General features: G+C 68.8%; 193 protein-coding genes, 1 tRNA gene, 1 other RNA gene, 1 pseudogene and 3 riboswitches (1 of these 199 only partly in view). Of the genes and pseudogenes, 97 read left to right on the top strand and 99 right to left on the bottom strand.

What is annotated here, in order from left to right; translation table 11 throughout:
• Nucleotides 1-26: 26 nt before the first annotated feature.
• On the top strand, nt 27-428 hold the full coding sequence (locus ACQGNW_RS06950; protein WP_426662405.1) for a hypothetical protein: 402 nt from the start codon (nt 27-29) through the stop codon (nt 426-428).
• Between the two features lie 24 nt (nt 429-452).
• Here ACQGNW_RS06950 and ACQGNW_RS06945 read toward each other — a convergent pair whose 3' ends face one another.
• The gene (locus ACQGNW_RS06945) at nt 453-2,021 is read right to left on the bottom strand and encodes an MASE1 domain-containing protein (RefSeq protein ID WP_426662404.1); all 1,569 of its coding nucleotides are present in this window, start codon (nt 2,019-2,021) and stop codon (nt 453-455) included.
• Nucleotides 2,022-2,460: 439 nt separating this feature from the next.
• Here ACQGNW_RS06945 and ACQGNW_RS06940 point away from each other — a divergent pair, with 439 nt between their 5' ends.
• A complete protein-coding gene (locus tag ACQGNW_RS06940) occupies nt 2,461-2,718 on the top strand; it encodes a hypothetical protein (RefSeq protein WP_426662403.1) in 258 nt (85 codons plus the stop codon).
• A 73-nt stretch (nt 2,719-2,791) separates the two neighbouring features.
• On the opposite strand, the pseudogene ACQGNW_RS06935 reads toward ACQGNW_RS06940, so the two are convergent.
• The 5 genes and pseudogenes from ACQGNW_RS06935 to lptF all read right to left on the bottom strand — a co-directional run.
• A pseudogene (locus ACQGNW_RS06935) lies at nt 2,792-3,265 on the bottom strand (cation:proton antiporter domain-containing protein); the annotation flags it as partial.
• Nucleotides 3,266-3,368: 103 nt separating this feature from the next.
• Entirely contained in the window at nt 3,369-5,183 is a 1,815-nt protein-coding gene (recQ, locus tag ACQGNW_RS06930) for a DNA helicase RecQ (RefSeq protein ID WP_426662402.1), read from the bottom strand.
• Nucleotides 5,184-5,519: 336 nt separating this feature from the next.
• Nucleotides 5,520-6,539 (bottom strand): low-specificity L-threonine aldolase, encoded by a 1,020-nt coding sequence (gene ltaE / locus ACQGNW_RS06925; RefSeq protein ID WP_426662401.1) that lies wholly within the window; start codon nt 6,537-6,539, stop codon nt 5,520-5,522.
• A gap of 19 nt (nt 6,540-6,558) precedes the next feature.
• Nucleotides 6,559-7,644, bottom strand: coding sequence for an LPS export ABC transporter permease LptG (gene lptG, locus ACQGNW_RS06920; protein WP_426662400.1), 1,086 nt, complete (start codon nt 7,642-7,644; stop codon nt 6,559-6,561).
• The gene (lptF, locus tag ACQGNW_RS06915) at nt 7,641-8,753 is read right to left on the bottom strand and encodes an LPS export ABC transporter permease LptF (protein WP_426662399.1); all 1,113 of its coding nucleotides are present in this window, start codon (nt 8,751-8,753) and stop codon (nt 7,641-7,643) included. Before lptF ends, lptG begins: the two co-directional genes overlap by 4 nt.
• Nucleotides 8,754-8,848: 95 nt before the next feature.
• On the opposite strand from lptF, the gene ACQGNW_RS06910 reads away from it, so the two are divergent.
• Nucleotides 8,849-10,339, top strand: a complete 1,491-nt coding sequence (locus tag ACQGNW_RS06910) for a leucyl aminopeptidase (RefSeq protein WP_426662398.1) — start codon at nt 8,849-8,851, stop codon at nt 10,337-10,339.
• Nucleotides 10,340-10,432: 93 nt separating this feature from the next.
• A complete protein-coding gene (locus tag ACQGNW_RS06905) occupies nt 10,433-10,852 on the top strand; it encodes a DNA polymerase III subunit chi (protein WP_426662397.1) in 420 nt (139 codons plus the stop codon).
• Between the two features lie 6 nt (nt 10,853-10,858).
• Here ACQGNW_RS06905 and ACQGNW_RS06900 read toward each other — a convergent pair whose 3' ends face one another.
• Together ACQGNW_RS06900 and ACQGNW_RS06895 are read right to left on the bottom strand one after the other, a co-directional pair.
• The gene (locus ACQGNW_RS06900) at nt 10,859-14,452 is read right to left on the bottom strand and encodes a hybrid sensor histidine kinase/response regulator (protein WP_426662396.1); all 3,594 of its coding nucleotides are present in this window, start codon (nt 14,450-14,452) and stop codon (nt 10,859-10,861) included.
• 121 nt (nt 14,453-14,573) lie between these two features.
• Nucleotides 14,574-18,212 carry a hybrid sensor histidine kinase/response regulator gene (locus ACQGNW_RS06895; protein WP_426662395.1) on the bottom strand — a complete coding sequence of 1,213 codons (3,639 nt, stop codon included), beginning with the start codon at nt 18,210-18,212 and terminating at the stop codon, nt 14,574-14,576.
• Nucleotides 18,213-18,368: 156 nt separating this feature from the next.
• On the opposite strand from ACQGNW_RS06895, the gene ACQGNW_RS06890 reads away from it, so the two are divergent.
• From ACQGNW_RS06890 to ACQGNW_RS06880, 3 genes are read left to right on the top strand one after another with little or no spacing between them, the layout of a single operon-like run.
• Nucleotides 18,369-18,992 (top strand): YceI family protein, encoded by a 624-nt coding sequence (locus ACQGNW_RS06890; protein WP_426662394.1) that lies wholly within the window; start codon nt 18,369-18,371, stop codon nt 18,990-18,992.
• On the top strand, nt 18,989-19,558 hold the full coding sequence (locus ACQGNW_RS06885; RefSeq protein ID WP_426662393.1) for a cytochrome b: 570 nt from the start codon (nt 18,989-18,991) through the stop codon (nt 19,556-19,558). The genes ACQGNW_RS06890 and ACQGNW_RS06885 overlap by 4 nt, the downstream gene beginning before the upstream one ends.
• Before the next feature lie 14 nt (nt 19,559-19,572).
• A complete protein-coding gene (locus tag ACQGNW_RS06880) occupies nt 19,573-20,121 on the top strand; it encodes a YceI family protein (protein ID WP_426662734.1) in 549 nt (182 codons plus the stop codon).
• A 70-nt stretch (nt 20,122-20,191) separates the two neighbouring features.
• On the opposite strand, the gene ACQGNW_RS06875 is transcribed toward ACQGNW_RS06880, so the two are convergent.
• The gene (locus ACQGNW_RS06875) at nt 20,192-20,428 is read right to left on the bottom strand and encodes a glutaredoxin family protein (protein ID WP_426662392.1); all 237 of its coding nucleotides are present in this window, start codon (nt 20,426-20,428) and stop codon (nt 20,192-20,194) included.
• Nucleotides 20,429-20,501: 73 nt separating this feature from the next.
• Here ACQGNW_RS06875 and ACQGNW_RS06870 point away from each other — a divergent pair, with 73 nt between their 5' ends.
• Complete coding sequence (locus ACQGNW_RS06870) at nt 20,502-21,884, top strand: L-serine ammonia-lyase (RefSeq protein ID WP_426662391.1); 1,383 nt, start codon at nt 20,502-20,504, stop codon at nt 21,882-21,884.
• A 324-nt stretch (nt 21,885-22,208) separates the two neighbouring features.
• Nucleotides 22,209-23,873, top strand: a complete 1,665-nt coding sequence (locus ACQGNW_RS06865) for an APC family permease (RefSeq protein WP_426662390.1) — start codon at nt 22,209-22,211, stop codon at nt 23,871-23,873.
• Nucleotides 23,874-24,444: 571 nt separating this feature from the next.
• Here ACQGNW_RS06865 and ACQGNW_RS06860 read toward each other — a convergent pair.
• The 3 genes from ACQGNW_RS06860 to ubiH all read right to left on the bottom strand — a co-directional run bounded on the left by ACQGNW_RS06860 (nt 24,445) and on the right by ubiH (nt 27,866).
• Entirely contained in the window at nt 24,445-25,239 is a 795-nt protein-coding gene (locus ACQGNW_RS06860) for a dienelactone hydrolase family protein (protein WP_426662389.1), read from the bottom strand.
• Nucleotides 25,240-25,437: 198 nt separating this feature from the next.
• The gene (locus tag ACQGNW_RS06855; protein WP_426662388.1) at nt 25,438-26,646 is read right to left on the bottom strand and encodes a UbiH/UbiF/VisC/COQ6 family ubiquinone biosynthesis hydroxylase; all 1,209 of its coding nucleotides are present in this window, start codon (nt 26,644-26,646) and stop codon (nt 25,438-25,440) included.
• A complete protein-coding gene (gene ubiH, locus ACQGNW_RS06850) occupies nt 26,643-27,866 on the bottom strand; it encodes a 2-octaprenyl-6-methoxyphenyl hydroxylase (protein WP_426662387.1) in 1,224 nt (407 codons plus the stop codon). Before ubiH ends, ACQGNW_RS06855 begins: the two co-directional genes overlap by 4 nt.
• A gap of 119 nt (nt 27,867-27,985) precedes the next feature.
• Between ubiH and ACQGNW_RS06845 the strand changes: the two genes are divergently transcribed.
• The 3 genes from ACQGNW_RS06845 to ACQGNW_RS06835 are packed head-to-tail and all read left to right on the top strand — an operon-like array spanning nt 27,986 to nt 30,092.
• The gene (locus tag ACQGNW_RS06845; protein WP_426662386.1) at nt 27,986-28,585 is read left to right on the top strand and encodes a hypothetical protein; all 600 of its coding nucleotides are present in this window, start codon (nt 27,986-27,988) and stop codon (nt 28,583-28,585) included.
• Between the two features lies 1 nt (nt 28,586).
• The gene (locus ACQGNW_RS06840; RefSeq protein WP_426662385.1) at nt 28,587-29,159 is read left to right on the top strand and encodes a cob(I)yrinic acid a,c-diamide adenosyltransferase; all 573 of its coding nucleotides are present in this window, start codon (nt 28,587-28,589) and stop codon (nt 29,157-29,159) included.
• 12 nt (nt 29,160-29,171) lie between these two features.
• Entirely contained in the window at nt 29,172-30,092 is a 921-nt protein-coding gene (locus ACQGNW_RS06835) for a histone deacetylase family protein (RefSeq protein ID WP_426662733.1), read from the top strand.
• A gap of 69 nt (nt 30,093-30,161) precedes the next feature.
• Here ACQGNW_RS06835 and msrB read toward each other — a convergent pair whose 3' ends face one another.
• Nucleotides 30,162-30,614: a peptide-methionine (R)-S-oxide reductase gene (msrB, locus tag ACQGNW_RS06830; protein WP_426662384.1), complete on the bottom strand. Its 453-nt coding sequence runs from the start codon at nt 30,612-30,614 to the stop codon at nt 30,162-30,164.
• Between the two features lie 18 nt (nt 30,615-30,632).
• Between msrB and ACQGNW_RS06825 the strand changes: the two genes are divergently transcribed.
• From ACQGNW_RS06825 to ACQGNW_RS06800, 6 genes are all read left to right on the top strand, one after another.
• Complete coding sequence (locus ACQGNW_RS06825; RefSeq protein WP_426662383.1) at nt 30,633-33,062, top strand: LPS-assembly protein LptD; 2,430 nt, start codon at nt 30,633-30,635, stop codon at nt 33,060-33,062.
• Between the two features lie 31 nt (nt 33,063-33,093).
• Nucleotides 33,094-34,458, top strand: coding sequence for a peptidylprolyl isomerase (locus ACQGNW_RS06820; protein WP_426662382.1), 1,365 nt, complete (start codon nt 33,094-33,096; stop codon nt 34,456-34,458).
• Between the two features lie 11 nt (nt 34,459-34,469).
• A complete protein-coding gene (gene pdxA / locus ACQGNW_RS06815; RefSeq protein WP_426662381.1) occupies nt 34,470-35,561 on the top strand; it encodes a 4-hydroxythreonine-4-phosphate dehydrogenase PdxA in 1,092 nt (363 codons plus the stop codon).
• On the top strand, nt 35,558-36,346 hold the full coding sequence (gene rsmA / locus ACQGNW_RS06810; protein ID WP_426662380.1) for a 16S rRNA (adenine(1518)-N(6)/adenine(1519)-N(6))-dimethyltransferase RsmA: 789 nt from the start codon (nt 35,558-35,560) through the stop codon (nt 36,344-36,346). The genes pdxA and rsmA overlap by 4 nt, the downstream gene beginning before the upstream one ends.
• A gap of 61 nt (nt 36,347-36,407) precedes the next feature.
• Nucleotides 36,408-36,791, top strand: a complete 384-nt coding sequence (gene apaG, locus ACQGNW_RS06805) for a Co2+/Mg2+ efflux protein ApaG (RefSeq protein ID WP_426662379.1) — start codon at nt 36,408-36,410, stop codon at nt 36,789-36,791.
• 12 nt (nt 36,792-36,803) lie between these two features.
• Entirely contained in the window at nt 36,804-37,655 is an 852-nt protein-coding gene (locus ACQGNW_RS06800) for a symmetrical bis(5'-nucleosyl)-tetraphosphatase (RefSeq protein WP_426662378.1), read from the top strand.
• A 129-nt stretch (nt 37,656-37,784) separates the two neighbouring features.
• Here ACQGNW_RS06800 and secA read toward each other — a convergent pair whose 3' ends face one another.
• On the bottom strand, nt 37,785-40,505 hold the full coding sequence (secA, locus tag ACQGNW_RS06795; RefSeq protein WP_426662377.1) for a preprotein translocase subunit SecA: 2,721 nt from the start codon (nt 40,503-40,505) through the stop codon (nt 37,785-37,787).
• A gap of 202 nt (nt 40,506-40,707) precedes the next feature.
• Here secA and ACQGNW_RS06790 point away from each other — a divergent pair, with 202 nt between their 5' ends.
• Nucleotides 40,708-41,163: a DciA family protein gene (locus ACQGNW_RS06790; protein WP_426662376.1), complete on the top strand. Its 456-nt coding sequence runs from the start codon at nt 40,708-40,710 to the stop codon at nt 41,161-41,163.
• A 135-nt stretch (nt 41,164-41,298) separates the two neighbouring features.
• On the opposite strand, the gene lpxC is transcribed toward ACQGNW_RS06790, so the two are convergent.
• From lpxC to rsmI, 17 genes are all read right to left on the bottom strand, one after another.
• Nucleotides 41,299-42,213 (bottom strand): UDP-3-O-acyl-N-acetylglucosamine deacetylase, encoded by a 915-nt coding sequence (gene lpxC, locus ACQGNW_RS06785; RefSeq protein WP_426662375.1) that lies wholly within the window; start codon nt 42,211-42,213, stop codon nt 41,299-41,301.
• A 446-nt stretch (nt 42,214-42,659) separates the two neighbouring features.
• Nucleotides 42,660-43,841, bottom strand: coding sequence for a cell division protein FtsZ (gene ftsZ / locus ACQGNW_RS06780; RefSeq protein WP_426662374.1), 1,182 nt, complete (start codon nt 43,839-43,841; stop codon nt 42,660-42,662).
• Between the two features lie 266 nt (nt 43,842-44,107).
• The gene (ftsA, locus tag ACQGNW_RS06775) at nt 44,108-45,343 is read right to left on the bottom strand and encodes a cell division protein FtsA (RefSeq protein WP_426662732.1); all 1,236 of its coding nucleotides are present in this window, start codon (nt 45,341-45,343) and stop codon (nt 44,108-44,110) included.
• Nucleotides 45,344-45,356: 13 nt separating this feature from the next.
• On the bottom strand, nt 45,357-46,100 hold the full coding sequence (locus tag ACQGNW_RS06770) for a cell division protein FtsQ/DivIB (RefSeq protein WP_426662373.1): 744 nt from the start codon (nt 46,098-46,100) through the stop codon (nt 45,357-45,359).
• Complete coding sequence (locus ACQGNW_RS06765) at nt 46,097-47,065, bottom strand: D-alanine--D-alanine ligase (RefSeq protein ID WP_426662372.1); 969 nt, start codon at nt 47,063-47,065, stop codon at nt 46,097-46,099. The genes ACQGNW_RS06770 and ACQGNW_RS06765 overlap by 4 nt, the downstream gene beginning before the upstream one ends.
• Nucleotides 47,065-48,510, bottom strand: a complete 1,446-nt coding sequence (murC, locus tag ACQGNW_RS06760; RefSeq protein ID WP_426662371.1) for a UDP-N-acetylmuramate--L-alanine ligase — start codon at nt 48,508-48,510, stop codon at nt 47,065-47,067. The genes ACQGNW_RS06765 and murC overlap by 1 nt, the downstream gene beginning before the upstream one ends.
• A complete protein-coding gene (murG, locus tag ACQGNW_RS06755) occupies nt 48,507-49,583 on the bottom strand; it encodes an undecaprenyldiphospho-muramoylpentapeptide beta-N-acetylglucosaminyltransferase (RefSeq protein WP_426662370.1) in 1,077 nt (358 codons plus the stop codon). Before murG ends, murC begins: the two co-directional genes overlap by 4 nt.
• Nucleotides 49,580-50,818 (bottom strand): putative lipid II flippase FtsW, encoded by a 1,239-nt coding sequence (gene ftsW / locus ACQGNW_RS06750; RefSeq protein ID WP_426662369.1) that lies wholly within the window; start codon nt 50,816-50,818, stop codon nt 49,580-49,582. Before ftsW ends, murG begins: the two co-directional genes overlap by 4 nt.
• Before the next feature lies 1 nt (nt 50,819).
• Nucleotides 50,820-51,920, bottom strand: a complete 1,101-nt coding sequence (gene mraY / locus ACQGNW_RS06745; protein WP_426662368.1) for a phospho-N-acetylmuramoyl-pentapeptide-transferase — start codon at nt 51,918-51,920, stop codon at nt 50,820-50,822.
• Nucleotides 51,910-53,277: a UDP-N-acetylmuramoyl-tripeptide--D-alanyl-D-alanine ligase gene (locus ACQGNW_RS06740; RefSeq protein WP_426662367.1), complete on the bottom strand. Its 1,368-nt coding sequence runs from the start codon at nt 53,275-53,277 to the stop codon at nt 51,910-51,912. Before ACQGNW_RS06740 ends, mraY begins: the two co-directional genes overlap by 11 nt.
• Nucleotides 53,274-54,764 carry a UDP-N-acetylmuramoyl-L-alanyl-D-glutamate--2,6-diaminopimelate ligase gene (locus tag ACQGNW_RS06735; RefSeq protein ID WP_426662366.1) on the bottom strand — a complete coding sequence of 497 codons (1,491 nt, stop codon included), beginning with the start codon at nt 54,762-54,764 and terminating at the stop codon, nt 53,274-53,276. Before ACQGNW_RS06735 ends, ACQGNW_RS06740 begins: the two co-directional genes overlap by 4 nt.
• Nucleotides 54,761-56,530: a peptidoglycan D,D-transpeptidase FtsI family protein gene (locus ACQGNW_RS06730; protein WP_426662731.1), complete on the bottom strand. Its 1,770-nt coding sequence runs from the start codon at nt 56,528-56,530 to the stop codon at nt 54,761-54,763. The genes ACQGNW_RS06735 and ACQGNW_RS06730 overlap by 4 nt, the downstream gene beginning before the upstream one ends.
• Nucleotides 56,531-56,619: 89 nt before the next feature.
• Entirely contained in the window at nt 56,620-56,892 is a 273-nt protein-coding gene (ftsL, locus tag ACQGNW_RS06725) for a cell division protein FtsL (protein WP_426662365.1), read from the bottom strand.
• Nucleotides 56,889-57,839, bottom strand: coding sequence for a 16S rRNA (cytosine(1402)-N(4))-methyltransferase RsmH (gene rsmH / locus ACQGNW_RS06720; protein ID WP_426662364.1), 951 nt, complete (start codon nt 57,837-57,839; stop codon nt 56,889-56,891). The genes ftsL and rsmH overlap by 4 nt, the downstream gene beginning before the upstream one ends.
• Nucleotides 57,840-57,885: 46 nt before the next feature.
• The gene (gene mraZ, locus ACQGNW_RS06715; protein WP_426662730.1) at nt 57,886-58,332 is read right to left on the bottom strand and encodes a division/cell wall cluster transcriptional repressor MraZ; all 447 of its coding nucleotides are present in this window, start codon (nt 58,330-58,332) and stop codon (nt 57,886-57,888) included.
• 313 nt (nt 58,333-58,645) lie between these two features.
• Nucleotides 58,646-59,008, bottom strand: an RNA gene (rnpB, locus tag ACQGNW_RS06710) — RNase P RNA component class A.
• A gap of 75 nt (nt 59,009-59,083) precedes the next feature.
• Nucleotides 59,084-59,911, bottom strand: a complete 828-nt coding sequence (gene rsmI / locus ACQGNW_RS06705; protein WP_426662363.1) for a 16S rRNA (cytidine(1402)-2'-O)-methyltransferase — start codon at nt 59,909-59,911, stop codon at nt 59,084-59,086.
• 84 nt (nt 59,912-59,995) lie between these two features.
• On the opposite strand from rsmI, the gene ACQGNW_RS06700 reads away from it, so the two are divergent.
• From ACQGNW_RS06700 to azu, 23 genes are all read left to right on the top strand, one after another.
• Nucleotides 59,996-61,936 carry a penicillin-binding protein activator gene (locus ACQGNW_RS06700; RefSeq protein ID WP_426662362.1) on the top strand — a complete coding sequence of 647 codons (1,941 nt, stop codon included), beginning with the start codon at nt 59,996-59,998 and terminating at the stop codon, nt 61,934-61,936.
• Nucleotides 61,936-62,292 (top strand): YraN family protein, encoded by a 357-nt coding sequence (locus ACQGNW_RS06695; RefSeq protein ID WP_426662361.1) that lies wholly within the window; start codon nt 61,936-61,938, stop codon nt 62,290-62,292. Before ACQGNW_RS06700 ends, ACQGNW_RS06695 begins: the two co-directional genes overlap by 1 nt.
• A 733-nt stretch (nt 62,293-63,025) precedes the next feature.
• Nucleotides 63,026-63,490 (top strand): hypothetical protein, encoded by a 465-nt coding sequence (locus ACQGNW_RS06690; RefSeq protein ID WP_426662729.1) that lies wholly within the window; start codon nt 63,026-63,028, stop codon nt 63,488-63,490.
• A 43-nt stretch (nt 63,491-63,533) separates the two neighbouring features.
• Nucleotides 63,534-64,466, top strand: coding sequence for a VirB8 family type IV secretion system protein (locus ACQGNW_RS06685; protein WP_426662360.1), 933 nt, complete (start codon nt 63,534-63,536; stop codon nt 64,464-64,466).
• Entirely contained in the window at nt 64,463-65,230 is a 768-nt protein-coding gene (locus ACQGNW_RS06680; protein WP_426662359.1) for a TrbG/VirB9 family P-type conjugative transfer protein, read from the top strand. The genes ACQGNW_RS06685 and ACQGNW_RS06680 overlap by 4 nt, the downstream gene beginning before the upstream one ends.
• Nucleotides 65,227-66,423: a TraB/TrbI/VirB10 family type IV secretion system protein gene (locus tag ACQGNW_RS06675; protein ID WP_426662358.1), complete on the top strand. Its 1,197-nt coding sequence runs from the start codon at nt 65,227-65,229 to the stop codon at nt 66,421-66,423. The genes ACQGNW_RS06680 and ACQGNW_RS06675 overlap by 4 nt, the downstream gene beginning before the upstream one ends.
• A gap of 20 nt (nt 66,424-66,443) precedes the next feature.
• A complete protein-coding gene (virB11, locus tag ACQGNW_RS06670; RefSeq protein ID WP_426662357.1) occupies nt 66,444-67,475 on the top strand; it encodes a P-type DNA transfer ATPase VirB11 in 1,032 nt (343 codons plus the stop codon).
• Nucleotides 67,476-67,516: 41 nt separating this feature from the next.
• Nucleotides 67,517-68,440 (top strand): lytic transglycosylase domain-containing protein, encoded by a 924-nt coding sequence (locus ACQGNW_RS06665; protein WP_426662356.1) that lies wholly within the window; start codon nt 67,517-67,519, stop codon nt 68,438-68,440.
• A gap of 198 nt (nt 68,441-68,638) precedes the next feature.
• Nucleotides 68,639-69,046: a TrbC/VirB2 family protein gene (locus ACQGNW_RS06660; protein ID WP_426662355.1), complete on the top strand. Its 408-nt coding sequence runs from the start codon at nt 68,639-68,641 to the stop codon at nt 69,044-69,046.
• The gene (locus ACQGNW_RS06655) at nt 69,039-69,347 is read left to right on the top strand and encodes a VirB3 family type IV secretion system protein (protein ID WP_426662354.1); all 309 of its coding nucleotides are present in this window, start codon (nt 69,039-69,041) and stop codon (nt 69,345-69,347) included. Before ACQGNW_RS06660 ends, ACQGNW_RS06655 begins: the two co-directional genes overlap by 8 nt.
• Before the next feature lie 48 nt (nt 69,348-69,395).
• Entirely contained in the window at nt 69,396-71,885 is a 2,490-nt protein-coding gene (locus tag ACQGNW_RS06650) for a VirB4 family type IV secretion/conjugal transfer ATPase (RefSeq protein WP_426662353.1), read from the top strand.
• 25 nt (nt 71,886-71,910) lie between these two features.
• Nucleotides 71,911-72,663: a TrbJ/VirB5 family protein gene (locus tag ACQGNW_RS06645; RefSeq protein ID WP_426662352.1), complete on the top strand. Its 753-nt coding sequence runs from the start codon at nt 71,911-71,913 to the stop codon at nt 72,661-72,663.
• Nucleotides 72,664-72,726: 63 nt separating this feature from the next.
• Nucleotides 72,727-73,827, top strand: a complete 1,101-nt coding sequence (locus ACQGNW_RS06640; protein ID WP_426662351.1) for a TrbL/VirB6 family protein — start codon at nt 72,727-72,729, stop codon at nt 73,825-73,827.
• Nucleotides 73,828-73,829: 2 nt separating this feature from the next.
• Nucleotides 73,830-74,306, top strand: a complete 477-nt coding sequence (locus ACQGNW_RS06635) for a DUF4189 domain-containing protein (RefSeq protein ID WP_426662350.1) — start codon at nt 73,830-73,832, stop codon at nt 74,304-74,306.
• Between the two features lie 7 nt (nt 74,307-74,313).
• Nucleotides 74,314-74,889 carry a hypothetical protein gene (locus ACQGNW_RS06630; protein WP_426662349.1) on the top strand — a complete coding sequence of 192 codons (576 nt, stop codon included), beginning with the start codon at nt 74,314-74,316 and terminating at the stop codon, nt 74,887-74,889.
• A 13-nt stretch (nt 74,890-74,902) separates the two neighbouring features.
• A complete protein-coding gene (locus ACQGNW_RS06625; protein WP_426662348.1) occupies nt 74,903-76,072 on the top strand; it encodes a glucosaminidase domain-containing protein in 1,170 nt (389 codons plus the stop codon).
• Between the two features lie 160 nt (nt 76,073-76,232).
• Nucleotides 76,233-76,553 (top strand): hypothetical protein, encoded by a 321-nt coding sequence (locus tag ACQGNW_RS06620; RefSeq protein ID WP_426662347.1) that lies wholly within the window; start codon nt 76,233-76,235, stop codon nt 76,551-76,553.
• 42 nt (nt 76,554-76,595) lie between these two features.
• Nucleotides 76,596-78,413: a type IV secretory system conjugative DNA transfer family protein gene (locus tag ACQGNW_RS06615; RefSeq protein ID WP_426662346.1), complete on the top strand. Its 1,818-nt coding sequence runs from the start codon at nt 76,596-76,598 to the stop codon at nt 78,411-78,413.
• A 140-nt stretch (nt 78,414-78,553) separates the two neighbouring features.
• Nucleotides 78,554-79,129 carry a hypothetical protein gene (locus ACQGNW_RS06610; RefSeq protein ID WP_426662345.1) on the top strand — a complete coding sequence of 192 codons (576 nt, stop codon included), beginning with the start codon at nt 78,554-78,556 and terminating at the stop codon, nt 79,127-79,129.
• On the top strand, nt 79,126-81,126 hold the full coding sequence (locus tag ACQGNW_RS06605) for a Tle-like phospholipase domain-containing protein (protein WP_426662344.1): 2,001 nt from the start codon (nt 79,126-79,128) through the stop codon (nt 81,124-81,126). Before ACQGNW_RS06610 ends, ACQGNW_RS06605 begins: the two co-directional genes overlap by 4 nt.
• Nucleotides 81,127-81,171: 45 nt before the next feature.
• Entirely contained in the window at nt 81,172-82,545 is a 1,374-nt protein-coding gene (locus tag ACQGNW_RS06600; protein WP_426662343.1) for an FAD-binding oxidoreductase, read from the top strand.
• Between the two features lie 62 nt (nt 82,546-82,607).
• A complete protein-coding gene (locus ACQGNW_RS06595) occupies nt 82,608-83,228 on the top strand; it encodes a uracil-DNA glycosylase family protein (protein WP_426662342.1) in 621 nt (206 codons plus the stop codon).
• Nucleotides 83,229-83,389: 161 nt separating this feature from the next.
• Entirely contained in the window at nt 83,390-84,106 is a 717-nt protein-coding gene (azu, locus tag ACQGNW_RS06590; protein ID WP_426662341.1) for an azurin, read from the top strand.
• 834 nt (nt 84,107-84,940) lie between these two features.
• On the opposite strand, the gene ACQGNW_RS06585 is transcribed toward azu, so the two are convergent.
• Together ACQGNW_RS06585 and ACQGNW_RS06580 are read right to left on the bottom strand one after the other, a co-directional pair.
• Complete coding sequence (locus ACQGNW_RS06585; protein ID WP_426662340.1) at nt 84,941-86,335, bottom strand: cytochrome C; 1,395 nt, start codon at nt 86,333-86,335, stop codon at nt 84,941-84,943.
• Between the two features lie 521 nt (nt 86,336-86,856).
• Nucleotides 86,857-87,486 carry a LysE family transporter gene (locus ACQGNW_RS06580; RefSeq protein ID WP_426662339.1) on the bottom strand — a complete coding sequence of 210 codons (630 nt, stop codon included), beginning with the start codon at nt 87,484-87,486 and terminating at the stop codon, nt 86,857-86,859.
• Between the two features lie 155 nt (nt 87,487-87,641).
• On the opposite strand from ACQGNW_RS06580, the gene ACQGNW_RS06575 reads away from it, so the two are divergent.
• Nucleotides 87,642-88,925, top strand: a complete 1,284-nt coding sequence (locus tag ACQGNW_RS06575; protein WP_426662338.1) for a nucleoside permease — start codon at nt 87,642-87,644, stop codon at nt 88,923-88,925.
• Nucleotides 88,926-88,947: 22 nt separating this feature from the next.
• On the opposite strand, the gene ACQGNW_RS06570 is transcribed toward ACQGNW_RS06575, so the two are convergent.
• Nucleotides 88,948-90,726, bottom strand: a complete 1,779-nt coding sequence (locus tag ACQGNW_RS06570; RefSeq protein WP_426662337.1) for a GGDEF domain-containing protein — start codon at nt 90,724-90,726, stop codon at nt 88,948-88,950.
• 85 nt (nt 90,727-90,811) lie between these two features.
• Here ACQGNW_RS06570 and dusB point away from each other — a divergent pair, with 85 nt between their 5' ends.
• From dusB to metK, 3 genes are all read left to right on the top strand, one after another.
• On the top strand, nt 90,812-91,798 hold the full coding sequence (dusB, locus tag ACQGNW_RS06565; RefSeq protein ID WP_426662336.1) for a tRNA dihydrouridine synthase DusB: 987 nt from the start codon (nt 90,812-90,814) through the stop codon (nt 91,796-91,798).
• A 39-nt stretch (nt 91,799-91,837) separates the two neighbouring features.
• A riboswitch (cobalamin riboswitch) is annotated at nt 91,838-92,046 on the top strand.
• A 187-nt stretch (nt 92,047-92,233) separates the two neighbouring features.
• A complete protein-coding gene (metE, locus tag ACQGNW_RS06560) occupies nt 92,234-94,531 on the top strand; it encodes a 5-methyltetrahydropteroyltriglutamate--homocysteine S-methyltransferase (protein ID WP_426662335.1) in 2,298 nt (765 codons plus the stop codon).
• A 165-nt stretch (nt 94,532-94,696) separates the two neighbouring features.
• Nucleotides 94,697-95,896: a methionine adenosyltransferase gene (gene metK, locus ACQGNW_RS06555; protein ID WP_426662334.1), complete on the top strand. Its 1,200-nt coding sequence runs from the start codon at nt 94,697-94,699 to the stop codon at nt 95,894-95,896.
• A 100-nt stretch (nt 95,897-95,996) separates the two neighbouring features.
• On the opposite strand, the gene ACQGNW_RS06550 is transcribed toward metK, so the two are convergent.
• Nucleotides 95,997-97,052: a GSU2403 family nucleotidyltransferase fold protein gene (locus tag ACQGNW_RS06550; RefSeq protein ID WP_426662333.1), complete on the bottom strand. Its 1,056-nt coding sequence runs from the start codon at nt 97,050-97,052 to the stop codon at nt 95,997-95,999.
• A gap of 124 nt (nt 97,053-97,176) precedes the next feature.
• On the opposite strand from ACQGNW_RS06550, the gene ACQGNW_RS06545 reads away from it, so the two are divergent.
• From ACQGNW_RS06545 to ACQGNW_RS06535, 3 genes are read left to right on the top strand one after another with little or no spacing between them, the layout of a single operon-like run.
• Nucleotides 97,177-99,219, top strand: coding sequence for an N-6 DNA methylase (locus ACQGNW_RS06545; protein ID WP_426662332.1), 2,043 nt, complete (start codon nt 97,177-97,179; stop codon nt 99,217-99,219).
• An 8-nt stretch (nt 99,220-99,227) separates the two neighbouring features.
• Entirely contained in the window at nt 99,228-100,409 is a 1,182-nt protein-coding gene (locus ACQGNW_RS06540; protein WP_426662331.1) for a type ISP restriction/modification enzyme, read from the top strand.
• Entirely contained in the window at nt 100,406-100,945 is a 540-nt protein-coding gene (locus ACQGNW_RS06535) for a DUF6933 domain-containing protein (protein ID WP_426662330.1), read from the top strand. Before ACQGNW_RS06540 ends, ACQGNW_RS06535 begins: the two co-directional genes overlap by 4 nt.
• Before the next feature lie 6 nt (nt 100,946-100,951).
• Here ACQGNW_RS06535 and ACQGNW_RS06530 read toward each other — a convergent pair whose 3' ends face one another.
• Together ACQGNW_RS06530 and ACQGNW_RS06525 are read right to left on the bottom strand one after the other, a co-directional pair.
• Nucleotides 100,952-103,843 carry a serine/threonine-protein kinase gene (locus tag ACQGNW_RS06530; protein WP_426662329.1) on the bottom strand — a complete coding sequence of 964 codons (2,892 nt, stop codon included), beginning with the start codon at nt 103,841-103,843 and terminating at the stop codon, nt 100,952-100,954.
• Nucleotides 103,844-103,994: 151 nt separating this feature from the next.
• Nucleotides 103,995-105,131, bottom strand: a complete 1,137-nt coding sequence (locus ACQGNW_RS06525) for a D-alanyl-D-alanine carboxypeptidase family protein (protein WP_426662328.1) — start codon at nt 105,129-105,131, stop codon at nt 103,995-103,997.
• 204 nt (nt 105,132-105,335) lie between these two features.
• On the opposite strand from ACQGNW_RS06525, the gene ACQGNW_RS06520 reads away from it, so the two are divergent.
• Nucleotides 105,336-107,204: an ATP-binding cassette domain-containing protein gene (locus tag ACQGNW_RS06520; protein WP_426662327.1), complete on the top strand. Its 1,869-nt coding sequence runs from the start codon at nt 105,336-105,338 to the stop codon at nt 107,202-107,204.
• Between the two features lie 43 nt (nt 107,205-107,247).
• Nucleotides 107,248-107,877, top strand: coding sequence for a glutathione S-transferase family protein (locus tag ACQGNW_RS06515; RefSeq protein WP_426662326.1), 630 nt, complete (start codon nt 107,248-107,250; stop codon nt 107,875-107,877).
• 96 nt (nt 107,878-107,973) lie between these two features.
• Here ACQGNW_RS06515 and ACQGNW_RS06510 read toward each other — a convergent pair whose 3' ends face one another.
• From ACQGNW_RS06510 to ACQGNW_RS06475, 8 genes are all read right to left on the bottom strand, one after another.
• Nucleotides 107,974-109,308 (bottom strand): sensor histidine kinase, encoded by a 1,335-nt coding sequence (locus ACQGNW_RS06510; RefSeq protein ID WP_426662324.1) that lies wholly within the window; start codon nt 109,306-109,308, stop codon nt 107,974-107,976.
• A complete protein-coding gene (locus ACQGNW_RS06505; protein WP_426662322.1) occupies nt 109,298-110,689 on the bottom strand; it encodes a sigma-54-dependent transcriptional regulator in 1,392 nt (463 codons plus the stop codon). Before ACQGNW_RS06505 ends, ACQGNW_RS06510 begins: the two co-directional genes overlap by 11 nt.
• 28 nt (nt 110,690-110,717) lie before the next feature.
• Nucleotides 110,718-113,123, bottom strand: coding sequence for an ADOP family duplicated permease (locus tag ACQGNW_RS06500; protein WP_426662321.1), 2,406 nt, complete (start codon nt 113,121-113,123; stop codon nt 110,718-110,720).
• A gap of 2 nt (nt 113,124-113,125) precedes the next feature.
• Nucleotides 113,126-115,567, bottom strand: coding sequence for an ABC transporter permease (locus tag ACQGNW_RS06495; RefSeq protein WP_426662320.1), 2,442 nt, complete (start codon nt 115,565-115,567; stop codon nt 113,126-113,128).
• Between the two features lie 24 nt (nt 115,568-115,591).
• Entirely contained in the window at nt 115,592-118,015 is a 2,424-nt protein-coding gene (locus tag ACQGNW_RS06490; protein WP_426662319.1) for an ABC transporter permease, read from the bottom strand.
• Between the two features lie 24 nt (nt 118,016-118,039).
• Complete coding sequence (locus ACQGNW_RS06485; protein WP_426662318.1) at nt 118,040-120,496, bottom strand: ABC transporter permease; 2,457 nt, start codon at nt 120,494-120,496, stop codon at nt 118,040-118,042.
• Nucleotides 120,493-121,257 carry an ABC transporter ATP-binding protein gene (locus ACQGNW_RS06480; protein WP_426662317.1) on the bottom strand — a complete coding sequence of 255 codons (765 nt, stop codon included), beginning with the start codon at nt 121,255-121,257 and terminating at the stop codon, nt 120,493-120,495. Before ACQGNW_RS06480 ends, ACQGNW_RS06485 begins: the two co-directional genes overlap by 4 nt.
• A gap of 95 nt (nt 121,258-121,352) precedes the next feature.
• Complete coding sequence (locus ACQGNW_RS06475) at nt 121,353-122,606, bottom strand: efflux RND transporter periplasmic adaptor subunit (protein ID WP_426662315.1); 1,254 nt, start codon at nt 122,604-122,606, stop codon at nt 121,353-121,355.
• Nucleotides 122,607-122,833: 227 nt separating this feature from the next.
• Here ACQGNW_RS06475 and ACQGNW_RS06470 point away from each other — a divergent pair, with 227 nt between their 5' ends.
• Nucleotides 122,834-123,796, top strand: a complete 963-nt coding sequence (locus tag ACQGNW_RS06470; RefSeq protein ID WP_426662314.1) for a patatin-like phospholipase family protein — start codon at nt 122,834-122,836, stop codon at nt 123,794-123,796.
• Between the two features lie 181 nt (nt 123,797-123,977).
• Here ACQGNW_RS06470 and ppc read toward each other — a convergent pair whose 3' ends face one another.
• Complete coding sequence (ppc, locus tag ACQGNW_RS06465; protein WP_426662313.1) at nt 123,978-126,686, bottom strand: phosphoenolpyruvate carboxylase; 2,709 nt, start codon at nt 126,684-126,686, stop codon at nt 123,978-123,980.
• A gap of 146 nt (nt 126,687-126,832) precedes the next feature.
• Nucleotides 126,833-126,910: riboswitch (S-adenosyl-L-homocysteine riboswitch) on the top strand.
• 23 nt (nt 126,911-126,933) lie between these two features.
• Between ppc and ahcY the strand changes: the two genes are divergently transcribed.
• Complete coding sequence (gene ahcY, locus ACQGNW_RS06460) at nt 126,934-128,373, top strand: adenosylhomocysteinase (protein WP_426662312.1); 1,440 nt, start codon at nt 126,934-126,936, stop codon at nt 128,371-128,373.
• 95 nt (nt 128,374-128,468) lie between these two features.
• On the opposite strand, the gene ACQGNW_RS06455 is transcribed toward ahcY, so the two are convergent.
• Nucleotides 128,469-129,026, bottom strand: a complete 558-nt coding sequence (locus ACQGNW_RS06455) for a DUF3228 family protein (RefSeq protein ID WP_426662311.1) — start codon at nt 129,024-129,026, stop codon at nt 128,469-128,471.
• A 147-nt stretch (nt 129,027-129,173) separates the two neighbouring features.
• Here ACQGNW_RS06455 and metF point away from each other — a divergent pair, with 147 nt between their 5' ends.
• The 4 genes from metF (at nt 129,174) to ACQGNW_RS06435 (ending at nt 133,028) form a co-directional block, all read left to right on the top strand.
• Complete coding sequence (gene metF, locus ACQGNW_RS06450) at nt 129,174-129,998, top strand: methylenetetrahydrofolate reductase [NAD(P)H] (RefSeq protein WP_426662310.1); 825 nt, start codon at nt 129,174-129,176, stop codon at nt 129,996-129,998.
• Nucleotides 129,999-130,140: 142 nt separating this feature from the next.
• Nucleotides 130,141-130,692 (top strand): DUF4124 domain-containing protein, encoded by a 552-nt coding sequence (locus ACQGNW_RS06445; protein ID WP_426662309.1) that lies wholly within the window; start codon nt 130,141-130,143, stop codon nt 130,690-130,692.
• Between the two features lie 89 nt (nt 130,693-130,781).
• Nucleotides 130,782-131,699 carry a branched-chain amino acid transaminase gene (locus ACQGNW_RS06440; protein ID WP_426662308.1) on the top strand — a complete coding sequence of 306 codons (918 nt, stop codon included), beginning with the start codon at nt 130,782-130,784 and terminating at the stop codon, nt 131,697-131,699.
• A gap of 153 nt (nt 131,700-131,852) precedes the next feature.
• Nucleotides 131,853-133,028 (top strand): class I SAM-dependent rRNA methyltransferase, encoded by a 1,176-nt coding sequence (locus tag ACQGNW_RS06435; RefSeq protein ID WP_426662307.1) that lies wholly within the window; start codon nt 131,853-131,855, stop codon nt 133,026-133,028.
• Between the two features lie 43 nt (nt 133,029-133,071).
• Here the strand turns inward: ACQGNW_RS06435 and ACQGNW_RS06430 are convergent, their stop codons facing one another.
• Nucleotides 133,072-133,848 carry a YajG family lipoprotein gene (locus ACQGNW_RS06430; RefSeq protein WP_426662306.1) on the bottom strand — a complete coding sequence of 259 codons (777 nt, stop codon included), beginning with the start codon at nt 133,846-133,848 and terminating at the stop codon, nt 133,072-133,074.
• Between the two features lie 64 nt (nt 133,849-133,912).
• Complete coding sequence (locus tag ACQGNW_RS06425) at nt 133,913-135,106, bottom strand: NAD(P)/FAD-dependent oxidoreductase (protein WP_426662305.1); 1,194 nt, start codon at nt 135,104-135,106, stop codon at nt 133,913-133,915.
• Between the two features lie 391 nt (nt 135,107-135,497).
• On the opposite strand from ACQGNW_RS06425, the gene ACQGNW_RS06420 reads away from it, so the two are divergent.
• The 7 genes from ACQGNW_RS06420 to ACQGNW_RS06390 all read left to right on the top strand — a co-directional run bounded on the left by ACQGNW_RS06420 (nt 135,498) and on the right by ACQGNW_RS06390 (nt 144,029).
• Nucleotides 135,498-136,940 carry a DNA recombination protein RmuC gene (locus ACQGNW_RS06420; RefSeq protein WP_426662304.1) on the top strand — a complete coding sequence of 481 codons (1,443 nt, stop codon included), beginning with the start codon at nt 135,498-135,500 and terminating at the stop codon, nt 136,938-136,940.
• Nucleotides 136,941-137,138: 198 nt separating this feature from the next.
• The gene (folE, locus tag ACQGNW_RS06415) at nt 137,139-137,738 is read left to right on the top strand and encodes a GTP cyclohydrolase I FolE (RefSeq protein WP_426662303.1); all 600 of its coding nucleotides are present in this window, start codon (nt 137,139-137,141) and stop codon (nt 137,736-137,738) included.
• 155 nt (nt 137,739-137,893) lie between these two features.
• Nucleotides 137,894-139,081 (top strand): GGDEF domain-containing protein, encoded by a 1,188-nt coding sequence (locus ACQGNW_RS06410; RefSeq protein ID WP_426662302.1) that lies wholly within the window; start codon nt 137,894-137,896, stop codon nt 139,079-139,081.
• Between the two features lie 110 nt (nt 139,082-139,191).
• The gene (locus ACQGNW_RS06405) at nt 139,192-139,518 is read left to right on the top strand and encodes an EF-hand domain-containing protein (protein WP_426662301.1); all 327 of its coding nucleotides are present in this window, start codon (nt 139,192-139,194) and stop codon (nt 139,516-139,518) included.
• A gap of 78 nt (nt 139,519-139,596) precedes the next feature.
• Nucleotides 139,597-140,940, top strand: a complete 1,344-nt coding sequence (locus tag ACQGNW_RS06400) for a TCR/Tet family MFS transporter (RefSeq protein WP_426662299.1) — start codon at nt 139,597-139,599, stop codon at nt 140,938-140,940.
• The gene (locus ACQGNW_RS06395; RefSeq protein ID WP_426662298.1) at nt 140,937-141,443 is read left to right on the top strand and encodes a DUF1993 domain-containing protein; all 507 of its coding nucleotides are present in this window, start codon (nt 140,937-140,939) and stop codon (nt 141,441-141,443) included. The genes ACQGNW_RS06400 and ACQGNW_RS06395 overlap by 4 nt, the downstream gene beginning before the upstream one ends.
• A 957-nt stretch (nt 141,444-142,400) precedes the next feature.
• Nucleotides 142,401-144,029: an NAD(P)/FAD-dependent oxidoreductase gene (locus ACQGNW_RS06390; RefSeq protein WP_426662297.1), complete on the top strand. Its 1,629-nt coding sequence runs from the start codon at nt 142,401-142,403 to the stop codon at nt 144,027-144,029.
• Nucleotides 144,030-144,050: 21 nt separating this feature from the next.
• Here the strand turns inward: ACQGNW_RS06390 and ACQGNW_RS06385 are convergent, their stop codons facing one another.
• The 12 genes from ACQGNW_RS06385 to ACQGNW_RS06330 form a co-directional block, all read right to left on the bottom strand.
• Nucleotides 144,051-144,731 carry an HAD family hydrolase gene (locus ACQGNW_RS06385; RefSeq protein ID WP_426662295.1) on the bottom strand — a complete coding sequence of 227 codons (681 nt, stop codon included), beginning with the start codon at nt 144,729-144,731 and terminating at the stop codon, nt 144,051-144,053.
• A gap of 20 nt (nt 144,732-144,751) precedes the next feature.
• Nucleotides 144,752-145,546 carry an indole-3-glycerol phosphate synthase TrpC gene (gene trpC, locus ACQGNW_RS06380; RefSeq protein WP_426662293.1) on the bottom strand — a complete coding sequence of 265 codons (795 nt, stop codon included), beginning with the start codon at nt 145,544-145,546 and terminating at the stop codon, nt 144,752-144,754.
• A gap of 64 nt (nt 145,547-145,610) precedes the next feature.
• The gene (gene trpD / locus ACQGNW_RS06375) at nt 145,611-146,666 is read right to left on the bottom strand and encodes an anthranilate phosphoribosyltransferase (RefSeq protein WP_426662292.1); all 1,056 of its coding nucleotides are present in this window, start codon (nt 146,664-146,666) and stop codon (nt 145,611-145,613) included.
• The gene (locus tag ACQGNW_RS06370; RefSeq protein WP_426662291.1) at nt 146,663-147,262 is read right to left on the bottom strand and encodes an anthranilate synthase component II; all 600 of its coding nucleotides are present in this window, start codon (nt 147,260-147,262) and stop codon (nt 146,663-146,665) included. Before ACQGNW_RS06370 ends, trpD begins: the two co-directional genes overlap by 4 nt.
• 150 nt (nt 147,263-147,412) lie before the next feature.
• Nucleotides 147,413-149,005 (bottom strand): tetratricopeptide repeat-containing sulfotransferase family protein, encoded by a 1,593-nt coding sequence (locus tag ACQGNW_RS06365; RefSeq protein ID WP_426662290.1) that lies wholly within the window; start codon nt 149,003-149,005, stop codon nt 147,413-147,415.
• A gap of 149 nt (nt 149,006-149,154) precedes the next feature.
• A complete protein-coding gene (locus ACQGNW_RS06360; protein ID WP_426662289.1) occupies nt 149,155-152,274 on the bottom strand; it encodes a TonB-dependent receptor in 3,120 nt (1,039 codons plus the stop codon).
• 180 nt (nt 152,275-152,454) lie between these two features.
• Complete coding sequence (locus ACQGNW_RS06355; protein WP_426662287.1) at nt 152,455-153,693, bottom strand: dicarboxylate/amino acid:cation symporter; 1,239 nt, start codon at nt 153,691-153,693, stop codon at nt 152,455-152,457.
• Nucleotides 153,690-154,490 carry a L,D-transpeptidase family protein gene (locus tag ACQGNW_RS06350; protein WP_426662285.1) on the bottom strand — a complete coding sequence of 267 codons (801 nt, stop codon included), beginning with the start codon at nt 154,488-154,490 and terminating at the stop codon, nt 153,690-153,692. The genes ACQGNW_RS06355 and ACQGNW_RS06350 overlap by 4 nt, the downstream gene beginning before the upstream one ends.
• Before the next feature lie 30 nt (nt 154,491-154,520).
• Entirely contained in the window at nt 154,521-155,375 is an 855-nt protein-coding gene (locus tag ACQGNW_RS06345) for a MurR/RpiR family transcriptional regulator (protein WP_426662284.1), read from the bottom strand.
• Entirely contained in the window at nt 155,375-156,472 is a 1,098-nt protein-coding gene (locus ACQGNW_RS06340) for a dipeptide epimerase (protein WP_426662283.1), read from the bottom strand. Before ACQGNW_RS06340 ends, ACQGNW_RS06345 begins: the two co-directional genes overlap by 1 nt.
• 52 nt (nt 156,473-156,524) lie before the next feature.
• On the bottom strand, nt 156,525-157,928 hold the full coding sequence (locus tag ACQGNW_RS06335; protein WP_426662282.1) for a C40 family peptidase: 1,404 nt from the start codon (nt 157,926-157,928) through the stop codon (nt 156,525-156,527).
• Nucleotides 157,929-157,954: 26 nt separating this feature from the next.
• Nucleotides 157,955-159,112 (bottom strand): DUF819 family protein, encoded by a 1,158-nt coding sequence (locus ACQGNW_RS06330; RefSeq protein WP_426662281.1) that lies wholly within the window; start codon nt 159,110-159,112, stop codon nt 157,955-157,957.
• A gap of 214 nt (nt 159,113-159,326) precedes the next feature.
• Here ACQGNW_RS06330 and ACQGNW_RS06325 point away from each other — a divergent pair, with 214 nt between their 5' ends.
• The 7 genes from ACQGNW_RS06325 to ACQGNW_RS06295 all read left to right on the top strand — a co-directional run bounded on the left by ACQGNW_RS06325 (nt 159,327) and on the right by ACQGNW_RS06295 (nt 167,724).
• Nucleotides 159,327-160,784, top strand: coding sequence for a transglutaminase-like domain-containing protein (locus tag ACQGNW_RS06325; protein ID WP_426662728.1), 1,458 nt, complete (start codon nt 159,327-159,329; stop codon nt 160,782-160,784).
• 109 nt (nt 160,785-160,893) lie between these two features.
• Nucleotides 160,894-162,207: a diaminopimelate decarboxylase gene (lysA, locus tag ACQGNW_RS06320; protein ID WP_426662280.1), complete on the top strand. Its 1,314-nt coding sequence runs from the start codon at nt 160,894-160,896 to the stop codon at nt 162,205-162,207.
• Between the two features lie 13 nt (nt 162,208-162,220).
• Nucleotides 162,221-163,432: a dipeptidase gene (locus ACQGNW_RS06315; protein ID WP_426662279.1), complete on the top strand. Its 1,212-nt coding sequence runs from the start codon at nt 162,221-162,223 to the stop codon at nt 163,430-163,432.
• On the top strand, nt 163,419-165,002 hold the full coding sequence (locus tag ACQGNW_RS06310; protein ID WP_426662278.1) for a serine hydrolase domain-containing protein: 1,584 nt from the start codon (nt 163,419-163,421) through the stop codon (nt 165,000-165,002). The genes ACQGNW_RS06315 and ACQGNW_RS06310 overlap by 14 nt, the downstream gene beginning before the upstream one ends.
• Nucleotides 164,999-165,724, top strand: coding sequence for a M15 family metallopeptidase (locus tag ACQGNW_RS06305; RefSeq protein ID WP_426662277.1), 726 nt, complete (start codon nt 164,999-165,001; stop codon nt 165,722-165,724). Before ACQGNW_RS06310 ends, ACQGNW_RS06305 begins: the two co-directional genes overlap by 4 nt.
• 85 nt (nt 165,725-165,809) lie before the next feature.
• Entirely contained in the window at nt 165,810-166,862 is a 1,053-nt protein-coding gene (locus tag ACQGNW_RS06300; RefSeq protein ID WP_426662276.1) for a serine hydrolase domain-containing protein, read from the top strand.
• Between the two features lie 52 nt (nt 166,863-166,914).
• The gene (locus ACQGNW_RS06295; RefSeq protein WP_426662275.1) at nt 166,915-167,724 is read left to right on the top strand and encodes an N-acetylmuramoyl-L-alanine amidase; all 810 of its coding nucleotides are present in this window, start codon (nt 166,915-166,917) and stop codon (nt 167,722-167,724) included.
• On the opposite strand, the gene ACQGNW_RS06290 is transcribed toward ACQGNW_RS06295, so the two are convergent.
• The 8 genes from ACQGNW_RS06290 to ACQGNW_RS06255 form a co-directional block, all read right to left on the bottom strand.
• Nucleotides 167,721-168,377 carry a hypothetical protein gene (locus ACQGNW_RS06290; protein ID WP_426662274.1) on the bottom strand — a complete coding sequence of 219 codons (657 nt, stop codon included), beginning with the start codon at nt 168,375-168,377 and terminating at the stop codon, nt 167,721-167,723. The two genes, ACQGNW_RS06295 and ACQGNW_RS06290, sit on opposite strands and share 4 nt — an antisense overlap.
• Before the next feature lie 4 nt (nt 168,378-168,381).
• Nucleotides 168,382-169,857 carry an anthranilate synthase component I gene (gene trpE, locus ACQGNW_RS06285; RefSeq protein WP_426662273.1) on the bottom strand — a complete coding sequence of 492 codons (1,476 nt, stop codon included), beginning with the start codon at nt 169,855-169,857 and terminating at the stop codon, nt 168,382-168,384.
• Between the two features lie 60 nt (nt 169,858-169,917).
• Nucleotides 169,918-171,930: an ATP-binding protein gene (locus ACQGNW_RS06280; RefSeq protein WP_426662272.1), complete on the bottom strand. Its 2,013-nt coding sequence runs from the start codon at nt 171,928-171,930 to the stop codon at nt 169,918-169,920.
• 7 nt (nt 171,931-171,937) lie between these two features.
• Nucleotides 171,938-172,534 (bottom strand): hypothetical protein, encoded by a 597-nt coding sequence (locus tag ACQGNW_RS06275; RefSeq protein ID WP_426662271.1) that lies wholly within the window; start codon nt 172,532-172,534, stop codon nt 171,938-171,940.
• On the bottom strand, nt 172,531-173,220 hold the full coding sequence (gene pdsR, locus ACQGNW_RS06270; RefSeq protein WP_426662270.1) for a proteobacterial dedicated sortase system response regulator: 690 nt from the start codon (nt 173,218-173,220) through the stop codon (nt 172,531-172,533). Before pdsR ends, ACQGNW_RS06275 begins: the two co-directional genes overlap by 4 nt.
• A gap of 689 nt (nt 173,221-173,909) precedes the next feature.
• Nucleotides 173,910-174,578 (bottom strand): ribulose-phosphate 3-epimerase, encoded by a 669-nt coding sequence (gene rpe, locus ACQGNW_RS06265; RefSeq protein WP_426662269.1) that lies wholly within the window; start codon nt 174,576-174,578, stop codon nt 173,910-173,912.
• A gap of 91 nt (nt 174,579-174,669) precedes the next feature.
• Entirely contained in the window at nt 174,670-175,476 is an 807-nt protein-coding gene (gene djlA / locus ACQGNW_RS06260) for a co-chaperone DjlA (RefSeq protein ID WP_426662268.1), read from the bottom strand.
• The gene (locus ACQGNW_RS06255) at nt 175,473-175,790 is read right to left on the bottom strand and encodes a c-type cytochrome (RefSeq protein WP_426662267.1); all 318 of its coding nucleotides are present in this window, start codon (nt 175,788-175,790) and stop codon (nt 175,473-175,475) included. The genes djlA and ACQGNW_RS06255 overlap by 4 nt, the downstream gene beginning before the upstream one ends.
• Before the next feature lie 116 nt (nt 175,791-175,906).
• Here ACQGNW_RS06255 and ACQGNW_RS06250 point away from each other — a divergent pair, with 116 nt between their 5' ends.
• The 4 genes from ACQGNW_RS06250 to ACQGNW_RS06235 all read left to right on the top strand — a co-directional run bounded on the left by ACQGNW_RS06250 (nt 175,907) and on the right by ACQGNW_RS06235 (nt 178,444).
• On the top strand, nt 175,907-176,803 hold the full coding sequence (locus tag ACQGNW_RS06250; RefSeq protein WP_426662266.1) for a phosphoribosylaminoimidazolesuccinocarboxamide synthase: 897 nt from the start codon (nt 175,907-175,909) through the stop codon (nt 176,801-176,803).
• A gap of 94 nt (nt 176,804-176,897) precedes the next feature.
• A complete protein-coding gene (locus tag ACQGNW_RS06245; protein ID WP_426662727.1) occupies nt 176,898-177,359 on the top strand; it encodes an Mpo1 family 2-hydroxy fatty acid dioxygenase in 462 nt (153 codons plus the stop codon).
• Nucleotides 177,356-177,763, top strand: a complete 408-nt coding sequence (locus tag ACQGNW_RS06240; protein WP_426662265.1) for a hypothetical protein — start codon at nt 177,356-177,358, stop codon at nt 177,761-177,763. Before ACQGNW_RS06245 ends, ACQGNW_RS06240 begins: the two co-directional genes overlap by 4 nt.
• Before the next feature lie 24 nt (nt 177,764-177,787).
• The gene (locus tag ACQGNW_RS06235) at nt 177,788-178,444 is read left to right on the top strand and encodes a homing endonuclease associated repeat-containing protein (protein ID WP_426662264.1); all 657 of its coding nucleotides are present in this window, start codon (nt 177,788-177,790) and stop codon (nt 178,442-178,444) included.
• A 232-nt stretch (nt 178,445-178,676) separates the two neighbouring features.
• Here the strand turns inward: ACQGNW_RS06235 and ACQGNW_RS06230 are convergent.
• From ACQGNW_RS06230 to rplM, 3 genes are all read right to left on the bottom strand, one after another.
• Nucleotides 178,677-178,750 (bottom strand) — tRNA-Gln (locus ACQGNW_RS06230).
• Between the two features lie 54 nt (nt 178,751-178,804).
• Nucleotides 178,805-179,197 carry a 30S ribosomal protein S9 gene (rpsI, locus tag ACQGNW_RS06225; RefSeq protein ID WP_426662263.1) on the bottom strand — a complete coding sequence of 131 codons (393 nt, stop codon included), beginning with the start codon at nt 179,195-179,197 and terminating at the stop codon, nt 178,805-178,807.
• Between the two features lie 9 nt (nt 179,198-179,206).
• On the bottom strand, nt 179,207-179,635 hold the full coding sequence (gene rplM / locus ACQGNW_RS06220; protein ID WP_404541882.1) for a 50S ribosomal protein L13: 429 nt from the start codon (nt 179,633-179,635) through the stop codon (nt 179,207-179,209).
• A gap of 234 nt (nt 179,636-179,869) precedes the next feature.
• Between rplM and coq7 the strand changes: the two genes are divergently transcribed.
• Nucleotides 179,870-180,511 carry a 2-polyprenyl-3-methyl-6-methoxy-1,4-benzoquinone monooxygenase gene (gene coq7, locus ACQGNW_RS06215; RefSeq protein ID WP_426662262.1) on the top strand — a complete coding sequence of 214 codons (642 nt, stop codon included), beginning with the start codon at nt 179,870-179,872 and terminating at the stop codon, nt 180,509-180,511.
• Between the two features lie 142 nt (nt 180,512-180,653).
• Here the strand turns inward: coq7 and speD are convergent, their stop codons facing one another.
• Nucleotides 180,654-181,439 (bottom strand): adenosylmethionine decarboxylase, encoded by a 786-nt coding sequence (gene speD, locus ACQGNW_RS06210; RefSeq protein ID WP_426662261.1) that lies wholly within the window; start codon nt 181,437-181,439, stop codon nt 180,654-180,656.
• A gap of 431 nt (nt 181,440-181,870) precedes the next feature.
• On the opposite strand from speD, the gene crp reads away from it, so the two are divergent.
• Complete coding sequence (gene crp, locus ACQGNW_RS06205; RefSeq protein WP_426662260.1) at nt 181,871-182,566, top strand: cAMP-activated global transcriptional regulator CRP; 696 nt, start codon at nt 181,871-181,873, stop codon at nt 182,564-182,566.
• Between the two features lie 12 nt (nt 182,567-182,578).
• Here crp and ACQGNW_RS06200 read toward each other — a convergent pair whose 3' ends face one another.
• Nucleotides 182,579-185,515, bottom strand: coding sequence for a bifunctional diguanylate cyclase/phosphodiesterase (locus ACQGNW_RS06200; protein ID WP_426662259.1), 2,937 nt, complete (start codon nt 185,513-185,515; stop codon nt 182,579-182,581).
• Nucleotides 185,516-185,627: 112 nt separating this feature from the next.
• Between ACQGNW_RS06200 and dinG the strand changes: the two genes are divergently transcribed.
• The 5 genes from dinG to ACQGNW_RS06175 all read left to right on the top strand — a co-directional run bounded on the left by dinG (nt 185,628) and on the right by ACQGNW_RS06175 (nt 189,965).
• Nucleotides 185,628-187,724, top strand: a complete 2,097-nt coding sequence (gene dinG, locus ACQGNW_RS06195; protein WP_426662258.1) for an ATP-dependent DNA helicase DinG — start codon at nt 185,628-185,630, stop codon at nt 187,722-187,724.
• A 308-nt stretch (nt 187,725-188,032) separates the two neighbouring features.
• Nucleotides 188,033-188,584 (top strand): HutD/Ves family protein, encoded by a 552-nt coding sequence (locus ACQGNW_RS06190; protein WP_426662257.1) that lies wholly within the window; start codon nt 188,033-188,035, stop codon nt 188,582-188,584.
• Between the two features lie 68 nt (nt 188,585-188,652).
• Nucleotides 188,653-189,231, top strand: coding sequence for an NnrU family protein (locus ACQGNW_RS06185; RefSeq protein WP_426662256.1), 579 nt, complete (start codon nt 188,653-188,655; stop codon nt 189,229-189,231).
• 86 nt (nt 189,232-189,317) lie between these two features.
• Nucleotides 189,318-189,515, top strand: a complete 198-nt coding sequence (locus ACQGNW_RS06180; RefSeq protein ID WP_426662255.1) for a hypothetical protein — start codon at nt 189,318-189,320, stop codon at nt 189,513-189,515.
• Between the two features lie 45 nt (nt 189,516-189,560).
• A complete protein-coding gene (locus tag ACQGNW_RS06175) occupies nt 189,561-189,965 on the top strand; it encodes a YchJ family protein (RefSeq protein WP_426662254.1) in 405 nt (134 codons plus the stop codon).
• Between the two features lie 9 nt (nt 189,966-189,974).
• Here the strand turns inward: ACQGNW_RS06175 and ligB are convergent, their stop codons facing one another.
• The 3 genes from ligB to ACQGNW_RS06160 form a co-directional block, all read right to left on the bottom strand.
• Nucleotides 189,975-191,654 carry an NAD-dependent DNA ligase LigB gene (gene ligB / locus ACQGNW_RS06170; protein ID WP_426662253.1) on the bottom strand — a complete coding sequence of 560 codons (1,680 nt, stop codon included), beginning with the start codon at nt 191,652-191,654 and terminating at the stop codon, nt 189,975-189,977.
• 95 nt (nt 191,655-191,749) lie between these two features.
• Nucleotides 191,750-192,526: an NRDE family protein gene (locus ACQGNW_RS06165; protein ID WP_426662252.1), complete on the bottom strand. Its 777-nt coding sequence runs from the start codon at nt 192,524-192,526 to the stop codon at nt 191,750-191,752.
• Between the two features lie 3 nt (nt 192,527-192,529).
• Complete coding sequence (locus ACQGNW_RS06160; RefSeq protein WP_426662251.1) at nt 192,530-193,447, bottom strand: LysR substrate-binding domain-containing protein; 918 nt, start codon at nt 193,445-193,447, stop codon at nt 192,530-192,532.
• A gap of 94 nt (nt 193,448-193,541) precedes the next feature.
• Here ACQGNW_RS06160 and ACQGNW_RS06155 point away from each other — a divergent pair, with 94 nt between their 5' ends.
• On the top strand, nt 193,542-194,750 hold the full coding sequence (locus tag ACQGNW_RS06155; RefSeq protein WP_426662250.1) for a YbfB/YjiJ family MFS transporter: 1,209 nt from the start codon (nt 193,542-193,544) through the stop codon (nt 194,748-194,750).
• On the opposite strand, the gene ACQGNW_RS06150 is transcribed toward ACQGNW_RS06155, so the two are convergent.
• Both ACQGNW_RS06150 and ACQGNW_RS06145 read right to left on the bottom strand, forming a co-directional pair.
• Nucleotides 194,683-196,794 carry a beta-galactosidase gene (locus tag ACQGNW_RS06150; protein ID WP_426662249.1) on the bottom strand — a complete coding sequence of 704 codons (2,112 nt, stop codon included), beginning with the start codon at nt 196,792-196,794 and terminating at the stop codon, nt 194,683-194,685. The genes ACQGNW_RS06155 and ACQGNW_RS06150 overlap by 68 nt on opposite strands.
• On the bottom strand, nt 196,791-198,122 hold the full coding sequence (locus ACQGNW_RS06145) for an APC family permease (RefSeq protein ID WP_426662248.1): 1,332 nt from the start codon (nt 198,120-198,122) through the stop codon (nt 196,791-196,793). The genes ACQGNW_RS06150 and ACQGNW_RS06145 overlap by 4 nt, the downstream gene beginning before the upstream one ends.
• A gap of 113 nt (nt 198,123-198,235) precedes the next feature.
• Here ACQGNW_RS06145 and ACQGNW_RS06140 point away from each other — a divergent pair, with 113 nt between their 5' ends.
• From ACQGNW_RS06140 to ACQGNW_RS06130, 3 genes are all read left to right on the top strand, one after another.
• Entirely contained in the window at nt 198,236-198,574 is a 339-nt protein-coding gene (locus ACQGNW_RS06140) for a hypothetical protein (protein ID WP_426662247.1), read from the top strand.
• A gap of 64 nt (nt 198,575-198,638) precedes the next feature.
• A riboswitch (S-adenosyl-L-homocysteine riboswitch) is annotated at nt 198,639-198,717 on the top strand.
• An 18-nt stretch (nt 198,718-198,735) separates the two neighbouring features.
• Complete coding sequence (locus ACQGNW_RS06135; RefSeq protein WP_426662246.1) at nt 198,736-199,641, top strand: ATP-grasp domain-containing protein; 906 nt, start codon at nt 198,736-198,738, stop codon at nt 199,639-199,641.
• A complete protein-coding gene (locus tag ACQGNW_RS06130) occupies nt 199,641-199,991 on the top strand; it encodes a gamma-glutamylcyclotransferase family protein (RefSeq protein WP_426662245.1) in 351 nt (116 codons plus the stop codon). The genes ACQGNW_RS06135 and ACQGNW_RS06130 overlap by 1 nt, the downstream gene beginning before the upstream one ends.
• A 24-nt stretch (nt 199,992-200,015) precedes the next feature.
• Here the strand turns inward: ACQGNW_RS06130 and ACQGNW_RS06125 are convergent, their stop codons facing one another.
• The gene (locus ACQGNW_RS06125) at nt 200,016-200,495 is read right to left on the bottom strand and encodes a YybH family protein (protein WP_426662244.1); all 480 of its coding nucleotides are present in this window, start codon (nt 200,493-200,495) and stop codon (nt 200,016-200,018) included.
• 161 nt (nt 200,496-200,656) lie between these two features.
• On the opposite strand from ACQGNW_RS06125, the gene dinB reads away from it, so the two are divergent.
• On the top strand, nt 200,657-201,739 hold the full coding sequence (gene dinB, locus ACQGNW_RS06120) for a DNA polymerase IV (protein ID WP_426662243.1): 1,083 nt from the start codon (nt 200,657-200,659) through the stop codon (nt 201,737-201,739).
• An 88-nt stretch (nt 201,740-201,827) separates the two neighbouring features.
• On the opposite strand, the gene ACQGNW_RS06115 is transcribed toward dinB, so the two are convergent.
• From ACQGNW_RS06115 to ACQGNW_RS06095, 5 genes are all read right to left on the bottom strand, one after another.
• A complete protein-coding gene (locus ACQGNW_RS06115) occupies nt 201,828-203,267 on the bottom strand; it encodes a hypothetical protein (RefSeq protein WP_426662242.1) in 1,440 nt (479 codons plus the stop codon).
• Nucleotides 203,268-203,345: 78 nt separating this feature from the next.
• Nucleotides 203,346-203,831 carry a hypothetical protein gene (locus tag ACQGNW_RS06110; protein ID WP_426662241.1) on the bottom strand — a complete coding sequence of 162 codons (486 nt, stop codon included), beginning with the start codon at nt 203,829-203,831 and terminating at the stop codon, nt 203,346-203,348.
• Between the two features lie 124 nt (nt 203,832-203,955).
• Nucleotides 203,956-204,333, bottom strand: a complete 378-nt coding sequence (locus ACQGNW_RS06105) for a hypothetical protein (protein WP_426662240.1) — start codon at nt 204,331-204,333, stop codon at nt 203,956-203,958.
• An 825-nt stretch (nt 204,334-205,158) separates the two neighbouring features.
• A complete protein-coding gene (locus ACQGNW_RS06100) occupies nt 205,159-205,635 on the bottom strand; it encodes a hypothetical protein (protein WP_426662239.1) in 477 nt (158 codons plus the stop codon).
• A 329-nt stretch (nt 205,636-205,964) separates the two neighbouring features.
• Nucleotides 205,965-206,345, bottom strand: a complete 381-nt coding sequence (locus tag ACQGNW_RS06095) for a hypothetical protein (RefSeq protein WP_426662238.1) — start codon at nt 206,343-206,345, stop codon at nt 205,965-205,967.
• 503 nt (nt 206,346-206,848) lie between these two features.
• Between ACQGNW_RS06095 and ACQGNW_RS06090 the strand changes: the two genes are divergently transcribed.
• Nucleotides 206,849-207,187 (top strand): hypothetical protein, encoded by a 339-nt coding sequence (locus ACQGNW_RS06090; RefSeq protein ID WP_426662237.1) that lies wholly within the window; start codon nt 206,849-206,851, stop codon nt 207,185-207,187.
• A 136-nt stretch (nt 207,188-207,323) separates the two neighbouring features.
• Nucleotides 207,324-207,614 (top strand): hypothetical protein, encoded by a 291-nt coding sequence (locus tag ACQGNW_RS06085; protein ID WP_426662236.1) that lies wholly within the window; start codon nt 207,324-207,326, stop codon nt 207,612-207,614.
• Nucleotides 207,615-207,719: 105 nt separating this feature from the next.
• Here the strand turns inward: ACQGNW_RS06085 and ACQGNW_RS06080 are convergent, their stop codons facing one another.
• Nucleotides 207,720-208,046, bottom strand: a complete 327-nt coding sequence (locus tag ACQGNW_RS06080) for a hypothetical protein (protein ID WP_426662235.1) — start codon at nt 208,044-208,046, stop codon at nt 207,720-207,722.
• A 120-nt stretch (nt 208,047-208,166) separates the two neighbouring features.
• Between ACQGNW_RS06080 and ACQGNW_RS06075 the strand changes: the two genes are divergently transcribed.
• The 4 genes from ACQGNW_RS06075 to ACQGNW_RS06060 all read left to right on the top strand — a co-directional run bounded on the left by ACQGNW_RS06075 (nt 208,167) and on the right by ACQGNW_RS06060 (nt 210,839).
• Entirely contained in the window at nt 208,167-208,742 is a 576-nt protein-coding gene (locus ACQGNW_RS06075) for an RNA polymerase sigma factor (RefSeq protein WP_426662234.1), read from the top strand.
• A complete protein-coding gene (locus ACQGNW_RS06070; RefSeq protein WP_426662233.1) occupies nt 208,739-209,212 on the top strand; it encodes a hypothetical protein in 474 nt (157 codons plus the stop codon). Before ACQGNW_RS06075 ends, ACQGNW_RS06070 begins: the two co-directional genes overlap by 4 nt.
• 79 nt (nt 209,213-209,291) lie before the next feature.
• On the top strand, nt 209,292-209,975 hold the full coding sequence (locus ACQGNW_RS06065) for a hypothetical protein (protein WP_426662232.1): 684 nt from the start codon (nt 209,292-209,294) through the stop codon (nt 209,973-209,975).
• 168 nt (nt 209,976-210,143) lie between these two features.
• Nucleotides 210,144-210,839, top strand: coding sequence for a hypothetical protein (locus ACQGNW_RS06060; RefSeq protein WP_426662231.1), 696 nt, complete (start codon nt 210,144-210,146; stop codon nt 210,837-210,839).
• Nucleotides 210,840-210,842: 3 nt separating this feature from the next.
• Here ACQGNW_RS06060 and dapB read toward each other — a convergent pair whose 3' ends face one another.
• Nucleotides 210,843-211,649, bottom strand: coding sequence for a 4-hydroxy-tetrahydrodipicolinate reductase (dapB, locus tag ACQGNW_RS06055; protein WP_426662230.1), 807 nt, complete (start codon nt 211,647-211,649; stop codon nt 210,843-210,845).
• Between the two features lie 217 nt (nt 211,650-211,866).
• Between dapB and ACQGNW_RS06050 the strand changes: the two genes are divergently transcribed.
• Nucleotides 211,867-212,496 (top strand): hypothetical protein, encoded by a 630-nt coding sequence (locus tag ACQGNW_RS06050; RefSeq protein WP_426662229.1) that lies wholly within the window; start codon nt 211,867-211,869, stop codon nt 212,494-212,496.
• A gap of 79 nt (nt 212,497-212,575) precedes the next feature.
• Here ACQGNW_RS06050 and lpdA read toward each other — a convergent pair whose 3' ends face one another.
• Nucleotides 212,576-214,414: a dihydrolipoyl dehydrogenase gene (gene lpdA, locus ACQGNW_RS06045; RefSeq protein ID WP_426662228.1), complete on the bottom strand. Its 1,839-nt coding sequence runs from the start codon at nt 214,412-214,414 to the stop codon at nt 212,576-212,578.
• A gap of 120 nt (nt 214,415-214,534) precedes the next feature.
• The gene (gene aceF / locus ACQGNW_RS06040) at nt 214,535-216,235 is read right to left on the bottom strand and encodes a dihydrolipoyllysine-residue acetyltransferase (protein WP_426662227.1); all 1,701 of its coding nucleotides are present in this window, start codon (nt 216,233-216,235) and stop codon (nt 214,535-214,537) included.
• Between the two features lie 234 nt (nt 216,236-216,469).
• On the opposite strand from aceF, the gene ACQGNW_RS06035 reads away from it, so the two are divergent.
• Together ACQGNW_RS06035 and ACQGNW_RS06030 are read left to right on the top strand one after the other, a co-directional pair.
• Nucleotides 216,470-217,354, top strand: coding sequence for an ABC transporter ATP-binding protein (locus ACQGNW_RS06035; protein ID WP_426662226.1), 885 nt, complete (start codon nt 216,470-216,472; stop codon nt 217,352-217,354).
• 26 nt (nt 217,355-217,380) lie between these two features.
• Nucleotides 217,381-220,962, top strand: a complete 3,582-nt coding sequence (locus ACQGNW_RS06030; protein ID WP_426662225.1) for an ABC transporter permease/M1 family aminopeptidase — start codon at nt 217,381-217,383, stop codon at nt 220,960-220,962.
• A gap of 129 nt (nt 220,963-221,091) precedes the next feature.
• On the opposite strand, the gene ACQGNW_RS06025 is transcribed toward ACQGNW_RS06030, so the two are convergent.
• The 9 genes from ACQGNW_RS06025 to ACQGNW_RS05985 all read right to left on the bottom strand — a co-directional run bounded on the left by ACQGNW_RS06025 (nt 221,092) and on the right by ACQGNW_RS05985 (nt 227,585).
• On the bottom strand, nt 221,092-221,919 hold the full coding sequence (locus ACQGNW_RS06025) for a mechanosensitive ion channel family protein (protein ID WP_426662224.1): 828 nt from the start codon (nt 221,917-221,919) through the stop codon (nt 221,092-221,094).
• Between the two features lie 145 nt (nt 221,920-222,064).
• Nucleotides 222,065-222,889, bottom strand: a complete 825-nt coding sequence (locus ACQGNW_RS06020; RefSeq protein ID WP_426662223.1) for a DUF2884 family protein — start codon at nt 222,887-222,889, stop codon at nt 222,065-222,067.
• A gap of 277 nt (nt 222,890-223,166) precedes the next feature.
• Nucleotides 223,167-223,493 (bottom strand): DUF2845 domain-containing protein, encoded by a 327-nt coding sequence (locus tag ACQGNW_RS06015; protein ID WP_426662222.1) that lies wholly within the window; start codon nt 223,491-223,493, stop codon nt 223,167-223,169.
• A 149-nt stretch (nt 223,494-223,642) separates the two neighbouring features.
• Nucleotides 223,643-224,086: a PA2169 family four-helix-bundle protein gene (locus ACQGNW_RS06010; RefSeq protein ID WP_426662221.1), complete on the bottom strand. Its 444-nt coding sequence runs from the start codon at nt 224,084-224,086 to the stop codon at nt 223,643-223,645.
• Nucleotides 224,087-224,174: 88 nt separating this feature from the next.
• Nucleotides 224,175-224,927, bottom strand: a complete 753-nt coding sequence (locus ACQGNW_RS06005) for a DUF2884 family protein (protein WP_426662220.1) — start codon at nt 224,925-224,927, stop codon at nt 224,175-224,177.
• A gap of 115 nt (nt 224,928-225,042) precedes the next feature.
• Nucleotides 225,043-225,879 carry an energy transducer TonB gene (locus ACQGNW_RS06000; RefSeq protein WP_426662219.1) on the bottom strand — a complete coding sequence of 279 codons (837 nt, stop codon included), beginning with the start codon at nt 225,877-225,879 and terminating at the stop codon, nt 225,043-225,045.
• 61 nt (nt 225,880-225,940) lie between these two features.
• Nucleotides 225,941-226,426, bottom strand: a complete 486-nt coding sequence (locus ACQGNW_RS05995) for a hypothetical protein (protein WP_426662218.1) — start codon at nt 226,424-226,426, stop codon at nt 225,941-225,943.
• Between the two features lie 59 nt (nt 226,427-226,485).
• Nucleotides 226,486-227,028: a peroxiredoxin gene (locus tag ACQGNW_RS05990; protein WP_426662217.1), complete on the bottom strand. Its 543-nt coding sequence runs from the start codon at nt 227,026-227,028 to the stop codon at nt 226,486-226,488.
• A 98-nt stretch (nt 227,029-227,126) separates the two neighbouring features.
• Nucleotides 227,127-227,585 carry a hypothetical protein gene (locus tag ACQGNW_RS05985; RefSeq protein ID WP_426662216.1) on the bottom strand — a complete coding sequence of 153 codons (459 nt, stop codon included), beginning with the start codon at nt 227,583-227,585 and terminating at the stop codon, nt 227,127-227,129.
• 187 nt (nt 227,586-227,772) lie between these two features.
• On the opposite strand from ACQGNW_RS05985, the gene ACQGNW_RS05980 reads away from it, so the two are divergent.
• Nucleotides 227,773-228,186: a universal stress protein gene (locus tag ACQGNW_RS05980; protein WP_426662215.1), complete on the top strand. Its 414-nt coding sequence runs from the start codon at nt 227,773-227,775 to the stop codon at nt 228,184-228,186.
• A 9-nt stretch (nt 228,187-228,195) separates the two neighbouring features.
• Here the strand turns inward: ACQGNW_RS05980 and ACQGNW_RS05975 are convergent, their stop codons facing one another.
• Nucleotides 228,196-228,528, bottom strand: the 3' portion of a protein-coding gene (locus ACQGNW_RS05975; protein ID WP_426662214.1) for a DUF6491 family protein. The gene runs 126 nt beyond the window's last position; the window shows 333 of its 459 coding nt (coding positions 127-459); the start codon falls outside the window, past its right edge — the gene reads right to left on this strand; the stop codon is at nt 228,196-228,198.

Genomic DNA, 228,528 nt, shown 5'->3' with positions numbered 1-228,528 from the left:
CGATCGCTGCCGCCACCGGAACCGCCTTGGCAGCCACGCCCGCCACCGGTCTTGGCCAGTCATGGCCGAATGCAAGCGACGTCAGCACCAACCCGAACTTCCACGTGTACGTATTCGCCATGGGCGGCGTCGAATACATCCAGGTGAACGACATGAACGGCAACGTGCTCGGCAGCGTCGGCACTGCGGGTGGCCAGTTCATCACGCTGCCGATCGGCCGCTTCGCCCAGCAGGTCGTCACGCCCAGTCAGCCGGCCAGCGCCTCCACGACTGCCGCCCCGGTCGCCGCCGCCACCACGGTCTACAACGACGGCACCACGACGGTGACGGCCACGCCGCTGAGCGACGGCACGCTGCAGCTGAATGCCGCCGCTGTCCAGACCATCTGTAGCGACCCGGTCGACTGCAACATGAAGGGTCTCCAGTGAGGTTTGCAGCCAACCACCCCCGCGTCACATATGGGGGTGGTTGGGTTCCTGGAACGAGACCATGACCCGTTTGCCATTGGGCATGGCCCTTTCCCGCAACCGCCCGCCATAGGTGGCGGCGCGGTCCGCGATGGCATCCCGCCCCATGCCGGTGGCGCTGATGCGCAGGCGCTGCCGCAAGGTCACCCAGTCCACGTGCAGCGACCGCTCCGGATCCCAGCGGATGTCGATCATCACGACCGCCCATACCCGATCCTGCTTGCCGCAACGGACTTTCACCAGCACGTCCGTGGGTTCGTGCGTGAGGCACGCCTCCGAGATCGCTTCGCACACCACGCGATAGATGACCAGGCTCATGTCCCGCGGGAAAGCACTCACGGGTCCGCGCAGATCGCACCAGTACCTGATGCCGGCCTCGTGGAGGGCCCGGGCCAGTGCTCCCTGGTTCAAGGCTCCGGGCAGGCCGCGCTCGCGCAGCACGGCGGGACACAGGCTGTCGGTGAGCAGGAAAAGCTGCTCCTGGGCACTCTCGGCATGTCGTCGGTAGCCGGCGTCGTCCATCACGGGCTGCAGATGGCGCAAGCGCCCCAGCATCAGTTTGAAAGTGCCATGGATCGAGTGGCTGAGCTGATCCAGTGCCTGCGCCGCAACCCGCAGCTGGGCCTCGCCCATCGCTGCATTGCGATGCGCCAAGGCCATCGCCATGCGCGAATCGATGCGTTCCCGCTCCGCCCGCTGCGTCAACGCCGCCATGCGGGCCCCCACCAGCAGCATGGTCGAAATGGCCATGGCCACCAGGGTTTCGGCCTGCATGGTGGCGGGGTCGTCGGTGGCGGGCATCAACGTCACGATGCCCAGGCTGGCCAGGGTCCCGGCCACCGCCGCTCCCTGCCAACCGTGCCGGAACGCCATGAAGATGACCGGCAGGAACATGGCCATCTGCACCATGGGACGAATCCCGGGATTGTGCACACCCAGCCAGACCAGGAACGCAACGAGCGGAAAGACTCCCAGCGCACCCTCCACAAGGAAACGGCTTTCGAGCAGGGCCGTGAGCCAGCGCCGCCACCGGAAGTCGGCAGCCGCGAAGCTCTGGTGAACCACCAGCGTGACTGGCACCACCGTGAGGATGCCCATGAAATTGCCCAGCACCATGCGCGCCGTCACTTCGGCGTAGTGGACAATGTAGCCGTTCGGAAGTGGCGTGATCTGCAATTGCCCGAGGGTCTCAGTGGTCGCAATCACGGCAACGATCAACGCGCACAGCACGAAGACCGGCATATTGACTGCCCCTTGAGCCCGGAACAGCTGCCAGCGCTCCCGGAGCCACCACACCATGGGGGCTTCGTAGGCTAGCGAGGGAATCGTGTTGACCGAAGCCCAGAGAAGACCGTACTGATCAAGACACACATAGCTGACGTAGGCTTGGCGGGCGGTGTCCGCGACGAACAACGCCGGCCAGTAGCGATACGGCACAAGCATCAACGCCGCAAGATGAAGGCCCGTCAGGATGAACCAGTGCTGGATGGACACCGCGCGGAACAGGAACAGCGCGGCCAGGTAGACACCGGCCACCAAAACCTGCCGCAACATGGCCCCCACCCGTGACCCAACGCGCATGGCGCTCCCCTGACTCAGTCCCTGCCCCCAGACCTGATCACACCCCTGCTGCAAAAGTCGCGCAACCCAGTCATCAGACGTCAGCACCCCGCGAAGCATAGAACCGGATGGTGGACCGTGCCAGTCCCCGAACAGCCCCGGCACGGCGTCGAACCAGGCGCCGATACCCAGGCGACCTGGCCGGTGCCCTGACATGCGCTGCCTCGACGTCGGGACGGCTGGCCTCCGATTCGGGACCCGCGCAGACAGCGGGACATCGTCACTGACGAAGCAAAGAACATGCCGTATCGATCCTGGCGCAGCACGTAGAAGGCCCCTCGACGCCCTCCCGTCACGGCACTGCCACCCGCGGATCATCGGCGAGCCATGCACGGGCGACAGACTGCGCTTCCTCCCCCCGCGGATCGCGGTCATGCCGGCGCAGTACGTTGCCCCCTCGAAGTTCGGCCTTTTCCGCATCGTACGGCACGGGCGGCGCTGGCGCAGCCTGCTGGAAGATTGCGAGCTGGCCCGGCACGACGACTCGGCCGCGGCACTGGCGTACCTGCACGCGAGTTGCCCGCGCGCCCGCTTGCCGGCGACGCTGGAGCAATGGCGCTATCTGGCCGAACCGCCCGCACGGCTGGCACAGGCCTCCGTCAACGACGACGGCTGGCTGCTGGCCGGCTGAAACGCGCCCAGGCAGCCGTCGTCGGCAACATGCCGGCGCCGTCCGCCGTCAGGCGGTCGAGCATGCCCCGCGCCAGATCCTCGACGATCAGCCAGCCCACCGCGATGCGGCCTCGCTCGGTCTCCATCAGCCCGCGCTCCTCCATCGCGCGCAGCAGCACCACGGTGCTGGCCACCGACAGCGCGAGGCCGAACACGAAGCCCTGCACGAACGGCCAGCCCAGCGCCCAGCCCAGCAACAGGCCCAGCGCGGTGGCCACCGCCATCTGACCCAGCACGCCGGGGATCGCGATGGACTTCACCGACAGCAGGTCCTTCAGCGAGAAGTGCAGGCCCACGCCGAACATCAGCAGCACCACGCCGACCTCGGCCAGCTCGTGCGCGATGTGGCCGTCCGCCACGTAGCCGGGCGTGAACGGCCCCACCACCACGCCGGCCAGCAGGTAGCCGGCCAGCGCGGGCAGCCTCAGCCAGTGCGCCAGCGCGGCGAACACGAAGGCCAGCACGATGCCGCTGACGAGGGTGGCGATGAGCGGAGCTTCGTGCATGGCGGGCCCTCGGTGGACGGTGTCCGTGCGGGCAACGCCTGCCTGCGCGGCCGCCGTTGCAGGGACATCCGGCGACCGGCACAGGCGCGCCGCCGCGGGTGCCTCACTCCGCCGCGTTGATCACGGCCAGGAAGTCGCGCCCGTAGCGCTGCAGCTTGGCCTCGCCCACGCCGCTGACCTGGGCCAGTTCGCCCTCGTTGGCGGGCATCGCGCGCAGCATCGCCAGCAGGGTGGCGTCGTGGAACACCACGTAGGGCGGCACGCCCTGCTGGCGCGCGAGTTGCGTGCGCAACGCGCGCAGCGCGTCCCACAGCGGCTGCTCGTAGGCCTCGATGCCGAGGTTGGCACCGGTGACCAGCTGGCTGTCGCGCCGACGTCGCGTGGAGCGCACGGGCTTCGCGTCTTCGCGCAGGCGCACGGCCTGCTTGCCCAGCAGCACCTCGCGACTGGCCGCGGTGAGTCGCAACGTGCCGTAGCCTTCCGCATCGGTGGCGAGCAGGCCGGCGGCGAGCAACTGGCGGAATACCGAGCGCCAGCCCTTCTCGTCGATGTCGGCGCCGATGCCGAACGTGCTCAGCCTGTGATGGTCGAGCTGGCGCACGCGCTCGTTGTCCACGCCGCGCAGGATGTCGATCACATGGCCGGCGCCGAAGCGCTGGCCGCTGCGGTACACCGCCGACAGCGCCTTCTGCGCGGGCACGGTGGCGTCCCACGTCTTCGGCGGTTCCACGCAGTTGTCGCAACGGCCACAGGGGCCGCGGTAATCCTCGCCGAACGCGCCCAGCAGCAGCTCGCGGCGGCAGCGCGTGGCCTCGGCGTAGGCCAGCAGCGATTCCAGCTTCTGCCGCTCGATGCGCTTGCGCTCGTCGGCGGATTCGGACTGCGCGATCATCTGGCTCATCGTCACCACGTCGGCCAGGCCGTAGATCATCCACGCCTCGGCCGGCAGTCCGTCGCGGCCCGCGCGGCCGGTTTCCTGGTAATAGCCTTCCATCGAGCGCGGCAGGTCGAGGTGCGCCACGAAACGCACGTCGGGCTTGTCGATGCCCATGCCGAACGCGACCGTGGCCACCATCACCACGCCGTCCTCGCGCAGGAAGCGCTGCTGGTTCTTCGCGCGCGTGGCGGCATCGAGGCCGGCGTGGTACGGCAGCGCCTCGATGCCTGCCTCGGCCAGCCACGCGGCGGTGTCGTCCACCTTCTTGCGGCTGAGCGCATACACGATGCCGGCCTCGCCGCGGTAGCCGTCGAGAAACTGCATCAGCTGCGTGCGCGGGTTGTGCTTCAACATCACGCGGTAACGGATGTTGGGCCGGTCGAAGCTGGAGACGAACTGGCGCGCCTCCGCCAGCGCCAGCCGCTCGACGATTTCCTCGCGCGTGCGCGGGTCGGCGGTGGCGGTGAGCGCGATGCGCGGCACTTGCGGGAAGCGCTCGTGCAGCACGGTGAGTTCGCGGTACTCGGGGCGGAAATCGTGCCCCCATTGCGAGACGCAGTGCGCCTCGTCGATCGCGAACAGCGCCACCTCGGTCTGTTCCAGCAGGCCGAGGAAACGCCCGGTGAGCAGGCGCTCTGGCGCCACGTAGAGCAGGTTCAGCTCGCCCGCCAGCAGCTGCCGTTCCACCTCGCGCTGCGATGCCGCGTCGAGGCTGGAGTTGAGATACGCCGCCGCCACGCCGGCGGCACGCAGCGCGTCCACCTGGTCCTGCATCAGCGCGATCAGCGGCGACACCACGATGCCCGTGCCCTGCCTGAGCAGCGCGGGAATCTGGTAACACAGCGACTTGCCGCCGCCGGTGGGCATCAGCACCAGCGCATCACCGCCGTCGGCCACGTGCTCGACGATGGCCTGCTGCTGACCGCGGAAACCGGGATAGCCGAAAACGCTGTGGAGAATGTCGAGAGGCGTGGGGCGCATTCGGGGAATGCTAGCAAATGGGGGTGGCGCGGCTGGTGTGGGCACACCCGGATGAAGGCGGCGGCGCGCCGAACTGTGTAGTCGTTTCGGTCGCCTGCCGCAAGGAGCAAGGCGGTTCTGGACGCCTGCCGCAGGTAGCAAAGCGGGTTCAGGCGCCTGGCGCCGGCGCGAGGCGGGTTCGGGCGCTCACCACAAGTAACAAGGTGGCTTCAGGCACCTGTTGCTAGGAACAAAGCGGTTTCGGGCCGCGGCAGCGGCACGAAACCGCTCTGTCCCTCGCGGCAGGCGGCCGAAACCGCCCTGGTTTGCACTCGGACCCGATGGGCGCAGCCCGCTTCAGCCCCGCGCGAAGAACGTGCGGAACGCCTGCGCCACGCGCTCGACACCCTCGTCATCCACGTCCAGATGCGTCACCAGCCGCAAGGTGGGCAGGTAGCCGATGCTGATGCGGATGCCGGCGGCTCGCAGATGGGCGTCCAGCGCCTCCAGGCGGTCGGCGGGCACGTCCACGAACACCATGTTGGTGTGCTGGCCGAGCAGGCTCACCTCGGCGATCTCGCGCAGGCAGCCGGCGAGATACGCCGCGCGGCGATGGTCATCGGCCAGTCGCGCCACGTGATGGTCGAGCGCGTGCAGGCCCGCAGCGGCGAGCATGCCGGCCTGGCGCCAGCCGCCGCCGGCGACCTTGCGCCAGCGCCGTGCCTTCTCGATCAGCGGCGCGGAGCCCACCAGCACCGAACCCACCGGCGCGCCCAGGCCCTTGGACAGGCAGACTGACACGCTGTCGAAATGCTGCGCGATGGCGCGCGCGCTGATGCCGCCCGCGACGGCCGCGTTGTAGATGCGCGCACCGTCCAGGTGCAGCGCAAGGCCGCGCTGGCGGGCGAAGTCGTGTGCGGCGCGGAGATAGTCCTGCGGCAACACGCGGCCATGCCAGGTGTTTTCCAGCGCCAGCAGGCGCGTGTGCGCGAAGTGCGGATCGACCGGCTTGATCGCCGCGGCCACGCGTTCCAGCGGCAGCGTGCCGTCCTCGGCCTGCACGATGGGCTGCGGCTGGATGGAGCCCAGTACCGCCGCGCCACCGCCCTCGAACTTGTAGGTGTGCGCGTCCATGCCGACCAGATATTCGTCGCCGCGCTCGCAATGGCTCATCAGCGCCAGCAGGTTGCTCTGCGTGCCGCTGGGCACGAACAGCGCGGCCTCGAAGCCGAGCTCGTCAGCCAGACGCTTCTGCAGCGCGTTGACGGTGGGGTCTTCGCCGTAGACGTCGTCGCCTACCTCGGCATCCAGCATCGCGGCGCGCATCGCCGGCGTGGGGCGGGTGACGGTGTCGCTGCGCAGGTCGACCGTGTTCATCGTCGTGGCTCCGGGGCGCTCAGGCGTGTTTGCGGAAATACAGCCATGCCACCAGTGCCAGCAGGGCGGCGGGCAGCAGGTTGGCGGGTAGCGGCGGCATGCCGTAGACGGTGCCGAAGTTCACCATCGCCTTCTGCAGGAAGTACCAGCCGATCGCCAGCAGCATGCCGACGAAGATGCGCTTGCCGAGGCCTCCCGAGCGCATCGCGCCGAACGCGAACGGCATCGCGCACAGCACCAGCACCAACACGTTGAGCGCGTACAGCGCACGCGCCCAGAACGCCACCGCGTAGCTGCCGGGGCTTTCGCCGTTGCGCTCCAGGTAGTCCATGTTGCGGCGCAGGTCGCGCATCGACAGGTACTGGGGCTGGATCACCGACTGCGCCAGCACTTGCGGGTTGAGGCTGGAATTCCACTGCTCGCTGGGCGTGGAGCTGCTATGCGTGCCGGCGCCATCCAGCACGGTGCTGCGCACGTCGTGCAGCACCCATGCGTGGCCGTCGTGGTCGGCCGTCTTGGCCCAGTCGAAGCGGCTGACCTGGCCGTCGGCGGTGAAGGTGAACACGCGCACGTCGGCGAGCTGCACCGTGTCGTGGTCACCTACCTGGCGCACCATGGTGCCGCGGGCGTTGATGATGCGGTCGCCGTCGCGCGCCCACAGCCCGCTGCCAGTGGCGCCGATGTCGCCGGCCTTCATGCGCAGTTGCATGGCCTGCGCCATCTGGTCACCCCAGGGCGCGGCGGTTTCGCCGAGGATCACCACACCCAGCACCAGCACCGCGATCACCCCGGTAGCCGAAGCGGCGATGCGCAGCCGCGACATCCCAGCGGCGCGCAGCGCGGTGAGTTCACCCGTTGCCGCCAGGCCGCCCAGACCCATCAGGCCACCGATCACCGCGGCGAAGATGAACATCTCGTAGGCGCGGCGCGGCGTGGTCACCAGCACGAAGACCGCCGCGTTGGTGAGCGTGTAGCCGTTCTTGCCTACCCGCCCAAGCTGGGTCAGGAAGTGCGTCACGGCATCGAAGCCGGTCAGCACCAGCCACACCGCGACCAGCGAGCCGAACACGCTGAACGCCACCAGCCGGTCGACGCGTTTGATCATGCGGACAGCGCCTTCTCGTTGTGCGGCTTGTGCGGAGCGTACTGCTTCCACCACAGCCAGCCGGCGATCAACATCATCACCGTGTGCAGCAGCCACAAGCCCGTCTGGTGGTGCCAGTGGCCCTTGCCGATCTGCGCCCGCCCCAGCGCCAGCAACAGGTAATAGAGGTAGAAGCTCAGCATCGCCAGCATCAGGCGGCCGTAGCGGGCCTCGCGCGGGCTCTGCCGCGACAGCGGCAGCGCCAGCATCAGCATCACCAGGGTCAGCGCCGGCGCATTGGTGCGCCAGGCCAGCTCGGCAAGCGCGTCCGGATTCGCAGCCTGCAGAAGCTGCAGGGTGGTCATGCTCTCGGCGGGGTCCTCTCCCTCGTCACCGGTTACGGCGGAGAGCGCGGTGTCGTTGCGCTGGTACTGCATGCGCCGCCAGTTGTCCGCACCCAGCGGGATGTCGTACTGCCAGCCGTCGCGGAAGGAGATGAAGCGGTTGCCGCCGTTGCTCTCCTGGTACAGCTGGCCACTGCCGGCGGTGACCAGCTTCAGATGCCGGTGTCCGTCCTTGCTGCTGCGCTGGGTGGCCACGAAGCTGCGGCCCAACCTGGTGCCGTCCTGACTCAGCGTGTCGACGAAGATGATGCCGCCCTTGCCCGGCAGCTCGGTGAAGCGGCCGGCGTCGAGGCCGGCGGCGATCACCGAACGGTTCGCCGCGGCCACCATTGCATCGCTGGTGCGCGACGCCCACGGCCCCAGCCACAGCGACACCACCGCGGTGGCGAGCACCATGATCACGGCAAGGATCGCCATCGGCCGCAACAGGCCATTCGGCCCCATGCCAGAGGACATCAGCACGTGCATCTCGCTTTCGCGGTACATCCGGCCCAAGGCCATCAGCACGCCGATCATGCCGGCCAGCGGCAGCATGTTGGTGAGGCCTTGCAGCGTGCGCAGGCCCAGCACCTGGAACATCACGCTGGCGGGGAAGCTGCCCTTGGCCACCTGCTGCACCACCGTGGCGAAAGCGGTGCCGGCGACGATCACCATCAGCACCACCACGGTGGCGGCGACGGTCTGCGCCAGCTCGCGCAGGAAATAGCGGTCGAGAATGCTCAGCATGCGATAAACTTGTGGGCTTCCGTCAACGCCGACCTCGCCGGCGGACCGCCAGTCTAGCCGGTTCGCCGCTTGCCGCGCCCACGCAGGAACGCCCGATGACCCTCCAGTTCAGCCTCGCCGCCACCAGCCCCGAAACAGCCGCCACCGCCTGCGTGATGGTGGGCGTGTACGAACAGGGCGTGCTGACCAGCGCCGCAGCGCGCGTGGACGGCGCCATCGGCGGCGCGATCAAGCGCCAGGTGGAGAGCGGCGACATCAGTGGCAAGGCCGGCAGCACCACGCTGATCTACGCGCCGGCCGGCATCGCGGCGAAGCGCGTGCTGGTGGTGGGCCTTGGCACGCAGAAGGGTTTCGACGCGGCGCGCTACCAGAAGGTGGCGACCGAGGCGGCGCGCGCGCTGGGCAAGCTGCCGCTGGGCGAGGCGGTGTCCTGGCTCACCGAGGTGGACGTGCCCGGCCGCGACGTCGCGTGGCGCGTGCGCACCGCCGCGCTCGCGGCCGACCACGCCGCCTACCGCTACACCGCCACCTTCAAGCCACGCGAGAAGAGCGCGCAGCCGGAACTCGCCGCGCTGGCCTTCGCCGCCGGCCCGGAGGCGGAAACCGGACTCACGCAGGCGCGCGGCATCGCCGAGGGCGTGCGCTTCGCGCGCGAACTGGCCAACCTGCCGCCGAACATCTGTACCCCCGCCTACATCGCCGGCCAGGCCGAGGCATTCGCGAAGGCGCACGACAAGGTGGAGTGCCGCGTGCTCGACCACGAGGAGATGGAACGCCTCGGCTTCGGCTCGCTGCTCGCGGTGGGCCGCGGTTCGTCGAACAAGCCCAAGCTGATCGCGCTGCAGTACCACGGCGGCGCCGCGGGCACGGCGCCCTACGCCCTCGTCGGCAAGGGCATCACCTTCGACACCGGCGGCATCAGCCTGAAGCCCGGCCCCGGCATGGAGGAGATGAAGTTCGACATGGGCGGCGCGGCCGGCGTGCTCGGTGCGTTCGTCGCTGCGGTGACGATCGGCGCCAGGCTCAACCTGGTCTGCGTGGTGCCGTCGGCCGAGAACATGCCCGACGGCGACAGCTACCGCCCCGGCGACGTGCTCACCAGCCTCTCCGGCCAGACCATCGAAGTGCTCAACACCGACGCCGAAGGTCGCCTGATCCTGTGCGACGCGCTGACCTGGACCGCGCGCACCTTCCAGCCGCAGGCGATGGTCGACGCCGCCACGCTCACCGGCGCCTGCGTGATCGCGCTGGGCAAGCACGCCAGCGGACTGTTCAGCAGGCACGACGACCTCGCCGCCGAGCTCCTCGCCGCGGGCGAGCACACGCTCGACCGCGCATGGCGCATGCCGCTGTGGGACGACTACCAGGTGCAGCTCGATTCCGGCTTCGCCGACGTCGCCAACATCGGCGGCAAGAGCGCCGGCGCGATCACCGCCGCCTGCTTCCTCTCCCGCTTCACCGAAGGCCAGCGCTGGGCGCACCTGGACATCGCCGGCACCGCATGGGACGAAGGCCGCAAGGGCCTCGCCACCGGGCGCCCGGTGGCGCTGCTGGCGCAGTGGCTGCTGGAGCGGAGCGAAAAGTGAGTGAAGCGGGGGTGACAAGTGAGGGATGAGGGTTTGAGGCATCATGCCCTTCCGTTCCCCCACTCCTCCCTCCTCGCCACTCACTCCTGTCCCATGCGCGCCGACTTCTACCTGATCGACAAGCCGCGCTTCCGCGAACAGCCGCTGCTCCTGGTCTGCGAGCTGGCGAAGCGGGCGTTCGCGGCGCAGCAGCCCACGCTGATCCTCGCCCGCGACCACGCGCAGGCCGAGGCGATCGACGAGCTGCTGTGGGCGTTCGACGAGGATGCATTCATCCCGCACCAGCTCGCCGGCGACGACGACGACGCGGACACCGCGGTGCTGATCGTGCCGCCCGGCGTGGACACGCCTGACCGGCCGCTCGTGATCAACCTGCGCGAGGGCTGCCCCGGCGGCAACTGCCAGCGCGTGCTGGAAGTGGTGGCCGCCGACCCGGCCGAGCGCGACGGTTCGCGGGAGCGCTGGCGCGAGTACCAGCGGCGCGGCTTCGAGTTGCACAAGAACGACATGTGAGCCGGCTCAACCGGCGGTGGCCACCGCTTCGTCCACGTCCGCACCGCGCAGCACGCGCGCCAGCGTCGCCGCCAACTGGTCGCCGCTGAGCGGCTTGCGCAGGAGGCCGTCCATGCCCGCCTCGCGCGCCCGCGCCTCGTCCGCCTCCCCCGAGCGCGCCGTCACCGCCACGATCGGCACGCGCTTCCCCGCCTCCCGCTGGCGGATCAGCCGCGCCACCTGGAAGCCGTCCACGCCCGGCAGGTCCAGGTCCAGCAGCACCGCGTCGTAGGCCACGCGGTCCAGCTCGGCCAGCGCCAGCAGCCCGTTCGCCACGTGGCACGCCGCATGGCCCTGCTGCTGCAGCAGCCCCGTGATCACCGCCGCCACGATCGCATCGTCCTCCACCAGCAGCAGCCGCAGCGGCTGCCCGCCCGCCGGCGACGGCGATGCGTGCCCGTGCGGCGCATGGCCCACCTCGATCAGCGGCAGCCGCACCAGGAACGTGCTGCCGTGGCCCAGCCGCGACTGCAGCTCGATGCTGCCGCCCATCATCTCCACCAGCTCGCGGCAGATCGCCAGGCCCAGGCCGCTCCCCGCCCGGCGCTGCGGGCTCTCTTCCTGCTCGAAGCGCTGGAACAGCCGCGCCTGGCTCCCCTCGGGGATGCCCGGACCGGTGTCGCTCACGCTGAACAGCAGGCTGTCGCCGCTGCGCGCGGCCCGCAGCGTCACGCTGCCGCGCTCGGTGAACTTCAGCGCGTTGTTCGCCAGGTTCAGCAGCACCTGCTTGATGCGCACCGCGTCGCCCACCGCCCGCGCCGGCAGCTCCCCGCCCAGCTCCACCTCGAAGCGCAGCCCCTTGCTCCACGCCTGACCCTGCTCCAGCTGCGCCACGTCCTCCACCAGCTGGCGCGGATCGAACGGCGCCGGCTCCAGCTCCAGCCGGCCCGCGTCGATGCGCACCAGGTCCAGCGCGTCGTTCAGCAGCTTCAGCAGCATCCCGCCCGAGCGCTGCATCGCCCGCGTGTAGTCCTGCTGCTTCCGGTCCAGCGGCGTGTTCAGCAGCAGCTCCGCCATCCCCATCACGCCCGTCATCGGCGTGCGGATCTCGTGGCTCAGTGTCGCCAGGAACTGCGTCTTCGCCGCGCTCGCCTGCTCCGCCAGCGCACGCCGCTGCTCGATCAGCTCGATCCGGTGGTGCTGCGCCAGCCGCCGCCGCCACGCCCACATCGCCCAGCCCACCGCCGCCGCCACCGCCAGCACATACAGCAGCCACGCCCACCACCGCTGCCATGGCGGCGCCTCCACATGGATGCGCAACGGCTGCGACAGGTGCGACCACACCCCCTCCGCGCCCGTCGCCATCACGTCCAGCGTGTAGTCGCCGCTGCCCAGGCCGGACAGATCGCGCTCACCCTGGTTGCCCACGTCGACCCAGCCCGGGTCGAAGCCGTGCAGGAAGAAGCGGTAGTGGTTGGCCTCGGGATCGAGGTAGGAGAACACGCGCGCAACGATGTTCAGCTGGCGGTCGCGCCAGCCTACCTTCACCACCCCGGCGTGGACCGGCAGCGCTTGCCGCGCGCCGTGCCGGCGCACGCTGATGCCGGTGACCGCCAGCGGCGGCGCGACCTTCCGTTCGCCGATCCGGTCCGGGTCGAAGGCCACCACGCCGCCCAGCGTGGGCGCGTACAGGTAGCCGCCCGGCATGCTGGCGTAGCCACGCGAGAACTCGCCGTTGACGAGTCCGTCCTGCAGGCCGAAGGAGCGGAAGCGCCCGCTCGCGGGATCGAAACGCCACAGGCCGTCGTGGCCGAACACCCACACGCGGTTCCGGGTGTCGACCTTCAGGTCCACCACGTTGATCGACGGCCAGCCGTGCGCAGCGTCCACCGTGCGGTCGCGCACCACGCCACCGCCTTCGATGCGGTAATGCATCAGGCCGTTCGCGTTGGCCATCCAGATGCCGTGCGGGGTGAACGCGAACGCATCCACGCTCCGTCCCTGCGGTGCGCCCGGCACCATCTCGAAGCGGTCGTGCGTGCTGTCGAGCCGCATCATGCCGCCGTCGCTGGCATACCAGAACACGCCATCCTGCAGCGTCATCTGGCTGCCCCAGCGCACCTTCTCGGTAGGCTGCTCCATCGGCACCGGCGTCACCGCCAGCGTGCCGGGATCGATGCGGAAGATGCCCTCGCCGAAGGTGCGCGCATACATCTGGCCGTCCGGGCCCGGCTCCACCTCCAGTGGACGCCGCATGCCGCTGCCGCCCGGATCGACGCGCACGCAACGCCGCCGCGTGCCGTCGCACACGTCGATCGCCCCCTGCAACACCACCCACAGCCGTCCGCCGGCACCCTCGGTCATGCCGACCACGTCGCCGCCGAGATCGGAGAAGCTGTGCTCCACCTGTCCGGTGACGGGGTCGAGCCGGTCCACCCGGCCGGCGCGTTCGCCCACCCAGACATGGCGGCCGTCCTTGCCGCGCGCCATGGTGGTGGCGATCGAATCGCGCAGGCTGGCGGAGTCGTCCGGAATGTGAGTGAAGCGGCTGAAACTGTCCCATCCCGGGGCCAGGTAGCCGACACCGCCGTCGAACAGCGCCAGCCACAGCCCGCCGGCGCGGTCGACCAGCATCTGCCACACCCAGGTGCCGGGCAGGCCGCCGTCGAGCGCCGGCTGGTTGGTCACCGCCATCACCGCCGCGCCCGGGCGCGGCTGCATGAACAGCCCGCGCTGCGTGCCGATCCACAGCCGGCCGGCGTCGTCGCGGACGCTCACCATCACGTTGGCATCGGGAATGGCGGCGCCACCGAAGCGCCGCGCCAGACCGTCGGGCCCCACCACCATCAGGCTGTGGTCGGTGGCGATGCGTATCTCGTCGCCATGGCCGTTGATGCGCCAGGCCGACATCGACTGGCCGGGATCGGCGGCCGGCACGGGGTGCATCCGCCCCCGCGCGTCGCGGCGGAACACTCCGAGGTCGCTGCCGATCCACAGCTGCCCGTGGCCGTCGACATGGAGCGCCCCCACCGCGCCGAGGTTCTCGGCCTTGCCGCCGGGCGCCCGGTAGTCCACGTGGTCGAAACCGCGGCCGTCCGGCCGCATGCGGTCCAGACCGCGGCCGGTACCCACCCACAGCGTCCCGTCCGGCGTCTGCGCGAGCGACCAGACGCGGTCGCTGGCCAGGCTGGAGGGGTTGCCGGGATCGTGCCCCCAGTGCTCGAACCTGTCCGTGGCCGCGTCGTAGCGGTTCAGGCCCGCGTTGAGCCCCGCCGCCCACAGGCGGTTGCGCCGGTCCACCAGCAAGGTGGCGATGCCGTTGTCGTACAGCGATCCCGGATCGTTCGCCACATGCCGGAACACCTTGAAGTGCACGCCGTCGTAGCGCGCAATGCCGCCCTTGGTGCCGAACCAGATCGCCCCGTCGTGATCCTGCACCACGGCGTAGACATTGGAACTCGGCAGGCCGTCGGACACGCCGTAGCGGCGAAACTGGGGCGTGACGATGGGGATCGCCGCCGTGGCAGGCATCGGTGCGGCAACCGGCTGCGCCGGCACGGACGCCGCGATGAGCAGGAACAGGCCGAGCAAACCCGCCGACACCACCGGCCTGCGACCCATCGTTGCCCCCCCTGCGTGGCGACGCCCCGACGTGCGCGGCGATCCCGCGCGGCCCGCGCCGCCTTGTCCGCGGATCATGCCAAAACGGGACCGGGGAAGCGAATGCGGCCGGGGCGCCGCTTCATCGCGATTGCGCGGGCGCGGCCGTCGACGCCGCCTGTCCGGTTGCGCTCGTCGCGCTTTCAGCCGCGTGCGCACCAGGCAGCACGCGCGCCAGCGTCGCCGCCAGCTGGTCGCCGCTGAGCGGCTTGCGCAGGAAGCCGTCCATGCCCGCCTCGCGCGCCCGCGCCTCGTCCGCCTCCCCCGAGCGCGCCGTCACCGCCACGATCGGCACGCGCTTCCCCGCCTCCCGCTGGCGGATCAGCCGCGCCACCTGGAAGCCGTCCACGCCCGGCAGGTCCAGGTCCAGCAGCACCGCGTCGTAGGCCACGCGGTCCAGCTCGGCCAGCGCCAGCAGCCCGTTCGCCACGTGGCACGCCGCATGGCCCTGCTGCTGCAGCAGCCCCGTGATCACCGCCGCCACGATCGCATCGTCCTCCACCAGCAGCAGCCGCAGCGGCTGCCCGCCCGCCGGCGACGGCGATGCGTGCCCGTGCGGCGCATGGCCCACCTCGATCAGCGGCAGCCGCACCAGGAACGTGCTGCCGTGGCCCAGCCGCGACTGCAGCTCGATGCTGCCGCCCATCATCTCCACCAGCTCGCGGCAGATCGCCAGGCCCAGGCCGCTCCCCGCCCGGCGCTGCGGGCTCTCTTCCTGCTCGAAGCGCTGGAACAGCCGCGCCTGGCTCCCCTCGGGGATGCCCGGACCGGTGTCGCTCACGCTGAACAGCAGGCTGTCGCCGCTGCGCGCGGCCCGCAGCGTCACGCTGCCGCGCTCGGTGAACTTCAGCGCGTTGTTCGCCAGGTTCAGCAGCACCTGCTTGATGCGCACCGCGTCGCCCACCGCCCGCGCCGGCAGCTCCCCGCCCAGCTCCACCTCGAAGCGCAGCCCCTTGCTCCACGCCTGACCCTGCTCCAGCTGCGCCACGTCCTCCACCAGCTGGCGCGGATCGAACGGCGCCGGCTCCAGCTCCAGCCGGCCCGCGTCGATGCGCACCAGGTCCAGCGCGTCGTTCAGCAGCTTCAGCAGCATCCCGCCCGAGCGCTGCATCGCCCGCGTGTAGTCCTGCTGCTTCCGGTCCAGCGGCGTGTTCAGCAGCAGCTCCGCCATCCCCATCACGCCCGTCATCGGCGTGCGGATCTCGTGGCTCAGTGTCGCCAGGAACTGCGTCTTCGCCGCGCTCGCCTGCTCCGCCAGCGCACGCCGCTGCTCGATCAGCTCGATCCGGTGGTGCTGCGCCAGCCGCCGCCGCCACGCCCACATCGCCCAGCCCACCGCCGCCGCCACCGCCAGCACATACAGCAGCCACGCCCACCACCGCTGCCATGGCGGCGCCTCCACATGGATGTGCAGCGGCTGCGGCAGGTGCGACCACACCCCCTCCGCGCCCGTCGCCATCACGTCCAGCGTGTAGTCGCCCGCATGCAGGCCGGCGAACTCGCGCTCGCCGCGGTCGCCGACGTCCACCCAGTCGGGATCGAGACCGAGCAAGCGGAAGCGGTAGCGGTTGGCCACCGGATCGATGTACGAAGCCAGCCGGGCCTGCACGCGCAGGTCACGGTCGCGCCAGCCGATGCGCACTCCGCTTCCCGGCGCGGCATCGAGCGCCTGGACATGTCCGCCGCGATTCACGCTGAGGCTGCCGAGCGTCAGCTGCGGGGCAGGCGCCGGCGCCTGCTTCGGCAATTCGTCGGGACGAAACGCCACCACGCCGCCGTTGCTGGCGGCAAAGATGCTGCCATCCGGAAACACCGCGGTCGAACCGTTGGTGAACTCCGTGTTGAGCAAGCCCTGCGCGGCGCCGAAGCTGCGGAAGCGGTGCGTGCGCGCATCCATCCGCCACAGACCGGGGTTGGCGAAGAACCACACGTTGCCCTGCCGGTCGGCACGGATCGACATCAGGTTGGGCAGGAACGGCTGGTGGCGCATGTCGATGGACCGGTCGCGCACCGCCGCACCGCCCGCGTAGCGGTAATGCGACAGCGCCTGTTGCGACACCAGCCAGAAACCGTTCGCGTCGAAGTCGATCGCCAGCACTTCGGCATGCGGCACGCCGGGCACCATCTCCATCCGGCCGCGCTGCGGGTCCAGCCGCAGCAGGCCGCCGGCACTGGCGAGCCACAGCGTGCCGTCGTGGGCCCTGAGCTGGTCGGCGATCGCGACGTTGTCCACGCCCTTCGGCAGCGGCACCGGCGTGATCGCCAGGCTGCCGGGATCGATCGCGAAGATGCCCTCGCCCCAGGAGGCCACGTAGATCCGGCCGTCGCCGGGTGCGCTGATGAACACCGGCCGCGTCATGCCCGCCTTGGCGATGTCCAGCGCCGTCGCCTTGCCCTGCTCCAGCCGGACCACCGCACCGCCCATGGTGATCCACAGCCGGCCCTTGGCGTCCTGCGCCATCGAGGAGACGCCACTGTGCAGGACGCGCGGAAGATGCCGCACCTCGCCGGTGCGCGCGTCCAGCGCATCGATCCAGCCACTGAAACCGGCTGCCAGCAGACGGCCTTCGTGGCCCGCGAGCACGGTCAGCACGGACGTGCCGTCGAGGCTGCCCGGATCGTCCGGGACATGGGTGAAACGCGTGAAGCCGCTCCAGTCCGGCGGCAGGTAGGCCAGTCCGCCCTGGTCGAAACCGAACCACAACGCGCCCTCGCGATCGCGCATCACCTGCCAGACATGCGTGCCGGGCAGGCCGCCCGGCAGCAGCGGATGGCTGACGATGTGCTGCAGGCCGCCGTCGCCATCGGCCAGCAGCACGCCGTCGGTGCTGGCCAGCCACAGCCGTCCCTGCGCATCGCGCGCGCTGCCGGTGATGGAGACGTTCAACGCCGCCAGGCGCCGGCTGGCGAACGGCCGCGCCACGCCATCCTTGCCGATCACCAGCAGTCCGTCGAAGGTCGCCACGCGGATCTCGCCGGGCCGTCCCTGGATGCGCCAGATCCGGTGCAGGTCGCCGCGAAAGCCCGCCGCTACCGGCACGGCATGGATGCTCCCGTCCCGCTCGCGCACGAACAGCCCCTGGCTTGCCCCGATCCACAGCCGGCCGTCGGCATCGACGAACAGCGCGCGCACCTCCCCGGTGGCCGGCGCCGCCGCTGCCGATGCTGTCGCCGGCAGCACGATGTGGTCGAAACCGTCGAAGCCGGGCCGCAGGCGATCCAGCCCGGCGTGCGTGGCCACCCAGATGCTCCCGTCGGCAGTCTGCGCGATGCTCCAGACCTCGTCACCGGCGAGGCTGGCCGGCTTCTTCGCATCGTGCGACCACGCGCGGAAGCGCCGGGTGTGCTGGTCGTAGAGGATCAGGCCGCTGGTCACGCCGCCTGCCCAGATCCGGTTGTCGCGGTCGACGTACAACGCGTAGGTCTGGTTGGCCGGCAGCGAGTCGGGGTCGTCCTGCGCGTGGCTGAACACCTTGAAGGCGACGCCGTCGTAACGGACCAGTCCCTCGGCCGAACCGAACCACATGACGCCGTTGTGGTCCTGCACCATGCAATACACCGCGCCCGAAGGGACGCCGTCGGCCTGGCCATAGCGGCGGAACTGCGGCGTAGACAGCAAGCCCGCGGCCGGGGGGGCGGCAGCCACGTGCCCCGCGGCGCCGGCGCCTGCCACCGGCGCGGCGGTGGACAAGGCGGCAGCCAGCACGAGCGATGCGAACATGGTGTATCCCCTGCCCTTCCGTCCCATCATGCCAAAAGCGCGATGCCCGTGCGAGCGCGTATCGCCCCGCGTCGGCGACATTGGTCATCGCGGCGAACGCTGCGTTCCGCGCCCCGCCGCTGGCGCCGATGTCGGCAATCGTCCAGACTTCGCCGCATGACCCGCGCGCATCCCTCCCGCTGGTTGTCGCTGTTGCTGCTTGCAACGGCCACGACCGCGCTCGCCGCCACGCACGAGTATCGCTACGACACCGTGCACAGCCAGATCGTCTTCAGCATCGACCACGACGGCTATTCACGGCCGTTCGGGCGGCTGCACATCGCCCGCGGCTGGCTGCGCCTGGACACGGACGACTGGAGCCACGCGCGCACCGAGCTCGACATCGACCTGGCGGGCCTGGACATGGGCGACGCCGGCTGGAGCAAGGCAGTCTGCGGGCATGCGCTGCTGGATTGCGCACAGTACCCCGAGGCGCATTTCGTCAGCCGTTCGGTCGAACGCACCGACGCCAGCCATGGCGTGCTGCACGGCACGCTCACCCTGCATGGCACGAGCCGCCCGCTCGACATACCGTTCCGCCTCAACCGTGTGGCCCGCACGCTGTACGGCCTGCACACCGTCGCCGGCTTCTCGGCCACCGCCAGCCTCGACCGCACCGACTTCGGCATCACGGCCTTCCCCGGCTCGATCGGCCACCGCGTATCCGTGTGGATGGAACTCGAGGCGATCCGCGACGATCAATCCTCCACCGACACCCATGCCGCCAGGGACACCCGATGATGTTGCGCAGCGACGACCGCCGCTGGGGCGCGATCGCGAAATCCTTCCACTGGATCGTGGCGCTGGCCATCCTCGGCAACGGCGTGTTCGGCCTGTGCATGGACCTGGCGCGCAACCCGATGCAGAAGATCAACTGGCTGGCGCTGCACAAGTCGATCGGCCTCACCGTGCTGGCGCTGATGCTGCTGCGCCTGGCATGGCGCATGGCCGATGGCCGCCCGCGCGAAGAGCCCGCGCCGCGCTGGCAGCAGCTTGCCGCGCGCGCCACGCATGCCGCGCTCTACCTGCTGGCGCTGGCGCTGCCCGTGAGCGGCTGGTGGTACAACTCGGTGACCGGCAAGCCGCTGCAGTGGTTCAAGCTGTTCAACCTGCCGGGCATCGCCGCGAAGGATGACGCGCTGCGCCACCTCTCGCACGCGGCGCACGAATACCTGTTCTGGTTGCTGGTGCTGGTGCTGGTGGCGCACGCGGGTGCCGCGCTGAAGCACCACGTGTTCGACCGGGACGACGTGCTGAGGCGCATGCTGCCGTTCGGCGAGCTGCGCGACGAGAACGAGAAGGAGTGATGCCGATGAAAACGATGACCCGTCTCGCTGCCGGCGCACTGCTTGCGCTCGCCCTGTCCGGCGCGGCGCTGGCCGCCGACTACACGGTGCAGCCCGCCAGCACGCTGGGCTTCACCGGCAGTTTCCAGGGCGCCAGCTTCGAGGGCAGCTTCAGGCGGTGGCGTGCCGCGATCAGCTACGACCCCGCGCAGCTGGCGCAGTCGAAGTTCGATGTGGATGTGACCATGGCCAGCGTCGCGGTGAGCGACAAGGACCAGCAGTCCGCGCTGCCGGGCAAGGATTTCTTCGACGTGGCGCAGTACCCCGATGCGCACTTCGTCACCACCGGCTTCCGCCAGGTGGGCGGCAAGGTGGTCGCCGACGGCCAGCTCACCCTGCGCGGCGTCACCCGGCCGGTGAGCCTCGCCGTGGACTTCAGGCCGCAGGGCAGGAATGCCACGCTCGACGTGGCCGGCACGCTCAAGCGGCTGGACTTCGGCGTGGGTGGCGGCGACTACGCCGACACCTCGGTGATCGGCGCCGACGTGAAGGTGCACGCGCACCTGGTGATGACCGCGAAGTGATGCGCCTGCCCGAGCGCACCCCGTGCGCGATTCGCGCTGTGCCTCCGCCGGTCGGGCCCGCGGTGCGCTCCTACAAGGCGGCGGCAAGAAACCCGCGCACCGCCGCCGCATCGAACGGCCAGTCCAGCTCGCGACCGTCGCGCGCATCGCGCAGCACCGGCACGCGGGTGCCGTAGCGCGTCTCCAGCTCCGCGCTGTCGTCCACCCACACGCTGTCGAACTCCGGCGCCTGCGCCTCGGCCATCACGGCGAGCGCCAGGTCGCACAGGTGGCAGTAGTCGCGTTGGTAGAGCACGAGATCGGACATGCGCCGGCGGATGGATACGGGAGGAAAACGCCCGCGTAGAATAGCGGTTTCCCTTCTCCGTCCGCGCGCAACCATGGCCGTCAGCGTATTCGACCTGTTCAAGATCGGCATCGGGCCGTCCTCCTCGCACACGGTGGGACCGATGCGCGCCGCGGCACGCTTCGCCGAGCGCTGGCTGGAGGAAAAGGGCGTGCTGGACCGCGTCGCGCGCGTGCGCGCCGAGCTGTACGGCTCGCTGGCGATGACCGGCCGCGGCCACGGCACCGACAAGGCGGTGCTGCTTGGCTTCGAAGGCCAGCATCCGGACACGGTCGACGCCGACGCGATCCCCGGCATCCTCGAGCGCATCCGCAAGTCCGGCCGCATCCGCTTGCTCGGCAAGCGCGAGATCGCGTTCGACGAGAAGGCCGACCTGGTGTTCAACAAGCGCCAGAAGCTGCCGTTCCACACCAACGGCATGCGCTTCACTGCCTACGACGCGGACGGCAACGAACTGGCCACGCGCGACTACTACTCCGTCGGCGGCGGCTTCGTGGTGAACAACGACGAGGCGGCCGAGGACCGCATCGTCGCCGACACCACCGAGCAGCCCTATCCGTTCTCCACCGGCGACGAACTGCTGGCATTGTGCGAGAAGCACGGCCTCAGCATCGCCCAGGTCATGCTGGCCAACGAGGCGGTATGGCGCCCCGAGGCGGAGACCCGCGCCGGCCTGCTGACCATCTGGAAGGCGATGCAGGATTGCGTGAGCCGCGGCCTGCGCTCGCCCGGCACCCTGCCCGGCGGCCTGCACGTGGCGCGCCGCGCGCCGGCGATGGCCGAGGAACTGCGCAACCAGCCCGAGGCCGCGCTGAAGGACCCGCTCACCATCCTGGACTGGGTGAATCTGTACGCGCTGGCGGTGAACGAGGAGAACGCCGCTGGCGGCCGCGTGGTCACCGCACCCACCAACGGCGCCGCCGGCATCGTGCCCGCCGTGGGCCACTACTACCTGCGCTTCTGCCCGAAGGCGGACGAGCACGGCATCCTCGACTACCTGCTCACCGCCGCCGCGATCGGCATCCTGTACAAGGAAAACGCCTCCATCTCCGGCGCCGAAGTCGGCTGCCAGGGCGAGGTCGGCGTGGCCTGCTCGATGGCCGCCGGCGGCCTCACCGCCGCGCTGGGCGGCAGCATCCACCAGGTGGAGAACGCCGCCGAGATCGGCATGGAACACAACCTCGGCCTCACCTGCGACCCCATCGGCGGCCTGGTGCAGATCCCCTGCATCGAGCGCAACGCGATGGGCTCGGTGAAGGCGATCAACGCCAGCCGCATGGCGCTGAAGAGCGACGGCAAGCACCGCGTCTCGCTCGACAAGGTCATCAAGACCATGCGCGACACCGGCCGTGACATGAAGGACAAGTACAAGGAAACCAGCCGCGGCGGCCTCGCGGTGAACGTGATCGAGTGCTAGGCGCGAGGTCGACTCCGCCATTTCCCGCGCGCCGGTTCACGGCTCGCCCTCGCCCGGACCCACATGCGCTTCAACGCATGTTGACCCAGCCTCGACCTCGCGCGCCGGCCTCGCGGTGAACGTGATCAGTGCCGAGGCCCGCGCCCCCGGCGCCTGCGGAATGCGCATCCCGCCCTGCCCGGCGCCACCTGCGACGCCGGATTTCGCGCACATCGCGTACCGCCGCGTACGGCGCACATGACCTTCGCGGGGTGACAGGCGCCCCCCGGTCTGCAACCATCGGCCCCTTTCGGGGATGCGCAGCCGCGCGCTTCAGGAGTTTCCATGTCTTCCAGCAGCTCGATCCGCCGCGACGTCGGCCCGTTCGCCCTCATGCTCACCGGCCTGGGCTCGATCATCGGTTCCGGCTGGCTGTTCGGCGCCTGGCGCGCGGCGCAGATCGCCGGCCCCGGCGCGATCTGGGCGTGGGTGATCGGTGCGGTGATCATCCTGTTCATCGCGCTGACCTATGCCGAACTCGGGGCGATGTTCCCCGAATCCGGCGGCATGGTGCGCTACGGCCACTACTCGCACGGCTCGCTGGTGGGCTTCATCGCGGCGTGGGCGAACTGGATCGCGATCGTCTCGGTGATCCCGGTGGAGGCCGAGGCCTCGGCGCAATACATGTCCTCGTGGAAGTGGGAGTGGGCGAAGAACCTCTACCACCAGGCGCCCGGCGGCCATGGCGAGCTGAGCCACCCCGGCCTCGCTATCGCGGCGGTACTGGTGTTCTGCTATTTCCTGCTGAATTTCTGGAGCGTAAAGCTGTTCGCGCGTTCCAATGCGGCGATCACCGTGTTCAAGCTGGTGATCCCGGCGCTCACCGCGCTGCTGCTGATCGCCAGCGGCTTCCATTCCGAGAACTTCAGCGTCGGCATCCACGGCGAGGCGCACTCGATCGACTTTGCCTCCGTGCTCACCGCGGTGGCGATCGCCGGCATCGTGTTCAGCTTCAACGGCTTCCAGAGCCCGGTGAACCTTGCCGGCGAGGCGCACAACCCGGGCAAGAGCATCCCGTTCGCGATCGTCTGCTCGATTGTGCTGGCGACGGTGATCTACGTGCTGCTGCAGGTGTCCTTCATCGGTGCGGTGCCGCGCGAGATGCTGGCAAACATCGGCTGGCACGGCATCAACTTCTCCTCGCCGTTCGCCGATCTCGCGATCATCCTCGGCCTGCAGTGGCTGGCCACGCTGCTGTTCGTCGATGCCGTGATCAGCCCCAGCGGCACCGGCATGACCTATACCGCCACCACCGCGCGCATGCTCTACGGCATGGAGCGCAACGGCACGCTGCCGAAGATCCTCGGCCGCGTCCATCCGAAGTGGGGCGTGCCGCGCCCGGCGATGTGGGTGAACCTGGTGGTGTCTTTCCTGTTCCTGTTCTTCTTCCGCGGCTGGGGCACGCTGGCGGCGGTGATCTCGGTGGCCACGATCATCTCCTACCTGACCGGCCCGGTCAGCGTGATGACCCTGCGCCGCACCGCGCCCGGCCTGCACCGCCCGCTGCGCCTGGCCGGCTTGCCCGTGCTCGCCGGCATCGCCTTCGTGATGTCCACCGAACTGCTGTACTGGGCGAAGTGGCCGCTGACCGGCGAGATCATCCTGTTGATGGTCGTGGCGCTGCCGATCTACTTCTACTACCAGGCGAAAAGCGGCTGGCACGACTTCGGCCGCCAGATGAAGGGCGCCTGGTGGCTGGTCGCCTACCTGCCCACGATCGCCGTCGTCTCCTGGGCCGGCAGCACCACCTTCGGCGGCCAGGGCTACCTTCCCTACGGCTGGGACCTCGTGGTGGTCGCGGTGATCGGCTTCGTGTTCTACCTGTGGGGCGTGAAGTCGGGCTGGCGCACGCCGTCAGTGGAAGCCGCCGAGCTGGAGGCCGCCGCGCATCCGGATGCGCCGGTGGTGCCGCCGGATGAACTGGATGCGGAGCGCATCACCGGCCGCTGAGCTCTTTCTCGGCCATATGGCTAGTCTGCGGCAATCAACCCGCATATTCAGGCAGCCTTAAAGCGGTTTCGAGCGCCTGTCGGCGCCCGAGTTACTTTTCTCTGGGTGGCCAGAGAAAAGTAACCAAAAGAGAGGCCACCCCGATGGCGCGCCCTCCAGGCATCCTGCCTTCCGGGTGCGCGGGCGGGCTACGGGTAATACAGCGCGCTCCCGGCGCGCAGAAGCAACAGCCGGAGCAAAGCGAAGCGCTGCAAGCTCGCTGCGCTTTGGTTTCTGGCGCGCACGATGCGCGCCTGCTCTTGTGGGGCCCCTGGGCGGCGGTGAGGCGGGGACGACAAGGCCGCGCAGCGGGCGAGTCCACGGATGGACTCGCCTTTTCGCGCGGGCAGGAGCCCGCTCGAAAAGCCCGGCCACGCCTCGCGGACTTGCCGGGCAGGACGCCCGGCAAGCGCCAACCGGGGTGGCCTCTCTTTTGGTTACTTTTCTCTGGCCACCCAGAGAAAAGTGACTCGGGCGCCGGCAGGCGACCGAAACCGCCTTGAACCCAACGCATGGCGCGCAACCGGCGCGATCAATCGCGCCCCGCAAACGCCTCCCGCAACCACGCACGCATCAACCCGTAGGAGCGCGCCGCGATCTTCGCGTCGTACTTGCAGCCCGGCGAGTTCTCGCCCACCTCGGTGAAGCAGTGCACCGCATGGCCCAACACCACGAACTGCCAGTCGGCGGGGCTCTGGCGCATCTCGTCCATGAACTTGTCGGCGTCCTTCATCGTCCAGGTGTCGTCGGCGCCGTTCATCGCCAGCACGCGGGCCTTGATGTGCTTCGCCATCGATGCATCGTCGGTGGAAAGGTCGCCGTGGAAGGAAACCACCGCGGCCACGTCCGCGCCGCTGCGCGCGAGATCGAGCACCGCCGCGCCACCGAAGCAGAAGCCGATGGCGGCGAGCTTCGCCGTGTCGATCGGCGCGTCCTTCGCCTGCGCCCTGAGCTGGGCCAGCGCCTCGTTCACGCGCTGGCGCATCAGGGCGCGGTTCGCGTACAGCGGTTTCACCGCGGCCTGTGCCTGGTCGGCATTGTCCAGCTGCGGACGCACGCCGGCGCCGTACATGTCGGTGAGCAGGATCACGTAGTCCTTGCCCGCGATCGTCTCGGCCTTCCTGATCGCCTCGTCGTTCACGCCGAACCAGTTCGGCACCATCACCAGGCCCGGGCGCTTTGCGCTCGTGGCGTTGTCGTAGACCAGCACGCTGTGGAAACGGGTGCCGTCCAGCGTCCATTCGACCGGACGATGCACCATCTTCGCCTGCGCGGCGAAGGCGAAACCGGCGAGCAGGAATGCGGCGAGACAACGGATGTGGCGCATGGCGAAACCCTCCTTCAAATGGAACCTGATTAGCGGCGAGAATCAGCTAGAAGCGGCTTTCGTTTTTGAGGAGTGCGGCCATGGATGGCCGCCCATTTGATCTTCGCGATCGGGAATGATCGCATTTGCTTGAAAGTGCGGCCATGGATGGCCGCCCGTTCGACTTTCGCGTTCTCGGACGAACGCAAAAACAAAGCATCAAAGCCCGGCTGCGTGCTCCGCGAGGCGCCGCTTGAGCGGCGCCAGCCTGTCGAGCAGGCGCACGCCCAGACCGCGTACGGCGACCAACGCCGGCGCCTGCCAGGCGTAGATGCGCGCCAGTGCGTCGAAACCGCGCGCGTCCAGCGTGTCGGCACTGCGGCGGCGGCGCGCATAGCGGCGCAGCACATGGGCGGCGGCGAAGTCGCGGCCCGCCTCGCGCGCGGCGACCAGCACGTCGCGCAACTCGGCCACGTCGCGCAAACCGAGATTCACGCCCTGCCCCGCCAGCGGGTGCACCGCATGTGCGGCATCGCCCAGCAGCACTAGGCGCTCCGCCTGGTAGGCCTCGGCCAGCTGCAGCCGGAGCGGGAACGCGGCACGTTTCGTGGTGGACACGATGCGCCCCAGCCGGAAATCGCTGGCGACACCCAGTTCGCCCATGAAGGCTTCGTCGTCCAGCGCCAGCACGCGCTGCGCCTCGGCCTCGGGCAGCGACCACACGATGGAACTGCGCCCATCGGCCAGCGGCAGCAGCGCCAGCGGACCGGTGGGCAGGAAGCGCTGCCACGCCGTCCGTCCGTGCGGCCGTTCGGTGGCCACATGCGCCACCACCGCGCGCTGCGCGTAGTCGTGGCCACGGACACCGATGCCGGCCATCGCACGCAGCGGCGAGGCCGCGCCGTCGGCAGCCACCACGAGCCGCGCGGACAGGCTTTCGCCACCGGCCAGGTCCAGCACCACGCGATCCTCGCGCGCATCCAGTCCAAGCACCTCGGCCGGGCACAGCCGGCGCACGCCCGCCGCCTCCAGCGCCTGCCACAGCGTCCACTGCACCAGGTTGTTCTCGACGATGTGGCCAAGCAGGTCGCGCCCTTCGTCCGCGGCATCGAAGTCGATGGCCGCACCGTTCTCGGCGTCCCACACGTGCATGTGCGCGTAGGGACCGCAACGCGATTGCCGTATGGACGTCCAGACGCCCAGATCCTCCAGCAGCGCGATGGACGAGGGCGCCAGCCCCACCACGCGCAGGTCCACCTCGTCGTCGGCATGCCACGGCTGCGGCGCGCGCGCCTCCAGCAGCGCGGTGGCGAAGCCGGCCCGGGCCAATGCCAGCGCCGCGGCGGCGCCCACCATGCCGCCGCCGACCACGGCAACATCCAGCGCGGGACCGCGACGCGGCGCATGGGTGTAGTGCGAGACGCTCATGGCAGGCGCTCCAGCACCGCGCGCGGCGGCTCGCCACGGAAGCCCATGCCATGGCGCGCCAGCCTGCGTTGCAGCGGCGCGAAACGGTCGTGGGCAAGCAGCGCCAGCGAGCGCAGCGGGGCCAGCAGCGGTTGTTCGAGGCAGGCGAGACGCACCAGGCCATGGCTCATCGCCATGGTGCCCTCCCGGTCGGGCGTGCGGCGCGCGGCGTAGCGCTCCAGCAGTTCGGGCGCGCCCGGGTCGTCCGCCGCGGCCACCAGCTCGGCGAGGGTCAGCGCATCGCGCAGGCCGAGGTTGAAGCCCTGCGCGCCGATCGGGTGCACGGTCTGTGCCGCGTTGCCCACCAGCACCGCGCGCGGGCCGACGAGGCGCTGCGCGGCGACGCGACGGATCGCGTAGGGGTGGCGCTTGCCCGGACGCGACAGCCGGCCCAGACGCCAACCGAAGCGCTGCTGCGCCAGCGCGACGAAGCCGTCATCGTCCAGCGCAGCGACCTCGCCGGCCTGTTCCGCCGGCACGGTGAGCACCAGCCCGCAGCGCTGCTCGGCCAGCGGCAGCAGCGCCACCGGGCCATGGCCGGAAAAGCGCTCGAACGCGCGATGGGCATGCGCGCGCTCCGGCGTGACGGTGGCGACGAACAGGGTCTGTCCGTAGTCGTGGTGCTCGGCGCCGATGCCGAGCTGGCCGCGCACGAAGGACTCGGTACCGTCGGCGCCCACCAGCAGTGCGGCATCGACCGTGCGTTCGCCGCCGGCGGTACGGATGCGGGCGCGCCAGCCAGCGGCCAGCGGTTCCAGCGACTCGAGCTTTGCGGGTGCAAGCCGGGTCAGCCGGGTGCATTCGTCCAGCCGGCGCAGCAGGGCCACGCCCAGTTCGCGCGCGGGCAGGGTCCAGCCCAGCGCATCCACGCCGTGCTTTTCCGCGTCGATGCGCGCGCTGCCGAACTCGCCGGCGCGGCTGACGTGGATGTGCCGGATCGGCGTGGCCTGCGCCGCCGCATGCGGCCACACGCCGACCGCAGCGAGGCCGTTGACGGTGGCGCGGGCCAGAGCGAGGTTGCGCTCGTCGTAGCTGGGCTGGGCGTCGGTGTGCGGCGCGGCGGCCTCGACCAGGGTGGCGGCGACGCCGGCGGCGTCCAGCGCGATGGCGAGGCTGGCGCCGACCAGGCCGCCGCCGACGATCAGCACGCCGCCGGCGGCATGGGATGCGGTGGGATTCATGCGCCGGATGATACGCGGCGGCGCGGCACCGGCGCACGGGCACGACATTCCCGCATCAGTCCGGCCGCATTGGGATAAACTTGGGCGTCTGAATCCCGCCGAGCTGCACGGAGTCCACAATGGCAACCTCAACGACCCGACGCCTGGCCATCTTCCTGGGCCTGGCCCTGGTGATGGGCGTCACCCGCATCCATCCCTCGCTGCTGCACCACGCGTTGTGGGATGCCTCGTGGGGCGTGTTCTTCCTCGCCGGGTTCTGGCTGCGTGGCCAGGGCCGCTGGGCCTTTCCGTTGCTGATGGCCGAAGCCGTGCTGGCGGACTACCTGGTCATCACCGGCCAGGGCATCGACTTCTGGAGCCATTACTGCGTGTCGCCGGCCTACTGGTTCCTGGCGCCTTCCTACGGTGCGCTGTGGCTGGGCGGCAGCTGGCTGGCGAAGCGCCAGCAGGGCCTGAACCTGCGCACGCTGGGCCTGGCCGTCGCCGCGCTGCTGGTCGCCGAGGGCCTGTGCTACCTGATCTCCAACGGCAGCTTCTACTGGATCAGCGCCAGCGTGCCCGCGCCGCGCAACCTCGCCGCGTGGTTCGCCAACCTCGGCGACTGGTACCTGCCGTTCCTCGCCGGCACCGCCGCCTACGTGGCGCTGGGCGCCGCGCTGCACGCGCTGGCGACCCAGCTGTCGCGCGCCGCGCAGCATGGCGGCCAGACCCAGCACTGACGTGGGCAACCGACTCTCCAGGATCTACACGCGCACCGGCGACGACGGTTCCACCGGCCTGGGCGACGGCTCGCGCGTGTCGAAGGATTCGCCGCGCGTCGTCGCCTACGGCACCGTGGACGAACTCAACAGCACGATCGGCATGGTGCTGGCCTGCGAGGGCGTGGACGAGGTGGTGCGCGAGGCGCTGGTCCAGATCCAGCACGAACTGTTCGACCTCGGCGGCGAGCTGTGCATCCCCGGCATGGCGATGGTCGCGGATGCCGACATCGCGCGACTGGAAACCGTGCTCGACGCCTTCAACGAGCCGCTGCCGCCACTGAAGGAATTCATCCTGCCCGGCGGCGGCATGGCCGCGGCCTGCTGCCACCTGGCGCGCACCGTGTGCCGCCGCGCCGAGCGCGAAGTGATCACGCTGCGCCACGCGGAACCCGCAGTACGACCGCAGACGCAGCGCTACCTCAACCGCCTCTCCGACCTGCTTTTCGTGCTGTGCCGCGTGCTGGCGCGCGCCGGCGGCCACGGCGAAGTGCTGTGGCAGCACGAGCGGCGGCGCAAGCCCACCGCCGGCTGAAGCCGCCGCATGCTGCGGCTGTACACCCATCCGGCCTGTCTGCAGCACGACAACGGCCCCGGCCACCCGGAATCGGCGGCGCGACTCACCGCCGTGCTGCACGCGCTGGACCACGACCGCTATGCCGCGCTGGACCGCGTGGAGGCCCCGCGCGCCAGCCGCGAGCAGTTGCTGCGCGTGCACACGCCGGCCCACGTCGAACGTATCCTCGCCGCCGTGCCGGCCGGCAAGGCCCTGCGGCTGGACGAGGACACCCTGCTGTCGCCCGGCTCCGCCGAGGCCGCGCTGCGCGCCGCCGGCGCCGCGGTGGCCGCGGTGGACGCGGTGCTCGGCGGCGGCCACGTGCGCCGCGCATTTTGCGCGGTGCGCCCGCCCGGCCACCACGCCACGCGCGAACGGGCGATGGGCTTCTGCCTGTTCAACAACGTGGCGGTGGCCGCGGCACACGCGCTGGCGGCGCATGGCCTGAAGCGCGTGGCGATCGCCGACTTCGACGTGCACCACGGCAACGGCACGCAGGACATCTTCTGGCGCGAGCCGCGCGTGCTGTTCGCCTCCAGCCACCAGATGCCGCTGTATCCGGGCGGCGGCGGCCCGGACGAACGGGGCGCGGGCAACATCCTCAACCGCCCGCTGTCGGCCGGCGACGGCTCGTACCTGTTCCGCGAATTGTGGGAGGGCGACCTGCTGCCGCGGCTGCATGCGTTCCGGCCGCAGCTGCTGCTGGTCTCGGCCGGCTTCGACGCGCACCAGCGCGACCCGCTGGCCGACCTGTGCCTCGGCAGCGAGGACTACGCCTGGATCACCGCGAAGCTGGTCGAGCTGGCGAACCGGCACGCGGACGGCCATCTCGTCTCCACGCTGGAGGGTGGCTACGACCTCACCGCGCTGGCAGCCAGCGCGGCGGCGCACGTCGGGGCGCTGCTGGAGTAGCGACGCAACCGGTGCGCGACGGCGTTGGCCTGGATCGAGCGCGCGGGCATCCGCGTGCCGGGTGCGCGCCTACACCGGCACGACCTCCAGCGCCAGCAAGTTGATGCAGTAGCGCAGTCCCGTGGGCTTCGGGCCGTCGGGGAACATGTGCCACAGGTGCGAGTCGCCATGCGCGCAGCGCACCTCGATGCGGCGCATGCCATGGCTGTCGTCGTCGAAGCTGGCCACCGCGGCAGGGATCGGCGGTTGCCGGAAGCCGGGCCGGCCCGAGCCGGAATCGTATTTGCCGTCCGAACCGAACAGGGCGCTGCGACAGGCGACGCAGACATGGGCGCCGGCGGCATGATGGTGGCACCACTTGCCGCTGGACGGCAGCGCAGTGGCCGCCCCGGACTGAGCTCGGCACGCCGTTCCGCCTCGCTTCTGGCCAGCCCGGGTTCGTTCATCACCGAACCCTCGCCACCCTCGCAGGCCCTGCGCCTGCCTGATCTGGGGTGTTTCTGCTAGTTTTACGGGCCTCACGGCCGCCGGGTTTCCATTGTGACGCGCAAGCTCCCTCCACGACGCCTGCTGGCGGTTGCCGCCGCGCTTGCCCTGATCGGCGGCCCCGTCGAAGCCATGGGCGGCACCCCGGGACAACAACGCAAGAGTTCGCTGGACGGCAGCGAGCAGGTTTGTCCGCTCGGTTCCTTCCACTGCCCGCCGCGGCCGTACAACTACGCGATGTGCCGCCCGAACGCGATGCTGGAGTTCTACGACCCCACGCTGAGTCGCGACAGCAGCCTGCGCGACAGCAGCAACACCTACGTGACCGCGCAGCACGTGGACAGTTCCGACCGGACCGTCTACCACCTCTCCGGCGACGTGCGCCTGGAACGCGCCGACCAGCGGCTGCAGGCGGACACGGCCGACTACAACGACGAGACCACCGATTACGACGCGCGCGGCAACGTGCGCTACCAGGATGCCGGCCAGCTGCTCGCCGCCACCCGCGCCCGCGGCAACAACGACGCCAGCACCGGTACCGCCGACGACGTGCGCTACCAGATGCTGGATTCGCGCGGCAACGGCACCGCCAGCAAGGCGCAGATGTTCGACGCCGACCACACCCGCTACTCGCGGGCCACCTACTCCACCTGCGATGTGGGCCATCACCTGTGGGAGTTCCGCGGCAAGTCGATCACCGTCGACAAGGACACCGGCCGCGGCGTGGCGCGCAATGCCACCTTCCGGGTCGGCAGCGTGCCGCTGATCTACCTGCCGTGGTTCAGCTTCCCGGTGGACAACCGCCGCATGAGCGGCTTCCTGTATCCCACGATCGGCCACACCAGCCGCTCGGGCTACATGCTCAGCACGCCGTACTACCTGAACCTCGCACCGAACTACGACGCCACGCTGGATCCGCGCGTCTACACCCTGCGCGGCGCCATGCTGGACACCGAGTTCCGCTACCTGCTGCCGGGCACCAGCGGCATGCTGGACGTGCAGTACCTGCCGAACGACCACGGCCAGACCGACCCGCTTGCCACCACCGACACCCAGGGCACGCGGCGCTACCTGGTCCACTTCAGCGACAGCACCCACCTGTGGCAGAGCTGGAACTTCAACACCTCGATCAACCGCAGCTCGGACAACAGCTTCTACTATGACTTCGGCAGCAACCTGGGCGGCGCGCCGGTGTACGCGCTGGCGTCCGGCGCACAGATATCCGGTGGCGGCAAATGGTGGAACGCCTCGCTGGGCGGCACCGCCTACCAGAACATGAACCCGTTCCTCACCGACGCATCACTGCCTTACCGGCAGTTGCCGTACGCCAATTTCAACCTGGACCTGCCGCTGAACCGCTGGCTGGAATTCGGCATGGCCAACCAGTTCACGGCGTTCCGCAAGCCGGGGTTCGTGGAAGGCAGCCGCGAGGACATCCAGCCCTGGGTCGGCGCCGACTTCGGCACGCCGGGCTGGTTCGTGCGCCCGCGCCTGGCGTACCGCTACACCTCCTACCAGCTCAGCAACGGCTACCGGGACTACGGCTACTACGGCCTGCTGGGCAGCGGCACGACGACCCCGTTCACGCAGAAGTCGCCCAGCCGTGCGCTGCCGGTGGTCAGCGTGGACAGCGGCCTGGTGTTCGACCGCGATGCTTCGCTGTTCGGCCAGAGCTACACGCAGACGCTGGAACCGCGGCTGTACTACCTGTACGTGCCCTACCGCAACCAGGACAACCTGCCGCTGTTCGACACCAGCCTGATGTCGTTCGACTACTGGCAGCTGTTCTCCACCAACCAGTTCTCCGGCGCGGACCGCCAGATGAACGCGAACAACCTCACCGCCGCCATCACCACCCGCCTGCTTGACGACGGCGGCGTGGAGCGGCTGTCCGCGAGCTTCGGCCAGATCCGCTACTTCGCCCCGCAGAAGGTGCAGATGCCGGGCGGCAAGGTCACCGACTGGTCCGGCTCGTCCTACGTGGCCCAGCTGGACCTCCAGCTCAGCGACCGCTGGCGCCTCGGCAGCTCCTACCAGTGGAGTCCGAACACCCGCCGCACCGACATGGCGATGCTGCAGCTGCAGGGGCGGCTGGGCCTGGACGGCGTGGTCAACTTCGCCTACCGCTACCGGCGCGGGCTGATGGAACAATACAGCGCCTCGGCGGTCTACCCGCTGTCCGAGCGCTGGCGCCTGATCGGCGCATGGACGTATGCGAAGCCGGTCAAGGGCGTGGTCAACCCGCTGAAGGGCACGATCGAGGCGCTGGCCGGCGTGGAGTACGACAGCTGTTGCGTCACCCTGCGGCTGGTCGACCGCAGCTACGTGAACCAGGGTTATTACGGCGTCGTGCCGCCGAGGACGCCGGGCCAGACCAACCTGCGCGACAACGCGGTGATGTTCGAGGTCGTCTTCAAGGGCCTGGGCTCCACCGGCGGCCAGATCGACCCGCTGCTGCACCGTGATATTCTCGGCTATCAATAAACCGCTGTACCCACTCTTCGGCTGCTCCCTGATGAAGCGATTCCTCGCCCTGCTCCTGCCCGCCCTCGTGCTCGCGCTGCCCGCGCAGGCGCAGCTGCTGCCCGGCGCCAGCCCCGGCGCCGCGCCCGCCGGCCAGGCCCAACCGCTGGACCGCATCGTGGCGGTGGTGAACGAGGACGTGATCCTGCAAAGCGAGCTCGACAACGCCGTGCGCTCGATCCAGCAGCAATACGCCAGCCAGCCCGGCCAGCTGCCCCCGATGAACGTGCTGCGGCAGCAGGTGCTGGACCGACTGATCCTGATGAAGCTGCAGCTGCAGAAGGCCGACGACCAGGGCATCCACGTCTCCGATGCCGACGTCGACCAGGCGGTGGCCGAAGTGGCGCAGCAGAACAAGATGAACCCTGACCAGCTGCGCGCCGAAGTGCAGCGCAGCGGCGAGGACTTCACCGCGTTCCGCCAGCAGCTGGCCGACCAGCTCACCGTGCAGCACCTGCACCAGAGCGTGGTGCACGACCAGGTTTCGGTCACCGACAGCGAGATCGACAACCTGCTCGCCAGCCCCGCCTACAAGGCCGGCGAGGTACACCTGGCGCACATCCAGATCAGCATCCCGGGCGGCGCGGATGCCGCCGCGATCCAGGCTGCGGCGGCCAAGGCCGAGCAGGCGATCAACGCGATCAAGGGCGGCATGGACTTCAACGCGGCGGCGATCCGCTACTCCGACGCGCCCGACGCGCTGGACGGCGGCGACCTCGGCTGGCGCCGCATGGACGAGATTCCGCCGGCCTTCGCCGACACCGTGGCCAACATGAAGCCCGGTGACGTCAGCCCTGCGCTGCGCGGCCCCACCGGCTTCCACATCATCAAGCTGATCGGCCAGCGCGCGCCGTCCAAGCAGATCGTCACCGAGTACCACGCACGCCAGATCCTGCTGAAGCCGAGCGAGCTGATGTCTCCCGCCCAGGCCCAGCAGAAGGCACAGGAGCTGTACGACCAGATCGTCGACAAGCACGCCGATTTCGCCAAGCTGGCCAAGGAAAACTCCAAGGACGACACCACCGCCAACCTCGGTGGCGACATGGGCTGGTTCGCGCAGCAGGCGTGGGGCAGCGCCATCGCGCAGCAGCTCGCGCAGCTCAAGCCGAACGAGGTATCCAAGCCGTTCCAGACCGGTAGCGGCTGGGACATCCTGCAGCTCCTCGGCACCCGCCAGAGCGACCTCACCACGCAGATGGAACGCGACCAGGCCCGCCAGGCGATCGGCAACCGCAAGGCCGAACAGGCCTACGATGACTTCCTGCGCGACCTGCGCGCCAACGCCTACATCCACGTGCTGGTGCCGGCGCTGCGCGACGAGGTCAACACGCCGGCCGGCGCCGGGAAAGCGTCCTAAGAGCCACCGGCATGGCGCTCCCGCGGCTCGCCGTCACTGCTGGTGAGCCGGCCGGAGTCGGCCCGGAGCTGATTGCGCGGCTGGCCGCCACGCCGCTGGCGGCCGACCTGGTGGCGATCAGCGACCGTGGCCTGCTCGAACGTGCCGCCGCACGCTGCGGCCTGGGCGTCGTCTTCACCGACGACGATGGCGCGCCGCGCGAACGACGCGATCCCGGCAGCCTGCGCGTGCACCATGTGCCGCTCGGCACGGTGGAAGCCCCCGGCCAGCCCGATCCACGCAACGCACACCACGTGCTGGCCACCCTGGCCGAGGCCGCCGACGGTTGCATGGCCGGCCGCTACGCGGCCGTGGTCACCGCGCCGCTGCAGAAGGCCTCGATCAACGAGGCCGGCATCCGCTTCAGCGGCCACACCGAGTTCTTCGCCGAACGCGCCGGTGCCGACGTGGTGATGATGCTGGCCAGCCCGGAACTGCGCGTGGCGCTGGCCACCACCCACCTGCCGCTGGCCGCGGTGCCGGCGGCGATCACCCGCGTCGCACTGGAACGGTCACTGCGCATCGTGCACGCGGAGCTGCGCGGGAAATTCGGCATCGCGCAGCCGCGCATCGCGGTGCTGGGCCTGAATCCCCACGCCGGCGAAGGCGGCCACCTGGGCCGCGAGGAACTGGACACCATCATTCCGCTGCTGGAAGAGCTGTGTGCCGAAGGCATGCGGCTGCTCGGCCCGCTGCCCGCCGACACCGCCTTCGTGCCCGCGCAGCGTGCGCGTTACGACGCGGTGCTGGCGATGTACCACGACCAGGCGCTGCCGGTGCTGAAGAGCGAAGCCTTCGACCGCACCGTCAACCTCACCCTCGGCCTGCCCTTCATCCGCACCTCGGTCGACCACGGCACCGCGCTGGACCTCGCCGGCACCGGTCGCGCCGACCCCGCCAGCCTGGTCGCCGCCGCGAACATGGCATTGGAACTCGTGGAGCGTCGCGCCACTCATCCATCCTCTCCCCTGCGGGGCACGCGGGGAGGCGCCATGGATGGCGCCAGCTCTGCGGAGCGAGGAGAGGAACGAGATGAGGGGCCAATCTTGCGAAGAACCCCATGAACGCCCGCCCCAAGAAAAGCTTCGGCCAGCACTTCCTGCACGACCGTCGCTACATCGACGACATCGTGCGCGCGATCGCACCGCGCTCGGGCGACTTCCTCGTTGAGATCGGCCCCGGCGAAGGCGCGCTCACGCTGCCGCTGCTGGCCGCGGCTGGCAGCCTCACCGCGATCGAGCTGGATACCGACCTGATTCCCGCGTTGCAGGAACGCGCCGCGGCGGTCGGCGAGCTGACGGTGGTCCACGCCGACGTGCTCAAGGTGGACTTCGCCGCGCTGGCGCACCGCCACGGCGTGCAGCGCCTGCGCATCGCCGGCAACCTGCCCTATTACATCTCCAGTCCGATCCTGTTCCACTGCGTCGAGCACGCGGCGGCGATCGAGGACATGCACTTCATGCTGCAGAAGGAGGTCGTCGACCGCATGGCGGCCGAGCCCGGCAGCAAGGTGTACGGCCGGCTGTCGGTGATGCTGCAACTGGCCTGCCGCGTGGTGCCGCTGTTCGAAGTCCCGCCTGCAGCATTCCGGCCGCCGCCGAAGGTGGACTCGGCGGTGGTGCGGGTCATTCCGCTGGCGCCGCACGAGCGCCACGACGCCGCCCCCGAACTGCTGCACGCGGTGGTGAAGGCCGCGTTCGGCCAGCGCCGCAAGACGCTGGGCAATGCGTTGCGCCAGCTGCTCGATGCCGAGGCGATCCGCAGCGCCGACGTCGATCCGAAGGCGCGCGCAGAAACGCTGGCACCGGAGGATTTCGTGCGACTGGCCAAGCGGCTCGGCGCGCGCTGAGCGTCCGCGCAAGCCGCCGCGCGGACGTCCGTTCGCCGGCGACAGGCCTTACAATCGTCGCATGAGCGAAAACAATCCCTACACGATCGACGTGCAGGTGCGGACGCGTTTCGTCCCCGACCAGTCCCGCCCCGACGACAACCGCTACGTGTTCGCCTACACCATCACGCTGCGCAACGCGGGCAGCGTGCCCGCGCAACTGCTGGCCAGGCATTGGGTGATCACCGACGCCAACGGCAAGGTGGAGGAAGTGCGCGGCGACGGCGTGGTGGGCGAACAGCCCTGGATGCGCCCGGGCGACGACTACGAATACACCTCCGGCGCGGTGCTGGAGACGCCGGTGGGCACCATGGGCGGCAGCTACCAGATGCTGGCCGACGACGGCACCCGCTTCGAGGCGCCGATCCCGTCGTTCACCCTGTCCATCCCGCGCACGCTGCACTGACGGCAACGCAGGATGGCTACTTACGCGATCGGCGACGTGCAGGGCTGCTACCCGGAACTGCAACGCCTGCTGGACAAGCTGCGCTTCGACCCGGCGACGGACCGGCTGTGGTTCTGCGGCGACCTGGTGAACCGCGGCGGCCAGTCGCTCGCCACGCTGCGGTTGATCCACGGCCTGCGCGAGCAGAGCGTCGTCACTCTGGGCAACCACGACCTCAGCCTGCTGGCGATCTCGCTGCGCAAGCCCGAGGCACAGGCCAAGGTGAACCCCGAGTTGCGCGAGGTGCTGTTCGCCGACGACGCACCGGTGCTGTTCGAATGGCTGCGTTCGCAGAAGCTGCTGCATCACGACGAACAGCTCGGCTGGACCATGATCCACGCCGGCCTCGCGCCTTCATGGACGCTGCGCCAGGCGCAGAAGGCCGCGCAGGAGGTGGAGCGCGAGCTGTCCAGCCCGCGCTACCCGCGCATCCTGCGCAACCTGTTCGGCAACCGGCCGGCCAGCTGGTCGAACCGCCTGCAGGGGCTGGACCGCCACCGCGCCACGATCAACCTGCTCACCCGCATGCGCTACTGCGACGTCAACGGCCGTATCGACTTCGAGGGCAAGGGCGTGCCGGGCACCCAGCGGCCCGGGCTGTACCCGTGGTTCGAGGTGCCCGGGATGCGCCGGCGCGAGACGCGCATCGTCTGCGGCCACTGGTCCGCGCTGGGCCGCTTCGCGGGCCTCGGCGTGTACGCGATCGACACCGGCTGCGTGTGGGGTGGCCAGCTCACTGCGCTGCAGCTGGACGCCGAGGAACCGCGCTACGTCACCGTGAACGCCGATCCACACCGCAAACGGCCGCCTGGCGGCGACGATTGAACCGTGGCCGTGCGGCCGGCCGGCACCCGTGAAAAACCCCGCCGCGGCGGGGTTTTCTCTGAGGAGTGCGGCCATGGACAGCCGCCCATTTGACTTTCGCGATCAGGGATCGATCGCAAGGAGAAGTCCTCAGGCCAGCTGGCCGTGGCAGTGCTTGTATTTCTTGCCCGAGCCGCATGGACAGGGATCGTTGCGGCCGACGCGCGGCGTGTCCGGCTGCTGCAGGTGCAGGGCGGCGGCCACGCCGGTCGGATCGGCTTCGAGGCCACCGGTGGGCGCGCCGCCGCCGCTGGCCAGCATCTGCCGCTGCAGCCGCTCGGCAAGACGCTGCTGCTCGGCCTCCATCGCGGCGACCTCCTCCTCGCTGCGGATGCGGATGCGCGCCAGCATCTGCACCACTTCGGCCTTGATGCGGTCGAGCATGTCGGAGAACAGGCGGAACGACTCGCGCTTGAACGCCTGCTTGGGGTCCTGTTGCGCGTAGCCCACCAGATAGATGCCCTGGCGCAGGTAGTCCATGTTCGCCAGGTGCTCCTTCCAGGCGTTGTCGACCACGGTCAGCATGATGTGCTTTTCCAGCGCGCGCATGGTCTCGGCGCCGACCTGCGCCTCCTTCGCCTGGAACAGCTCGTCCACTCCGCCGCGCACGTGTTCGAGGATCATCGCGGCGTCGACTTCCGACTGCTGCTCCAGCCAGTGCGGCAGATCCAGCGCCAGGCCGAACTTGCCCTCCAGCTCGCGGTCGAGGCCGGGGATGTCCCACTGCTCGTCGATGCTCTCCGGCGGCACGTGGTCGCGCACGATGCTCTCGACCACGTCGTGACGGATGTCGGCCACGGTGGCGGACACGTCCTCGCCTTCCAGCAGCTCGTCGCGCTGGCGGTAGATCACCTTGCGCTGGTCGTTGGCGACGTCGTCGAACTCGAGCAGGTGCTTGCGGATGTCGAAGTTGTGCTGCTCGACCTTGCGCTGCGCCTTCTCGATCTGGCGGCTGATCATCCTGTCTTCGAGCGCGTCGTCTTCCTTCATGCCGAAGCGCTTCATCCAGCGGATCAGGCCCTCGCCGCCGAAGATGCGCAGCAGGTTGTCCTCCAGCGACAGGTAGAAGCGCGAGGAGCCCGGATCGCCCTGGCGGCCGGAGCGGCCACGCAGCTGGTTGTCGATGCGGCGCGACTCGTGGCGCTCGGTGCCGATGATATGCAGGCCGCCGGCGGCCAGCACCTGCTCATGGCGCTTCTTCCACTCGGCCTTGACGCGGGCGCGCTCCACCTCGGTGGCCTCGGCGGGCAACGCGGCCAGCTCGGCGTCCAGGCTGCCGCCGAGCACGATGTCGGTGCCGCGGCCGGCCATGTTGGTGGCGATGGTGACCTGGCCCGGGCGGCCGGCCTGGGCGACGATCAGCGCCTCGCGCTCGTGCTGCTTGGCGTTGAGCACCTCGTGCGGAATCTTCTGCGCGCGCAGCTGGCTGGACAGCAGTTCGGACACCTCGATCGAGGTGGTACCCACCAGCACCGGCTGGCCACGTTTGTGGCAGTCCTTGATGTCCTCGATCACCGAGTTGTACTTGGCCTGCTGGCCGAGGAAGACCAGGTCGGCGTTGTCCTTGCGGATCATCGGCTTGTGGGTGGGGATCACCACCACTTCCAGGCCGTAGATGCTCTGGAACTCGAACGCCTCGGTGTCGGCCGTGCCGGTCATGCCGGCCAGCTTCTTGTACATGCGGAACAGGTTCTGGAACGTCACCGTGGCCAGCGTCTGGTTCTCGCGCTGGATCGGCACGCCTTCCTTCGCCTCCACCGCTTGGTGCAGGCCGTCGGACCAGCGCCGCCCCGGCAGCGTGCGGCCGGTGAACTCGTCGACGATGATCACCTCGCCGTCGCGCACGATGTAGTCCACGTCGCGCTGGTAGATCGCGTTGGCACGCAGGGCGGCATTGAGGTGGTGCACCACGGCGAGGTTCTTGGCGTCGTAGAGGCTGCTGTCCTCGCTGATCACGCCGGCCTCGCGCAGCAGCTCCTCGGCGTGTTGCATGCCGTCCTCGGAGAGGTGCACCTGCTTCTGTTTCTCGTCGACCCAGAAGTCTCCGGCGCCATCCTCCTCCGGCTGGCGGATCATGCGCGGCACGATGCGGTTCACGGCGATGTAGAGCTGCGGCGAATCCTCGGCCGGGCCGGAGATGATCAGCGGGGTGCGCGCCTCGTCGATCAGGATCGAGTCCACCTCGTCGACGATGGCGTAGTTGAGGCCGCGCTGGTAGCGCTGCTCCTTGCTGAGCGCCATGTTGTCGCGCAGGTAGTCGAAGCCGAACTCGTTGTTGGTGCCGTAGGTGATGTCGGCGGCGTAGGCCTTGTGCTTGTCGGCATGGTCCATGCCCGGCCAGACCACGTCGGTGCTGAGGCCGAGGAAACTGTACAGCTTGCCCATCTGCGCCGCGTCGCGGCGGGCGAGGTAGTCGTTCACGGTGACCACGTGCACGCCCTTGCCTTCCAGCGCGTTGAGGTACACCGGCAGCGTGGCCACCAGGGTCTTGCCCTCGCCGGTGCGCATCTCGGCGATCTTGCCCTGGTGCAGCACCATGCCGCCGATCAGCTGCACGTCGTAGTGGCGCATGCCGAGCACACGCTTGGCGCCCTCGCGCACCACCGCGAACGCCTCGGGCAGCAGCTTGTCCAGCGTTTCGCCCGTGGCGACGCGCTGCTTGAATTCCGTGGTCTTGCCGCGCAGCGCCTCGTCGCTCAGCTTCTCGAACTCGGGCTCCAGCGCATTGACGCGCCCTACGATCCGCGACAACTGGCGCAGCACGCGCTCGTTGCGACTGCCGAAAATGCTGGTGAGGGCACGATTGAGCATCGATCTTCCGGATGACGAGGGCAAAGGCCGCGCCTCGGCGCGAACCAAACGGGCATGTTACTACACGGACCCGGACGGCACGCATGGCGAGGGTCCCGACGGTCTTCCGGCATGGCGGCGCCGGCGCGCGGATTCAAGTGCGGCCCGCGCGACGCGTGGCGGGTATGATCAACGCATCGATCCGACCCGGAGCCGCCGGCCCATGTCCCGCACCGCCCCGCGTTCCCGCGGCCCGCAAGCGCTCGGCGCCTGCGGGGCCTTCGCCACGCTGGCCGGTCGGGCCGCCGCGCTGGATGCGCTGGACCGCGCGCTGCGCCAGACCCTGGCGCCGCCGCTGCGCGACGAGGTGCGTTTCGCGAACCTGCGCGGCGGGCGGCTGCTGTTCCTCGCCTCGACGCCGGCCTGGGCCACGCGGCTGCGTCTGCTGCAGACGCAGATTCTCGCGACCGCACGCAGCCTCGACATCCGCGCCGAGAGCCTCGCGGTGAAGGTGAGTCCGCTCCCGCGGATCGAGCTGGAACCCGAACGCACGCGCACGCTTTCGCCTGCGGCCGCAAGCCACCTGCGCGCCGCGGCCGCGGCCGCCGGGGACCCCGAGTGGCAGGAGCTGTTCGGCAAGCTGGCCGCACTGGCCAAGCCCATCACCCCCGCGCGCTGAAGCACGCCGGCCGCAGGATTGCCGTCTTGCGCACCGCAGGAATGTCGCGCAGGGATCTGCGCCCACCAACCAGAAGGCCGCCGCATCGGTCGATGCGGCGGCCTTCACTTGTCCGTGCCGCCGGTCGCGGCGCGGTCAGATTGCCTGGGCGGGATGGGCGTAGGAGATCGGCGAGGTGGCCGGATCGTCCTGGTAGCTGACTTCTTCCCAGGCCGAGGCATCCGCCATCAGGGTGCGCAGCAGCTTGTTGTTGAGCTCGTGGCCCGACTTGTGCGCGTGGTACGCGCCGATCAGGCTGTGGCCAAGCAGGTAAAGGTCGCCGATGGCGTCGAGGATCTTGTGCTTGACGAACTCGTCCTCGTAGCGGAGGCCGTCCTCGTTCAGCACGCGGTAGTCGTCCAGCACCACGGCGTTGTCCATCGAACCGCCCAGCGCCAGGTTGTGCTCGCGCAGCATCTCGATGTCGCGCATGAAGCCGAAGGTGCGCGCGCGGCTCACTTCCTTCACGAACGAGGTGGTGGAGAAGTCGATCTCGGCGCGTGAGGTGCGCTTGGAGATGATCGGGTGGTTGAACTCGATCGAGAAGCCCACCTTGAAGCCCTCGAACGGCTCGAAGCTGGCCCACTTGTCGCCTTCCTGCACCTTCACCGGCTTCTTGATCCGGATGAAGCGCTTGGCCGCGTTCTGTTCCTCGATGCCCGCGGACTGCAGCAGGAACACGAACGGACCGGCGCTGCCGTCCATGATGGGGACCTCCGGCGCCGACAGGTCCACGTAGGCATTGTCGATGCCGAGGCCGGCCATCGCCGACAGCAGATGCTCGACGGTGGCGACGCGCACGTCCCCGTTCGTCAGCGTGGTGGACAGGCGGGTGTCGCCGACATTGTCCTGGCGCGCACGGATGTCCACCGGCGGATTGAGGTCCGTGCGGCGGAACACGATGCCGGTATTGGGCGCCGCGGGACGCAGGGTCATGTACACCTTGTCGCCGGTGTGCAGGCCCACGCCGGTGGCGCGGATGATGTTCTTGAGCGTGCGCTGCTTGATCATTGTCGTTGGTACCTGCCAAGTAGCAGCCAATCAGAGGTCGGATGCTAACACAGTTTTAACCAGCTGCAATAGCAAACCGTACCGTACAGTCTGGTCGAGCCTTCATGCGCCCTTCATCCCGGAAGGCACGCTGGAACATGTCTGCGCTCGCCGAAGGAGCGGAGCGACACGATACCCCGGGCCGGGACGGGATTCCGGCACCGGGGCATCGGATCGGCCAAACCGGGCTCTCGCCCGGCGCGGCGGATCATGCGCCGTCCCTTGCGCATCAGTCTTGCGGATCTCAGGCCCGAACGCGCCTGTCGGCCGTTCGCTGACAAGCACGGCAGCCAGTCGCGGCGACGAGCCCGAATCCACCTTTCATGTTTTTGCAAAGACCCATTCGACAGGCGTTTTGTTCAACTCCTCTTAACAAGCGGGGCCATCCGGTTCAGACGCGAGCCGGATCAGTCGGCCTGGCGGCGCAGGAAGGCCGGAATGTCCAGGTACTCCAGGCCGTTGTCCTGGCTCCGCGCTGGCGCCTCGCTGCGCGGGTTGGCGCTGATCGCCGGTTCCGGCTGGGCGTAGTCCACCACTTCGTTGCCGGTGCCGGTGCGCAGCACCACCGGGCGCGGACGCTGGCGCATCTCCACCTGCTTCTGCTCCACCATGCGCATGTTCCGCGAGGCAGGGGCACGGTTGAGGCCGGTGGCCACCACGGTGACACGCACCTCGTCCTTCAGCTCGGCGTCGAGCGAAGTGCCGATCACCACGGTGGCGTCCTCGCTGGCGAAGTCGTGGATGATGCGGCCGATCTCGTCGAACTCGCGCATGGTGAGGTTCGGGCCGGCGGTGACATTGACCAGGATGCCGCAGGCGCCGTTGAGGTTGACGTCCTCCAGCAGCGGGTTCTTGATCGCCTCCTCGGCCGCGGCCTGGGCGCGGTCGTCGCCGCTGGCGGTACCGGTGCCCATCATCGCCAGGCCCATCTCGCTCATCACCGTGCGCACGTCGGCAAAGTCGACGTTGATCAGGCCCGGCGCGGTGATCAGATCGGCGATGCCCTGCACGGCGCCCTGCAGCACGTTGTTGGCGGCCTTGAACGCGTTGATCAGGGTGACCTCGCGGCCCAGCACGCTGAGCAGCTTCTCGTTCGGCACGGTGATCAGCGAATCGACGTGCTGGCTGAGGTCCTCGATGCCCTTCATCGCCACCTGCATGCGGCGCCGGCCCTCGAACGGGAACGGCTTGGTGACCACCGCCACGGTGAGGATGCCCTTTTCCTTGGCCAACTGGGCCACCACCGGTGCGGCGCCGGTGCCGGTGCCGCCGCCCATGCCGGCGGTGATGAACACCATGTCGGCGCCTTCCAGCATCGCCTCGATGCGCTCGCGGTCCTCCAGCGCGGCCTGGCGGCCGACTTCGGGATTGGCGCCGGCACCGAGACCCTTGGTGACATTGGCGCCCAGCTGCAGGTGCGTGCGCGAGTTGCAGCTCGTCATCGCCTGCGCGTCGGTGTTGGCGACGATGAACTCCACGCCCTCGATGTTGGCGTTGATCATGTGTGCCACGGCATTGCCGCCGCCGCCGCCCACGCCGATGACCTTGATGACTGCGTTTGGTGCAAGTTTTTCGATCAGCTCGAACATTTCCCGTCCTCCAGAGTTGTTGTCGTTGTAACCGCGGGGGGCGACTCCTGTCGCTCCGGGGTGGTGGGCGGGCATCCCGCCGCCCGTGGCTGCGCCTCCTGCGCCGCCGAATTCCGTTGCCCGAACGACTGCCGTCCCGGCAGTCGTTCGGCTCGGCCAGTCCGGCACATGTCCGGACCTGCCTCCTTGATCAGGCATTCGAATGCCTGGTCGCGGGCAACCCATCCATGGGTTTGCCGGGCGTCCCGCATTCCGCGAGGCACCCGCTAGAAGTTCTTCGTGAGCCAGTTGCGCCACTTGCCGAGCAGGCCGCCGACGTTGCCCAGCGCCGGACTGCCGCCGCGCACCGGGGCGTTGTGGCGCGAGCCGTGCAGCAGCAGGCCCACGCCGGTGGCGTGCAGCGGGCTGCTGATCACTTCGCCGAGACCGCTGATGTCCTGCGGCACGCCCAGGCGCACCATCTTGTGGAAGATCTCCTCGGCCAGCTCCAGCGCGCCTTCCATCCTCGAGGCACCGCCGGTGAGCACCACGCCGGCCGCCACCAGGCTGTCGTAGCCGGAGCTGCGCAGGCGGTCCTGCACCATCTCGAAGATTTCCTCGTAGCGCGCCTGCACGCTCTGCGCCAGCGCCTGCCGCGCCAGGCGTCGCGGCGGACGGTCGCCCACGCTGGGCACCTGGATGGTTTCCTCGGCGTGCGCCAGGCCGGTCTGCGCGCAGGCGTACTTGATCTTGATCTCCTCGGCGTGCGCGGTCGGCGTGTGCACGCCATAGGCGATGTCGCCGGTGACCTGGTCGCCGCCGATCGGCAGCGAGGCGGTGTAGCGGATCGAGCCCTGGGTGTAGATCGCGATGTCGGTGGTGCCGGCGCCGATGTCGACCAGGCACACTCCCAGCTCGCGCTCATCGTCGGTGAGCACCGCCTTCGCGCTGGCCAGCGCCGACGGCACCAGTTCGTCCACCGACAGCCCGCAACGCTGGATCGACTTGGTGATGTTCTGCACCGCCGCTGCCGCGCCGGTGACCAGGTGCACGTTCGCCTCCAGCCGCACGCCGCTCATGCCGACCGGGGCGCGGATGCCGTCCTGGCCGTCGATGCGGTATTCCTGCGGCTCCTTGTAGAGCACCTTGTGGTCGGCCGGGATTGCCACCGCGCTGGCCGCCTCCAGCACCTGCTCCAGGTCGCCTGGCGTCACCTCGCGGTCGCGGATCGCCGCGTTGCCGTGCGAGTTGCGGGTTTCCAGGTGGCTGCCGGAGATCGACGCCGTGACCGCGCGGATGTCGCAGCCGGCCATCAGCTCGGCCTCCTCCACCGCGCGCTGGATCGAGTGCACGGTGGATTCGATGTCCACCACCATGCCCTTGCGCATGCCGCGCGACACATGGGTGCCGATGCCGATCACGGTGATCGGCTCGCCGGGCTCGTACTCGCCCACGATCGCGGTCACCTTGGAGGTGCCGATATCGAGGCCGACCACCAGCTGCTTGTCGTTGCGCGTCTTCATATGCATGGCGTCCTCATGAGCGGCGCGTGACTCCTGCCTTGGCAGCGGCGGGCGCCGGCTGCGGCCAGCGCACGGCAAACCCGTTGGTGTAGCGCAGGTCGGCGTAGACGAAACCCTCGTCGTGGCCGGCCATCAGTTGCGGATAGACGTCGAGGAAGCGGCGCAGCCGCGCGCCGGCGAGGTCGCGGTCACCGATCACGATGCGGGCACCATTCGCCGTGGTGACGCTCCAGCTGCCGCGCGCGGTAAGCGCCACGCCGTTGATCGAGAGATGGGTGCCGGCGAACGCCTTGCGCACGTCGGCGTAGAAGCTCACCACCTCGGCCAGGCGGTCGTCGGGGCCGTCGAGATCCGGCAGCGCGGCGGCGTCAGCACTGCCGATCGGTGCGTCGAACAGCTTGCCCTGCCGGCTGATGAGCTGCTTGTCGTTCCAGCGCGCAAACGGCTGGCGCTCGATCACGCGCAGCTGCAGGGTGTCCGGCCAGCGCTTGCGCGCCTCCACCGATTCCACCCATGGCAGCGCCGCCACCGCCTGCTGCACGCTGTCGAGATTCAGCGCGAAGAAGCCCTTGCCCAGGCGCGGCAGCACGGCGGCGCGGATCTCCTCCATGCGCACGTGCCGGAACTCGGCCTGCACCGTGAGCCGGGTCACGGGCCAGCGGCCGGCGGCGAACCAGCCGTGCAGCACGCCGACGACCGGCAACGCCACCAGGGCGATGGCGAGGCACCAGGCAATGAGGCGAACGCTTCCCCTCATGCACCCTCCCGGAAGCTCGTCTCGAGCACGCGCCAGCACAGCATCTCGTAGTCGATGCCGGCGACGCGGGCGGCCTTCGGCACCAGCGAGTGCGAGGTCATGCCCGGCGCGGTGTTCACTTCCAGCAGCCAGTTGCGGCCCTGGCGGTCGCGCATCACGTCGACGCGGCCCCAGCCGCTGCAGCCCAGCGCGTCGAACGCGGCCAGCGCCAGCGCGCGCAGCTCGTCCTCCGCCGCGCCTTGCAGGCCCGGGCACAGGTACTGGGTGTCTTCGGCGACGTACTTCGCGTTGTAGTCGTAGAACGCGCCCTTCGGCACGATGTGGATGGAAGGCAGCACCTCGCGGCCGAGGATGCCGACGGTGAGCTCGTCACCCTCTATCAGCGTTTCCATCAGCAGGTCGCCGGGGTACTTCGCCGCCAGCTCGACCGCGCTGTCCAGCTGGGCTTCCTCGAACACGCGGGTGACGCCCACGCTGGAGCCCTCGCAGGCCGGCTTCACGATCAGCGGGAAACCGATCGTGCGCGCGGCCGCATGCACCGCCGCGGCATCGGCGCCGCGCGCCAGCGCCACGAACTTCGGCGTGGGCAGGCCCAGCGATTGCCACACGCGCTTGGAACGCGGCTTGTCCATCGACAGCGCCGAACCGAGCACACCCGAGCCGGTGTACGGCACCTTGAGCGACTCCAGCGCCCCCTGCAGCACGCCATCCTCGCCGCCGCCGTGCTGGCCGTGCAGGATGTTGAACACCCGCGCGAAGTGGCCGGCGCGCAGCGCGTCGAGCAGCGCCGGGATGCCGTCGATCGCATGCGCATCGACACCGCGCGCCTTCAGCGCCGCCAGCACGTTGCGGCCGGAGTCCAGCGACACCTCGCGCTCGGCCGAGCTGCCGCCCATCACCACGGCGACGCGGCCGAAGTCGGCGGGATTCGTGATACGGGAAGCGGGGTTCGTCGTCGCGGCCATCAGGCGGCTCCCTTCGTTTTCAGTTGGCCCAGCTGCGCCAGCTCCACCGCCGCCGCGCCGATGTCGCCGGCACCGAGCAGGAGCAGCAGGTCGCCGTCGCGCAGCAGCGCCGGCAAGGCATCCTTGAGCTCGCGCGGATGCTCGACCAGCACCGGGTCGACCTTGCCGCGCGCGCGCACCGCGCGGGCCAGCGCACGGCCGTCGGCGCCCGCGATCGGCGCCTCGCCGGCGGGGTACACCTCGGTCAGCACCAGCACGTCGGCCTCGGCCAGCACGTTCGCGAAATCGTCCAGCAGGTCGCGCGTGCGGCTGTAGCGGTGCGGCTGGAAACCGACGACGAGGCGGCGGTCGGGCCAACCGCCGCGCGCCGCGGCGAACACCGCGGCCAGTTCGCTGGGATGGTGGCCGTAATCGTCCACCAGCAGCACGCTGCCATGGTCCAGCGCCAGCTCGCCGCGGCGGTGGAAACGCCGCCCCACGCCCTGGAAATTCGCCAGCGCGTGCGCGATCGCCTCGGCGCCCACGCCCAGCTGCCAGCCGATGCTGGCGGCGGCCAGCGCGTTGAGCACGTTGTGCCGGCCCGGCAGGTTCAGCGTCACCGGCAAGGCCTCGGCACGGCCGGGCAGGTGCAGGTCGAAATGCATCTCGAAGCCGTGCTGCGACACGTTCGAAGCGCGCACGTCGGCGTCGGCGGTGGCGATGCCGTAGGTCATCACCCGGCGTGTGGTGGCCCTCGCCAGCTCCGCCACCTCGGCGTCGTCCACGCACAGCACAGCCAGGCCGTAGAACGGCAGGCGATGCAGGAAGTCGGCAAAGGCCTTCTTCACCTCGGCGAAATCGCCGTGGTAGTTCTCCAGATGGTCCGCGTCGATGTTGGTGACCGCGGCGATCACCGGCGAGAGCAGCAGGAAGGAACCGTCCGATTCGTCAGCCTCCGCCACCAGGTACTGGCCGGTGCCCAGCCGCGCGTTCGCGCCAGCCGCGTTGAGCTGGCCGCCGATCACGAAGGTGGGATCGTAGTTCGCCTCGGCCAGCACGCTGGCGACCAGGCTGGTCGTGGTGGTCTTGCCGTGCGTGCCGGCGATCGCGATGCCGCGGCGGAAGCGCATCAGCTCGCCCAGCATCTCCGCGCGCGGGATCACCGGGATGCGCGCGGCGCGCGCGGCAAGCAGCTCCGGATTGTCCGGCCGGATCGCGCTGGAGGTCACCACCACGTCGGCGTCGCCGACATTCGCGGCGTCATGCCCTACCTGCACCACCAGGCCCAGCTTGGCGAGGCGTTGCGCGGTGGGCGAGTTCGCCTTGTCCGAGCCCGACACCGCGTAGCCCAGGTTGTGCAGCACCTCGGCGATGCCGCTCATGCCCACGCCGCCGATGCCGATGAAGTGCACGCGGCGGAACGTGGTCATCAGGTCTTCGTGGGCGAGCAGCCGGCGGGGGGTCATGCGGCCACCTCCAGGCAGGCGCGCGCGATCGCCGCCGCCGCATCGGGCTTGGCCAGCGTGCGCGCGGCCTCGGCCATGGCAAGCAGGCGCACGCGGTCGGCCAGCAGCGCGTCGAGCCGCCGCGCAAGTTGTTCCACGTTCAAATCGCTTTCCTGTATCAGTTCGGCGGCACCGGCGGCGACCAGCGCCTCGGCGTTGCGGGTCTGGTGGTCGTCCACCGCGTGGGGGAACGGCACCAGCACCGCGCCCAGCCCGGCAGCGGTGAGCTCGGCCAGGGTGAGCGCGCCGGCGCGGCAGACCGCGAGATCGGCCCAGCCATAGGTGCCCGCCATGTCCTCGATGAAGGGCACGACCTGTGCCTCGACACCGGCTTTCGCATAGGCTTCGCGCGCTTCGTCGAGGCCGCGGTTGCCGCACTGGTGCAGCACGTCGGGACGCCGCTCCGGCGGCAACAGCGCCAGCGCCTGCGGCAGCGCGAGGTTCAGCGCGCGCGCGCCGAGACTGCCGCCCAGCACCAGCAGGCGCGTGCGGCCCGTGCGGCCCGCGAAACGCTGTTCCGGCGAGGCGAGCGCGGCGATCGCGCCACGCACCGGATTGCCCACCCACTCCGCGTCCGGCAGCGCATCGGCGAAACCGGCCAGCACGCGCTGCGCATGGGCAGCCAGCTTGCGGTTGGTGAAACCGGCCACGCGGTTCTGCTCGTGCACCAGCAGCGGCCGACGCAGCAGACGCGCGGCCAGGCCGCCGGGGCCGGCCACGTAACCGCCCATCGACAGCACGCTGCGCGGCTTGACCCGGCGCAGCACGGCGAACGCGGACAGCAGCGCACGCACCAGCATCAGCGGCGCCGCGAGGCGCGTCTTCCAGCTCTTGCCGCGCAGGCCGCCGACGCGGATCTCGTGCAGCTCGATGCCGTGCGCCGGCACCACCTTGCCTTCCATGCCGCCCACCGCACCCAGCCACGTCACCGGCACGCCCTGCGCGCGCAGCGCGTCGGCCACGGCGAGGCCGGGGAAGATGTGGCCGCCGGTGCCACCGGCCATGATCAGCACGGGACGGGCATCGGCGCTCATGCCGCTGCCACCTCGCGCGCACGTGCCGCGTCGTTCACGTCGGGCGCCGCCACCGCTTCCGGCATGCGCTTGGCCATCTGCCGCGCATCCAGCGCACGGTTGATCTCGAAGGTGGCGCGCAGCAGCGCGCCAGCCATCGCGCAGGTCAGCACCATCGACGAGCCGCCGTAGCTGATCAGCGGCAGGGTAAGGCCCTTGGTGGGCAGCGCGCCCAGGTTCACGCCCACCGAGACGATCGCCTGCATCGCCAGCATCAGCGAGATGCCGAACGCGACGTAGCCGGCGAAACGCTGGCCCACCTCGACGCCCTTGAGGCCGAGGTACAGGCCGCGCCCCACCGCCAGCGCGAACAGGCTCATCACCAGCACCACCCCGGCCAGGCCCAACTCCTCGCCGATCACCGCGAAGATGAAGTCGGTGTGCGCCTCGGGCAGGTAGGACAGTTTCAGCACGCTGGAACCCAGGCCCACGCCGGTCCACTCGCCACGGCCGATCGCCATCAGCGACTGGGTGAGCTGGAAGCCGTCGGTGAACGGATGCTCCCAGGGGTTCATGAACGAGGTGAGGCGTTTCACGCGGTAGCTTTCGCCGGTCGCCGCGATCACCAGCAGCGGCATCAGCGGCAGGCCCATCACGAACAGGTAGATCGGCCGCGCGCCGCCTAGCCAGACCATCGCAATGGTCACCGAGATCACCAGCGTGGCCGAGCCGAAGTCGGGCTGCGCCAGCAGCAGCAGCACGATCACGCCGGCCACCGCGATCGGCTTGATCAGGCCGAGGAACTTCGTCTCGATGCTGTCGCGGTGGCGCACCAGGTAGCTGGCGAGGTAGACCACCAGGATCAGCTTCACCGCCTCCACCGGCTGGAAGCTGGTCACCAGCAGGTTCAGCCAGCGGTGCGCGCCGTTGATGCGCATGCCCAGGTGCGGCACGAACACCGCCAGCAGCAGCACGAAGGCGAGCAGCATCAGGTGGAACGCGTATTTCTCCAGCAGCTTCAGCTCGGTGCGCATCGCCATGGCGGCCGCCGCCACGCCCAGCGCTAGGAACAGCAGATCCTTCTTCAGGTAATAGAAGGCGCCCTGGTGGCTGCTGTCGGCCACCGCGATCGAACTGGAGGTCACCATCACCACGCCCACGCTGGCCAGCCCGACCAGCGCGACGAGCAGCCACGCGTCGAAGCTGCCGCGCGGGCCTTGCCGCTTGACCGCCTGCGATGTGCCGAAGCCGAACATCTCAGCGCACCTTCAGCGTGGCGAGGCCGATCAGCACCAGCACGACGCTGATGATCCAGAAACGCACGATCACCCGCGGTTCGGGCCAGCCTTTCAGCTCGAAGTGATGGTGGATCGGCGCCATGCGGAACACGCGCTTGCCGGTGAGCTTGAAGCTGGCCACCTGGATCATCACCGAGGCGGTTTCCAGCACGAACACGCCGCCCATCACCAGCAGCACGATCTCCTGGCGCACGATCACCGCGATGCAGCCCAGCGCCGCGCCGATGGCCAGCGCGCCCACATCGCCCATGAACACCTGCGCCGGATAGGTGTTGAACCACAGGAAACCCAGCCCTGCGCCGGCCAGCGCGCCGCAGTAGATCGCCAGTTCGCCCGCCCCCGGAATCGAGGGGATGCCGAGGTACTCGGAGAACACCCGGTTGCCGGCAAGGTAGGCGAACAGCCCCAGCGCTCCGGAGACCAGCACGGTGGGCATGATCGCTAGGCCGTCGAGGCCGTCGGTGAGGTTCACCGCGTTGGAGAAGCCCACGATGATGAAATACGTCACCACCACGAAGAACACGCCCAGCGGAACCGCCACGTGCTTGAACAGCGGCACGAACAGCGCGGTCTCCGCCACCGGCGCGGTACCCACCGCATGCGGCGCCGTGAAGTACAGGAACAGCGCCGCGCACAGGCCGAACACCGATTGCCAGAAATATTTCCAGCGCGAGGCGAGACCGCGGCTGTCCTTCAGCACCAGCTTGCGGTAGTCGTCGTAGAAGCCGATCACGCCGAACGCCAGCATGACCGCCAGCACCACCCAGACATAGCGGTTCTGCAGGTCGGCCCACAGCAGCGTGGCGACGGTCACCGCGAGCAGGATCATCACGCCGCCCATGGTGGGTGTGCCGGCCTTGGAGAGGTGCGTCTGCGGACCGTCGCGGCGCACCACCTGGCCCGCCTTCAGCGCCGCCAGCTTGCGGATCAGCGCCGGGCCCAGCAGCAGCGACACCGCCAGGGCCGTGAGCGCGGCCATGATGGTGCGGAAGGTGATGTACTGGAACAGGTGCAGCGTGGTGAAGTGCCGCGCCATCCAGTCCGCGAGTTCAAGCAGCATCGGGTGCGCCCTCCGTTCCGGTCACGCCTTCCAGCGCCTTCACCACTTCGTCCATGCCGGCCGAGTGCGAACCCTTGACCAGGCAGGTCACGCCGGCATGCAGGCCGCCCTTCAGCGCAACAATCAGCGCGGCCTTGTCGGCGAAATGCTCGCCGCCGGCGCCGAAGGCCTCGACCGCCGCCGCGCCCAGCGGGCCGACGGCGAACAGGCGCTCGATGCCGCGTTCGCGCGCCTTCGCGCCGACGCCGGCATGCAGCGCGCGGGCATCGGCGCCCAGTTCGGCCATGTCGCCCAGCACCAGCCAGCGCTCGCCGGCCGCCAGCGCCAGCGTGTCGATCGCCGCGGCCATCGAACTGGGGTTGGCGTTGTAGCTGTCGTCGATCAGGGTGACGCCGCCCGGCAGTGCCACGCGGCGCAGGCGCCCCTCGACCGCGCGCGCCCGCTCCAGCCCCGCCACGATGGTGGCCAGCGGCACGTCCAGCGCCAGCGCGATGGACGCCGCCGCCAGCGCGTTGGCCACGTTGTGGCGGCCGGGCAGCGCAAGGTTCACCTCCGCGGCGCCCGCAGGCGTGCGGAGCAGGAAGCGCGAACCGTCGGCGCGCTGTTCCACGATGTCGGCGCCCACGTCGGCCCGATGCTCCAGCCCGAAGCGCAGCACGCGGCGCGTGCCGGCGAGACCCGCAAAGAAGCCCGCGAACGTGTCGTCCGCATTGATGATCGCCACGCCGTCCGCGGGCAGGGCCTGGTACAACGCGCCCTTGGTCTCGGCCACGCCTTCCACGCTGCCCATGCGCTCAAGGTGCGCCGGCGCGATGATGTTGACGAGGCCGATTTCGGGCCGTGCGATGGCGGCGAGGTAAGCGATGTCGCCGGGCTTGCCCGCACCCATCTCCAGCACCGCGTATTCGGCGTCCTCCGGCATCGCGAGCAGGGTGAGCGGCAGGCCGATCTCGTTGTTGAAGCTGCCGGTGTTGACGTGGGTGCGCCCGTGCAACGACAGGATCGAGGCGGTCAGCATCTTCACCGTGGTCTTGCCGTTGGAGCCGGTGATGCCGATCACCCGCGCATGGCGCTGTGCGCGCACCGCGCTGGCAAGGTCGCCCAGTGCCGCTTCCACGTCGTCCACCAGCACCTGCGGCAGCGGGCTGTCCACCTTGCGCGACACCAGTGCCCCCGCGGCGCCCGCCGCAGCGGCCTGGGCGAGGTAGTCGTGGCCGTCCACGCGTTCGCCCTTGAACGCAGCGAACAGGTCGCCGGGCTTCAGCTTGCGGGTGTCGATGGCAACGCCGCCTACCGCAGCATCCTCGCCAAGCAGGCGGCCGTGGGTCCACATCGCGATGGCGCCGAGCCGCATCATGCGCGCCGCTCCAGGGCCGCGCGCGCGACCAGCATGTCGTCGAACGGGCGCTTGCCGGTCGCGCCTTCCTGGTAGGTTTCGTGGCCCTTGCCGGCGATCACCACCACGTCGTTGGCCGTGGCCATCTCGAGCGCCTGCCCGATCGCCGCGGCGCGGTCGCGCTGCACGCCGTACTCGCGCGCCGCACCCATGCCGGCCACGATCTGCGCCACGATCGCGTCGCCGTTCTCGCCGCGCGGATTGTCGTCGGTGACGATCGCCACGTCCGCCAGCCGCGCCGCGATCGCGCCCATCAGCGGCCGCTTGCCCGCATCGCGCTCGCCGCCGCAACCGAACACGCAGATCAGGCGGCCGCGGCAATGCGCGCGCACCGCGGTGAGCACCTGCTCCAGTGCGTCGGGCGTATGCGCGTAGTCCACCACCACCAGCGGCTGGCCGTGGCGGCCGCCGAGCCGGCTCATGCGGCCGTTGACCGGCTGCAGGCTTTCGAGTGCGGCCACGATGCGTTCGAACGGCTCGTCCAGCGCGCCGAGGCAGGCCGCCACCGCGAGCAGGTTCGCCACGTTGAACTGGCCCAGCAGGTGGCTCTTCAGTGTATGCGTGCCCCAGGGTGTACGAAGCACGAAGGCCAGGCCTTCCGCCGTGCCGACCACGGCGCTGGCCGCCACGTCCGCCGCAGCATCGCCGCGCGCGCTTGTGCGCAGCGCACGCACGCCGGCAGGCAATTGCCGCAGCAGCTGCGCGGCGAATGCGTCGTCGACGTTGACCACCGCGGCGCGCAGCCCAGGCCAGGCGAACAGCTTCGCCTTGGCCGCGCCGTAGGCCTCCATGCTGCCGTGGTAATCCAGATGGTCGCGGGTGAGGTTGGTGAACGCGGCGACCTCGAAATCCACCGCGCCAACCCGCCCCTGCTCCAGTGCGTGCGAGGACACCTCCATCGCTACATGGGTGGCGCCGGCGTCGCGGAATTCCGCCAGCAGGCCGTGCACGCTGACCGCGTCCGGCGTGGTGCGCTCGCCTTCGCGCAGCCGGCCGTGCAGGCCGGCGCCCAGGGTACCGATGCTCGCGGCGCGATGGCCGAGGAAGGTCAGCGCCTGGGCCAGCAGCTGCACGGTGGAGGTCTTGCCGTTGGTGCCGGTGACGCCGACCACGCGCAGCGCTTCGGACGGTCGCCCATAGAAGCGCGAGGCAATCTCGCCGACCAGTCCATGCAGGCCATCGATCCACAGCACCGGCACGTCCAGCGACGCGCATTCCACTGCCGGCGCCTCGGCCAGCACCACTTCCGCACCGCGCTGCACCGCGGCGGCGGCAAACTGGATGCCATGGCTCTGCGTGCCGCGCAGCGCAAGGAAGGCATCGCCGCGGCGCACCTTGCGCGAATCCAGCGCCAGTCCGGATACCACGATGCGCGCCGCCGCCGGCGTGGCCGCCAGCGGCGCATCGGCGAGACCCAGCAGCAGCTGGTCGAGGTGGCCGGTGCTCATGGCGGGGGCCCCTCCGCCGGCGCCTCGTCGACCGGCGCCTCGTTGATCGGCACGTCGTTGGCTGCCGGCTTCGCCGGCTGCTGGCTGCCGACCAGCCCGCCGTTGCCTTGCAGCGGGCCGCCCACGTACCAGCGGCCGATGTTGTCCGGCGGGATGTCGAGCAGGCGCAGGGCGCCGTCCATCACCGCGGCGAAGACCGGCGCCGACACGGTACCGCCGAAGTAGCCGGCCTGGGTGGTGCCGTTGATCACCACCACGCCGACCAGGCGCGGGTTGCTCGCCGGCACGATGCCGGCGAACAGCGAGTTGTAGGTGTTCTTGGAATAGCCGCCGGCGATCGCCTGATGCGAGGTGCCGGTCTTTCCCGCCACGCTGTAGTTCGCGATGCGCGCCCGCGAACCGGTACTGCCCGGACCGGTCACCGTTTCCAGCATGCTGACCAGCTCGTGCGCCACCTGCGGCGAGATGATCTGTTTTCCCGGGCTGTCGTCGCCCTTGATGAAGGTGGGCGTGTGCATCACGCCGCCGTCGGCGATGGTGGCGTAGGCGTTGGCCAGCTGCAGCGGCGTGACGTTGAGGCCGTAACCGTAGGCCATGATCGCCTTTTCCAGCGGGCGCCAGTCGCGGCCGATCTTCAGGTATCCGGACGCCTCGCCCGGGAAGCCGCTGCCGGTGCTGTTGCCGAAGCCGAAGGCGCGGAAGGTGTCGTACATCAGCGGGGTATCCAGCGTCATCGCGATCTTCGCCGCGCCGACGTTGCTGGACCGGGTGATGACTCCGGTCGGCGTGAGCAGGCCGTTCGGATCGTCATCGCGGATGTCGTGGCCGTAGAAGTACCAGTGCCCGTTGCCGGTATCGACGACCGGGCTGGTCGGCGTGTACTTGCCGCTGGACAGCGCCGCCGCCAGCGTGAACGCCTTCATCGTGGAACCCGGCTCCACCACATCGGTGACCGCGCGGTTGCGCCGCTGCGCGGGCTTGCTGCCGGTCACCGCGTTCGGGTTGTAGGTGGGCAGGCTGGCCATCGCCAGGATCTCGCCGGTATGCACGTCCATCACCACCATCGACCCGGAGGCGGCGTTGAATTTCTCCAGCGTATTCTTCAGTTCGTTGTAGGCGAGGAACTGGATGCCGCGGTCGATACTGAGGGTGAGGTTCTGCCCCGGCTTGGGGGCACGCACCTGCTCCAGGTCCTCCACCACGTGGCCCTTGCCGTCGCGGATCACGCGCTTGGCGCCGGGCTTGCCGGCCAGCCAGTCGTCGTAGGCCAGTTCCAGCCCCTCCTGGCCGTGGTCGTCGATGTTGGTGAACCCCAGGACATGCGCGGTCACCTCGCCCGACGGGTAAAAGCGCTTGAACTCGCGCTGGCCGTTGACGCCGGGGATGTCGAGGTCGAGCACGGCCTGCGCCGCTTCCGGCGCCATCTGCCGGCGCAGGTAGACGAACTCGCGGTTCGCACGCTGCTCCAGGTAGCGCCGGATGTCGGCCGTGTTGCCGCCCAGCGCTTTCGCCAGCGCGGGGATACGGTCGTCGTTCGCCAGCAGCTCGGCCGGGTTGGCCCAGATCGAGGTGACCGGCGTGGACACGGCGAGCGGCTCGCCGTTGCGGTCGAAGATGGTGCCGCGCGACACCGGGATCGGCACCTCGCGAAGGAAGCGCGCGTCGCCCTGCTTCTGGTAGAACTGCTTGCGCACCACCTGCAGGTCGAATGCGCGCGCCACCAGGCCCAGCGAAACCAGGCCGAGCACGCTCACCACCAACACCATGCGCTTGCGCGCGCTGGGGCCGGCGCCGCGGCGGCGGCCCGGCGACGGCGTGGCGCGATGCGGCTGGGGGCGGGTACGGTCGCGCCATTTCATCGGCGCAACAACCGGATGTCTTGCGGGCGCGGATCGACCATGCCGAGCTGCTGGCGCGCCTCCTCGTCGATGCGGCGCGGCTCGGCGAAGGTGGCCTGCTCGAGTTCGAGCCGGCCGTATTCGATGTTCATGTCGTCGCGCTGGTTCTGCAGCGCGGTGAGCCTGACGAACAGCACGCGGCTCTCGTGGCGCGCCCACACCACGCTGATCGCGCTGGCGATCACGGCGCCCAGCAGCGCGAGGATGAGAATGGCCTGGATCGCCTTCATGCGTGCCCCGCCTGCGGCCGGACCGGGCCGGGGAGCTTCTCGGCCACCCGCAGCACCGCCGAGCGTGCGCGCGGGTTCGTGGCGAGTTCGGCCTCGGAGGGAAACCGCGCCTTGCCCACTGCCACCAGCTCCGCCGGCGCCGCCGCCTGCGGCGGGCCGCGGCGGCTGCCCTGCACGCGACCGGAATGGTCGCGGATGAACTGCTTGACGATGCGATCTTCCAGCGAGTGGAAGCTGATCACCGCGAGCCGGCCGCCGGGCTTCAGCCGCGCCAGCGCAGCATCCAGCCCGCGCCGCACCGAATCCAGTTCGCCGTTCACGCGGATGCGCAGCGCCTGGAAGCTGCGCGTGGCCGGGTGCTTGCCCGGCTCGCGCCGGCCCACCACGCGCTCGATCAGTGCGGCCAGCTCGCCGGTGCGGGTGAGCGGGTTGTCCGCGCGGCGCTCCACGATGGCGCGGGCGATCTTGCGGCTGAAACGCTCCTCGCCGAACTGCCACAGCACGTCGGCGATCTCGCGCTCGCTGGCATGGGCGAGGAAATCCGCCGCGCTCTCGCCCTGCGTGGTGTCCATGCGCATGTCCAGCGGTGCGTCGGCCATGAAGCTGAAGCCGCGCGCGGCCTCGTCCAGCTGTGGCGAGGACACGCCGAGGTCCAGCAGCACGCCGTCGAGGCCGGCGGCAGTCTCGTCCCATTCGCCGAGGCTGGCGAAGTTGGCATGGCGGATCGCCACGCGCGGCTCGGCGGCGAACGCCTCCTGCGCCGCGGCGATGGCGTTCGGATCGCGGTCCATCAGCAGCAGGCGTCCGCCGGGGCCCAGGCGCGACAGCACGGCGCGTGCGTGACCGCCGCGTCCGAACGTGCCATCCAGATAACGCCCGCCTGCCTTCACGGCAAGGCCCTCCACCGCTTCGTCCAGCATCACCGGGATGTGCCGCAACTCGGCCATGCCGCACCTCCCGTCCCGTAACCCGCCCGCAAACCCGCGCACCGCGCTAGAGCTGCAGCGCGGCCATGTCGTTGGTGATCTCGTCTTCGCCGATGGTCTGGCGGATCTTGGCCAGGTGGGCCTGTTCGCTCCACAGCTCGAACTTGTTGCCCATGCCCAGCAGCACCGCCTTCTTCTCGATACCCGTGGTGGCGCGCTGACTGGCCGGCAGCAGGATGCGCGCAGCGCTGTCCGGCTCCACCACCGCGGCGGCGCCGACGATCTTCATCTGCATGTCGCGATGCGCCTTGACCACCTTGGAGAGCGCGTTGACCTGGTCGCGCACCTTTTCCCACTCGGCATGCGGAAACAGCCACAGGCAGCCCGGCTCGAACGGGTTGTAGGTGACCACCAGCCGGTTCGCGCAGGCGCCGGCCACCAACTCGCGGTACGCGGTCGGTATGGCCAGCCGGCCCTTGTCGTCGACGGTGATGGCGGTCTCGCCCTGGAACACGCAATAGACTCCACGAAAACCCACGATTTCACACTGAAAGCCACGATAGTCTCGCCCCTTGAGACTGTCAAGGCATTTTTGCTTGTGAATCAAGGAGAAAGGCGAAGTTATGACCGCGTTTCCAGCACTTTCTCAGGAACATTCCCAAGGTGCTTGAATGCAGGGAAATTTTTTTGCCAAGCCCAGAATGAATTGCCCCGCTGGACCCATCTGGCGCACCGATCGGCCCCGCCGCGGCATGAACCTCTGTTCATGCCCGCTGCGTGCGCACACCCGACATGTCCCGGCGCGCTGGCCGGGACATGGGTGGGAAAGGGGGAGTCGGCCTGTAAGCCGGGTTCTGTACGCCTTGCGGCGCGACAGTCATTCCTCTCGGCCAGGCGTCGCCGCCTGGCTCCAGCGACCTACCCGGGAACAACGCGGGCCGCGTTATCGTTCCCCTATTTGGTCTTGCTCCGAGTGGGGTTTACCGTGCCGTACGGCGTTGGCCCCGTACGCGGTGCGCTCTTACCGCACCGTTTCACCCTTGCCTGTGCCCTTGCGGGCCATCGGCGGTTTGCTTTCTGTTGCACTGGCCGTCGGCTCGCGCCGCCCAGGCGTTACCTGGCACTCTGCCCTGTGGAGCCCGGACTTTCCTCGATGCGCTTGCGCGCGACGCGACTGTCCGGCCGACTCCGACGCATAGTCTAGAGTGAAGCGGGGCGAGAAACGAGAGCAAACCGCTTTGCGCTCACTCCACGCGGCTCTCCACTCACTCCTTGTAAAGCTCCTTGCGCGGCGCACCGGTAATCGCCGCAGCGATCTTGGCCGCCTTGGCCGGCGGCAGCTCCCCCCGCAGGATCGCGAACACGCGCCGCCCCTCGGCCAGCTTCGCGTCAGCCTCCTCGCCGCGGCCGGCGACCAGGATCACGCATTCGCCGCGCTGCTGATCGGGATCGTTCGCCACGCGCTCGGCGAGCTGCGCCAGCGGTTCGCCGATCACCGTCTCGAACATCTTGGTGAGTTCGCGCGCCAGCACCGCCTCGCGGTCGTCGCCGAACGCCGCACGCATGTCGGCCAGGCTCTCGGCGACGCGGTGCGATGACTCGTAGAAGATCACCGTGCGCGGCTCGCCCGCCAGCTCCTGCAGACGCGCAAGCCGCGCCGCGGATTTCGGCGGCAGGAAACCCTCGAACACGAAGCGGTCGCTGGGCAAGCCCGCCACTGACAGCGCGGCGATCGCCGCGCAGGCGCCCGGCACCGGCGCGCAGCGGATGCCCGCCGCCCGCGCCGCCCGCACCAGGCGGAAACCCGGGTCGGAGATCAGCGGCGTACCCGCGTCGGAAATCAGCGCCACCGATTCACCGCCCTGCAGGCGCCGCACGATGGCATCCACCACCTCGCGCTCGTTGTGCTCGTGCAGCGCGACCAGGGGCGTGGCGATGTTGTGATGGAGCAGCAGCGGCCGGCTGTGGCGGGTGTCCTCGGCGGCGATCACCGCCACCTCGCGCAGCGTCGCGATCGCCCGCGCGGAGAAATCGTCACGATGGCCGATCGGCGTGGCGACCACCCACAGGCAACCAGGCTGGACGGATGGCATGTGCAAGCTCCTGCGGACCCGAGTCACGGAAACGATCGGCTATCATCGCGCACACTCGCCGCGATTACCGACAAGAGATACCCGATGCGCCTGCGCCCCGTCATCCGGCCGTCCCTGCCTGCCCTTGGCCCTATCCTGTTGCTGGCCGGCGCGCTGGCCTTGAGCGGTTGCGTTCCCGGCAGCACGAAACCCTCGCCGGCCGAGCTCAACGCGGCGGACAGCGCCGCCGCCCTGGCGCAGCAGGGCCGGTTCGACCAGGCCGCACAAGCCTATCTCGCCATGGCCTCGCAGTATGGCGGCCACGCCGACCATTACCGCGTGCTCGCGGCCGAGGCCTGGCGCGAGGAAGGCCGCATCGAAGCGGCCGCACCCACACTGGCGCAGATCAAGCGCGCAAACCTGCAGGGCGACGACGCCGTGCGCTTCGATCTGCTGCGCGCGGATCTCGCCCTTCGCCACCACGATGCCGCCACCGCGCTGCGGCTGACCACGCAGCCCACCGTCGCCGTGCCCGGCGTGCTGCAGCTGCGCCTGTTCGAACTGCGCGCCCGCGCCCAGGCAGCAACCGGCGACCATTGGGGTGCCGCCCGCACCCGCGTACAGATGGACGACGACCTGCACGGCCTCGATCGCGCGGAGAATCGCAAACAGATCATCGCCCAGCTGACCCGGCTCGACGTGGCCGCGCTCAAGCAACGCGCCGCCGCGATGAAACCGGGCGACCGCATGCTCCCCTGGACCGACGAAGCGTTGAGCCAGCGCGGCATCGCCGTGGCCCAGCCCACGCCGGCGCTGCAGCAGCCGGTGGGCACCCTGCTGCCGGGCGCCCAGGCCGATGTGCGCGAAGGCTACAAGATGCCTGCCCACGTGGCGCTGCTGCTGCCCGAGAGCGGCGTCTACGCAGCTGCCGGCAACGCGATTCGCGAAGGCTTCTTCGCCGCCTACGCGGAGGACGCCCGTACCCATGCGCCGCGCGCCTCCGTGCGCATCTACGACACCGGCAGCAGCGATGATGGTGCGCTCAAGGCCTACCAGCAGGCGGCCGGCGACGGCGCACAGCTGGTGGTCGGCCCGCTCACCCGCGGCGCGGTGGCGACGCTGTTCGCCCAGGCCAAACTGCCGGTGCCGGTGCTGGCACTGAACCATCCGGACAACAGGCAGCTCCCCGCGACCGACGCCAGCGAGTTCGGCCTGCTGCCGGAATCCGAAGGTGCGCAGGCCGCCGACCACATGATCGAGCGCGGCCTGCACCAGGCCTACGTGGTGATCTCCGGCGACGACTTCGCCCAGCGCGCCGCCAACGCGTTCAAGGCCGAACTGCTCGCCCGCGGCGGCAGCGTGACCGGCATGGCCACCCTGCCCGCCGGCGCCAACAACTACGCCAGCCTGATCGCCAGCCTGCACCTGCCCGCAGGCGCCGCCCCAGCTGCGACAACACCCGCCCCGGCCGCCAGCACCGCTGCGGACGCCGCCGGCGTCTCCGGCAACGATGCCGGCATCTTCATCAGCATGCGTCCCGGCCAGGCCCGGCTGCTGCTGCCGCAGCTGCAGATCGCCAAGATCACGCTGCCGGTGTTCGGTACCTCGCACGTCTACGCCGGCAGCGACAATCCCACTGCCGACGGCGACCTCAACGGCGTGGAGTTCTGCGACGCGCCCTGGCTGTTCGATGCCCAGCCCGGCCTGCCCCGCCACGACGACATCGCCACGCTGCTGCCCAGCGCGCGCGACGGCAACGCGCGGCTGTTCGCGTTCGGCATGGACGCATGGAACCTGGTGCCCTACCTCGACTGGCTGCGCGACCATCCCGGCAGCTATCTGCCCGGTGCCACCGGCCAGCTCACCGCCGACCAGTTCGGCCGCATCCGCCGCGTGCTGATCTGGGCGAAGTTCCAGAACGGACTCGCCCGCCCGCTGAGCGGCAGCCTGCAGGTCGACGACCTCCCCACGCCCGCCAGCAGCGCACCGGCACCTGCACCCGCCGGCAGCAGCGAGCAGCCGGCCGCCTCCTCCTCGACCCACTGATGCGCAGCGCCGGCGCCGCGTTCGAGCAGCGTGCCTGCATCGAACTCGAGCGCGCCGGCCTGAAACCACTCGCGCGCAACTACACCACCCGCCACGGCGAACTCGACCTGGTCATGCTCGATGGCGACACGGTGGTATTCGTCGAGGTGCGCTATCGCGTGCGCGCAGGACACGGCGATGCGCTGGCCTCGATCACCCGCGGCAAGCAGGACAAGCTGATCCGCACCGCGCAACTGTGGCTGGCCGCCCACCCGCAACACGCACAGCGTTCCTGCCGCTTCGACGTGGTGAGCTACGACGGCCCCGCTGCCGACGCACGCATGCAATGGCTGCGCGGGGCGTTCGAGGCGTACTGAAACATGGACGGCAGAAGTGCGCTGCAGGCCGGCTGAGCTGATTCGCGCGCGGCGAACGCAAACGCTATTGGCGGCGCCGTCGTTCCTGGGCACGTCCAGCACCATCGCCTTGCACGAAGCACGCACCAAGATGCGTGCAGCCAGCCGGATGCCGTGCAGCGGACTGCACGCCGCTGGCCCAAGCCGCCGCATGTAAGCGATGGACTACGCGCCGTCAGCACAAACGCACAACTGCTTCGGCGCCTCCGCTTACATGCCTCGGCCCACGCCTGTCCTAACATAAATGCCGCGCGGTTTTGCGATGCGCTAGACGAAATTCGAGCGTGCCGCATGACAGCATTCGCGACCGTGGCGTGCAGTGCGCGCCACACAGGGGATGTGCCGGTCAGTCGATCCCGGCGCGCATTGCGCACCGATCTCCGGTCGCGCCGAACCCCCACCCGCGGAATGGGTTCCGGACTCTTCCGGACAGGACGCACGAATGGATATCGAAGCGATTGAACAACAGGATTGGCTGTTCACCAGGCGCCAGCGACGCGGCGCTTGCACGCATCCGGCGAATCGTCCCCCGCTTCCCGGCCCGCCGCCGCAGCGGCCGCATGTTCCCGTCTCTGACGCCGTCATCGATGGTGCTTCTCCGCGCCCGCGCGTCACGAGCACGGCCCGGCCCAAGCTTCGGGAAGGACGGCCACTCTTCACCTCAGCCAGCGGACCAAACGTGGACAAGGACTTTCTGAAGTTGACCCGCACAAGCGCCACGCTGCTCCTCATCGCGGCACTGGCCGGATGCGGCACCCCTCCGGCCAGGAACTTTGCAGGCCCCTGGAAGCCCGTCAACCATTTCCAGAACAAGCCGACCGAAATACCGCTGAATCCGGCATACGTGTTCTATGCATCGCCGATGGACGAAACGCTCAAGACGATGCTCGCACGCTGGGCCAGGGATTCGGGAAGGCAGCTCTCCTACCAGTTGCCCTTCGACGTGACGCTCTACCAACCCGTCGCCGCCATCCGGACGACGGACATCGACGATGCCGTCGCGCGGCTCAACTCGATCTACGCGGCACAGGGGGTCTCCGTGGCGGCCACTGCGCGACGAATCGACGTCCAGGCCCCCGTTTCCGGCAGCGCCAGCGCCACGACCAGGAATGCCACTCGCGCGGCCACGCCGTCCACGACGACAGCCAGCGCAAAGTGAACTGGCGAGTCGGAAACATCACGGAAGGAACGGATATTCCCCGATGCTGAAGAAGAATTCATCCAGCCGCAGAATCGACGAAACGGTCGCGCGATCGGTCAATTTCGAACTGACCATCGCGGATCTCGCCAGGCGCAGCGAACGCCGTGCTTGGCTGGTGGCGTTCGGCGCCATCGCGATGGCGATCATCCTTGCTGGCGGCTACTTCTACATGCTGCCGCTCAAGCAGAAGGTGCCCTATCTCGTCATGGCCGATGCCTATACCGGCACCAGCACAGTCGCCCGCCTGACAAACGACCTGACCCACCGCAGGATAAGCACCAGCGAAGCGATCAATCGCAGCAACGTCGCACACTTCGTGCTGGCGCGCGAATCGTACGACCTGGCCATGCTCAACCTGGGCGACTGGGCCACCGTCCAGACCATGTCTTCTCCGGGTGTGCGCGCCGCATATACCCGGCTCTATTCGTCGACCAATCCGGACAGCCTCTTCAAGAAGTACGGCAAAGACACCGCCATCCGCGTGAAGCTGCTGAGCATCGTGCTCAACGGCGGTACACCGGGCACGCCCCCCAAGGGGGCCACCGTGCGCTTCCAGCGGGAACTCTACGACAAGCAGTCGGGGGCCACGCGTCCACTGGACAACAAGATCGCGACGCTGTCGTTCACCTACAAGACCAATCTGGACATGGACGACCAGAGCCGCATCGAGAATCCGCTGGGATTCTGGGTCACCGATTATCGTGTCGACGACGACTACTCGTCGGCGCCGCCGGCCGAAACCCAGGGTGCGGATTCCGGCGCGACCACCTCCCAGGAAACCGCTGCGACCGTCGCGCCAACGCCCGATGCGGCGGCAGTTCCGCCACAGGCATCCACGGCACCGCTGCCAACTGCTTCCGTCGTCGCTAGCCAGCGCATGCAGGCGCCCGGACCAGCAGCCGGAAATTCCGCCACTGGAGCAGGCCGCCCATGAACCGACGCAACCTCCCTGGCCTGACCATCGCCCTGTGCGCAGCCTTCTTCGGCGCGCCCGTGCTGGCGAGTGCGCAGGTCGTGGAACAGTACGAATACCAGCCCAACCGCATCTATCCAGTGCGCACGGGCCTCGGCATCACCACGCAGATCGAGCTCAGCTCGCAGGAGAAAATCCTCGACTACAGCACCGGCTTCAGCTCCGGCTGGGAGCTCACGCGCCGCGACAACGTCTTCTACCTCAAGCCGAAGAACGTCGACGTGGACACCAACATGATGATCCGCACCGCGACGCATTCCTACATCTTCGAGCTGAAGGTGGTTGCCACCGACTGGAAGACGCTCGAACAAGCGCGGCGGGACGGCGTGGAATACAAGATCACCTTCAGCTATCCGTCCGACGCCAGCTTCGCCAAGGAGATGAAGAAGGACGCCAAGGCCTCGGCGCTGAACACCAGCCTGGTTCCGGGGCGCAGCTACAACTTCGACTACGACTACGCGACACGCAGCAAGGCCTCGCCCTGGCTGGTGCCCGTCAACGTCTACGACGACGGCCGCTTCACCTACATCCGGATGAGCAACCTGAAGCAGTTCCCGACCGGCGATTTCCCCGCAGTGTTCATGCGCGAACGGGAAAAGGGCGAGGACTCGCTGGTGAACACCACCGTCGAGGGCAACACGATCGTCGTTCACGGCACGTACCCCTACCTGGTCATCCGCCACGGCAACGACGTCGTGGGCCTGCGAAGGAACACCACGAAGTGAACCCGAATACTTCGAACCAGCCTGGCGACGACACGGTGTCCCAGCACGCCTCGTCGCACGAAATGCCGGGCGGCCAAGCCGATGCGCTGGCCGGCAACCCATATTCCACCCGTTACCAGTCGGCCGCGCCAGATCTGGATGCCGGCGCGCCCCAGCTGAAGTCGCACGACCTCAGGCGCATGAACCAGCGGGCGCTGTTTTTGCTGGGTGCGGTCGTGCTGCTTCTGCTGTTCGTCGCGTACTGGATGATCACCGGTACCGGCAGCCGCAACGAACAACCCAAATTACGCGAGGAAAAGGTCACGGTGTCGGCACCACCCAAGTCGCTGGCGTTGCCGCCGCTGCCGACGCCCGCGCCACGCCAGGCCGCACCCATTCCGCTGGTGCAGCAGGCCGCCACGCCGTCGCTGCCGGTACGCCAGTCTTCGCCCCAGGCGCCGCCGCAACCGACGCTCGTGCAGCGCCGGATCGCAGGTGCGGAAGACGCCGCCAATGGCGGTGCGGGCGCCGACCAGCCGACCGCTGCCGCAATACCCGCAGCGACGGGTCTCGGGCAGCCGGGCAGCCTGAAGGACTCGACCGTCACCAGCGCCCAGCCGTTGCGCCATCCAGACACCCTGATGCAACGCGGCACCTACATCCGCTGCGTGCTGGAAACGCGCATCGTCTCCGACATCCCCGGCTACACCTCCTGCCTGGTCACCGAGCCGGTCTACTCGTTCAACGGGCAGCGCCTGCTGTTGCCCAAGGGTTCGAAAGTGCTCGGCACCTACGACAAGGGGCCGATGGGCGACCGCATGGCCGTGATCTGGGACCGCATCATCACGCCCAACGGCATCGATGTGAACATGGCCAGCCCGGGCATCGACAACCTCGGCGGCGCCGGCGTCCCTGGCTACTACGACGCCCACTGGGGCCAGCGCATCGGCTCGGCCCTGCTGATCAGCATGCTCAGCGACGCCTTCAAGTACGAAGCGGCCGAACATGGGCCGAAGACCACCACCATCGGCTACGGCGTGGCGACCCAGGAGCCATTCGAAAGCAACACCGCCCAGACCGTGCAGAACCTCGCCAACCAGGCGGTCCAGGCCGCCGCCAACCGCGCACCGACAGTAACCATCAACCAGGGCACGATCCTGTATGTCTACGTCGCCAAGGACGTGGACTTCAGCGGCGTCGTTGCGCGCTTCTGACACCGCACCCGGCACGCCCCATGGAAGAACTGGCCGCACAGATCTCGAACGAATTCCTCGCCTACCAGTACGACGTGCTGGGGGTGCGGGAGTTCATGGACTCGCCGGACGTCACCGAGATCTGCATCAACCGGCCGGGTGAGCTGTACCTTGAGAGCCGCGGCGCCTGGCGCCGCGTCGAAGTGCCGGCCCTCACGTTCGAGCGGGCGCGCCAGTTCTGCACCGCAGTCGTCAACGAGAGCAACACTGGCCAGCGCATCACTGATACCGATCCGGTCGTGTCCCTGACCTTTCCCACCGGCGAGCGTGCGCAGTTCGTGATACCGCCGGCCTGCGAGGCTGGCAAGGTATCCATCACCATCCGCCTGCCCTCCAAGCAGACGAAGACGCTGGCCCAATATCAGGAAGACGGCTTCTTCGACGAGATCGTGGAAGTCGGCCGCGGCATCGGCGGTGCCGATCGCGAACTGCTCGAACTGCGTACGAGCCGCAACTATGCGGACTTCTTCCGCAAGGCGGTGCTCAACAAGAAGAACATTGTGGTCTCCGGGGCCACCGGCAGCGGCAAGACCACCTTCATGAAGTCGCTGGTGCACCACATCCCCGACAACGAAAGGCTGGTGACGATCGAGGACGCGCGTGAACTGTTCATCGCGCAGCCCAATATCGTGCACCTGCTCTATTCCAAGGGCGGCCAGAGCACGAGCAACGTCACCGCCAAGAGCTGCATGGAGGCCTGCCTGCGCATGAAGCCCGATCGCATCATCCTGGCCGAGCTGCGCGGCGACGAATCGTTCTATTTCATCCGCAACTGCGCCTCGGGCCATCCGGGCTCGATCACCAGCTGCCATGCGGGCAGTACGGAGCAGACCTGGGACCAGCTCGCGCTGATGGTGAAGGCTTCCGCGGAAGGGGCCGGGCTGGAGTTCGCCACCATCAAGCGCCTGCTGATGATGACCATCGACATCGTGGTGCACATCAAGGCACACGCGGGACGCCGTTGTATCACCGGCATCGATTTCGACCCAGGCCGCAGCTTTTCGCAAGCCTGATCCCACCACGCCTGGCTCGCACGAACACAGGAGGCCACGACATGCTTGCCGCAACCGGAATGATGGCTTGCCCCAACCTTGCCGTACCGGTCGAGGTCATGCGCCATGTCGTCGACGTCGAATCGGGCGCGAACCCCTATGCGATCGGCGTGGTCGGCGGCCAGTTGGTGCGCCAGCCGAAGAACCTCGGCGAAGCGCTGGCCACCGTGCACATGCTCGACGCCGCGGGCTACAACTACTCGCTGGGCATCGCCCAGGTGAACCGTGCCAACCTCGGCAAGTACGGCCTGGATTCCTACGAAAAGGCCTTCGAGCCCTGTCCCAACCTCGCTGCCGGTGCGCAGATACTCGCCGCTTGCTACGCCAGCTCGGGCGGCGACTGGGGCAAGGCCTTCAGCTGCTACTACTCGGGCAACTTCACTGCCGGCTACCGCGATGGGTACGTGCAGAAGGTGTACGACTCCATCAACCGCGACTCAGGCCGTTCAACCGCGGCCGATGCCTCGCGCGCCATTCCGCTCGAAACCACGCCGCCGGACACACCCGAAGGAGGCGTCGCGAAGACGGCAAGGCTGACGCCGGACAGCCCTGGTTACCGCGTGGCGATCCGCAGCGTCGCGTTCTACGCGACCGCAACATCCGCGGTTCCCACAAGCGCTGCAGCATCGGATTCGCACCTGGTGTCGCCCCCTCCCGCGGCGCATGGCTCGTCGAAGGTCACTGCGGCGCCGGCCGCGATGACGGCGCCGGCATCGGCTGCTTCCCGGTCGGCGCGCAGCACATCAAGTGCCGTGGCGGCGTCATCTGTCTTCGTGCCCCAGGTGACCGGACCGAACGATCCGCCGTCCCAGCCGATGCCCGACAACCGTGTGGCGCCCGGGCAGACGGCATCCGCGGCTTCCGGTGCCGCAGACGGTTACGCCATCCCCAGCCAGGAGCATCGTGATGCCGCCTTCGTGTTCTGAAACGGTGGAGCAGTCCGCCGCACGCGCGTTCCAGGTTGGCGGACCCGTCGTCCGTGTCGGTGGCCGAACAGCCGCAAACCGGCCCCGAAGTGCTCGAGGCTCCCCGCAATGAATCCGGCTGTGCACCACGCAGCCTCCCCTGAAGTGGCTCATGCCTGACAGCCGCGACATCCACCATCCACCCGAAGGAAATCCAACATGACACCGAACCAGATCGTTACCGAAAGCTTCATCCGCGCCGGCCGCGCACGCCTGGGCATGTTCCTCTACCTGGCCGTGCTCATCGCCCTGGTCATGCCCAGCCTGGCGTTCGGCCAGGACGCCACTGCGACCATCGACACCACATGCAAGTTCGCCACCAACATCAACAAGATCCTCAATGCGATCTCCATCGTGGTGGTCACCATCGCCGTGGTGTTCTCCGGCTACCAGATTGCCTTTGCGCACAAGCGCATCGGCGACGTCGCTCCCGTGCTGATCGGTGCTGTGCTGATCGGCGCAGCCGGCCAGATCGCCAAGATGTTCCTTGCCGGCAGCACCTCGGCCTCCGGCGCCACCGAATGCACGGCGAGCCTGGTCTCGCATGTACTGAGCCACTATGCATAAAAACGCGCTGTTCCGCGGCTGCACCCGCCCGCCCATGTTCATGGGCGTGCCCTACGTGCCCTTCTTCATGGGCGCGGGCGGGTGCCTGCTCCTGGCCATGTACTTCAACCTGTTCTTCCTGCTGCTGATGCCGCCGGTGATCTTCGTGATGCGCCAGATGGCGCGCCGCGACGAGATGATCTTCCGGCTGCTGGGGCTGCGCCTGCAGTTCCGCACCCGGGTGAGAAACCTGCAGGAGCACGACGGGATGTGGGTATTCACGCCCAACAGTTACCGCGGTCAGTCGAAAGCCAAACCGTAAGCCACCGGGGTGCCCCGGCCCGCCGGGGCGCTCACACGGAAGGAAACCATGCCCAAGCCCAGCTTCATTCCCGACACCGCCATCGGCGAATTCGTCCCGCTCTCCACCCATGTCTCGCCCACCGTGCTCAAGACCACAGGCGGCGATTACCTCATGGTGTGGCGCCTGGGCGGGCTGCCTTTCGTGGGGCGCGAGGAATGGGACATCGAGCACCGCCACAACACGTTCAACCGCATGCTGCAGACCCTGCGCGCGCCTGACTTCGTGAACGTGGCCTTCTGGGTGCACGACATACGCCGCCGGCGCCGCCTGAAGGACCGCAGCCGGTTCGCGCAAGCCTTCAACCAGACCATGTCGGACGCCTACTACGAAACCTTGTCCGCACAGAGGCTGATGCAGAACGAGCTGTACCTCACACTGATCTACCGTCCCATCGTCAGCGGCAAGCGCTTCGCGGAAAAGTCCGCCGACCTGGCTCGGCTGGAATCCGAGCAGCAACAGGCCATCGGCACCGTGCTGGAACTGGCCGGCAACGTCGAGGCGGTGCTGAAGGATTACGCGCCCTACCGGCTCGGCATGTACGAGGCCGCCAACGGCGTGGTGTTCTCCGAGCCGCTGGAACTCTACGGCTACCTGCTCAACCGCATCGACGAGCCGGTGCCCGCGCTGCCTGCACCCATCTTCGACTACCTGCCGGTGAGCAAGCATCGCTTCTCGGCCAAGACCGGCGACTTCGTCATCACCACGCCCGATGGAGCGAATCACTTCGGCGCCATCCTCAACATCAAGGAATACACCGACGGCACCTATCCCGGCATCCTCAACGGACTGAAGTACCTGGACTTCGAATACGTCATCACCCACTCCTTCAGTCCGATGGGCCGCCACGACGCGCTCAAGGCGCTGGACCGCACCAAGGGCATGATGATCTCCTCCGGCGACAAGGCCTTCAGCCAGATCGCCGAGATGGATCACGCGATGGACCAGCTCGCCTCCGGCAACTTCGTGCTGGGCGAATACCACTTCACCATTGCGGTCTATGCGCCCAACCAGGGAACGCTCTCCCAGCAGATCGCCGCCACGCGCGCGGAACTCTCCAACGCCGGCTTCGTTTCGGTGAAGGAGGATCTCGCCGTCACCGCATCGTTCTACTCGCAGCTGCCCGGCAACTGGAAGTACCGCACGCGGCTGGCCAACGTCAGCTCGCTGAACTTCCTCGGCCTGTCGCCCCTGCACAACTTCGCCACCGGCAAGAAAGAGAACAATCCCTGGGGCGACTACGTCACCACGCTGCAGACCACCAACGGCCAGCCCTACTACTTCAATTTCCACGCCACCCATCCGGCGGAGAACTCGCTGGGCGAGAAGGCCATCGCCAACACCATGGTCATTGGCAAGTCCGGCACCGGCAAGACCGCGCTGATCAACTTCCTGCTGAGTCAGGTGCAGAAGTACACGCCCACACCCACCATCTTCTTCTTCGACAAGGACCGCGGCGCCGAGATCTTCGTGCGCGCCTGTGGCGGCAACTACCTGGCGCTGGAGAACGGCCAGCCCACCGGCTTCAATCCGTTCCACTGCGAACGCACCGAGGCCAACGTGCAATTCCTTGCCGAGCTCGTCAAGGTGCTGGCCGGCAAGAGCGTCTACAGCTCGCGCGAGGAGGAAGACATCTTCCGCGCCGTCGAAAGCATGCTCGACACGCCCATGCGCCTGCGCAACATGACCAACTTCCAGAAGAGCCTGCCCAACATGGGCGACGATGGCCTGTACGTACGCATGCGCAAATGGACGGCCGGCAACTCGCTGGGCTGGGTGTTCGACAACCCCGTCGACACCATCGACCTGACCCGCGCCAGCATCATCGGCTTCGACTACACCGACATCATCGACAACCCCGAAGTGCGCGTGCCGGTCATCAACTACCTGCTGCACCGACTGGAGGCGCTGATCGACGGCCGCCCGCTGATCTACGTGATGGACGAATTCTGGAAGATCCTCGACGGCAAGGGTGGCCTGAAGGAATTCGCCAAGAACAAGCAGAAGACCATCCGCAAGCAGAACGGCCTCGGCATCTTCGCCACCCAGAGCCCCGAGGACGCGCTGGCCAGCGACATCGCCGCGGCGCTGATCGAGCAGACCGCCACCATGATCCTGCTGCCCAACCCCAACGCCAGTCGCGAGGACTACGTCAACGGTCTCAAGCTCACCGAAGCCGAATACCAGGTGGTGGTGAGCCTGGACGAACGCTCGCGCTGCTTCCTCGTCAAGCAGGGCCATGCCAGCGCGGTCTGCCAGCTCAACCTGCGCGGCATGGACGATGCGCTCTCCGTGATCTCCGCCTCCACCGACAACATCGAGATCATGCATCGGGTGCTACGCGAGCGTGCCACTGCCGTGGGCGTGAACGTGGACGAGCTGCGCCCCGAACAGTGGCTCAGCGATTTCTATGAAAACCGCAAGGGGAGCGGCAAGGCCAGACCAATCCAGCCGACGCGCCCCACCCAACCCGCGCGCACCACCATCCAATCAACCTGACCCAACGCCGAGTGAGGAAAACGCCATGAGCAAGACAATGTCTCGTTCCACCGGGCTCAACGCCGCCCTCGCCATCGGCCTGTCGGCCACCGCAACCCTGTTCGCATCGCCCGTAGCTGCGCAGATTCTGGTTACCGATGGCGCATCGATCACCGCCAACAATGCAGGCTTTGCGGCGCAATTGGCCAAGACTGTCGAGCAATATGCGCAGCAGATTCAGTCATACGCAACACAGGTTCAGCAGTACCAGCAGATGCTCACCAAGGTCATGAACCTTGGCACCAACTTCAGTATCACCCCGAGCGCCCCGTCACAACTCGATGCCAATCAATTGATTCAGGCCAACTGCGGTGGCGGCGGCTCCATCACGAGCAGCGTCCTCAATGGGATGAGTTCGTTGATGGGCCAGTCCCTCACCCAAAGCCAACAGCAGATCTGCGCCGCGATCATCACAGCCCAAGTGGACAAGTACAACCAAACGGTGTTGATGATGCAGCAGATTCAATCAAACATACCGGCAGTGCAAAAAATCGGTGATCTGGCTAGCACCTTCAGCAACATGGGCTCAAGCAGCTCCGCCACGACCCAGATATCAGGTTTCAGCGCCCAGTTGAACACCGAAATGAGCAACTGGCAGGCGCAAATGAATGCCGACGACGCGCTCATCAATTCGCTGCAGCAGGCGCAGGGCATTCTGGCGAAAAAAGCCTTGAACGGCGGCGGCACCCTTCTCGGCAACACCGTGCAGGCCACGGCATTTGCGGCGGCATTCAAGTAAAAGCCTGACACCGGCTCCCACCAACTAAAGCATCACGCGGCTTCGCCAAGGATCACGCGCGTCATGGTCTACTTCGTCCTCATCTACAACTGGCTGCACGACAGGATTGACACCTTCGGTGTCAACCTGATGGGGGCTGTGACTCACTGGATGGCCGCCATCGCCCTGGTTCTGGTAACCCTCTGGATCATGTTCCAGGGCTACCGCGTCCTCACTGGCCAGATGCGCGAGTCGCTGATGGGCATGGTGCTCAATATGGCCCGCGTCGTCGTCATCGTCTCCGTCGCCACCACCGTCGGCGTCTTCGCCCCCAACCTCCACACCCTCGTCACCTCCACCCTCTCCACCGACATCAACCAACTCTTCACCGGCGACGATTCCACCCTCGCCAGTACCATCGATTCCAACCTGGCCAAAACCCAACTGGCCCTCTCCGCCATCGACACCGTGCAGATCCCCCCGGGTGACACCGAAGACACCGCCGCCAAAGCCCGCGCCCAGACCTTTGTCATCTTCGGCACCGCCAGCCCGCCCATGGCCGCCGCCGCCATGCTGTTGCTCTACGACGTCACCCTCGCCCTCATCATCGGCCTCGGGCCGTTGTTCATCATGTGCCTGCTCTTCGAGCAGACCAAGCCACTGTTCCAGAAGTGGCTGATGTACGGCATTGGCACCCTCTTCTCCATGGGCATGCTCGCCTTCATCAGTTCGCTGGTGCTCCAGCTCACCCTGCGGGTGGCCGGGGCCTTGTGGGCTTCCGGCGTCGTCAACAGCATCACCGGACAGAGTGCCGAGGGCTTCACCAACCAAGCCATGCAGCAGGGCGGGCTTGGCCTTCTGATGACCTTGCTGGTCATCACCGTGCCGCCCATGGCCGGCAATTTCTTCTCGGCCACGCTGGGTAACTTCAGCCCCTACAACGTCTTCAGCCGAGCGGGCCAACCGGGAGCGAATGGGCAGCCGGGGATGGGGGGGTATGGGGGTTGGCAGGGTCAGTTGGCGTATCAGCAAGGTAACCAGCCCCATAGTGGCGAACGAAGCTTAGGTGGGTTCAGTAGTAACGCATTGCCAAGTTCAGCTCCCTCCAACAACGCCCTCTTGGGTGGCAGATCGGGCTATACGCAATCCTCTGACATTATCAAAACCCTTACTCCCGGGGGATAACCATGAAAAGACTATTTTTCCTTGCGCTTTTATTGGTCATCACCACAGTTCATGCCCAAGACTGCGCTGGCGGCGGAGTGAACGCCGGCGGTGTATGCGTTCCGCCTGATGTAGCGATGCCAAATAATCAACAACAAGCTCCGCAACCGCATCCTCAGATTTGGGAAAATCATTGGGGAGCAATTTATACAGATACTCCCCAAGGGATTTTGGGCTCTTCTACCAATGCCAGCAGTCAAAATGGCGCCGAACAGGCCGCCTTGGCCGATTGCCGTGCAAAGGGTGGCGTGCAGTGTGAACTCCAAATTTCGTTTAGAAATGGATGTGCTGCCATGGTCATTGGCAGCAAGGCGTTCAATGTCAATTCCGCGGCAACTTTGGATGAGGCCGTCCAGAAGGGAATGACCATGTGCGCCCAAGCGGGCGACAGTTGTCACGTCTACTACTCCACCTGCAGCCTACCAAGTCGTATTCAATAGGCGAAAAATGAAAACACCACTCGCCTCACTCCTCACGCTTTTCATCCTCTGCGCAAGCAATGCATGGGGGCAAAGCTCCGACACTTCGCTGCCATCCAACATCAGCCTCTATGCCAAACCTGGCATCGGCGATGGGCAACTGTGCCTGGTCGGAGCCAAGACAGACGACGACGGTATGAATGAAAAGCCCGTCGCCTATCTCGAAAAATCATCCACCTCCGTGATCTGGCATGCTTCGTTGCCCTTACCCCCCCACACTTATCAGGCACGAGCGACGCACTGTGTCGGCACGCCCACCACACTTTATGTATTGGTGCAGGGCGACACGCAGCCCGAACAATCCTTGTCGCAGACTCTGCTTGAGGTCGTCGCCCTAAACCGCGTAACGGGCGTCGTCGCAGCCACCAAAGCCATCGAACCACCGAACGTCAGTGGTGCCCACACGACATGGGTCGAAGCTGGGAACGGGCATTTTTCGGCACACGGCAACGATTTGATCGTCACTGGTAAATACGCCCTGCTATCCAACCGAGACAACCCACAGGATTTTTCGCTGAAGGTTCCGCAGAGCCTGAAGCCTTGAAGAGGGTCGCACCATGAACGAGAAGGAACGCTTCATCGCCGAGTTATATCCGGCAGCCATCGAAGTCTCCAAGGAAACCGGCATGGCATGGCAAACCATCCTGGCCCAAGCAGCGCAGGAAACCGGCTGGGGGCAACATCAGCTTCCGGGCACCCACAACATCTTCAACATCAAAGCCGACTCCAGTTGGCATGGCCCAAGCCAGACGTTCAGTGTCTGGGAGATCGAAAACGGCCAGAAGGTCTGGAAGGATCAGCCCTTCCGCGTGTATGGATCCTACGAGGAAGCCTTGCGGGATCGAGTCGAGTTCCTGCGCGACAGCCCGCGCTATGCCAAGGCAGATCTGTTCGATGAAGGCACCAAGGGCAATCTTGAAAAAGAAGCCGTCGCTTTGCAGCGAGCGGGCTATGCCACCGACCCGCATTACGCCGAGGGCTTGGTGCGCGTGTTCAACAGCGCGACCATGCAGCACGCCATCAAGGAGGCGCAAACGCTGGAGACATCCAGTCACCATGCTCCGAACGTCCATCCACGGCACGCCGTTTATCCGCATCAACAAGCAAGCCTTGCCGAAGGCACCCACGGCCCCGCCGTCGCCTCCCTGCAAGCCGATCTCGCCAAGCTCGGCTACAGCGACGTTCGCAACCACCCGCTCAAAGCCGACGGCGAATTCGGCATCCGTACCCGCCGTGCCGTGGAACACTTCCAGCACGACCATCACCTCACCGTAGACGGCAAGGTCGGCCCACTGACCCTGCAGGCCATGCATACGGCTCTGCAGCAGCACACTACCGTCCATGCCCTGAGCAACTCCAGAAATTCCGACCACGCCCTGTTCGAGCAGGCACTGGCCGGCGTGCGCGCTCTCAATGCTCACGGCCATGCCACCGAGCAGCAGCAACGCAACCTGGCCGCCGCGCTGGTCGTCGAAGCCAAGCATGAAGGCTTGACGCGCATCGACCAGGTCGCCTTCGGCAACGATGGCAGCCGGGTCTACATCGCCCAGCACCCGACGTCACCGATGGAACAGGCGAAGTTCGGTTCCGTCGACACGGCGACTGCTCTGCATACGCCGCTGGGCCAGAGCTCCGCGACGGCGGCGTCCATGCCTGCACCACCCCGGGCCCCGCCCACTGTCACGCAGCCATCCCAGCCCGGCCAAGTGAACACCATCGCCATTTAAGCCCGAATTGCCATGCGTTCATGCATCGTCACTCGCATGACCGCAACCCCGCTACCGAGACCGGCGCGGTGGCCGATTGCATCCGGCGCACCCGAACCGAATCCTGCACTTGCCTGATCCGCCTTTCCACATCCCCTTCATCAGCACAAGGAGTCGAGCCATGAAGCCGCGCCCCCTACTCACCGCCCTCGCGATCAGCGCCACCGGACTGGCCATGGGTGGTGCACATGCCCAAGGCGCCGATCCCTGCACGGTCTACACCTGCATGGCGGGCATCTCCGGCGTCGGCACCTCGGGTGGGCCGGCCTGCGCTGCGCCCATCGCCGCCTTCCACGCCATCCAGGTGTGGGACCCGGAGTTCGACAGTGGAGCCACTGCGGCTGAACGCAGGCAGTTCCTCATGACGTGCCCGGGGGCTCAGGCTGGTGCCAATCTCGCCATCCTCAACGCCATCATCGCGCAGTGGGGCTATATCCCCTGAAGGGGCTCCCATTTGCCCAAATGCTCAACGAGGCATTGAAGAATGCGCCATGGAAAGTTGATTTTTGCGGTGACGCTGCTCGTGACCGCCCTGCTAGGTGGCCTCTACTTCGCCGGATGGCTCACGGCTTGGCTGCTCGGCCTGAAAGGTTCGTCCCCAACCTGGAACACCTGGTGGCAATACCACCAGGCCGCCAGCCTGCCGCAGTACGTGCCTTATGCCGGCAAGATCAGCCTGGCCGGCTGGCTCGGCTTTGGCTTACCTCTGCTCGCGGGGCTAATCGCGTTGATCCCGCTATTCAGACACAAGGCCGAATCCCTGCACGGTGATGCCCGTTTCGCCGGCCTGTCCGACCTGCGCAAGGCCGGCCTGCTGACGCAGAGTCCGCAAGGCATCCTCGTGGGCAAGTACAAGGAACGCTACCTGTGGCTGAACGGCGCCCAGCACGCCATCGCCATTTCCCCTACCCGCTCCGGCAAAACCACCAGCATCGCGATCCCCGTGCTGCTTTCCTATGCCCAGTCGATGGTGGTGCTCGACCTCAAGGGCGAGTTGTTCAAGGCCACCAGCGGCTGGCGTGAAGCACAAGGACACACCATCCGCGTATGGGCACCTTACGACGATGCAGGTAACACCCACCGTTTCAACCCGATGTCCCTCATGGCCGGGATGGATCCCGGCAAGCGCCTCGGCGAGATCCAGACCATGGCGGCCATCCTGTATCCGGACGAGACTGGCAAGGACCCCTTCTGGACCAGCCAATCGCGTGCTGCCTTCGCCGCCTTTGTCTCCTTCATGTTCGAAGTCTGGGATGCGCAGGTACTGGCCCAGCAGCTTGCCGGCGCTCCGGCGTCGATGCGACTTGACCCGGATACGTCGCCGCTGTTCCCCAGCTTCGAGCGCGTCCTGCGTCTCTCCAGCGGCGCGGGCGGCAAGAGCATCAAGGAGACGCTGCAGCAGATACTCGTCGACCCCACCTATGCCTGCGCCAGCCCGCAAACCCGCACAGTATTCGGCAATCTACTTGGGTTGGCCGAACAGACCTTCTCTTCGGTCATCGCCACCATGCAGGCGCCGTTGCAGCAGTTCCTTAGCCCGATCCTTGCCGCCGCCACCAACGCCACGGATTTCGACGTAACCGCGCTGCGCAAGCGCCCCACCACCCTCTACGTCATCATCCCGACCAGCAAGCTGGACGAGAGCAGCAAGCTGCTGAACATCTTCTTCAGCACCGTGATCGGCGCCAACCTCGACAAGCAGCTCGGTGAGGAGCCCGACCTCAAGTATCAGCTGCTGATGCTGATGGACGAGTTCACCGCCATGGGACGGGTGGATGTGTGGGCCAAGCGCATCTCGATTTCCGCCAGCTACGGCGTGCGCGACCTGTGCATCGTGCAGAGCCGGTCGCAGCTGCGCTCGGCCTACGGTGACCACGACGCACAGAACTTCATCACCAACCATGGCGCGCAGATCGTATTCGCTCCGCGCGAGCAGGCCGACGCCAACGAATACAGCGAGATGCTCGGCTACAAGACTGTGCGCAAGAAACAACGCAGCCAAAGTCGCGGTAGCGGCTCCAACCAGACATCGATCAGCTACAGCGAAGAAAAACGCGCCCTGTTCCTGCCACAGGAGATCAAGGAGCTTCCGCAGGACGAGGAAATCATCTTTTACGAGGGCTGCAAACCCATCCGGGCGCGCAAGAACTGGTTCTTCAAGGACAAACTGCTCAAGGAGCGAGCCGGCGTGGCGCCGGCAAGGATCAAGGCAACGCCGCGGGACTCCACATCCACAGTGACCACCGGAAGGAGCGTCATCCGCCCCCAACACGAACAGACCGCGGCGTGGTTGGCGCAATAGGGAGCCACGATTTGCGGCTGTCCGGTGACCCTTGAAGATTCCAGCGAAGCCGATCTTTGCACCCGACAACGGATCATTCCAATTTCGAGGAATCACATGCACCACGGCCCCCAATATCCCACCACGCTTGCGCCCTCACCATGAAGACCCGCACCGCCCTGCTCCTCGCCCTGACCTCGATCACAGGATGTTCAATGACACACGGCGATCCCAACCATCCCAGAAAGAACCCGCACCCCGTCAAACTCTATGAAGTCATCGCTACGGCTGAGGCGCCGGGACCATGGGATTCGGTGAAGGGGTACGTTGCCTACGAAGTCAGCAATCGTAGGTGCGTACCACGAGGCTCATTTACCGGCAGTCAGAACGTGCCGAATGTCGCTTTCGATTTCAAAATGACGCGCGTGGACGAAAAAACATGGAAAGGCTATTTTTACGGCGACCTATTGCAGGATGAAGATTATTTCGGACTGGGTGCTTGCCATTGGCATGTAACTCAGGCATCTCCCGTCTTCTCCATACATGGGAAAAGTTTTGTTCTAAGCTCAAGTATGGAAGACGTCAATCCATATACCGAATACTTCAAAAAAAGCGACTTCCTGGATCAATCAGGAAAAGACGACGGGTATGGAACTACGCTCAATGACCCTGAAATCGCCAAGCACCCGGATGCCTTCTTTCCGGTCACAGCAACTGTCAAGGAGGTCACGCCGTGAACTCCCGCACCGAGGTATCCGCAGCTGCCGCCAGCGACTCCTATGTCAATCGCTCACAAGACCAAGTGGATTATAAAACTGTCCATCTTGGCGACTGGAAGTATCAGGTGTTCGGCTACAAAGTCGACTCAGTAACAGGCTTCCATGCCACGGCGTACAGAGAAGTGGCCCCGCCTCATAGCATCATCATCGCCTATCGAGGCACCGACCCTGCCATAACCGACATCACGGGCCACACCCTAACCACAATCCAGGACATTGCTGTCGATGCCGCGATGGTGCGGGACCACATCAACCCCCAGGAATCTGCGGCGAGTGCTTTCACCCAAGAGATGATCGACAAGGCAAAAAGAAACGGCATCTCCAAGGACCAGATCACCGTAGCCGGCCACTCACTGGGTGGCACCTTGGCGGAGATCGAAGCGTCGAAGTACGGGTTGGGCGGAGCAACTTTCAACGCCTATGGTGCGGCGAGTCTGGGGTACGGTGTGCCGGAAGGCGGCGGCAAGGTCACTGATTACGTGATGGCCGGCGACGTGGTCAGCGCCGCCAGCCGCCACCACGGCCGCGTGGTGACGCTCGCCAGCCCGGAAGACCTCAGCAACATGCAGGCAGGTCGCTATCTGGATGCTCCGATGGGAGCGCAGCCACCCAACCCGTTCCTCGCCATGAGCCTGGGCGACCACAGCATCCAGCACTTCGTCGGCTCCGGCAGCGTGCTGAAGCCCGAGATACTCACCCAATATGAGAAGAACTACCTGGACAACAAGGCCGCCATCGACGCCTACCGCAACGACGTCTACCGCGAGCGCGAGGAGTTGTCCAAAGCGCTGCGCCAGGCCCAAAGCAGCGACAGGCGCGCGCAGCTGCCGCCAGACATCCAGGCGCAGCTGGACGAGTACCTGACGGTGAACGTGGACCCCGTCGTCGGGAAACAGGTCACGCAAAACAGCGCCGTGCTGGGTGCCGAGCACGGGCTGCAGACGGGCGCCGACACCCTGCGCACGGGCGGCCAGTACGTGCAGTCCCAGTACGAGCGCGTGGCAGCGGCGGCCCATGCGGCAAACCGGATCATGGGCCCGGCCAACCCTGCCGCGGCTCTGGCCGGCGCGGTCGTCGGCGAAGCCGCACACCTCGACGGGCAGGCGGCCAGTGCCTTGGGCGGCTTTGCCGCGGACAGCCTGCACGCGGCCAGACGGACGATCGAACGCGGCGCCCACGATGCAGCGCAAACTCTCAACGCAGCCATCCATGGCCCTGGCGTCCAAGCAGCTGCCATTCACCTCGTCAATGGCACCGTCGACGCGTACCGGACCGTCGAAAGCATTGGGCACGCCACCGCGCAAGCCATCGATCGCGCAGGGCAGGCCGTGTCGCACGGCATCGATGCCACCATGCACTCCGCCACGCAAGCCTATGACGACACCCGGCAAGCCGCGTCGCACAGCGCCGTCGCCATCGGCCACGCTGCCCGGCGCGCCGGAGAAAAGCTCCACGACCTCGCCGAGCAAGCGGGCACAGCCTATGCCGAGAGCATGACACTGCGCGGCCAAGCCATGTCCGCGGCGACCGATGCCCTGTTGCACCGACCGCCTGCAGACACGCACAAGAAGGCCATCGCACCGGACCAAGACGATCCTCGTCATCCCGATAGCCCCCTGCACGGCTTGTACAACGAACTGCACCGGCGCGTTCCCGATGCCGGCGAGCGCCGTCTGCTGCAGTTCACGGCGGCCTGCCATGCGCATAGCATCGGCGCCCACAACCTCGGCACCATTCGCCTGGACGAAGCGAATGCGATCATGCACTTCTGCGGCAACGACATCTGGGCTCAGCCCGTCAGCGTAAACTTCAGCCAGCCCTCGCCGCCACCGGAGCAGTCCATCCAGCGCATCCAGCAGCGCGACCTGCAGCAGGCGCAAGTGACGGAGCAGATCCCCGCCATGAGCCAGGCGCAGGTGCAACAAGGACCGGTACCGGGCAGCCTGGCGTTCTGATCGCTCTCTGGCGGGAGAATCCGCAGTCGGCGCTAAACTTGCCCGATGCCACTCCCCGCCGCCTTGCTGAGCCTGCTGCAAGAGATCTTCCCGCCCGGTGCGCTCTCCACTGCCGAGGCCGAGCGCCGCGCCCACGCCTACGACAATTCGCGACTCAACGCGCTGCCCGACGCGGTGGTGTTCCCCACGGAACATGCGCAGGTCGAGGCACTGGTGCGGGCCTGCCGTAGCCACCGCGTGCCGCTCACTGCGCGCGGCGGAGGCACCAGCTCCACCGGCGCGTCGGTGCCGCTGCAGGGCGGCGTGGTGGCGAACTTCCAGCGCATGAGCCGCATCCTGCGCATCGATCCGGACGACCGCCTCGCCGTGGTGGAGCCGGGCGTGACGAACGAGGCGCTGCAGCAGGCGCTGGCGCCGCACGGATTTTTCTGGGCTCCCGATCCGGGTTCGGCGCCATGGTGCACGGTGGGCGGCAACCTCGCATGCAACGCCTCCGGTCCGCACGCGGTGAAATACGGCTCGACGCGCGACAACGTGCTGGGTCTCGCCGCCGTGGCCGGCACCGGCGAGAGCTTCCGCTGCGGCACGCAGACCACCAAGAGCGCGATCGGCTACGACCTCACCCGGCTGCTGGTCGGTTCGGAAGGCACGCTCGCGATCATCACCGAAGCCACGCTCAAGCTCACGCCGAAACCCGCCGGCCTGCGCACGCTACGCGCGACCTACCGCGATGCCGGCAGTGCCGCGAAGGCGGTGGCGCGCATCATGGCGCAGCCGGCCACGCCCTGCGCGCTGGAGTTCATGGACGCGCTGGCATTGAAGCTCGCCCGTGAGCACTCGCCCGAGGCCGGCGTACCCGAGGCGGAGGCGCTGCTGATGATCGAGCTGGACGGCGCGCCGGATGCGCTGGACGCCGCTACTGCCGCCGTCGAGGCCGCCGCGAGGGTGGATGGCCTGGTGCAACTGGAGGTGGCGCGCGACGAGGCGCACACCCGTGCGCTGTGGGCCGCCCGCAAGGCGCTCTCCTTCGCGCAGCGCGCGGTCACCCAGCACAAGATCAACGAGGACGTGGTGGTGCCGGTGAGCCGGCTGCCCGGGCTGATCGATGCCGTGCATGCGCTGGCGGAGAAGCATGCCGTGCCCATCGTCAGCTTCGGCCACGCCGGCAACGGCAACCTGCACGTGAACCTGCTGCCGCGCGACGTGGACGAGATCGAGCGCGCCTACGCCGCGCTGCCCGAGTTGTTCGCGCGGGTGCTCGCGCTGGGCGGCACCCTCTCGGGCGAACACGGCATCGGCGCGGTGAAGCGCGAATTCATGCCGCTGGCGGTGTCCGACGCGACGCTTGCGCTGATGCGCGGCGTCAAGGCCGCGTTCGACCCGGACGGCATCCTCAACCCGGGCAAGCTGCTGCCGTGAGCGGCGGGATGCGGGATGTCGAGTTGCGGGACACGCGAAAGCGATAGCGAGAGCGGTTGCAGATGGCAAACGAGAGAAGCACAGACGAGCCTGGGCAGCAGCACAGCCTGGATGCCCTGTTGGCGGAGATCCGCTGCGGCCATGTCTGCGCGATGCAGCAGCCGCCGGGGCGGCGGCCGGTACTGCAGGCGTCCACGCGCTCGCGCCTGCTGATCGTCAGCCAGGCACCGGGGCGCAAGGTGGAGGAGAGCGGCATCCCGTTCGACGACGTCAGCGGCGAGCGCCTGCGCGACTGGCTGCGGATCGACCGCGCCACGTTCTACGACGCCGATCGCGTGGCGATCGTGCCGATGGATTTCTGCTACCCGGGCAAGGGCAAGAGCGGCGATCTGCCGCCACGGCCGGCATGCGCGGCAATCTGGCATCCGCGCCTGTTCCCGTTGCTCGGCCGGGTGCAACTGACCCTCGCCATCGGACAGTATGCACAGGTGGGCATGCTCGGTGACGCGCGCGATGCCACGCTCACCGACACCGTGCGCAACTGGCGCACGCACCTCGCCCGCGGCGTGCTGCCGCTGCCGCACCCCAGTCCGCGCAACCGGCCGTGGGTGCTGCACAACCCGTGGTTCGAGGCCGAGCTGCTGCCGGAACTGCGCCGGCTCGCAGCCGAAGCTTTGCATTAGGGAAACCGCACGCCCGCCGTTGCACATCCCACATCGAACGCAGCGGGCCATCGACCGGATGAGACACACCGCCAGGTGATTGCGGCGGATTGCCGCATGTGGTCGCTGCACGGGCCGATGCCCGACGCGCCGAGGCACCGTCAAGGCACCGCGGCAAGCACGTGCTCACGCAAGAAATGGCGCGCCTCAATACCGTCGCATGCCGCGCGGAGCCCACCATCGACGCTTTCCGCTCCGACGGAAATGCATGTTCTTTCGGTTTTGCGGACACCGATCGCGACGCCGCCGACGGTGGTGACGCATTTCGTGGCAGGGTTCGTCGGCTAGTGCGCCCGGCCTTGCGCAACCCGAACTTGACTCACATCAAAGGGCGGTCCGGACGGCGGCGTAGCGTTTGCATCGTCGCCCGATACCTGATCTGGAGAAGCCTCATGAAACTGAGAATTTTCGCCCTGCTGCTGCTTGGCCTGGCTGCCGCCCCGACGTGGGCCGCCACCTGTTCGACCACCGTCACCGGCAACGACGCCCTGCGCTTCAACAAATCGACGATTACTGTCCCCAAGGCCTGCACCACGTTCACCGTGACATTGAAGAACGTGGGCAGCATGCCGCGCTCCGTGATGGGTCACAACGTGGTGATCGCTCCGACTGCCGATGAGCAGGCCGTCGTCAACGATGGTGCCACCGCCGGCATCGATCATGACTACGTGAAACCGAACGATGCCGACGTGGTGGCCTACACCAAGCTGATCGGCGGCGGCGAGGAAGCCTCCACCACCTTCAAGGTCTCGGCGCTCAAGCCCGGCGTTCCCTATGCCTTCTTCTGCACCTGCCCTGGCCATGCATCGCTCATGAACGGCGCGATCGAGCTGAAGTAGGGAGAACCGCAGCAACCAGCCAGCCACGCCGCATACCGCACGGCATGCGGACCCGGTACCGAGAGACGCCATCTGCGATGGCGTCTCTTGCGTTTCCACCCTCTGAAATCCACACGCCGACCGGCCCCAGCCTCACCCGACAAGGCGGACATTCGCTTGGGCCGGAGCCGCAGGCGTGGCGCCGCGACCCGGCCCACCGGCAATTTCTCCGGGCGTTTCGGCATGACGCATGCCTGCCCTATCCATGGACCACACGCCAGCCAACGAGCTGCTGGCGATGACCGCCTCGCAGTCACCCACTGAGCCGTGGATCCCACATGCTGCGGGAACGGTTGCGACGGCAACGAGGGCGACCGGGCCGGGGCGATAAACCGGCAGGCGAACGCCAGCGTGCCGCTGGCCGATGGAACGTGGCCGGCGACCGCCGCCATGCCAGGCAACGATCCCCGGCGGCGGAGACTCGCCGGACTGGGCCACTCGTGCCGATGCAGCGATGCGACCAGCGGGCCACCGCATGCAATCCGCGTCGACGGGCACCCTCTCCTCCGGGTTTCGTCGCTGCCGCCAGCTACGGAGCATGGTTCCGGTCCGATCGGAGCGGCGGGCGCCATGGACGCTGCATGCGGCCGGGGTGCTGCCGCCACGTCACCTCGATGGACCCGGCGACTCCGACCGCCCAGCGATGCCCGCATGTACCAACCGCGGTGCTACGCCGTGGAAACGGCCAGGGCATGACGGCTCCGTCCTGGCCCGGATGCCTGGAATGAAATGCCCGACAAGCAAACGGGGGCCGGTCTCCGACCGGCCCCCGAAATCACCCGTCCAGTTTGTTTCTCAGATCGCAAGCCAGATATATGCATACAAGGTGTTGTTGTCGCTGGCCTTGCGCCCGGCACCATCCACGTTGTGAACGAGACCGCTGAACTTGGTGTAGTAGGTGTATTGCAGTCCGAAGCGGACGTTTGCGTACGGTTCCATCCAGGACGTGGACTTGCCGAATGGGTTGTAGTCGAACTCCAGAATGCCACCTTGGGTATTCGGCGACCCGTTGTTGCCGTAAAGCGTCAGATCGTTGCTTCCGTTGTTGACGAACTGGCCCAGGGTGAAGCCGTACGTGTTGCGGAACCAATAACTGCCCTTGATATTGAACGAGTCCAGATTGTCGTGCAGATTCGAGGAACCGCCGCCACCGTAGGTGTTGTTCAGCGTCTGCCTCTCGTGGACGTACAGGCCGTCGACCGTGACGACGTTGTCGCCCTTGAAGTACTGGTAGTCGCCCGAGAGTCCCACGTCGTTGAAGTTGTCGGTCGGGCCGGCCACTGGAATGGCGTTGCCGTTCAGATCGGTGCCCAACGGGCCGCGCTTCATGTTCAGCAGGAACCCGCCGAACGTCAGGTTGCCATGCGGAACCTGCCATGTATAAGCGGCGCGGGCATACGGAGCCACCCCGGAGAGCCTGCCGTCATACGGGCCGTTGACATGATGCGCCCAAGCTACCGAGAGAGACCGGTAACCGCCCGCTTCGAGGTAGAGCTTGCCATCGACCTGGACATACGCCGTGGCGCCGATCGACTGGCCACCGAGACCGCCGAACAGCATGGGTGCCGCCGGCGCACCCGGGGCCAGGTCGGCGGCCATGTAGGGATAGATCCACGCCGGTGCCGAATTGAAGGCATCGCTGACCGTCGGATTGTTGTTGATCGAAATACCCCAGGTGCCGTTGTGGTCACCATGGCTGAACGGGGTGGCGTAGCGCACATCGGCGTTGTCCCAGCCGAGTAGCCCGCCGTTTTCCGAATAGGTCGCCTGGACAAAGGTGCCCATGTGATCGTTCAGGCGGCCGGCCAGGAATACCGATGCCTGCTGCAGTTCGAGGTTGTTGTTGGTGCCGAATCCGTTCGCCGGTGGCGCCGTCTGCGCCTTCGCCGTCTGCGTGAACGATTCGACCAGCATCAGCGACAGCGGCACATCGGCCTCGTTGCCAACCTTCATCGTGTAACCGTTGATCTTGAACTCGCGCCCGAACGGCGTCAGTTCGGGACCGAAGCCACCGACATGGCAGGCAGCGCAGGGCTGGTGCGTCTGCCGCGCATACGTCGGCACCGCCAGGACCAGGGTGGGCGCGAGCAGCAAGCAGGCCGCAGCGGCGAGCTTTTGCAACCAGGAGATGTCTTTCCCCTCCCCTGAAGGGTGCCGCTTCATCATTACAGACATGGCAGTCAGCTCCATTTGGCGGATTGTTAAGAAATCGTATGGAAATGTAAGGCTAATCGGTATCTCCCCATTTGATTATGGTCAATTGAATGATCTGCCAGCGCGTGAAGTTGCAAGGAGCTCTTCAGGTGCCCGCCGCGAATACGGGCGCCTGGTCGCCGGAACGACGGGCCACACCAGTTGTTCGAGACATCCTAAAACCTCGCGGACCGACTGCCCGTCCGAGCGGACGCGTGTTCCGGGCGCTGTTTGACTTGGCGTTGACCGTCCGGCTCCGGCCGCTGGCCTCGTGCCGGTCAGAATGACGCACGCTGATCAGGATCGACGGGTTTGATTCATCCACTTCGTCGGTGCGCGCACCGTCATTCGGGTGCGGTCTGGAAGCTCATCAAGCCATCCATACGGGCGGGTCACGCAAAGCGCGACGCTGGTTTCGGCCTTCCCATGTACGCCTCAACGGATTTCGGCTTGACCTGCCGTTCGGCTGTTGAAAAACGTCCCGCCGGAATGACGCCAACGGCGACTCGGGGCCGACCTCAGGCTGCGCGACGCCCAAAGACCAGGTGCAGCCCGAACAGCATGAACACCGCACCGGCGCAGCCGTCGATCCAGCGACTCAGGCGCAGGTAGCCGCGGCGCATCGCCGGCAGCGCGAACACGCCGGCCACCAGCGCGAACCACAGCAGGGTTTCGGCCACCACCATCAGCCACAGGCCCCAGCGCGCGCCGGCACCGAGCCGGCCGCCCACGAAGGCGGAGAAGATGCTGCCGAAGTACACCACCGCCTTGGGGTTGGCCAGGTTGGTGAACAGGCCGTTGCGCAGCGCATGCCAGGGGCCGTTGACCAGGCGTACCACGCGCACCGTGGTATCGCCGGCGGGCGAGGTCAGTGCGCCTCGCAGCATCTTCAGGCCCATCCAGCACAGATAGACGCCGCCGCACACGGCGATCGCGCGCTCCAGCCACGCCAACCGGTGCAGCAGCAGTTGCAGGCCGAGCAACGCGAATGCCGCCCACACCGCAACGCCCAGTGCGATGCCCACCACGCCGGCCAGCGCCTCGCGACGCGAGTGGCTCACCGCGGTCTGCGAGACGTAGAAGAAATCCGGGCCGGGGCTCATCAGGGCGATCAACTGCACCGCGGCGATGGTGAGGAACAGGCTCATGGGCAGGCTGCGCAACAGGTCGCGGAGGGCGAAGTGTAGCCTCCAGCGGCGGTGCGGCGCGCCTTGCCGGGTTCCCGGAGATTCCTCTACCCTGCCCCGATCCGAGCAGCATGGCCACGGGACCGTCCCCGGCCACACAGGGGATACCGACATCCATGAGCCTCAAGCTCCGCCTCACCGTCCTGAACTTCCTGCAGTACTACATCTGGGGAGCATGGCTGCTCACCATCGGCACGTGGTGGTTCCAGACCCTGCACTGGTCGGGCACCAGCTTCGGCGCGATCTTCTCGACCATGGGCATCGCCTCGCTGTTCATGCCTTCGCTGGCCGGCATCGTGGCGGACAAGTGGATCAACGCGGAGCGCGTGCACGGCCTGTTCCACATCCTGGGTGCGGTGGTGCTGCTGGCGATACCGCGGGCAAGCGATCCGCAACAGATGTTCTGGGTGGTGCTGCTGTACATGTGTTTCTACATGCCGACGATCGCGCTCTCCATCGCGGTGGCGTTCAACGCGCTGAAACGGGAGGGTATGGACGTGGTGAGCACCTATCCGCCGATCCGCGTGTGGGGCACGGTGGGTTTCATTGCCGGCACGTGGACCACCAGCCTGTTCGGTTTCAAGGCTTCCGCCACGCAGTTCGAGGTGGCCGCAGCCGCTTCACTGCTGCTGGGCCTGTATGCCTTCACCCTGCCGAAGTGCCCGCCCAAGCTCGATGCCGCGCACAGCCGCAGCCTGGTCGACCGGCTCGGCCTCACCTCGTTCGCGCTGTTCAGGGACCGCAACATGGCGGTGTTCTTCGTCTTCACCATGCTGCTGGGCGCGGCGCTGCAACTGACCAACGCCTACGGCGACGCCTTCCTCAGCGACTTCGTGAAAGTGCCGGCCTACGCGAACCTGCTGACGGTGAAGTACTCCACCATCATCGTCTCGATCTCGCAGTTCTCCGAAACCGCGTTCATCCTCACCATCCCGTTCTTCATGAAGCGCTTCGGCATCAAGGCGGTGATGACGATGAGCATGCTGGCCTGGGTGCTGCGCTTCGGCCTGTTCGCATTCGGCAACCCCGACCCGCTGGGCGGGCTGTGGATGGTCGTGCTGTCGTGCATCGTCTACGGCATGGCGTTCGACTTCTTCAACATCTCCGGTCAGCTGTTCGTCGAAAGTCAGGCCGACCCGAAGATCCGTGCCAGCGCGCAGGGCCTGTTCATGCTGATGACCAACGGCGTGGGTGCGGTGCTGGGCAGCCTGGCCGCAGGCTTCGTGATCGACCACTTCTTCACCAACCACGCCTGCAACGACGCCGTGCTGATCTGCAAGGACTGGCACGGCATCTGGCTGGCGTTCGCCGGCTACGCGCTGGTGATGGCGGTGCTGTTCGTGCCACTGTTCAGGCACCGGCACAACGTGGTCGCCGCCCACGCCGTGCCCACGCACTGAGCGCCTGCCCGCCGCCCCGGGCTCAACCCGCCAGCTTGCTCGCCTCCACCCGGTCGCGGCCGCCGGACTTGGCCGAGTACAGCGCCAGGTCGGCGGCGCGCATCCAGCTCGACAGGTCGTGGCAGCGCGTGCCGTCGAACTGCGCCACGCCGATGCTGATCGTCAGCCGGGCCACCGGCAGGTCCTGCGGCAACACCAGCGCGGCGACTCCCGCGCGCAGCGTCTCGGCCAGCCGCATGCCGGCCGCCAGGCCCGCCTGCGGACACAGCACGGCGAACTCCTCGCCGCCGATGCGCGCCACGAAACAGCAGTCGTACACCGCAGTGCGCAGGTAATCGGTGAGCAGCCGCAGCACGCGGTCACCCTGCAGGTGGCCGATGCTGTCGTTGATGCACTTGAAGTGGTCGATGTCGATCAGCAGCAGCACGTGCGGCGCCGCGTTCGCCTCGCGCGGGCTGCCCAGCAGCTCGGTGGCGCGCTGCTGGAACGCGCGCCGGTTCGCCATGCCGGTGAGCGGATCGCGCAAGGTCTGCGCCTGCAGCTCGGCGGCATGCCGGCGCTGCGCGCGCAGCAGCAGCGCGAGCAGGCCGACGATCAGCAGCAAGGCCGCCGCCAGCAGCGCGATCGTCGTGTTGACCAGGCGCTGGCGCTGCTGCTGTTCGCGCCGGCGCGCCGCGTCGGCCTCCGCCGCCTTGAGCTGCAGGTCCTTCAGCTCGTTGGCGTGCTCCAGCTCGCTGATGCGCAGCTCCTTCTCGCGCGCGGCATAGCGCTGCTCCAGCTCGACCTCGATCGCCCGCAGCGCCGGCGTGTCGACCGCGCTGCCGAGCCGTGCCGCCTCGCGCTCGTCGGCCAGCGCCTGGCGCAGGTCGCCCGCCTGTTCGGCCAACCGGCTCTCCACCTTCAGCATGTCGACCAGCTGGCCGTTGATGCCCGCCGTGCGCGCCTGCGCCACGACTTTCCGCATCTGCTCGTACGCCTCGCGGTGGCGGCCCAGCGCCGCCTCGGCCCTGGCGATGTCGGCGCTGGAATTCAGCGCGTCGCTGATCCGCCCGGTGGCCAGTTCCTGCTTCAGCGAGGCGCGGGACAGCGCCAGCGCCTCGCGCGCGCGCCCCTGCTTCAGGTACATCTGCGCCAGGTTGTCGCCCACCATCACCACCAGCTGCTCCGCCTTGGCCCTGGCGAAGTACTGGCGCGAGCGCTCGTAGGTCGCGGCGGCGTCGTCCACCCGGTCCATCGTGGCCAGCGCGATGCCCACGTCGTTCTCGGCATCGCCGATGCCGTAGTCGTCATTCAGCGCACGATAGGCCGTCACCGCCTGGCGGCACAGCGGCAGGGCCTTGGCCGGCTTCTCGTCGAGCGCATAGGCATCGCACAACTGGAAGCGCGCCCAGGCCACGATCTCCGGATCGGACTCCCCGAGCACCTTGTCCGCCGCCTTCAGGGCCTCGCCAAGCCCGTCGCCGACGCCGTTGGCGATGTCGTGGCGTGCGCGCAGGAAACCCGCGGCCGCGGCGGCCACCGGGTCGTTCGCCACGGTGGCGAGGCCGTCCAGGCGCAGCGTGGCCTCGGCCAGTGCCGCATCGTCGTTGCTGTTGATCGCGGCCGTGCCCATGCCCCACAGCAACTCGCGCTCGCGCGCCGGCGGCAATTCGATGCCGGCCTGGTCGAGCTGCTGGCGCACCGCGTCGATCAGGCCATGCGGATCGGTCACGGCGCGCTCGCGAAACGCGTTCATCGACGTGGCGACGGCCGGCGTCGCCATCAGCGTCAACAGCAGACCCAGCCACGCCCCCCGAAGCATCCGAAGTCCATTCCCTGCCAAGCGTTTCTCGTGGCGATCATAGCCATTCCGGGCCGCCACCACACTCGCCACGTACAATGGGCGGATGCAGATCGGCCCCTATCGTCTCGACCCGCCGCTGGCGCTGGCCCCCATGGCCGGCGTCACCGACAAGCCGTTCCGCCTGCTGTGCAAGCGGCTGGGGGCGGGCCTGGCCGTGTCGGAGATGACCACCGCCGACCCGCGGCTGTGGAGCACCGCCAAGTCGCTGCGCCGCATGGACCACGCCGGCGAACCCGAACCGGTGAGCGTGCAGATCGCCGGCTACGACCCGGCGATGCTGGCCGAGGCGGCGCGCTACAACGCGGCGAACGGCGCGCAGATCGTCGACATCAACATGGGCTGCCCGGCGAAAAAGGTGTGCAACGTGTGGTCCGGTTCCGCCCTGCTGCAGGACGAGCCGCTGGTGGCACGTATCTGCAGGGCGGTGGTGGCCGCGGTGGACGTGCCGGTGACGCTGAAGATCCGCACCGGCTGGGACCGCCAGAACAGGAATGCGCTAGCCATCGCGCGCATCGCCGAGGACGCCGGCATCGCCGCGCTCGCCGTGCACGGGCGCACGCGTGCCGACAAGTACGAGGGCGAGGCGGAATACGAGACGATCGCCGCGGTGAAGGCCAGCGTGCGCATCCCGGTGTTCGCCAACGGCGACGTCACCACGCCGGAACATGCGCGCCGCGTGCTGGACGCCACCGGCGCCGATGCGCTGATGATCGGCCGCGGCGCCCAGGGCCGGCCGTGGATCTTCCGCGAGATCGCGCACTACCTCGCCACCGGCGAGAAACTGCCCGAGCCGACACCGGACGAGGTCGCCGCGATCCTGCTCGGCCACCTCGAACACCTCTACGCGTTCTACGGCGAACAGGCCGGCGTGCGTATCGCGCGCAAGCACCTGGGCTGGTACGCGAAGGACCGGCCCGAGAACGCCGCCTTCCGCCACGTGGTGAACCGCGCCGAAAGCGCGCAGGAGCAGCTGCGCCTCACCCGCGACTACTTCGACGCACTGGCCATCGGCGCGCGGCAGGCCGCCTGAGCCACGCCCTTGCGTTTGACTTCGGCCATCCAGACGGCTAATTTCTGCGACGCCGAAGGTAGCTATCTTTTCATGCGAATGAAGAGATAACTCAAGGGAAGCCGGTGCGAATCCGGCGCTGCCCCGCAGCGGTATGTGGAAACGACCTCCGTCACCAGCACTGGGTGCGACACGCCCGGGAAGCGACGGACAGTAGGCCGCGCAAGACGTCCACGAGCCCGAATACCAGCCTCGGCCGGAAGCGGCAACGCTTCCGTACGACCTGGCGTCTCCGCGGGGAGGGCCGGAGCCCGCGCGCTGTCGCCCCGGCGGCCCGCGCCGGCTTCGCCTGCCCGCGCCGCCGGTTCGCCCGCGGGGGCGAAGGTCAGCGGCGCTGAGCGATCACGCCCAGGCTCCCTTCGTTCCTCTTTGCCCAACATGCAAGAGGAATCATCCATGTCACTCGTTACCCACCTCGGCTTTCCGCGCATCGGCCTCAAGCGCGAACTGAAGCGCGCACTGGAAGCGCACTGGCGCGGCGAGGCACCCGCCGACGCCCTGCCCGACACCACCCGCATCCTGCGCGAGCGGCATTGGCAGCTGGCGCGCGATGCCCGCGTCGACGTCGTGCCTTGCAACGACTTCAGCCTGTACGACCACGTGCTCGACACCGCCGTGCTGTTCGACGCGATCCCGGACCGCTACCGGCCGGTGTTCGGGAAGAACCGTCTGGACGGCTATTTCGCCATGGCGCGCGGCCACAAGCGCGATGGCCACGACCTGCATGCGCTGGAAATGACCAAGTGGTTCGACACCAACTACCACTACCTGGTGCCCGAACTGCATGCCGGCCAGCACTTCACCCTCACCGGCGACAAGCCGCTGGCCGAGTTCCTCGAAGCGAAAGCGCTGGGACACCGCGCGCGGCCGGTGCTGCTCGGACCGGTGTCCTTCCTGCTGCTGTCCAAGACGGTGGATGGCAGCGACCGGCTCGCCCTGCTCGGCGCCCTGTTGCCCGCGTATGTCGTACTGCTGCGTCAGCTGGCCGCGGCCGGCGCGGACTGGGTGCAAATGGACGAGCCCTGCCTCGTGCTCGACCAGGACGGCGACGCCCGCTCGGCGTACCGCCGCGCCTATGCGGCGCTCGCGGAGGCCGGCGGCCCGAAGATCCTGTTGGCCAGCTATTTCGGGGCGCTCGGCGACAACCTCGCGCTCACCTCCGAGCTGCCCGTGGCCGGCCTGCATGTGGATCTGGCGCGTGCGCCGCAGCAGCTCGATGCCGTGCTCGATGCACTCCCCGCCGGTCGCGTGCTGAGCGCCGGCGTGGTGGACGGCCGCAACGTGTGGCGCAGTCGCCCCGCCCTGGTGCTGCCGTCACTGCGCAGAGCACAGGCCCGGCTGGGCGACGACAACCTGTGGCTGGCGCCATCCTGCTCGCTGCTGCACGTGCCGATCGATCTCGCCGCCGAGACTGCGCTGGAGCCTGCACGCCGCGCCACGATGGCCTTCGCCCGGCAGAAACTGGAGGAACTGCGCGTCTACGCCGATGCGTTGGCCGGCCAGGTCGAGGCGGTCGCCGCGCTGGACGCGCAGCAGGCCCTGCTCGATCAGCAGGCGCGACAGCATGGCGTGCGCAATCCGGCCGTGCGCGCCCGCCTGCACGAACTCAGCCCGCAGGGCGCGCTGCGCCGTTCCCCCTACGCCACACGTCGTTCCGCACAGGCCTCGGCGCTGGCGTTGCCGTCGTTGCCTACCACCACGATCGGCTCGTTCCCGCAGACCGACGATCTGCGCCTGGCTCGCGCCGCGCACCGCGCCGGCAAGCTGGCCGACGACGCCTACACGGCGTTGCTGGAGGCGGAAATCGAGCGCGTGGTGCGCTTCCAGGAGGAGATCGGCCTGGACGTGCTGGTGCATGGCGAACCCGAGCGCAATGACATGGTGGAGTATTTCGGCGAGCAGCTCGACGGCTACCTGTTCACCAGGCTCGGCTGGGTGCAGAGCTACGGTTCGCGCTGCGTGAAGCCGCCGGTGATCTGGGGCGACGTGGCGCGGCCCGTGCCGATGACGGTGCGCTGGTCGACCTACGCGCAGTCGCTCACCGGGCGGCCGATGAAGGGCATGCTCACCGGCCCGGTCACCATGCTGCAGTGGTCGTTCGTGCGCGACGACCTGCCGCGCGAGACCGTGTGCCGCCAGATCGCGCTGGCGCTGCGCGACGAGGTGCACGACCTGGAGGCTGCCGGCATCCGGGTGATCCAGATCGACGAGCCGGCGCTGCGCGAAGGCCTGCCGCTGCGCCGCGCCGACTGGCCGGCCTACCTCGCCTGGGCGGTGGAATGCTTCCGCATCACGGCGGGCGGCGTGCGCGACACCACCCAGATCCACACCCACATGTGCTACTCGGAATTCAACGACATCATCGAGGCGGTGGCCGCGATGGACGCCGACGTGATCTCGATCGAGACCAGCCGCTCGCGGATGGAGCTGCTGGACGCCTTCGTGCGCTTCCGCTACCCCAACGGCATCGGCCCCGGCGTGTACGACATCCATTCGCCGCGCGTGCCGACACAGGCCGAGATGCTGGACCTGCTGCGCAAGGCGCTCAAGGTGCTCGATGCCGGCCAGCTATGGGTGAACCCCGACTGCGGCCTGAAGACCCGCGGCTGGGCCGAGGTGAAGCCGGCGCTGCGCGGCATGGTGGATTGTGCCCGCCGGTTGCGCACCGAGCTGGCCGCGACGGCCGACACCTGAACCGGCGCGCCCCCGTCCGCGCGCCGGGGTCGCGGCCATCCAGACGTCTGAACAGGTGCCTAACCCCTGCCCCGCCAGAATCCGCCGGGCTGCAAAACCGGGGGCGGCGTTGTATCATGCCGCCTTCTTTTATCTCTTTATCCGTACACGAGGATATAAATCGCGATGTCCAGCCATCTGTTCACCTCCGAATCGGTCTCCGAAGGCCATCCGGACAAGGTCGCCGACCAGATCTCCGACGCCGTGCTCGACGCGATCCTCGCGCAGGATCCGCGTGCCCGCGTGGCCTGCGAAACCATGGTCAAGACCGGCGTGGCGATCGTCGCCGGCGAGATCACCACCAGCGCCTGGATCGACCTCGAGGCGATCACCCGCAAGGTGATCCTCGACATCGGCTACAACTCCAGCGACGTCGGCTTCGACGGCGCCACCTGCGGCGTGCTGAACCTGATCGGCAAGCAGTCGCCCGACATCAACCAGGGCGTGGACCGCAAGAAGCCGGAGGAACAGGGCGCCGGCGACCAGGGCCTGATGTTCGGCTACGCGACCAGCGAGACGAAGGACTTCATGCCGGCGGCGATCTACTACTCGCATCGCCTCGTCGAACAGCAGGCCAAGATCCGCAAGAAGAAGAACTCGCCGCTGCCGTGGCTGCGCCCGGACGCGAAGAGCCAGGTCACCCTGCGCTACGACAACGGCGTGGCCACCGCGATCGATGCCGTGGTGCTCAGCACCCAGCACGATCCGGGCATCAAGCAGAAGGACCTGATCGAGGCCGTGCGCGAGCACATCATCAAGCCCGTGCTGCCGGCCAAGCTGCTGCACAAGGGCACCAAGTTCCACATCAACCCGACCGGCAAGTTCGAGATCGGCGGTCCGGTAGGCGACTGCGGCCTGACCGGCCGCAAGATCATCGTCGACACCTACGGCGGCTGGGCCCGCCACGGCGGCGGCGCGTTCTCCGGCAAGGACCCGTCCAAGGTGGATCGCTCGGCCGCCTACGCCGCGCGCTACGTGGCGAAGAACATCGTGGCCGCCGGCATCGCCGACCGCTGCGAGGTGCAGGTGAGCTACGCGATCGGCGTGGCGCATCCCACCTCGATCTCGGTCACCACGTTCGGCACCGGCAAGATCAGCGACGACAAGATCGAGAAGCTGATCCGCGCGCACTTCGACCTGCGCCCGTACGGCATCCTGCAGATGCTCGACCTGATCCACCCGATGTACCAGCAGACCGCCAGCTACGGCCACTTCGGCCGCAGCCCGGTCGAGGTCAAGGACAAGAACGGCAAGGGCTACACCGCGTTCTCGTGGGAAAAGACCGACAAGGCCGAGGCGCTGCGCAAGGCCGCGAAGCTGAAGTAAACCGTTCCGCCATTCGCTCCGGATGCAGCGCCACGGGCGTGCAGTCGGGGGGCGGAATCGAAACGGGCCGCGCAAGCGGCCCGTTTTCGTCTGGAGCCGCTCACTTCAAGCCCGCGGCCCGCTCGAAGCGCCGCACCAGTTCGCGCTGTCCTTGTGGCGCCGCGGCCAGCGACTGCCTGGCTCGCTTCGTCCAGCCGGAACCACGTCCGGCCAGGTCGCGCCACGCATCCAGCAACAGTGCCGGCGCGCGCTCCAGGTGCCAGTCGATCAGCGCCAGCGCCTGGCCGATGTCCTTGTTGTACTTCGGGTGCCGCGCACTGCGCTCAGCCGCCACCAGCAACTTGTGCAGGCCGTAGCGCGCCGGATCGGGCAGGTTCACCAGACAAGCATCGGCCACGTCCAGCAGCACCGCCTGCCCTGGCCGCTCCAGCAGGTAGTCGAGGAACTTCAGCGGCACCAGTGCCACGCCAAGGTCGGGCGCATGCACCATGTCCCGCTTGCGCCGTGGCACGGTAAGGAAATCGACGCGCAAATCCGGCCCGCGCTCGCTGACATACTGGCTGGCGAAGCCGCGGCTGCCGCCAAGCGCCGGCAGAAAACCCATCTGTAGGGAGGCCAGCGCATCGGGCATGTCCGTTTTCAAGTCGGCGGGCAGAGCCACCGCCACGTCGCCGCCCGGCCCCGCATGCGCGAAATCCAGATCCAGCGTGCGCGTGCCCTCTCCCCAGGCCACGCCCAACTGGTTGCCGATGGCGAGGAACGCGTGCGTGCCCACCAGCAGGCCGCCGGCGCGAAAGAACTGGTAGTCGGCAAAGCGCTTGACGATGCGAAATGGCTTGGCCGGCGTCGGCAGGTTGCCGTGCGCCACCGCTGCGCGCGCCTGCCGCGCCACCGCCTCAAAGGCTGGAGCAGGCCGCTCGCGCGCCTCCTCCAGCGCCGCGATGGCCGGGCCGCCCGGTCCCAGATAGTATTCGCGCTTGCGGCCGTCGATCTCCTTGAATTGCCAGTACGCGTAGCGACGCCCCTTGATCGTCTTCCAGCCGATAGTCCCGGTCAGCGAAGCCGGCGAACGCACCGCTTCGGCCACTTGCACCAGCTCCTGCAGCTCGGCGTAGGCGGTTTGCGCGGACGCAGGTAACTCGCGATACAAGGGCATGCAGGCACTCCCGTGGCTTGTCGCAGTTATACCACTCGAAACGGGTTGAGTGGTATAACACACTGATGGATAGCGGCGCCGACGGCCTCGACTATCATCGCCCCACGCCGCCGCGGATCGCCCCATGTACACAGCCTTGCAACAGTTCGCCCAGACGCTGCAACAGAAATTCTCGACCCATGTCAAAGGCGAATCGGAAGATCAACTGCGTGCACCGTTCGAACAACTACTTGTCGAAGCCGGCAAGGCCGCCGGCGTCGCGGTGCTGGCCATAGGCGAGACCCTGCTCGACAACCGCGGCGGCCGCCCGGATTTCGGTATCTCGGCCGACAAGCTGCTGTGCGGCTATGCGGAACTCAAGGCGCCTGGCAAGGGCGCCAACACGGCCGGCTACACCGGCCACGACAAGGCTCAGTGGGAACGCTTCCGCAACCTGCCTAACATCGTCTACAGCGACGGGCGCGAATTCGCGCTGTACCGTCAAGGCAAGCAGGAGCGCCAGTTCCGTCTGCTGCACGACCCGTGCAGCTTGGGCGCCACCGCCGTTGATGCCGACAGTGCCAAACAATTCGACGCGCTGATCCGCGATTTCCTGAGCTGGGAACCGGTGGTGCCGCGCAGTTCCGCCCAGCTCGCCGAATACCTCGCACCGCTGTGCCGCATCCTGCGCGACGACGTGCGCGACGCCCTGCGTAACAAGGCCTCGGGCGTAGTCGCGGCCGCGGAAGACTGGCGCCGCTACTTGTTCCCCGGCGCGGACGACGACCGCTTCGCCGACGCCTATGCGCAAACCGTCACCTTCTCGCTGCTGCTGGCGCGCTCCAATGGCAGCGACACACTGTTCCTCGACGAGGCGATCGCCTCGCTCACCCACGCCAATACCCTGCTGTCGCGCGCGCTGTCCGTGCTCACCGACCCACTGGTGAAGGAGCACCTGAGCACTTCGCTGGGCATGCTGCAGCGAGTCATCCACGCGGTGCCCACGGGCACCATGAGCGGCGGCCGACGCGACCCATGGCTGCACTTCTACGAAGACTTCCTCGCCGCCTACGACCCCAACCTTCGCAAAGACGCCGGCGCCTACTACACGCCGGTGGAAGTGGTGCAGGCGCAAGTGCGCATCGTCGACGACCTGCTACGCACGCGCATGCACAAGCCGATGGGCTTCGCCACCGGCGGCGTCAACGTGCTCGACCCGGCGGTCGGCACCGGCACCTACCTGCTCGGCATCGTCGAACATGCGCTCGCGCGCGTATCGGAGATCGAAGGCCCCGGCGCGGTACCCGCGCGCGCCGACGTGCTGGGCGGCGCGCTGTACGGTTTCGAGATCATGGTCGGCCCTTACGCGGTAGCTGCGCTACGACTCACGCGCATGCTGCAGCAGTACGGCGGCCACGTGCCCAGCGACGGCGTGCAGGTGATGCTGACCAATACACTGGAATCGCCACACGAGAAGATCCCGGAACTGCCGCTGCTGTACCAACCCATCGGACTGGAGCACAAGCGCGCCAAGCGCGTGAAGGAGACCGTGCCGATCCTGGTCTGCCTGGGCAACCCGCCCTACGACCGCCACGCCGCCGCCACCGCCGACAACCAAGCGATGGCTGGCGGCTGGGTACGCTGGGGCGAAAGCAAGAACGGCAGCGACGCCATCCTCGACGACTTCATCGCGCCCGTGAAGGCCGCCGGCCACGGCAACGACCTCAAGAACCTCTACAACCTCTACGTCTACTTCTGGCGCTGGGCACTGTGGAAGACCTTCGAGCACGACCTCGCCACCGGCCCCGGCATCGTCACCTACATCACCGCCAGCTCGTTCATCGACGGCGACGCCTTCCTCGGCCTGCGCCAGCACATGCGCACGGTGTGCGACGAAATCTGGGTCATCGACCTGGGCGGCGAAGGCCGCGGCACGCGCAAGGACGACAACGTGTTCGCCATCCAGACACCGGTGGCCATCACCATTGCCGTGCGCTACGGCAGCCCGCAACCGGCCACACCCGCGAAAACGCATTACGCGCGCATCGAGGGCGCGCGCGCAGCCAAGCTGCATGCGCTGGAAGCCCTGCAGTCGCTGGACGGGCTGGCTTTCGCCGACTGCCCCGACGATTGGCAGGCGCCGTTCCGGCCCGCGGGCAGGGGGATTACTTCGACTGGCCGCTGCTGACGGATTTGATGCCGTGGCAGCACTCGGGAGTGCAAGGCAAGCGCGTATGGCCCATCGCTTCTAGTCCGGATGTACTGGAGACGCGCTGGAAAATCTTGCTGGAATCCAAGGATCGTTCGGAAGCCTTCAAAGAAAGCACGGATCGCCTGATCGCTTCCAGCTATCCGCAATTTCATCCCGCCTGCCCGGATACGACGGCTATCGGAAGCCTTCCCACAGACATGTCTTGCCCAGCACCGCAGCCCTACGGCTATCGAAGTTTCGATCGCCAGTTCATCATCGCGGATGGCCGGCTCTTGTCTCGCCCTCGCCAGCCCCTCTGGCAGAGTTTTTCACCCAGGCAGTTCTTCTTCGCTAGCGTCTTCACCCAGCCGCTCAACATCGGCCCTGCCTTGACAGTCAGTGCGAACGTGCCCGACCTGCACTACTTCCGCGGCTCGTTTGGCGCGAAAGACATCTTTCCGCTCTACCGCGACGCCGCCGCCACGCAGCCCAACCTGCATCCGCAATTGCTTCCGCTGCTGCAGAAAACCTTCGGGGCATCGATCACCGCCGAAGACGTCGCCGCCTATCTGTACGCGGCGCTGGCACAACCAGTCTTCACCGCGCGTTTCCACAAGGAACTGGAAAGCCGCGAACTGCACGTACCACTCACCGCCGACGCAACGCGGTTCGCGCGCGCCGTGGCACTGGGGCGCGAGCTGCTGTTCCTGCACAGCTACGGCGAGCGCTGCGCGAACGGCCAAAGCTGGCCGGCACCGTCGGCAAAATGCATCAAAGCCGTGCCTGCCGGTGGCTTGCCGGAGAAGTTCGCCTATGACGAGGCGCGGCAGGTCATCTCCGTCGGCACTGGTGAATTCGGCCCGGTGCCGAAGGCCGTGTGGGATTACGAGGTATCGGGCCTGAAGGTGGTGCAATCCTGGCTCGGCTATCGCATGAGGAACCGCAAGGGCAAGAAATCTTCGCCACTGGATGAGATCGCGCCCAAGGAATGGAGCGGCGAGTACACCAGCGAGTTCCTGCGCCTGCTTAACCTGCTGACGCGCACGGTCGAATTGCAGCCGACCCAATCCACGCTGCTCGACGCCATCCTCGCCGGCCCGCTGCTTGACGCCTCCATGCTCGGCCCAGTACCGGAACAGTGGCGCAGCGCGCCGAAGCAGTCGGCCTCCCACGGGCTCGACTTGTGACCGTCGTCCGCTGCTCGCAGAAACTCCTGAAGCGCCTGCGTCTGCCATCCGCGTCGCCGGAGCCACCGCCCGCCGACAACCCGCTGGGCGAGTGGTGCGCGGACATCGACTTCATCGACCGCCAGCCGTTCGCGCTGCTGATGAACGCGGCCACCGGCGTTGTGCTGGTGCTGCCGGCCCGTGTGGCTGACCTGAAACGCTTGCACGAGATGGCAGCCAAGCAACTCCGCTTCCTGTTCGCCGCGTGCGACATCGGCGGCGCCTTTGCCGAGGCGGAGCTTGACGCGTGGCGATTGCCGCCGGCTTTCGCGCGCAACACGAACCGTAGCCTGGTCGCCTCGATGAACCAGCGCAAGTACGAGGCATGGGCCCAATTCGCCTGGAACCACCTCACCGCGTTCGAGGTGGCCCAGCGCATGCTGGAAACCCCGTTTTCGCGCAAGGACCTCGGCCGCGATTATCACTACGCCACGGATTTGCTGCGCCGACACCTGCCGGGCATCGCGTCCCGTCCGCCTGCGACGACGCTGCACTGACGGGTGCTACGGTTTCAGCATGCGGATCGCCTCGTCGCGCACGCTGCGCATGGCGGCGTTGAGCGTCTTCGGGTCCATCGCGATCACCGGGTCGAGGTAACGCCTGCGCACAGCGGCGGCAGCGGAGGCATCGTGCAGCTCGGCCAACGCGTAATACAGCCGCGAGGCGCTTTCGATGGTGTGCGGCGCGGTATCGCCGAAGCGCTTGGCGCGGACCTCCAGCACCTGCCGATAGGCGTCGCGGGCGCCTGGCCAATCACCCATGTCGCTTCTGATGTCGCCGATCATGTTCGTGGTGCCAAGCATGATCGGATCGTCCGGTGCAAGTGTACGGCGCTGGCCAGCCAGGGTCTGCTCGGCCTGCACCAGCGCCTGCTTGTACTGGCCTGCCTTGTCCAACAGGCTGGCCAGGCTGCCGCGCGCAAGCAGGGTATGAGGGTGATCCGGACCGAGCTGGCGCAGGTGGGAATCCAGCACCGTATGCTCCAGCGTAGTGGCCTGCGCGTAGTACCGCTGCGCCGCACGGTCGGTGGGCGCAATGTCGCCCTGCTTTGCGACCAGCGCCACCACGCCTGTCATCGCCGAGATCGTCTGCGGATTGTCGGCACCGTAGCTGACTCGCCGCATGTCCACGATGTGCTGCAGCGTGGCGCGCAGCTTTGCCAGCCCTGCTTCGTCGTTGGTCAGTTTGACGGCATTGATGGCCGCCTCGTAGCGCGCGTCCAGAGTGTCGGGATGCTCGGCCCCCAGCCGTCGCGCGCGTACCGCCGCCACCTGCGTCGCCATGTCCTGCGCCCGCTCGAACTCGCCCTGCGAGCGCAGCAGCTTGGCCAAGGTGAGTTTGGCACGTAACGTTTCGGGGTTCTCTGCTCCCAATACGCGCGTGTCCAGCGCCAACAGCGGCTCCAGTTCCGCACGCGCCTCGCGGCGGCGCCCCATCTGCACCAGGGTGTCGACCAGATCGCGCCGCAGCTGCATCAGGCCGTGGTCAGCGGCGGGCAGCTTCGGCTTCAATTCGGCGTACAGGGCCTGCTGTTCCGTCAACGCCTGTTGCTGATGCCCTTGAGCCACCAGCATGCGTGCGCTGCCGGCCTCGGCGGCGATGCGCAGCTCGTCGGTGGACGCCAGTGCTTCGGCCTGCCGGGCGGTGCCGGCGTAGAGGCCTGCCGCTTCGTTGGTCTGTCCTTGCGCCTCCAGCGCGCGCGCCAGGTCGACGCGGGCGGAAAGCAGGTCGCGCGAATCACCTCGCTCGCGCCCGCGCGCGGCCACCACTTCGCGCAGCTCGTCAGCCGCGTGCGCATAGCTGCCGATGCCCAGCAGCACGCGCGCCAGCGACTGGCGCAGGTCGGTGGCAAGCTGCGGCGCATCGGGGAAGGCGCGATCCAGGCTGTCCAGCGTATGCGTCACCACGTAGGTGTCGAACGCGGAACGCGCGATGTCGGTGGCCTGCACGTTGGCGAAGGCGTCGTCGAGTGCGCCGCCGGCTGCCGGGGCGCCCTTTGCGGCCGGTGCCAGTGCCGCCTCGACCTGCCGCTGCGTGGCTGCGACCACGGCATGCCCCATCGCGCCGATGTCCACGCTGTCGTACATCGACTGCTGGAACTGCACCATGCGTTCCAGCTGCCGCTGGCGCTGCTCCGCCAGGCGCTGCTGCACGCGCGCCTGGTGCAGCGAATACAGCGAGGTCGCAAGGCCGGCGAGCACGCTGAGCACCAACGCCGCGGCGGCGGTCAACGGCCAGCGGTTGCGCTGCAGGAAGCGGCGCAGGCGGTACAGGCGGCGTCCGCGTCGCGCCTGCACGGGCCGCTGCTCCAGCCAGTTACGCAGGTCGGCGGCGAGCGCGCCCACCGTGGCGTAGCGCTCGCCCGCCCGGCGACGCAGCGCCTTCAGCGCGATCGCGTCGATGTCGGCCGGCACCGTGCAGCGCAGCGCGGCGTCGCCGTTCGCATCCGCCTGCCTCGCGCTGCGGCTGGGCGGCACGATCTCGCCCGCGACGATTGCGTGGCTCAGCTGGTGCGGCGTGGTGATGTGCTGCCAGGGTCGCCGTCCCGCGACCAGCTGGTACAGCACCATGCCCAGGCCGTAGACGTCCACCGCGGTGGTCAGCGGCTGCTGCTCGATCTGCTCGGGGCTGGCGTAGGCCAGGGTCAGCGCACGCTGGCCGGCTTCGGTGAGCGTGGCTTCGGTGGCTTCGGCGTCGATCAGGCGGGCGATGCCGAAGTCCAGCAGCTTGGGCTGGCCCTGCGCATCGACCAGGATGTTGGCGGGCTTCAGGTCGCGGTGGATCACCAGGTTGCGGTGCGCATACTCGACCGCGGCGCAGACCTTGAGGAACAGTGCAATGCGGGCGCGCAGGTCCAGCCCCCGCCGGTCGCACCACTCGTCGATGCGCTCGCCCTCGACGTATTCCATCGCCAGGAAAGGCTGGCCGTCGGAGAACAGGCCGCCGTCGAGCAGGCGCGCGATGCCCGGGTGCTCCAGCCGCGCCAGCAGCTGCCGTTCGCGCGCGAAGCGTTCCAGCAGCATCGGCGACCTCACCGCCGCGGCGCCCAGCACCTTCAGCGCCACCTGCTGCGCATAGCCCGCATCCACGCGCTCGGCGAGGTAGACCACGCCCATGCCACCCTCGCCCACGCGGCGTACCAGGCGGTAGCGGAGCGGCGCGGCAGCCTGCGCGTCGAGGCCGCTCAGGTCGACCGTGTCACCCGGCAGCAGCGGCAACGTGGCGGTATGGCTGCACTCGATCGCGGCAACCATCCAGCGCACTTCGCGCGCCAACGCCTCGTCGTCGCCGCATTCGCGCGCGATCGCGGCATCGCGCCCGGACGCGTCGACTTCCAGCGCGCTCATGGCGATGTACTTGGCCCGCAGGTAGCGGTCGGTCGGCTGACCGGTCATGGTTCCCCCTGTGTGCGCTGCACGCATGGTGCACGCGGTGCAGCAGCCATGCCGCGCGTTTCAGCGGCACAGGATAAGCCATCGGACCGATGTCGGGCCAAGCCGGCCCGGCTGCGCCGGGAGAGCGGGAGGGATGCGCCGCGAGCGGAACCTAGCCGTCGGTGTCGCGGCGCGAGGCGACCACGACCGGCTGCTTCCTGGCATGCGGATGGTGGACGGCGAGGCGGGTCGCGGTGCGGCGTGTGCGGTGCGCAGGGCCACGCCGGCAGGCGCTGCCGCGCGAGCCGCAGCGGCGGCTCGCCACGGCCACCGGCTTGCCGTGGCCCTCCTTGCGGATCGGCCCGGGCCGGCGTTCCGAGGCCGGCACGGTATCCGCCTCGGCTGTCCGGATCGGCGAGATCGCCTCCAGGATGCGGGCGGCACGGCTACCGGGACGCACGCCGGCGGCTTCGGCCACCAGCAACGGCGGCGTCTGGCGTCCCTCGAAACCGTCATCCAGCAGGCGTGCCATCAGCCTGTCGCGTCCCGCGGCGGTGCGGCCGCCCAGCACCACGGCAAACAGGCGGTGGCCGTCGCGCACGGCGGTGGAGGCGAGGTTGAAGCCGGAAGCGTCGGTGAAGCCGGTCTTCAGGCCGTCCATGCCGGGATAGCGGTACATCAGGTTGTTGTGGCCGCGCACGATGTGGCCGCGGAACACGAACTCCTGGGTGGCGAAGAAATGCGCGTACTGCGGAAAGTCGCGATACAGCGCCATCGCCAGCTTCACCAGGTCGTGCGCGGTGGAGGTGTTGTCGGGATCGGGCAGGCCGGAGGCGTTGGCGAAATGCGTGTCGCTCATGCCGAGCAGCGCAGCCTGCGCGTTCATCATCTCGGCGAAGTGGCTCTCGCTGCCGCCGATGCCCTCGGCCATCACGGTGGCGGCGTCGTTCGCCGACTTGGTGACCATGCCGAGGATGCAGTCCCGCACCGAGATGGTCTGGCCAGCGCGCAGGCCCAGCTTGGTGGGCGACTTGCCCGCCGCCCAGGCGGACACCGCCATCGGCTGGTCGAGTGTCAGCTTGCCGCTCTTCAGCCCCTGGAAGGTGAGGTAGAGCGTCATCATCTTGGTCAGCGAGGCGGGGTAGTCGCGGTGATCGGCGTTGACCTGTTCCAGGATCTGGCCGTCGGTGCCGTCGACGACGATGGCCGCGTATCCGGCATGCGCCGCAGCGGTGAACGCGCCGAGGCCGCACAGCAGCGCCAGCAGCAGCATCGCACGCAGCCGACCCAGGATTCCCCCCTGCCTCATGGATTCGATGGCCACCCGACTACCTCGCAAACAGCAGACCGCAACATTACCCCACGTGGGCGCGACCTTAACGCAAGGCCACGGCAAATTCCATAGGCAAGACTTGAAATAAATTCGTTAAGTCGATGTTCTGCAATGATATTGTTTTGAAGCAAATCCGGTTAGGGGAAGCCGCAAGGCCCCGGCACCCACTAGAATGCGCAGATGTCCCTGATCCAGCTGCAACACGTCGACTTCTCGATCGGCGGCCCTCTCCTGCTCGAACACGTCGATCTCTCCATCGACCGTCATGAGCGGATCTGTATCGTCGGCCGCAACGGCGAAGGCAAATCCACCCTGATGAAGCTGATCGCGGGCGAGCTGAAGCCCGATGACGGCGAAGTGCGCGTGCAGACCGGTACGGTGATCGCACGCATGGCGCAGGAAGTGCCGCAGGGTACCGCCGGCAGCGTGTTCGACGTGGTGGCCGAGGGCCTGGGCGACCTCGGCCAGTTGCTGGCGCGCTACCACCACCTGTTGCATGAAGGTGACCTCGATGCGCTGGGCGAGGTGCAGGCGCAGATCGAAGCGCGCCACGGCTGGGACCTCGACCGCCGCGTCACCGAGGTGCTGACCCGGCTGGAACTCCCCGCCGATACCGACTTCGTCGCGCTCTCCGGCGGCATGAAGCGCCGCGTGCTGCTGGCGCAGGCGCTGGTGCGCAAGCCCGACGTGCTGCTGCTGGACGAGCCCACCAACCATCTCGACATCGAGGCGATCGGCTGGCTGGAAGGCTTCCTGAAATCCTTCGACGGCAGCCTGGTCTTCGTCACCCACGACCGCAGCTTCCTGCAGGCGCTGGCCACGCGCATCGTGGAGATCGACCGCGGCGCGCTCACCGACTGGCCCGGGGACTACGCCAACTACCTGCGCCGCCGCGAGGAACGCCTGCACGCCGAGGCGCAGGCCAACGCGCTGTTCGACAAGAAGCTGGCGCAGGAAGAAGTGTGGATCCGCCAGGGCATCAAGGCCCGCCGCACGCGCAACGAAGGCCGCGTGCGCGCACTGAAGGCACTGCGCGTGGAACGCGCGGAGCGTCGCGAGCTGGGCGGCAACGTGAAAATGACCGCGGCCAACGCGCAGGCCTCCGGCAAGAAGGTGATCGATCTGGAACACGTGCACCAGAGCTACGGCGGGCGCGTGCTGATCGACGACCTCACCACCACGGTGATGCGCGGCGACCGCATCGGCATCATCGGCCCCAACGGCACCGGCAAGAGCACCCTCCTCAAGATCATGCTGGGCGAACTGAAGCCCGAGCGCGGCAGCGCCACGCTGGGCACCGGCATCCAGATCGCCTACTTCGACCAGCACCGGCTGCAGCTCGACGACACGCAGAACGCGCTGGACAACGTGGCCGAGGGCCGCGAGTACATCGAGCTGGGCGGCCAGCGCAAGCACATCATCGGCTACCTGCAGGATTTCCTGTTCTCGCCCGAGCGCGCCCGCGCGCCGATCACCCGGCTTTCCGGCGGCGAACGCAACCGCCTGCTGCTGGCCAAGCTGTTCGCGCAGCCGTCGAATCTGCTGGTCATGGACGAACCCACCAACGACCTCGACGTGGAAACGCTGGAACTGCTGGAAGAGCTTCTCACCGACTACCAGGGCACCCTGCTGCTGGTCTCGCACGACCGCGCCTTCCTCGACAACGTGGTGTCCAGCACGCTGGTGCTGGAGGGCGACGGCCAGGTCGGCGAATACGTGGGCGGCTACAGCGACTGGCTGCGGCAGCGGCCTGCGGCGGTGGCCGCCACCCCCGCACCGGCCGCCAGGGTCGCCGCTCCGGCGCCGCCGCCCGCACCTGCGCCCGAAACCAGGCGCAAGCTCAGCTACAAGGACCAGCGCGAACTGGAGCAGCTGCCCACGCGCATCGAGCAGCTCGAGGCGGACATCGCCGCAAGCGGCGAGGCGATGAACGACCCCACGTTCTTCCAGCAGGACAGCGCCGCCATCGTCAAGGCGAACGAAGCGCTGGCGAAACTGCAGGTGGAACTGGAAAACGCCTACGCGCGCTGGGCGGAACTGGACGGTTGAGCGAGGCGTATCATCGTCGGGTTGCCAAGCAAGGACATCGCCCGTGTACACGCTCTACTACGCCCCCGGCTCCGCCAACCTCGTCGTGCACCTTGCATTGATCGAGGCCGGCGCGCCCTACGAACTCAAGCGCATCGACATCGAGAACGGCGAGCAGCGCAGCCCGGCCTACCTCGCCGTCAATCCGCACGGCGTGGTGCCCACGCTCGTGGTCGACGGCAGGCCGTACATGGAGGCCGCTGCGCTGGCGCTGCTGGTGGCCGAGCGCCACCCGGAAGCGCCGCTGGCGCCGCCAGCCGGCACGGCGCAGCGCGCGGACTACCTGCAGTGGATGCTCTACCTCGCCAACACCCTGCAGCCGCTGTTCCGCCAGTGGTTCTACCCGAACGACCATGTCGCCGTGGGCGGCGATGCCATCAGGGAACACTCGCGCATCGGCATCGGCAAATGCTGGGACTACATCGACGCGCACCTCGGCGCGCGCGGCCCGTACATGCTGGGCGAGCGCTTCAGCCTGGTGGACCTGTACGCGCTGATGCTGATGCGCTGGGCGCGCAACATGCCCCGGCCCGCCACCGCATGGCCGCACGTCGCCGCCCTCGCCAGCCGGCTCAAGGAGCGGCCATCATGGCGGCGCATGTGCGAGGAAGAAGGCCTGGTGGAGTGGGCGTAGGCCCAAGCGACGCACACCCGGTCCCGCGGGAGTCCGGCGGCGGGTGTTGCCCTGGCCTCGCCGCATCGGGGCAAAAGCATCGCCGCCGGCGTACTCCTACGGCGGCAGCGGCAGCCACAGGGTGGCCAACGCGCCGCGGGCGCCGTCGCGCGGCAGCAGGCTGACGCCACCATCGTGCGCCTCGGCGATCTGCCGCGCCAGCGCGAGGCCGATGCCGGAGCCGCCGGGCTTGGTGGTGAAGAACGGCACGAACAGGTTGTCGCTGGACGGCGGCCCGGGGCCATCGTCCTCGACCTCGATGCATGCGCGTTCGTCGCGGCGTCGCCAGCGCACCCGAACTCCGCCACCGGGCAATGCGGCTTCCACCGCGTTGCGCAGGAGATTGATCAGCGCCTGTTCGAGCTGGTCGGGGTCGGCCTGCAGGGTCAGCGGCTCGCCCGCCTCGACCACGACCGCCAGCCGCTGCTCCAGCCTCGCGAGCTTGGCCACCAGCCCGGCCAGTTCCACCGCGCGCGGCTGCGGCGGCGGCAGGCGCGCCAGCTTGCTGTAGCTGGAAAGGAAGCGCCCCAGCGCCTCGGCGCGGTGGCCGATCAGCTCCAGCCCGCCGCGGAAATCCTCGCGCCAGTCATCCGGCAGCGGATCGCGCGCCGCCAGCGTGGCCAGCGTGCCGGCCATCGACTGGATCGGCGCCAGCGAGTTGTTGACCTCGTGGCCCAGCACGCGCAGCAGGCGCTGCCACGCCGCGCGCTCCTCCTCGCGCAACACGCGGCCCACGTCGTTGACCACCAGCAGTTGCCCGCCACGGCCACCGCTGCGCAGCGCCGCGTGGCGGATCTCGAAGCGCCCGCTGCGCCCCGGAAACACATGCGCGAGCAGGCGCGCGGTCGGCCCCTCCAGCAGCGGGGCCAGACCGAGCTCCGCGGCGCTCAGCCCGAACAGCCGATGGCGCTCGGCATCCAGCAGGCGCTGCGCCGCCGGGTTGAGCAGGCGCAACCGCAGGCCTTCGTCGAACACGAACACCGCGCTGTCCAGCGCGGCCAGCGTCTTGCCGAGCAGGTAGGAGGATTCCTCGAACTCCAGCCGCTCGCGCTGCAGCCGCTCGGCCAGCGCGTTGATGTCGTAGATCGCGTCGCCCAGCACGCCGCCCTGCACGCCGCGCAGGCTGTAGTCGCCCTGACGCAGCGCCTCCAGCAAACCGGACAGCGTGTACAGCGGAAACACCACGCGCCGATACTGCCAGCGCGCCAGCAGCAGCGTGGCAACGACGGCGGCAGCGATGCACATCCAGCGCAGCGAGGCGTCCCACGCGGCCTGGGCCAGCATGAGGGCGACGAGCAAACCCGGCGTGGCCACCAGCAGGCTGCCGAGCAGCACGCGCCGCTCGAAACGCGGCATGCGCCCGGCACGCAGCGCGGCGGGTTCAGCCGGCATCGCCGCCGGCGTCGCGCAGATCGTGCTTCTCCAGCCGCCGGTACAGCGACTGCCGGGTGATGCCCAGCGCGTCGGCGGCGCGTTGCAGGTTGCCCTCGAAGCGTTCCAGCGCGCGCTGCACCAGGTGCGCCTCGGCCTGCTCCAGCGTCATGCCGTCGAGATCGGCGGCGGGTTGCGCGGCGGCCTCGCCGAAGGCCAGCGCGGCCGCCGCCACCTCGTCGTGCTCGGCGAGCAGCACGGCGCGTTCCATCAGGTGCTGCAATTCGCGCACGTTGCCGGGCCAGCGCCAGCCGCTGAGCGCCCGTTCGGCCGAAGGCGCCAGCCGCACGCCGTCGCGGCCGTAGCGCTGCGCGTGACGGGCCAGGAAGGCTCGCGCCAGCGGCAGGATGTCCTCCGCGCGCTCGCGCAGCGGCGGCAGGCGCACTTCCAGCGTGTTGAGGCGATAGAGCAGGTCCTTGCGGAAGCGGCCCGCGGCCACCTCGGCCTGCAGGTCCGCGTTGGTGGCGGAAACCAGCCGCACGTCCACCTTCTGCGTGCGCGAGGAGCCCAGCCGCTCGAACTCGCCCTCCTCCAGCACGCGCAGCAGCTTCGGCTGTTGTGCGGCCGGCACGTTGCCCACCTCGTCGAGGAACAGCGTGCCGCCGTCGGCCAGCTCGAAGCGGCCGATGCGCTCGCTCTTCGCGTCGGTGTAGGCGCCGCGCACGTGGCCGAACATCTCGGACTCGAACACGCTCTCGGCGATGCCGCCCATGTTGACCTTGACCAGCGAGCGGGCCGCGCGCGGCGAGCGCCGGTGCAGCAGTTGCGCGATCACCCCCTTGCCGGTGCCGTTCTCGCCCAGCACCAGCACGTTGGCGTCGCTGGGCGCGATACGCTCGACCAGCGCCAGCACGCGGCGCATCGCCGGCGACTCGGCGATGAATTCCTCGCCCGCCTCGCCACGCAGCAGCGCGTTCTCCGCCTCCAGCCGGCGCTGCCGGCGGGCGCCCTCGGCCAACGCGACCTGTGCGCGCAGCACGCTGACCAGGCGCGCGTTGTCCCACGGCTTCTCGATGAAGTCGGCGGCGCCGCGGCGCATCGCCTCCACGGTGAGCGGCACGTTACCCCACGCGGTCATCGCCACCACCGGCACCTCGGGCGCCAGCTGGCGCAGGCGCTCCAGCAGGTCCAGCCCCTCCTCGCCCGAAGTGGTGTCGCGCGAGTAGTTGCAGTCGATCAGCGCGCAGGTGAACTCGCGCCTGCGCACCGCTTCCAGCACGGCCGCCGGATCGGCCACGCCCACGCTGGCGATGCCCTCGGCCTTCAGCAGCAGGCGCAGCGCCTCGCGCACGTCGGCCTGGTCGTCGGCGATCAGGATGGTGGGTGTCGGTTCGCGTGCCATGCCGTCGCTCATCCGTGCAGTGTAGCGATCACTCGTAGCGCAACGCGACGGCCGGGTCCACGCGCAGCGCGCGCAGCAGCGGCACCAGCGCGGCCAGCGCGGATACCCCGACCACCACCAGCAGCACCGGCACGAATACGACCGGATCGTGGGCGCGCGTGTGCAGCCCCGGATCGGCCAGCATTCCCGACCACGGCCAAGCCAGCACCAGGCCGATCACCAGTCCAAAGCCGAGTTGCCAGAACAACCGGCGCCCCACCTGCACCACGATCGCCCCGCCGCCGGCGCCGATGGCGCGGCGGATGCCGATTTCGCGCGTGCGCTGTTCCACCGAGAACGCCAGCACGCCGTACAGGCCGGCCGCCGCCAGCAGCAGTGCCATGAACCCCAGCGCCGCGAATACATCCGCAAGCACGCTCAGACCCAGGCGCGATTGCGCCATGTCGCGGGCCTGGCTCGCCTGCGCGTACACGGCCGCCTGCGGATCAACCCCGTGCACGGCTCGATCCAGCTGTTGCACGAAGCTCCCGGCCCGGGCATGAGTGCGTACCGCCAGACCTACACCGTGCAGCGGCTGCTGGCCCGCGGACTGCTCCAGTGGCAGCAGCAGGCCCGGCAGGGATTTTTCCAGCAGGCCGTCCAGCTGCAAAGGCTCGATCACGCCTACCACCGTCAGGCTGCGTGCCTGCGGCCGGCCTGGCCAGAGCACCAGCTTGCGGCCCAGTGCGTCATCGTGCGGCCACATCGCATCGGCCATCTTGGCGTCCACCACGGCTACCGGCGCGCTGTCCGCGCGGTCGCGCGCATCGAAGAAGCGGCCCTCGAGCAGGCGCACCCCATAGGCATCGAGGAAATGCGGATCGGCGATGGCCATCTGCGCGCGCGGCCAGCCATCCTGCGGTTGCGCGTGGCCAGGCAGCGACACATCCTCATGGCTGCCCAGTACCGCACTGGGCACCGCATTGGATGCGGTGGCGTCCACCACGCCCGGATCATGGCGCAACTGCTCCACCACATCGTGGAAGAAGCGGATGCGTTGTGCATCCTTCTGATACAGCGCGGGCGGCAACGCCACGTTGGCCGTGAGCACGTGCGAGGCGTGCGCGGCGCCCACATTCGGCGTGGCCAGCAATGTGTCGACGGCGCGCACGAAGGTGCCGGCGCCGACCAGCAACACCACCGTCAGCGCCACCTCGACCACCACCATCAACCGGGTGACGCGCACGAAGCCGCCGCCGGAGCCTTTGCTGCCGTCACGCAGGGCATCCTGCAGGTCGACACGCGACACGCGCCAAGTGGGAATGCCGGCGGCGAGCGCCGTGCCCAGCAGTGCCACCACGATGCCGAAGACCACCACCTGGCCATCGATGCCATGCACGAACAGCGTCTGCTCAGGATGTGCATTCACCCATGTGGCATGGAGCCAGTCGCCGCACGCGCGCGTGATCGGAAACGCCAACGCCAGCGCGGCCGCCCCCAGCCACAGGCTTTCGGCCAGCACCCCCATCATCAGGCGCGCCCGCGAGCCGCCCAGGGCACTGCGCAGGGCCATTTCATGGCGTCTTTGCAGTGTCTGCACCAACCGCAGGTTGCCCACGTTGATGCATGCCAGCAGCAATACCAGTACACCGGCGCCGAACATCAGCCATACCCAGCGCACCATGTCCCTGGGCACGAAGCCCGCGGCCAGCGAACCGATGACCAGTGGTTCGGCATGCATGCCCAGCGGCAGGTCGCGCCCGAGTCGTGCCGCCCAGGCATCCAGTTCCGCACGCGCGCCGCTCATCCGGACGCCAGGTGCGAGCCGACCCACGACATCGATCTCGCGATGCTGCCCGGCCTGCAAACGCAGCGGCAGCCAGAGCTGGATGCCACCGGGGAAATTGAACCTGGCAGGCAGCACCCCGACCACGCTGGCCCACTCGCCATTGACGCGCACGCTGCGCCCGAGGATGTGCGGATCGGCATGAAACGCGCGGCGCCAGAGCGGTTCGCTCAACACCACCACGCGCGGCGCACCGGATGCATCGTCGCCGGCGGCCAGCCCGCGCCCAAGCAATGGCCGGACGCCCAGCATGTGCATCAGTTGCGCCGTCATGGGTGCGCCACGGTAATGGGCTGCCCCGGTGCCGTCGTCGAGATTGACGCCGACGGTGTCGAACGCCCCCATCGCATCCAGACTGCGCAGCTTGTCCTTGAGCGCCAGATACTGGTCGCTGTCCATCCCGCCGATGGTGTTGGATCGGGGTTCGCCCACCGTCGCCAGCCGCTCGACATCGGGAAACGGCAATGGCTGCAGGATCAGCGAATTGACGGTGGTGAACAGGAACAGCACCACGCCCAGTCCAACGCCGAGCACCGCAACCGACAGCAAGGCGTAGCCAGGTCGCCGTGCCAGTCGTCGCCACGCTTCGCCTAATTCGCGCACGACCATCGTCACTCTCCCCGCAAGGCGCGCATCGGCGCCACGCGCGCCGCACGCAGGGCCGGCAACAGGCAGGCGACGCCCCCTGCGATGGCCAGCACCACGGCCACGCCCAGCATCACCAGCGGATCGAATGCGCCGCCGCGACCGACCAGCGTCATCAGCACCTGCGACACGGCATGCGCCACCAGCCACGCCGCTCCGATGCCCAGCGCCAGCCCAACCGCGACCTGCAACAGGCCACCGCGCAACACCAGCACAAGCAGGCGCGAAGGCGCCGCACCCAGCGCCATGCGCACACCGAACTCGCGTTCGCGCGCCGCCACCGCCACCGCCATCACCGCGTACAAACCCGCCGCTGCCAGCAGCAGCGCGAGCGTGGCGAACAGGCCGATCAGCCACAGGCTGAGCCGCGCGGTGGCGGTGGTCGCACGCACGATGCTGTGCAGCGAGCGCAAGTTGCCGATGGGCTGCCCAGGCGCGATCTCCGCCAGGGCTTCGCGCACGCCGGCGCGCCAGTCGGCCATGCTGCCGTGGCCGCGCAGCGCGAAACGCAGGGGCTCGAGGCTGCGGAACAGCGCCATCATCCTCTCGGGAACCTGCGCCAACGGCGCGTACAGCACCGGCTGCCTCTGCTGCAGTGGCCCCATCTGGTAGGTCGCGCCCACCACGCCGACGATGCGCGCCGTCCGCATCGCATCGCCGACGCCATGCACGTCGATCATCCTGCCCAACGCGTGGCCGCCGTAATACTTGTCGGCCAGATCCTGACTGACGATCACCACGCCCTCGCTGCCGCGCGCGTCGTTGCGGGTGAAGGTTCGCCCCCGGATGAGCGGAATCCCGAACAACTTGAAAAAGCCGGGCTCGATGCCGTGGTATTGCGTCAGGAAGGTCTCACCGCCCGGCAGGGTCACCTGGGTCTGGCCCTGCTCGAGCATGCCGTGGCTGATCGGCAGGGTGGTGGTCGCCACCGCGTCGGTGACGCCGGGGATCGTCTTCAGTCGTTGCATCAAGCGCTGCGCCAGCGCCTGCACCGCAGCGGCATCCGGGTAGTCCGCCTGCACCGGCGCCAGATCGAAGGTCAGCACGTTGCCGTCGGCAAAGCCCAGCTCCAGCTGTGACGCACCGTGCAGCACATGCACCAACACGCCGGCCGCGCTGAGCAGCATCGCCGCCAGCGCCACCTGGGCCACCACCAACAGGCGCCCCAGACGGCCGCCACGCAGGCCGATCCCGCTGCGCCCACCTTCGCGCAACTCGTCCGCCGGCGTCGCATGCCGGCTACGCCACAGGGCCAGGCCCGCCGCCAGCAGCGCGCCCAGCAAGCCCATCGCGAAGGCCAGCGCCCACGCCATCGCGCCGACCTGCAGGCCTCCATGCCACAGCCACCGGGCGGGAATATAGCCTCGCAGCAAGGCCAGGCCGGTCGTCGCCAGCGCCATGCCCAGCAGCGCGCCGCAGCCGCCGACCAGCAGGCCTTCACCCAGCGCCGGCAACAGCAGCCGCAGCCGCCAGGCGCCCAGCGCGCTGCGCACCGCGAGATCATGGTGGCGCGACAGCGAGCGCACCAGCATCAGGTTGACCAGGTTGACCAGCGCGATCAGCAACACCAGCAGCGCGCCAGCCAGGAACAGCAGCAGCAACGGCCGGGCATCCTGCTGCACGGCGGCGGCCAGGCTTTCGGCGCGGTAACGCGGCTTCTTCCAGTTGCCGCCCATGCCCATCTCGCGGAACATCGTGCGTTCGTGTGCATCGGCCTCGGCGGACACCGTGGCGATCGTCGCACCGGGTGCCATCCGCGCGATCGCCGTGTGGCCGTTGCGGTTGACGTCGTAGCTGACCAGCGGCAGCGCCATCGGCAAAACCACGTCGCCGGGGCCGAGCACGGTATTCAGCGCCGCCGGCAGCACGCCCACGATGGTATGCGGCATGCCCTCGACGTCGAGTCGCATGCCGATGACGTCGTGGGTGCCGTTGTAGCGGCGTTGCCAGAAACCATGGCTGATGAGCACCGCTGGCGGCCCGTGCGGGCTGTCCTCGGCCGCGGAGAAATTGCGCCCCAGCACCGGCCTGAGCTCCAGCGTCGGCAGCAGGTGCCGATCCATGTAGATCACCGGCACCTGCGCCGGCACGCCCGCGCCTGCCACGTTCACGGTCGAGCCCGGCCGCTCCAGCGCCAGCGAAGCCACGCTCTCCAGTTTGCCGAGCGACTGGTACTCGTGCGGCGAAATGGTGTCGACCTGGCCGTTGTCGCGCATGTTGCCGATCACCACCAGCCGCGACGCCCGCGGTACCGGCAAGGGCCGCCACAGGCTGTCCTGGACCAGCGCAGCCACCGCCACGCTGGCGCCGATCCCCAGCGCCAGCACGCCGCTCGCCAGCAGCAGGAAACCGGGGCGGCGCAGCATGGCCCGCCATGCGCGCCAGATCTCGGCGAACCAGATATTCATGCGCGAGCCCTCCCTTCCATCGCTTCACTCCCCGCGCAAGGCGCGCATCGGTGCCACGCGCGACGCGCGCAGGGCCGGCAGCAGGCAGGCGAGCAGGCCCGCGACGGCGAGCACCACACAGGCGCCGCCCAGCGCCACCGGATCGAAGGTGTTGCCGCGCCCCGCCAGCGACACCAGAAGCTGCGCCAGCAGCCGCGACATGCCGAGCACGATGGCGATGCCGACCACCAGGCCGACGGCGATCTGCGCGATTCCATTTCGCAACACCTGCCACATCAGGCGTGCCGGCACGGCCCCCAGGGCCGTCCGCACGCCGAACTCGCGCTCGCGCGCGGCCACCGCCACCGCCATCACCGCATACATCCCGGCCATCGCCAACAGCAGCGCCAGCGCCGCGAACACGCCGACCAGCAAGAGAGTCCGGTGCGTGTCGGCCATGGTCGAGCGCACGATCCGCTCCATGCTGCGGAAGCCGGAGATCGGCTGATCGGGCGCGACCTGCGCCACCGCCGCGCGCACCGCGACGCGCCACTGCCCGGGGTCGCCATGGCCGCGCAGGACGACGCGCATCGGCATGAAGTAGCGGATGAAATCCAGGTCGTCGTTCGGGATCTGCGCCAGCGGCACGTAGACGATGCCTGGCGCCGGCTGCAGCGGGCCGGACTGGCGCGTATCGGCGGCAATCCCGACGATGCGCGCCGACCGTCCGTCATCCTCGCGGATGAGCTCGCCCAGCGCATGGCCGCCGTACATCCGCTTGGCCAGGGTGCGATTGACGATCGCCACCTGCTCGCCGCCGCGCACGTCGTCGCGCGTGAAAGCACGGCCACGGAGCACGGCAATGTCGAACAACCCGAAATACTCCGGGCCGACGCCGAAGTAATCCATGTCCACGCGCTCGCCGCCGACCCTGAACACGTTCGTGTTGAACGCATGGCCGGAACCCGTCGGCAGGTTGGTGGCGACCGTTGCGACGGTCACGCCGGGAATCGCCTCCAGGCGACGCACCAGCTTCTCGGCAAGCGCATTCACCGACGGCGCGTCGGGGTAGTCCGCCCGCACCGGCGCCAGATCGAAGGCGAGCATGTTCGCGCTCGAAAAGCCAAGCGGCGTAGCCGATGCCTTGTACAGGCCATGCAGAAGCAGCCCGCTGCCGCACAACAGCACCGTGGCCAGCAGCATCTGCGCCACGACCAGCACGCGACCAAGCCGGCCGCCGCGCGGGTCGAGTCCGCTGCGTCCGCCCTCGCGCAATGCTTCGCCGGCCATGGTCGCCTGGCTGCGCCAGACGCCGAACGCCGCAGCGGAGACGGCAACCACCATCGCAACAGCGGCTGCCGCCAGCCCAATCCACACCGGCATGCGGATACCTGCACCGGGCAGCCAATCCGCCGACACCGCGCCTTGCAACCCGTGCAGCCCCGTCCACGCCAGCATCATGCCAGCCAGCGCGCCGATGGCGCCGACCAGCAAGCCTTCCGCCAGCGCCGGCAGCACCAAGCGCAGCCGCGATGCCCCCAATGCGTCGCGCACCGCACTGTCATGCGAGCGCGACAGCGCGCGCAGCAGCATGAGGTTGACCAGGTTCACCAGGGCGGTCAGCAACACGAACAGTGCGCAGGCCATGAACAGCATCAGCGTGGCGTGCGCATTCGCGTGCTGCCATGCCGCGATCGGCTGCGCGCCGAACCGCACTCCTTTCCAGTTCTCCACGTACCTGGAGCCCAGCGCGGCATACATGGCATGCAGATGTGCATCCATCGCCGCCGCCACGGCCTGTGGGCGTGCACCTGCGGCGAGCCGCACCAGCGCGATATCGTTGAGGCCGTCGACCGTATCCTGCGGCGGAAGCGCCAGCGGCAGCGCCACGTCGCCGCTGAAGGACAGGCTGTCGAAGGATTCGGGCAATACGCCGACGATGGTGTAGCCCACGCCCTCGACATCCAGCGTCTGCCCCACTACCTGGGGACTGCCGCCATAACGGCGCTGCCAGAACCCGTAGCCAAGCATGACTGCGTGCGGCCCATGCGGCGCGTCCTCCTGCGCCGTGAAATTGCGCCCGAGCAACGGATGCAGGCCCAGGGTCGGCAACATGCCCCGGTCGATATAGGCGGCCGACACGACCGTGGGGCGACTGCCGCCGGTGATGTTGACGTTGGGCCTGGAGAACAACGTCGCCCCGGTCGACTCGACGCCCTTGAGCGGCATCAGGTGCTGGTACTGCAGGGGTGACTCCACGCGTTGCCCATCGAACACGGGCCCGACCACGATCACCCGCGACGCATCGGGAAGCGGCAGCGGCTGGAGCAGCACCTGGTCGATCAGCGTGGCGACCGCCACGCTGGCGCCGATGCCCAGCGCCAGCACCCCGCTCGCCAGCAGCAGGAAACCGGGGCGGCGCAGCATCGCCCGCCATGCGCGCCAGATCTCGACGAGCCAGATGTTCATGCGCGAGCGCCCTCTTCCATCGCCTCACTCCCCGCGCAAGGCACGCATCGGCGCGGTGCGTCCTGCGCGCACGGCCGGCACCAGGCAAGCCAGTACGCCCGCGCAGGCCAGCACCACGCAGGCGGCGAGGATGGCCCATGGATCGAAGACACTGCGCCCGAGCTGCGCCACCACGGCGCGCAGCACGCCTGATCCAAGCGCGCCCAGCACCACGCCGGCCAGCAGGCCCAGCCCGATCTGCAACAGGCCGCCGCACAGCACTACCAGCAGCAGCTTGAGCGGCGCCGCTCCCAGCGCGGCCCGCACGCCGAACTCGCGCTCGCGCGCAGCTACCGCCACCGCCATCACGGCGTACATGCCCACGCCGGCCAGCAGCAGGGCCAGGCCGCCGAGGAGGCCGATCAACATGAGGTTGAACCGCGTGTCGCTGGTGGTGTCGCGAACGACCCACGCCATGCTGCGCAGGTGGCTGATCGGCTGCCCTGGCGCGACCTCGGCCAACGCCCGCTTCACCGCATCGCGGTAGCCGTCGGGGTTGCCTTGTACCCGGATCGCGTAGCGCATGGGTTCGTAGCTGCGGAAGATGTCGATGTCGTCCGCGGGCGTCTGCGCCAGCGGCAGGTACAGGATGGGCAGGACGGAAGCGGGGTTTTGCGGGCCGAACTGGTAGGTGTTGGCCACTACGCCCACGATGCGCGCCGAGACAATCTCCGTGCCGGCCTGCGACGCGTCGAATGCGTTCTGCTGGATCGTCTGTCCGAGCGCGTGGCCGCCGTAATGCGCATCGGCGAACGCCTGGTTGACGATCGCCACCGCCTCGCTGCCGTGCACGTCGCTGCGTGCGAACAGCCGCCCTTGCCGCAGACGGATGCCGAACGTGGCGAAATAGCCGGGGTTGATGCTGCGGAACTGCTCGTTGAACGCCTCGCCGCCCGGCAGGTGCAGGCCGCCGATGTTCCACTGCCCGCTGAAGTCGCCGGCAGGCAGGTTGGTGCCCGCCGCCGCATAGCGCACGCCCGGAATCTGCCGCAGCCGCTCCACCAGTCGCTGCGACAGGATCCGTACCGATGCGGCATCCGGATAGGTGGTCTTGATCGGCGCCAGCTCGAACGTGAGCACGTGGTTCGCGTCGTAGCCCAGGTCCACGCTCGCGTTGTCCAGCAAGGTATGCATGAACACGCCGGCAGTGCACAGCAGCAGCGAAGCCAACGCCACCTGCGCGATCACCAGCATCCGACCCACAAGACCGCTGCGACGGCTCAGTCCGCTGCGCCCTCCTTCACGCAGGCTGTCCATCGACAACGCAGCGTGGCCGCGCCACAGGCCCAACGCGGTGGCGACCAGGGCGCCAAACACACCTACCGCGGCGGCCAGCCCCCAGGCCTGCCAGCCAAGGCCCAGACCATTCCGGCTTCCCCACTCCGCCACCATCCCGCCGGGCATCCAGCTCCGCACGGCCCCTAGCCCCAGCGCCGCCAGACCCTGCCCCAGCAACAGGCCAACCGCGCCGACCAGCACGCCTTCGGCCACCGAAGGCAAGGCCACCCGCCACGGCGAGGCGCCCAACGCGCCGCGTACCGAGGCATCGTGGCTGCGGCGCATCGCACGCAGCATCATCAGGTTGGTGAGGTTGACCATCGCGATCAGCAGCAACAGCGAGGCGCAGGCCAGCCACATCAGGGCCGTGGAGCGCTGGTCGGCGTGCTGCTGCGCGCCGAAGTCCTGTGCGCCGAAATGCTCATGCCGCCAGTATTTGTTGTGGCTCGCGGCATAGAGCGCATGCAGGCGGGTATCGACCTGGACGCCCAGCATCCGGGTCGTGATGCCGGGAGCTAGCCGCGCGACCGCGGTGTAGTTGGTGCCGTCGTCCTGCGTGTGTGCGGGGAAGGCGGTGGGCAACGCGATGTCGGCCTGGCCCAGGTCGAAACCGGCCGGCAGTACCCCGACGATGGTATGCGCCACGCCTTCCACTTCCATGGTCTGTCCGACCACCGAGGGATCGCCGCCAAAGCGGCGCAGCCAGAAGCCGTGGTACAGCATCACCACCGGCACGGCATGCGGCTGATCTTCCTGCGCGCTGAAGTTTCGCCCAAGCGCCGGTTGCACGCGCAGCGTGGGCAGCAGGCCGTGGTCGATTTCCAGCGCCGGCACCTGCACCGGTTCACCGTGACCGGAAATGTTGGCGGGGGTTTGCCCGTCCTTGAAAAGACCCAGCGAGCCCACCCCAGGCAGGCCCGCCAGATGCTGGTACTGCTGCGGTGACACGGCCTGCACGCCACCCTCCTGCACGGACCCGATCGCCGCCAGCCGATGCGGTTCCGGATAAGGCAAAGGCCGCAGCAGCACGCCGTCGATCAGGGTGAATACGGCGCTGGCCGAGCCGACGCCCAGCGCCAGCACGGCCGCCGCCAGCAGCAGGAAGCCGGGCCGGCGCAGGCTGGCCCGCCAGGCCTGCCAGACCTCGGCGAGCCAGATGTTCATGCGCTGGCCTCGATGCGCTGGCCGATAAGCGCGTCGAGGCGCGATTCGTCTTCGCGACGCAGGCGGTCGAAGGTTTCCTCGTCGACCACGCGGCCATCGAACAGGCGCACCTTGCGCTGGGCGAGTTCGGCGTAGCGCGCATCGTGGGTAACCATGCAGATGGTGGCGCCGCCCTTGTGCAGTTCGTCGAGCAGGGCCATCACCGCCTCGCCGTTGCGCGAGTCGAGGTTGCCGGTGGGTTCGTCGGCGAGCAGGATCGCCGGCTTGCCGACCAGCGCGCGTGCCACCGCCACGCGCTGCTGCTGGCCGCCGGAGAGCTGCGCAGGGTAATGGCGCATGCGGTGCGCCATGCCCACGCGCTCCAGCGCTTCCTGCACGCGCGCGCGGCGCTCGGCGGCGTCGATGCCGCCGCGGTAGGTGAGCGGCAGCTCCACGTTCTCCTGCACGGTGAGGTCGCCGATCAGGTTGAACGCCTGGAAGATGAAGCCGATCTCAGCGTTGCGGATGCGTGCGCGCTGTGCGGCGTTGAGCCCGGCGACGTCGTGGCCGTTCAGCACGTAGCTGCCGGAGCTCGCGGTGTCGAGCAGGCCGAGGATGGACAGCAGCGTGGTCTTGCCGCAGCCGGACGGGCCGGAGATGGAGACGTACTCGCCGCGCGCGACGTCGAGGTGCACGTCGCTGAGCGCATGGGTCTCCACTTCGTCGGTCTGGAACACCTTGCGGAGATCCTTGAGGGTGATGACGCTGGCGGGTTCGGTCATAAAAGCTCCATGGGATTTGTAGGAGCGCACCCTGTGCGCGATGGGGCATTCGGCGAAGAGCGCAGTCGCGCACAGGGTGCGCTGCTGCGCGGTGTTCATTTCAAGCGGATGCGGTCGTATTTGTCCCACTGGCTGGCGTCGGAAAGGATCACCCGGTCGCCCGCCTTGAGGCCACGCAGGATCTGCACGCGGTCCACCGAGGCCACGCCGATGCGCACCGGCACGCGCGTGGCGGTGTCGCCGTCGGGGTCGAGGCGGAACAGGCTGAGGTCGGCATTGGCCCGGGCCAGCGCGGGGCGCCCCACGGAAAGCACGTCGTGCAGTTGCGCGATCAGGATGCGGCCGTCCACGGAAAGATCGGGCCGTGCGCCGGCCGGCAGCTTGCCGGTGAGCGCCACGTCCACCTGCACGCTGCCGTTGCGCACGGCCGGGTCGATGCGCTCCACCTTGCCGTCGACGAGGCCGTTGTGGGTGTCCACGCTCACCGGCATGCCCAGCGCCACGTCCTTGGCCTGCACCTCGGGCACCTGCAGCCGTGCGATCAGCACGTCGGGCCTGGCCACCCGCGCGAGATTGGCACCGGCGGCGACCTGGGCACCTTCCTGCACGGCCACTTCCTGCAGCACGCCGGCGATGCCGGCCTTCACCTGCAGCGCATCGGCCTGGCGCTGGCGCAGCTGCAGGTTGCTCTGCTGCTGCATCAGCGCCGCCTGCGCCGCGTCGATCTGCGCCTTCATGCTGGCGGCGAACGCGGCCACGCGCTGCCGCTCGATCTGCATGCGCCCGTGCAGCTGCTTCAACGCAATCTGGCCCTGCTCGAACTGCACGCGCGGGATCAGGTGCTCCTTCGCGGCGATGGCGTCGGCGTCCGCCTTGACCTTGGCCGAGGCGTAGTCGGACTGCGCCTGCGCCTCCGCGGAACGCTGGTCGAGCAACTGCGATTCGAGTTCGGCGCGCCTGGCGGCCACCTCGGCCCGCGCCGCCGCCACCTGCGCCTGCGCGTTGCGCAGCGCGTCCTCCACGGCGGGATCGGCGAGCCGGATCAGCACGGTATCCGGCTGCACGGGCGTGCCCGGCCACACCAGGACCTTCTCCACCTGGGCCGGCGTGGACGCGGCCAGCCAGCGGATCTCGCGCGGCACCAGGGTGCCGGTGGCGCGCACCTCGCGCAGCATGTCGCCCTGCTGCACGGCGTCGATCCACAGGCTGCCGCGATCCGCTGCCGGCAAGGCCGGGCCCAGCCGCCACACCAGCGCGGCCAGCGCGGCCGCAACCAGCGCGGCGCCGCCCACCATCAGCTGCAGGCGGCGGCGCCTGCGGATGCCATACGTCGGGTTCGCGATATCCATGCCGCATGCTTGGCAAGCCGCGTGCCAAGCGCCGGCGCCAGTGAAATGCCTTGCGGATCAAGGCCAGGCGGTGCACGCCAGGGAAAGAACGGGGCCAGCGTTGTCCGCTTGCGGATGGCGGCGTCCGCATGTGGACGCCGCGGCCGCGCCTCTGGCGCGAGTCGCGCCGGACACGGACGGAGTCGGGGACCGCGGATCCGGCCGCAAGGCGCGGCCCCGACATTTCGATGGACAGCGATGTCCACCTGCTGCGACAGTGGCGGATGGCCCATAAAAACCTTGCCCTGGTCCTCGGTGGCGGCGGAGCCGCCGGGAACGCGTGGATGATCGGCATCATCGCCGGCCTGGCCGACGCCGGTCTCGACATGGCGGAAGCCGCCGATCTGGTGATCGGCACGTCGTCCGGCGCGACCGCCGCCGCCCACGTGCGCAGCGGCATATCGCCAGCCGATCTGCTGGCTGCGGTGCTGTCCGAGGAACCGGCGCGAGCCGCCGGACCGCGGCGGGAACGGCCACCAACCCCGTCCCTGCCGATGGCCGCGGTGTTCGAGCGGATGCGGGCGATCGGCGCCGCCGCCACCTCGGCTGCCGAGCTGCGGCGTGCCATGGGCGCATTCGGACTCGAGAGCGATTCCGTGCTCGGACCCGTGGCGGCGGAACAGCGGCGGGCACTGGTCGCCTCCCGGCTGCCTCGTCCCGAATGGCCGGACAAGCCGATGATTGTGGTCGCCGTCGACGCCCATACCGGCGAGCTGGCCGCGTTCGACCGCGATTCCGGCGTCACGCTGGCGGATGCGGTCACCGCGGCCACCGCGTTGCCCGGCATGGTTCCCACGCACCGCATCGACGGTACCCATTACATCAACGGTGGCGTGCGCTCCGCCGACAACGCCGACCTCGCCGCGGGCTATGCGAACGTCGTGGTGCTCACGCCGTTCGGCGAACGAAGCGGGCCGCTGCCGCCTGGCCAGTTCGAGGGCCTGCGCAGGTCACCGGAATGGGGCAACGACCTGGCAAGCCAGGTCGAGGTTCTGCGCACGCAGGGCAGCCGCGTCGAAGTGATCACGCCGGACGCCGATTCCCGCGCCGCCATGGGCACGAACCAGATGGATCCGGCGACGCGCATCCCCGCCGCCCGTGCCGGTTTCGCCCAGGGCCGGCAGGAAGCAGCCCGCCTCGCGTTCCGCTGACGATTGCACGGCAACGCCCGGCGCCACGCCGTCACCCGTGAAGAGTCCTCGACGCGGCTCGGGCTCGTGCGCGTGCCTGCCGCGGATGGCCGGTCCAGGCAATGCCCTGTGCCAGGACGCGGACCGTCTGCGCGCAAGACAACCATGCGGCGCGAACGCGCCGCACCGCTGCCGACCCTGCTCAGCCGGTGTTCTGCAGCCCCTGCGCCACGCCGTTGACGCAGGCGACCAGCGCCTGCAGCAGGGCGTCGTCCTGGCGGTCGCCGGCACGCCAGCGCTTGAGCAGGTCCACCTGCAGCAGGCTCATCGGGTCGATGTAGGGGTTGCGCAGGCGGATCGAGGCGGCGAGGCGCGGGTCGCCCTGCAGCAGTTCGCCCGCGCCCTTGAGTCTGAGCACCCAGGTGCGGCTGCGCTCGAACTCGGCACGGATCAGCGCGAAGAACGGCTCGTGCAGCTCGCCGGCCAGCCGCGAGAACGCCTCGGCGATGGCGAGGTCGCACTTGGCCAGCAGCATGTCCACGTCGTCCAGCGCGTTGGCGAAGAACGGCCAGTCGCGCGCCATCTCGGCCAGCGCGTGCTCGCCGTATTCGGCGGCGCCCCATTCCAGCGCGCTGCCCAGGCCGTACCACCCGGTGATGATGGAGCGGCACTGCGTCCAGGCGAACACCCAGGGAATGGCGCGCAGATCCTCCACGCCGCGCATGCTGCGCCGGCGCGAGGGGCGCGAGCCCAGCGCCATGCGCTCGATCACGTCGATCGGCGTGGCACTGCGGAAGTAGTCCACGAAGCCCGCGCGCTCGACCAGCGCACGGTAGGCCTGGCGGCTGCGTGCGGACAGCGCATGCATGCGCTCGCGCCACAGCGTTTCGCGCGACTCCTCGTCGCGTGGGCGCAGGCTGGCGCGCAGCACCGCGCCCACGGTCTGCTCCAGGCTGCGCAGGGCCAGTGCGCGGATGCCGTACTTGCGGTGGATCACCTCGCCCTGCTCGGTGACGCGCAGCACGCCAGCCACCGCGCCGCGCGGCGAGGACAGCAGCGCGGGCGTGATGCGTGCGCCGCCGCGGCTGGCCGAGCCGCCGCGGCCATGGAAGAACGCCAGCGCGATGCCGTGCTCGCGCGCCACCTCCAGCAGCTCCACCTGGGCGCGCTGCAGGCCCCAGCGCGAGGCCAGCGTGCCGCCGTCCTTGCCGCTGTCGGAATAGCCCAGCATCACCCACTGGCGGTCGCCGCGCGCGGCGAGGTGGGCGCGGTACAGCGGATCGGCCAGCAGCGCGCGCAGCGTGGCCGGGGCGTTGGTGAGGTCGTCGATGGTTTCGAACAGCGGGGCAATGTCGAGGGGGACATGCTCCGTCGCATCGACCAGGCCGCCATGCCGCGCCAGCGCCAGCACCGCCAGCACGTCGGCGGCGGAGCGCGCCATGCTGATGATGTAGAGGCCGGTGGCCGCCGTGCCGTAGCGCTGGCGTGCGTCGCGCAAGGCGGTGAACACGGCGCGCAGCGAGGTCGCCACGCTGTCCTCGCTGGCGACGAAATCGCGCTCGCCGCGCAGGCAGGCGTGCAGCGCGGCCACCCGTTCGTCCACGTTGCGCCTGGCCCAGTCGGCGTCGCCGAGCAGCGCGGCCAGCGCGTCGTCGTGCACGCGCGAGTCCTGGCGCGCGTCGAGCCGCGCCAGGTGGAAGCCGAAGCTGCGCACGCGCCAGATCAGCCGCTGCACCGCGTAGGCGCCCGCGTGCAGGCCGCGGTGGTCAACCAGGCTGGCGGCGATCAGCTCGAGGTCGTCGCGCAGCTCGTCGGCGGAGGCGTAGGCCTCCGGGTGCTCGTCCTCGTGGGTGGCTTCCAGCCGCGCGCCGATCAGGGTCAGCAGGCAGCGGTAGGGCATGTCGGCATGGCGCGGGCGGATGCGCGCCGCGGCCTGCGGGAAACGCGCGCGGTAGTCGTCCAGCCGCTGGCGCAGGCGCGGATCCACCTGCACGCGGCCGTCGGTCTGGCTGAGCAGGCGGGCCAGCACGGCGACGTCGGCGATGTAGCGCTCCAGCACCTGCGCGCGCTGGCTGGCGAGGCTGGCGGCGATGGTGTCGGCGCCCACGTTGGGGTTGCCGTCCATGTCGCCGCCTACCCAGGTGGCGAAGGAGAGCAGCCGCGGCAGCGGCACCGCCACGCCGTAGACCGCCTGCAGCGCGTCCGCCAGCGACTCGTACAGCGCGGGCACGATGCGGTAGATCGGGTCGGCGAGGTAGAAGCCCACGTGGTCGCGCTCGTCCTGCACGCTGGGCCGCACCGGCGAGGCCTCGGCGGTCTGCCAGCCGGCGGTCAGCGCCATGTGGATGCGCTCCTCGTCCTCGCCGCGCTCCTGCGGCGTGCGGCCGGCGTCGAAGCCGTCGACCAGGGCGCGCACGATGGCCTGTTCCTTCTCCAGCAGCGACGCGCGCACCGCCTCGGTGGGATGCGCGGTGAACACGGGTTCCACCTCGAGCCGCAGCAGCCAGTCGAGCAGCTCGGGTGCCGTCACGCCCCGCGCCTTCAGCCGCCCCAGCACGTCGTGCAGCGATTCCGGCTGTGGCGCGCCGCCTTCGCGCTGGTAGTCGCGGCGGCGGCGGATGCGGTGCACGCGCTCGGCGATGTTCACCGCGTTGAAGTAGGTGGCGAAGGCGCGCGCCAGCGCTTCCGCATGCGCCGCGTCGAGCCCGCCCAGCGGATCGGCCAGCCCGGCCAGCGGCGCGTCCTCCTGCCGGCGCGCGATGGCGGCGACGCGCACGCGCTCCACTTCGTCGAGAAAGGCCGGTGCCACCTGCTCGGCCAGCATGCGGCCGACCAGGGCGCCAAGCCGGCGCACGTCGTCGCGCAGCGGCGCATCGGGCAAGGCAGGCTCGGGACTGCGGGTGGCGTTCATCACGACGGCATCGGCTCGCAGGGGGCGGAACCCCAAGCCTAGCGCATGCGTGACACTTTTGCTGCAATGCCGCAAAACCCTTCGGTCGGCCAGCGTCCGGCCTCGCCGCGGGCAGGTCCACGTCCGCGCCGCTATAATCGCCCTTTCCCGCCGAGGGGCGCTGCGACCGCGACCAGTTCACGGCCAGGCTCGGCGGCCTTTCTCTGCAACGGCGCCCGGTTTGTCCCCATCGAAACCGGAGCAACCCATGAACGCCGCACTCAAAGAAAACAGCCACGACTACAAGATCCGCGACCTCGGCCTCGCCGATTTCGGCCGCAAGGAACTGGACATCGCCGAGCACGAGATGCCGGGCCTGATGTCGATCCGCCGCAAGTACGCCGCCGCCAAGCCGCTTCAGGGCGTGCGCGTCACCGGCTCGCTGCACATGACGATCCAGACCGCGGTGCTGATCGAGACGCTGAAGGACATCGGCGCCGACGTGCGCTGGGCCTCGTGCAACATCTTCTCGACGCAGGACCACGCCGCCGCCGCGATCGCCGCCACCGGCACGCCGGTGTTCGCCTGGAAGGGCGAGACGCTGGAGGAATACTGGGACTGCACGCTGGACGCGCTGTCCTTCCCCGACGGCAAGGGCGGCTTCCTCGGGCCGCAGCTGGTGGTCGACGACGGCGGCGACGTGACGCTGCTGATCCACAAGGGCTACGAGCTGGAAAAGGGCGACGAGAGCTGGGTCAACAGCGCCTCCGGCAGCCACGAGGAGCAGGTGATCAAGAACCTGCTGAAGCGCGTGGCGAAGGAGCGTCCCGGCTACTGGACCCGCGTGGTCGCCGACTGGAAGGGCGTCTCCGAGGAAACCACCACCGGCGTGCACCGCCTGTACCAGCTCGCCGAGGCCGGCAAGCTGCTGGTGCCCGCGATCAACGTCAACGACTCGGTCACCAAGAGCAAGTTCGACAACCTGTACGGCTGCCGCGAGTCGCTGGCCGACGGCCTGAAGCGCGCGATGGACGTGATGCTGGCCGGCAAGCTGGCCGTGGTCTGCGGCTACGGCGACGTGGGCAAGGGCTGCGCGCACTCGCTGCGCGCCTACGGCGCCCGCGTGGTGGTCACCGAGATCGACCCGATCAACGCGCTGCAGGCGGCGATGGAGGGCTTCGAGGTCAACACGGTCGAATCGACCCTGGGCCGCGGCGACATCTACGTCACCACCACCGGCAACAAGGACGTGATCCGCCTGGAGCACATGCAGGCGATGAAGGACCAGGCGATCGTCTGCAACATCGGCCACTTCGACAACGAGATCCAGGTCGACGCGCTGAGCGCGAGCGGCGCCGCACGCCTCAACATCAAGCCGCAGGTGGACAAGTACACCTTCAAGGATGGCCGCGCGATCTTCCTGCTCGCCGAAGGCCGCCTGGTGAACCTCGGCTGCGCCACCGGCCACCCCAGCTTCGTGATGTCCAACTCGTTCTCCAACCAGACGCTGGCGCAGATCGACCTGTGGGCGAACAAGGACAACTACGAGGCCAGGGTCTACATCCTGCCGAAGAAGCTCGACGAGGAAGTCGCGCGACTGCACCTGGAGAAGATCGGCGTGAAGCTGACCACGCTCACCGCCGAGCAGGCCGCCTACCTGGGCGTGCCGGTGGAAGGGCCGTACAAGCCGGAGCACTACCGCTACTGATCCGGCTACCAGTCATTGCAAGCTGTAACGGAACGGGTGCCGGGAGGCACCCGTTTTCGTTGCACGGAAACCAGCGTGGCAGGATGCCAGGCGCCTCACGGCCGCCAGTTCGCGTTGTTCTCCCAGAACGCCACCGCGCGGCGATACGCCTCCCGGTCCAGCGGCACGCCGGAGCCGCCCTCCTCCACACCCAGCGCGTTGCGCATCATGGTGATCGGCGCCATCGGGATCTCCTCCGGCTCCATCGTGTAGAGGCAACCCACGATGCCCCAGTCGGCGTCGATGCTCTCGCCTTCCTTCGCGAGCTGCTCGCGGCTGTAGAGGATGACCACCAGGTAGTTCGCCACCGGCGATTCCACGCCCTCGAACCAGCGCACCAGCACCGGCAGTTCGGCCTTGGTGCGGGCCTCGTAGCCCGAACGCAGCAGGTGCCGGTTGGCGTCGGTGACCGGCACCGTGAGGCAGCGCGTGGAGGTCCAGTTGCGGTGCACGTGCAGCTTGCAGAACGGCGCGTAGCCGTCCAGCACGCGCAGCGGCGACTCATCGTTCAGGCGGCGCTCGAAGGCCTCGGGCGTGCAGTCCTGGATGGTGTTGCCACGGGGTTCGCGCGGAAACAGGCGCGCACGCGCGAAGGGAGTGAGGACGATGGACATCGCGAGTGCCGGCGGGGAAAACGCATCAGCCTAGCGCATGCCGCCAACCGGCCTCGTGGCCGTCCGGTGCACACTCTGCATTTGGACGTCTATCTTTTCATCGCGATGAATGTATAGAATTACCCCGGATCACCCCGAAGGATGCCCATGCCCGCCATCAGCCTCGAATTCTTCCCGCCCAAGACCGACGAGCAGCGCGCCCAGCTGGATCAGGCCGCGCAGGTGCTGAAGGCCTGGCGACCGGAGTACGCCTCGGTGACCTTCGGCGCCGGCGGCTCCACGCTGAGCTACACCGGCGACACCGTGGCGCGTCTGCACGCGGTGCACGGCCTTGCCGTGGCCCCGCACCTGTCGTGCATGGGCGGCACGCGCAGCGAGATCCGCACCCTGCTCGACGGCTACAAGGCCGCCGGCTACCGCCGCATCGTGGCGCTGCGCGGCGACCTGCCGTCCGGCATGGCCAGCGCGGGCGATTTCCGCTACGCGGCGGAACTGGTGCGCTTCATCCGCGAACACTCCGGCGAGCATTTCCACATCGAGGTGGCGGCGTATCCGGAAATCCACCCGCAGGCCGACGATGCCCACGCCGACCTGCGCCACTTCAAGGCCAAGATCGACGCCGGCGCGAACGGCGCGATCACCCAGTACTTCTTCAACCCGGACGCGTATTTCCGTTTCGTGGACGATGCGCACAAGCTCGGCGTGCGGGTGCCGATCGTGCCGGGCATCATGCCGATCGCGAACTACACCCAGCTGAAGCGCTTTTCCGACGCCTGCGGCGCGGAGATCCCGCGCTGGATCGCCAAGCGCATGCAGGCGCACGGCGACGATGCCGTCTCGGTGCGCGCACTGGGCGCGGAAGTGGTGGCGCAGCTTTGCCGCCGGCTGCTCGACGGCGGCGCGCCGGGCCTGCACTTCTATACGCTTAACCGCGCCAAGGCCACGCGCGCCGTGCTGGAGCAGCTGGACTGAGTTCTTCCGGGAAAGCCGCCGCCCGGCAGTTTCCGGGCAGCGGCCGCGATGCCCGCATCATTCACTCGTGGTTCGCAATCCGCATCGATTCACGGTTGACGCGGGGCGCCATCGTTATGCTGCCGCGATGCGCACGACCGTCATGCTCCTGCTGCTTCCGCTGCTCGCCCTCGCCTTGCCGGCGCGGGCGCAGAACCCGATCCACCACTGCGTCGACGCGCACGGCAACCCGCTGTTCACCGACCAGCCCTGCACCTCCCAGCAGGCCACGCCGGTACAGGCGCCCGCACCTGCCGCAAGCATCGCGCCGCCTGGCACGCCGGTCCCCCTGCAGCGCTGCGCCGGGACTGCGGCGGCGCTGCGCCAGCGCGTGATCGACGCGTTCGCCGCGCGCGATCCGAACCGGCTGGCCGGACTGATGCTGTGGCATGGCTACGGCCATGTCTCGGCAGTCGACGACATCCGCGCGCTGGGCCGGCTGGTGCGGCAACCGCTGCTGGAGATCCACCTCGGGGACGGCAGCACCGAGGATCCGGCCGCGATGGGCGGCACGGACCGGCCCGCGGCCGCGTCATCCGTGGCCCCGCCGGCGGACGAGCTGCAGTTGCGCACCGGCGGCGACGACGGCGAACGCAGCGCGCGCTTCGCGATCGCCCACCAGGCCGGCTGCCTGTGGCTGCGCTACGGCGGCTGAAGGCCGCAGCGGGAGCCTGCGGAACGCGCGATTGACACTGCCCTGTCGCCCGCCCGGTTATCATGGGCAGTCCCCCACGGAGAACCGTCATGGCGCAGCAGTACCCCGAATGGATCTGGCAGAACGGCAAGATCAAGCCGTGGGCCGAGGCCACCACCCACGTGATGTCGCACGCGCTGCACTACGGTTCCTCGGTGTTCGAAGGCATCCGCAGCTACGCCACGCCGGACGGCGCGGCGATCTTCCGCCTCACCGACCACCTCAACCGCCTGTACCACTCGGCGAAGATCTACGACATGGCGCTGCCGTACACGCGCGACGAGCTCGCCGCGGCCTGCCGCGAGGTGGTGCAGAAGAACGGCCTCACCGCCGCCTACCTGCGTCCGGTGGCGTGGCGCGGCCTGGGCGGTTTCGGCCTCTCCGCCGAAACGCCGATCGACATGGCCGTGGCCGCATGGCCGATGGGCCCCTACCTCGGGCCGGAGGCGCTGGAGAACGGCATCACCGCCTGCGTGTCGAGCTGGCAGCGCTTCGCGCCCAACACCATCCCGGCCGGCGCCAAGGCGGGCGGCAACTACCTCTCCGGCCAGCTGATCGCGCGCGAGGCGCGCCGGCTCGGCTTCGGCGAGGGCATCGCGCTGGCCTCCACCGGCCTGCTCAGCGAAGGCGCGGGCGAGAACGTCTTCCTGGTGTTCGACGGCGCGCTGCACACCACGCCGGCCAGCGCCTCCATCCTCACCGGCATCACCCGTCACTCGCTGATCACGCTGGCGCGCGAGGACGGCATCGAGGTGATCGAGCGCGACATCCCGCGCGAGTACCTCTACCTCGCCGACGAGGTGTTCATGTGCGGCACCGCCGCCGAAGTCACCCCGATCCGCGCGATCGACGGCAAGCAGATCGGCGCCGGCAAGGCCGGCCGCGTCACCCGCCGCATCCAGGAGCTGTTCTTCGGTCTGTTCGACGGCAGGACCAACGACCAGTGGGGCTGGCTGGAGCCGGTCTGAGGCCATCCTTGCGATCGTCCCCGATCGCGAAAACCAAACGGGCGGCCATCCCCGGCCGCACCTTCCACGATGACTGCCGTCCCGCGACAGCATGCTGCCGGGACGACGGCGGCCGCCCCGGGGAACGGAAGCCCGAGCCGCTATCATTCGCGGATGAATGAACCGATTTCCGCCCTCCCCGCCATCCGCCTGAAATCCGACCGCGCGCCCGGCCACCCCTGGGTATGGTCGGCGCAGGTGCACAAGCCCGGGGAACGCATCCCGCCAGGCAGCGTGGTGGACGTGGTGGACGCGAAGGGCCGCTTCGTCGGCCGCGGCTTCTGGAACGGCCACGCGCGCATCGCGCTGCGCCTGCTCACCAGCGATCCCGCCGAGGCCGTCGACGCCGGCTGGATCGCCGCGCGCATCGACCGCGCCGTGCGGCTGCGCCGCGAGCTGCTGCAACTGGACAGGGACACCGACGCCTGGCGCGTGGTGCACAGCGAGGGCGACGGGCTTTCTGGCCTGATCGTGGACCGCTACGCCGACATCCTCGTCGTCGAATACTTCGCCGCCGGCATGTGGAAGCTCCGCGACGCGATCCGCGACGCGCTGCTGTCGCATTTCCCCGGCGCACGCCTCTACGGCTTCGCCGAAACGCACGTGCAGAAGCAGGAGTCCTTCGACTGCCGCGCCAGCGAGCCGCCCGCGCCGGTGGCGGTGCACGAGCACGGCCTCGCCTTCCATGCCGCGCCCGGCGCCGGCCACAAGACCGGCTTCTTCGCCGACCAGCGCGACAACCGCCGGCGCTTCGCCGGGCTCGCGCGCGGCCGCCGCGTGCTCGACCTCTGCTGCAACGCCGGCGGCTTCGCGGTGCATGCGATGGCCGGCGGCGCGCGCGAAGCGGTGGGCGTGGACATGGACGCCGGCATCCTGGGGATCGCCCGCGCCAACGCCGCCGCGAACAACGTCGCGGTGGATTTCCAGCAGGCCGACATCTTCGACTGGCTGCGCGGCGCGGTGGCGCGCGGCGACCAGTACGACGCGGTGATCCTCGACCCCGCCAAGCTCACCCGCGACCGCAGCAAGGTGTTCGAGGCGCTGAAGAAGTACTTCGCGATGAACCGCCTCGCGCTGGACGTGATCCCGCCTGGCGGCCTGCTGCTCACCTGCTCCTGCACCGGCCTGGTGAGCGAGGCGGACTTCCTGGAGATGCTGCGCCGCGTGGCGATCAACGCCGGCCGCGAGATCCAGATCCTCGAAGTGCGCGGCGCCGGCGCCGACCATCCGGTGCGCGCCGACGTGCCGGAGAGCCGCTACCTCAAGGCGGTGTTCTGCCGGGTGGAGTGAGCAGGATCGCCCCGGCCCTGCAGCAGCCGGGGCAACGCCGGTTTCAGAGCTTGCCGGCTACGCTCCTGGCGGCCTCGGCGCGGAATTTTTCCAGCCCCATTTGCGTGATTTCCATCCACGCACGTTCGGTGGCCGCCTGGCGCTTGTCCTCGGCATGTACCTGGATTTCGATCGGCGCACCGCCGCCCTCGACCTGCAATTCCGTGGCGATATCCGAGTGCAGGGTGATCGCCCAGAAGCCGGGCTGGAACCACGACCAGAACTTCTTGATGTGCACGTCGAGCACCACCGGATCCGTACCGGCATCCGCCAGCGATTTGACCCGGTAGCCGCTCTGCAGCAGCGCCGCAACCAGGTTCTCGCGCACCACATCCTGCACCGTCTGCCCCTGCTGCAGCAGGACATCGCCCAGGGCCTTGCCGAAACCGTTGCGCTTGCGCCCGATCGCCTGGGACTTCACCTGGGCGGTGGCGTTGTCCGAACCGCCGAAGCCCAGCGAGGGCGTGCTCGGATCCGATGGTGCCTGTTCGAACACGCGTTCGTCCGTCACCGACTTGACGACAACGACGCGCGCGCTTCCCGCGGCCGCCGTGCCCGATGGCGAAACCACCGGCCCCTGCAACTTGATCTCGCTGCGCGACGTGGCGCAACCCGCCAGCGACGCGCACAGGCAAACGGCCAGCCAACCGGCACTTTTCCGGGCAATCATGGTGTTCTCCCCCTGGTTGATCGCACGGACGTCTGTCGGGCATCCCTGCGAGACGATTGAAGCGCGGCTTCGCGACCGATCATGCCCCGCCGTTGCGAAGCCGTCCAGCACACGTCGCCGGCGTCGCACCCGCCGTGCGGCGCCCACCCTGCGGATGGAGCGTCGGCTCGCTCGATCAGGCCTTGCCTGGCAGACGTCCCTTCAGCGCCGCCGCGTCGAACGGGCCTGGAGCGGCGATCAGCGCGCGCGCCGCGTGCACCTGGTCCCAGGTGTTCCACAGCAGCACGCCGCGCACGCGGCCGCGCTCGAGGTAATACACCACGCCTTCGCGGTTGGGCTCACGCCAGTCTTCGACCACGTCGAGGCGCGTATCGAGCAGGCCGACCGCCTCGTAGCCGAGATCGAACAGGTCGGAGTAGAAGAACGGCAGCGTGTCGTAGCGGTCGGTGGCACCCGCCATCGCGCGGCCGGCGTGCCGCCCCATGCCGATGGCCGCATCCTCGTGCTCCACACGCAGGCGCCGGTCCAGCGCGGGGTTGTGGAAGTTCGCCACGTCGCCGGCGGCCCAGATGTCGGGATCGCTGCTGCGCAGCTGCGCGTCGACCACGATGCCGTTGTCCACCTCGAGGCCCGCCTGTTCGGCCAGCGCGACGTTCGGCGTCACGCCGAGGCCGGCCACGGCAGCCTCCACCCGCAGCAGGCTGCCGTCGGACAGGGCGAGCTCCACGCCGCCGTCGGTGGGCCGGCCGCCGGTCACGCGCACGCCGCTGCGCACGTCCACGCCGTGGCCTCGATAGTAATCGTCGAGGAAACGCGCGAGGCCATCGGGGTAGCGGCCCGCGCCGATGTGCGCATCCGGAAACAGCATGCACACCTTGCAGCCGACGCCGCTGAGCGAGGCGGCCAGCTCGGCGCCGATGAAGCCGCCGCCGACCACCGCGACGACCGCGCCGGGCTGGGCGAAACGGCGCAAGGCCTGGTAATCGTCCAGCGTGCGGAAATGGATCAGCCGTTCGCCGCCCTCGAACGCCAGCCGCCGCGGCGTGGCGCCGGTCGCCAGCAGCAGGCGCCGGTAGCGGTAGCTGTCGCCCTGGCCGTCGTGCACGACGTGTGCTGCGCGGTCCAGCGTCACGACGCGCCGGCCCGGGTACAGCTTCGCGCCGCTGGCGGCGGTGCCGAGGCCGATGTCGGCCACTGTCTTGTCGCCTTTCCACAGCGCCTTGGACAAGGGCGGGCGCTGGTACGGCGGCGAGCTTTCCTCGCCGACCATGCCGATGTCCGCCGCCGCGTCGACCTCTCGGATCGCCTTCGCCGCCGCGTCGGCCGCCATGCCGGCGCCGACGACCAGGTAATCGTGCACGTGCTCCATGACGCACCCCGTGGCTGGATGAATCCGGCCATCATGCGCTCCCGCAGCAAATGTGGCGTGAAGTCGCAAGAGCCCGTTCAATATCTCCGCGTGGTCCGCCCCGGGAGCTGTTGGCGTGCAGGCCAAGGAAGGTCGAGGAAGTGGACGTCCGTCCACGACCGATTGACGACGCAGGCATGTGGGCAAACAGACCCGGCCCTGCGGGTTGCCTTGCCGTGGCCGCCATGCGGCAGCGCGCGGCTTGGCCTGACAACCAGTCAGGCGCTGCGCCACGCACTGCACCTGACAGCCACGGCAAGGCAACGCCGGCTGCGTGGGAATATTGAACGGGCTCCATGGCCTGCGGCGGCAGGACGTACACTGATGCGAACCGTTCCGGCAAGATCCGCCCATGCCCGCCAGCGAAACCCTGCTCACCGTCCTCGTCGTGCTCGCGCTGCTGCTGCTGGCGCTGCAGGTCGCCCTGCTGCTGCGCGGCCGCGGCGACGCCGGCCTCGCCGCGAAGCTCGACGCGCTGAAGGACGACAACGAGCGCCTGCAGCGCGCGCTGCGCGAGGAACAGCGCAGCGGCCGCGAGGAACTGCAGCAGGGCTTCGAGCGCTTCCGCGGCCACGTCAACGAGCAGCTCGGCGGCATGTCGCGCCAGCAGGCCGAACGCATCGACGGCTTCGGCCAGCGCCTCGCCGCGCTCACCGACGGCACGAATGCCGGCCTGCAGACGCTGGCGCAGCATCTCGCCGAGGACGCGCGCAAGAGCCGCGAGGAACTCACGCTGGCGCTGAACCGCTTCGGCGAGCAGCAGCAGCAGCGCCTTACCGCGCTGGGCGCCCAGCACGAGCAGCGCATGGGCGAAGTGCGCGGCACGCTGGAAGGCCAGCTCAAGACGCTGCGCGAGGACAACGCCGCGCAGCTGGAAAAGATGCGCGCCACCGTGGACGAGAAGCTGCAGAGCACGCTGGAGGCACGCCTCGGGCAGTCGTTCCAGCTGGTTTCCGAACGGCTGGAGCAGGTGCAGCGCGGCCTCGGCGAGATGCAGAGCCTCGCCACCGGCGTGGGCGACCTGAAGCGCGTGCTGGGCAACGTGAAGACGCGCGGCATCCTCGGCGAGGTGCAGCTGGGCGCGCTGCTCGACCAGCTGCTGACGCCCGAGCAGTACAGATCCAACCACGCCACCGTGCCGGGCAGCAACGAGCGCGTGGAGTTCGCGTTGCGCATGCCCGGCGCCGACGCCGAGCACCCGGTGTGGCTGCCGATCGACGCGAAGTTCCCGCGCGAGGACTACGAGCGCCTGCTCGACGCGCAGGAGCGCGCCGACGCCGACGCCGCCACCGTGGCCGCCGCCGCGCTGGAACGCCGCGTGCGCGAGGAGGCACGGACGATCCGCGCCAAGTACGTGGCACCGCCGCACACCACCGATTTCGCGATCCTGTTCCTGCCCACCGAGGGCCTGTACGCCGAGGTGCTGCGCCGCGCCGGCCTGTTCGAGGCCCTGCAGCGCGAGCACCGCGTCACCGTGGCCGGGCCCACCACGCTCACCGCGATACTCAACGCGCTGCAGATGGGCTTTCGCACGCTCGCCATCGAGAAGCGCAGCAGCGAGGTATGGCAGCTGCTGGGCGCGGTGAAGAGCGAGTTCGGCAAGTTCGGCGAGGTGCTGGACAAGGTGAAGAAGAAGCTCGACGAAGCCGGCCGCCACATCGACGCCACCGGCGTGCGCACCCGCGCCATCGCGCGCAGGCTGCGCGGGGTGGAATCGCTGGGCGAGGGAGATTCCCAGCGCCTGCTGGGCGGCGACATCGCCGACGACGAGCCCGGCGAGGGCGACGAGGCGTAGCCCCGCACGCAGCGGAGCCGGTTCCGTGCAGGAGCGCATCCCCTGCGCGATGGGTCCCTCTGCGGAAGATGCGTCCCGTACGGGGAGCGCTCGCGCAACCCGCAAACGACGCGGCCAGCGCTTTGCACACCCGCGCCGTGCCCGCCGCGATGCGGACGCTACACTATGGCCCCACGCCCCGCACCACCGAGACCCCGCATGAGCGAGCCCACCCGCGACGTCACCCCCGAGCAGGCCGAGGAGGCCGTGCGCACCCTGCTGCGCTGGGCTGGCGAGGATCCCGCCCGCGAAGGCCTGCTCGACACGCCCCGGCGCGTGGTGAAGGCCTACCGCGACTGGTTCTCCGGCTACGCCGAGGACCCGGGCGACTACCTGCGCCGCACCTTCAAGGAGGTGGAGGGCTACGACGAGATGGTGGTGCTGCGCGACATCGAGTTCGAGAGCCACTGCGAGCACCACATGGCGCCGATCATCGGCCGCGCCCACGTCGGCTACCTGCCGACCAACCGTGTGGTGGGCATCAGCAAGCTGGCGCGCGTGGTGGACGGTTACGCGCGGCGCTTCCAGGTGCAGGAGAAACTCACCGCGCAGATCGCCCACTGCATCCAGGAGAACCTGCAGCCGGCCGGCGTGGCGGTGGTGATCGACGCCAGCCACGAATGCATGACCACCCGCGGCGTGCACAAGCGCGGCGTGTCGATGGTCACCAGCCAGATGCTGGGCGCGTTCCGCGACGACGCGCGCACGCGCGCCGAGTTCCTGGAGTTCATCGGCCTGCACGGCAGCATGCGCCGCTAGGCCGACGCGGGCGGCGACGGCACCTGCGGGACTGATCGCCCGGCCGCCGGCCCGGACATCCCGGGGCGGCCGCCCCCAGGATGCCGCGCGAATGAGCGCTGCGAACTTGCGATATCGTGCAGGTTCCTCCCTGGCTCCTGGGCCTTCCGGACCACGTGCGCATCGACCTGGCCACCATTGCCCTGCTCGGCGCCCTGCAGGCGCTGCTGCTGGCGCCGCTGCTGCTGGCCGCCACGCGCGCGTACACCGGCATCGCCCGCACCAGCCTGCGCCTGTGGGCCGCCGTGCTGGGGCTGCAGGCCACGGGCTGGGTGCTGGCCAGCCTGCGCGGACGGATCAGCGACTGGCTGTCGATCGTGCTGGCGAACGGCGTGTTGATGGTCTCCTACGCGCTGACCACCCATGCCCTGCGCATGCTGCTGCACCTGCCGCGCCGGCGGCGCCTGCTGATCGCGATCGGCGTACTCGGCTGGCTGGGCATCACGTGGTTTGCCGTGGTGATGCCCGATTTCCGCATGCGCGTGTATATCGCCGCGCTTTCGCTCGGCGGCTATCTGGCGCTGCTGATCTGGCCGCTGCGGCATGCCCTGCGGCGCGGCGGCTCGACGGCGCAGCGCGTCATGCTGCTGGTGCTCGGGGCCGCCAGCGCGGTGTGGTGCTGGCGACTTGGCCGGATGGTCCTGGGTGTCGATCCCAGCAGCGGCCTGCTGGACCCGACGCCGATCAACACCGCGATCATGATCTACAGCGCAGTGGAGCCGGTGCTGGCCAGCATCGGCTTCCTGCTGATGTACAACGAGGCCGTGCAGGCCGAGCTGCATCGGCTGGCCCGCACCGATCCGCTGACCGGTACCCTCAACCGGCTGGCGCTGGATGAGGAGGCGCGCCGCCTGTTCCAGCTGGCAGCGGAACACGACGGCGGCCTGGCGGTGCTGATGATCGACGCCGACCACTTCAAGGCGATCAACGACCGCTTCGGCCACGCCGGCGGCGACCGCGCGCTGACGGCGCTGGCGACCTGCATCGGCCGGCATCTGCGCGCGTCGGATGTGCTGGGCCGCGCCGGCGGCGAGGAGTTCCTGGTGCTGCTGCCGGAGGCCGACGCGGCGGTCACCGATGCGCTGGCCGAACGCATACGCCAGCAGGTGGCCCAGCTGCATCCGGTGCTGGACGGCGAGACGCTGACCATCACCGTCTCGATCGGCGTGGCGGCACGCCTGTCGCAGGATCGCCACGTCGACGCACTGATCCGCCGCGCCGACCGCGCGCTGTACGCCGCCAAACGCGCAGGCCGCAACCGCATCGCCGCGCTTCCGGCCATCCCCGCACACGAACGCGATTGACGCCGGCTCCGACAGGAGCCCCGGCCCGCGCCGCGCGCGGTTTGCGACCGGCGACGCGGGACCCGGCACCCGCACTTCCACTCCCGGGGCGCAACTGCTGCAATACCGGCATGCGCCGATTCCTGCTGCTGATCTGCCTGCTGCTGCCGCTTGCGGCGGCAGCGCAGGATTCGCGCAGCGCCTACCTGCGGCAATTCGACACGGACGGCAGCGGCTGCGTGAGCGAGTCCGAATACCTGGCCTGGATGAGTCGCGGTTTCGTGCGCATGGACGGCAACCACGACGGCGTGCTGGAACCCCGTGAACTGCCCGGTGGCCGCGGCAAGCCGGTGACGCTCAAGGGATGGCAGGCCGACCTGCGCCGCCAGTTCCACCGCCTGGACCGCCGCCGCAACGGCTGCCTCGACGCGCAGGAACTCACGGCGCCGCCCGGCTGAAGCCCGCCGTTGTGCCGCCGGCCAGCCGCGCCGCGGCGCGATGCGCTATCGTTTCGCGTCTGCCTTGCCGCACCAGCCATGAACCAGCCTGCCGTCCCCACCTCGCGCCATCGCGCCGCGCTCGCCTTCATCTTCGTCACCGTGACGCTGGACATGCTGGCGTTCGGCATCATCATCCCGGTAATGCCGCACCTGATCGTCGAGCTGATCGGCGGCAGCATCGCCAAGGCGGCCGTGTGGGTCGGCACGATCAGCACGCTGTTCATGCTGATGCAGTTCGTGTTTTCGCCGGTGCAGGGCGCGCTGTCGGACCGCTACGGCCGGCGCACGGTGATCCTGATCTCCAGCTTCGGCCTCGGCGTGGATTTCGTGGCGATGGCGCTGGCGCCGGCGCTGTGGCTGCTGTTCCTCGGCCGCGCGGTGTCGGGCATCTGCGCGGCGAGCTTCTCCACCGCGAACGCCTACATCGCCGACGTGGTGCCGAAGGAGAAGCGCGCCGCCGCCTTCGGCATGCTGGGCGCGGCGTTCAGCGTGGGCTTCGTGCTGGGGCCGGCGCTGGGCGGCCTGCTTGGCCACTGGCAGCTGCGCCTGCCGTTCTGGGTGGCCGCGGCGCTGTCGCTGGTCAACTTCGGCTACGGCTGGTTCGTGCTGCCGGAATCGCTGCCGAAGGAACGCCGCGCCGCACGCTTCGACTGGCGCCACGCCAACCCGTTCGGCGCGGTGGCGCTGCTGCGCCGCTACCCGCAGGTGCTCGGGCTGGCGGTGGTGTTCTTCCTGATCAACTTCGCGCAGTTCTCGCTCAATTCCACCTATGTGCTGTACACCGACTTCCGCTTCGGCTGGGGGCCGCAGGCGGTCGGCTACACGCTGGGCCTGGTCGGACTGTGCGGCGCCGTGGTGCAGGGCGGCCTGGTGCGCCGGCTGATGCCGAAGCTGGGCGAGCGGCGGATGATCGTCACCGGCCTGGTGCTGTGCGTGGCGGGCTATCTCGCGTTCGGCCTCGCGCCGACCGCCGCGCTGTTCCTGCTGGCGATCCCGCTGTTCTGCCTCGGCGGCCTCGCCGGACCGCCGGCGCAATCGATGATGACCCATCTGGTCGACCCGCACGAACAGGGGCGCCTGCAGGGCGCGCTGTCCAGCCTGCGCGGCCTGGCCGGCATCCTCGGCCCGGCGATGTTCGCGAACCTGTTCGCGCTGTTCATCAGCGACCGCGCGCCGGTGCGGCACCTGCCAGGTGCCGCCTTCGTGCTGGCCGCCCTGCTGCTGCTGGCGGCGACGCTGGTGGCGGTCCGCACCACGCGCCACGTCGCTCCGGCAGAGGCACACGCCGACGACGCGGCAACGCCGACCGTGCCGCCCGCCGTCGGCGACGTGCTCGCATCCGAAATGACCTCCCCCAATCCTGCGGAGCAAACCCGATGAGCCTCTCCATGTATCAGGCCAGCGTCCCCGTCTTCGTCCGCGCCCTCACCAACCTGCGCCACGTGCTGCAGAAGGGCGAGGCGCACGCCAAGGCGAAGTACGTCGGCGACGCCGTATTGCTGCAGACCCGCCTGATCCCCGACATGCTGCCGCTGGTGAAGCAGGTGCAGATCGCCTGCGACATGGCGTGCCGCGGCTCCGCCCGCCTCGCCGGCGAGGAACCGAAGAGCTTCGAGGACAACGAGGCCACGATGGCCGAGGTCTACGACCGCATCGACCGCGCGATCGCCTACGTGCAATCGTTCCCGGCCGAACGGATCGACGGCAGCGAAGACCGCGCGATCCACCTCAAGATGCGCAGCGGCGAGCTGCACCTGCAGGGCCAGGCGTACCTGCTGCAGTACCTCCTGCCCAACCTGTACTTCCACTGCACCACGGCCTACAACCTGTTCCGCGGCATGGGCGTGGAGATCGGCAAGACCGATTTCATCGGCGCGCTTTGAGGGTGGCGGCGGCCCGCCACCGGGCCGCTGGTGCGATACCCCTCGTCCGGCTCGGGCGAGGGGTTTTGTTTTGGTTTTTGTCTGCCGCCAGGAACTAAGGCGGCTTCGGGTGCCTGTCGCGAGGGACGGGGTGGTTTTGGGCATTTGCCGCGAGGGACAGGGCAGTTTCGGTCGCTCACCACAAGTAACAAGGCGGTTTCGAGCGCCTGCCGCAGGCGACAGAGCGGTTTCGGCCGCCTGCCGGCGCCCGAGTCCCTTCTCTTTGCTGGCCCACGCCACCGCAGAAGCGGTGGCAAACGATGAAGCCGGCCCGAAGGGCGGAGGGCAGGATGCCCGGAGTCAAGAGAAGGAACCAAGAGAAATGGCCTGGTTCAACCCGCTGGGAATACAAGCCCGATGTGTCGAGGGGGGAACTATTCCCACCTACGCGATAGACGACGCGGCCACGCCGCGACGTATCTGGAAACTGAGGGAGGCAAAGCCTCGCGGCGCTTCGCGCCGCTTTGGCCTTGCCCGGCTCTCGCTTTCGCTTCGCTCTGGCCGTTGCGGTGGCTTCTGCGCGCTGGGAGCGCGCTGCTGTTCGGGGCCCCTGGGCGGCGGTGAGGCGAGGACGATGAGGCCGCGCAGCGGGCGAGGCCACGGATGGACTCGCCTTTTCGCGCGGGCAGGAGCCCGCTCGAAAAGCCCGGCCCCGCCTCACGCACTCGCAGGGCAGGATGCCCGCAGAGCGCCGCCCCGGGGTGTCGTTTCCTCTTGGTTACTTCTCCTTTGGACAAGCAAAGGAGAAGTAACTCGGCCGCCGGCAGGCGGTCGAAACCGCGTTGTTCCTAGTGGCAGGCGGACGAAACCACCTTGAAACGCGCGAAAAACTTGCTCCGCCAACAGCCCCCTCGTGGCGTGCATCCGCGAATCTGCGAAAATCCGCATCCTCACCCAGCGAAACACCGCCCGCCCCTGATGCTGCGCCTCACCAACCTCAAGCTCCCGCTGGACCACCCCGCGGAAGCGCTGCCCGCGGTGATCTGCGGCAAGCTCGGCATCAAGCCCGGAATGCTGCGCGGCTTCAGCGTGTTCCGCCGCGGCTACGACGCGCGCAGGCGCGGTGCCATCGCGCTGATCTACACGCTGGACGTGGAGGTGGACGACGAGGCCGCGCTGCTGGCACGCCATGCCGACGACCGCCACGTGCAACCCACGCCGGACACCGGATACCGCTTCGTGGCGCGGGCGTCGGCGAAGCTGGAACACCGGCCGATCGTGATCGGCTTCGGCCCCTGCGGCATCTTCGCGGCGCTGATCCTGGCGCAATCGGGCTTCCGGCCCATCGTGCTGGAACGCGGCAAGGCGGTGCGCGAGCGCACCCGGGACACCTGGGACCTGTGGCGCAAGCGCAACCTGCATCCCGATTCCAACGTGCAGTTCGGCGAGGGCGGCGCGGGCACGTTTTCGGACGGCAAGCTGCACAGTCAGATCCGCGACCCCTTGCACCATGGCCGCAAGGTGCTGGCCGAGTTCGTGAAGGCCGGCGCGCCGGAGGAAATCCTCTACGTCAGCAAGCCGCACATCGGCACGTTCCGGCTGGTGACGATGGTGGAGAACCTGCGCGAAGGCATCGAGGCGCTGGGCGGCGAGATCCGCTTCGGCCAGCGCGTGGACGACCTGCTGGTGGAGACCGATGTGCAGGGCGCGCGCCACGTGCGCGGCGTGCGGCTCGCCGATGGTGGCGAGCTGCGCAGCGACCACGTGGTACTGGCGCTGGGCCACAGCGCGCGCGACACCTTCGAGATGCTGCACGCGCGCGGCGTCCACGTGGAGGCGAAGCCGTTCTCGATCGGCTTCCGCATCGAGCATCCGCAGTCGCTGATCGACCTGGCACGCTTCGGCCCGCAGGCCGGCCACCCCATCCTCGGTGCGGCGGACTACAAGCTGGTGCACCACGGCAAGGACGGCCGCTCGGTGTACAGCTTCTGCATGTGCCCCGGCGGCACTGTGGTGGCCGCCACCAGCGAGCCGGGCCGCGTGGTCACCAACGGCATGAGCCAGTATTCGCGCAACGAGCGCAACGCCAACGCGGCGCTGGTCTGCGACATCACGCCCGCCGACTACGCGCCCTACGGCGAAGGTCCGCTGGCCGGCATCGCGCTGCAGCGGCATTGGGAGTCGAACGCGTTCCGCATGGGCGGCGGCGATTACAGCGCGCCGGGCCAGCGCGTGGGCGATTTCCTCGCGGGCAGACCTTCGCGTGCCCTCGGCGAGGTGCTGCCCTCCTACCAGCCGGGCGTGCACCTCACCGACCTTTCCACCGCGCTGCCCGACTACGCGGTGGCGGCGATCCGCGCCGCGATCCCCGCCTTCGACCGCCAGATCCGCGGCTATGCGCTGCCCGACGCGATGCTCACCGGCGTGGAGACGCGCACCTCCTCGCCGGTGCGCATCCGCCGCAACGACGACGACCTGCAGAGCCTCAACACGCGCGGCCTGTATCCCGCCGGCGAAGGCGCGGGCTATGCGGGCGGGATCCTGTCCGCGGCGGTGGACGGCATACGCGTGGCGGAGGCGGTGTCGCTGTCGATCGCGTCGCCGTAAGCGCGGGCGCAATGGCGCGCCTCAACGCCACTCCACCCGTCCGACCACGCGGCCCAGCGCGGTATCCATCTTCTTGCACAGCTTCGGCGTGCCGTTGACCAGCACCGGTTCGGCGGCGGGCTTCAGCATGGGCACATCCATCAGCGAGTCGCTGTAGGCAAGCTGCCAGGCCGTCACGCCGTGCCCGGCCAGCGCCCTGAGCTTGTTCGCGCCGACATTGTGGAAGCCGGTACGCATGCCAGCCCAGGTCGGCCTCAGCCGCGAGGCCAGCAGCTCGACGTCGCCCAGGCCCAGCTGTTCGAGGATGCCGCCCACCAGGGCCTGCTCGCAGCCGGTCACCACGATCACGCGCTCGCCCGCCTGCTGGTGGCGGCGCAACTGGCGCAGCGCGTCGCGGTTGAAGCGGCGCGAATGCTGCACCAGTTCGACGGCAAAGGCCTGCGCCTGGGCCTGGTAGCGCCTCTCGCCGGTGGCGAACAGCGCCACGTGCACCAGGGTGCGCGCCGCGCGCCGCCGCGAGAACGGCAGTTGCAGCAGCAGCCACGGCAGGCAGGGCAGCACCAGCAGCGTGCGCAGCCACGAGCGCGCGTAGCGGCTGCGGATGAAGAAGTGGAACGCATCGCCGTGCAGCAGCACGCCGTCGAAATCGAACAACACCACGCGCGACGCCGACACGTCGTCGCCCGCCGGCGGCGGTGCCATGTCCCCTGTTTCCATGCGCATTACTTCGTGCCGAACAATCGCTTCAGTTCGCTGCCCGGGTCCTCGGCGCGCATGAACGCCTCGCCGACCAGGAACGCGTTGATGCCACCCTCGCGCAGCCGCGCCACGTCCTCGGGCGTGCGGATGCCGGACTCCGCCACCAGGATGCGGTCGTACTCCATCCGTTCCTGCAGCGCCAGCGAGGTTTCCAGCGAGGTCTCGAAGTTGCGCAGGTTGCGGTTGTTCACGCCGATCAGCGGCACCGGCAGCGCCAGCGCGCGCTCCAGCTCGTCCTCGTCATGCACCTCGCACAGCACGTCGAGATCCAGCTCGGCCGCCTGCAGCGAAAGCTGCAGCAGCACGTCGTCGTCCAGCGCGGCCACGATCAGCAGCACGCAGTCGGCGCCGATCGCGCGCGCCTCGTGCACCTGGTACGGGTCGATGATGAAGTCCTTGCGCAGCACCGGCAGCGTGCAGGCGTCGCGCGCCTGCTGCAGGAACGCCTCGCTGCCCTGGAAGAAGTCGCTGTCGGTGAGCACCGAGAGGCAGGCGGCACCGGCCTTCTCGTAGCTCTTCGCGATCGCGGCCGGGTTGAAGTCGGGCCGGATCACGCCCTTGCTGGGGCTGGCCTTCTTCACCTCGGCGATCACCGCGGGCTTGCCGGCGGCGATCTTCGCCTCGATCGCCGCGGCGAAGCCGCGCGTCTCGGGCAGGTCGGGGATGCGCGCCGCCAGCTCGGCCAAGGGCAGCCGGGTCTGGCGTTCGGCGACTTCTTCGGCCTTGCGGGCGAGGATGCGGTTGAGGATGTCGGTCATGGGCTGTGGGGGGTCGGGGCCGGGGCATCGTGGCGGCGGCGATGTCGTCGCGCCGTCAAGCCGATCATGCCATCCCGGCCAGCCGCCGTGTCGCCGTCACGAAGGCCTGCATTTTCGCACGAGCCGCGCCGCTGGCAATCGTGGCGCGCGCCAGCACGATGCCCTCGTCGATCGAACCGGCCACGTTCGCCGCGTACAGCGCGGCGCCGGCATTGAGGCAGACGATGTCGTGCGGCACGCCGCGCTCGCCGGCCAGCGCCTGCTCCAGCATCGCCTTCGACTCGGCCACGTCGGCTACGCGCAGGTTGCGGCTGGAGGCCATCGCGAGGCCGAAATCCTCCGGCTCGATCTCGTACTCGCGCACCACGCCGTCCTTCAGCTCGCCCACCAGGGTGGCCGCACCCAGCGAGATCTCGTCCATGCCGTCACGGCCCCACACCACCAGCGCCCGGCGCGCGCCTAGCTGCTGCAGCACGCGCACCTGGATGCCGACCAGGTCGGGGTGGAACACGCCCATCAGGATGTTCGGCGCGCCGGCCGGATTGGTCAGCGGCCCGAGGATGTTGAACAGGGTGCGCACGCCCATTTCCTTGCGCACCGGCTCCACCACCTTCATCGCCGGATGATGGTTCGGCGCGAACATGAAACCGATGCCGGTCTCCTCGATGCAGGCGGCCACCTGCGCGGGCGGCAGGTCGATGCGCGCGCCCAGCGCCTCCAGCACGTCGGCGCTGCCGGACTTCGACGACACGCTGCGCCCGCCGTGCTTGGCGATGCGCGCGCCCGCCGCCGCGGCCACGAACATCGCGGCGGTGGAGATGTTGAAGCTGGACGCGCCGTCGCCGCCGGTGCCCACGATGTCGAGCAGGTGCGCGTCGTCGCCCGCCACCGGCACCTTCCGTGCCAGCTCGCGCATCACGCGCGCTGCGCCGGTGATCTCGCCGATGGTTTCCTTCTTCACGCGCAGGCCGGTGATGATCGCGGCGGTCATCAGCGGACTGACCTCGCCCGCCATGATCTGCCGCATCAGCGCGATCATCTCGTCGTGGAAGATCTCGCGATGCTCGATCGTGCGTTGCAGCGCTTCCTGCGGCGTGATGGTGATCTCGCGTCCGCTCATGCCGCCAGCTTCCGCCGCGGCAGGCCGAGGAAATTCGCCAGCATGTCGTGGCCGTGCTGGGTGAGGATGGATTCCGGGTGGAACTGCACGCCCTCCACCGGCAGCGTCTTGTGCCGCAGGCCCATGATCTCGTCGATGCTGCCGTCGGGGTTTTCCGTCCACGCGGTCACTTCCAGGCAATCCGGCAGCGAACCCTGCTCCACCACCAGCGAGTGGTAGCGGGTGGCCTCGAACGGGTCAGGCAGGCCGGCGAACACGCCCTGCCCGCGGTGGCGCACCGGCGAGGTCTTGCCGTGCATGATCCGCTTGGCGCGGATCACCTTGCCGCCGAAGGCCTGGCCGATCGCCTGGTGGCCGAGGCACACGCCGAACACCGGGATCTCGTCCGACAGCCCGCGCAGCACGTCCAGCGACACGCCCGCGTCGTCCGGTGTGCCCGGCCCGGGCGAGATCATGATGTGCGAGGGCTTCAGCGCACGGATGCCCGCCACGGTGAGCGCATCGTTGCGCACGACTTTCACTTCCTGCCCCAGCTCGCCGAGATACTGCACGAGGTTGAAGGTGAAGCTGTCGTAGTTGTCGATCATCAGGAGCATGGCGAGGCCCGCGGGTGAACCGGAGCGATGCCCCGGGGAGTGGGGTGTTCATTGTGGCGGGACGGCGGGGCCTGCTCAAGCAACGAATCGGCATGAGGGCCACGGGCGCCCGGCGTCAGCCGCCGCCGCGAGGGTGCGGCGGCTCCCCGCTCACTCCGCCAGCACCCCGGCGTCACGCAGGCGCCGGCGCAGGCCGTCCAGCTTGTTGCCGTAGCGCAGGCTGCGTGCGGTGTCGCGGCGCAACGGCTGCCGCACCTGCGCCGCGCTGGGGGTGCTCAGTACCGTGCGTGAGGTCTTGTGGAACTCGAGGCACGCGGGGTGGAACGGCAGGCCGCAGAAATCCAGCAGGCGGCGGATCACCGGTTCCGGCTCGGCGACCAGGGACTCGTACGGGAGATCGAGCACGCGCCCGGGATAGCGGTCCAGCCAGAAGCGCGTCAGGCGCAGGAAGTCGATGCAGTAGTCGGCCATCTCGTCGAGGTCGCAGGTGAAACCGCTCAACTCGGTGAAGCACTGGCGGAAGCAGGCCAGGCAGGTTTCCACCGGGTCGCGCCGCACGACGACCACGCGCGCCGCGGGCAGCATCGCCAGCGCCGCGCCCACCAGGTACCAGGTCACCAGGCTCTTGTCGGTGAAGCGCGGCTTGCTCCTGCGCCACGGCGCGGTGCGCGCGAGGTATTCGCGGCCCAACCGCTGCCAGTCCGCCGCGCTGGCATCCGGTGCCCACAACGGGAACGCCGAGCGGCGACGGCGCGTTTCCGCGTCGATCACCTGCGACATGTCCTTGATCTCGTTCGCGCCCTCGACCTCGGGGTGCGAGGCCAGGATCTGCTCGACCAGGGTCGAGCCGGAACGCGGGACGCTGACGATCAGGATGGCTTCGTGTCCAAGTCGCGGATCCAGCGGTGGCGGCATGCCCTGCGCGAAGACGCGCTGGATTGCCTCCACGCGCCGGTGTTCGCCCGCGGCGTCCCAGCGCACCCGCTGGCGACGCGACGCGTTGGCGAACCGGAACGTCTCGAACGCCTGCGCATAGTCGCCCTGGTCCTCCAGCGCCTTGGCCAGGGTGAACCCGAGCAGCTCGCGATGGCGCGGCGGCAGGTCGCCGCGGGCCAGCGCCCGGCGCAGGCCTGCCGCATCCGCGGCATCGAAACGCACGGTGTTGAGGTTCGACAGCCCGAACCAGCCTTCGGCATTGCCAGGGTCGAGGCGCAGCACGTCGCGGAAGCCGGCGACGGCGGCGGCGACCTGGCCGAGGCTGGCCTGCGCCTTGGCCAGCGACAGCCGGGCCGGAATGTGCGCGGGCGCAAGCCCGATTGCCCGCTGCAATACCGCGACCGCCTCTTCCGCGCGTGCGTTCCGCCACAGCGCCTCGCCGAGGTTGAACCAGACCGGGCCGGAGGCGGGTGCCAGTTCGCAGGCACGGCGCAGCTGCGTCATCGCCTCGTCGATCTCGCCGTGTTCGTACAGGGCGATGCCGAGGCCGAGCCGCAGGTCGGCATCGTCGGGCCATGCCGGGAGTACCCGGCGGAAGCACGCCACGGCGCTGGCATGGTCGCCGCGGCGCTGGGCCGCCACGCCCAGCATCCGCAGGGCGTCCGCGTCGTCCGGCGCCAGCGCCAGCGCCTGGGCGATCGAGCGCTCGGCGGCATCGAATTGCCGCCGTTGCCATTCCTCGCGCGCCCTCGCCAGCAGCTGGGCCGCTGCCGGCGGCGGCGCGGGATGTGCGGTCTCGGAACTCATGCCGCCACGCTACACAATTGGGGGTTCTTGTTGAAGGGAACGGCCGCGGATGGCCGCGCCCTGCCCGTCGCGTCCATGGACGCACGCAGAATTGCCGTCGCAAAAAAACGCCGGGCACGGGCCCGGCGCAAGGGGGAGGTCCGCATCGCTCAGAAATCGTAGGAGATGGAGAAACGCACGCTGCGTGGCGGGCGGGTGTCCTGCACGCGGCCGTAGTCCGGGTTGGGGCTGCTGGTGGTGCCGTAGAAGTCGTTGTAGAACACCGTCGTCTGGTCGTTGAGCACGTTGAACACCGCGAGGTTGAAGTCGAGCCTGTGCTGCGCCCACGCCGGCTTGTAGTCCAGGCTGAGGTCGACGTCGTGCACCCACGGCGTGGTGCCGAGCGAGCCGGGGGGCACGGGCACGCCGCCGCACCAGTAGTAGGTGTGCGAACCGTGCAAGGCGACCTGGTTGGGGCCGTAGCCGCCGCGGCACATCACCGGCGTGCCCGAGGTGATGTACAGGTCGGCGCCGACCGTCCATTCCGGAGTCAGCGCGTAGGCGCCGAAGATCTTGAACTGGTGCTTGCGGCTGTTCGGCAGCACGCCGCCCGACCAGTCCATGCGCTCCGGGAAGTCCCACGCGGTGGTGAGCGATTCGTAGGAGCCGCCCTGCTGCGAATACGTGCTGACCGGGCCCTCGGTGTTGCCCCAGGTGCGCGCGAACACGTAGTCGAACTTGGCGAACCACTTGCCGTCCCACGCGTGCTCCAGCGACAGGTCCAGCGAGTAGTAGCGGCGTTCCGGCCCCTTCGGGAAGCGCTGGTCGGCGCCGCTGAGCGTCACCGGCACGAGGCTGCCGTCCGGTGCCTTCATCCAGAGGTAATTGGTCACGCCCGGATTGATCAGCACCAGGCTCTGCGCGTAGTTGGAGCAGTCGGCGGGCGTCATCCAGGAATAACCCTGCGCACGACCGGCCGCGCACTCGATCTGCTCGTCGTCGAAGTCGTCGATGATGCGGTTCATCCGCTGGTAGGTGCCGGTGGCGCCGAACACCCAGTCCGTGCCCAGCATGTGGAACTGCTGCTGCAGGCCCAGCACGTAGTTGTCGGAGAATTCGGCCCTGGCGTTCCTGGCCGCGGAAACGCGCGGGTCCTTCGCCTGGCCGTACTCGTTGTCGATCGACACGCCGGTCGAGGGGCTCTGCGGCAACGGCGTGAAGCCGGTCGGCACGCCGGTCGCCGGATCGACCCCGGTGTAGGTGCCGTAGACGCCGGCATTCGTCACGGGGGCGGCGATGGACAGCGCAACCTGGGTGGGCAGCGCCAGGTAGTACCTGCCGGCGTTGCCGAATACCTTCAGCGTGGAATCGCCGTGCACGTCCCAGCTGAAGCCAAGGCGCGGCGCCCATTGCGGCTTGGTCTCGCGGATGTAGGGCACGCCCGACGCGTCGTAGTTGGTGAACTGGTCGTTGCGCAGGCCCAGGTTCAGCAGCAGGTTCGGGGTGACCTGCCAGTTGTCCATGACGTACTGGGCGCGCTGCGCCACGCGCACGGTGGCGACGCTGCGGTCGGTGTGCTTCTGCACGTAGTAGCAGGTTCCCTGGTAGCACTGCGTGGACGGCGCGACGTAGGGCGGGATGTTGGGATCGGTACCGAACACCGGCACGCCCTGGCCGGTCGCGCCGTAGATCCACTGGTAGCCCGGGCCGGTGTTCTGTGCGCCGTCGTCGATGTCGTAGGAGTTGATGTTGTCGATGCCGGCCTGCAGGTCGTGGCTGCCCAGCTTCCAGTCGAGGCTGAGGCGGTAGTTGGTGATCGACTCGCGATGGTTGGGGTCGGTGAGTTCCGAATTCTGCTGGGCGTTGTTGATGCCGCCCGGCGGGACGAACCGCGGGTCCTGCAGGGACGCATCGGCGATGTGCGGCAGCTCGGGGTCGTAGCCCGGATACGCGGGCTGTGTCGAGTAGTACTGGCCGTGCATCTTGCCGTAGGTGGCGTTCAGCGTGATGTCGTCGGTGAGGTAGGAGGTGTAGTTGAGCACCCCCATCTTGAACACGGTCTTGTTGTACTGGCCGAGACTGCTGAAGCCGCCGTTTTTCAGCGTGTCGTAATCGAAGTCGTAATAGGTGGGCTGCGTCCGGTGCGCGTTCTGCAGGTAGCTCAGCGTCAGCACGTTGCTGTCGTTGATGTTCCAGTTCAACTTGCCGTAGAACTTGGGGTCGTGCTGGCTGAGCGTGTAGGCGGAGCCGCTGCCGAACTCCTGGGTGTAGTGGTACTGGCTGTCGTCCCGCTCCGCGCTCAGGAAGAAGAACAGCTTGTCCTTGATCAGCGGACCGCTGACGTAGGCGTCGTAGATCGCCTCCCAGGACCGGTCGCCCCTGCGGTACACGGCCAGGTCGCCGGGCGAATAGACCGGGTCACCCGCCAGCAGCGGGTTGGCGTAGTACAGGTTGTCCGGCCTGGCGCGCAGGCTGGCCGGCTGCCACAGCACGCGTGCGCCGAAATGCCAGTCGTTGGTGCCGCTCTTGCCGATCTGGTTGATCACGCCGCCGATGGAGCGGCCGTACCGCGCATCGTAGCCGCTGATGTAGGTCTGCTGCTGGTCGATGGCGCCGTAGGGCAGCGTGACGCCGCCCTGGTTGTTGAGCGCCTCGGTGACGTTCATGCCGTCGACGTAGTACGCGTTCTCCGCCGTGGAAGCGCCGCCGAACACATTGATCGGCGTACCGAGCGGGCCGGTGCCCAGTTCGGGCGAACCCATGTTGACGCCCGGCGCCAGCAAGGCGATGTCCTCGGCGGTGCGCGCCAACGGCAACTGCTGCAGTTGCCTTGAAGTGATCGTGGTGACCTGGTTGGTGGTGGTCACGTCGATCGGCGGAATGGCGTTGGCGGTGACACTGATCGCGTTGAGGTTCACCGCATTCGCGGGGCCGCCCGCCGCGGACGAGAAATCGACGGCCACCGCGCCGGCCGCCACCGGCGTGACGTCGGTGCGACTCTGCACGACCTTGCCGTCCTGCAGCAGCGACACCGTGTAGGTTCCCACCGGGAGGGTGATCGAGTACCGGCCGGACGAGTCGACCGGGATGCTGCGGTTGAAGCCCGCACCGCCGGTGATCTGGATCGTTTCGTTGGCGGCCACCGGCACCGTGCCGTAGATGGTGCCGTTGGTCGCCTGCGACCAGGCGGTACCCGCAAAACCCATGGTGGCGGAACCGATGGCCAGCGCCAGCGCCTTGCGCTGGAACACCGCACTGTGTCGCGACGCACGAGAACATTTGCCCTTCATTGACGTGCTCCCCATTCGATCGATGGCTATTGCCAGTTGATGGATGCCCCTACCCGATTGTTGGAAAAGGCCGCCCTGCCCTCTTCAATCCGGCGAACCCGCCGGATCTGCGGACTCGCCCTCCGATGGATCGGCGACCGGCGCCGCCCGCGGCCGCGTCGACACCGGAAATGCCCGCGCTCATGTCGAGCCATGCCGCGATTGCCGCGCCACCACGCTGGTGGCGGCCAGGTCGGCGGTGACGTTGCCGAAGGTGGCCAGCGTGTCGGGCAGCGTGTCGACCGCCAGCATCAGCCCCAGCGGTCCCAGCGGCACGCCCATCGCCTGCGCCACCGGCAGGTTGGTGGCGATGAAGGTGACCTGCCCTGGCAGGCCGACCGACCCCAGGCTGATCACCACCGCCAGCAGCGCGCCGGCGACCAGCTGCGCCACGGAGAGATCGATGCCGTAGGCCCAGGCAATGAACGCGGCCGACGTGAGGTACTGCACCGGGCTGGTGAGGCGGAACAGCGACACCGCCATGGGCAGGGTCAGCGCGGTCACCGGCGCCGGATAGCCGAGCTTGCCGTCCGCGCTTTCCAGCATCGCCGGCAGCGAGGCCAACGAGGACTGCGTGCTGAGCGCCACCACCTGCGCCGGCACCAGCGCCACCACGAAACGGCGGATGCGTTCGCCGCCGAAGAACACCGCCACCGGCAGCATCATCAGCGCCACCGCCAGGTAGAGAATGCACTCCGCCAGCACGTAGACGCCCAGCGCGCTCAGCATGCCCAGTCCGGCGCGGGCGCACACTGCCAGGATCAGCGCGAAGACGCCGAGCGGCGCGATCCACAACACCCAGCGCACGATCACGATCATCGCGTCGGCGACCGCCTGGAACCACTCGACCAGCATCGCGCGCCGGGCCGGCGCGATCTGCGTGAGCGCGAAACCGAGGAACAGCGCGAACACCACCAGCGGCAGCATCGCGCTCTGCGCCGCCGCCGCGACCGCGTTGCTGGGAACGATCGCCACCAGCGTGTCGATCCAGCCGACCGGCCTGGCTTGCGCCGCCGGCAGGACCGCGGCGTGGTCGAGTGCCGCGGCCAGCGCCGGGTTGTGCGGGAAGCAGGCGAACAGGAACGGCGCGGCGAATGCCGCGAAAAACGCGCCGAGCAGCAGCAAGGCGACGAACACCACGATGGCGCGCCGCGCGATGCGGCCCGAGGCGGCGGCGTCGCTGGCCGTGTTCACGCCGACCACCACCAGCGCCAGCACCAGCGGCACCACGGTCATCTGCAGCGCGTTCAGCCAGAGCTTGCCGATCGGCTGCGCCACCTGGGCGACCTGCAGCGCCGCCCGCGGCTGCCACGCCGCCAGCAGCAGGCCGACGACGGCACCGGCGGCCAGCCCGGTCAGCACGCGGCTGGTCGCGCTCATTGCGCCGGCTCCGCGGCGACGGATGGAAGCTGCCAGCGCGCGCGCAGCTCAAGGTAGGCGGCCCGCGGCAGCAGCACGAACACCGGCTTCTGCTCCGCCTTCAGCCAGGCCACCAGCGACTGCATCACCGCCGGCGTCATCGCGGTGCAGCCCGCGGTGGGCGAGGTCGGCGACTTCCACAGATGGCCGAAGATGCAGCTGCCGCCCAGGGGCTTCGCCTGCGGGTTCTGCTCGATGTTGAAACCCAGCCGATAAGCCTGGTCGCCGTGCTCGTGGATGTCGCGCCGCATCGGTTCGGTGGAACCCTTCACGGCGGCGGCGCCGACCACGTTCGCATCGACGATGCGGTTGTATTGCTTGGCTCCGCTGACGTCGACGCAGTAGTCGGTGGCGCTCAACGCGCGATAGGGCATGGCGGTGTCGGCCTGGGCCGCATAGCCGAACACCGTGCCGACGCGGAACACCCCGGCGGGGCTGCGCTCGTCGCCCTCGCGCTTGACCGGCCCGTCGCTGCGCGGCTCGTTCAGGCCCAGCCCCCAGGCCGCGCCGTTCCGCCCGATCACCACCGGCGCCTCGATGCCGGCCGCGACCCAGCCGCCGTGCGCCCCGCGCGCGAACGTGCGCAGGGTGCCGTGGTCGGCGTTCCAGTCGGGGACGATCACCAGCACCAGCTGGCGCGAGCTGCGCCAATGGTCCGCCTCGGCGGATTTCAGGTCCTTGCCCGCCGCGGCGGCGGACAGCACCAGCAGCGCCATGACCGGCAACATGCGCGAGTGGAAGGAACGTGGAAAAGTCATGCGGACCTGCCTGATGGGAGGACGAAAGGTCTACGGTTCCAGCATCAGCTGGATGCGCTCCAGGTTTGCCAGCAGCTGCGCGCGGCGGCCGTCGTGGCCCTCGCACAGCAGCACGAACACGTGGTCGAGCAGGTGCTGCAGCGCGGACTGGTACAGCAGCGGCTGGACGTACGGCTGCTCGTCGTGCGCCGACACCAGCAACGACATGTCGGCCAGCGTGCGCATCGGGTTGGCGGTATGCCGCGTCACCGAAATCACCTTGCCGCCGCGTTCGCGGAAGTAGCGGCTGATCTTGCACAGCGCCGGATGGTTGCCGTGCTCGGAGAACACCAGCAGCACGTCGCCGGCACCGGCGGCGGAGACGTTCGCGGTCATCCGCGCGGTGTCGAAGTTGTGCACGGTGAGGATGCCCAGCAGCGACAGCCGCAACGCGAAGTTGCGCGCGTAGATGTCGTCCTCGCCCAGGCCGATGATGAACACCTTGCCGGCGCGTCCGGCCTGCCCGATCGCGGCGGCGACGGCGCGAATCGTCTCCGGCGGGTTGATCAGCCGGGTAGCCTCCTCCGCTTCCGTCTTGCGCCGCCACAGCTGGCCGGCCAGGGTCTCCTCCGGGTCCCCGGCGGCGGCAGCCACCTCCGGCGCTTCGCCGTTGTCGGCGCGGGCGATCGCCTCGCCGACCGAGTACTTGAGGTCCGGGTAGCCCTTGAAGCCGAGCTTCTGGGTGAACTTCACCACGCTGGACTGGCTGATCCCCAGCGCGTTGGCGAGCTGCTGCGACGAGTAGTCGCGCAGCAGCTGCGCGTTCTCCAGGATGAAGTCGGCGATGCGCCGCTCCACCGCCGACATCTGGTCGCGCTCCGAACGGATCTTGACCAGCGGCGACATCAGCTTTCGATCCTTTCCAGGCCGCGGATCTCGCGGATGCCCAGGCCGGGCGCGTCCGTCACCGAGATCTCCGACTCGTTGAAGATCACCCCGCCGTCGATCGGGTTGAAGCGCGCCAGCGAGGGGCCGTCCAGGTCGACCTTGGTGATCACGTCGGCCTTGGCCACCGCCACGTGCGCCGCCGCAGCCACGCTGATCGAGGTTTCCAGCATGCAGCCGATCATGCATTCGACGCCGTGCATGGCGGCGATGTCGGCGATGCGGATGGCGTTGGAGATGCCGCCGGTCTTCATCAGCTTGATGTTGATGATGTCGGCCGCGCGCATGCGGATCAGCTCGATCACCTCCATCGGGCCGAACACGCTCTCGTCGGCCATCACCGGCGTGTGCACGCGTTCGGTGACATAGCGCATGCCGGCCAGGTCGCGCGCCTTCACCGGCTGCTCGACCAGCTCCAGCTTGATGCCGGCGTCCTCCAGCGTCTGCAGCGCGTACACCGCCTGCTTGGCGGTCCAGCCCTGGTTCGCGTCCAGCCGCAGCAGCGCGCGGTTCTCCACCGCGGCGTAGATCGCGCGCACGCGCTCGATGTCCACGCCGATGTCCTTGCCCACCTTGATCTTCAGCGACTCGAAGCCGCGCTCCACGGCGTTCACCGAGTCGGCCACCATCTTGTCGATGTAGTCCACGCTGATCGTGATGTCGGTGGTGATCGCCGGATCGCCCCCGCCGAGCAGCTTGTACAGCGGCGCGTTGTACAGCTGGCCCCACAGGTCGTAGATGGCGATCTCCACTGCCGCCTTGGCGCTGGTGTTCTTCTCCATCGCGCCCTGGATCAGGTGGGTGATGCGGTTGAGGTCCGCCACCTCCATGCCGACCAGGCGCGGCGAGATGTAGTGGCGGATCGCATCGACGATCGAGCCGTGCGTGTCGCCGGTGATCACCGCGGTGGCCGGCGCCTCGCCGTAGCCGACGTGGCCGGTGTCGGTGTGCACCATCACCACGATGTCCTCGATCGTGGCGACCGTGCGCAGGGCGGTCTTGAACGGCGTCTTCAGCGGCACCCGCAGCATGCCGAAGGCGATGTCGGTGATTTTCATGAGGCAACCTTCATGGAGTCCATGTCCTGATGCTTGTGCCGCGTGCGGCGGTTCATTGGCGGATGCGCACGATGCTGGTCATGCGGTCGACGTAGGTCTGGCGATCGTTGAACAGGTTCGGCAGCAGCGGGGTCACCGACACCGCGTTGAGCTTGACGTGGCCGAGGCTGCCGTCGCTCCTGCGCCAGCTCATGCCGCCCACGTCGTGGATCACGTACGGCTGGCCGTCGCGCCGGCCGATCACCATCATCACGTGGCCGGGGATGTAGACCAGGTCGCCCACCTGCAGCTCGCGCACCGCCGCGAGCCGCGCCTCGCGGCTGTCTTTCGCGGTGAACAGCCGATGCGCCAGCGCGGGACTCACCGACTGCTTGCTGGTGTCGCGCGGCATCTGCACGCCCATGCTGCGGTAGACGTCGGAGACGAAGCCCGAGCAGTCGCGGCCGTCGTAGGCGTGGCCCCAGCCGTAGCGCTCGCCGAGGAACTTGAAGGCCTGGCGGATGATGTTGGCCCGGGTCAGCGGCAGGTAGTCCGGCGCGCTGTCGGTGTTCTTCTGCAGCAGCGCCGGCGAAAACGCGAGCCGGCCGCCGGCGTCGCGGTAGGGCAGCCGCAGCGTCCATGCCGCCTGTGCCGTCTGGCCGTTCACCGGCTCGCCTGGCGGCAGGCCGGTCTGCAGCGGCACGCGCGTGCCCATGTCCAGCTGCAGCTGCGACAGTTCGGGCCGCTCGGGGGTGAACACGGTGCGCTCGCTGGCGCCGGTGATCACCCGGTACGGCGTCTGCTCCGCATAGCCGAACACCTCGGCGGCGCTACCCTCGGCCACGTTCTCCCGTTTCGTCCACGCGGCATAGCGCGGGCTCACCACGAACAGCCAGCGGCCGTCGCGGCTGGCATGCGCGATCGCCACCGGTGTGCCGGGAAACTCGGCGGTTTCCTGGAAGCGGTCGATGTCGGTATCGCCCTTGGTGCCGAACACGCGCAGCTCGGTCGGGAACGCACGCAGCGCGGCCCGCCGCACCACCAGCCCGTAGCGCGTGGGCTGCTGCGCGGGGATGTCCGCCAGTGCGAGCGCGTCGACCAGCGCGTCCAGCGTGGCGGCGGACACCGGCCGACCGTCGAGGTCGTACAGCGGCCGCGTCGGGCGCTGCGAAACCGCCCGGATCCAGCCGGCGACCCGGGCGCGGTCCAGCGTGTGCGGCAGCGCGCGCAGGTCGTGCATCGACGGGTCGGTGTCGAGCAACCGGGCGCTCTCCGCCGCGATCTGCGCGCGGTCGAGGATCACCCGGTCGGGCTGCCGCAGCAGCCCGATCCAGTAATCCGGCGTGAGTTGCACCGCGCCCACCCCGGGCACGCCGGAGGCGGACGCCGCGACGGCCGCGCCGGCGTCGCGCGCTGCCAGCGGCGCGGCGGCCAGTGCGAAAACGAGCAGCGTCGCCGCAAGGCGGGAAGATCGCATGACCGTGCTCCTGTAACGAAGTTGCCTCATGGCCCGGCCAGCGCCGACATCACGCTGGCCACCACCAGGCCGAAGGCGGTGCCGAGGATGTAGCCGAGCAGCGCCAGCAGAACGCCCACCGGGACCAGCGCGCGCGAGTAACTTGCGGCCAGCACCGGCGTGGCGGCGACGCCGCCGATCTGCGCCAGCGAGGAGATGCCGCAAAGGTAGAGGTCGAAACGGAACAGCTTGGCGAAAGCCACCAGCAGCGCCGCGTGGATCGTGATGATGGTGACGCCGCACAGCAGGTACAGCGGCGCGGCGGCGATGCCATGGAAGTTGCTCTGCGAGGCGAGCACCGCGACCACGCCGATCAGCATCGCGCTGGAGATCTTGCCGGCGCCGGGAAACCGCGCCAGCGGCGTGTGCGCCACCACCAGCCCCGCCGCGGTGGCCAGCAGGATCGTCCAGGTGGTGCCGCCGATCATGCTGGACACCGGCAGCCAGCCCGACAGCCACCGCGACAGCACGGCCGCTCCCAACGCCATGCCCAGCCACAGCAGCACGCTGTCGTAGGTGATCGGCCCGCTGGCCGGTGTTTCGGCCACCTCGATGTCGGCGCTGGAACGGGCGCCGGTCCAGCGGTTGAACGCCGGCGCCAGGCGCGCCGCCGAGAACAGCACCACCACCCACATCGAGTAGCACAGCGCATCGGTGAGCAGCGACATCGCCAGGTGCTGGTCCGACATGCCGATCGCCTGCTTCACCGCGATCATGTTCGCAGTGCCGCCCATCCAGCTCCCCGACAGCGCGGCCAGCGGCTGCCAGGCGTCGCCCGGCAACCAGTGCCGGTACAGCAGGAACGTGGCGATGAACGCGACGAACAGGGCGACCGCGGCACAGGCGAATACACCCAGCACGCGCGGGCCGAGCCGCCAGATCGCGCGCAGGTCGCAGTTGATCATCAGCAGGAACAGCAGCGCCGGCACCAGCCGCACGGTGAGCATGCCCTGCGCGGCGCGGATCTCGTCGTTGACCTGCCACAGCCCCGATATCGCCAGCGCGGTGACGAACAGGTAGGTGAGCACGATCGGCGGCAGCACATTGAAGATGCGCCAGCCGAAGCGCCGCTCCAGCGCGGGGAACAGCCCGGCGGACAGCAGCATCACCGCCAGATAAGGCCAGACCGTGTGGATCACGCGCATCCCCTCGGTGAGGTGGTCCGCCACCGGGGCGGAACGGTTCCGGATCGCAATCAGGAATAGGTGATTCTTAACATCGTCGATCGAAGCATAAATTATTGACCACGATTTGCAAGCATGCTACACAGCGATCTTCGGGGGATTTCGCATCGGGGGTCTGACGATGGGTACACCGCATCCGATCGCGCGGCTCCGGCGTGCCTGCGCCCCGCACGCGATGGTGGCCATGCTGGCGCTGTTGCTCGCCGCGCCGATGGCGTTTGCCGGGGCGACCGGCACTCCGCTCGCGCCCATCGTCAGCCAGATCGACGCCGGTCATTTCAAGGCCGCCGAGGCGGCGATCGAACGCGCGCTGGCGCAGCCGCAGCTGTCGCCGCAGACCCGCGCGGCCCTGCTGTTCCAGCGCGAGCGCATGCGCCGCATCCTGCTCGACTTCACCCTCAGCGCCGACGACGTCAAGGCGCGCGTGCGCAAGGAAATTCCCGACCTGAGCGACGCCGAGTTCGCCAGATGGAACGCCGAGGGCCTGTTCGAGCACCAGGTGATCGACGGCCGCACGCTGTACTTCAAGCGTTCGCCCAGTAACCTGTTCCGGCTCAGCCCCGAGGCGCTGGCGCGGCGCGCGGTGCAGACGCCGCTCAGCACCGGCCCGATGGAGTCGCTCAACGACCACCAGCGCGCGATCTACCGCACGGCGCTGGCCGAACACCGCAGCAGCGTGCTGCCGCGGCGCGTGCGCATGACCCAGATCCTTACCGTCAAGGCCGACGCGGTGCCTGCCGGGCAGACCATCCGCGCCTGGATCCCCTACCCGCGCGCGATCGCCGGGCAGCAGGAGGACATCCGCTACCTGGCCAGCGAACCGGCCCGTCACGAGATCGCGCCCGCCTCGGCACTGCAGCGCACCGTGTATCTGGAACAGCCGGCCCGGGCCGGCCGGCCCACCGTGTTCTCGGTGACCTACGAGCTGACCCTGTACGCGCAGTACCACGCCGTCGACCCGGACCAGGCCCGGCGCCCGACGATCACGCCCGAGCTGGCCCCGTTCGTGGCCGAACGTCCGCCGCACATCGTGTTCACTCCGGCGATGCGGGCGTTCTCGCGCAAGGTGGTGGGCGACGAGAAGAACCCCTGGCGCATCGCGCAGAAGCTGTTTGCCGCGGTCGACCGCATCCCCTGGGCGGGCGCACGCGAATACTCGACGATCAGCAACATCAGCGACTACGCGCTGCACGCCGGCCACGCGGACTGCGGTCAGCAGACCATGCTGCTGATGACCCTGCTGAGGCTCAACGGCATTCCCACGCGCTGGCAGTCGGGCATGGTGTTCTCCGAAGACGGCAAGTACAGCGACATCCACGATTGGGGCTATCTGTACCTGGCGCCGTACGGCTGGCTGCCGATGGACGTCACCACCGGCCGCCTGCGGCCCGGCCCGGGCGACCCTCCGGTGCTGGAGTGGTTCTACCTCGGCGGCCTCGACGCCTACCGCATCGCGTTCAACGACGACTACGGGCGGGCCTTCGTGCCACCGAAGCGCTATTTCCGTTCCGACAACGTCGACTCGCAGCGCGGCGAGGTCGAGTGGAACGGCGGCAATCTGTATTTCGACCAGTGGGACTACGACTTCAAGTGGCAGATGCTGCCGACGGCGCAGGGGCACGGCGGCGACTGACGGATCGAGGTCCCCGACGCAATCCGCCACTGCCGCGCCGCGTGCGGCTGCCGTTGCCCGCCTGCCCGCCCGGCCACCACCTTTCCACCCGGCTATGACGACGATGACGATGCCGACCACGCAAGCCGCCACAGCCGGACAAGGGAACCCGGATGAATCGCCCCACCGTTCCGGCGACGACGCCACGCTGGACGGCGTCGACCTGGAACAGCTCGCCCGTCGCCTCGCCACGCCGCTCCACGCCTACTCGGCCAGTGCGATCCGGCAACGCATCCGCGCGCTGCAGCACGCACTTGCCGGTCTCGACGCCGGGATCTGCTTCGCGGTCAAGGCCAACCCGAACCTCGCCATCCTGCAACTGATGGCCGAGGCTGGCGTTGGCGCGGACATCGTCTCCGCCGGCGAGCTGCAGCGCAGCCTGCATGCCGGCATGCCACCCGCGCGTATCGTGTTCTCCGGCGTGGGCAAGAGCGCGGACGAGATCACCGGCGCGCTGAGCGTGGGCATCGCGCGCTTCAACGTCGAGTCGCTGGACGAGTTGCAGACGCTGCAGCGGCTCGCCCAGGCGCAACAGGTGATCGCGACGGCGGCGGTGCGCATCAACCCCGACGTGGACGCGCACACCCACGCGAAGATCTCCACCGGCAAGTCGGAGAACAAGTTCGGGGTGAACATCGACGAGGCGCGCCGCTGGTTCGCCGCACGGTCGATGTACCCGAACGTGCGGCTCGACGGCCTGCACGTGCACATCGGCTCGCAGATCCTCGACGCGGAGCCGTTTCGGCTCGCGCTGCGGCGGGTCGCGGTGTTCTGGCGCGAGCTGGAACAGGGCGGGCACCCCATCGCGAGCATCGACGTCGGCGGCGGCCTCGGCGTGTGCTATCGCGCCGGCGTGGACCGCCCGCTCGCCGTAGCCGACTACGCCGAGGCGATCCGCGGGGCGCTCGCCGGCTTCAAGGGCCGGGTGCTGCTGGAACCCGGCCGCTGGCTGGTGGCCGAGGCCGGGGTGCTGCTGACGCGGGTGATTCGCGTCAAGCCGGGCGTCGAGCGCCGCTTCCTGGTGCTCGATGCAGCGATGAACGACCTGCAGCGGCCCAGCCTGTACGACGCCTGGCACGACATCGTGCCGGTCCGCGCCGATGCCTCGCGGCCGCCGACCGCCTACGACATCGTCGGGCCCGTATGCGAAACCGGCGACACCTTCGCGCGGGGGCGCGTGCTGCCCGAATGCGCCGCCGGCGACCTGCTGCTGATCAAGGCCACCGGCGCGTACGGCGCCTCGATGGCCTCCACCTACAACTCGCGCCCGCTGGCGGCCGAGGTGCTGCTCGACCGCGGCCGTTACGCGCTGGTGCGCCGCCGCCAGCATTTCGACGAGATGATTGCCGGCGAGCAGCCGGCGCACGATTGGCAAACCCCATGAACAGGCCGACCACATGAATTCCCTCGCCCGCTTCGCCATCCTTGCCGCGCTGGGCCTGGCCGGCGCGCTTCCGGCGCACGCCACGCAGGATCCGCCGATCACCATCGACACCCACGTCGACATCCCCTTTACCTACATGCGCGAAGCGCGCTTCGACGCCGGCAAGGACACCCCGCTGCTGGTGGACCTGGGCAAGATGGAGCGCGGCGGCCTGAACGCCGCCTTCTTCGTGATCTGGGTGCCGCAGGGGCCGCTCACGCCCGCGGGCTACGCCAAGGCCGTGGCGCAGGCGGAAGAGAAGTACGAGGGCATCGACCGCATGCTGATGCAATACCCCGACCGCATCCGCCTCGCGACCACGCCCGCCCAGGCGCTGGCGAACCGCAAGGCGGGCCTGCTGTCGGCGATGATCGGCATCGAGAACAGCTACTCGCTTGGCCACGACATCCACCGCCTCGACGCCGCGTTCGACCGCGGCGCGCGCTACGTGGGCCTGGTACACGTGGGCGACAACGACCTGTGCACCAGTTCGCTGCCCGATACCAAGAACGGCGAGCCGGCGATGAACAGCAAGGGCGACACCGGCATGACCGACTTCGGCCGCGCGGTGGTGAAGCGCGCCAACCAGCTCGGCATGATGGTCGACATCTCGCACGCGTCCGACAACTGCGTGCGCGACGCGCTGAAGGTGTCCACCGCGCCGATCATCGCCTCGCACTCCGGCGCCCGCGCCGTGCTCGACCACCCGCGCAACCTGCCCGACGATCTGCTGCGCGCGATCGCCGCCAAGGGCGGGGTGATCCAGGCGGTGGCCTACAAGGAATTCCTGAAGAACGATCCCGGCCGCGAAGCTGCCGAGAAGAAGCTGCAGGACGCGGTGGCGAAAGCCAACGGCGACAAGAAGTACGACAGCGACAAGGACGACTACCTGCCCGCGATGGCCGCCGGCATGGCCGAGATCCAGAAGAAGTACCCGCTGCCCACGCTCGACGACTACATGAAGCAGATCCGGCACATGGTGCAGGTGGCCGGTATCGATCACGTCGGCATCGCCTCGGATTTCGACGGCGGCGGCGGCATCACCGGCTGGAAGGACGCCACGGAAACGCGCAACGTCACCGCCGCGCTGCGCCGCGCCGGCTTCAGCGACGCGGACATCGCCAAGATCTGGGGCGGCAACCTGCTGCGCGTCTGGCGCGAGGTCGAGCGCGATGCGCGGCATTAGGCGCACGCCCGGCTCCCTCTGCGGCCTCGCGCTGCTGGTCGCGGCCACGCTCGTCGTGCCCGCGCGCACCGCTGCCCGGCCGACGGGGGACTACGACCGCATCCTCGACGCCGTGGTCGCCCGCTATCACCTGCCCGGCATCGCGCTCGGCGTGATCGAACACGGCAAGGTGGTCTACGTCGGCACGCGCGGCGAGACCGTCGCCGGCTCGGGCCACAGGATCACCCCGCGCACGCTGTTCAAGATCGCCTCCAACAGCAAGGCGATGACCACCGCCCTGCTCGGCCGCCTGGTCGACCAGGGCAAGCTGCACTGGGACGACCCGGTGACGAAGTACCTGCCGGACTTCCGCATGCACGACCCGTGGGTCACCAGCAACATGCGCGTGGCCGACCTGCTTACCCACTCCAGCGGCCTGCCCGAGGGCGGCGGCGACCTGATGCTGTGGCCCGAGCCGAACGCGTACACCCGCGCCGACATCGTCCACGGCCTGCGCTACATCAAGCCCGGCTACAGCTTCCGCTCGAAGTACGAGTACGACAACCTGCTCTACGTGGTGGCCGGCCAAGTCGCCGCCGCCGCGGGCGGCGCACCCTACGAGACGCTGATGCACCGCGAGGTGTTCCAGCCGCTGGGCCTCGACCGCTGCCAGGTCGGCCGGTGGAACCGCGACGCGGTGGGCGACGTGGCCGAACCGCATGACCGCAGGGACGGCCGCAACGTCCCGATGCGCGAGGACGGCCCGGTGATCCCCGCGATCACCTCCGCCCCCGCCGGCGGCATCCGCTGCGACCTCGACGACATGCTGACCTGGGCGCGCAACTGGCTGGTGCCCACGCCGGCGCAGTTGCAGTGGCTGTCGGCCGCGCAGCGCCACGTACTGCAGTCGCCGCACATGCTGATCCCCGTCTCCGCGCAGCGCCGCGACTGGGACCACAGCCACATCATGGCCTACGGCTACGGCTGGCGCATGACCGACGTCGACGGCAGCTGGACGGTGTGGCACACCGGCACACTGGGCGGCATGTATTCCGAACTGATGCTGCTGCCCGACGCGCAGAGCGGCTTCGTGTTCCTCATCAACGGCGAGGCGGAAGATGCGCGTACCGTGCTCGGCGAGGTGCTGCTCAAGCACTTCACCGCACCCGGCGACACCCACGGCGTCGCCTGGTACGCCGATGCCCAGGACCGCGTCGACCGGCAGGCCGCCAAACGCGCCGCCGCCCCCGACACCTCCGGCGCCCTGCCGATCGCGCCCGCGGCGCTCGCAGGCTGGACCGGCCGCTACCGCGATCCCTGGCTGGGCGAGCTCCTGCTCTGCCCGCGCCATGGCCGCGTGCACTTCGCCGTCGCCAAGTCGCCCAAGCTCGCCGGCGACGTGATGCGCCTGGGCCAGCGCTACCTGGTGCGCTGGGACGACCGCAGCGTGGCGCCCGACGCCTGGCTCGACCCTCACCCCGCCGCGCCGGGCCAGCCCGCCACGCTGACCATGGCCAAGGTCGATCCGCTGGGCGACTTCAGCTCCGACTACGAGGACCTGCACTTCACCCGCACCGGAGACTGCCCATGAAGCGTCGACTCCCCGCGGGAGCGCTGGCCATCACCCTCGCGGTCTGGCTGCCGATCGCGCAGGCCGACCAACCGACACCGCGTCTCTCCCCCGCGAAAACCGCGGCGCAGGCCGGCCTGGTCGACATCCGCAGCCTGGTGCCCGACATCGCCGAGGACATCAAGTACGCCGGCAGCGACAACTTCGTCGGCCGGCCGGTGGACGGCTACCGCGCGCCCAGGTGCCTGCTGCTGCGCCCCGCCGCCGCGGCGCTGGCACGCGTCGAACGCGAGCTGCGCGCGCAGCACTACCGGCTGAAGCTGTGGGACTGCTACCGCCCCGCCCGCGCGGTGGCGGACTTCGTGCGCTGGGCACACGACCTCGGCGACCAGCGCACCAAGCCGCAGCACTACCCGAACCTCGACAAGTCGCAACTGCTCGGCGATTACATCGCGCCCGTCTCCGGCCACAGCCGCGGCGCCACCGTGGACCTCACCCTGGAGCGCTGCGCCGCCGACGGCACGCACTGCGCCCCGCTGGACATGGGCACCGGCTTCGACTGGTTCGGCGTGCGCGCCCACACCGACGCGCCCGGCATCGGCGCGGCGCAGCTCGCCAACCGCCATCGCCTGCGCGCCGCGATGCACCGCGGGGGATTCGAGAACTATCCGCTGGAATGGTGGCACTACACCCTCGTGCCCGAACCCACGCCGCACACGCTCTACGACGTGCCGGTGCAATGACCGCTTCGTTCTTGCCACGCCCCGTCCGAAGCGTCCCCTCTCCCGACGGAAGAGGGCACCAAGCTTGAGCGCCCGGAGAGTCCCCATGCGTCTCGCCACAGCCATCGCCTCGCTGCTGCTCGTAGCCGGCGTGACCCATGCCTCCACCGCCGACGCCATCCGCCACGCCAACCAGCTGATGCGGAAATACACCGGCAACGTCCCCGGCGCCTCGCTGCTGGTCATCAAGGACGGCAAGCCGCTGCTCGACCGCGGCTACGGCATGGCCGACCTGGAGCACCGCATCGCGGCCACCCCGGCCACCGACTACCGCCTCGCCTCCGTCACCAAGCAGTTCACCGCCGCCGCGATCCTGCTGCTGGCGCAGGACGGCAGGCTGAAGCTCGACGATTCGATCCGCCACTGGCTGCCCTCGCTGCCAGCCTTCACCGACAAGGTGACGCTCGCCGAGCTGCTCTGCCACACCGGCGGCCTGCTCGACTACGAGGACCTGATCCCGCCGGGCACCACGAAGCAGCTCACCGACAACGATGTGCTGCGCATGATCGGCGCCACCACGCACGGCTACTTCCCGCCCGGCACCGCCTACCGCTACAGCAACACCGGCTTCGTGCTGCTCGGCCTGGTGGTGGAGAAGGCCTCCGGCCTGCCACTGCAGGATTTCCTCGAACGGCGCATCTTCCAGCCGCTGCACATGGACCACACCCTGCTCTACGTGCACGACGGCAAGAAGGTTCCCCACCGCGCCTGGGGCTACAGCGAAACCAACGGCCAATGGCAGCGCACCGACCAGGACCTGACCAGCGCCACCCGCGGCGACGGCGGCATCTACTCCAACATCGACGACCTCGCCAAGTGGGACGCGGCGCTCTACGACGACCGGCTGCTCAGCGATGCCTCGCGCAAGCTGGCCTTCAGCCCCCACGCGAAGGTCGTCGGCGAGCCCTACCTGGCCGACTACGGCTACGGCTGGCGCATCACCGGCGACACGCTGTGGCACTCGGGCGAAAGCATCGGCTTCCGCAACGTGATCGTACGCTGGCCAAAGCAGCACCTCACGGTGATCCTGCTCAGCAACCGCAACGACCCCGAGCCCTATCGCACCGTGCTGGCGATCGCCGAGCCGTTCCTGCATTGACCCTCATCGCCGTCATTCCGGCGCAGGCCGGAATGACGGGCGAAGATCACCCATGAAGCCGACCGCCATGCGTTCGATACTCCGCCTCCTGCGCGCCACTGCACTGCTGCTCGCGTTCGCCCTGCTCGCCGCCTGTGCCCACGCGCCGCCGCGCAACCCGCTGGCGACCTGGGTGCCGTCGCCGAACCACGACATCCGCCGGCCGGTGCTGATCGTGCTGCACTTCACCGAGCAGCAGTCCGTGGCGCAGAGCCTGGACACCCTGCGCACGCGCAACAGCGGCGGCCCGGTCAGCGCGCACTACCTGATCGGTAGCGACGGCCACATCTACCAGCTGGTGCCCGACCAGTGGCGCGCATGGCAGGCTGGGCCGGGACGCTGGGGCACCATCACCGACCTCAATTCCGCCTCCATCGGCATCGAGCTCGACAACGACGGCCAGACGCCGTTCGCGCAGGCGCAGATCGCCAGCCTGCTGCGCCTGCTCGCCGACCTCACCACGCGCCTGCACATCCCACCCACGCAGATCATCGGCCACGAGGATCTCGCCCCCGGCCGCAAGGACGACCCCGGCCCGCTGTTCCCTTGGCGGCAGCTCGCCGACGCCGGCTTCGGCCGCTGGCCGCGCGGCCCGCTGTGCGATCCGCCGCCCGGCTTCGACCCCTGGATGGCGATGGCCGTGGTCGGCTACGCGCTGGATGACCGCGCCGCCGCGGTGCGCTCCTTCCACCACCACTTCCGCGGCATGGAAGGCGACACGCTGGACGCCGAGGACCTGCGCATCCTGTACAACCTCGCGCAGCAGATCGAGCCGGCGCCGGACACCTGCAACGCGCCGCCGCCGCAGGCGCCGGGGGACTAGGGCCGGGACAACACGCTCGCGGTGTAGCTTTCCACCACCAGGCTGAAAGGCTGGTTGTCCTGCGTGTACAGCAGGGCACGGTGTTGCAGCACGTGCGGCGGGATCGCCAGCGGCCGGCGGCTTGGCGGCGGCAGCGCGGCGCCGCTGTCCCAGCCTGGCGGCAGCGGCGACCACAGCAGCTCGGCGGATAGCGTCTGGCGGCGGAAGTGCAGCGGCTGCACCACCTTGCCGAACGGAACGTCGGTGGTGTCGAGCTGCCGGTTCATCGCCGCGGTCAGCCGCGACGGCACGTACCAGTTGTCGGCATCGGACAGCACGGTGTCGCCGCAGGCCAGCTGCACGCGGCGATACCGCACGGGTTCGCCCGCGCCGATGGCGAGCAGCGCACGTCCGTCCAGCGGCAGCGGCTTGTTCTCGCCCTGCACGCGATGCGCCACGACCTTCGCCTGCACCGCCAGATGATGGGCGCCGCACCACCGTTCCAGCGTCAGCGTGGCGCTGGGATGACTCAGCAGTTCGGCGTTGAGCGTCTGCAGTTCGGCCAGCGCCTGGGTACGCGCGAGCGGCGTGTCCGGCCAATCACCACGCGCGGAGGCGGCTGGCGCAACGGCCAGCGCCGCCGCGGAACAGATCACGAGGTTCCGCAGGTGCATGCGCCTACAAGCCCTTCGCCGCCTGCGCCACCGCGCGGAACAGCGCGCGGCCCTTGTTCATCGTCTCCTCCCACTCGGCGGCGGGATCGGAGTCGTAGACGATGCCGGCACCGGCCTGCACGTGCAGGCGGCCGTCCTGGATCACCGCGGTGCGGATCGCGATCGCGGTGTCGGCGTCGCCCCACCAGCCGATCCAGCCGATCGCGCCGGCGTAGATGTTGCGCTTGTACGGCTCCAGCTCCTGGATGATCTCCAGCGCGCGGATCTTCGGCGCGCCGCTGAGCGTGCCGGCCGGGAAGGTGGCCTTGAGCACGTCCATGTAGTTGAGGCCCGGCTTCGCACTGCCCTGCACCTGCGAGACGATGTGCATCACGTGCGAGTAGCGCTCGACCACGAAGGACTCGCTCACCTCCACCGTGCCGGTCTCGCTGATGCGGCCGATGTCGTTGCGGCCCAGGTCGATCAGCATCACGTGCTCGGCGCGCTCCTTGGGATCGGCCAGCAGCTCGGCTTCCAGCGCCTGGTCCTCCGCCTCGGTGGCGCCGCGCCGGCGCGTGCCCGCGAGCGGGCGCACCAGCACCTTGCCGTCCTTCAGCCGCGCCAGGATCTCCGGCGAGGAGCCGACGATCTGGGTGTTGCCGAGATCGACGAAGTACATGTAGGGCGACGGATTCAGCGCGCGCAGCGCGCGGTACACGTCCACCGGGCGCGCGTTGAAGCCCACGCTGAGCCGCTGCGAGGGCACCACCTGGAAGATGTCGCCGGCGCGGATGTGTTCCTTCGCGCGCTCCACCATCGCCTCGAACTCTTCCTTCGTGAACGAGGACTTGAAGTCGCCCTCGTCCAGCGCGGTCGACTGCGTGAGCTGCGGGTAGGCGGCGCCGCCCTGGCGCAGGCGATGGACCAGCGCGTCGAGGCGGCGCTGCGCCTGCGCGTAGGCCTGCGGCTGCGCCGGATCGGCATGCACGATCAGGTACAGCCGGCCCTTGAGGTTGTCGAACACGGCGACTTCCTCGGCCAGCATCAGCAATACGTCCGGCGTGCCCAGCTCGTCCGCGCGGTCCCATCTGGCGAGGCGCGGCTCGATGTAGCCGATCGTCTCGAAGCCGAAGTAGCCGACCAGGCCGCCGGTGAAGGCGGGCAGTTCGGGCAGGCGCGGCACGATGTACTGCGCCCGCAGCTTCTCGATCTCGCCCAGCGGATCGTCGAGGTGGCGACGCTCGACGACTTCGCCGGCATCCTCCACCTCGAGTTCGTGCCCGCGCAGGCGGTACACGCGCTTCGCCGGCAGGCCAATGATCGAATAACGCCCCCAGGTGGCGCCGCCCTCCACCGACTCGAACAGGAAGGTGTACGGACCATCGGCCAGCTTCAGGTACACCGACAGCGGCGTGTCGAGGTCGGAGAACACCTCGCGCACCAGCGGGATGCGGGTGTGGCCCTGCGCGGCCAGCGCGTCGAAATCGCTACGGGAGATCACGGATTGGCCATCTATACGGGGACGGGCTGCACACGATAGCAGGCGTCGCCGCACCGTGCGCTACAAGCGCTGCCGCGGCATGCCGTGCAGGCGCAGGCTGAAGGCCACACCGGTGCCGTCGTCGAGGTTGCGCGCGCTGGCGACGCCGCCATGGCGTTCGGCCACCAGCCGCACCACGTAGAGGCCCAGGCCCAGGTGCGGCGCATCGCCCGGCGTGGCCTTGTCGCGCAGGCTCACCAGCGAATCGAACAGCCGCCCGTGCATCGCCGCGGGCAGCGGCGGCCCCTGGTTGGCCAGCTCGATCTCGGCGCCGCCGTCCACCGCGCGCAGGCTGAGCCGCAGCCAGCCATCGGGCGGGGTGAACGAGAGCGCATTGTCGAACAGCTTGTCCAGCGCCTGCGCGATCGGCTCGGGCGCGCAGTGCAGGTGCAGAGGCGCATCGGGCAGCACGCATTCCAGCCGCCGCGCGCCGGCCAGCGGCCGGTATGCCTCGGCACAGCCGCGCACCACCTCGCGCAGATCCACGTCCTCCGGCTCGGCGGCGGCGATCGCGCGCTCCATCCGGCTGGCCTCGCTCATCGCGCGCACCAGCGCCCCCAGCCGCGCCACGCCATCGCGGGCGCGGGCGAGGTAGGGCTGCGCATCGGGCGGCAGCTCGGCGTGCTCGAGGTTGTCCAGCGAGGACTTCACGATCGCCAGCGGCGTGTTGAGTTCGTGCGAGAGCTTGGAGGCCAGCGTGCGCAGGTAGTCGGTGTAGCCGCCGACCGCCTCGAACAGCCGCTCGAAGCTGCGCGCCAGGTCGCCGATCTCGTCCGGCGCATCGGTCATCGGGAAGCGGGCGCGTTCGAACGAGCCGTCCAGGCGTCCATCCGCGAGCTGTGCGCGCTCGGCCGCGTTGCGCAGGCGGCTCAGCCGCAGGCTCAGGCGGGTGGCGAACAGCAGCAGGATCGCACCGGCCATCAGCAGTACGCCAAAACTGGTGAGCAGCAGGCCGAGCAGGGCGCGGTTGGCCAGCAGCGGCACGGCACGGCTGGCCTGCTCCAGCAGCAGCACCCCGACCGGCTGGCCGCCGCGCTCGATCGGCACGGCGGCGGAGAGCACCACGCTGCCGCGCTCCTCGCCGCTGCGCCACACGCTCACCGGCGATCCGGCGCGGGCACGCAGCACCTCGGGCGTGTCCAGCCGCGGCACGTCCTGCGCCCACAGGTTCGCGTCCTCCAGCCGCGCGGCCAGCAGCGAGCGGTAGACCAGGGAGGCGAACCAGCCCGGCTGGCCGTGCGCACCGGGCGCGGTATCCAGCCTGCCGCTGCGTGCGAGCAGCCAGCCCTGCGGCGACAGCACGCGGGCCTGCACGCGATCGGGCGCGAGGCTGGCCAGCTCGGCGGAGAGTGTCGGCGAATACGCCAGCAGCGGCCGCACTTCCGCCGCCATGCGGTCGCCGCCGGCTTCCGCCACGTAGGCACCAATGCCGAGTGCCTGCAGCCGCGGCGTGCGCGGCAGCCGCAATTCGATGCGGAAGCCGCTGCCGTCCTCCTGCCACTGCGCGGGGATTTCCGTGGGCAGGCCGGGCACCGGCGATCCGAGCGCCCTGGCCGTGATCGCGCCGGGCGCGTCGCTTTCCAGCAGATAGCGCTGCTGCCCCGCGGCATTGCCCAGCACCAGATTGAGATGGTCGGCGGCCAGCGCGTTCGCGCCATCCATCGCGTCGGCGCGGGTACGCCGGGTGTCGCGCACTTCGGCGTAGAGGTACAGCCCGCCAGCATCCTCGGCCAGCAGCAGCTTGCCGCGCGCGCCGAACGGCTGGCTCCACGGCGTCAGCGGCGCCCAGTCGTCGCCGTAGCCGTCCACGGTGATCGGGTTGACCGCCTGCTCCACGTACCAGGCCGCGTCGCCCTGCGGCAGCACGGCGTGCGTCACCACCAGGCTGCGCGCCACCGCGCGCGCCGAGGCGATCAGCGCCTGCGCCTGCCCCTCGCGCAGCAGCGCCTCCATCTGCCTCACGTACAGCCAGCCGGCCACCGGCAGCGCCAGTGTGCACAGCGCGACCAGCAGCAGCTTGCGGCGCAGCGTCATCGTGTCGTCAGCGATGCTTCGGTGCGGGTGGAACGGTGTAGCGCTGGTAGCGCGCGTCAGTGGCCACCTGCATGAAGGCGTCGAGCAGCGGACGCCGCGTGGCGTCGCCGTCGGCGAAGCTCATCGACCAGCTCAGGCGCACGCCGCCGGTCGCGCCCGGATCGCAGAACACGACTGCGTCGTCGACGTGGTCGCTGCCCTGGTACAGGACACCCCGGCAAGGCATGTGCGGATTCCGGATGGCGATGTCGGTGGCCTTCGCGGCGGCATCGCGCTGCAGGTACTGCCTGCGGTCGGCGGCCACCTCGTCATCCAGCGTGGCGAGCTTGCGTGGCCACACGTTGAGCACCATCACCCGCTCGGGCTTGCCCGTCCACTCGCCCCGGTAGAGCACGGCATCGACGCCGATGGCCCTGGCGTACATGCAGCAGTCGCGCGTCCAGCCGGGCGGGCTCGCCACCGCGACCGCCCAGGCCGGGGCCTTGCCGTCGCGCACGCCGTGGGCCAGCACGTCGCTGCCCCGGCCCGCGGCCGGTGCAGCGGACACGCAGCACACGGGCAGGGCCAGCGCCAGCATGTACCAGGCCGATGCGCGCCGCTTCATGGTTTCCACCGATAGCCCACGCCGTGCACCGTCTCGATCGCGTCGAACTCCGGCGCGACCGCGATGAACTTCTTGCGGATGCGCTTGATGTGCGAGGTGATGGTGGCGTCGTCCACCACCAGCTCGGCCTCGCGCATCAGCTGGTCGCGGTTCTTCACGTGGCCAGGGAAGCGGATCAGCGTATGCATCATCCAGAATTCGGTGACGGTGAGCGGCACCTCCACGCCGTTCCAGGTGATGCGCATGCGCTCGGATTCCATCTTCAGCGGACCATGCTCGATCACCGTCTCGCTGGCCGCCGGCGCCTTCAGCGACTCGATGCGGCGGAACAGCGCGGCGATACGCGCCGCGAGCTGGTGCAGGCTGGTGTCCTTGCTGAGGTAGTCGTCGGCACCCAGGCGCAGGCCGGAGATCACGTCGAAGTCCGAATCGCGCGCTGTGAGGAAGATGATCGGCAGCGTGGCCGACTTCGCACGCAGCTCGCGGCAGAGATCGAAGCCGCCTTCCGGCTCGTCGCCGAGGCCGATGTCGATGATCACCAGCTCCGGCAGCTTGATCGCGAACGCATTCGACGCCTCCTGCCGCGAGCCGTAGCCGCGGGTGTCGTAGCCGAAGCGGTTGAGCGCCTCGACGTAGTTGGCGCGGATCAGCGGTTCGTCCTCCACGATGGCGATGCTGCGGCCCATGACCTGCTCCTCGTTGCGTTGGCGCGCAGCGTGCTATGTACGCGCCGATGGCGCAAGCCGCACGCCGGCGCTGCCCGCGTTTTGCCACAAACCGGCGGCAGGCGGCCCCAGCCCTGCCGCCGGACCGGCCGCGCCGGGGCGTGAGATGCATCCAACGCCCGCCGGAATGCCGCCATGAACCGCCACGATGCCACCGAACGCGACCCCAACGCCGAGCTGCGCAGTTTCGAACCGCTGCGGGTGACGCTGGCCGTGGGGGCGCTGCTGCTCGGCCTGTTGCTGGGCCTGCACTGACATTTTCCCGTGGAAGGCCGGAGTGCGGCCGGCGCACAGGGAGGCGCGCCGGCCGCGGGCACGAAGCCCTCTCGCGGCGCCACACCCGCCCACCCGTTCCTCCAAGATGGTGGTTCCTTCATCCCCTCCAACGGAGGGGTTTTTTTCGTTACGCGGCGGATTTTTGGGAACCAACGGGGCGCGGCCCGGTCAGTTTTCCTGACTGGCGCCGTTCCATTGCCGTGGATGGCGCCGGTGCGTCGGCCGATCTCCCCTGCGCGGCCGCCGTATCCGCGCCGCGGCGCCGGTCGATGGTGTCTCCTCGCACGTCATGCAATGACGTTTGCCCCGGCGTGACCGTCATCGCGCCGGGGCCTTTTGCGGCCGGCGCCCGTGCCGCCCTCCGTCACTCGCGATCAGCCGATCGCCGCGCGCATCGCGGCGATCTCGGCGCGGTAGTCCCTGGCGTGGAAGATCGCCGAGCCGGCCACGAAGGTGTCCGCGCCCGCGGCGGCGATCGCGCCGATGTTGTCGGCGGTGACGCCGCCGTCCACTTCCAGCCGCACCGGCAGACCGCGCTCATCGATCATGCGACGCACGCGACGCAGCTTCTCCAGCGCCATCGGGATGAACTTCTGGCCGCCGAAGCCGGGGTTCACCGACATGATCAGCACCAGGTCGAGCTTGTCCAGCACGTAGTCGAGGCAGTCCAGCGAGGTGGCAGGGTTGAACACCAGGCCGGCCTGGCAGCCCGAGTCCCGGATCAGGCCGACGGTGCGGTCGACGTGTTCGCTGGCCTCGGGGTGGAAGCTGATCAGCGTGGCGCCGGCCTTGGCGAAGTCGGGCACGATGCGATCCACCGGCTTCACCATCAGGTGCACGTCGATGGGTGCGCTGATGCCGTATTTGCGCAGCGACTGCAGCACCATCGGGCCGATGGTGAGGTTGGGCACGTAATGGTTGTCCATCACGTCGAAATGCACCCAGTCCGCGCCCGCGGCCAGCGCCGCGGCGGTGTCCTCGCCCAGCCGGGCGAAGTCGGCCGCGAGGATGGAGGGAGCGATGATCGGACTCTGCTTGCTCATGGGGTCGGCTCTAAGGACAGAAGCGCACCCTGTGCGCTATGGGAGTTTACGGCGTCACCGCGTCGTCGGCTTTCGCACGGGAGTTGCGCTCCTACTTGAAGCCGCGTTCCGCCTTGATGCGTTCGTAGGCCGCATTGATCTCGCTGGCGCGCGCCTCGGCCTGCCTGCGCATCGCCTCGGGCAGGTCGCCGAGGCGATCGGGATGGTGCTCGGAGATCAGCTTGCGGTAGGCGCGCTTCACCGCGCGGTCGTCGACGCTGCGCTCGATGCCGAGCACGGTGTAGGGGTCCGGCCCCCGGGTATTGCGCTGCGGCGGCACGTAGCCGCCACCGCCGTGGCCCTGGCCGGTGCGTCCGCGCGCACCGCTCGCGTTCCACGCGTAGCCCTTCATCGCCATCAGCGCCATCAGCTCCATGTCGCTGATGCGCAGCGCGAAGGCGAGCTGGCGCAGGATCGCCATCTTCTCCGGCGGCGGGTTGCCTTCGGCGAGCACGGTGTCGATCACCACGTCCAGCACCGGGAACGCATGGTCGCGCCGCAGGCCGGCCCAGCGGCGCAATTGGTCGATGGTGGGCGCCACGTCGAATTCCGGCTGCTTGCCGGCATTGAAGCTGGCGATCGCCTGCTGGCGCTGCGCGGCATCCAGGCCCATGCGCGCCATCATGCGTTCGGCGATGGCGATTTCCGCCTCGGAGACGCGGCCGTCGGACTTGGCCACCGCGCCCAGCAGCGCGAACAGCGGCCCCACGAAGCCGCCCGCTTCGGGTGTGGCCTGCTTGCGCTGGCTGTAGCGGAGGTTGTCGAACACGAAGCCGATGATGGCGCCGACAATTGCGCCGGGCAGGTGGCCGATCAGCAGGCCGAAGAAGCCGAACCAGAGCGTGTAGATGAAGCTCATGGCTCGGTCGCCGCCTGCTTCTGCGCGCTGTACCAGCGCGCCAGCGCGTCCAGTTCGGCCGCACTGAGCGGACCGATCGCGACGCGCATCACCGGCACGTCGCGGCGGCCGTCGCGATAGTCCTTCAGCGCCTGGCGCAGGTAGTCCAGCCGCTGTCCGGCGAGGTTCGGTGCACCGGGCATCACGGCCATGCCGATTTCGCCGTGGCAGGCGGCGCACAGGCCGAGCCGCGACGGCTTCGCCGCGACGCTTGGCGTCTGGGCCAGGCCCGGAAGGGCGAGGGTGAGGCAGAGTGCCGCGATCAGGATGCGCATCGACGGAAGCGGGGGCCGAAAGTCGCCGATTCTAGCAGCGCAGCCCGCGGCGCACCGCGGCGGCGGCGACGCCAGCCGCTACAATGAGCGTCTCTCCTCCCCACGGAACCGCCGTCGTGCCCACCACCCTGTCGCAATCGAACCTGCCCGGCCTGGAACTGATCCATCGCGGCAAGGTGCGCGATGTCTACGCGCTGGACGAGCATCGCCTGCTGATGGTGGCTACCGACCGCCTCTCCGCGTTCGACGTGGTGCTGCCCAACCCGATTCCCGGCAAGGGCGAGATGCTCACCCAGATCTCCAACTTCTGGTTCGGCAAGACCGCCCACCTGGTGCCCAACCACCTGCTCGACGTGCCGCTGGCCGAGGTGCTGCCACCCGGCACCGACCTCGCGCTCTACGCGAAGCGTGCCGTGGTGACGCGCCGGCTGAAGCCGGTGCCGGTGGAATGCATCGCGCGCGGCTACCTGATCGGCTCCGGCTGGAAGGACTACCAGAAGACCGGCGCCGTGTGCGGCATCGCGCTGCCGGCCGGCCTGAAGCAGGCGCAGCAGTTGCCCGAACCGATCTTCACGCCCTCGACCAAGGCCGCCGTGGGCGACCACGACGAGAACGTCGACTTCGACGCCGTGGTGAACCTGGTGGGCCGCGAACTGGCCGGGAAGGTGCGCGACGCCACCCTGGCGATCTACCGCTGGGCTGCCGCCTACGCCGCCGAGCGCGGCATCATCCTCGCCGACACCAAGTTCGAGTTCGGCACCGACGCCGACGGCAAGCTGTACGTGATGGACGAGATGCTGACGCCCGATTCCACGCGCTACTGGCCGGCCGACCAGTACCAGGTGGGCATCAGCCCGCCCAGCTACGACAAGCAGTTCGTGCGCGACTGGCTCGAGGCCCAGGGATGGAACAAGACCCCGCCCGGCCCGGCGATTCCGGATGAGGTGATCGCACGCACCGCCGCCAAGTACGCCGAGGCGCTGCAGCGTCTGGCGGGCATCCGGCTGGATTGAGCGGCTTGCGGCAGCCGCCACCGGCGTGCTGCTATTGCATCCCTGATCCCGAGGGGGGCGCATCGTGACCACGCAAGCCGCAAACCGGCGCAGCATGCAGGACTGGCTGGACAGCTACAGCAACGACCATCGCAACCCGGTGAACCAGGTCTTCCACTGGTGCTGCGTGCCCCCCATCGTGTGGTCGGTGATCGCGCTGCTGTGGACCGTCCCGGTGCCGCAGATGTGGCTGCGCCCTGGCGCCTGGGCGGTGGCGGCGATGGTGCTGGCGTTCTACTGGTACTGGAAGCGTTCGCGCCGGCTGGCGCTGGCGCTGCTGATCGCATTCGCCGCGCTCGGCCTGCTCACCAACGTCCTGTACTGGCGGCTCGGCGCGGCCAATCTCCGCTGGCTCGCCATCGGCGTGTTCGTGGCGGCCTGGATCGGCCAGTTCATCGGCCACAAGTTCGAGGGCCGCAAGCCGAGCTTCCTCACCGACCTCGCCTACCTGCTGGTCGGCCCGGCCTGGCTGATGGCCAAGCTGCTGCGCCGGCTAGGCTTCAAGCAGGCCGTATGAATTCCCTGCTTACCGTCGTCAGCAGCCTGGTGTGGTGGGTGCTCTACGGCAGCATCGGCGCACTGTTCTGCGCGCTGATCGCCTGGTCCGTGCTGCGCTGGACCGAGCGCTGCAACGTGGTGTTCAACCGCGTCTACCTCGCCTGCCTGCTGTGGACGCTGCTCGGGCTGCTGCTGGTCGTTGGCGTGGCAGCGTACGAAGGCCACCTGCAGCCGCCGTTCCGGCCGCTGCTCACCTCCGGCCTGATGCGCTGGGCACTGGTGGTGGACATGGTGGTGGGAGCTTTGCTGGTGTGGCGGCTGACGCCGCGGGCCGATGCACATCGCGTGCGTCCCGGGAGCGCATGCCTGGCGGTGGCGGCGGTGATGGCGGTGGGGTTCGGGGTGGCGACGGTGTTGGTGTGAGGGGATCTGCAGCAGACTTCGCTCATGAGTACTTCGCAATTCAAAGTTGAGCGTGTTCAAGGAGCGCCGGTATCTGATGCCGAGCTACTCGAAGATCTCGTGTTAGTTGCACGCGACCACGGCTGGCCAACTGTCGGCCTCAGACAGTACGAAAAGCTTGGCAAGTTCAGCCACACTACTATTTCGCGCCGCTTCGGGTCATGGAACAAAGCGCTGCAACTCGCAGGGCTAATCACATCCAACGAAATCAATCTTTCTGACGAAGCGCTCTTCGAGAATATTCTTGTTCTTTGGCAACACTTTGGACGCCAACCTCGTCGCAGCGAACTAGCCCGAGCACCATCCACCATCTCCCAAAGCCCGTACAACCGTCGCTTCGGCTCGTGGTTGGCATCGCTCGATGCTTTCGTGACCTATGCCAACAACGTCGGGACGGAGTCACCTGCCAATCCAACTCCCGGTGTTCACCGCACTGGTCGTGATCCTTCACTTAGGCTCCGATGGCAAGTCTTGCAACGCGACCGCTTCACCTGTTGCGGCTGTGGTGCAAGCCCAGCCTTGAGCTCGACTGTCGAACTGCACGTGGACCACGTAATTGCATGGAGCAACGGCGGAGAGACTGTTCTTGAAAATCTCCAGACTCTTTGTTCCGCATGCAACTACGGCAAGTCAAACACCTAGGATCGACAGCTTCAGCTCTGCCCGCCCTCATTGCGCAAGCTAGCCCTCGCAACTAGGTGGGCTAGGATTGTTCGCCCCATCCATGGGGCTCACCCCTCCGCGCTGCGCGCTACGGGGCCAGCGCTGGCGCGCTGTCCAATTTTGTTCCTGACAAAATTGTCGAACGGGGTCCGACTCCTCTACCTCCCAGCCAAAACAAAGGGGCCCCGCCGATGGCGGGGCCCCTTTGTTTTGGCTGGGAGACTAGGATTCGAACCTAGATAAACAGAGTCAGAGTCTGTTGTCCTACCATTAGACGATCTCCCAAAACCCTTGCCGTGCAGCGCGCTCTGACCTGGAGCGCCGCACGTCGAAGCGCGGTTAGCGCTTCGAGAACTGGGTGGCGCGGCGGGCCTTGTGGAGGCCGACCTTCTTGCGCTCGACCTCGCGGGCATCGCGGGTCACGAAGCCGGCCTTGCGCAGCGGCGACTTCAGGCTTTCGTCGTACTCGATCAGCGCGCGGGCGATGCCGAGGCGGATCGCGCCGGCCTGGCCGGTGATGCCGCCGCCTTCCACGGTGACCTTGATGTCGAACTTGTCGGTGTTCTGGGTCAGTTCGAGCGGCTGGCGCACGATCATGCGCGAAGTCTCGCGACCGAAGAACTGCTCGAGCGTCTTGCCGTTGACTTCGATCGCGCCGGTGCCCTTGCGCAGGAACACGCGGGCGGCGGAGGTCTTGCGGCGGCCGGTGCCGTAATTCTGCTGAATCGCCATGATGATTCCTTAAACCTCGAGGGCCTGCGGCTGCTGCGCGGCGTGCGGGTGCTCGGCGCCGCCGTACACCTTGAGCTTGCGATACATCTCGCGGCCCAGCGCGTTCTTCGGCAGCATGCCCTTGACGGCGATCTCGATCACGCGCTCCGGGTGGGTGGCCAGCATGTCCTTCAGACTGGTGGTCTTCAGGTTGCCGACGTAGCCGGTGAAGCGGTGGTACATCTTGTCGTCCAGCTTGGCGCCGGTGACCGCCACCTTCTGCGCATTCACCACGACGATGTAGTCGCCGGTGTCCACGTGCGGGGTGAACTCCGGCTTGTGCTTGCCGCGCAGGCGGCGCGCGATTTCGGTCGACAGGCGACCGAGCGTCTTGTTCGTGGCGTCCACCACGAACCAGTCGCGCTTGACGCTTTCTGCCTTGGCGCTGAAAGTTTTCATTTCGAGATACCCGTCTGCCGCCGAACGAGGGCGGTTGCACAATAATCGGTGAAGCAAAGGCGCGAGATGATAGCGGAGCCGTCATCGCCTGCGCAAGTCCACCGGCAGGTGGCTTGTGAGCTGGCAATGATAGCACGCGGTACGCGGCGCTTGAAAAGCCCCCGGCTGCCACGCCGTGCTGGCGCCGACGCGGCGACTGTCGTCCAATAGGGCGGCACCGCCACGGAGAACCCCATGAACGCACGCACGCTGAGCCCGCTGGACCGCCTGCTGGCCGGCATCGAACGCGCGCTGGAGACGGTCGCGGGCGCGCCGGCGGCGAACCGCCCCACGCCCGCGCACGGCCTCGCCCACGCGGAACTGGACGACACCGAGCGGCGCCACGCCGCGGGCCTGATGCGCATCAACCACACCGGCGAGGTCTGCGCGCAGGCGCTGTACGACGGCCAGGCCGCGCTGGCCCGCAACGAGGCGAACCGCGAACATCTGCTGCACGCCGCCGCCGAGGAAACCGACCACCTCGCGTGGTGCGCCGAACGCCTGGAGGAGCTGGACAGCCGCCCCAGCCTGCTCAACCCATTGTGGTACGCGGGCAGCTACGCCATCGGCGCGCTGGCCGCGCTGGCCGGCGACGCGGTGAGCCTGGGCTTCGTGGTGGAAACCGAGCGCCAGGTGGAGGCGCATCTGGCCGAGCACCTGGAACGCCTGCCCGCGCAGGACGGCCGCTCGCGCGCCGTGCTGGCGCAGATGCAGGCCGACGAGGTGCGCCATGCCGAGAACGCCAGGTCGCGCGGCGGCATCGACCTGCCGTTCCCGGTCCCGCAGCTGATGCAGGCCAGCTCGATGGTGATGAAGACGGTGGCGTACCGGATCTGACGGGCACCTGGTTCAGGCAGATCCTTTCGCGAGCGCCCGCCCCTCACCCCCACCCTCTCCCCGACGGGGAGAGGGTGAAAATGCCGCCTTTCGGCGGGGCCATACTCCAAAAGGAAAAACCCGCCTTCCGGCGGGTTTTTCGTCACATCAGGTTGCGGCCGTGGAACAGTTCCTCGATCTCCCGGCGCAACAGCGACTCGATGCGCTGGCGTTCCTTGAACGAGAGGTCGTCGGCATGGGCGTCGAACAGGTAGGTGTCGAGGTCGAAGTCCTTCACGTGCATCTTCGTGTGGAAGATGTTTTCCTGGTACACGTTGACGTCGAACATCTCGTACTTCTGGCGGATGTGGCGCGCCAGGTAGTCCTGCACCGAGTTGATCTTGTGGTCGATGAAGTGCTTCTTGCCCTTCACGTCGCGGGTGAAGCCGCGCACGCGGTAGTCGCACACCACGATGTCCGACTCGAAGCTGTCGATCAGGTAGTTCAGCGCCTTCAGCGGCGAGATCACGCCGCAGGTGGCCACGTCGATGTCCGCGCGGAAGGTGGCGATGCCGTTGTGCGGGTGCGTCTCGGGATAGGTGTGGACGGTGATGTGGCTCTTGTCCATGTGCGCCACCACGGCACCGGAAATGGTGTCGCGGCCCAGCTTCTCGACCACCGGCTCCTCGGAGATCAGGATGGTCACCGAGGCACCCTGCGGGTCGTAGTCCTGGCGGGCCACGTTCAGGATGTTCGCGCCGATGATCTCGGCCACGTCGGTGAGGATCTGCGTGAGGCGGTCGGCGTCGTACTGCTCGTCGATGTACTCGATGTAGCGCTGGCGCTGTTCCTCGGACACCGCGTAGCAGATGTCGTAGATGTTGAAGCTCAGGGCCTTGGTGAGGTTGTTGAACCCCTGCAGGCGCAGGCGCGGAAGCGGCTTGACCACGGCGACTCTCCATGACCGGATCGACGGTCAGCAGATGAGGCGGGTTAGCACCAAGGGTCCCCGCGGGAATTCGGATGGCGGGGACCCTTGTCTCCCGCGACCCGGCGAACGCCCCGACCACCGGTCGCGAGCGAAAGACTGCGAAGTATGCGGCAAATTTCCCAAAAACAGAACCTGCGTCAATCCATCGGGGTTTGCCATAATGCGCCGATCGGGGATGATCCGGAGGTGGCCGGCCGCAGGCGCGGCCTCATTGCCTGTGCCAAACTCGTCGGCAGCGGCGATCCTGCCGGACGATGAGGAAGTTTCCATCGCCGGCGTGCGCTCCGCGCGAACCCGCCGCCGGCGACGATACGCGGCAGACAACCGACCGATGCTACCCGTCAGTCCAGGGATGGCCTGCAGGGCCGATCCAGGGGGAACCAGAAACCGTGGCGCTACTCAAATACCAGCTTCAACAGGCCTTCGAACGCTCCCAGGCTCCGCTCGCCTTCGCGCCGGACCCGGCCTCGATGGAGCGCTTCCTCGCGCTGTGCCATCGCCGCCGCTACCCCAGCAAGACCGCGATCATCCGCCCCGGCGATCCGGCCAACACGCTGTACTACGTCATTGACGGCTCGCTCGCGGTATGCACCGAGGACGAGCAGGGCCGCGAGCTGATCCTCGCCTACATCAACCGCGGCCAGTTCATCGGCGAGATGGGCCTGTTCGTGGAACAGGCGCAGCGCGAGTCGGTGGTGCGCACGCGCAGCGTGTGCGAGATGGCCGAGATCAGCTATGAGCGCCTGTTCCAGCTGATGAAGGGCCCGCTGCAGGAGGAGTGTCCGAAGATCCTGTTCGCGATCGGCTCCCAGCTCACCCACCGCCTGCTGCGCACCTCGCGCCAGGTGAGCCGCATGGCCTTCATGGACGTCACCAACCGCATCTCGCGCACCCTGCTCGACCTGTGCGACGAGCCGGACGCGATGAGCCACCCGGAGGGTACCCAGATCCGCATCTCGCGCCAGGAAGTGAGCCGCATCGTGGGCTGCTCGCGCGAGATGGTCGGCCGCGTGCTCAAGCAGCTGGAGGAGCAGGGGATGATCGACGTCTCCGGCAAGACCATCGTGGTGCGCGGCACGCGCTAGGCGGCAACACGGTCAGGGATGCCGCCCCGCCGCCTCGGCCGCGGGGCGGCACGGCGAAGGCGCCGGACGCCCCAGCAGGAAGCCCTGCCCGAACTCGCACCCCATCGCCAGCAGCGCATCGCGCTGCGCCGCAGTCTCGATGCCCTCGGCGATCACCCCGATGTCCAACGCGCGGGCCAGCGCCAGGACCGCCGCCACCACGGTGTTGGCACCGGTGCCGCCGGCGGCGTCCAGTTCGCGCACGAACACCTGGTCGATCTTCAGCTTGCCCAGCGGCAGCGAGTGCAGGTAGCTCAGCGAGGAATAGCCGGTGCCGAAATCGTCCAGCGCCGCCTGCACGCCCGCCGCGCGCAGGCGCTCCAGGGTGGTGCGCACCAGCTCCGGGTCGTCCAGCAGCGCGCCCTCGGTCAGCTCGATCAACAGCCGTGCCGGCGGCAGCCCGCTGCGTTCCAGCAGCTGCAGCAGGCGGCGGTCGAAATCGGCGTGGCGCAGGTGCTGCGGCGAGACGTTGATCGTCACGAAGCCCGTGCCGGCGTCCGGCCGCGCCATGCGCGCGCACGCCTGGCCGAACAGCTGCCAGTCGATCGCCTCGAGCTGGCCGCAGTCCTGCGCAACTCGCACGAAGTCGTCGGGCAGCAGCAGGCCGCGCCGCGGGTGGTTCCAGCGCAGCAGCGCCTCGTGGCCAACCACCGCGCCGCTGTCGAGCCGGTAGATCGGCTGGTAGTACGGCGCGAACTCGCCGTGCAGCAGGGCATGGCGCAGCTCCACCTCCAGCGCCAGCTCGTCCACCGCGTTCCGCGCCAGCGTCTCGTCGAACATCACGTAGCGGCCGCGCCCCAGCTGCTTGGCGCGGTACAGCGCGATGTCGGCGTCGCGCAGCAGCGCGTCGGCGCGCTCGTGGCGCCTGTTGCTGACCGCGATGCCCACGCTGGCGGAAGGCTCCACCTCGCGGCCGCCGATCGACAGCGGCTGGTGCAGGGCCTGCAGCACGCCCTGCGCCATGCGCTCGGCGGCGGCCGGCTCGGCCACCGCGTCGAGCAGGATCGCGAACTCGTCGCCGGCCAGCCGCGCCACCACGTCCGGCGCGCACACGCAGGCGCGCAGGCGGTTCGCGGTCGCCTGCAGGAAGGCATCGCCGGCGAGGTGGCCGAGGCTGTCGTTGATCACCTTGAAGCGGTCCACGTCGAGGTACAGCAGCGCGCAAGGCGCCTGCGACGGCTGCCGCGCCAGCCGCTCACCCAGCCGCCCGCGCAGGAAGCCACGGTTGGGCAGGCCGGTGAGCGGGTCGTGCATCACCTCGTGCCGCAGCTGCCGCTGGATCTGCTCGCGCTCGGCGATCTGCTCGCGCAGCGCACGGGTGCGCTCCTCCACCCGGTGCTCCAGCTGCAGGTTCGCCTGCAGCAGCGCGGCGGCGGCGCGGCGGCGGTGGATGCTGTTGGCGATCTGCAGCGCGGCGAAGCCCAGCAGCTCCTGGTCGGCGCTGCCGAAGCGCATCTCGTCGCCGTAGCCCTGTACGGCGACCACGCCGATCACCGTCTCGCCCGTGCGCAGCGGCACGCCGAGCCAGCACGAAGACGGCGTGCCGATGTGGTGGGGCACCACCTCGCCCGCCGCCGCCATCGCGTCCAGTTCGCGCCGGCTGCCCAGCCACGGCCGGCCGGTGCGCAGCACGTAGGCGGTGATGCTGCGCTCCAGCGGCAGGCTGAATGCGCTCTGCACGCCGGCATCCACGTAATACGGGAAATCCAGGCGCTGGTGCTGCTCGTCCAGCAGGGCGATGTAGAAGTTCGAGGCGTCCAGCAGGCTGCCCACCTCGGCATGCACACGCCGGTAGAACGCGCCCTCGTCGAGATCGGCGGTACCCAGCTCGGCCAGCCGGAACAGCACCGACTGCAGCCGTTCCGCGCGCTGGCGCTCCAGCACCTCCTGCTGCAGCTCGCGGTTGGCCGCGGCCAGCTCGCCGGTACGCAGCTGCACCCTCCGCTCCAGCTCGTCCTTGCTCCGCTTGCGCTCCAGCGCGGCCAGCACGTGCTGGGCCACGAACTCCAGCACCGCGCGATCCTCGTCGGTGTAGCCGATGCCCTGACGGTAGCTCTGCACCACCAGCGCGCCATGCACGCAACCCTCCCGCAGCATCGGCACGCCCAGCCAGTCCACGCTGTCCGGGCCGATCACTTTCAGCGGGCCACTGGTCTGTGCGGCCAATTGTTCGGGGCTGCCCATCATCGGCCGCCCGCGCACCAGCAGATGCCAGGTGAGCGAGCCGCGCATCGCGTCCAGCGGCTCCTCGCGCTCGATGTCGGGGCCCTCGGCGTCCTCCGTGTCGGCGTAATAGAGGAAACGCGTCGTGCCGCGTTCGGCATCGTGCCGAACGATGTAGAAGTTCTCCGCATACATCAGCGTGCCGACGATGCCGTGGATGCCGCGCAGCAGTTCGTCCATGTCGCGGTCGGCATCGGCCAGGTCGGAGATCGCGAACAGCGCGCGCTGCAGGTTTTCCGAGCGCTCCAGCTGGTGACGCGACTCGCGCAGCTCGCCCAGCTCCAGCAGCCACCGCAGTTGCCGGCCGGCCAGCGCGAGGCACGGCGACAGCGCTTCGCGCAATTCCCGGCCGGCCTGCGCACCCGCCAGCGCCAGCGTCAGCACGGCGGGCACATCAGGCAGCCGTATCGCCAGCTCGTTGCCGGCGGCAGGCGCATCGCGGCCGTCGCATGGTGCGGCCCGCAGCCAGGCCGCCAGTTGCGCATCCGGCGCGCCGCGGGTGCTGCGGCACTCGCCCCGCTCCAGCCACGACAGGCAGGCATCGCGGCAGACCGGGCAGCTGCGTGCCAGCGCGATCGTCAGTTCGGCCACCGCCTGCGGCGTGGTCGCGCCGATCAGCCGCCCCAGCCAGGCCAGTTGGTCTGCCTGGCCCGGAATCGCAAGCTGCGGCCCGTGGAGTTGATTCATGCGTGGATGACTCCCCCCTTCGCCCGATCGTAGCGCGCTCCCACGATGCCGCCCAGCATGAGTCCGTGAACGCCACGCCCGCTAGAATGGCCGACTCGCCCCGGACCCCTGCATGCTTGCCGACGCCACCAAGGACGCCATCCGCGCCGCCTACGCGCGCCTGAAGGACGGCCTGCCCGGGTTCCGCCCGCGCGCCCCGCAGGGAAAGATGATCGCCGAAGTGGCGAAGGCGCTGGCGAGCACGGGCGGCGTCGCCGCGATCGAGGCACCCACCGGCACCGGCAAGTCGATGGCCTACCTGATCGCCGGCCACGAGGTGGCGCGCGCGCAGAAGAAGAAGTTGCTGATCGCCACCGCCACCGTGGCGTTGCAGGAACAGCTGGTGGAGCGCGACATCCCGCTGTACCTGCAGCTCTCCGGCCACGCGGCGAAAGTGGCGCTGGCCAAGGGCCGCGGCCGCTACCTGTGTCCGCGCAACCTGGCGATGGCACGCAACAGCCTCGCCGGCTCGGCGCAGATGGGTTTCGGCTTCGACGCCGACCTCGCGCTGTGGGCCAGGCCGCCTGCCGAACGCGACAAGCAGGCGCTGTCGAAACTCGCGCAAGCCTTCGATGCGGGCCAATGGAATGGCGACATGGACAGCGCGCCCGAGCCGGTGGGCGAGCTGCTGCGCCCGATGCTCACCACCAGCGCCGGCGGCTGCACCAACCGCAAGTGCGGCCAGTTCATGATCTGCCCATTCTTCGCGGCGCGCCGCGCGGTGGACGACGCCGACATCATCGTGGCGAACCAGGACCTGGTGCTGGCCGACCTCACCATGCCGGGCGAGGACGACCACTGGGGCGGCGTGATCCTGCCGCGTCCGGACGAGACGCTGTACGTGTTCGACGAGGCCCACCACATCCCCGGCAAGGCCATCGACCGCGGCGCCGCCGACGTGCATATGGCTTCCACCGTGCGCCAGCTGAGCCGGCTTGGCCGCCAGGTGCACGCGGCCTATTCGCTCACCGACAAGGAAAGCCTCGGCAAGCTCACGCTCGACGCGGGCGACGCGAAACTGCAGGAACTCAGCGATGCGCTGGAGGAACTGGAGAAAGCCATACGCCTAGCCTGGCTGCCCGATCCCGCCGAGAGCGAGCCGATGTACCGCGGCTCGCTGGGCCGCCTGCCCGACGCGTGGGTCGAGCACGCGCGCATGCTCAGCCTGCAGACCGCCGAGGTTCAACGCTGGCTCGCCGCGGTGCGCCGCGCGGTGGTGGAGATGACCGACGGCGGCCCCACCCAGGAGGCGCTGTCGCGCGAGCTGGGCATCGCGCTGGAACGCATCGGCAAGCAGGCCGCCTGCTGGCAGGCGTGGGCCGCCGACGATCCCGCGCAGGCGCCGCCGCTCGCGCGCTGGGTGACGCTCACCGGCGACCAGCAACTGGTCTGCCACGCCTCGGCGGTCTCTGCCGCGGGCCTGCTGCGCAACGTGCTGTGGGGCAACGCCAGCGGCGTGGTGCTCACCTCGGCCACGCTGAGCGCGGGCGGCAATTTCCGCGGCTATGCGGACGCGGTGGGCCTGCCCGACGACGCGGTGACGCTGAGCCTGCCTTCGCCGTTCGATCTCGCCGTGCAGGCGCGGCTGGAAGTGCCGGCCATGGACGCATTGCCCGACGCGCGCGAGGAACACGCGCAGGCGATCAGCGACTGGCTGGCCGGACAGCTCGACTGGAACGCCGGCAACCTCGTGCTGTTCACCTCGCGCGCCAAGCTCGACCGCGTGCTGCAGAAGCTGCCGATCGACAAGGTGCGCAAGGTGCGCGCGCAGGGCTCGCTGGGCAAGACACAGCTGATCGCCGAGCACGTCGCCGACGTGGCGTCCGGCAAGGGCAGCACGCTGTTCGGCCTGGCCTCGTTCGGCGAAGGCCTCGACCTGCCCGGCAAGCTCTGCGAGACCGTGGTGATCACCCAGCTGCCGTTCGCCGTGCCCACCGACCCGGTGGGCGCCACCTATGCGGAATGGCTGGAATCGCGCGGCCGCAACCCGTTCATCGAGGTGAGCATCCCCGAAGCCACCCGCCTGCTCACCCAGTACTGCGGCCGCCTGATCCGCAACGAAAGCGACACCGGCCGCATCGTGCTGCTGGATCGCCGGGTGGTCACCAAGCGCTACGGCGCCGGGATGCTGCGGGCGCTGCCGCCGTTTCGGCGGGTCATCGAGAGGTAGGGCGTGCGCCTGCGGTGGGTGTTCGGGCGCGCACCGACATGCGCTTTCGCTCCTCATTAGCTTGAGAACGTCCGTGACTTTCACGAATGGTTTCGGGCTCCTTGCCCAAGGAACAAGGCGGTTTCGGACGCCTGCCCGCTAGGAACAAAGCGGTTTCGGGCGCCGGCAGGCGGTCGAAACCGCCTTGTCCCCACCGGAAGGCTGGACGAAATCCCTCCATCGCTTGCAAAGCCTTTTGCAAAAAGTCCCGGTCTACGCATTGCTACCATGCAGCACCCACCAAAACCAATCGCATCGCGACAACATCCATGCCCATCACCCGACTCGCCGAGTGCCCCGCCAAAACATGGAAGAACGGCCTGGGCCGCACCCGCGAGTTGGCCATCCATCCGCCCGGCGCGGGCATGGACGACTTCCTGTGGCGGGTGAGCGTCGCCGAGGTGGAGAGCGCCGCGCCGTTCTCCGCGTTTCCGGGCGTCGACCGCGTGATCGCGTTGCTCGAGGGCGATGGCTTCACGATGGCGCTGGACGATGGCCGCAGCCATGCGCTCACCACGCCGTGCGCGCCGTTCGCGTTTCCGGGCGAGAGCGGCGTGCAGGTCACCCTGGCCGGCAGCCCCAGCCGCGATTTCAACCTGATGCTGCGGCGCGGCCGCGTGCGCGGCGGGGTCGAGGCGTGGCACACGGCCGGTGCGCGGCAAGCCGACGCCGGCACCGTGCTGGTCTACTGCGTGCGCGGACGCATCGACACCGATGAAGGCGAGCTGCGCGCAGGCGACGCATGGCGCCCGGGCACCGGCACGCCGGTTCTGCGCGAGGGCACGCTGGCGCTGGCCGTGCGGGTCGAGCCGACGACCTGACAAACGTCACTCGTGGCCCCGCGCCTGGCTGCCTATACTCCGCCGCACTGCCCCCGGAGTCGCCTGCCATGCCTGTGCTGATCCTCGGTCTCGTGCTGTTTCTCGGCGTGCATTCGCTGCGCATCTTCGCCGACGACTGGCGCAAGCGGCAGATTGCCCGGCTGGGGCTGAAGCCGTGGAAGGGCCTGTATTCGCTGCTGGCCATCGCCGGCTTCGTGCTGATCTGCTGGGGCTTCGCGTTGGCGCGGCACCATCCGGTGCTGTTGTACGCGCCGCCGCTGTGGCTGGTGCGGCTGAATGCGCTGTTCACCCTGGTTGCCTTCGTGCTGTTCGCCGCGGCACGGGTGCCGCACAACGGCATCAAGGCGCGCCTGCATCATCCGCAGGTGCTGGCGGTGAAGCTGTGGGCGTTCGGCCACCTGCTTGCCGCCGGCATGCTGCACGACGTGGTGCTGTTCGGCGCCTTCCTGCTGTGGGCCGTCGTGCTGTTCGCCGCCTCGAACCGGCGCGACCGCCGCGAGGGCACCGTCTATCCGCCCGGCACGACCAAAGGCACCGCGATCGCCGTCGTGGCGGGCGTGGCGGCCTGGGCACTGTTCGCGTTCTGGCTGCATGCGCTGCTGATCGGCGTGAAGCCGCTGATGTAACCCCCGGCCGGGGTGCCGGAAGCCATCTGCGCATGCGCGGCGGATCGCGCTAGAGTAGCCGCATCCGTCACCACCGAGGTCGTGCCATGGCCGCCTTCCTGCTCTGGCTGTTGCTGCTGGTGTTCTGCTGGCCGCTCGCGCTGCTGGCCCTGGTGCTCTATCCCGTCGTGTGGCTGCTGTGCCTGCCGCTGCGGCTGGTCGGCATCACGGTAAGCGCAGTGTTCGCCTTCCTCGGTGCGCTGCTGATGCTGCCCGCCCGCGCGCTGCGCGGCCGCCCGGCCTGACGCACCGGGCCTGCGCATCGCCGCCGAAGCGGGTACAAAGGCGGCATGAAGGCGATCGACACGCTCACACCCTGCCCCTGCGGCAACCCCGCCGGCTACGCCGCCTGCTGCGGCCCGCTGCACGACGGGCGCGTGATCGCCGTCAGCGCGGCGCAGCTGATGCGCTCGCGCTACAGCGCCTACGTGCTCAAGCGTGAGGACTACCTGCTGGCCAGCTGGTACGCCGACACGCGCCCCGCGTCGCTGCGCTTGGCCGCGCAGCAGCCCGCGCCGACCTGGCTGGGACTGGAGGTGCGCGGCGAGCAGCGCATCGACGACGAGCATGCCGTCGTCGAATTCGTGGCCCGCTACCGTCTTGGCGGCGGCCGCGCGCAGCGCCAGCACGAGATCAGCCGCTTCGTGCGTGAAGGGGGCCGCTGGTATTACGTCGACGGCGAACTGGGCGGCTGAGCACCTTACTCAGAACCCTTGCACGCCCGCCGCGTGCAGGTGGGCGGCCAGGGAGCGCACCTCGGGGTTGGCAAAGAACGCGGCGAGTTGCCTGGCATGCGCCGCACTGGCGCCACGCGCCCGCCAGCCGTCTTCATCCTGCGCGGCGAGCGCGGCCCAAGCCTCGCCCGCATCCACCGCATCGCCCGGCGCGCCCAGTGCACGCAGCCAGTCGCCAAACGGCCGCCCGCGCGCCTCGGCGAAGGCCTTGGCGATCACCGCGGCCCGGTTCGCGCCGAACTCCGGCACCACAACGAGTCGCGCGGGCGCGAGCGTCATCCAGTCCAGCAGGCCGTGGATCAGCCCGGCATCCGCCAGCGCCTGCCAGGTGGCTGCACTGACGCCCGGCAGCCGCAGGCCCTGCCTGCCGCCCAGCCAGATCAGCCGCGCCTGGAACTGCTGCTCGCAGCCCGGTGCAGATTGCCAGCAGGTGAGCGGGCCGTAGCGCGCTGGATCGGGCGCATCCACCGCGGCCCGCTGCGTCGCGCGCCACGCCACCGACTGCAGGCGCGGGATGGTCAACCCGGCCAGCGCCACCTCGACCTGGTCGCCGGGGCGGATGTCGAGTTCCCGCCAATGCTTCAGCGAGCCCACGCTGACGCGCTGCACGCGGTGGTCGTCCAGCTGCACCGGCACCAGTTCCAGCACCGGCGTGATGCGCCCGCTGCGGCCGATGGTGAAGTTCACCGCGCGCACCTCGGCCAGGGCGGAGGCGGCCGGATATTTCCACGCCACCGCCCAGTCCGGCGGACTGGCCTGCCAGGTGTCGGCCGGCGGCCGATGGCCCTGGCGCAACACCGTGCCGTCGGCCGCGAACGGCAGGGCGTGGCGATACCACTGCTCGCGCCAGCGTTTCACCTCGTCGAGACCGGCCACCGGGTGGGTGAGCGCCGCGCTGTCGGCGAAACCCATCGCCGCGAGGCCGGCCAGCCGCGCCGGCATGTCGGGCGGGCCACTGGGCCAGTCCCACACGAACAGGCCGATCTTCGCGGCGGTGGCGGCATCCAGCGTGTTGCGCGCCAGCGCGCCGGCCACCGCCGAGCGTGCGTTGACGCCGCCGTCGGCGGCCTGCACGTGGCCGGGCAGCCGCCACACCAGCTCGCCCTGCAGCACCACGCGGGCCGGCGCATGCGGCAGGTGCTTGGGAATCGCGCCGATCGCCCGCGCCAGCGCGGTCCAGTCGGAACCGTGCAGGCCGTCGCCACGACTGCTGGCCTGACGCAAACGACCGTCCACGTACAGCAGGGTCACTGCCACGCCATCGGCCTTGGGTTGCACCCACAGGTCGCGGTTGCCGCGCGCCTGCATCCACGCCGCGACGGCGGTGGCATCGGGCAGCTTGGCCAACCCGGTCTGCGCGACCGGGTTGCGCACGCGCCCGCCGGCATCGGCCAGATGCGCCAGCGGCGCGGGCGCCTGCGCGGGGAAGCACTGCTGCCACGCCGCGAGGCGCTGCTCGGCCTGGTCGTAGACGGCATCGCTCACCGGTGAGCGTCCCTCGACGCGATAGGCGTGATTCCACCCGTCGAGCCGCGCGCGCAGCGCGGCGAGTTCCTGGTGGGCGCGCGCGGACGACCAGTCCGGACAATCGGCGGCATGCGCGGCGACGGCCCACGCGAACAACATCGACAACAGGCAGACCGTGCGCATGCGGCGCTTCCACTACGGGGGGTGCCGTCGACGCTAGCCGCGCCGCCGCCAGGAATCAGGCGGCAAGATGCGCGTCGCAGCGTAGGCGGGAGACGTCAGCTCGTGGCGGATTGCACGCCGATCGGCAGCCGGCTCTCGCCGCGGGGACTGCCCGCGGGACCGAAGCGGCGCTCCACGATCACGCCGCGGCCGTCGTGGTCGATCGCCACCACGGTGCTGGCGCGGGTGCCGTAGTCGCGGCCACGGATGAAGGCCGAGGACAGCCAGCGCTCGCGTTCCAGGCCGATGCCGGTGTCGGGCAGCTCCGCATCCGGCGCCTGCCGCTCGTCGGCAAGCGCGTCGAACAGCGGCGCGAAATCCCCGTCGTCGCCTTCGGCCAGCCACGTTTCGAGGCGCGTCATCAGCGCGCGTGTCTTCGGCCACGGCGTGTTGAAGTCGGCGTTCGACAGGCCGTGCACGCCGGGCGTCACCGCCTCGGCACGCGGCCCGGGGCGGTTGCCGAGATAGAACGCGGCCTGCGCGTCGAAGGTGAGCAGGTTGAACGGGCGGTAGCCGGCCGCCTGGGTGAGCAGTTGCCGCGCGTGCGCCGCGGCGTCGGCCGCACCGGCCAGGTAGTCGGTGGCGAGCAGGCCGCGCGAGGCGCCGAGCTGCGGATCGCGGGGATCGCGCACGTTCGTCACCACGCAGCAGCGTCCCGCACCGGTGACGCCCAGCCAGGTGCCGCCGGCCTCGAGGTCGCGGCCGCCGGTGATCGGCAGGTCGCTCCAGCTGGCCAGCGGGGCGCTGGGCCGCGCATGGAACTCGTCGCGGTTGCCGGCCAGCACGAGGCGCCAGCGCGGATGGGACTGCCAGGCGAAGGCGATCAGGCACATGGCTCAGAGCCTGCCCGCAGCGGCGTGGCGCGGACGCGAAGGCGCCTGGTCTTGCGCGGCGGCATCCTTGCGCAGGCATTCCTCCAGCCGGGTCAGCGCAGGCAGATGGGTGGTGCGCAGCGTCACCAGTGCGGTGCGGATGCGTGCGAGCCGCGCCGGCATCGCGCGGATGGAAAGCGCATCGCGCTGCGGGTAGGTTTCCAGCACCGAGCGCGGCACCAGCCCCACGCCCACGCCGGCCGCGGCCGCGGCGAAGATGCCGTGGTAGGAGGCGAACTCCAGCACGCGCGCAGGCACGATGCGCTGCGCGTCCAGCCACTCCACCAGCCGCCGGCGGTAGATGCAGCCCTGGCTGTGGTAGACCAGCACGGTGCCGTCGGCCAGGCGCTTCGGCTCCGCCAGCATCGCGCTGTCGCGTGCGCCGACCAGCACCAGTTCCTCCATGTACAGCGGCACGCTGCGGAAGCGCCCGGTGTCCACCTGCTCGCCCACGATGGCGGCGTCCAGCGTGCCGGCCTGCACGTCGGCCACCAGGCCGCGCGAGGATGCGGTGTGCAGGTTCACCCAGACCTGCGGATGCGCGCGGTGGAACGCCGCCAGCGGATACGGCAGGCGGCTCGCCGCCACGCTCTCCATCGAACCGAGCCGCAGCGCGCCGCCGGTCTCGCCGCTGCGCACGGCGACGCGGGCCTGCTCGGCCAGTTCCAGCATGCGCCGCGCGTAGTCCACCAGCTCCTCGCCGGGCGCGGTGAGGCGCAGGCGCTGGCCCTCGCGATGGAACAGCTGCACGCCCAGCGAGCTTTCCAGCTGGTGGATGCGGCTGGTGATGCTGGACTGGGCACGGTGCAGCTTGGTCGCCGCGCGGCCGATGCCGCCGGCCGCCACCACCGCCTGGAAGGTTTCGAGCGCGCGCAGGTCCATGTTCGATTTCCTCGATGGATTCATTCGCAATTATTCGCTTTATACGATGATACGCCGCGCCTAGCATGGCTGCATCCCTTGCCGGAGCGCCGTCATGCGATCCCCCGTTCCGCTCTCCCTCGCCGGCATGACCGTGCTGGCCCTCGCGCTGGGCATCGGCCGTTTCCTGCTCACCCCGCTGCTGCCGCTGATGCAGGCCGATGCGGGCCTGAGCCTGGTCGGCGGCGGCTGGCTGGCCTCGATCAACAACATCGGCTACCTGCTGGGCGCCCTGCTGTGCACGGCGCTGGCGTTGCCGCAGCGCGCCAGCCTGCGCAGCGGCCTGGTGCTGGTGGCGCTGGGCACGCTGGGCATGGGGCTGGCGCCATCGCTGGCGCCGTGGCTGCTGTGCCGCTTCGTCGCCGGCGTGGCCGCGGCGGTGCTGATGGTGCACGGCATCGCGTGGTGCGGCGCACATCTGCGCCGGCACGGCCGACTGGGCCTGGAAGCCGTGCTGTACAGCGGCCCCGGCGTCGGCATCATCGCCAGCGGCGTGCTGGTGGCGGCGCTGCACGGCACGGGCCTGGACTCGGCGCGCTGGTGGTTGGCGTTCGGCGTGGCCAGCGCCGCGCTGACCGCGCTGATCTGGCGCACGCTGGATGCGCCCGCCGCACCAGCCGCCGCCACGGTGACGAAAGGCGACGCCCGCGATGCCGGTCCCACCTGGCCGCTGGTGGCGATCTATGGCCTGTTCGGCTTCGGCTACGTGATTCCCGCCACCTTCCTGCCGCTGATCGCCGACGCGCAGCTGCACCTGCCCGCGCTGCGCGAATGGTTCTGGCCGCTGTACGGCGTCGCCACGGTGCTGGCGACCTTGCTGCTGGGCGCGTTGCCCGCGCCGCGCAACAACTACGCCGGGCTGGCCGGCTGTTGCCTGTCGATGCTGCTGGGCGCCGCGCTGTGCCTGTACTGGCCCAGCCGCACCGGGCTGGCGCTGGGCACCGTGCTGGAAGGCGCGGCGATCACGCCGGTGGTGATGTTCACCATGCGCCAGGCGGCACGACTGGCGCCGCGCGATCCCACACGGCTGATCGGCGCGCTGACCGTCGCCTTCGGCATCGGCCAGATCGTGGGACCGCCGGTGGCCGCCACGCTCGCCGCGCACCGCCACGGCTTCGCCGCGCCGCTGGAGCTGGCCGCGCTGGCGTCCGCGCTGGCACTGGCGCTCGCGCTGTCGCGGCTCGGCCGCGGCGCGCTCAGTGCCGCAGCTCCAGGTTCGTCCTGCGCACCGTCTCCACGAAGCCCGCGAACGGAATGTCGGTGATGCCGACCAGGCTGAAATGCCCGTTCTCGCCGTCGAGCAGGCGGCCGGTCACCGGCTCGTCCACGTATTCGAACCAGTGCGTGCCCACGATCTCGGGATCATCCGCCGCCGCCCGCAGGTAACGCGCATAGGCTTCGCCGCGTTGCGCCTCGCTCGCCACCGAGACCACGCCCTTGCCGAACGGACCGCGGTCGTCGGAGCCGAAGTGGAACTCCGAAATCAGCACCGGCTTGTCGAGCTTGCGCATCGCCGCCGCATCGAAACCGTGCTGCGGCACGTCGGCGTAGATGTTGAAGCTCACCACGTCGCAGTACCTGGCACACGCCGCGACGGCCTCGGGCGTCTTCACCGCGAAACGGCTGCCGAGATAGAGATGATGCGGGTCGTGACGATGGATCGCCGCGGCCACGGTGCGGAAGAACTGGTCGGCGTAGCGGGTCAGCCACGCGCTGTAGTCGGCGGCGATGGCGGGGTGCGCTTCGCTCGGCTCGGGCGCGGGGAAGTTGGTGGCGTCCAGCGCCTCCCACGAGGCCAGCGCGATGCCCCAGGCCGCCGCGAGCTTGTCGGGCGTGCCGTATTCCTTCTTCAACTCGGTGATGAAAGCCTGCTTGGCCGCGCTGCGCGCCTCGCCGTGCAGCGTGCCCACGGCCAGCGCCCAGCGACCTTGCGGGCCATAGGCGGACCACGACAATTCGTTGTCGGCGAAATAGCCGAGCAGCCACGGATCGTCACGCGCGCCCTGCGCGGCCCTTGCCGCCGCCGTGTCCGCCGCCTGCACGAAACGCGGATCGAAGGGATCGGGCATGCGGCCCCACCAGTCGTAGCCAGTGGCGACCGTGCCGAAGTCGCCGCGGATATCCAGCTCGCGCGTGTACGGCAGCTGGTGCAGCGCGCCCAGCGCGGGGTCGCTCCAGTTGGCGATGGTGTTGAAGCCCCACGCCTGCAGACGCGCCAGGGTGCGCGCGCGCCACGCGGCCAGCCAGTCCCCGCCATCCACGCGGTACAGGTTGGCGGCGTAGAAGTCGAACCACTGCCCGTGGTCGCAGCAGCGGCCCGCGCCCGCGCCCTGCTGCGCGTTGCGATTGTCGCCGCTGCCGTAGAACGCCGCCCACGCGCCGCGATCCGGCGGCAGGTCGCGGAACATGTACGCACGATCCTGCACGTAGGTGCGGGTGTCGTCGCTCTTCACCGTGTTCACGCCCAGCGAAAAGAAGCCGTGACCGTCCGGCGTGACTAGCCACCAGCGGCCCTCGGCCTTCTGCGTGTGGAACCAGCCGGTCGCCCGCAGACGGACGTCCAGACGTCCGCCGTAGCGATCCTCATGACCTGGCGCTCCGGCAGCCGGAGCACGCTTGACGGCGGCGCGCAGCGCGGCATCGTCGGCGACCTTCTCGGGCCAGCTCTCGCGGGTGTACTGGCCGTAGCGGTCGACGATGCCGGCATAGGCTTCGTGCAGCGTGGCTTCGCCCGGCACCGCGTCCATGCGGCCAAACAGCAAGGATTGCGCAGCTTGCGGTGCCGGCACCGAGAGCCGCACGTCATGAACCACCGAGAGATCCAGTGAACCCGCCACGGTGGTCGCCACCAGCACGCGCCTGCCATGGTCGTCGAATGGCCGGGTCGGCCCGGCCTGCATGCCGAAGGTCAACGGCGAGACGGCGCGCAGCGGCACCGCCAGGGTCTGCGCGGGGCCGGCGGGCAAGCCCACCACGGCATGCAGACGCTGCTTCGCATCCGCGCCATCGATGTCGACCACCAGGGTCACCGCCCACGGCATCGCGTTCTGCACGCGCAGGCGCAGCTCGCCCTGCCCCTGCCAGTTCCACACTCCCTGCGCTGGCGTCACCACGACCTGCGGCTGGGCGGCCGGCTGGAAGGTGTAGCGCTGCTGCCTCACGCCATCCTGCGCGGTTTCGGTGGCGGCGGTCCGCACCACGTGCTGCAGGTCGAGATGCGCCGACGACGCCGTCAGGTCGGCCACTTCCGTCGCCATCGCCGGTGCGGCGAACAGCGCAGCGACACCCGCCAGCCAGATCCGCTTCATGCCGCTCTTCCCTGCAGCCGCTGCCACAGCCAGTACACCGGCGCACCCACCGCGATGATCACGAGGCTCATCCCCGCGTCGTGCGGCGAGGCGATGGCGGTGGCGGCGATCACGCCCAGCACGGTGACCACGAACACCAGCGGCATCAGCGGGAACCACGGCACGCGGTACGGCGCCGGCTCGTCCACGAATTTCCAGCGGTACCAGAACAGCGTGCCGATGCCGAACGCGTGGCCCAGCCACTCGCCCACCGTGGTGTAGTCCACCAGCTGGCCGAAGTTGCCCCACAGCATCAGCACCACCGTCCACGCACCCAGCAGCGCCAGCGCCACCTGCGGCGCGCGCGTGCGCGGCTCGATGTAGCCCACCGCGCGAAACAGCATGCCGTCCGCGCCCATCGTCTGCAGCACGCGTGCGCCGCCGGCGATCGCGATGCTGCAATAGCCGAAGGTGGAGCAGGCGATGCCGATCGCCATCACCTTCGCGCCCGTCTCGCCGAACAGGCGGCGCATCAGGTCGGCCGCCGGCGCCTGGCTGTCCGCCAGACCCGCGTGGCCCAGGCCGGTGAGGTAGGCCACGTTGGCCAGCACGTAGGCCGCCACCACGCCCAGCATGCCCAGCAGCAGCGCGCGCGGCAGCGTGCGCTGCGGATCGCGCACCTCGCCGGCGAGATCGTTGAGGTAGTGGAAGCCGCCGTAGGTGAACAGCACCGGCAGCAGCGCGCCCACGAAGGCGCCGCTGGACACCGGGTGCGCCGTGTCTGTTGCCAGCACGCCGCCCAGGTGGCCGTGCGCCAGCGCCAGGCCCACCGCCACCAGCAGCGCGATCGCCGCCAGCTTCAGCACCGCGAAGATGTTCTGCATCAGCGCGCCGGCGCGGATGCCGAACAGGTTCACGCCCACGATGAACACGATCGCCGCCACGCCCACCGGCTTCACCCACGCGAGCGGCAGCCCCACCGCCTGGCAGAAGTAGTCGGCGAACGTGGTGGCCACCGCGGCCACGCTGCCGGGGTAGTTGATCAGCGCCATCGTCCAGCCGAACAGGAAGGCCGGCAGCATGCCGAAGGCTTCGCGCAGGTAGAGGTAGATGCCACCCGCCTGCGGCCGCCGCGAGCCGAGCTCCGCGTAGCACAGCACGCCGGTCAGCGTGAGCAGGCCGCCCAGCACCCACAGCGCCAGCAGCGGCAGGCCCGAGGCCGTGCGTTCGGCCACGGTGGCCGGCGTGCGGAAGATGCCGGCGCCGATCACGCCGCCGATCACGATCATCGCGCCGTCCCACACGCCGAGGCGGCGCAGGTACGACGGGGAGCTGGTTTCGGTCGTCATCCGGCAACCTTGGCATGGCGGGCGGGGGTTCGACCAGTCCCCGTCGGCAGGGGTGGCTTGCGCGGCCGCCGCGCACGGCTCAGGCTGCCTGCGGGGAATCCATGGAATGCACGATGAGCAGGCCCGCACCGCTGCTGTTCCTGCTGCCGATCGCCGCCGCGATCTGGCTGAGCTGGCGCCACTACCGGAACGCCAGGGCGCTGCTGCAGGAGTGGGCGGCCGCGAACAGGCTGCGCATCCTGCACGCGACGTCCAACGCCTTTTGGCAGTCCGTGCCGCTGTCGATGTGGTTCACCACCTCGAAGTACCAGGTGGTCTACCGCATCTCGGCCTACGACGAATCCACCCACCGCATCCGCACCGGCCTGGTGCGGCTGGGCACCTCGATCTGGGGTTTCATGAACCCCGATGCGGTCGAGGTGTTCTGGGACGACGCCGGCCCGGCGAATTGACACGCTGCGGGACGACAGGGACACTGCACGCGTTTGGCGCGCCGGAAATATTCCGCACGCCGTCCGGGCCAAGGGGTGCTGCGACGGATCACGGATCCGCCACGCTTGGCTCGCGATGACACTGGCAAGGGCGCCCTTTCCATGACTTTGGAGAGCGTCCCATGTCCATCCAGCTTGCCATCGCCACGTCGGCGGCCTACCCGACCATCCATCCCGACGATGCCCACCTGGCGGCCTCGCTCGCGGCGCTGGACATCGAACTGCAGGTTTGCGTGTGGAACGATCCCGGCGTCGACTGGGCCCGCCACGATGCCGTGCTGGTTCGCACCATCTGGGACTACTTCGAGCACTACGACGCGTTTCTCGCCTGGCTGGACCGGCTCGAGCGTGCGGGCGTGCCCGTCATCAATCCCGTCGCGCTGATGCGCTGGAACAGCGACAAGCGCTACCTGGCGCAGCTGGAATCGCTGGGCGTGCCGACCATCCCCACCCGCCTCGCCGCGCGCGACGCGCTGGCCGCGGCCCTGGCCGCCTTCCGGGGCGAGGACGTCGTGGTCAAGCCGTGCGTCAGCGGCGGCGCCTGGCGCACGGTGCGCGGCACGGCGGGCGATGCCGCGTTCGAGCGGGCGGTGTCGGAACTACCGGCCGGCGACTACCTGCTGCAGCCCTTCGTGCAGGCCATCGTCGACGACGGCGAGTGGTCGCTGCTGTTCTTCGGCGGCGAGTTCAGCCACGCCATCGTCAAGCGGCCCGCCGCGGGCGACTACCGCGTGCAGGAACAGTACGGCGGACGCAACGATGCCGTCGAACCCGATGCAGCCACCCTCGCCGCCGCCCGGCACGCCCTGGCGACATGCAAGGCGCTGGGTCTTGGCGACGCCAGCTATGCGCGGGTGGACGGCGTGGTCGTGGACGGCCGCTTCCTGCTGATGGAGCTGGAGCTGATCGAGCCTTCGCTGTTTCTTGCCGACCGGCCCGATGCCGCCGAGCGCTGCGCCCGCGTCATCGCCGCGCGACTGGAGGCGCTGCGGGCTGCGAACGCGCCGCGCATGCCGGAGAGCGCCTGATGGAAACCGCCACCGACGAATGCCTGTTCTCCTACGGCACCCTGCAGGACGAAGCGGTGCAGCTCGCCACCTTCGGCCGCCGGCTGGCCGGCACGCCGGACCTGCTGCGCGGCTACCGGCTCGACATGCTGACGATCCGCGACGCCGGCGTGGTGGCCACCAGCGGCGCGGCGCAACACCCGATCGCGAGCCATACCGGCGACGCCGCCCACGCCGTGCCGGGCACCGTGTTCCGCCTGACCGCGCAGGAACTGGCCCACGCGGATGCCTACGAGGTGGACGACTACCGGCGCGTCGCCGTCACGCTGGCCTCCGGCCTGCAGGCCTGGATGTACGTGCGCGCGGAATGAGAGGGCGCACGTCGCGCCGGCGGTTCATTGCGGGTCTTTCTGCCACATGATCCGCGTGAACCTCCACCTTCCGTCCGGCTGCTTCCGCATGGCTCGCAGAAAGCGTCCGTGCAATTCGACAGTCCGCGGTTGGCCGGCCGTGCGGAAATCCACCTCGAAGAGGCCCCACTCCACGGCGGAGTCGCCATCGACGACAACATCCTCGATGTGCGGCTTGTACTTGAGCACTTTCCAGCCGCCCTCTGCATAGGCCGCACGCAGCGCCGCCCGGCCGACGACCGGGCGGTCGCCCTCTCCCAGCAGCACGCCGTCCCTCGTCCACAGCGCAGCCAGGGCATCGGGATCCTGGCTGAGGGTCGCGGTGACGTCTCCCCGATGCAGCTCGGCGATTCCTTCCCTGTCCCGGCCTGTCACGCTGCGTCCCATCGCTTCGCGCCCGAACCCGACGGCAGCGAACGCGATACATCCCGCCGCCAGGATCAACCACCTGCCTCGCGTGTGCATGCCACATCTCCGCCAACGTGCTGAACCACCGTGGAGGCAAGCGTATAGCCCGGGGTGCCAGACAGGCCAGCAGGGCACCGGACCGCGCAGCACGGCATCCTGCGCTGACTCCGTGGAAGCGCGCGTCCTAGAATCGCCGCACGTCCCAACCCGCCACGCCCGTGCCCACGCCTTCCCGCAAGATCATCCACGTCGACATGGACGCGTTCTACGCGTCGGTGGAGCAGCGCGACGAGCCCGCGCTGCGCGGCAAGCCGGTGGTGGTGGCGTGGAAGGGCGCGCGCTCGGTGGTGTGCGCGGCCAGCTACGAGGCACGCAAGTTCGGCGTGCGCTCGGCGATGCCGGCGGTGCGCGCGGAACGGCTGTGCCCGCAGGCGATCTTCGTGCCGCCGGATTTCGTGCGCTACAAGGCAGTGTCGCGGCAGGTGCAGGCGATCTTCGCGCGGCACACCGAGCTGATCGAGCCGCTGTCGCTGGACGAGGCCTACCTCGACGTCACCGAAACGAAGACCGGCCTGCCCTCGGCCACCGCCACCGCCGAGGCGATCCGCGCGGCGATCCGCGAGGAGACGCGGCTCACCGCCTCCGCCGGCGTGGCGCCGAACAAGTTCCTCGCCAAGATCGCCTCGGACTTCCGCAAGCCCGACGGCCTGTTCGTGGTGCGCCCGCGCGACGTGCTGGATTTCCTCGCGCCGCTGCCGATCGGCCGCCTGCCCGGCGTGGGCAAGGTGATGGAAGGCAAGCTCGTCGCGCTGGGGCTGGCCACCGTGGGCGACCTGCGCGCCTTCGCCGCCGAGGAACTGGAGCAGCGCTTCGGCCGCTGGGGCCGGCGCCTGCACGAGCTGTCACTGGGCATCGACGACCACCCGGTGACGCCCGACCGCCCCACCCTGCAGGTTTCCGCCGAAGACACCTTCGAGCACGACCTCACGCTGGACGAGCTGGAGCCGCACATCCGCCGCCTCGCCGGCAAGACCTGGGCCGCGCACCAGCGCGAGGCCGACGAGGGCCGCATCGCACGCACCGTGGTGCTGAAGCTCAAGACCGCGGACTTCCACACGCTAACGCGCAGCCTCACGCCCGCGCAGCGCCCGTCTTCCGAACACGAACTGGCCGAGATTGCCTGCGCATTGCGCGAACGGGTGGAGCGCCCCGCCGACGCACTCTACCGCCTCGTCGGCGTGGGCCTGGCCGGCTTCGTGGAGGCCGACCAATACGCGGCGCAGTACGAGTTGTTCGGGTGAGCTGACCGCTGGCCGGAATCGGCCAGAAGCGGACGTCCAACAGCTAGGTTAAGCCGCACCGCGATGCGGCGTCGGCTTGGACGATTTGCTATGCATGACCCGTCTCACCCTCATTCTGCCGCGTTGTCGTGCGAGTGACGGGCACAGGAAATGTTACGCGCCCTACGGATGACAAAATGGCCTGGCGGCACTCGGCGGTGAATTCCGAGTCTTGACTCTCTACGCAGTTCTGCACAGCTAAGAACAGATCCGGCGTGAACACTAGCGCCGTGTTCATCGTCAGCGCCGCTGCTACGCATTTTTCGGTAAACGCGTCGCCGCGATCTTCCAGCGGAACAAGTCGGTGTGCATTTCCGAACAAAACCGGCTTTGCTGGTGCTTCGACTGATTCTCGAAGCAGATCCTCATGGATGTTCATCTGTAGCTGTCGCAACTTATCGACGTTCACTGCTTTATTGTCTTTGCCCTCGGCTTCGCCGATTAAACGGCCTTCGGGCGACTCGAACACAACATCAAACTCTGAGCCTCCATCTTTAAAGGGCTCTGCCGTGAATCCAATTTTCCGCAGTGCTTCGATGATGGCTTCCTCGAGAGGTCGTCCTTTCTCAAAAAGGAGGCCTCGGAGGCGGCCCTCAACTCGCAGCTGTTCGGCGAGCCCCTCTTTGGTCTTTTGAGCATTCTCAACGGCGACCTCGGCCGCCATCAGCTCAGCGCGCAACGTTCGTTCGGGCGCCAAGAGATAAGTATCGGACGATGCCCATCCGGGTTCGGTCGTGACATCACTCTCAGCACGCAGTTCCTTGTCCATCTGGACGATAGCTGCCACGAGGCGATTGGCGAAGGTCGTAGCCTTCTTGGTCCACACCTGCTTCTCGTTCTTCTCAGTTACGAACTCGTCGGGATAGAAGTCGACATCGGGGAGCAAGACTAAACTGCCCGCGGACGTCTTGCTTCGAATAATTGCCCCGACGCATTTGTCGCCAGTTCTGGTGAGTATCGCGGCTGGCACGTGCTCTGATGAAAGGAGCACGTGATAGGCGAACATATCCCGAAACTCGTTCCAGAACGCGGCAAGCGGTGGTGCCACGGAAGAGGCTAGCTTCATCTCCGAGCCGTTCGCGACTACGGGCTTCAGGTCGGCGGGAATCGAATTGTAGTTGCTGTATTCCGTCACGTGGCGCGTTGTCTTCTGATTCCTTCCAGTACCTGAGTAGGTTCGTTGGCCGGTGTCGATGTACACCGAGGTAAGCTCTGGAAGGAAGACGACGGCGGTCTTCCCCGAGGCCACAGCCTCTTTGAGCTCACGGCGCCAGTGTTCGCAGCATTCGCGCAGTTGGAAGGACTGCGTATCGCTGAGGCTAGGTCTGCCTTGGAAGTAGTCAGTACTGTAGCCAAGAAAGTCGCTAATTAATGGCTTAAAAAGCACAATGTCGAAGTCGAGCAGGGAGGACTTCGACCGAAACGAGACATGCTTGGCATTACTGGACGCCAGCTCGCATCCAACGGTTGCGATCCGCTTTTCGCTCATCAAGCTTCCCCCGTAATGCTCAGGTGAGGCATAACGCCGAGTTAAGCGGTGGCGAAGCCGTCCGCCCAGAACTAGATGTTAACCTGCATGAACGCGAATGTTAGAAAACGCCTCAGCGAATAGCTGCTGATGCTCCTTTGGTGGAATGACCAACCATGTACAGGCGATTGTGGCAAAGGCCTCAATGGCTTCGATGGGCGCGGTGAACATAGTGTGAGGGCGGGCTACGCGAAGCGCTTCCACGATCGGTCCCAGGTCCGCGAAATCCGGCTCGGCACCCAAGTTGTGCCCCGCTTTGTTGCGAATGGTATTTAGCTTAAGGATTCCAGGCCTAACGAACGCCGCGCTTGAAGCTCTAGTAGGCAGAAGCATCGCCTTGTTGAAGAAGTTCAACTTGGCATCTGCCACGTTCTCGAGACCGTACTGCTCAGAAAGATATTGCTCTAGATAGTGCTCAACTATGAGATGGCACTTTAGCAAGCGTCCTATAACGTCGCGAGGGTGCTGAGTGAGTGCGATGAAATGAGCATTCTCTTCGTTGAAGCGAGCTTCGATCTCAGCCATGTGTGGCGAAGGGCCTCAATGACTTGCTCTATCCCATCGATATCTCGCATAACCATCCTTATGTAGGGTAACGCCTGAGTTAAGCGGCAGCGTAGTCGTCCGCCTTGAACGAGATGATAGACGCCTACGGCGAGCTATGCGCGCTTGCCGGTTGCGAAGCAGCCTCACGCGCCTTGGCTTTGAGATAGAAGGCTGTTGTAAATAGGGACTGCTGCTCCTTCTCGGAGGTATCCTTTTGCAGAAAGATGACCTCGCCATCGCTGGAAACTTGAGCAGCTCCGTCTGAGGGCTTGGCCAACATCACAATTTGAAGAGTCATAGGATCGGAGTCTTCGTGGAAGGTGCTCGGAGTGGTTCCCGACCCGTCAACCATCACGACCTTGGAATGGACAGCTATATCTTGCATTGCAGCCTGAAGTTCTTTCGTGACGGTTACTTCCCCAGCCGAAGCGGCAAAGGCAAAGACAAAAGCAGCTACAATTATTTTGTTCGAGTGACGCATGTTATCCCCCTGTGTCTAACGCTTGAATTGAGCGGCGGCGTAGCCATCCACCTCGAATGAGTGGTTAGGCCGACCACACAACATCCCAGCCGGCCTCCTCAAAAAATTTTTGAAGCTCATGCCGATCAGCCACCCAAGAGTCGAATGCCCCGTTGGCATTGGGGCCGTTTGAGCCAACCCACCACTCATAAATAAACAACCCATCCGCATCCTCAGCATCACTCGAGACCAACACGCGGTGCCCGGCTCTTTCACTATTGCGGATTGCTCCTACGGTATCTAGTGGGATGCTCATGGCGGCCTAACGCTGGAGTTAAGCGGAGCGCGGTACGCGCGTCCGCTTGGACGAGTGGTTAGGCGCCACGTACGACGCCCTCGATTGCAACACTTGGAAAGATAGCTGCCGCCTCAGTTGGTGTAATGCGCCTGGCGTCGTGAAGAGACTCTTGCCATAGGGAACCGCATGTGCGGCAGCGCTGCAAGAACGCCGGGCCGTCTGGGATGACAGCGACGCGCTCGAAGCGCTGAAACGGTGCGTGATAGCCCGACTGGCAGTCGGAGCAAAGATCCTTTGCGCTAACGTCGGCTCTAGATTGCATGGCTTGCTGCAAACCCTCCCCGTGGAGCCTAACTATTGAATATACGGACACGCTCGTCCGGTTATACATCCCCGGTGGCGCAACGAGATCCCCGCGCAACTCATTGTTCTTGCTGAAGATTATCTTTGCCGCGTCCGGCTAACAACCGAACGCAAAAACCGGACACAGAGGCACAGTCTTGGAACGGCGGCTTTGGGTCGAAAGCTGACCTAAGCTCTCCGCCAGCCTAGCCGCCCGACAGTCCACTGTCCTCAAATTTCAAGATCGTCGCCGAAGCCGCCTGCTCCTTGGTGGCCTTAGTCTGCATGGAGGGATTCAATGGATACTTCGTCCCGTTGAAGCGCAACAGGACCGGGCCAACGCCACGACTGGTCACCAGCAGTGTTTTCCACCCATGCCTTCTCTCGTCAACGAAGCCAATAGGTTCGTTGCTGATGGTGGACGACGAGACCAGCGCGAAATCGCCAGGGGAACCCCGAAAGACAAGGAGGGTGCAACCACCAGAACCGCAGTAATCACCTTTCAACAACACAAGTGCGTCCGCCCGACCGTCTCCGTTCAGGTCGACTTGCGCGTATCGATACGCTGGCGTGCTGGCTTCCTTCGTAAAGGCCCGGACCGCTGCATTGAGCTGGCTCGGACCATCCGCAATGCAGCAATGACTACTTCCGAGAAGGACGCCAGACAGCAGGATGGCACACAATCTCATCGATCCAAGGCCCCGGTATGAGAGTGGAAGGAAGTGTCTGCTTCGAAAGCGGACCTATGAAACCTGATCCTCTTCCCACAAGCGGCCGGCTCGAACGACCTTGCAGTGGTAGCAGCCACTGCTGACGTCATTCCGGTTATACCAAGCGTGGTTACCTCCAGCCTTTTCGCAATCGTCTCCTTTGTCGGCAACACCAAGGTCGATCAGAAACCATGGCAGATGCCGTCGAACGGCGGTCCGCCATCGGTATGGCGATGGATTTCGCTGGTTGCTCAATTGCCCCTCCTCGCGTCCATCCTGGGTCGACAGCGGATATCGTGATCTTAGCCGGTGCTCGTCCCGCCGCCGAACGTCCTGTAGAACTCGCTGTTCTCCCAGTCGTCGGAAAAGCCGTTGATGATTTTGACGAATCGGCGCCCATGAGCCACTGGATCAGCCATTTGGTTGAGTCGCCCGTGCGCCCATTCCCGGACTTCGGGCCACCGAAGCTTGTGCATGAGAAAAGCTATCGGCTCGTCGCTTAACTGACCATCGAGGAACATCGACGTCAGGGTGCAAACGAATTCCGCGCGATTGCTCGGATTGTCCCTTACTAGTTCCAGGCAGCGAACATAGGCCGGCTCGGCAAGATCGAAGGAAAAGTCCGTATCCAGAATCCGTTCCGCTTCGAGCAACTGCTGGCGGAATTCGTCGATTGGCAGCATGACTCGGCTCAAAAAGGAGTGCGAAGGAAGGGCGGCTGAGGTTATCGAAAAGGGGCCGCTATGGGTCGGTTTCCGCCGATCAGCGTGACCCGGCCTCCGATCATACCGGCCAGCGAACGGGCCATCGTCGACCAGTGGGGTGATGCACTCGATCCAGCGCATGCACCACGGCCTGGACAACCTGCGGCAGGAACGGTCCACCCGCTTCGCCAAGGTCCGCCGCGTCGCTATGCCCGCGGCCCGGGCGGGCGCGCTCACGGGCCAGCCGCCGCAGCCGCTGCACCGCGCCGCTGGATCTCCTGGCTTGGCGCAGCCCACCCTCCCGGCGCACCGCCGCGCTTTTTCATGGGCGTTTGAGCCCCGGGGTGTCATCGATCAGGCCATCGCACCTCATCGATGACGCCTTTTGGCTCACGCCTGAGCCTTTTCGCCTCGTCGCCCAGCCGGAGAACCTCAAGCCCGAGGCGGCGGATACTGAACGACGAGGCTGCGCAGGCTCATGCATGAATCTTTTTCGCTCATCGATGAGCCGATTCGCCTCGGCGATGACGTACCCGGACCTCACGCATGAGTCTTTTTGCCTCATCGATGAGGCTCCGCGGCCGATCGATGAGGGTTTTTACCTCGGTACCGGTGCCGGCGGAACCACCCGGCCGCTTCCGGCCTGCGCACGGCCCACGCGACACCCGGCTGCCGCACCACGAGCTGGCCGGGATCGCCTGCATGGCGCGAATGGGTGGAGCGCCCCCGCCGACGCGCTCTGCCGCCTCGTCGCGTGGCCCCCCGGCTTCATCGATGCCGACAGCTACATGGCGCAGCGCGACCTGTTCGACGCCGTTTGATGCAGCGCACGCATGCAACGTGATCTGGTCGGCGCGCACGTTTTTGCGAACACGCGCCGTTCATCCTGCGAACCGGGCGCCGGTCTATGGTGGCACCGCCATGCGTCACATGGCCTACCCAAACCGAGGTTACGTCATGACCAAGACCCTCTCCGCCGCACTGATCGCCGTCGCCTTCGCGCTGCCGGCCACGTACGCCCTCGCCGCCCCGCAGCACGCAGGCGGTCACGCCCCAGCCAGCCACCCGTCGATGTCCATGCCCATGAACCAGGATGCGCATGGTGATGCGGTTTCCGATGCCGCGCACATGGCCAAGTCGGACGACACCAACGTCGGCAAGGCTGTCAGCCCGGTCGCCAACGACAAGAACAAGGGCAAGCACATGGCCAAGGGCAAGGGCCACGCCAAGACACATCACCAGCACTGAGCTTCCCGCATTTCCCCATGCGACAAGGGCCGGATCGCGAGATCCGGCCCTTTTTCGTCAGCGCCGCCAATTGCGGTCGGAGGCTGGGGGATCGCGAGCCGGCGCTCAGCCCAGCTTGCGCGACACCGCGAAGAACGCCAGGTTGCCGAGTCCGGTGGCGCCCGCCAGCACGGCCACCATGCCGGGGGTGACGTCCTGCCAGCCGAACCACTGGATCAGGCCGAAGCCCAGGGCCACCGAAAGCAGCACGATGCCCCAGCGCAGCGAGGAATGGCGCCGGCGCAGTTCCTCCTCGCGCAACACGGAGGCGACCAGCTCCGCCGAACCGCCGGCCTGCATCATGCGCCGGCGCGCCACCGCGTCCACGCAGACCTTGATGGCGTAAGTGACGCAGACAAACAACGCAACTGGGACCACTATGCCGGGATTCATGGATACCTCCGTGACGGAAAAGGGTGATGACGGGTTTCGGGAACATGGATACCGGTCGCCGGCCGACGGTTGCACCCGGCGTGCTGCAACCGTTGCGCGCCTGCCTGCATCTCAGCCGTCATGGATGACACGCACCCCTCCGACCTGGCGCTGGTCGCTGCCGTGCTGGCCGGACGGCCGGGCGCGTTCGAATGCCTCGTGCGCGAGCACCAGGGGCTGTGCTGGCACGTCATCCAGCGCATGGTGCGCAACCCCGAGGACACGCGGGAGCTGTGCCAGGACACCTTCCTGCGCGTGCACCAGTGCCTGCACCAGTACCGCGGCGAGAGCGCGCTGAAGTCCTGGATCGCGCGCGTGGCCTACACCATCGCGCTGCGCCACCTGCAGCGCAGGCGCATCCCGCTGGTCGCGGCGCACGACGACGACGGCGCCCCGCTGACCGAAAGCGTCGCCGACGACTTCGACCTGGAGGCCGCCTGCGCCGACGCGGAGATCGCCGCGCACCTGCACGAGGCGATCGAGGCGCTGCCGCCCCTGCAGCGTACGGTGCTGACGCTGTACTACCTCGAGGAAACCCCCATCCCCGAAATTGCCAGCATCACCGGGCTGGCCAGCGGTACCATCAAGAGCCATTTGTTCCGGTCGCGACTGCGCCTGCGCGAGGTGCTGGAAGCCCGGACGGGAGTTGCGGCATGAACCACGACCACGACCTTCCTCCCTTCGACGACCCGGCGCGCGAGCGCGAATGGCAGGCGCAGGAGCGCGCCCTGCAGGCCGAGCGCCTGGGCCTCGACGGCCGCGACGACGACGCGCGCGTGCGCCGCTACCGCCTGCTGGCGCGCACGTTGCGCGCCCCCTTGCCCGTGGCACTGCCGGCGGATTTCGCGCGGCAGATGGCCGCGCGAGTGGCCGTCGTGCCGGCCCGGCGGCCTGCCGCCGATGCGCGCTTCGAGTTCACGCTGGCGGGCGCGCTCGCCGTGGTGCTGCTGGTGGCCGGCGGCGTGATGCTGGCGAACTACGGCGGCACCTGGCTGCCGGCCTTCCGCGAACTGTTGCCGTCCGCCAGCACACCGGCGACGGGCTGGCTGCTGGCGCTCGGCGGCTGCCTCGGCGCGTCCTGGCTGCTCGGGCTGTGGCAGCAGCGGACACACGGACCGGCCGCCTGAGCCCGGCCGGCACCCGCCACGATCCGGGGCGGCGTATCCGCTACGCTTCGCAGCCAAGCCCGCCTGCGCCGGAGACCCCATGCACCTCGAGCCGCCGAACACCCGGTTGGTGTCCTTCAAGGACTTCGCCAAGCACTACCTGATGATCGTGCTCAGCATCCTCACCGCGCTGGGGCTGGAGGCGTGGATCGAGCACACCCACCACGCGCACGCGGCGGCCGAAGCCAGCCGGCGCATGGACGGCGAACTGCACAAGGTGCTCGGAAACATCGAGCAATCCATCGCGGTCAACCAGAAGTCGCTGGCGGCGCTGAAGGCGTTGGACGCGCAGGTGGGCGCCGACCTGGGCGCGGGCCTCGACGATGCGGCGATCAACCGGAAGATCCAGGCTCGCCGCGACGACTTCCAGCTCAACGTCAACTGGCCGACCTTGTCCAGCGTCGCCTGGGACGTGGCCGTCGCCGACCAGTCCGCGGGCTGGATCGACGCCAGCGCGCTGCAGCGCTATTCGACCGCCTATACCGCCGAACGCGAGCTGGACACCTGGCTGCAGCGCGACTCCACGATCCCGGTCGACGCCCCGCATCTGGTCAACACCCTCACGAACCTGCAGACCGGCCGTCCCGTCGACCCCAGCGATTTCCAGCGCTCGTTGCGGCAGATGGAGATGATGCTTGGCTCGGACATCTCGCGCCTGCACGTCGCCGCCGCACGTATCGCGCCGGCGGTGCGCGGCCCCGCTGCCGGCCAGCCGGCCGACTGAACGATAGGCACGCGTGGCGGGATGGCCGCCCGATGCCGGCGGCGGCCTCGCTACCGAGCCGGTGTCCGGGGCCGGTGTGGGCGCAAGTCCCTCGTTGCGGCGTGCGCGGCACCCGGGCCGGGCAATCCGCTACGCTTTGCAGCTGCCCCCGCCTGCGCCGGAGATCCCATGCACCTCGAGCTGCCGAACACCCGGTTGGCGTCCTTCAAGGACTTCACCAAGCACTACCTGATGATCGTGCTCAGCATCCTCACCGCGCTGGGGCTGGAGGCGTGGATCGAACACACGCAACACGCGCATGCGGCGGCCACCGCCAGCATGCAGATCGAGGCCGAGATCCGCAGCAACCTGGCCGAGGTCGACACCGATGCGCAACTGGACGCCGCACAGTTGGAGAAGCTGGACGCGATTCGCAGCGCGGTGATCCAGGACCTCAAGTCGAACACGTCCGACGATGCGGTGCGCAAGCACATCCTCGCCCTCACCAGCGACGGCTTCGACTTGAAGATGCAGTTCCCGACGCTGCGGCACGAAGCCTGGGACGTGGCGGTGGCCAACCAGTCCGCCAGCTGGATCGACCGCGCCCGCATGCAGCGCTACTCCGCCGCCTACGCCAACGCACGCGACAGCGTCACCCTGATGCGCGAGGACACCGCGATCCTGATGAACGGCACCGGCATGGTGGACACCATCGCCGACCTGGATACCGGCCAGGTCGAGCCGCACCAGTTCCTGCACGTGGTCAGCCAGATGCGGGCGATGATCGACCAGACCACGCAGAACCTGCGCATACTCAAGAAGCAGCTGGAGGCCGCCCTGCCGGCGACGCCGCAGCATGGCGCCGAGAGCACCGGCCGCGCCTGACGATCAGAGTTCCAGCACCGCATCCAGCCCGCGGTGCAGGCCGATGAGGCCCGGCACCTTGCGGATCGCCAGCAGCGCGCCGTCCACGTAGGGCTTCGCGCTGGCGCCCGCGTTGTGGCGGATGCTGAGGGTCTGGTCGGGCAGGCCGAAGATCGTCTCGGCGCCCAGCACGAAGCCCGGCAGGCGCACCGCGTGCACCTGGCTGCCGGCCAGGGTGCCGCCGCGCGCCTCACGCAGGCCGCGGGTTTCCTCCAGCGGCACTTCCAGCCGCGGCTGGCGCACCTTGCCCATGCGCATCGCCAGTTCGCGCACGGTGCCGCTGGGCGCGTCGGGCTTGCCGGCGTAGGCGTAGTCGATGATTTCCCACTGCGGCAGGATCTTCGCCGCCATCTCGGAGAACTTGATCAGCAGCACCGCAGTCAACGCGAAGTTGCCGCAGGCCAGCACGCCGCAGTCACGCTCGCGCGCCACGGCGTCGATGTGCGCATAGTCCGCATCGGTGACGCCGGAAGTACCCACCACCACGTGGGCACCGCGTTCCAGCGCGGCGAGGATGTTCGACCTCGCACTGTCGGGATGGGTGTATTCGACGAAGATATCGCAGGGCGCGGCCAGCGCCTCGGCCGCACTGGCGAACACTGGCGTGGTGATGGCGGCGTCGCCCAGCGCCTCACCGAGCCGCTGGCCGGCATGCCGGCGCGAGACCGCGGCGACCAGCTGCAGATCCGCGCTCGCGGCGATGCCGCGCGCCAGTTCCGAACCGGCCCAGCCGGTGGCGCCGGCGAGACATACCTTCAGCGTCACGGTCACCTCACAGTCCGCGCCATTCGCCGATGTGCGGCGGCCATCGGCTTCCCTGCGACACGGAGGCGATGATGGTACCCACTGCCGGTCGCCCTGCCCACCGCCCCGGACCCGGGCGATCCGCTACGCTTCGCGGGTTACCGCAGCCATCGGAGCCGCCATGCATATCGAACCGCCGAACACCCGGCTGGCATCCTTCGGGGATTTCGCCAGGCACTACCTGATGATCGTGCTCAGCATCCTCACCGCGCTGGGGCTGGAGGCCTGGATCGAGCACACGCATCACGCGCATGCGGCGGCCACCGCCAGCGCGCAGATCGAGGCGGAGCTGAGCGCCAATCTCGCCGACATCCGCAAGGTGCACGATGCCGATGTGCAGCGTCTGAAGACGCTGACGCAGCTGGATGACTATCTGATCCAGGCCGTGAAGGAGGGCACCGATGCTGCAACCATCAGGCAGCATGTCGACGAGCTGACAAAGGGCCAGCTCTATCTCGGGCTGTATCTACCGGAAATGCGCCACGAGGCCTGGGACGTGGCCGTCGCCAACCAGTCGGCCAGCTGGATCGATGCCAACCGCCTACGCCACTACGCCACGATCTATGCCGACCAGGGCGAATTCGAACGACGCATCGTGTTCAACACCAGCGTGAACCTGCAGGGCTCGAGGATGAACGATGTTGATGCCGGACTGAAGGCCGGCACGATCCAGCCGATCGAGATGATGAATGCCGTGAATTCCATGGATTCCTCGATAGGCGACACTGTCGTCGCGCTGGATTCGCTGGAACGGGCATTCAAGCTTGAGCTGCCCGATCTCGTTGCGACGGCGCCCGTTCCGTCCACGCGCTGAACACCGCTCTCCCTTACGGCTATCGGCGCCTGCACGAAAAGCCCGGCCGAAGCCGGGCTCTTCATGAATCGCACGAAGCTTATTTCTTCTTCGGGATGTAGAGGTCGGTGATGGTGCCTTCGTAGACCTCGGCCGCCATGCCTACCGACTCACCCAGCGTCGGGTGCGGGTGCACGGTGAGCGCGATGTCGGCCGCCTCGCTGCCCATCTCGATCGCCAGCGCCAGCTCGGAGATCAGGTCGCCCGCGTTCACGCCGACCACGGCGCCGCCCACGATGCGATGGGTCTCCTCGTCGAAGATCAGCTTGGTGAAGCCCTCGGTGCGCGCGATGCCGATGGCGCGCCCGGATGCCGCCCACGGGAACTTGCCCACGCCCACCTTGAGGCCCTTCTCTTTCGCCTCGCGCTCGGTGACGCCCACCCAGGCCACTTCCGGGTTGGTGTAGGCCACCGAGGGAATCACCCGCGCGTCGAAGTGCGCCTTGTGGCCCGCCGCGACTTCCGCCGCCACGTGCGCCTCGTGCACCGCCTTGTGCGCCAGCATGGGCTGGCCGACGATGTCGCCGATCGCGAAGATGTGCGGCACGTTGGTGCGCAGCTGGGTGTCGACGTTGATGAAGCCGCGCTCGGTCACCGCCACGCCGGCCTTGTCGGCGCCGATCTTGTGGCCGTTGGGCGAGCGGCCCACCGCCACCAGCACGCGGTCGAACACGGTGGTCGCGGGGATGCTGTCACCTTCGTACTTGACCTCGATGCCCTTCTTGCCGGCCTTGGCCTCGGTCACCTTGGTCTTGAGGTGGATACCCTTGAGCTTGCCGCCGAGGCGCTTGGCCAGCGGCTTGATCAGGTCGGCATCGGCACCGGGGATGATCTGGTCCATGAACTCGACCACGGTCACCTCGCTGCCCAGCGCGGCGTACACCGTGGCCATCTCCAGCCCGATGATGCCGCCACCAACGACCAGCAGCTTGCCGGGCACGTCCTTCAGTTCCAGCGCGCCGGTGGAATCCATCACGCGCTCGTCGTCCCACGGGAACGCAGGCAGGCGCACCGCCTGCGAGCCGGCCGCGATGATGGCCTGCTCGAAGCGGATCAGCTTCGTGCCTTCGGCCGTCTGGACTTCCATCTCGTGCGGCGACACGAAGCTGCCGGTGCCGACCACGGTGCGCACCTTGCGCTGCTTCGCCATGCCGGCCAGGCCCTTGGTGAGCTGACCCACCACGCTCACCTTGAAGTCGCGCAGCTTGGCCAGATCGAGCTTGGGCTTCCCGAAGGTGACGCCGTGCGCGGCCATCGCCTCCGCCTCGTCGATCACCGCGGCGGCGTGCAGCAGCGCCTTGGACGGGATGCAGCCCACGTTGAGGCAGACGCCGCCCAGCGTGTCGTAGCGCTCCACCAGCACGGTGTCGAGGCCGAGGTCGGCGGCGCGGAAGGCACCCGAGTAGCCGCCGGGGCCGGAACCGAGCACGACGAGCTGACAGGTGATGTCCTGGGTTTTCCCAGTGCCGGCCGCCGCTTGCGGCGCACTGGCTCCCTCCCCCCTTTGGGGAGAGGGTTGGGGTGAGGGGCGGGTGCTCGCGGAAGTGCTACCAACGGCTTTCGCTTCGTCGCCGGACTGCGGCGAGGTTGTCCCCTCACCCCGGCCCTCTCCCCGGGGGGGAGAGGGAGAAGAAGCGTCGGCAGTCTCGAGGACAAGGATCACCGCGCCCTCGGACACCTCGTCGCCCACCTTCAGCTTCACCTCCTTCACCGTGCCGGCGGCGCTGGAAGGCACTTCCATCGTGGCCTTGTCCGACTCCAGCGTGATCAGGCTCTGCTCCTTCGCCACCGTGTCGCCAGCCTTCACCAGCACCTCGATCACCGGCACGTTGTCGTGGCCGCCGATGTCGGGAACCTTCACTTCGATCGTGTTCGCCATGGGGAATCCTTCGTCATTTTTTTCGCTCGATGGGGCGGCCTCGCGAGCATCCGCCCCTCACCCTGCCCTCTCCCCCGTTTACCAAATTTGTTTACGGGGGGAGAGGGGAAAAGCAGGGCATCAGAGCAGCAGGCGGCGGATGTCGCCGAGCTGCTTCGCGACGAACACGGCGAAGCGGGCGGCCAGCGCACCGTCGATCACGCGATGGTCGTAGCTGAGCGAAAGCGGCAGCATCAGGCGCGGCGCGAATTCCTTGCCGTTCCACACCGGCTTCACCGAGGCCTTGGAGACGCCGAGGATGGCCACCTCCGGCGCGTTGACGATGGGCGTGAACGCGGTGCCGCCGATGCCGCCCAGCGAGCTGATCGAGAAGCAGCCGCCGGACATGTCGTTCGGGCCGAGCTTCTTGTCGCGCGCCTTCTTGGAAATCTCGCCGAGTTCGCGGGCGAGGTCGAGCAGGCCCTTCTTGTCCACGTCGCGGATCACCGGCACCACCAGGCCGTCGGGCGTGTCCACCGCGATGCCGACGTGGAAGTACTTCTTGAGGATCAGCTTCTCGCCGGTCTCGTCCAGCGAGGCGTTGAACTGCGGGTATGCCTTCAGCGCCGCCACCACCGCCTTCATCTGGAACACCAGCGGGGTGATCTTGAGGTCCTTGTTCTCCTCGCCCAGCTGCTTGCGGAAGGCTTCCAGCTCGGTGATGTCGGCGTCCTCGTGCTGGGTGACGTGCGGGATCATCGCCCAGTTGCGCGCGAGGTTGGCGCCGGAGATCTTCTGGATGCGCGAGAGCGGCTTCTCCTCGACCGGACCGAACTTGGCGAAGTCGACCTTCGGCCACGGCAGCAGGTTGAGCCCGCCGCCCGCCGCGACGGTGCCGCCGGTCACCGGCCGTGCGCCCGAGGCCAGCGCGTGCTTGACGTAGGCACTGATGTCCTCGCGCACGATGCGGCCGCTGCGCGCGCTGCCCTTCACCTGGTGGATGTCCACGCCCAGCTCGCGCGCGAACGCGCGCACCGCGGGGCTGGCGTAGGGCGCGTCGCCCGGCATCACGATGTTCGCGTCGAACGGCGGGCGCACCTGCGGCGGCACGTCGCCTTCCGGCGCGTGGCCCGGCTGCACGCTGCGGCCGCCCTGCGGCGACGGCTTGTCCTGCGCCGTCGGCGCCTCGACCCTGGCTGCGGCCGGCGCCGGGGCAGGTGCCGGCGCGGCGGCGGCGCCTGCCGCGCTCTCGATCAGCGCGATCAGCGCGCCCTCGGAGACCTCGTCGCCCACCTTCAGCTTCACTTCCTTCACCGTGCCGGCGAACGGCGCGGGCACTTCCATCGTGGCCTTGTCCGATTCCAGCGTGACCAGGCCCTGGTCCTTGGTCACGGTGTCGCCGGCCTTCACCAGCACCTCGATCACCGGCACGCCCTCGTGGCCGCCGATGTCGGGCACGCGGGCCTCGCGCACGCCGCCGGCCGCGGGCTTCGGCGCCTCGCTGCGCGCTGGCTCCGCCGCCTTCGCGGGCGCGGGGGCCGCCGGCTTCGGCGCTTCCGCCGGCGCGGGTGCAGGCGCGGCGGCCGGTTTCGCGGCAGCGCCATCGGCCTCGATCAGCGCGATCACCGCGCCCTCGGAGACCTCGTCGCCCACCTTCAGCTTCACTTCCTTCACCGTGCCGGCGAACGGCGCGGGCACTTCCATCGTGGCCTTGTCCGATTCCAGCGTGATCAGGCTCTGTTCCTTCTCCACCCGGTCGCCGGGCTTGATCATCACCTCGATCACCGGCACGTTGTCGTGGCCGCCGATGTCGGGTACGCGGGCTTCTTGGATGTCGGCCATGGTGTCTCCTGCGAATGGCGAGGGCAGACCGCGCGGGGGACAGGGGGCGGCCGCAAGGCTTCCATCATAGCGAACGGGGGACGCCAGCGGCAGCTTTCGCCGCCATCCCGCGAGCATGCGCATACGTATGCATGGCGTGACGAAAGCCCCGTGACATGAGGCCCATGTGGTGCCCGGATCCGCTCGGCCACACTGTGGCCGTCCGTCGTCACCGCCCGCGGCGCAAGGGAAGCCATGCTCGACATCAGCCACCTGTCCAAGACCTACGCCAACGGCGTGCGCGCGCTGCGCGACGTGTCCCTGGAGATTCCCAACGGCATGTTCGGCCTGCTGGGCCCGAACGGCGCCGGCAAGTCCTCGCTGATGCGCACCATCGCCACGCTGCAGGACCCCGACGAAGGCACGATCCGGCTCGACGGCATGGACCTGCTGGCCGACAAGCAGGCCACGCGGCGCCTGCTGGGCTATCTGCCGCAGGAGTTCGGCGTGTACCCCAGGGTGAGCGCCGAGGCGATGCTCGATCATTTTGCGGTGCTCAAGGGCGTCGTCGCCAGGGGCGAGCGGCGCGAGCTGGTGGATGCCCTGCTGCGCCAGGTGAACCTGTGGGACGTGCGCAGGCGCAAGCTGGGCAGCTTCTCCGGCGGCATGCGCCAGCGCTTCGGCATCGCGCAGGCGCTGATCGGCGACCCGCGGCTGGTGATCGTGGACGAGCCCACCGCCGGGCTCGACCCCGAGGAGCGCCACCGCTTCCTCAACCTGCTGGCCGAGATCGGCGAGCGCGTGGTGGTGATCCTCTCCACCCACATCGTGGAGGACGTCACCGACCTCTGCCAGCGCATGGCGATCATCGGCCAGGGCCGGGTGCTGCTGACCGGCGATCCGCGCGAGGCGATCCGCGCGCTGGAGGGCCAGGTCTGGCGGCGCACGATCGACAAGGGCGAGCTGGACAACTACCGCGCCCGCATGAACATCCTCTCCACCCGCCTCGCCGGCGGCCGCACGCTCGTGCACGTGCTGGCCGACCACCGCCCGGAGGAAGGCTTCGAAGCGGTCGCACCCGACCTGGAGGACGTCTATTTCGGTCGCCTGCGCGCGCAGGCCACCGCCTGCGCCGCCTGACGCCCACGCCTGCCGGGAGGGAAACCATGTTCCTCGAGATCCTCCGCTTCGAGTGGCGCCAGCAGCTCAGGGCCCCGCTGTTCTGGATCGTCCTTGCCGCCATGCTGGGCATCGCGTTCGCGCTCGGCAGCACGGATGCCGTCGTGCTGGGCGGCGCCAGCGGCAACGTGCTGCGCAATGCGCCGCTGGTGATCGCGCGGCTGCTGGACGCGATGACGGTCCTCGGCATCCTGCTGGTGGTGGCCTTCGTGGCCGGCGCCGCCACCCGCGACTTCGAGCAGCGCACCGCGGAACTGCTGTTCGCCACCCCGGTGAGCCGCCGGGCGTTCCTCGGTGGTCGCTTCCTCGCCGGCTACCTGGTGCTGCTGGCGATCCTCGCCGCCTGCGCGCTGGCCATCGCGCTGGGCGGCGCGATGCCGTGGGTGGACGCCGGCAGCCGCGGCGTCGCCGACTGGCGCGGCTACGCCTGGGGCTTCGGCGTGCTGGTGCTGCCCAACCTGCTGTTCATCGCGGCGCTGCTGTTCCTGCTCGCCATCGCCACCCGCTCGCTGCTGGCCAGCTACATCGGCGTGATCGCGTTCTTCGTGCTGCAGGGCATCGCCGGCGCGCTGAGCCGCGACCTCGACAACCGCTGGCTTGCGGCGATGCTCGACCCGTTCGCCGGCCGCACCGTCGCCCTCGTCACCCGCTACTGGACGGCCGACCAGACCAACCACCTGCTGCCCGCGCTGGATGGCGTACTGCTGTTCAACCGCCTGCTGTGGCTGGCCGTGTCGGCGCTGCTGCTGGCCGCCTGCTTCGTGCTGTTCCGCACCGACCGCGAGGGGCTCAGGCTGCCGCGTCGCCGGAAGCGCGCGGAACCGCCGCTGCTGCGCCCGCCGGCCGCCGCCGCCGGGCTCGCGCTGCCCAGGGTGGGGATCGCCGGCAGCCGTGGCGCCCGGTTCGCCCAGCTGCGCGCGCAGTTCGCGTTCGACACGCTGGGCGTGCTGCGCGGCGCCGCCTTCCTGGTGCTGCTGGTGCTCGCGCTGGCGGTGATGTTCGTGTCGCTGGTGTCCGCGGGGCTGGTCTACGGCACGCCGGTGTGGCCGGTCACCCACCAGGTGCTCGCCGCGATCAACGGCAGCTTCAGCCTGCCGCTGATGATCGTGCTGATCTTCTACGCGGGCGAGCTGGTGTGGCGCGAACGCGCGCACGGCATGGCCGGGGTGAGCGACGCCTTCCCGACGCCCGACTGGGTGGCCATGCTCGCGAAGTTCGGCGCGCTGCTCGCGGTGATCGCGCTGATGCTGGCGACCGGCGCCGCGGCAGGCATGGGCTGGCAGCTCGCCCACGGCTACCGCCACCTGGAACCGTGGCTCTATCTGCGCATGCTGGCGCTGGACGCGATTCCCTTCGTGCTGGTGGCGGCCCTGGCGCTGTTCCTGCAGGTGGCGTGCAACAACAGGTTCCTCGGCTACCTGCTCGGCATCGCCTGGCTGGTCGGCACGCTGGCCCTCGACCTGCTGCACCGGGAAGACAACCTGTACAACTACGCTGGCGCGCCCGCTGTGCCGTATTCGGACATGAACGGTTTCGGCCACTTCATCGTGGGCGCGCTGTGGTTCGATGCCTACTGGGGTTGCCTCGCGCTGGCGATGCTGGTGCTGGCCGCGCTGCTCTGGGTGCGCGGCACCGGACAGGGATGGCGCGACCGCCTGCGCGAGGCGCGTGCGCGCCTGCACCCTGCGCTGGCCGTCGTGCTGGTGCTGGCGCTGCTCGGCTTCGCCGGGCTGGGCGGCTTCGTCTACTACAACACCCATGTGCTCAACCGCTACACCGACAGTACCGGACAGCAGCGCGAGCGCGCCGACTACGAAAAACTCTACGCCGGCGACGCCGGCCTGCCGCAGCCGCGCATCACCGCGGTGCAGGCGGATGTGGACATCCACCCCTACCGCCGCCGGCTGTCCGTCCGCGGCCACTACACCCTGGTCAACAAGCTCAAGGTGCCGGTGACCGAGCTGTTCGTGAACTACGCCGCCGGCTTTGCGCCGAAGACGCTGAGCTTCGCGCCGCACGACACGGTGAAATTCGACAGGCGCCTCGGCGTGGCGATCTACCGGCTGAAGACCCCGCTGGCGCCGGGCAGCTCGATGTCGTTCGACTTCACCCTCGACTACGCATCCCGCGGCTTCACCAACGGTACGGGCGAAACCTTCCTGGTGCACAACGGCACCTTCTTCAACAACCAGAAATTCCCGCAGTTCGGCTACCAGGCGAAGTACCAGCTCACCGACCGCAACGACCGCAGGAAGTACGGCCTCAAGCTCGACGTGCCACGCATGCCGCCGCTGGGCGACGAGGCCGCGCGCGCCAACACCTACATCGCCAACGACGCGGACTGGATCAGCTTCGACACCACCGTCTCCACCGCCGCCGACCAGATCGCGCTGGCGCCCGGCACGCTGGAGAAGACATGGACGAACGGAAATCGCCGCTACTTCCACTACACGATGCGGCAGCCGATGCTGAACTTCTTCTCGTACCTCTCCGCGCGCTACGCGGTGAAGAGCGTGCAGCACAAGGGCGTGACGGTGTCGGTCTACTACAACCCCGCGCACGCCTTCAACGTGGACCGCATGATCGAGGCCGCGCAGGATTCGCTGGACTACTACGACAGCCACTACACGCCTTACCAGTTCAGGCAGCTGCGCATCCTGGAGTTCCCCGACTACGCCGCCTTTGCGCAGAGCTTCGCCAACACCATCCCGTTCTCGGAGGCCATCGGCTTCATCGCCGACCTGCGCGACAGCAGCCATGTCGACTACGTCTACGACGTCACCGCCCACGAAGTGGCGCACCAGTGGTGGGCGCACCGGGTGATCGGCGCCGACATGCAGGGCTCCACCCTGCTCAGCGAATCGCTGGCGCAATACAGCTCGCTGATGGTGATGAAACACAAGTACGGCGCCCAGCAGATGCACAAGTTCCTCCGGTACGAGCTGGACATGTACCTCGCCGGCCGCGCCGCCGAAAAAGTGGCCGAGGAACCGCTGGGCAAGGTGGAGAACCAGCCCTACATCCATTATCGCAAGGGCTCGCTGGTGTTCTACGCACTGCAGGACTACGTGGGCGAGGACAAGCTCGACGCCTTCCTCAGGCAGTTCCTGGTCGACTACGGTTTCCAGCAGCCGCCGTATGTCGACTCGAAGATCTTCGTCGATGCCCTGACGAAGGCGCTGGGGCCGCAATGGCGGCCGATGATCGACGACTTCTTCTGGAAGATCACCCTGTTCGACGACCGCATGCTCGACGCCACCGCGAGGCGGCTCCCCGGCGGCAAGTACGAGGTGACGATGAAGGTGCGCGCCGGGATGAGCTATGCCGACGGCAAAGGCAGGGAGACGAAAGCCGCGCCCGACATCCCCATCGCCATCGGCGTGTTCGCACGGGGCGACGCCGGCCGGGACGGCAAGCCGCTCTATCTGGAGAAGCGCATGCTGCCCGAGGGCGACAGCACGCTCACCGTCACCGTGGACGGCAAGCCGGCGATGGCCGGCATCGATCCCTACAACGAGCTGATCGACAAGGTGCCCGCCGACAACCGCAGGGCGGTGACGCTGCAGTAGGGTGGCGGGGCCGTTTCGGGCGCCGGCAGGAGACCGCCCGCTGCCGAACGCGGAGACGGCAGATCAAGCCGGGAAGATGGCATCCATTGTCAGCCCCCCTACGGAGAGGGAGCCGCGCCGGCGCAGGCGTCATCCCTTCACCTGCACCACGCTCACCTCATGCGCCGGCGCCGGCAGGCTGAGCTCGCCGGCGTCGATGCGCCGTTTCACCGCGCACAGCAACGCGGTCTGCGCGGCCCAGGCGTCGTCGCTCCTCACCCAGCCGCGCAGCAGCAGGGTCACGGTCTGGCCGGCGATGCCGTCCACCCACACGCCCGGCGCCGGTTCGGCCAGTACCAGCGGCTCGTCCGCCAGCGCCTGCTGCAGCGTGGCCATCGCCTGCGTGAGATCGTCGCGCCAGCCCACGCCGATCTTCAGGTCGATGCGGCGCGTGCCGCGGCGGTTGAAGTTGAGAATGGCGTCGCTGCCCACCTTGGCGTTCGGCACGATCGCCTCGCGGTTGTCCGGCAGCACCAGCACGGTGTGCATCAGGTTGATGCTCAGCACGGTGCCGTCGATGCCGCCAGCGGTGACGTAGTCGCCCACCCGGAACGGCCGGAACATGATCAGCAGCACGCCCCAGGCGAGGTTGGAGAGCGAGCCCTGCAGCGCCAGGCCGATGGCCAGCCCCGCCGTGCCCAGCGCGGCCACCATCGGCGCCGGCGACACGCCCAGGGCGGCCAGCGCCATGGCCACCAGCACCGCGATCAGCACGCCGTAGAGCAGGTTGCGCAGGAAACCACCCAGCGTGTCGTCCACCTTCGCGCGATGCAACGCACGCCGGGTGAAATTCGCCAGCCGCGCAGCCGCCCACGCGCCGATCAGCAGGATCAGCAGCGCCGCGAGCAGGCGCTGCCCGATGTCCATCGCGGCGGCGGAAAGGTCGATCGCGGAGAGGCGGGCAAGCAGCTGGTGCATGGCGTTCACGGATGCGGCGGTAGCCGGGCGAGACTAGCAGCATCGACGTCGCCGGCCCGTGCCGGCCGCTCGAAAAAAATGCCGCGGGCGGCTCACGCCGGGCGCGGCATGCGTCCGTGCGGGGAGCGCACGGCCTTGGGGGGTATCAGCGCCGGGCGACTTCGTCGCCGCCCGCGCCGTGCTGGCTGTCCTTGCCCTTGCGATCCCGATTGTTCGTCAGCAGTTGCAGCGGCTGGCCATCGGCAAGGCGAAACCGGAACTGCTGCTGCAGACCGTCCAGTTCCGCGAGGCGCGGGCAGATCGCCCGGGCGCGCGCCTCCAGCCGGCCCGAGCGCGCCTTCATCGCCTTCTCCACCGACTGGTCGACCGTGTCGGCCCGCGCCTCGAGCTCGCTGGCGCGTCCGGTGAACAGCGACCACATCACGCTGCGCTCCAGGGTGCTGGCCAGCTGGTTGCTGGCCGCGGTGACCGGCTGCGCGATCGCATCGGCGAAGTCCCGCTGGCTCCAGTGGTCGGCACTGATGCTGGCTTCCATCCCGCGCAGTGCCTCCACGCGGGACTGGTTGAGCTGGCGCACCAGCTGATCGCGATGATGCTGGCTGCCGCCCAGCGTGGCGGCCACCGTGGCCAGCGCGTCGTACGCGATGCCCACCGCCTCGTGTGCCACGCCGGCCATCTCGGGCAGCAGGCCGCGCATCTCCGCCTCGTAGCGGCGCAGCCGCGCCGCATCGTCCGCCGACACGGCAACCGGCCGGCCGTCGACGCTCAGCGCGCCGTCATGCATGAAGACCTCGTCCGGCTGTCCGCCGGTGCGGCGGAAATCGATGCCCGCAGGTGTCGCTCGCACGTCGTAGTTGCTGGCGTAGCCGCACTGGTCGCCGCGAACGTGAACCTCGGCTGCCGGCGCAGGCAGGCCAAGGGCAAGACCGAGGGCGAAGACGAGCGTCGCGACTGTGGCGTGTCTGGACATGGAAACCTCCCGTGGCGCGGGCCCCACGGCCCGATGCCGACTTGGATGCGCCGATACGCCCGCAAGGTTTGATCATGCCGCCCGCCACGGCATGCGCCATGCGTCATGCCCTGCCATCAGTCACGCCCCGGTACCCATGGAAGGTGCCGCATGCTGCGGAATTTTCCGTTGGCGCCTCCGGCACCTGTCCACGCCTGCCGCTCGCGGATCGGTCGCCCGCCGCGACCGATCCGCGAGCGGCCATCCCTGGCCGTGGCGAGGCTGGAAATCCGCGATCTCAGCGGCTGCGTTCGTCGATGTCGCTGACGCGGCCATCGACCAGGGTGACCACGATCACCCGGCCGTCGCGCCGGTACTGCCATTGCTCGCCAGACACCGCGCCGTCGGAGGATGCGCGCATGCGGCGCCCGCGATGACGGCTGCCGCGGGAAGCACTGCGGCGCGACTTGTGCGTGGGCTTGCCCAGCAGGGCGCTCACCGTGGCGGCGCTGTCGCCCACCACCAGCACGCGGTTGCCCACGCGCAGGCTGTCGGAGGCGAAGGCGCCGGTGGCACAGATGGACAGGAGGCAGGCCAGCAGGCCGGCCAGTCGGTGATGATGCATGACATGCTCCCCATGTGGCGGACGCGACTGCGCCCCGTCATGCAGGCTAGCCCGCATGTGGCAGCGCGCGTCATGGCCGAGCGCCGGGGACGGGGTGGGCGCGACGCGCACGCGCGTGTAGTCGCACACCGTGCGCCACGACTCCGGTGTCAGGAATGCGCCGTGCCGGCCAGGCTGTGCATGTCCAGATGGATGCCGCGCAGGCGCGGCAGTTGCCTGCGCAACACCTTGGCCGAGTCCTCGGGCAGCGCGGCGATGGCCCGTTCGAAGGCGTGCAGCAGGCCCGACTCGTCCTGCACCAGGGCATGGATCCAGGCGTTGTCGCGCCGGGCGGCGGCATGCGCCATGCCATCCACCAGCCGGCAGCGCAGCGCGGCGCGCCAGCTGCCGTGCGTGCGCGGTACGCCGCCGCCCAGTTCCACATCGTGCTGCAGGTCCGCCACCAGCGCGGCGAGCGCCTGGGCATCCTCCTCCAGCACCGCTCGCAGGCCCGGCTCGCCTACCGCGAGGGCGGCATGGCGGTACAGGCGGCACAGATCGATGCCGCGGCGGATCAGCTGATTGCAGATGGTGAGAGTGACGCTCGAGACCACGGTCGCCCCCGGTCGGGCGCTGGGGATGTGGGGCTATCCTCGTCCTCGGCTACTTAGCCGGAGATTAATCCGCGTCGCGGACGCGCCACTATGGCTGGCCGACCTGCAGCAGATCCAGCGGCCGCCCCTTGCCGTCGCGCACGCCCTGCTGCAGCGTGGCCAGTTGCCGGATCGCCGGACACAGCGCCTCGATCTGCGGCCGGAGCGCCTGCATGTGCTGGCGCATGCGCGGCTCCAGCTGCGTGGCCAGGTTCGCCGCGCGGTCGCGCAATGCGGCCGCCGCCTGCAGATCGCCCCCCAGCGCGGCGTTGAGCGCCTGCTGGCCGAGGTCGGCGGCGATCAGCGGCAGCAGGTCGCCCTCGATCCGGCCGATGGTCTGGTCCATCGCGCTGCCCTGCCAGTCGTGTGTGCTGTTGCTGGCCGCGATGCGCTGCTTGAGGCCGGCTGCATCCACCGCCAGCCGCTGGTCCAGTTGCGCCTGCGCATCCGCATCCAGGCCCATGCCGGCCGCCTCGTCGCGCAAGCCCTGCGCCGCGATGTCCACGCCGTGCCGGGCCACTGTGCGCACGCGCGGTGCCAGCGCGCGCAGGTCACGCTCGAACAGGCTCAGGCGATCCTGGTCCTCGGCGTTCAGCGGCACCGCTGCGCCGTCGACGTGCAGCGTGCCCTGGCGCAGCTCCACCCGCGCGGGCGCGGGCGACGGGCGATCGAACAGCACGCTGCCCGGCCGCAGCGTCACGTCGTAGCTGCTGGTGGCGCGACAGGTGGCGGCGAGGTCCTGCGCCTGCAGTGGCAGCGTGGCGAACAGCAGCGGGAGCAGCGACAGACGACGGAGGCGCATCGGGAGGATTCCGGGAACGGGATGGTGCAGCGATACCTGCGGCCGGGGCAACCGATGCTGAACATGCTGCCGGTCCACCGCCGGGACAACCCGAAAACGGCATCCCGTCGCCGTCTCAGATTTGCGGCTTCTGCGCTTGCATGCGCAAGCCATGCCCGACCAGATCGATGTCTCCGTCGGGCAAGGCATCCACGCTGCCAGCCGGCTGCTTGTCGTCCAGCCACGGGACCGGCTGCACAGGGCCAGGCTCATAGACGTTCCAATGCCCATAGGCCGGTTTCGTGCTTCCGCCTGTCGCGATGGAGCGCAGGGCAAACGTGACCGACATCCGGACGATCCGGCTTGGCGCGGCCGCATCACTCGCAGGAGTGAAGACCCATCGGCTCGCGGCTTCCCTGGAAACCCTGCCGAGCAGCTCCCGCCAATGGTTCAGCTCCGCGTCGCGCCCCACCACGCCCATGTCCACCTGCTGCACGGCGACATCGGCCACCTTGCCGGCCGGGTCCACCCGCATGGCCAGGTACACCGTGCCATGCACCAGCGCATGCTCCGCCGCTGGCGGGTAGACCGGTTTCTCCTGCTTCACCACCGCGATGCCGGGATCATGGTCCGGCGGGCCAAAGTGCACCCCTTCGATCTCGAGGCGAACCTTGTCCCTGCCCATCGTCGTCGCCACCACGCGGACGGCAATCGGCACCTTGGGCGCGGCGGCCCTGCCATCCGCCAGCGGATCGAACTTCCATGTCGGAATGGCGTTGGTCAGCAGGCTCCTGACCGCAGGCGGCAGGCTTTCGGGGTGGTCGATGGCATAGGTCGCCACGCTGCCGTCAGGCGCTTCCTGGATCGTGCCGGTGACCAGCATGCTCGCCCGTACCGATTCGTGCCGCGGGCCGGCAGCCAGCGCCGCCGTCGACAACACGATGCCCGCGCAACACAACAGCAAGTGCTTCATGTCCACAGCCTCCTTGTGGAACGGTTTCATGCCATGAACACACGCATCCCTTCGGTTCGGCTCAGCGACGATGGCGGAACTGCATGCGCACCGCCGGCGTGCCCAGTCGCCACGCCAGCCACAGCAGCACGGGGATCGCGGCCGCCTTCAGGCCCAGCGTGATGCGGTAGACACGCCGGGCATGCATGACGGCGTTGTGCAAGGCGGCGTCGCTGCCCAGCTGGGCCAGTGCCTCGGCGCTGGCGTGCTCAAACCGCGGCCACTGCGCCAGCATCATGCCGCCGCTGGCCAGCGCCCACAGCGCCAGCACGCCGCAGGCCACGCGCAGCGGCACGCGCGCCCACGCCTGGCGCAGGATGCAGCCGGCGCACAGCACGATCAGCACGAACGCGGCCAGCAGGTAGCCGATGTCCCAGGCCAGCATGCGGCGCATCGCGGCGCCATCGTCCGGCGACAGGCCCGTTCGATGCGCCCACAGCAGTTGCGCATGGCTGAGATATTGCACGCTGCCGAAAGCGGCCAGCAGCAGCAGCAACCAGACCAGCACGCGCCACGCGGCGAAACCGCGCGGAGCAGGGCCCCCCGCGGCCCGCGCCATCACCGGCATCAGGGTGCCGCCTTCTTCAGCACGGCGAGATCGGCCAGCACCTGGCCGGAGTTCGCCTTCGGATCGACATCGACATAGACCTTCGCGATGTTGCCCGCGGGGTCGACCAGGAAGGTGGTGCGCTTGGCGTAGTGCATGCCCACCATGGAACCGAGCACGCCGTATTCGGTGGCCGCCTTCCGATCCGTGTCGGCGAGCAGCGGGAACGGCACGTGGTACCTGGCGGCGAACTCGGCGTGCGACTTCGTGTCGTCCAGGCTCACGCCCACCACCGAGGCACCGGCCTGGCGCAGCTTCGCGATGTCGTCGCGGAAGGTGCACACCTCGGTGGTGCAGCCGGGGGTGAAATCCTTGGGATAGAAGTACAGCACCAGCCAGTGGCCGCGATAGTCGGCGGGGCTGCGCCAGTGGCCGTTCTGGTCCTGCAGGCGAAACGCCGGCGCTGCGGTGCCGGCCTTGGGCAGGGCTCCGGCGGCGAACGCGGGCGCGGCAAGCAGGCCGCACAGCAGGGCCAGCACGAACAGCAGCGGCAAGCGGCGCATGACGGTTCTCCGGGAGGGGACGGCACCGCGCAGTGTACGCTGCCGCGCAGGCGAAGGGCGCCTCGCGGCGCCCTTCGCGTCCACCCTGCGCAAACCGCTCAGCGGCGAGTGATGGTGAACTTGCCCACCGACACGCCGAGATTGACGCCTTCGCCATGGCCGGCCAGCGCCAGCGAGGTGGTGCCCTTGGTCAACACCTGGGCGGTGCCGCTCTTCACCACGCCGGCTTCGGCGCCGGCCTGCGCGTAGTCGCCGAACACGTCGTCGATGCTGCGCACGTGGGTGATGTCGCCGGTGCCGTGGTCGATGCGGTATTTGCCGGCGGTGAGGCCGCCGCCCACCACCGCGATCTTCACCGCGGCCTGCTGGCCGTTGTCGCAGCGCACGACGCCGCTGCCCTCGGCGTGCTTGTACAGGATCGACCAGCCCGACAGGTTGAAGTCGAGATGACATTTCACGTTCGCCTCGGCGGCGCGGGCGGGCACGGCCGGCACGGCTGCCAAGGCACCAGCCCCCAGCAGCAGGGCGGCGGTCAGGGCGAGAGTGTGCTTGCTCATGGGCATCTCCTTCCGGTTGTGAGGCGTGGCTCCTGTCCGGGGGCGGCAGGAACGCTGTCCAGCATCGGCAGGCCTTCGTGACAGCCACGTGAGCCGCGCGCGCTTCCGTTCATCTTGATGTTTCGCTAACGCAGCGCCGTTCAGACTCCTTCGCCATCCGGCGATGCTCGCCGCCACAGGAGCAGGCATGCCTAGGTATTCACTGGTCGGTTACGACGGCTCGGACGCCGCGCGCCGCGCGTTCGCGTTCGCGATGGAGCTGGCCCGCGCCTGCGGCGGGCGGGTGCGCGTGGTGTCGGTGCTGCAGGTGGCCGAGGGCGGCGACACCTGTGCATTGATGATGACCGACTCCGGCACGCAGCGCGTGCAGGAACTGAAGGACGAACTGGCCGCGCTCGCGCCGGACGCCGCCAGCCTCGTCGACGTCGAGCTCACCCACGGCAGCCCCGGTGACGTGCTGCTCGGCCAGGTCGGCCAGCACGGCATCGACCACATCGTGATCGGTCACACCGAGCGCGGCGCATTGGCGCGCTGGCTGCTGGGCTCGGTCTCCACCAACGTGCTGGCCCGCGCCCACGTGCCGGTGACCGTGGTGCGCTGAGCGGCGAACTCAGTGATCGGCCGGCGGCGCCGCCGCCGATGGCTGCCGCGGCTCGGCCTCGATCTTGCGCTGGGCCTGCTGTTCCAGCTTCAGCTTCGCCACGTCGACCGGGCGGATTCCCGAGATGAAGCACGGCGCGTAACCGCGGCCGGCAAGCACCTTGTCGAAATTCACCGACACCTCGCCGCCGAACGAGGTGAGCCCGATCGCGTTGGCGAACTCCAGGTTCGGGCAGGGCCCCACATCCAGCAGCCACGCGCGGTTCGGCTGGGTGTAGACGGCCAGCTGGCTGTCGCCCAGCGGCTCCCACGAATACAGGTTGAAGAAATGGAAGCTGCGCAC

Source organism: Rhodanobacter aciditrophus (genome assembly GCF_050026795.1).
GTDB lineage: Bacteria > Pseudomonadota > Gammaproteobacteria > Xanthomonadales > Rhodanobacteraceae > Rhodanobacter_A.
Note: the sequence above shows the minus strand (reverse complement) of the source record. Positions and strands in the feature narration are given on the sequence as shown.

What these genes read in the sequence shown, in the direction of transcription:
- secA (WP_426662377.1), bottom strand. Translation starts at nt 40,505, where the DNA reads ATGCTCAATCGTGCCCTCACCAGCATTTTCGGCAGTCGCAACGAGCGC.
- ACQGNW_RS06340 (WP_426662283.1), bottom strand. Translation starts at nt 156,472, where the DNA reads ATGAAAATCACCGACATCGCCTTCGGCATGCTGCGGGTGCCGCTGAAG.
- recQ (WP_426662402.1), bottom strand. Translation starts at nt 5,183, where the DNA reads ATGCGCCCCACGCCTCTCGACATTCTCCACAGCGTTTTCGGCTATCCC.
- ftsW (WP_426662369.1), bottom strand. Translation starts at nt 50,818, where the DNA reads ATGTTCGGCTTCGGCACATCGCAGGCGGTCAAGCGGCAAGGCCCGCGC.
- trpD (WP_426662292.1), bottom strand. Translation starts at nt 146,666, where the DNA reads ATGAGCGGACGCGAGATCACCATCACGCCGCAGGAAGCGCTGCAACGC.
- rplM (WP_404541882.1), bottom strand. Translation starts at nt 179,635, where the DNA reads ATGAAAACTTTCAGCGCCAAGGCAGAAAGCGTCAAGCGCGACTGGTTC.
- ACQGNW_RS06870 (WP_426662391.1), top strand. Translation starts at nt 20,502, where the DNA reads ATGGCCGTCAGCGTATTCGACCTGTTCAAGATCGGCATCGGGCCGTCC.
- ACQGNW_RS06200 (WP_426662259.1), bottom strand. Translation starts at nt 185,515, where the DNA reads ATGAATCAACTCCACGGGCCGCAGCTTGCGATTCCGGGCCAGGCAGAC.
- lpxC (WP_426662375.1), bottom strand. Translation starts at nt 42,213, where the DNA reads ATGATCAAGCAGCGCACGCTCAAGAACATCATCCGCGCCACCGGCGTG.
- ACQGNW_RS06000 (WP_426662219.1), bottom strand. Translation starts at nt 225,879, where the DNA reads ATGAAGCACTTGCTGTTGTGTTGCGCGGGCATCGTGTTGTCGACGGCG.
- ACQGNW_RS06060 (WP_426662231.1), top strand. Translation starts at nt 210,144, where the DNA reads ATGCACCTCGAGCTGCCGAACACCCGGTTGGCGTCCTTCAAGGACTTC.
- ACQGNW_RS06190 (WP_426662257.1), top strand. Translation starts at nt 188,033, where the DNA reads ATGCCCATCACCCGACTCGCCGAGTGCCCCGCCAAAACATGGAAGAAC.
- ACQGNW_RS05990 (WP_426662217.1), bottom strand. Translation starts at nt 227,028, where the DNA reads ATGCGCCGCTTGCCGCTGCTGTTCGTGCTGGCCCTGCTGTGCGGCCTG.
- ACQGNW_RS06150 (WP_426662249.1), bottom strand. Translation starts at nt 196,794, where the DNA reads ATGAAGCGGATCTGGCTGGCGGGTGTCGCTGCGCTGTTCGCCGCACCG.
- ACQGNW_RS06680 (WP_426662359.1), top strand. Translation starts at nt 64,463, where the DNA reads ATGAACCGACGCAACCTCCCTGGCCTGACCATCGCCCTGTGCGCAGCC.
- ACQGNW_RS06355 (WP_426662287.1), bottom strand. Translation starts at nt 153,693, where the DNA reads ATGAGCGCGACCAGCCGCGTGCTGACCGGGCTGGCCGCCGGTGCCGTC.
- ACQGNW_RS06615 (WP_426662346.1), top strand. Translation starts at nt 76,596, where the DNA reads ATGCGCCATGGAAAGTTGATTTTTGCGGTGACGCTGCTCGTGACCGCC.
- ACQGNW_RS06550 (WP_426662333.1), bottom strand. Translation starts at nt 97,052, where the DNA reads ATGCCCTTGTATCGCGAGTTACCTGCGTCCGCGCAAACCGCCTACGCC.
- ACQGNW_RS06865 (WP_426662390.1), top strand. Translation starts at nt 22,209, where the DNA reads ATGTCTTCCAGCAGCTCGATCCGCCGCGACGTCGGCCCGTTCGCCCTC.
- ACQGNW_RS06050 (WP_426662229.1), top strand. Translation starts at nt 211,867, where the DNA reads ATGATCGTGCTCAGCATCCTCACCGCGCTGGGGCTGGAGGCCTGGATC.
- ACQGNW_RS06610 (WP_426662345.1), top strand. Translation starts at nt 78,554, where the DNA reads ATGAAGACCCGCACCGCCCTGCTCCTCGCCCTGACCTCGATCACAGGA.
- ACQGNW_RS06395 (WP_426662298.1), top strand. Translation starts at nt 140,937, where the DNA reads ATGAGCCTCTCCATGTATCAGGCCAGCGTCCCCGTCTTCGTCCGCGCC.
- ACQGNW_RS06525 (WP_426662328.1), bottom strand. Translation starts at nt 105,131, where the DNA reads ATGAGGCAGGGGGGAATCCTGGGTCGGCTGCGTGCGATGCTGCTGCTG.
- ahcY (WP_426662312.1), top strand. Translation starts at nt 126,934, where the DNA reads ATGAACGCCGCACTCAAAGAAAACAGCCACGACTACAAGATCCGCGAC.
- dinG (WP_426662258.1), top strand. Translation starts at nt 185,628, where the DNA reads ATGCTTGCCGACGCCACCAAGGACGCCATCCGCGCCGCCTACGCGCGC.
- lptG (WP_426662400.1), bottom strand. Translation starts at nt 7,644, where the DNA reads ATGATCAAACGCGTCGACCGGCTGGTGGCGTTCAGCGTGTTCGGCTCG.
- ACQGNW_RS06585 (WP_426662340.1), bottom strand. Translation starts at nt 86,335, where the DNA reads ATGGAGCTGACTGCCATGTCTGTAATGATGAAGCGGCACCCTTCAGGG.
- ACQGNW_RS06030 (WP_426662225.1), top strand. Translation starts at nt 217,381, where the DNA reads ATGTTCCTCGAGATCCTCCGCTTCGAGTGGCGCCAGCAGCTCAGGGCC.
- metK (WP_426662334.1), top strand. Translation starts at nt 94,697, where the DNA reads ATGTCCAGCCATCTGTTCACCTCCGAATCGGTCTCCGAAGGCCATCCG.
- rsmH (WP_426662364.1), bottom strand. Translation starts at nt 57,839, where the DNA reads ATGGCCGAGTTGCGGCACATCCCGGTGATGCTGGACGAAGCGGTGGAG.
- mraY (WP_426662368.1), bottom strand. Translation starts at nt 51,920, where the DNA reads ATGCTGCTTGAACTCGCGGACTGGATGGCGCGGCACTTCACCACGCTG.
- ACQGNW_RS06080 (WP_426662235.1), bottom strand. Translation starts at nt 208,046, where the DNA reads ATGAATCCCGGCATAGTGGTCCCAGTTGCGTTGTTTGTCTGCGTCACT.
- ACQGNW_RS06105 (WP_426662240.1), bottom strand. Translation starts at nt 204,333, where the DNA reads ATGCGTCACTCGAACAAAATAATTGTAGCTGCTTTTGTCTTTGCCTTT.
- ACQGNW_RS06095 (WP_426662238.1), bottom strand. Translation starts at nt 206,345, where the DNA reads ATGCTGCCAATCGACGAATTCCGCCAGCAGTTGCTCGAAGCGGAACGG.
- ACQGNW_RS06310 (WP_426662278.1), top strand. Translation starts at nt 163,419, where the DNA reads ATGCGCGGCATTAGGCGCACGCCCGGCTCCCTCTGCGGCCTCGCGCTG.
- ligB (WP_426662253.1), bottom strand. Translation starts at nt 191,654, where the DNA reads ATGCGCACGGTCTGCCTGTTGTCGATGTTGTTCGCGTGGGCCGTCGCC.
- lysA (WP_426662280.1), top strand. Translation starts at nt 160,894, where the DNA reads ATGCCGACCACGCAAGCCGCCACAGCCGGACAAGGGAACCCGGATGAA.
- apaG (WP_426662379.1), top strand. Translation starts at nt 36,408, where the DNA reads ATGAGCGAAAACAATCCCTACACGATCGACGTGCAGGTGCGGACGCGT.
- dusB (WP_426662336.1), top strand. Translation starts at nt 90,812, where the DNA reads ATGCAGATCGGCCCCTATCGTCTCGACCCGCCGCTGGCGCTGGCCCCC.
- ACQGNW_RS06545 (WP_426662332.1), top strand. Translation starts at nt 97,177, where the DNA reads ATGTACACAGCCTTGCAACAGTTCGCCCAGACGCTGCAACAGAAATTC.
- ACQGNW_RS06325 (WP_426662728.1), top strand. Translation starts at nt 159,327, where the DNA reads ATGGTGGCCATGCTGGCGCTGTTGCTCGCCGCGCCGATGGCGTTTGCC.
- ACQGNW_RS06300 (WP_426662276.1), top strand. Translation starts at nt 165,810, where the DNA reads ATGCGTCTCGCCACAGCCATCGCCTCGCTGCTGCTCGTAGCCGGCGTG.
- ACQGNW_RS06490 (WP_426662319.1), bottom strand. Translation starts at nt 118,015, where the DNA reads ATGAACATCTGGCTCGTCGAGATCTGGCGCGCATGGCGGGCGATGCTG.
- ACQGNW_RS06275 (WP_426662271.1), bottom strand. Translation starts at nt 172,534, where the DNA reads ATGAAGCGGCGCGCATCGGCCTGGTACATGCTGGCGCTGGCCCTGCCC.
- ACQGNW_RS06855 (WP_426662388.1), bottom strand. Translation starts at nt 26,646, where the DNA reads ATGAGCGTCTCGCACTACACCCATGCGCCGCGTCGCGGTCCCGCGCTG.
- ubiH (WP_426662387.1), bottom strand. Translation starts at nt 27,866, where the DNA reads ATGAATCCCACCGCATCCCATGCCGCCGGCGGCGTGCTGATCGTCGGC.
- ACQGNW_RS06875 (WP_426662392.1), bottom strand. Translation starts at nt 20,428, where the DNA reads ATGTCCGATCTCGTGCTCTACCAACGCGACTACTGCCACCTGTGCGAC.
- ACQGNW_RS06940 (WP_426662403.1), top strand. Translation starts at nt 2,461, where the DNA reads ATGCCGGCGCAGTACGTTGCCCCCTCGAAGTTCGGCCTTTTCCGCATC.
- ACQGNW_RS06530 (WP_426662329.1), bottom strand. Translation starts at nt 103,843, where the DNA reads ATGACCGGTCAGCCGACCGACCGCTACCTGCGGGCCAAGTACATCGCC.
- pdsR (WP_426662270.1), bottom strand. Translation starts at nt 173,220, where the DNA reads ATGGGCCGCAGCATCGCCATCGTGGAGGACGAACCGCTGATCCGCGCC.
- ACQGNW_RS06135 (WP_426662246.1), top strand. Translation starts at nt 198,736, where the DNA reads ATGTCCATCCAGCTTGCCATCGCCACGTCGGCGGCCTACCCGACCATC.
- metE (WP_426662335.1), top strand. Translation starts at nt 92,234, where the DNA reads ATGTCACTCGTTACCCACCTCGGCTTTCCGCGCATCGGCCTCAAGCGC.
- ACQGNW_RS06625 (WP_426662348.1), top strand. Translation starts at nt 74,903, where the DNA reads ATGAACGAGAAGGAACGCTTCATCGCCGAGTTATATCCGGCAGCCATC.
- ACQGNW_RS06085 (WP_426662236.1), top strand. Translation starts at nt 207,324, where the DNA reads ATGACCAAGACCCTCTCCGCCGCACTGATCGCCGTCGCCTTCGCGCTG.
- ACQGNW_RS06895 (WP_426662395.1), bottom strand. Translation starts at nt 18,212, where the DNA reads ATGTTCGCATCGCTCGTGCTGGCTGCCGCCTTGTCCACCGCCGCGCCG.
- ACQGNW_RS06655 (WP_426662354.1), top strand. Translation starts at nt 69,039, where the DNA reads ATGCATAAAAACGCGCTGTTCCGCGGCTGCACCCGCCCGCCCATGTTC.
- ACQGNW_RS06630 (WP_426662349.1), top strand. Translation starts at nt 74,314, where the DNA reads ATGAAAACACCACTCGCCTCACTCCTCACGCTTTTCATCCTCTGCGCA.
- ACQGNW_RS06110 (WP_426662241.1), bottom strand. Translation starts at nt 203,831, where the DNA reads ATGGCTGAGATCGAAGCTCGCTTCAACGAAGAGAATGCTCATTTCATC.
- lpdA (WP_426662228.1), bottom strand. Translation starts at nt 214,414, where the DNA reads ATGGCGAACACGATCGAAGTGAAGGTTCCCGACATCGGCGGCCACGAC.
- ACQGNW_RS06685 (WP_426662360.1), top strand. Translation starts at nt 63,534, where the DNA reads ATGCTGAAGAAGAATTCATCCAGCCGCAGAATCGACGAAACGGTCGCG.
- ACQGNW_RS06700 (WP_426662362.1), top strand. Translation starts at nt 59,996, where the DNA reads ATGCGCCTGCGCCCCGTCATCCGGCCGTCCCTGCCTGCCCTTGGCCCT.
- ACQGNW_RS06665 (WP_426662356.1), top strand. Translation starts at nt 67,517, where the DNA reads ATGCTTGCCGCAACCGGAATGATGGCTTGCCCCAACCTTGCCGTACCG.
- ACQGNW_RS06845 (WP_426662386.1), top strand. Translation starts at nt 27,986, where the DNA reads ATGGCAACCTCAACGACCCGACGCCTGGCCATCTTCCTGGGCCTGGCC.
- ACQGNW_RS06520 (WP_426662327.1), top strand. Translation starts at nt 105,336, where the DNA reads ATGTCCCTGATCCAGCTGCAACACGTCGACTTCTCGATCGGCGGCCCT.
- ACQGNW_RS06290 (WP_426662274.1), bottom strand. Translation starts at nt 168,377, where the DNA reads ATGCACCTGCGGAACCTCGTGATCTGTTCCGCGGCGGCGCTGGCCGTT.
- trpC (WP_426662293.1), bottom strand. Translation starts at nt 145,546, where the DNA reads ATGACCGACATCCTCAACCGCATCCTCGCCCGCAAGGCCGAAGAAGTC.
- ACQGNW_RS06015 (WP_426662222.1), bottom strand. Translation starts at nt 223,493, where the DNA reads ATGCATCATCACCGACTGGCCGGCCTGCTGGCCTGCCTCCTGTCCATC.
- ACQGNW_RS06485 (WP_426662318.1), bottom strand. Translation starts at nt 120,496, where the DNA reads ATGAACATCTGGCTCGCCGAGGTCTGGCAGGCCTGGCGGGCCAGCCTG.
- ACQGNW_RS06635 (WP_426662350.1), top strand. Translation starts at nt 73,830, where the DNA reads ATGAAAAGACTATTTTTCCTTGCGCTTTTATTGGTCATCACCACAGTT.
- ACQGNW_RS06640 (WP_426662351.1), top strand. Translation starts at nt 72,727, where the DNA reads ATGGTCTACTTCGTCCTCATCTACAACTGGCTGCACGACAGGATTGAC.
- ACQGNW_RS06505 (WP_426662322.1), bottom strand. Translation starts at nt 110,689, where the DNA reads ATGGCACGCGAACCGACACCCACCATCCTGATCGCCGACGACCAGGCC.
- ACQGNW_RS06145 (WP_426662248.1), bottom strand. Translation starts at nt 198,122, where the DNA reads ATGACGACCGAAACCAGCTCCCCGTCGTACCTGCGCCGCCTCGGCGTG.
- ACQGNW_RS06620 (WP_426662347.1), top strand. Translation starts at nt 76,233, where the DNA reads ATGAAGCCGCGCCCCCTACTCACCGCCCTCGCGATCAGCGCCACCGGA.
- ACQGNW_RS06695 (WP_426662361.1), top strand. Translation starts at nt 61,936, where the DNA reads ATGCGCAGCGCCGGCGCCGCGTTCGAGCAGCGTGCCTGCATCGAACTC.
- rpsI (WP_426662263.1), bottom strand. Translation starts at nt 179,197, where the DNA reads ATGGCGATTCAGCAGAATTACGGCACCGGCCGCCGCAAGACCTCCGCC.
- ACQGNW_RS06475 (WP_426662315.1), bottom strand. Translation starts at nt 122,606, where the DNA reads ATGGATATCGCGAACCCGACGTATGGCATCCGCAGGCGCCGCCGCCTG.
- ACQGNW_RS06480 (WP_426662317.1), bottom strand. Translation starts at nt 121,257, where the DNA reads ATGACCGAACCCGCCAGCGTCATCACCCTCAAGGATCTCCGCAAGGTG.
- ACQGNW_RS06245 (WP_426662727.1), top strand. Translation starts at nt 176,898, where the DNA reads ATGCAGGACTGGCTGGACAGCTACAGCAACGACCATCGCAACCCGGTG.
- ACQGNW_RS06075 (WP_426662234.1), top strand. Translation starts at nt 208,167, where the DNA reads ATGGATGACACGCACCCCTCCGACCTGGCGCTGGTCGCTGCCGTGCTG.
- murC (WP_426662371.1), bottom strand. Translation starts at nt 48,510, where the DNA reads ATGACCCCCCGCCGGCTGCTCGCCCACGAAGACCTGATGACCACGTTC.
- rsmI (WP_426662363.1), bottom strand. Translation starts at nt 59,911, where the DNA reads ATGCCATCCGTCCAGCCTGGTTGCCTGTGGGTGGTCGCCACGCCGATC.
- ACQGNW_RS06360 (WP_426662289.1), bottom strand. Translation starts at nt 152,274, where the DNA reads ATGAAGGGCAAATGTTCTCGTGCGTCGCGACACAGTGCGGTGTTCCAG.
- ACQGNW_RS06025 (WP_426662224.1), bottom strand. Translation starts at nt 221,919, where the DNA reads ATGCACCAGCTGCTTGCCCGCCTCTCCGCGATCGACCTTTCCGCCGCC.
- ACQGNW_RS06510 (WP_426662324.1), bottom strand. Translation starts at nt 109,308, where the DNA reads ATGCCGGCTGAACCCGCCGCGCTGCGTGCCGGGCGCATGCCGCGTTTC.
- ACQGNW_RS06005 (WP_426662220.1), bottom strand. Translation starts at nt 224,927, where the DNA reads ATGCGCCTCCGTCGTCTGTCGCTGCTCCCGCTGCTGTTCGCCACGCTG.
- ACQGNW_RS06905 (WP_426662397.1), top strand. Translation starts at nt 10,433, where the DNA reads ATGCGCGCCGACTTCTACCTGATCGACAAGCCGCGCTTCCGCGAACAG.
- ACQGNW_RS06280 (WP_426662272.1), bottom strand. Translation starts at nt 171,930, where the DNA reads ATGACGCTGCGCCGCAAGCTGCTGCTGGTCGCGCTGTGCACACTGGCG.
- ACQGNW_RS06070 (WP_426662233.1), top strand. Translation starts at nt 208,739, where the DNA reads ATGAACCACGACCACGACCTTCCTCCCTTCGACGACCCGGCGCGCGAG.
- virB11 (WP_426662357.1), top strand. Translation starts at nt 66,444, where the DNA reads ATGGAAGAACTGGCCGCACAGATCTCGAACGAATTCCTCGCCTACCAG.
- ACQGNW_RS06140 (WP_426662247.1), top strand. Translation starts at nt 198,236, where the DNA reads ATGAGCAGGCCCGCACCGCTGCTGTTCCTGCTGCCGATCGCCGCCGCG.
- ACQGNW_RS06175 (WP_426662254.1), top strand. Translation starts at nt 189,561, where the DNA reads ATGAAGGCGATCGACACGCTCACACCCTGCCCCTGCGGCAACCCCGCC.
- ACQGNW_RS06880 (WP_426662734.1), top strand. Translation starts at nt 19,573, where the DNA reads ATGACCCGTCTCGCTGCCGGCGCACTGCTTGCGCTCGCCCTGTCCGGC.
- ACQGNW_RS06445 (WP_426662309.1), top strand. Translation starts at nt 130,141, where the DNA reads ATGCTCCTGCTGCTTCCGCTGCTCGCCCTCGCCTTGCCGGCGCGGGCG.
- ACQGNW_RS06405 (WP_426662301.1), top strand. Translation starts at nt 139,192, where the DNA reads ATGCGCCGATTCCTGCTGCTGATCTGCCTGCTGCTGCCGCTTGCGGCG.
- ACQGNW_RS06345 (WP_426662284.1), bottom strand. Translation starts at nt 155,375, where the DNA reads ATGTCGCCGCTGGTCAAGATCCGTTCGGAGCGCGACCAGATGTCGGCG.
- ACQGNW_RS06390 (WP_426662297.1), top strand. Translation starts at nt 142,401, where the DNA reads ATGCTGCGCCTCACCAACCTCAAGCTCCCGCTGGACCACCCCGCGGAA.
- ACQGNW_RS06235 (WP_426662264.1), top strand. Translation starts at nt 177,788, where the DNA reads ATGAGTACTTCGCAATTCAAAGTTGAGCGTGTTCAAGGAGCGCCGGTA.
- ppc (WP_426662313.1), bottom strand. Translation starts at nt 126,686, where the DNA reads ATGAACGCCACCCGCAGTCCCGAGCCTGCCTTGCCCGATGCGCCGCTG.
- rsmA (WP_426662380.1), top strand. Translation starts at nt 35,558, where the DNA reads ATGAACGCCCGCCCCAAGAAAAGCTTCGGCCAGCACTTCCTGCACGAC.
- metF (WP_426662310.1), top strand. Translation starts at nt 129,174, where the DNA reads ATGCCCGCCATCAGCCTCGAATTCTTCCCGCCCAAGACCGACGAGCAG.
- ftsL (WP_426662365.1), bottom strand. Translation starts at nt 56,892, where the DNA reads ATGAAGGCGATCCAGGCCATTCTCATCCTCGCGCTGCTGGGCGCCGTG.
- ACQGNW_RS06500 (WP_426662321.1), bottom strand. Translation starts at nt 113,123, where the DNA reads ATGGTCGTGCGCGAATTAGGCGAAGCGTGGCGACGACTGGCACGGCGA.
- ACQGNW_RS06420 (WP_426662304.1), top strand. Translation starts at nt 135,498, where the DNA reads ATGCCCGCCAGCGAAACCCTGCTCACCGTCCTCGTCGTGCTCGCGCTG.
- ACQGNW_RS06185 (WP_426662256.1), top strand. Translation starts at nt 188,653, where the DNA reads ATGCCTGTGCTGATCCTCGGTCTCGTGCTGTTTCTCGGCGTGCATTCG.
- ACQGNW_RS06890 (WP_426662394.1), top strand. Translation starts at nt 18,369, where the DNA reads ATGACCCGCGCGCATCCCTCCCGCTGGTTGTCGCTGTTGCTGCTTGCA.
- ACQGNW_RS06370 (WP_426662291.1), bottom strand. Translation starts at nt 147,262, where the DNA reads ATGCTCCTGATGATCGACAACTACGACAGCTTCACCTTCAACCTCGTG.
- ACQGNW_RS06315 (WP_426662279.1), top strand. Translation starts at nt 162,221, where the DNA reads ATGAATTCCCTCGCCCGCTTCGCCATCCTTGCCGCGCTGGGCCTGGCC.
- ACQGNW_RS06385 (WP_426662295.1), bottom strand. Translation starts at nt 144,731, where the DNA reads ATGGCACCGCCGCCGGCGGGCGACGACGTGTCGGCGTCGCGCGTGGTG.
- ACQGNW_RS06900 (WP_426662396.1), bottom strand. Translation starts at nt 14,452, where the DNA reads ATGGGTCGCAGGCCGGTGGTGTCGGCGGGTTTGCTCGGCCTGTTCCTG.
- djlA (WP_426662268.1), bottom strand. Translation starts at nt 175,476, where the DNA reads ATGAGCTTCATCTACACGCTCTGGTTCGGCTTCTTCGGCCTGCTGATC.
- lptF (WP_426662399.1), bottom strand. Translation starts at nt 8,753, where the DNA reads ATGCTGAGCATTCTCGACCGCTATTTCCTGCGCGAGCTGGCGCAGACC.
- ACQGNW_RS06255 (WP_426662267.1), bottom strand. Translation starts at nt 175,790, where the DNA reads ATGCGCATCCTGATCGCGGCACTCTGCCTCACCCTCGCCCTTCCGGGC.
- ACQGNW_RS06350 (WP_426662285.1), bottom strand. Translation starts at nt 154,490, where the DNA reads ATGACTTTTCCACGTTCCTTCCACTCGCGCATGTTGCCGGTCATGGCG.
- ACQGNW_RS06495 (WP_426662320.1), bottom strand. Translation starts at nt 115,567, where the DNA reads ATGAATATCTGGTTCGCCGAGATCTGGCGCGCATGGCGGGCCATGCTG.
- ACQGNW_RS06910 (WP_426662398.1), top strand. Translation starts at nt 8,849, where the DNA reads ATGACCCTCCAGTTCAGCCTCGCCGCCACCAGCCCCGAAACAGCCGCC.
- ACQGNW_RS06435 (WP_426662307.1), top strand. Translation starts at nt 131,853, where the DNA reads ATGAATGAACCGATTTCCGCCCTCCCCGCCATCCGCCTGAAATCCGAC.
- ACQGNW_RS06595 (WP_426662342.1), top strand. Translation starts at nt 82,608, where the DNA reads ATGGCAAACGAGAGAAGCACAGACGAGCCTGGGCAGCAGCACAGCCTG.
- ACQGNW_RS06790 (WP_426662376.1), top strand. Translation starts at nt 40,708, where the DNA reads ATGTCCCGCACCGCCCCGCGTTCCCGCGGCCCGCAAGCGCTCGGCGCC.
- ACQGNW_RS06800 (WP_426662378.1), top strand. Translation starts at nt 36,804, where the DNA reads ATGGCTACTTACGCGATCGGCGACGTGCAGGGCTGCTACCCGGAACTG.
- ACQGNW_RS06575 (WP_426662338.1), top strand. Translation starts at nt 87,642, where the DNA reads ATGAGCCTCAAGCTCCGCCTCACCGTCCTGAACTTCCTGCAGTACTAC.
- ACQGNW_RS06115 (WP_426662242.1), bottom strand. Translation starts at nt 203,267, where the DNA reads ATGAGCGAAAAGCGGATCGCAACCGTTGGATGCGAGCTGGCGTCCAGT.
- coq7 (WP_426662262.1), top strand. Translation starts at nt 179,870, where the DNA reads ATGAACGCACGCACGCTGAGCCCGCTGGACCGCCTGCTGGCCGGCATC.
- ACQGNW_RS06735 (WP_426662366.1), bottom strand. Translation starts at nt 54,764, where the DNA reads ATGAGCACCGGCCACCTCGACCAGCTGCTGCTGGGTCTCGCCGATGCG.
- ACQGNW_RS06820 (WP_426662382.1), top strand. Translation starts at nt 33,094, where the DNA reads ATGAAGCGATTCCTCGCCCTGCTCCTGCCCGCCCTCGTGCTCGCGCTG.
- ACQGNW_RS06600 (WP_426662343.1), top strand. Translation starts at nt 81,172, where the DNA reads ATGCCACTCCCCGCCGCCTTGCTGAGCCTGCTGCAAGAGATCTTCCCG.
- ACQGNW_RS06470 (WP_426662314.1), top strand. Translation starts at nt 122,834, where the DNA reads ATGGACAGCGATGTCCACCTGCTGCGACAGTGGCGGATGGCCCATAAA.
- ACQGNW_RS06540 (WP_426662331.1), top strand. Translation starts at nt 99,228, where the DNA reads ATGCCGTGGCAGCACTCGGGAGTGCAAGGCAAGCGCGTATGGCCCATC.
- murG (WP_426662370.1), bottom strand. Translation starts at nt 49,583, where the DNA reads ATGAGCGCCGATGCCCGTCCCGTGCTGATCATGGCCGGTGGCACCGGC.
- ACQGNW_RS06180 (WP_426662255.1), top strand. Translation starts at nt 189,318, where the DNA reads ATGGCCGCCTTCCTGCTCTGGCTGTTGCTGCTGGTGTTCTGCTGGCCG.
- ACQGNW_RS06020 (WP_426662223.1), bottom strand. Translation starts at nt 222,889, where the DNA reads ATGTCCAGACACGCCACAGTCGCGACGCTCGTCTTCGCCCTCGGTCTT.
- ACQGNW_RS06770 (WP_426662373.1), bottom strand. Translation starts at nt 46,100, where the DNA reads ATGAGGGGAAGCGTTCGCCTCATTGCCTGGTGCCTCGCCATCGCCCTG.
- ACQGNW_RS06730 (WP_426662731.1), bottom strand. Translation starts at nt 56,530, where the DNA reads ATGGTGTTGGTGGTGAGCGTGCTCGGCCTGGTTTCGCTGGGCCTGGTG.
- ACQGNW_RS06090 (WP_426662237.1), top strand. Translation starts at nt 206,849, where the DNA reads ATGAATCTTTTTCGCTCATCGATGAGCCGATTCGCCTCGGCGATGACG.
- ACQGNW_RS06035 (WP_426662226.1), top strand. Translation starts at nt 216,470, where the DNA reads ATGCTCGACATCAGCCACCTGTCCAAGACCTACGCCAACGGCGTGCGC.
- ftsZ (WP_426662374.1), bottom strand. Translation starts at nt 43,841, where the DNA reads ATGTTCGAGCTGATCGAAAAACTTGCACCAAACGCAGTCATCAAGGTC.
- ACQGNW_RS06125 (WP_426662244.1), bottom strand. Translation starts at nt 200,495, where the DNA reads ATGCACACGCGAGGCAGGTGGTTGATCCTGGCGGCGGGATGTATCGCG.
- ACQGNW_RS06650 (WP_426662353.1), top strand. Translation starts at nt 69,396, where the DNA reads ATGCCCAAGCCCAGCTTCATTCCCGACACCGCCATCGGCGAATTCGTC.
- ACQGNW_RS06945 (WP_426662404.1), bottom strand. Translation starts at nt 2,021, where the DNA reads ATGTTGCGGCAGGTTTTGGTGGCCGGTGTCTACCTGGCCGCGCTGTTC.
- ACQGNW_RS06160 (WP_426662251.1), bottom strand. Translation starts at nt 193,447, where the DNA reads ATGGACCTGCGCGCGCTCGAAACCTTCCAGGCGGTGGTGGCGGCCGGC.
- ACQGNW_RS06240 (WP_426662265.1), top strand. Translation starts at nt 177,356, where the DNA reads ATGAATTCCCTGCTTACCGTCGTCAGCAGCCTGGTGTGGTGGGTGCTC.
- ACQGNW_RS06365 (WP_426662290.1), bottom strand. Translation starts at nt 149,005, where the DNA reads ATGAGTTCCGAGACCGCACATCCCGCGCCGCCGCCGGCAGCGGCCCAG.
- ACQGNW_RS06455 (WP_426662311.1), bottom strand. Translation starts at nt 129,026, where the DNA reads ATGTCCATCGTCCTCACTCCCTTCGCGCGTGCGCGCCTGTTTCCGCGC.
- aceF (WP_426662227.1), bottom strand. Translation starts at nt 216,235, where the DNA reads ATGGCCGACATCCAAGAAGCCCGCGTACCCGACATCGGCGGCCACGAC.
- ACQGNW_RS06335 (WP_426662282.1), bottom strand. Translation starts at nt 157,928, where the DNA reads ATGCGATCTTCCCGCCTTGCGGCGACGCTGCTCGTTTTCGCACTGGCC.
- rpe (WP_426662269.1), bottom strand. Translation starts at nt 174,578, where the DNA reads ATGAGCAAGCAGAGTCCGATCATCGCTCCCTCCATCCTCGCGGCCGAC.
- ACQGNW_RS06330 (WP_426662281.1), bottom strand. Translation starts at nt 159,112, where the DNA reads ATGCGCGTGATCCACACGGTCTGGCCTTATCTGGCGGTGATGCTGCTG.
- ACQGNW_RS06400 (WP_426662299.1), top strand. Translation starts at nt 139,597, where the DNA reads ATGAACCAGCCTGCCGTCCCCACCTCGCGCCATCGCGCCGCGCTCGCC.
- ACQGNW_RS06860 (WP_426662389.1), bottom strand. Translation starts at nt 25,239, where the DNA reads ATGCGCCACATCCGTTGTCTCGCCGCATTCCTGCTCGCCGGTTTCGCC.
- ACQGNW_RS06660 (WP_426662355.1), top strand. Translation starts at nt 68,639, where the DNA reads ATGACACCGAACCAGATCGTTACCGAAAGCTTCATCCGCGCCGGCCGC.
- ACQGNW_RS06065 (WP_426662232.1), top strand. Translation starts at nt 209,292, where the DNA reads ATGCACCTCGAGCCGCCGAACACCCGGTTGGTGTCCTTCAAGGACTTC.
- ACQGNW_RS06130 (WP_426662245.1), top strand. Translation starts at nt 199,641, where the DNA reads ATGGAAACCGCCACCGACGAATGCCTGTTCTCCTACGGCACCCTGCAG.
- ltaE (WP_426662401.1), bottom strand. Translation starts at nt 6,539, where the DNA reads ATGAACACGGTCGACCTGCGCAGCGACACCGTCACCCGCCCCACGCCG.
- ACQGNW_RS06740 (WP_426662367.1), bottom strand. Translation starts at nt 53,277, where the DNA reads ATGATGCGGCTCGGCGCCATCGCGATGTGGACCCACGGCCGCCTGCTT.
- ACQGNW_RS06580 (WP_426662339.1), bottom strand. Translation starts at nt 87,486, where the DNA reads ATGAGCCTGTTCCTCACCATCGCCGCGGTGCAGTTGATCGCCCTGATG.
- ACQGNW_RS06645 (WP_426662352.1), top strand. Translation starts at nt 71,911, where the DNA reads ATGAGCAAGACAATGTCTCGTTCCACCGGGCTCAACGCCGCCCTCGCC.
- ftsA (WP_426662732.1), bottom strand. Translation starts at nt 45,343, where the DNA reads ATGAAGACGCGCAACGACAAGCAGCTGGTGGTCGGCCTCGATATCGGC.
- pdxA (WP_426662381.1), top strand. Translation starts at nt 34,470, where the DNA reads ATGGCGCTCCCGCGGCTCGCCGTCACTGCTGGTGAGCCGGCCGGAGTC.
- ACQGNW_RS05985 (WP_426662216.1), bottom strand. Translation starts at nt 227,585, where the DNA reads ATGAGCAAGCACACTCTCGCCCTGACCGCCGCCCTGCTGCTGGGGGCT.
- ACQGNW_RS06165 (WP_426662252.1), bottom strand. Translation starts at nt 192,526, where the DNA reads ATGTGCCTGATCGCCTTCGCCTGGCAGTCCCATCCGCGCTGGCGCCTC.
- ACQGNW_RS06155 (WP_426662250.1), top strand. Translation starts at nt 193,542, where the DNA reads ATGCGATCCCCCGTTCCGCTCTCCCTCGCCGGCATGACCGTGCTGGCC.
- ACQGNW_RS06440 (WP_426662308.1), top strand. Translation starts at nt 130,782, where the DNA reads ATGGCGCAGCAGTACCCCGAATGGATCTGGCAGAACGGCAAGATCAAG.
- ACQGNW_RS06885 (WP_426662393.1), top strand. Translation starts at nt 18,989, where the DNA reads ATGATGTTGCGCAGCGACGACCGCCGCTGGGGCGCGATCGCGAAATCC.
- ACQGNW_RS06765 (WP_426662372.1), bottom strand. Translation starts at nt 47,065, where the DNA reads ATGGCCGCGACGACGAACCCCGCTTCCCGTATCACGAATCCCGCCGAC.
- ACQGNW_RS05980 (WP_426662215.1), top strand. Translation starts at nt 227,773, where the DNA reads ATGCCTAGGTATTCACTGGTCGGTTACGACGGCTCGGACGCCGCGCGC.
- ACQGNW_RS06425 (WP_426662305.1), bottom strand. Translation starts at nt 135,106, where the DNA reads ATGGAGCACGTGCACGATTACCTGGTCGTCGGCGCCGGCATGGCGGCC.
- folE (WP_426662303.1), top strand. Translation starts at nt 137,139, where the DNA reads ATGAGCGAGCCCACCCGCGACGTCACCCCCGAGCAGGCCGAGGAGGCC.
- ACQGNW_RS06305 (WP_426662277.1), top strand. Translation starts at nt 164,999, where the DNA reads ATGAAGCGTCGACTCCCCGCGGGAGCGCTGGCCATCACCCTCGCGGTC.
- ACQGNW_RS06570 (WP_426662337.1), bottom strand. Translation starts at nt 90,726, where the DNA reads ATGCTTCGGGGGGCGTGGCTGGGTCTGCTGTTGACGCTGATGGCGACG.
- ACQGNW_RS06295 (WP_426662275.1), top strand. Translation starts at nt 166,915, where the DNA reads ATGAAGCCGACCGCCATGCGTTCGATACTCCGCCTCCTGCGCGCCACT.